This is a genomic window from Rhizobium sp. BK379 (assembly GCF_014193955.1).
Taxonomy (GTDB): Bacteria; Pseudomonadota; Alphaproteobacteria; order Rhizobiales; family Rhizobiaceae; genus Rhizobium.
The window spans coordinates 1,163,985-1,386,690 of record NZ_JACIAD010000001.1; the positions used below are offsets into that span (position 1 = coordinate 1,163,985).

At 62.0% G+C, this 222,706-nt stretch carries 233 protein-coding genes, 1 pseudogene and 2 riboswitches (2 of these 236 only partly in view); of the genes and pseudogenes, 108 read left to right on the forward strand and 126 right to left on the reverse strand.

From position 1 onward, the window contains the following. The 6 genes from FHT93_RS06050 to FHT93_RS06075 all read left to right on the forward strand — a co-directional run. Positions 1-46, forward strand: the 3' end of a protein-coding gene (locus FHT93_RS06050) for a hypothetical protein (RefSeq protein WP_183846659.1). Its footprint begins 164 nt before the window's first position; 46 of the gene's 210 nt are visible here — the last part of the coding sequence; its start codon lies off the left edge, out of view; it ends in the stop codon at positions 44-46. A 62-nt stretch (positions 47-108) separates the two neighbouring features. Beyond that, positions 109-510, forward strand: coding sequence for a helix-turn-helix domain-containing protein (locus tag FHT93_RS06055; protein WP_183846661.1), 402 nt, complete (start codon positions 109-111; stop codon positions 508-510). Between the two features lie 105 nt (positions 511-615). Then, on the forward strand, positions 616-3,153 hold the full coding sequence (locus tag FHT93_RS06060) for a CHC2 zinc finger domain-containing protein (RefSeq protein WP_183846663.1): 2,538 nt from the start codon (positions 616-618) through the stop codon (positions 3,151-3,153). Positions 3,154-3,557: 404 nt separating this feature from the next. Continuing rightward, complete coding sequence (locus FHT93_RS06065; RefSeq protein ID WP_183846665.1) at positions 3,558-4,349, forward strand: glycosyl hydrolase 108 family protein; 792 nt, start codon at positions 3,558-3,560, stop codon at positions 4,347-4,349. Between the two features lie 256 nt (positions 4,350-4,605). Then, positions 4,606-4,947, forward strand: a complete 342-nt coding sequence (locus FHT93_RS06070; protein WP_112969495.1) for a hypothetical protein — start codon at positions 4,606-4,608, stop codon at positions 4,945-4,947. 71 nt (positions 4,948-5,018) lie between these two features. Beyond that, entirely contained in the window at positions 5,019-5,357 is a 339-nt protein-coding gene (locus tag FHT93_RS06075; RefSeq protein WP_183846667.1) for a hypothetical protein, read from the forward strand. 70 nt (positions 5,358-5,427) lie between these two features. Here FHT93_RS06075 and FHT93_RS06080 read toward each other — a convergent pair whose 3' ends face one another. From FHT93_RS06080 to FHT93_RS06090, 3 genes are all read right to left on the reverse strand, one after another. Continuing rightward, entirely contained in the window at positions 5,428-6,771 is a 1,344-nt protein-coding gene (locus FHT93_RS06080; RefSeq protein WP_183846669.1) for a hypothetical protein, read from the reverse strand. A 207-nt stretch (positions 6,772-6,978) separates the two neighbouring features. Further along, complete coding sequence (locus FHT93_RS06085; protein WP_007818517.1) at positions 6,979-7,173, reverse strand: hypothetical protein; 195 nt, start codon at positions 7,171-7,173, stop codon at positions 6,979-6,981. Between the two features lie 347 nt (positions 7,174-7,520). Continuing rightward, a complete protein-coding gene (locus tag FHT93_RS06090; protein WP_112547103.1) occupies positions 7,521-7,724 on the reverse strand; it encodes a hypothetical protein in 204 nt (67 codons plus the stop codon). A gap of 291 nt (positions 7,725-8,015) precedes the next feature. Between FHT93_RS06090 and dusA the strand changes: the two genes are divergently transcribed. The 4 genes from dusA (at position 8,016) to FHT93_RS06110 (ending at position 11,244) form a co-directional block, all read left to right on the forward strand. Then, positions 8,016-9,053 (forward strand): tRNA dihydrouridine(20/20a) synthase DusA, encoded by a 1,038-nt coding sequence (gene dusA / locus FHT93_RS06095; protein ID WP_183846671.1) that lies wholly within the window; start codon positions 8,016-8,018, stop codon positions 9,051-9,053. Between the two features lie 137 nt (positions 9,054-9,190). Further along, complete coding sequence (locus FHT93_RS06100; RefSeq protein ID WP_018114544.1) at positions 9,191-9,709, forward strand: DUF992 domain-containing protein; 519 nt, start codon at positions 9,191-9,193, stop codon at positions 9,707-9,709. Positions 9,710-9,873: 164 nt separating this feature from the next. After that, on the forward strand, positions 9,874-10,377 hold the full coding sequence (locus tag FHT93_RS06105) for a GNAT family N-acetyltransferase (RefSeq protein WP_183846673.1): 504 nt from the start codon (positions 9,874-9,876) through the stop codon (positions 10,375-10,377). Positions 10,378-10,404: 27 nt separating this feature from the next. Next, a complete protein-coding gene (locus FHT93_RS06110; RefSeq protein WP_183846675.1) occupies positions 10,405-11,244 on the forward strand; it encodes an SDR family NAD(P)-dependent oxidoreductase in 840 nt (279 codons plus the stop codon). 38 nt (positions 11,245-11,282) lie between these two features. Here the strand turns inward: FHT93_RS06110 and FHT93_RS06115 are convergent, their stop codons facing one another. Then, positions 11,283-11,822: a Pycsar system effector family protein gene (locus tag FHT93_RS06115; RefSeq protein WP_018114541.1), complete on the reverse strand. Its 540-nt coding sequence runs from the start codon at positions 11,820-11,822 to the stop codon at positions 11,283-11,285. 178 nt (positions 11,823-12,000) lie between these two features. On the opposite strand from FHT93_RS06115, the gene FHT93_RS06120 reads away from it, so the two are divergent. The 4 genes from FHT93_RS06120 (at position 12,001) to FHT93_RS06135 (ending at position 19,201) form a co-directional block, all read left to right on the forward strand. Further along, positions 12,001-15,720, forward strand: a complete 3,720-nt coding sequence (locus FHT93_RS06120) for a FecR domain-containing protein (protein WP_246781557.1) — start codon at positions 12,001-12,003, stop codon at positions 15,718-15,720. Then, positions 15,720-17,744 (forward strand): adenylate/guanylate cyclase domain-containing protein, encoded by a 2,025-nt coding sequence (locus FHT93_RS06125; protein ID WP_210299186.1) that lies wholly within the window; start codon positions 15,720-15,722, stop codon positions 17,742-17,744. The genes FHT93_RS06120 and FHT93_RS06125 overlap by 1 nt, the downstream gene beginning before the upstream one ends. A 223-nt stretch (positions 17,745-17,967) precedes the next feature. Then, complete coding sequence (locus tag FHT93_RS06130) at positions 17,968-18,660, forward strand: fumarylacetoacetate hydrolase family protein (RefSeq protein ID WP_183846678.1); 693 nt, start codon at positions 17,968-17,970, stop codon at positions 18,658-18,660. A gap of 10 nt (positions 18,661-18,670) precedes the next feature. After that, positions 18,671-19,201, forward strand: coding sequence for a gamma carbonic anhydrase family protein (locus tag FHT93_RS06135; protein WP_018114536.1), 531 nt, complete (start codon positions 18,671-18,673; stop codon positions 19,199-19,201). 37 nt (positions 19,202-19,238) lie between these two features. On the opposite strand, the gene FHT93_RS06140 is transcribed toward FHT93_RS06135, so the two are convergent. After that, positions 19,239-19,937, reverse strand: coding sequence for a DUF1223 domain-containing protein (locus FHT93_RS06140; protein ID WP_183846680.1), 699 nt, complete (start codon positions 19,935-19,937; stop codon positions 19,239-19,241). 224 nt (positions 19,938-20,161) lie between these two features. On the opposite strand from FHT93_RS06140, the gene FHT93_RS06145 reads away from it, so the two are divergent. The 4 genes from FHT93_RS06145 to FHT93_RS06160 all read left to right on the forward strand — a co-directional run bounded on the left by FHT93_RS06145 (position 20,162) and on the right by FHT93_RS06160 (position 23,266). Further along, positions 20,162-21,016, forward strand: coding sequence for a cytochrome b/b6 domain-containing protein (locus FHT93_RS06145; RefSeq protein WP_018114534.1), 855 nt, complete (start codon positions 20,162-20,164; stop codon positions 21,014-21,016). Further along, complete coding sequence (locus FHT93_RS06150; RefSeq protein ID WP_112969485.1) at positions 21,013-21,789, forward strand: molybdopterin-binding protein; 777 nt, start codon at positions 21,013-21,015, stop codon at positions 21,787-21,789. Before FHT93_RS06145 ends, FHT93_RS06150 begins: the two co-directional genes overlap by 4 nt. A gap of 127 nt (positions 21,790-21,916) precedes the next feature. Further along, positions 21,917-22,189 carry a hypothetical protein gene (locus tag FHT93_RS06155; protein ID WP_112547111.1) on the forward strand — a complete coding sequence of 91 codons (273 nt, stop codon included), beginning with the start codon at positions 21,917-21,919 and terminating at the stop codon, positions 22,187-22,189. Between the two features lie 306 nt (positions 22,190-22,495). Continuing rightward, positions 22,496-23,266, forward strand: a complete 771-nt coding sequence (locus tag FHT93_RS06160; protein ID WP_183847550.1) for a glucose 1-dehydrogenase — start codon at positions 22,496-22,498, stop codon at positions 23,264-23,266. Between the two features lie 145 nt (positions 23,267-23,411). On the opposite strand, the gene FHT93_RS06165 is transcribed toward FHT93_RS06160, so the two are convergent. Together FHT93_RS06165 and FHT93_RS06170 are read right to left on the reverse strand one after the other, a co-directional pair. Next, a complete protein-coding gene (locus tag FHT93_RS06165) occupies positions 23,412-24,956 on the reverse strand; it encodes an MDR family MFS transporter (RefSeq protein WP_183846682.1) in 1,545 nt (514 codons plus the stop codon). Positions 24,957-25,007: 51 nt separating this feature from the next. Further along, positions 25,008-25,217: a hypothetical protein gene (locus tag FHT93_RS06170; protein ID WP_183846684.1), complete on the reverse strand. Its 210-nt coding sequence runs from the start codon at positions 25,215-25,217 to the stop codon at positions 25,008-25,010. A gap of 163 nt (positions 25,218-25,380) precedes the next feature. On the opposite strand from FHT93_RS06170, the gene FHT93_RS06175 reads away from it, so the two are divergent. Continuing rightward, positions 25,381-26,025, forward strand: coding sequence for a pyridoxal 5'-phosphate synthase (locus FHT93_RS06175; RefSeq protein WP_183846686.1), 645 nt, complete (start codon positions 25,381-25,383; stop codon positions 26,023-26,025). Positions 26,026-26,326: 301 nt separating this feature from the next. On the opposite strand, the gene FHT93_RS06180 is transcribed toward FHT93_RS06175, so the two are convergent. After that, positions 26,327-26,980, reverse strand: coding sequence for a TetR/AcrR family transcriptional regulator (locus tag FHT93_RS06180; RefSeq protein ID WP_183846688.1), 654 nt, complete (start codon positions 26,978-26,980; stop codon positions 26,327-26,329). A 182-nt stretch (positions 26,981-27,162) separates the two neighbouring features. Between FHT93_RS06180 and FHT93_RS06185 the strand changes: the two genes are divergently transcribed. Together FHT93_RS06185 and FHT93_RS06190 are read left to right on the forward strand one after the other, a co-directional pair. Next, on the forward strand, positions 27,163-28,065 hold the full coding sequence (locus FHT93_RS06185; protein ID WP_113203922.1) for an NADP-dependent oxidoreductase: 903 nt from the start codon (positions 27,163-27,165) through the stop codon (positions 28,063-28,065). Between the two features lie 8 nt (positions 28,066-28,073). Beyond that, positions 28,074-29,270, forward strand: a complete 1,197-nt coding sequence (locus FHT93_RS06190; protein ID WP_183846690.1) for a TCR/Tet family MFS transporter — start codon at positions 28,074-28,076, stop codon at positions 29,268-29,270. Between the two features lie 53 nt (positions 29,271-29,323). Here the strand turns inward: FHT93_RS06190 and FHT93_RS06195 are convergent, their stop codons facing one another. Both FHT93_RS06195 and FHT93_RS06200 read right to left on the reverse strand, forming a co-directional pair. After that, a complete protein-coding gene (locus FHT93_RS06195) occupies positions 29,324-30,445 on the reverse strand; it encodes a hypothetical protein (protein WP_113115013.1) in 1,122 nt (373 codons plus the stop codon). Positions 30,446-30,842: 397 nt separating this feature from the next. Continuing rightward, positions 30,843-32,645, reverse strand: coding sequence for an adenylate/guanylate cyclase domain-containing protein (locus FHT93_RS06200; protein WP_183846692.1), 1,803 nt, complete (start codon positions 32,643-32,645; stop codon positions 30,843-30,845). Positions 32,646-32,940: 295 nt separating this feature from the next. Here FHT93_RS06200 and FHT93_RS06205 point away from each other — a divergent pair, with 295 nt between their 5' ends. From FHT93_RS06205 to FHT93_RS06215, 3 genes are all read left to right on the forward strand, one after another. Next, the gene (locus FHT93_RS06205) at positions 32,941-33,432 is read left to right on the forward strand and encodes a hypothetical protein (protein WP_162738737.1); all 492 of its coding nucleotides are present in this window, start codon (positions 32,941-32,943) and stop codon (positions 33,430-33,432) included. A gap of 174 nt (positions 33,433-33,606) precedes the next feature. Beyond that, positions 33,607-34,281, forward strand: coding sequence for a DapH/DapD/GlmU-related protein (locus FHT93_RS06210; protein WP_183846694.1), 675 nt, complete (start codon positions 33,607-33,609; stop codon positions 34,279-34,281). Then, a complete protein-coding gene (locus FHT93_RS06215) occupies positions 34,278-34,703 on the forward strand; it encodes a GFA family protein (RefSeq protein ID WP_183846696.1) in 426 nt (141 codons plus the stop codon). Before FHT93_RS06210 ends, FHT93_RS06215 begins: the two co-directional genes overlap by 4 nt. A gap of 91 nt (positions 34,704-34,794) precedes the next feature. On the opposite strand, the gene FHT93_RS06220 is transcribed toward FHT93_RS06215, so the two are convergent. From FHT93_RS06220 to FHT93_RS06270, 11 genes are all read right to left on the reverse strand, one after another. Continuing rightward, positions 34,795-35,712, reverse strand: a complete 918-nt coding sequence (locus FHT93_RS06220) for an MBL fold metallo-hydrolase (RefSeq protein ID WP_018115063.1) — start codon at positions 35,710-35,712, stop codon at positions 34,795-34,797. A gap of 455 nt (positions 35,713-36,167) precedes the next feature. Continuing rightward, complete coding sequence (locus FHT93_RS06225) at positions 36,168-36,992, reverse strand: arginase family protein (RefSeq protein WP_183846698.1); 825 nt, start codon at positions 36,990-36,992, stop codon at positions 36,168-36,170. Positions 36,993-37,073: 81 nt separating this feature from the next. Beyond that, entirely contained in the window at positions 37,074-37,961 is an 888-nt protein-coding gene (gene copD, locus FHT93_RS06230; RefSeq protein WP_183846700.1) for a copper homeostasis membrane protein CopD, read from the reverse strand. After that, the gene (gene copC / locus FHT93_RS06235; RefSeq protein ID WP_018115060.1) at positions 37,961-38,326 is read right to left on the reverse strand and encodes a copper homeostasis periplasmic binding protein CopC; all 366 of its coding nucleotides are present in this window, start codon (positions 38,324-38,326) and stop codon (positions 37,961-37,963) included. Before copC ends, copD begins: the two co-directional genes overlap by 1 nt. 164 nt (positions 38,327-38,490) lie before the next feature. Beyond that, positions 38,491-39,090, reverse strand: coding sequence for an SCO family protein (locus FHT93_RS06240; RefSeq protein WP_183846702.1), 600 nt, complete (start codon positions 39,088-39,090; stop codon positions 38,491-38,493). After that, a complete protein-coding gene (locus FHT93_RS06245) occupies positions 39,087-40,004 on the reverse strand; it encodes a copper uptake system-associated protein (protein ID WP_183846704.1) in 918 nt (305 codons plus the stop codon). Before FHT93_RS06245 ends, FHT93_RS06240 begins: the two co-directional genes overlap by 4 nt. Positions 40,005-40,014: 10 nt before the next feature. Continuing rightward, complete coding sequence (locus FHT93_RS06250) at positions 40,015-41,385, reverse strand: PepSY domain-containing protein (protein WP_183846706.1); 1,371 nt, start codon at positions 41,383-41,385, stop codon at positions 40,015-40,017. 84 nt (positions 41,386-41,469) lie between these two features. Further along, complete coding sequence (locus tag FHT93_RS06255) at positions 41,470-41,877, reverse strand: hypothetical protein (RefSeq protein ID WP_113115021.1); 408 nt, start codon at positions 41,875-41,877, stop codon at positions 41,470-41,472. A 102-nt stretch (positions 41,878-41,979) separates the two neighbouring features. Beyond that, the gene (locus tag FHT93_RS06260; RefSeq protein ID WP_018115055.1) at positions 41,980-42,255 is read right to left on the reverse strand and encodes a hypothetical protein; all 276 of its coding nucleotides are present in this window, start codon (positions 42,253-42,255) and stop codon (positions 41,980-41,982) included. Positions 42,256-42,425: 170 nt separating this feature from the next. Then, positions 42,426-42,602, reverse strand: a complete 177-nt coding sequence (locus tag FHT93_RS06265) for a hypothetical protein (protein WP_162733363.1) — start codon at positions 42,600-42,602, stop codon at positions 42,426-42,428. A 284-nt stretch (positions 42,603-42,886) separates the two neighbouring features. After that, on the reverse strand, positions 42,887-43,840 hold the full coding sequence (locus FHT93_RS06270) for an aldo/keto reductase (RefSeq protein ID WP_183846708.1): 954 nt from the start codon (positions 43,838-43,840) through the stop codon (positions 42,887-42,889). Positions 43,841-44,009: 169 nt separating this feature from the next. On the opposite strand from FHT93_RS06270, the gene FHT93_RS06275 reads away from it, so the two are divergent. The 5 genes from FHT93_RS06275 to FHT93_RS06295 all read left to right on the forward strand — a co-directional run bounded on the left by FHT93_RS06275 (position 44,010) and on the right by FHT93_RS06295 (position 46,748). After that, a complete protein-coding gene (locus FHT93_RS06275; RefSeq protein WP_018115051.1) occupies positions 44,010-44,909 on the forward strand; it encodes an AraC family transcriptional regulator in 900 nt (299 codons plus the stop codon). A gap of 145 nt (positions 44,910-45,054) precedes the next feature. Continuing rightward, positions 45,055-45,345 (forward strand): hypothetical protein, encoded by a 291-nt coding sequence (locus FHT93_RS06280; RefSeq protein ID WP_183846709.1) that lies wholly within the window; start codon positions 45,055-45,057, stop codon positions 45,343-45,345. A gap of 53 nt (positions 45,346-45,398) precedes the next feature. Then, entirely contained in the window at positions 45,399-45,713 is a 315-nt protein-coding gene (locus FHT93_RS06285; protein ID WP_183846711.1) for a metalloregulator ArsR/SmtB family transcription factor, read from the forward strand. After that, positions 45,710-46,081: a hypothetical protein gene (locus FHT93_RS06290; protein WP_183846714.1), complete on the forward strand. Its 372-nt coding sequence runs from the start codon at positions 45,710-45,712 to the stop codon at positions 46,079-46,081. The genes FHT93_RS06285 and FHT93_RS06290 overlap by 4 nt, the downstream gene beginning before the upstream one ends. Before the next feature lie 46 nt (positions 46,082-46,127). Beyond that, positions 46,128-46,748, forward strand: a complete 621-nt coding sequence (locus FHT93_RS06295; protein WP_112969464.1) for an ATP-dependent Clp protease proteolytic subunit — start codon at positions 46,128-46,130, stop codon at positions 46,746-46,748. A 43-nt stretch (positions 46,749-46,791) separates the two neighbouring features. Here the strand turns inward: FHT93_RS06295 and FHT93_RS06300 are convergent, their stop codons facing one another. Together FHT93_RS06300 and FHT93_RS06305 are read right to left on the reverse strand one after the other, a co-directional pair. After that, positions 46,792-47,250 (reverse strand): hypothetical protein, encoded by a 459-nt coding sequence (locus tag FHT93_RS06300; protein ID WP_112969463.1) that lies wholly within the window; start codon positions 47,248-47,250, stop codon positions 46,792-46,794. Between the two features lie 79 nt (positions 47,251-47,329). Further along, the gene (locus tag FHT93_RS06305; protein WP_018115045.1) at positions 47,330-47,674 is read right to left on the reverse strand and encodes a YidB family protein; all 345 of its coding nucleotides are present in this window, start codon (positions 47,672-47,674) and stop codon (positions 47,330-47,332) included. Between the two features lie 176 nt (positions 47,675-47,850). Between FHT93_RS06305 and FHT93_RS06310 the strand changes: the two genes are divergently transcribed. Next, positions 47,851-48,750: a LysR family transcriptional regulator gene (locus FHT93_RS06310; protein ID WP_183846716.1), complete on the forward strand. Its 900-nt coding sequence runs from the start codon at positions 47,851-47,853 to the stop codon at positions 48,748-48,750. A 6-nt stretch (positions 48,751-48,756) separates the two neighbouring features. Here the strand turns inward: FHT93_RS06310 and FHT93_RS06315 are convergent, their stop codons facing one another. Beyond that, positions 48,757-49,815 (reverse strand): NAD(P)-dependent alcohol dehydrogenase, encoded by a 1,059-nt coding sequence (locus FHT93_RS06315; protein WP_183846718.1) that lies wholly within the window; start codon positions 49,813-49,815, stop codon positions 48,757-48,759. Positions 49,816-50,117: 302 nt separating this feature from the next. Here FHT93_RS06315 and FHT93_RS06320 point away from each other — a divergent pair, with 302 nt between their 5' ends. From FHT93_RS06320 to FHT93_RS06345, 6 genes are all read left to right on the forward strand, one after another. Beyond that, positions 50,118-51,350: a metallochaperone AztD gene (locus FHT93_RS06320; RefSeq protein WP_183846720.1), complete on the forward strand. Its 1,233-nt coding sequence runs from the start codon at positions 50,118-50,120 to the stop codon at positions 51,348-51,350. Positions 51,351-51,407: 57 nt separating this feature from the next. Further along, positions 51,408-51,658, forward strand: a riboswitch (cobalamin riboswitch). A 170-nt stretch (positions 51,659-51,828) separates the two neighbouring features. Continuing rightward, positions 51,829-52,845 (forward strand): ABC transporter substrate-binding protein, encoded by a 1,017-nt coding sequence (locus FHT93_RS06325; protein ID WP_183846722.1) that lies wholly within the window; start codon positions 51,829-51,831, stop codon positions 52,843-52,845. Continuing rightward, positions 52,842-53,882, forward strand: coding sequence for an iron ABC transporter permease (locus tag FHT93_RS06330; protein ID WP_183846724.1), 1,041 nt, complete (start codon positions 52,842-52,844; stop codon positions 53,880-53,882). Before FHT93_RS06325 ends, FHT93_RS06330 begins: the two co-directional genes overlap by 4 nt. Further along, the gene (locus FHT93_RS06335; RefSeq protein WP_018115039.1) at positions 53,879-54,643 is read left to right on the forward strand and encodes an ABC transporter ATP-binding protein; all 765 of its coding nucleotides are present in this window, start codon (positions 53,879-53,881) and stop codon (positions 54,641-54,643) included. Before FHT93_RS06330 ends, FHT93_RS06335 begins: the two co-directional genes overlap by 4 nt. Before the next feature lie 3 nt (positions 54,644-54,646). Beyond that, entirely contained in the window at positions 54,647-55,420 is a 774-nt protein-coding gene (locus tag FHT93_RS06340) for a methyltransferase domain-containing protein (RefSeq protein ID WP_183846726.1), read from the forward strand. Between the two features lie 193 nt (positions 55,421-55,613). Continuing rightward, the gene (locus FHT93_RS06345; protein WP_183846728.1) at positions 55,614-56,747 is read left to right on the forward strand and encodes a transporter substrate-binding domain-containing protein; all 1,134 of its coding nucleotides are present in this window, start codon (positions 55,614-55,616) and stop codon (positions 56,745-56,747) included. Positions 56,748-56,793: 46 nt separating this feature from the next. Here the strand turns inward: FHT93_RS06345 and FHT93_RS06350 are convergent, their stop codons facing one another. Beyond that, the gene (locus tag FHT93_RS06350) at positions 56,794-57,009 is read right to left on the reverse strand and encodes a hypothetical protein (protein ID WP_018115036.1); all 216 of its coding nucleotides are present in this window, start codon (positions 57,007-57,009) and stop codon (positions 56,794-56,796) included. A 155-nt stretch (positions 57,010-57,164) separates the two neighbouring features. Next, complete coding sequence (locus FHT93_RS06355) at positions 57,165-57,836, reverse strand: SDR family NAD(P)-dependent oxidoreductase (protein ID WP_348649762.1); 672 nt, start codon at positions 57,834-57,836, stop codon at positions 57,165-57,167. Between the two features lie 117 nt (positions 57,837-57,953). On the opposite strand from FHT93_RS06355, the gene gcvA reads away from it, so the two are divergent. Then, complete coding sequence (gene gcvA, locus FHT93_RS06360) at positions 57,954-58,847, forward strand: transcriptional regulator GcvA (protein WP_113016773.1); 894 nt, start codon at positions 57,954-57,956, stop codon at positions 58,845-58,847. A gap of 131 nt (positions 58,848-58,978) precedes the next feature. Beyond that, positions 58,979-60,097: a metallophosphoesterase gene (locus FHT93_RS06365; protein ID WP_183846730.1), complete on the forward strand. Its 1,119-nt coding sequence runs from the start codon at positions 58,979-58,981 to the stop codon at positions 60,095-60,097. Between the two features lie 98 nt (positions 60,098-60,195). Here FHT93_RS06365 and FHT93_RS06370 read toward each other — a convergent pair whose 3' ends face one another. After that, entirely contained in the window at positions 60,196-60,579 is a 384-nt protein-coding gene (locus tag FHT93_RS06370; protein ID WP_183846732.1) for a hypothetical protein, read from the reverse strand. A 107-nt stretch (positions 60,580-60,686) separates the two neighbouring features. After that, positions 60,687-61,505: a helix-turn-helix transcriptional regulator gene (locus tag FHT93_RS06375; protein ID WP_183846734.1), complete on the reverse strand. Its 819-nt coding sequence runs from the start codon at positions 61,503-61,505 to the stop codon at positions 60,687-60,689. A gap of 97 nt (positions 61,506-61,602) precedes the next feature. On the opposite strand from FHT93_RS06375, the gene FHT93_RS06380 reads away from it, so the two are divergent. Further along, a complete protein-coding gene (locus FHT93_RS06380) occupies positions 61,603-62,502 on the forward strand; it encodes an SDR family oxidoreductase (protein WP_183846736.1) in 900 nt (299 codons plus the stop codon). Between the two features lie 57 nt (positions 62,503-62,559). Here the strand turns inward: FHT93_RS06380 and FHT93_RS06385 are convergent, their stop codons facing one another. Further along, complete coding sequence (locus FHT93_RS06385) at positions 62,560-63,318, reverse strand: SDR family oxidoreductase (protein ID WP_112546945.1); 759 nt, start codon at positions 63,316-63,318, stop codon at positions 62,560-62,562. A 158-nt stretch (positions 63,319-63,476) separates the two neighbouring features. Here FHT93_RS06385 and FHT93_RS06390 point away from each other — a divergent pair, with 158 nt between their 5' ends. Then, positions 63,477-64,061, forward strand: coding sequence for a TetR/AcrR family transcriptional regulator (locus FHT93_RS06390; RefSeq protein ID WP_018115029.1), 585 nt, complete (start codon positions 63,477-63,479; stop codon positions 64,059-64,061). A gap of 173 nt (positions 64,062-64,234) precedes the next feature. Here the strand turns inward: FHT93_RS06390 and FHT93_RS06395 are convergent, their stop codons facing one another. Together FHT93_RS06395 and FHT93_RS06400 are read right to left on the reverse strand one after the other, a co-directional pair. Then, positions 64,235-64,738, reverse strand: coding sequence for a hypothetical protein (locus FHT93_RS06395; protein WP_246781558.1), 504 nt, complete (start codon positions 64,736-64,738; stop codon positions 64,235-64,237). 89 nt (positions 64,739-64,827) lie between these two features. Beyond that, the gene (locus FHT93_RS06400; protein ID WP_113115037.1) at positions 64,828-65,349 is read right to left on the reverse strand and encodes a helix-turn-helix domain-containing protein; all 522 of its coding nucleotides are present in this window, start codon (positions 65,347-65,349) and stop codon (positions 64,828-64,830) included. An 89-nt stretch (positions 65,350-65,438) separates the two neighbouring features. Between FHT93_RS06400 and FHT93_RS06405 the strand changes: the two genes are divergently transcribed. Next, a complete protein-coding gene (locus FHT93_RS06405; protein WP_183846738.1) occupies positions 65,439-66,080 on the forward strand; it encodes a dihydrofolate reductase family protein in 642 nt (213 codons plus the stop codon). 199 nt (positions 66,081-66,279) lie between these two features. Beyond that, positions 66,280-67,149, forward strand: a complete 870-nt coding sequence (locus FHT93_RS06410) for a Na+-dependent transporter (RefSeq protein ID WP_183846740.1) — start codon at positions 66,280-66,282, stop codon at positions 67,147-67,149. 58 nt (positions 67,150-67,207) lie between these two features. Here the strand turns inward: FHT93_RS06410 and FHT93_RS06415 are convergent, their stop codons facing one another. From FHT93_RS06415 to FHT93_RS06425, 3 genes are all read right to left on the reverse strand, one after another. Then, a complete protein-coding gene (locus tag FHT93_RS06415; RefSeq protein WP_183847552.1) occupies positions 67,208-68,962 on the reverse strand; it encodes an acetolactate synthase 3 large subunit in 1,755 nt (584 codons plus the stop codon). A gap of 458 nt (positions 68,963-69,420) precedes the next feature. After that, positions 69,421-69,966: an ATP-binding protein gene (locus tag FHT93_RS06420; protein WP_183846742.1), complete on the reverse strand. Its 546-nt coding sequence runs from the start codon at positions 69,964-69,966 to the stop codon at positions 69,421-69,423. 179 nt (positions 69,967-70,145) lie between these two features. Then, complete coding sequence (locus FHT93_RS06425) at positions 70,146-70,877, reverse strand: SDR family NAD(P)-dependent oxidoreductase (RefSeq protein WP_183846744.1); 732 nt, start codon at positions 70,875-70,877, stop codon at positions 70,146-70,148. A gap of 65 nt (positions 70,878-70,942) precedes the next feature. On the opposite strand from FHT93_RS06425, the gene FHT93_RS06430 reads away from it, so the two are divergent. Continuing rightward, a complete protein-coding gene (locus tag FHT93_RS06430; RefSeq protein WP_246781559.1) occupies positions 70,943-71,590 on the forward strand; it encodes a TetR/AcrR family transcriptional regulator in 648 nt (215 codons plus the stop codon). Between the two features lie 17 nt (positions 71,591-71,607). On the opposite strand, the gene FHT93_RS06435 is transcribed toward FHT93_RS06430, so the two are convergent. Continuing rightward, positions 71,608-72,771: a mandelate racemase/muconate lactonizing enzyme family protein gene (locus FHT93_RS06435; protein WP_113147325.1), complete on the reverse strand. Its 1,164-nt coding sequence runs from the start codon at positions 72,769-72,771 to the stop codon at positions 71,608-71,610. A 178-nt stretch (positions 72,772-72,949) separates the two neighbouring features. On the opposite strand from FHT93_RS06435, the gene FHT93_RS06440 reads away from it, so the two are divergent. Further along, entirely contained in the window at positions 72,950-73,882 is a 933-nt protein-coding gene (locus FHT93_RS06440) for a LysR family transcriptional regulator (RefSeq protein WP_183846746.1), read from the forward strand. Positions 73,883-73,889: 7 nt separating this feature from the next. Here FHT93_RS06440 and FHT93_RS06445 read toward each other — a convergent pair whose 3' ends face one another. From FHT93_RS06445 to FHT93_RS06455, 3 genes are all read right to left on the reverse strand, one after another. Then, positions 73,890-75,587, reverse strand: a complete 1,698-nt coding sequence (locus tag FHT93_RS06445) for an FAD-dependent oxidoreductase (protein WP_112969440.1) — start codon at positions 75,585-75,587, stop codon at positions 73,890-73,892. Between the two features lie 10 nt (positions 75,588-75,597). Next, positions 75,598-75,900 (reverse strand): UBP-type zinc finger domain-containing protein, encoded by a 303-nt coding sequence (locus FHT93_RS06450; protein WP_112969439.1) that lies wholly within the window; start codon positions 75,898-75,900, stop codon positions 75,598-75,600. Between the two features lie 328 nt (positions 75,901-76,228). Continuing rightward, the gene (locus tag FHT93_RS06455) at positions 76,229-76,405 is read right to left on the reverse strand and encodes a hypothetical protein (protein WP_018115235.1); all 177 of its coding nucleotides are present in this window, start codon (positions 76,403-76,405) and stop codon (positions 76,229-76,231) included. A gap of 701 nt (positions 76,406-77,106) precedes the next feature. Between FHT93_RS06455 and FHT93_RS06460 the strand changes: the two genes are divergently transcribed. Beyond that, a complete protein-coding gene (locus FHT93_RS06460; protein ID WP_183846748.1) occupies positions 77,107-78,258 on the forward strand; it encodes a calcium-binding protein in 1,152 nt (383 codons plus the stop codon). A 416-nt stretch (positions 78,259-78,674) separates the two neighbouring features. Here FHT93_RS06460 and FHT93_RS06465 read toward each other — a convergent pair whose 3' ends face one another. After that, positions 78,675-79,076, reverse strand: coding sequence for a GFA family protein (locus FHT93_RS06465; RefSeq protein WP_183846749.1), 402 nt, complete (start codon positions 79,074-79,076; stop codon positions 78,675-78,677). A 203-nt stretch (positions 79,077-79,279) separates the two neighbouring features. Here FHT93_RS06465 and FHT93_RS06470 point away from each other — a divergent pair, with 203 nt between their 5' ends. Continuing rightward, on the forward strand, positions 79,280-79,519 hold the full coding sequence (locus FHT93_RS06470) for a hypothetical protein (protein WP_029616483.1): 240 nt from the start codon (positions 79,280-79,282) through the stop codon (positions 79,517-79,519). After that, a complete protein-coding gene (locus tag FHT93_RS06475; RefSeq protein WP_018115229.1) occupies positions 79,516-79,782 on the forward strand; it encodes a hypothetical protein in 267 nt (88 codons plus the stop codon). The genes FHT93_RS06470 and FHT93_RS06475 overlap by 4 nt, the downstream gene beginning before the upstream one ends. Before the next feature lie 13 nt (positions 79,783-79,795). Here FHT93_RS06475 and FHT93_RS06480 read toward each other — a convergent pair whose 3' ends face one another. From FHT93_RS06480 to FHT93_RS06500, 5 genes are all read right to left on the reverse strand, one after another. After that, positions 79,796-81,040, reverse strand: coding sequence for a glycosyltransferase (locus FHT93_RS06480; RefSeq protein ID WP_183846751.1), 1,245 nt, complete (start codon positions 81,038-81,040; stop codon positions 79,796-79,798). Between the two features lie 169 nt (positions 81,041-81,209). Continuing rightward, the gene (locus FHT93_RS06485; RefSeq protein WP_018115227.1) at positions 81,210-81,974 is read right to left on the reverse strand and encodes a sugar phosphate isomerase/epimerase; all 765 of its coding nucleotides are present in this window, start codon (positions 81,972-81,974) and stop codon (positions 81,210-81,212) included. A 117-nt stretch (positions 81,975-82,091) separates the two neighbouring features. Next, positions 82,092-83,024: a glycosyl hydrolase family 43 gene (locus FHT93_RS06490; protein ID WP_183846753.1), complete on the reverse strand. Its 933-nt coding sequence runs from the start codon at positions 83,022-83,024 to the stop codon at positions 82,092-82,094. Further along, positions 83,002-84,123 (reverse strand): glycosyltransferase family 4 protein, encoded by a 1,122-nt coding sequence (locus FHT93_RS06495; protein ID WP_183846755.1) that lies wholly within the window; start codon positions 84,121-84,123, stop codon positions 83,002-83,004. Before FHT93_RS06495 ends, FHT93_RS06490 begins: the two co-directional genes overlap by 23 nt. 336 nt (positions 84,124-84,459) lie before the next feature. After that, positions 84,460-85,194 (reverse strand): glycosyltransferase family 25 protein, encoded by a 735-nt coding sequence (locus tag FHT93_RS06500; protein ID WP_112546929.1) that lies wholly within the window; start codon positions 85,192-85,194, stop codon positions 84,460-84,462. A gap of 252 nt (positions 85,195-85,446) precedes the next feature. On the opposite strand from FHT93_RS06500, the gene FHT93_RS06505 reads away from it, so the two are divergent. Beyond that, positions 85,447-86,790, forward strand: coding sequence for an FAD-binding oxidoreductase (locus FHT93_RS06505; protein WP_183846757.1), 1,344 nt, complete (start codon positions 85,447-85,449; stop codon positions 86,788-86,790). 51 nt (positions 86,791-86,841) lie between these two features. Here FHT93_RS06505 and FHT93_RS06510 read toward each other — a convergent pair whose 3' ends face one another. From FHT93_RS06510 to FHT93_RS06520, 3 genes are all read right to left on the reverse strand, one after another. Next, positions 86,842-87,732, reverse strand: coding sequence for a class I SAM-dependent methyltransferase (locus tag FHT93_RS06510; protein ID WP_183846759.1), 891 nt, complete (start codon positions 87,730-87,732; stop codon positions 86,842-86,844). 302 nt (positions 87,733-88,034) lie between these two features. Then, positions 88,035-88,841, reverse strand: coding sequence for a class I SAM-dependent methyltransferase (locus FHT93_RS06515; protein ID WP_183846761.1), 807 nt, complete (start codon positions 88,839-88,841; stop codon positions 88,035-88,037). Between the two features lie 55 nt (positions 88,842-88,896). Further along, positions 88,897-89,634 (reverse strand): carbonic anhydrase, encoded by a 738-nt coding sequence (locus FHT93_RS06520; protein WP_183846763.1) that lies wholly within the window; start codon positions 89,632-89,634, stop codon positions 88,897-88,899. A 246-nt stretch (positions 89,635-89,880) separates the two neighbouring features. Between FHT93_RS06520 and FHT93_RS06525 the strand changes: the two genes are divergently transcribed. Continuing rightward, on the forward strand, positions 89,881-90,642 hold the full coding sequence (locus FHT93_RS06525; protein WP_183846765.1) for a sulfite exporter TauE/SafE family protein: 762 nt from the start codon (positions 89,881-89,883) through the stop codon (positions 90,640-90,642). Positions 90,643-90,657: 15 nt separating this feature from the next. Here FHT93_RS06525 and FHT93_RS06530 read toward each other — a convergent pair whose 3' ends face one another. From FHT93_RS06530 to FHT93_RS06540, 3 genes are all read right to left on the reverse strand, one after another. Beyond that, a complete protein-coding gene (locus tag FHT93_RS06530; protein ID WP_183846767.1) occupies positions 90,658-91,467 on the reverse strand; it encodes a pirin family protein in 810 nt (269 codons plus the stop codon). Positions 91,468-91,569: 102 nt separating this feature from the next. Then, positions 91,570-92,085, reverse strand: a complete 516-nt coding sequence (locus FHT93_RS06535) for an AAA family ATPase (protein WP_183846769.1) — start codon at positions 92,083-92,085, stop codon at positions 91,570-91,572. Between the two features lie 68 nt (positions 92,086-92,153). Then, positions 92,154-92,720, reverse strand: a complete 567-nt coding sequence (locus tag FHT93_RS06540) for a helix-turn-helix domain-containing protein (RefSeq protein WP_183846771.1) — start codon at positions 92,718-92,720, stop codon at positions 92,154-92,156. Positions 92,721-93,005: 285 nt separating this feature from the next. On the opposite strand from FHT93_RS06540, the gene FHT93_RS06545 reads away from it, so the two are divergent. Then, positions 93,006-93,842 (forward strand): hypothetical protein, encoded by an 837-nt coding sequence (locus FHT93_RS06545; protein ID WP_183846773.1) that lies wholly within the window; start codon positions 93,006-93,008, stop codon positions 93,840-93,842. A 36-nt stretch (positions 93,843-93,878) separates the two neighbouring features. Here FHT93_RS06545 and FHT93_RS06550 read toward each other — a convergent pair whose 3' ends face one another. Next, the gene (locus FHT93_RS06550; protein ID WP_112546919.1) at positions 93,879-94,355 is read right to left on the reverse strand and encodes an Lrp/AsnC family transcriptional regulator; all 477 of its coding nucleotides are present in this window, start codon (positions 94,353-94,355) and stop codon (positions 93,879-93,881) included. A 102-nt stretch (positions 94,356-94,457) separates the two neighbouring features. Between FHT93_RS06550 and FHT93_RS06555 the strand changes: the two genes are divergently transcribed. The 7 genes from FHT93_RS06555 to FHT93_RS06585 all read left to right on the forward strand — a co-directional run bounded on the left by FHT93_RS06555 (position 94,458) and on the right by FHT93_RS06585 (position 101,972). After that, positions 94,458-95,657: a diaminopropionate ammonia-lyase gene (locus tag FHT93_RS06555; protein ID WP_183846775.1), complete on the forward strand. Its 1,200-nt coding sequence runs from the start codon at positions 94,458-94,460 to the stop codon at positions 95,655-95,657. Beyond that, on the forward strand, positions 95,654-96,892 hold the full coding sequence (locus FHT93_RS06560) for a Zn-dependent hydrolase (RefSeq protein ID WP_112546918.1): 1,239 nt from the start codon (positions 95,654-95,656) through the stop codon (positions 96,890-96,892). The genes FHT93_RS06555 and FHT93_RS06560 overlap by 4 nt, the downstream gene beginning before the upstream one ends. Continuing rightward, positions 96,889-98,058, forward strand: coding sequence for a M20 aminoacylase family protein (locus FHT93_RS06565; RefSeq protein WP_112546917.1), 1,170 nt, complete (start codon positions 96,889-96,891; stop codon positions 98,056-98,058). The genes FHT93_RS06560 and FHT93_RS06565 overlap by 4 nt, the downstream gene beginning before the upstream one ends. Positions 98,059-98,142: 84 nt before the next feature. Then, positions 98,143-99,111, forward strand: coding sequence for an ABC transporter substrate-binding protein (locus FHT93_RS06570; RefSeq protein WP_113115059.1), 969 nt, complete (start codon positions 98,143-98,145; stop codon positions 99,109-99,111). A 19-nt stretch (positions 99,112-99,130) separates the two neighbouring features. After that, positions 99,131-100,135 (forward strand): iron ABC transporter permease, encoded by a 1,005-nt coding sequence (locus FHT93_RS06575; protein ID WP_183847555.1) that lies wholly within the window; start codon positions 99,131-99,133, stop codon positions 100,133-100,135. Beyond that, the gene (locus tag FHT93_RS06580) at positions 100,132-101,166 is read left to right on the forward strand and encodes an iron ABC transporter permease (protein ID WP_183846777.1); all 1,035 of its coding nucleotides are present in this window, start codon (positions 100,132-100,134) and stop codon (positions 101,164-101,166) included. The genes FHT93_RS06575 and FHT93_RS06580 overlap by 4 nt, the downstream gene beginning before the upstream one ends. An 8-nt stretch (positions 101,167-101,174) precedes the next feature. Continuing rightward, positions 101,175-101,972, forward strand: coding sequence for an ABC transporter ATP-binding protein (locus FHT93_RS06585; RefSeq protein WP_183846779.1), 798 nt, complete (start codon positions 101,175-101,177; stop codon positions 101,970-101,972). On the opposite strand, the gene FHT93_RS06590 is transcribed toward FHT93_RS06585, so the two are convergent. Beyond that, positions 101,944-102,645 carry a class I SAM-dependent methyltransferase gene (locus FHT93_RS06590; protein WP_183846781.1) on the reverse strand — a complete coding sequence of 234 codons (702 nt, stop codon included), beginning with the start codon at positions 102,643-102,645 and terminating at the stop codon, positions 101,944-101,946. The two genes, FHT93_RS06585 and FHT93_RS06590, sit on opposite strands and share 29 nt — an antisense overlap. Before the next feature lie 165 nt (positions 102,646-102,810). Between FHT93_RS06590 and FHT93_RS06595 the strand changes: the two genes are divergently transcribed. Next, on the forward strand, positions 102,811-104,319 hold the full coding sequence (locus FHT93_RS06595; RefSeq protein ID WP_018115205.1) for an ATPase domain-containing protein: 1,509 nt from the start codon (positions 102,811-102,813) through the stop codon (positions 104,317-104,319). Continuing rightward, a complete protein-coding gene (locus FHT93_RS06600; protein WP_183847557.1) occupies positions 104,312-106,360 on the forward strand; it encodes an ATP-binding protein in 2,049 nt (682 codons plus the stop codon). The genes FHT93_RS06595 and FHT93_RS06600 overlap by 8 nt, the downstream gene beginning before the upstream one ends. A 64-nt stretch (positions 106,361-106,424) precedes the next feature. Here FHT93_RS06600 and FHT93_RS06605 read toward each other — a convergent pair whose 3' ends face one another. Then, the gene (locus tag FHT93_RS06605; RefSeq protein WP_018115203.1) at positions 106,425-106,802 is read right to left on the reverse strand and encodes a VOC family protein; all 378 of its coding nucleotides are present in this window, start codon (positions 106,800-106,802) and stop codon (positions 106,425-106,427) included. Positions 106,803-107,085: 283 nt separating this feature from the next. On the opposite strand from FHT93_RS06605, the gene FHT93_RS06610 reads away from it, so the two are divergent. Continuing rightward, positions 107,086-108,075, forward strand: a complete 990-nt coding sequence (locus FHT93_RS06610; RefSeq protein ID WP_183846783.1) for an SDR family oxidoreductase — start codon at positions 107,086-107,088, stop codon at positions 108,073-108,075. A 43-nt stretch (positions 108,076-108,118) separates the two neighbouring features. On the opposite strand, the gene FHT93_RS35890 is transcribed toward FHT93_RS06610, so the two are convergent. Both FHT93_RS35890 and FHT93_RS06620 read right to left on the reverse strand, forming a co-directional pair. Further along, on the reverse strand, positions 108,119-108,241 hold the full coding sequence (locus tag FHT93_RS35890; RefSeq protein ID WP_281413509.1) for a hypothetical protein: 123 nt from the start codon (positions 108,239-108,241) through the stop codon (positions 108,119-108,121). Between the two features lie 5 nt (positions 108,242-108,246). Continuing rightward, a complete protein-coding gene (locus tag FHT93_RS06620; RefSeq protein WP_183846785.1) occupies positions 108,247-109,119 on the reverse strand; it encodes a LysR family transcriptional regulator in 873 nt (290 codons plus the stop codon). Positions 109,120-109,219: 100 nt separating this feature from the next. Between FHT93_RS06620 and FHT93_RS06625 the strand changes: the two genes are divergently transcribed. From FHT93_RS06625 to FHT93_RS06640, 4 genes are all read left to right on the forward strand, one after another. After that, positions 109,220-109,429, forward strand: coding sequence for a DUF1127 domain-containing protein (locus FHT93_RS06625; protein WP_112546908.1), 210 nt, complete (start codon positions 109,220-109,222; stop codon positions 109,427-109,429). A 92-nt stretch (positions 109,430-109,521) separates the two neighbouring features. After that, positions 109,522-109,995: a VOC family protein gene (locus FHT93_RS06630; RefSeq protein ID WP_007817690.1), complete on the forward strand. Its 474-nt coding sequence runs from the start codon at positions 109,522-109,524 to the stop codon at positions 109,993-109,995. A gap of 208 nt (positions 109,996-110,203) precedes the next feature. After that, positions 110,204-110,623 carry a GFA family protein gene (locus tag FHT93_RS06635; protein WP_183846787.1) on the forward strand — a complete coding sequence of 140 codons (420 nt, stop codon included), beginning with the start codon at positions 110,204-110,206 and terminating at the stop codon, positions 110,621-110,623. Between the two features lie 134 nt (positions 110,624-110,757). Next, entirely contained in the window at positions 110,758-112,626 is a 1,869-nt protein-coding gene (locus FHT93_RS06640; protein WP_183846789.1) for an ABC transporter ATP-binding protein, read from the forward strand. Between the two features lie 45 nt (positions 112,627-112,671). Here FHT93_RS06640 and FHT93_RS06645 read toward each other — a convergent pair whose 3' ends face one another. The 3 genes from FHT93_RS06645 to FHT93_RS06655 all read right to left on the reverse strand — a co-directional run bounded on the left by FHT93_RS06645 (position 112,672) and on the right by FHT93_RS06655 (position 117,357). After that, entirely contained in the window at positions 112,672-113,595 is a 924-nt protein-coding gene (locus FHT93_RS06645) for a hypothetical protein (protein ID WP_246781560.1), read from the reverse strand. A 256-nt stretch (positions 113,596-113,851) separates the two neighbouring features. Continuing rightward, positions 113,852-114,241 carry a response regulator gene (locus FHT93_RS06650; protein WP_210299191.1) on the reverse strand — a complete coding sequence of 130 codons (390 nt, stop codon included), beginning with the start codon at positions 114,239-114,241 and terminating at the stop codon, positions 113,852-113,854. Between the two features lie 20 nt (positions 114,242-114,261). Beyond that, positions 114,262-117,357: a CheR family methyltransferase gene (locus FHT93_RS06655; protein WP_113205967.1), complete on the reverse strand. Its 3,096-nt coding sequence runs from the start codon at positions 117,355-117,357 to the stop codon at positions 114,262-114,264. A gap of 140 nt (positions 117,358-117,497) precedes the next feature. On the opposite strand from FHT93_RS06655, the gene FHT93_RS06660 reads away from it, so the two are divergent. Continuing rightward, entirely contained in the window at positions 117,498-117,878 is a 381-nt protein-coding gene (locus FHT93_RS06660) for a response regulator (protein ID WP_183846791.1), read from the forward strand. 50 nt (positions 117,879-117,928) lie between these two features. On the opposite strand, the gene FHT93_RS06665 is transcribed toward FHT93_RS06660, so the two are convergent. After that, positions 117,929-118,717, reverse strand: a complete 789-nt coding sequence (locus tag FHT93_RS06665; RefSeq protein ID WP_183846793.1) for a class I SAM-dependent methyltransferase — start codon at positions 118,715-118,717, stop codon at positions 117,929-117,931. A 114-nt stretch (positions 118,718-118,831) separates the two neighbouring features. Here FHT93_RS06665 and FHT93_RS06670 point away from each other — a divergent pair, with 114 nt between their 5' ends. From FHT93_RS06670 to FHT93_RS06680, 3 genes are read left to right on the forward strand one after another with little or no spacing between them, the layout of a single operon-like run. Further along, positions 118,832-119,968 (forward strand): ABC transporter substrate-binding protein, encoded by a 1,137-nt coding sequence (locus FHT93_RS06670; protein ID WP_112969406.1) that lies wholly within the window; start codon positions 118,832-118,834, stop codon positions 119,966-119,968. A 5-nt stretch (positions 119,969-119,973) separates the two neighbouring features. Continuing rightward, positions 119,974-121,044 (forward strand): iron ABC transporter permease, encoded by a 1,071-nt coding sequence (locus tag FHT93_RS06675; protein ID WP_113147352.1) that lies wholly within the window; start codon positions 119,974-119,976, stop codon positions 121,042-121,044. Then, positions 121,038-121,790, forward strand: coding sequence for an ABC transporter ATP-binding protein (locus tag FHT93_RS06680; protein WP_113016726.1), 753 nt, complete (start codon positions 121,038-121,040; stop codon positions 121,788-121,790). Before FHT93_RS06675 ends, FHT93_RS06680 begins: the two co-directional genes overlap by 7 nt. 56 nt (positions 121,791-121,846) lie before the next feature. On the opposite strand, the gene FHT93_RS06685 is transcribed toward FHT93_RS06680, so the two are convergent. The 3 genes from FHT93_RS06685 to FHT93_RS06695 all read right to left on the reverse strand — a co-directional run bounded on the left by FHT93_RS06685 (position 121,847) and on the right by FHT93_RS06695 (position 124,544). After that, a complete protein-coding gene (locus FHT93_RS06685; protein WP_183846795.1) occupies positions 121,847-122,623 on the reverse strand; it encodes a hypothetical protein in 777 nt (258 codons plus the stop codon). 83 nt (positions 122,624-122,706) lie between these two features. Then, positions 122,707-124,020, reverse strand: coding sequence for an epoxide hydrolase family protein (locus tag FHT93_RS06690; RefSeq protein WP_183846797.1), 1,314 nt, complete (start codon positions 124,018-124,020; stop codon positions 122,707-122,709). 83 nt (positions 124,021-124,103) lie between these two features. Further along, positions 124,104-124,544, reverse strand: coding sequence for a VOC family protein (locus FHT93_RS06695; protein WP_113115075.1), 441 nt, complete (start codon positions 124,542-124,544; stop codon positions 124,104-124,106). A gap of 263 nt (positions 124,545-124,807) precedes the next feature. Here FHT93_RS06695 and FHT93_RS06700 point away from each other — a divergent pair, with 263 nt between their 5' ends. Then, positions 124,808-125,752: an alpha/beta hydrolase gene (locus FHT93_RS06700; protein ID WP_183846799.1), complete on the forward strand. Its 945-nt coding sequence runs from the start codon at positions 124,808-124,810 to the stop codon at positions 125,750-125,752. Here FHT93_RS06700 and FHT93_RS06705 read toward each other — a convergent pair. Next, positions 125,741-126,646: a LysR family transcriptional regulator gene (locus tag FHT93_RS06705; protein WP_183846801.1), complete on the reverse strand. Its 906-nt coding sequence runs from the start codon at positions 126,644-126,646 to the stop codon at positions 125,741-125,743. The genes FHT93_RS06700 and FHT93_RS06705 overlap by 12 nt on opposite strands. Before the next feature lie 212 nt (positions 126,647-126,858). Between FHT93_RS06705 and FHT93_RS06710 the strand changes: the two genes are divergently transcribed. Beyond that, positions 126,859-127,599, forward strand: coding sequence for a carbon-nitrogen hydrolase family protein (locus FHT93_RS06710; RefSeq protein ID WP_183846803.1), 741 nt, complete (start codon positions 126,859-126,861; stop codon positions 127,597-127,599). A gap of 41 nt (positions 127,600-127,640) precedes the next feature. On the opposite strand, the gene FHT93_RS06715 is transcribed toward FHT93_RS06710, so the two are convergent. Continuing rightward, positions 127,641-127,973, reverse strand: a complete 333-nt coding sequence (locus FHT93_RS06715; protein WP_183846805.1) for a low molecular weight protein tyrosine phosphatase family protein — start codon at positions 127,971-127,973, stop codon at positions 127,641-127,643. A 224-nt stretch (positions 127,974-128,197) separates the two neighbouring features. Between FHT93_RS06715 and FHT93_RS06720 the strand changes: the two genes are divergently transcribed. From FHT93_RS06720 to FHT93_RS06745, 6 genes are all read left to right on the forward strand, one after another. After that, a complete protein-coding gene (locus FHT93_RS06720; protein WP_018115181.1) occupies positions 128,198-128,512 on the forward strand; it encodes a DUF2282 domain-containing protein in 315 nt (104 codons plus the stop codon). 43 nt (positions 128,513-128,555) lie between these two features. Further along, positions 128,556-129,482, forward strand: a complete 927-nt coding sequence (locus FHT93_RS06725) for a DUF692 domain-containing protein (protein WP_113210624.1) — start codon at positions 128,556-128,558, stop codon at positions 129,480-129,482. Continuing rightward, a complete protein-coding gene (locus FHT93_RS06730) occupies positions 129,469-130,272 on the forward strand; it encodes a DNA-binding domain-containing protein (RefSeq protein ID WP_183846807.1) in 804 nt (267 codons plus the stop codon). Before FHT93_RS06725 ends, FHT93_RS06730 begins: the two co-directional genes overlap by 14 nt. Continuing rightward, entirely contained in the window at positions 130,265-130,792 is a 528-nt protein-coding gene (locus FHT93_RS06735; RefSeq protein WP_113203991.1) for a DoxX family protein, read from the forward strand. The genes FHT93_RS06730 and FHT93_RS06735 overlap by 8 nt, the downstream gene beginning before the upstream one ends. 211 nt (positions 130,793-131,003) lie before the next feature. Next, on the forward strand, positions 131,004-131,570 hold the full coding sequence (locus FHT93_RS06740; protein ID WP_018115177.1) for a sigma-70 family RNA polymerase sigma factor: 567 nt from the start codon (positions 131,004-131,006) through the stop codon (positions 131,568-131,570). Further along, positions 131,557-132,192 carry a DUF1109 domain-containing protein gene (locus tag FHT93_RS06745; RefSeq protein WP_112969394.1) on the forward strand — a complete coding sequence of 212 codons (636 nt, stop codon included), beginning with the start codon at positions 131,557-131,559 and terminating at the stop codon, positions 132,190-132,192. The genes FHT93_RS06740 and FHT93_RS06745 overlap by 14 nt, the downstream gene beginning before the upstream one ends. A 220-nt stretch (positions 132,193-132,412) precedes the next feature. Here the strand turns inward: FHT93_RS06745 and FHT93_RS06750 are convergent, their stop codons facing one another. Continuing rightward, a complete protein-coding gene (locus tag FHT93_RS06750; RefSeq protein ID WP_029616469.1) occupies positions 132,413-132,643 on the reverse strand; it encodes a hypothetical protein in 231 nt (76 codons plus the stop codon). Positions 132,644-132,777: 134 nt separating this feature from the next. Continuing rightward, the gene (locus tag FHT93_RS06755; RefSeq protein ID WP_246781561.1) at positions 132,778-132,951 is read right to left on the reverse strand and encodes a hypothetical protein; all 174 of its coding nucleotides are present in this window, start codon (positions 132,949-132,951) and stop codon (positions 132,778-132,780) included. A gap of 218 nt (positions 132,952-133,169) precedes the next feature. On the opposite strand from FHT93_RS06755, the gene FHT93_RS06760 reads away from it, so the two are divergent. From FHT93_RS06760 to FHT93_RS06775, 4 genes are all read left to right on the forward strand, one after another. Next, positions 133,170-133,370, forward strand: a complete 201-nt coding sequence (locus FHT93_RS06760) for a hypothetical protein (RefSeq protein WP_018115173.1) — start codon at positions 133,170-133,172, stop codon at positions 133,368-133,370. A 668-nt stretch (positions 133,371-134,038) separates the two neighbouring features. Beyond that, complete coding sequence (locus tag FHT93_RS06765; RefSeq protein WP_018115171.1) at positions 134,039-134,302, forward strand: DUF982 domain-containing protein; 264 nt, start codon at positions 134,039-134,041, stop codon at positions 134,300-134,302. A gap of 108 nt (positions 134,303-134,410) precedes the next feature. Continuing rightward, positions 134,411-135,547 (forward strand): hypothetical protein, encoded by a 1,137-nt coding sequence (locus tag FHT93_RS06770; RefSeq protein ID WP_246781562.1) that lies wholly within the window; start codon positions 134,411-134,413, stop codon positions 135,545-135,547. Positions 135,548-135,778: 231 nt separating this feature from the next. Then, on the forward strand, positions 135,779-137,263 hold the full coding sequence (locus FHT93_RS06775) for a DHA2 family efflux MFS transporter permease subunit (protein WP_183846811.1): 1,485 nt from the start codon (positions 135,779-135,781) through the stop codon (positions 137,261-137,263). Positions 137,264-137,380: 117 nt separating this feature from the next. Here FHT93_RS06775 and FHT93_RS06780 read toward each other — a convergent pair. Together FHT93_RS06780 and FHT93_RS06785 are read right to left on the reverse strand one after the other, a co-directional pair. Continuing rightward, a pseudogene (locus FHT93_RS06780) lies at positions 137,381-138,243 on the reverse strand (SDR family oxidoreductase). A gap of 77 nt (positions 138,244-138,320) precedes the next feature. Then, the gene (locus FHT93_RS06785) at positions 138,321-138,977 is read right to left on the reverse strand and encodes a class I SAM-dependent methyltransferase (protein WP_183846813.1); all 657 of its coding nucleotides are present in this window, start codon (positions 138,975-138,977) and stop codon (positions 138,321-138,323) included. A gap of 91 nt (positions 138,978-139,068) precedes the next feature. Here FHT93_RS06785 and FHT93_RS06790 point away from each other — a divergent pair, with 91 nt between their 5' ends. Further along, positions 139,069-139,695 carry a TetR family transcriptional regulator gene (locus FHT93_RS06790; protein WP_183846815.1) on the forward strand — a complete coding sequence of 209 codons (627 nt, stop codon included), beginning with the start codon at positions 139,069-139,071 and terminating at the stop codon, positions 139,693-139,695. 21 nt (positions 139,696-139,716) lie between these two features. Here FHT93_RS06790 and FHT93_RS06795 read toward each other — a convergent pair whose 3' ends face one another. After that, positions 139,717-140,475, reverse strand: a complete 759-nt coding sequence (locus tag FHT93_RS06795; RefSeq protein ID WP_183847563.1) for a prolyl oligopeptidase family serine peptidase — start codon at positions 140,473-140,475, stop codon at positions 139,717-139,719. Between the two features lie 146 nt (positions 140,476-140,621). Here FHT93_RS06795 and FHT93_RS06800 point away from each other — a divergent pair, with 146 nt between their 5' ends. Then, a complete protein-coding gene (locus tag FHT93_RS06800) occupies positions 140,622-141,272 on the forward strand; it encodes a dihydrofolate reductase family protein (RefSeq protein ID WP_183846816.1) in 651 nt (216 codons plus the stop codon). A gap of 100 nt (positions 141,273-141,372) precedes the next feature. Here FHT93_RS06800 and FHT93_RS06805 read toward each other — a convergent pair whose 3' ends face one another. The 3 genes from FHT93_RS06805 to FHT93_RS06815 all read right to left on the reverse strand — a co-directional run bounded on the left by FHT93_RS06805 (position 141,373) and on the right by FHT93_RS06815 (position 144,378). Continuing rightward, on the reverse strand, positions 141,373-143,106 hold the full coding sequence (locus tag FHT93_RS06805) for a PAS domain-containing methyl-accepting chemotaxis protein (RefSeq protein WP_112969385.1): 1,734 nt from the start codon (positions 143,104-143,106) through the stop codon (positions 141,373-141,375). Between the two features lie 326 nt (positions 143,107-143,432). Then, entirely contained in the window at positions 143,433-143,660 is a 228-nt protein-coding gene (locus FHT93_RS35505; protein WP_246781563.1) for a VOC family protein, read from the reverse strand. Positions 143,661-143,664: 4 nt separating this feature from the next. Beyond that, the gene (locus FHT93_RS06815) at positions 143,665-144,378 is read right to left on the reverse strand and encodes an SDR family oxidoreductase (protein ID WP_183847564.1); all 714 of its coding nucleotides are present in this window, start codon (positions 144,376-144,378) and stop codon (positions 143,665-143,667) included. 129 nt (positions 144,379-144,507) lie between these two features. Between FHT93_RS06815 and FHT93_RS06820 the strand changes: the two genes are divergently transcribed. The 4 genes from FHT93_RS06820 to FHT93_RS06835 all read left to right on the forward strand — a co-directional run bounded on the left by FHT93_RS06820 (position 144,508) and on the right by FHT93_RS06835 (position 148,893). Next, positions 144,508-145,416 carry a LysR family transcriptional regulator gene (locus FHT93_RS06820; protein WP_183846818.1) on the forward strand — a complete coding sequence of 303 codons (909 nt, stop codon included), beginning with the start codon at positions 144,508-144,510 and terminating at the stop codon, positions 145,414-145,416. 190 nt (positions 145,417-145,606) lie between these two features. After that, positions 145,607-147,094, forward strand: coding sequence for a L,D-transpeptidase family protein (locus FHT93_RS06825; RefSeq protein ID WP_183846820.1), 1,488 nt, complete (start codon positions 145,607-145,609; stop codon positions 147,092-147,094). A 258-nt stretch (positions 147,095-147,352) separates the two neighbouring features. Beyond that, on the forward strand, positions 147,353-147,853 hold the full coding sequence (locus FHT93_RS06830) for a DUF4405 domain-containing protein (RefSeq protein WP_018114287.1): 501 nt from the start codon (positions 147,353-147,355) through the stop codon (positions 147,851-147,853). 74 nt (positions 147,854-147,927) lie between these two features. After that, on the forward strand, positions 147,928-148,893 hold the full coding sequence (locus FHT93_RS06835) for a DMT family transporter (RefSeq protein ID WP_183846822.1): 966 nt from the start codon (positions 147,928-147,930) through the stop codon (positions 148,891-148,893). Positions 148,894-148,918: 25 nt separating this feature from the next. Here the strand turns inward: FHT93_RS06835 and FHT93_RS06840 are convergent, their stop codons facing one another. Beyond that, on the reverse strand, positions 148,919-149,539 hold the full coding sequence (locus tag FHT93_RS06840) for a TetR/AcrR family transcriptional regulator (RefSeq protein ID WP_113204026.1): 621 nt from the start codon (positions 149,537-149,539) through the stop codon (positions 148,919-148,921). A gap of 168 nt (positions 149,540-149,707) precedes the next feature. Between FHT93_RS06840 and FHT93_RS06845 the strand changes: the two genes are divergently transcribed. Then, on the forward strand, positions 149,708-150,739 hold the full coding sequence (locus tag FHT93_RS06845; RefSeq protein ID WP_112969379.1) for an aldo/keto reductase: 1,032 nt from the start codon (positions 149,708-149,710) through the stop codon (positions 150,737-150,739). A gap of 150 nt (positions 150,740-150,889) precedes the next feature. Here the strand turns inward: FHT93_RS06845 and FHT93_RS06850 are convergent, their stop codons facing one another. Continuing rightward, a complete protein-coding gene (locus FHT93_RS06850; protein ID WP_112546874.1) occupies positions 150,890-151,630 on the reverse strand; it encodes a gamma-glutamylcyclotransferase in 741 nt (246 codons plus the stop codon). A gap of 204 nt (positions 151,631-151,834) precedes the next feature. On the opposite strand from FHT93_RS06850, the gene FHT93_RS06855 reads away from it, so the two are divergent. Both FHT93_RS06855 and FHT93_RS06860 read left to right on the forward strand, forming a co-directional pair. Continuing rightward, positions 151,835-152,581: an aminoglycoside phosphotransferase family protein gene (locus FHT93_RS06855; protein WP_112969377.1), complete on the forward strand. Its 747-nt coding sequence runs from the start codon at positions 151,835-151,837 to the stop codon at positions 152,579-152,581. 438 nt (positions 152,582-153,019) lie between these two features. Beyond that, positions 153,020-153,286, forward strand: a complete 267-nt coding sequence (locus FHT93_RS06860; RefSeq protein WP_183846824.1) for a hypothetical protein — start codon at positions 153,020-153,022, stop codon at positions 153,284-153,286. Between the two features lie 33 nt (positions 153,287-153,319). Here FHT93_RS06860 and FHT93_RS06865 read toward each other — a convergent pair whose 3' ends face one another. The 3 genes from FHT93_RS06865 to FHT93_RS06875 are packed head-to-tail and all read right to left on the reverse strand — an operon-like array spanning position 153,320 to position 155,512. Continuing rightward, complete coding sequence (locus tag FHT93_RS06865) at positions 153,320-153,718, reverse strand: Fur family transcriptional regulator (RefSeq protein ID WP_112546871.1); 399 nt, start codon at positions 153,716-153,718, stop codon at positions 153,320-153,322. After that, positions 153,715-154,530: a zinc ABC transporter permease subunit ZnuB gene (gene znuB / locus FHT93_RS06870; RefSeq protein WP_112546870.1), complete on the reverse strand. Its 816-nt coding sequence runs from the start codon at positions 154,528-154,530 to the stop codon at positions 153,715-153,717. The genes FHT93_RS06865 and znuB overlap by 4 nt, the downstream gene beginning before the upstream one ends. Next, complete coding sequence (locus tag FHT93_RS06875) at positions 154,523-155,512, reverse strand: metal ABC transporter ATP-binding protein (protein ID WP_183846826.1); 990 nt, start codon at positions 155,510-155,512, stop codon at positions 154,523-154,525. Before FHT93_RS06875 ends, znuB begins: the two co-directional genes overlap by 8 nt. Positions 155,513-155,614: 102 nt before the next feature. Between FHT93_RS06875 and FHT93_RS06880 the strand changes: the two genes are divergently transcribed. The 4 genes from FHT93_RS06880 (at position 155,615) to FHT93_RS06890 (ending at position 158,737) form a co-directional block, all read left to right on the forward strand. After that, positions 155,615-156,628, forward strand: coding sequence for a zinc ABC transporter substrate-binding protein (locus tag FHT93_RS06880; RefSeq protein WP_183846828.1), 1,014 nt, complete (start codon positions 155,615-155,617; stop codon positions 156,626-156,628). A gap of 178 nt (positions 156,629-156,806) precedes the next feature. Next, positions 156,807-158,012 carry a zinc metallochaperone GTPase ZigA gene (gene zigA, locus FHT93_RS06885; RefSeq protein ID WP_183846830.1) on the forward strand — a complete coding sequence of 402 codons (1,206 nt, stop codon included), beginning with the start codon at positions 156,807-156,809 and terminating at the stop codon, positions 158,010-158,012. Further along, positions 158,009-158,188: a hypothetical protein gene (locus FHT93_RS35510; protein ID WP_246781564.1), complete on the forward strand. Its 180-nt coding sequence runs from the start codon at positions 158,009-158,011 to the stop codon at positions 158,186-158,188. Before zigA ends, FHT93_RS35510 begins: the two co-directional genes overlap by 4 nt. Positions 158,189-158,437: 249 nt before the next feature. Continuing rightward, complete coding sequence (locus FHT93_RS06890) at positions 158,438-158,737, forward strand: hypothetical protein (protein WP_112969369.1); 300 nt, start codon at positions 158,438-158,440, stop codon at positions 158,735-158,737. Between the two features lie 27 nt (positions 158,738-158,764). Here FHT93_RS06890 and FHT93_RS06895 read toward each other — a convergent pair whose 3' ends face one another. Beyond that, positions 158,765-159,886 (reverse strand): HPP family protein, encoded by a 1,122-nt coding sequence (locus FHT93_RS06895; protein WP_183846832.1) that lies wholly within the window; start codon positions 159,884-159,886, stop codon positions 158,765-158,767. 45 nt (positions 159,887-159,931) lie between these two features. Further along, on the reverse strand, positions 159,932-160,828 hold the full coding sequence (locus FHT93_RS06900) for a LysR substrate-binding domain-containing protein (protein WP_183846833.1): 897 nt from the start codon (positions 160,826-160,828) through the stop codon (positions 159,932-159,934). A 117-nt stretch (positions 160,829-160,945) separates the two neighbouring features. Here FHT93_RS06900 and FHT93_RS06905 point away from each other — a divergent pair, with 117 nt between their 5' ends. After that, positions 160,946-161,617, forward strand: a complete 672-nt coding sequence (locus tag FHT93_RS06905; protein WP_183846835.1) for a 5-formyltetrahydrofolate cyclo-ligase — start codon at positions 160,946-160,948, stop codon at positions 161,615-161,617. Between the two features lie 77 nt (positions 161,618-161,694). On the opposite strand, the gene FHT93_RS06910 is transcribed toward FHT93_RS06905, so the two are convergent. The 11 genes from FHT93_RS06910 to FHT93_RS06960 all read right to left on the reverse strand — a co-directional run bounded on the left by FHT93_RS06910 (position 161,695) and on the right by FHT93_RS06960 (position 174,901). Continuing rightward, entirely contained in the window at positions 161,695-162,027 is a 333-nt protein-coding gene (locus tag FHT93_RS06910) for an RcnB family protein (RefSeq protein ID WP_112546861.1), read from the reverse strand. A 380-nt stretch (positions 162,028-162,407) separates the two neighbouring features. After that, positions 162,408-162,908 carry a GNAT family N-acetyltransferase gene (locus FHT93_RS06915; protein ID WP_183846836.1) on the reverse strand — a complete coding sequence of 167 codons (501 nt, stop codon included), beginning with the start codon at positions 162,906-162,908 and terminating at the stop codon, positions 162,408-162,410. Positions 162,909-162,914: 6 nt separating this feature from the next. After that, positions 162,915-164,528, reverse strand: a complete 1,614-nt coding sequence (locus FHT93_RS06920) for a glycoside hydrolase family 43 protein (RefSeq protein ID WP_112546859.1) — start codon at positions 164,526-164,528, stop codon at positions 162,915-162,917. A gap of 89 nt (positions 164,529-164,617) precedes the next feature. Next, positions 164,618-165,649, reverse strand: a complete 1,032-nt coding sequence (gene mgrA, locus FHT93_RS06925; protein ID WP_112546858.1) for an L-glyceraldehyde 3-phosphate reductase — start codon at positions 165,647-165,649, stop codon at positions 164,618-164,620. Positions 165,650-165,980: 331 nt separating this feature from the next. Beyond that, on the reverse strand, positions 165,981-167,114 hold the full coding sequence (locus FHT93_RS06930; protein WP_112546857.1) for a Gfo/Idh/MocA family oxidoreductase: 1,134 nt from the start codon (positions 167,112-167,114) through the stop codon (positions 165,981-165,983). An 8-nt stretch (positions 167,115-167,122) separates the two neighbouring features. Next, complete coding sequence (locus FHT93_RS06935; protein ID WP_183846838.1) at positions 167,123-167,887, reverse strand: sugar phosphate isomerase/epimerase; 765 nt, start codon at positions 167,885-167,887, stop codon at positions 167,123-167,125. A gap of 39 nt (positions 167,888-167,926) precedes the next feature. After that, positions 167,927-170,392: a glycoside hydrolase family 2 protein gene (locus tag FHT93_RS06940; RefSeq protein WP_183846840.1), complete on the reverse strand. Its 2,466-nt coding sequence runs from the start codon at positions 170,390-170,392 to the stop codon at positions 167,927-167,929. Positions 170,393-170,517: 125 nt separating this feature from the next. Then, positions 170,518-171,609: an ABC transporter ATP-binding protein gene (locus FHT93_RS06945; protein ID WP_183846842.1), complete on the reverse strand. Its 1,092-nt coding sequence runs from the start codon at positions 171,607-171,609 to the stop codon at positions 170,518-170,520. 4 nt (positions 171,610-171,613) lie between these two features. After that, the gene (locus FHT93_RS06950; RefSeq protein ID WP_112969564.1) at positions 171,614-172,546 is read right to left on the reverse strand and encodes a carbohydrate ABC transporter permease; all 933 of its coding nucleotides are present in this window, start codon (positions 172,544-172,546) and stop codon (positions 171,614-171,616) included. A gap of 4 nt (positions 172,547-172,550) precedes the next feature. Next, positions 172,551-173,456: a sugar ABC transporter permease gene (locus FHT93_RS06955; RefSeq protein WP_112546854.1), complete on the reverse strand. Its 906-nt coding sequence runs from the start codon at positions 173,454-173,456 to the stop codon at positions 172,551-172,553. Between the two features lie 209 nt (positions 173,457-173,665). Further along, positions 173,666-174,901, reverse strand: coding sequence for an ABC transporter substrate-binding protein (locus tag FHT93_RS06960; RefSeq protein WP_112546853.1), 1,236 nt, complete (start codon positions 174,899-174,901; stop codon positions 173,666-173,668). 454 nt (positions 174,902-175,355) lie between these two features. Between FHT93_RS06960 and FHT93_RS06965 the strand changes: the two genes are divergently transcribed. Continuing rightward, a complete protein-coding gene (locus FHT93_RS06965) occupies positions 175,356-176,396 on the forward strand; it encodes a LacI family transcriptional regulator (RefSeq protein ID WP_112546852.1) in 1,041 nt (346 codons plus the stop codon). 98 nt (positions 176,397-176,494) lie between these two features. Here FHT93_RS06965 and pyrE read toward each other — a convergent pair whose 3' ends face one another. The 4 genes from pyrE to gndA all read right to left on the reverse strand — a co-directional run bounded on the left by pyrE (position 176,495) and on the right by gndA (position 179,948). Continuing rightward, entirely contained in the window at positions 176,495-177,034 is a 540-nt protein-coding gene (pyrE, locus tag FHT93_RS06970; protein WP_183846844.1) for an orotate phosphoribosyltransferase, read from the reverse strand. A gap of 119 nt (positions 177,035-177,153) precedes the next feature. Then, the gene (locus tag FHT93_RS06975; protein ID WP_183846846.1) at positions 177,154-177,855 is read right to left on the reverse strand and encodes a hypothetical protein; all 702 of its coding nucleotides are present in this window, start codon (positions 177,853-177,855) and stop codon (positions 177,154-177,156) included. Between the two features lie 169 nt (positions 177,856-178,024). Then, a complete protein-coding gene (locus tag FHT93_RS06980; RefSeq protein WP_183846848.1) occupies positions 178,025-178,423 on the reverse strand; it encodes a VOC family protein in 399 nt (132 codons plus the stop codon). Positions 178,424-178,517: 94 nt separating this feature from the next. After that, the gene (gene gndA, locus FHT93_RS06985) at positions 178,518-179,948 is read right to left on the reverse strand and encodes an NADP-dependent phosphogluconate dehydrogenase (RefSeq protein ID WP_183846850.1); all 1,431 of its coding nucleotides are present in this window, start codon (positions 179,946-179,948) and stop codon (positions 178,518-178,520) included. Positions 179,949-180,103: 155 nt separating this feature from the next. Between gndA and FHT93_RS06990 the strand changes: the two genes are divergently transcribed. The 3 genes from FHT93_RS06990 (at position 180,104) to FHT93_RS07000 (ending at position 181,712) form a co-directional block, all read left to right on the forward strand. Then, entirely contained in the window at positions 180,104-180,886 is a 783-nt protein-coding gene (locus tag FHT93_RS06990; RefSeq protein ID WP_183846852.1) for a DUF6597 domain-containing transcriptional factor, read from the forward strand. A gap of 63 nt (positions 180,887-180,949) precedes the next feature. Continuing rightward, positions 180,950-181,357, forward strand: a complete 408-nt coding sequence (locus FHT93_RS06995) for an SRPBCC family protein (protein ID WP_112546846.1) — start codon at positions 180,950-180,952, stop codon at positions 181,355-181,357. Further along, positions 181,350-181,712, forward strand: coding sequence for a VOC family protein (locus FHT93_RS07000; protein WP_112546845.1), 363 nt, complete (start codon positions 181,350-181,352; stop codon positions 181,710-181,712). Before FHT93_RS06995 ends, FHT93_RS07000 begins: the two co-directional genes overlap by 8 nt. On the opposite strand, the gene FHT93_RS07005 is transcribed toward FHT93_RS07000, so the two are convergent. The 8 genes from FHT93_RS07005 to hemN form a co-directional block, all read right to left on the reverse strand. Continuing rightward, positions 181,709-182,413, reverse strand: a complete 705-nt coding sequence (locus tag FHT93_RS07005) for a PAS domain-containing protein (RefSeq protein WP_183846854.1) — start codon at positions 182,411-182,413, stop codon at positions 181,709-181,711. The genes FHT93_RS07000 and FHT93_RS07005 overlap by 4 nt on opposite strands. Before the next feature lie 200 nt (positions 182,414-182,613). Further along, positions 182,614-183,549 carry a lipid A biosynthesis lauroyl acyltransferase gene (locus tag FHT93_RS07010; protein WP_112546843.1) on the reverse strand — a complete coding sequence of 312 codons (936 nt, stop codon included), beginning with the start codon at positions 183,547-183,549 and terminating at the stop codon, positions 182,614-182,616. 5 nt (positions 183,550-183,554) lie between these two features. Continuing rightward, positions 183,555-184,583, reverse strand: coding sequence for a zinc-binding dehydrogenase (locus tag FHT93_RS07015; protein WP_113147391.1), 1,029 nt, complete (start codon positions 184,581-184,583; stop codon positions 183,555-183,557). 56 nt (positions 184,584-184,639) lie between these two features. Next, a complete protein-coding gene (locus tag FHT93_RS07020; RefSeq protein WP_112546841.1) occupies positions 184,640-185,926 on the reverse strand; it encodes a beta-ketoacyl-ACP synthase in 1,287 nt (428 codons plus the stop codon). A gap of 12 nt (positions 185,927-185,938) precedes the next feature. After that, positions 185,939-187,144, reverse strand: coding sequence for a beta-ketoacyl-ACP synthase (locus FHT93_RS07025; RefSeq protein ID WP_183846855.1), 1,206 nt, complete (start codon positions 187,142-187,144; stop codon positions 185,939-185,941). Further along, positions 187,145-187,639 (reverse strand): 3-hydroxyacyl-ACP dehydratase FabZ family protein, encoded by a 495-nt coding sequence (locus tag FHT93_RS07030; RefSeq protein ID WP_112546839.1) that lies wholly within the window; start codon positions 187,637-187,639, stop codon positions 187,145-187,147. A 114-nt stretch (positions 187,640-187,753) separates the two neighbouring features. Next, positions 187,754-188,071 carry an acyl carrier protein gene (locus FHT93_RS07035; protein ID WP_112546838.1) on the reverse strand — a complete coding sequence of 106 codons (318 nt, stop codon included), beginning with the start codon at positions 188,069-188,071 and terminating at the stop codon, positions 187,754-187,756. Between the two features lie 68 nt (positions 188,072-188,139). Continuing rightward, positions 188,140-189,486: an oxygen-independent coproporphyrinogen III oxidase gene (gene hemN / locus FHT93_RS07040; protein ID WP_183846857.1), complete on the reverse strand. Its 1,347-nt coding sequence runs from the start codon at positions 189,484-189,486 to the stop codon at positions 188,140-188,142. 191 nt (positions 189,487-189,677) lie between these two features. Here hemN and FHT93_RS07045 point away from each other — a divergent pair, with 191 nt between their 5' ends. Then, on the forward strand, positions 189,678-190,400 hold the full coding sequence (locus FHT93_RS07045; protein WP_183846859.1) for a Crp/Fnr family transcriptional regulator: 723 nt from the start codon (positions 189,678-189,680) through the stop codon (positions 190,398-190,400). Between the two features lie 5 nt (positions 190,401-190,405). Here the strand turns inward: FHT93_RS07045 and FHT93_RS07050 are convergent, their stop codons facing one another. The 5 genes from FHT93_RS07050 to FHT93_RS07070 form a co-directional block, all read right to left on the reverse strand. Beyond that, entirely contained in the window at positions 190,406-190,834 is a 429-nt protein-coding gene (locus FHT93_RS07050; protein WP_112969354.1) for a L,D-transpeptidase, read from the reverse strand. A 136-nt stretch (positions 190,835-190,970) separates the two neighbouring features. Continuing rightward, positions 190,971-192,479, reverse strand: coding sequence for a winged helix-turn-helix domain-containing tetratricopeptide repeat protein (locus FHT93_RS07055; protein WP_183846861.1), 1,509 nt, complete (start codon positions 192,477-192,479; stop codon positions 190,971-190,973). 77 nt (positions 192,480-192,556) lie between these two features. Further along, a complete protein-coding gene (locus FHT93_RS07060; protein ID WP_113016682.1) occupies positions 192,557-193,468 on the reverse strand; it encodes an agmatinase in 912 nt (303 codons plus the stop codon). Positions 193,469-193,487: 19 nt separating this feature from the next. Continuing rightward, on the reverse strand, positions 193,488-193,910 hold the full coding sequence (locus tag FHT93_RS07065; protein ID WP_183846863.1) for an SRPBCC domain-containing protein: 423 nt from the start codon (positions 193,908-193,910) through the stop codon (positions 193,488-193,490). A 34-nt stretch (positions 193,911-193,944) separates the two neighbouring features. Further along, complete coding sequence (locus tag FHT93_RS07070; protein ID WP_112969351.1) at positions 193,945-194,271, reverse strand: metalloregulator ArsR/SmtB family transcription factor; 327 nt, start codon at positions 194,269-194,271, stop codon at positions 193,945-193,947. A 184-nt stretch (positions 194,272-194,455) separates the two neighbouring features. Between FHT93_RS07070 and FHT93_RS07075 the strand changes: the two genes are divergently transcribed. Together FHT93_RS07075 and FHT93_RS07080 are read left to right on the forward strand one after the other, a co-directional pair. After that, a complete protein-coding gene (locus tag FHT93_RS07075) occupies positions 194,456-194,680 on the forward strand; it encodes a DUF1127 domain-containing protein (protein WP_162728607.1) in 225 nt (74 codons plus the stop codon). Positions 194,681-194,781: 101 nt separating this feature from the next. Next, on the forward strand, positions 194,782-195,894 hold the full coding sequence (locus FHT93_RS07080; RefSeq protein ID WP_246781589.1) for an MFS transporter: 1,113 nt from the start codon (positions 194,782-194,784) through the stop codon (positions 195,892-195,894). Positions 195,895-195,913: 19 nt separating this feature from the next. On the opposite strand, the gene FHT93_RS07085 is transcribed toward FHT93_RS07080, so the two are convergent. From FHT93_RS07085 to FHT93_RS07115, 7 genes are all read right to left on the reverse strand, one after another. Beyond that, positions 195,914-196,504, reverse strand: a complete 591-nt coding sequence (locus tag FHT93_RS07085; RefSeq protein WP_113016678.1) for an Imm42 family immunity protein — start codon at positions 196,502-196,504, stop codon at positions 195,914-195,916. Between the two features lie 39 nt (positions 196,505-196,543). Beyond that, the gene (cbiB, locus tag FHT93_RS07090; protein WP_112969347.1) at positions 196,544-197,524 is read right to left on the reverse strand and encodes an adenosylcobinamide-phosphate synthase CbiB; all 981 of its coding nucleotides are present in this window, start codon (positions 197,522-197,524) and stop codon (positions 196,544-196,546) included. Next, entirely contained in the window at positions 197,521-198,540 is a 1,020-nt protein-coding gene (gene cobD / locus FHT93_RS07095; protein ID WP_183846865.1) for a threonine-phosphate decarboxylase CobD, read from the reverse strand. Before cobD ends, cbiB begins: the two co-directional genes overlap by 4 nt. Further along, positions 198,537-199,844: a cobyrinate a,c-diamide synthase gene (locus FHT93_RS07100; protein WP_183846867.1), complete on the reverse strand. Its 1,308-nt coding sequence runs from the start codon at positions 199,842-199,844 to the stop codon at positions 198,537-198,539. The genes cobD and FHT93_RS07100 overlap by 4 nt, the downstream gene beginning before the upstream one ends. Further along, positions 199,841-200,689 (reverse strand): uroporphyrinogen-III C-methyltransferase, encoded by an 849-nt coding sequence (gene cobA / locus FHT93_RS07105; RefSeq protein WP_113016675.1) that lies wholly within the window; start codon positions 200,687-200,689, stop codon positions 199,841-199,843. The genes FHT93_RS07100 and cobA overlap by 4 nt, the downstream gene beginning before the upstream one ends. Before the next feature lie 195 nt (positions 200,690-200,884). Next, positions 200,885-201,835 (reverse strand): nucleoside hydrolase, encoded by a 951-nt coding sequence (locus FHT93_RS07110; protein WP_183846869.1) that lies wholly within the window; start codon positions 201,833-201,835, stop codon positions 200,885-200,887. A 166-nt stretch (positions 201,836-202,001) separates the two neighbouring features. Beyond that, the gene (locus tag FHT93_RS07115) at positions 202,002-202,421 is read right to left on the reverse strand and encodes a cobalamin biosynthesis protein (protein ID WP_183847566.1); all 420 of its coding nucleotides are present in this window, start codon (positions 202,419-202,421) and stop codon (positions 202,002-202,004) included. 114 nt (positions 202,422-202,535) lie between these two features. Here FHT93_RS07115 and FHT93_RS07120 point away from each other — a divergent pair, with 114 nt between their 5' ends. Then, the gene (locus FHT93_RS07120) at positions 202,536-203,321 is read left to right on the forward strand and encodes a TSUP family transporter (RefSeq protein WP_113147403.1); all 786 of its coding nucleotides are present in this window, start codon (positions 202,536-202,538) and stop codon (positions 203,319-203,321) included. Here FHT93_RS07120 and FHT93_RS07125 read toward each other — a convergent pair. Beyond that, positions 203,318-203,965: an isochorismatase family protein gene (locus tag FHT93_RS07125; RefSeq protein ID WP_183846871.1), complete on the reverse strand. Its 648-nt coding sequence runs from the start codon at positions 203,963-203,965 to the stop codon at positions 203,318-203,320. The two genes, FHT93_RS07120 and FHT93_RS07125, sit on opposite strands and share 4 nt — an antisense overlap. A 198-nt stretch (positions 203,966-204,163) precedes the next feature. Here FHT93_RS07125 and FHT93_RS07130 point away from each other — a divergent pair, with 198 nt between their 5' ends. Then, on the forward strand, positions 204,164-204,559 hold the full coding sequence (locus FHT93_RS07130; RefSeq protein WP_183846873.1) for a nuclear transport factor 2 family protein: 396 nt from the start codon (positions 204,164-204,166) through the stop codon (positions 204,557-204,559). Then, positions 204,559-205,353, forward strand: coding sequence for a helix-turn-helix transcriptional regulator (locus FHT93_RS07135; protein ID WP_183846875.1), 795 nt, complete (start codon positions 204,559-204,561; stop codon positions 205,351-205,353). Before FHT93_RS07130 ends, FHT93_RS07135 begins: the two co-directional genes overlap by 1 nt. 55 nt (positions 205,354-205,408) lie before the next feature. Here FHT93_RS07135 and cobO read toward each other — a convergent pair whose 3' ends face one another. From cobO to cobU, 4 genes are read right to left on the reverse strand one after another with little or no spacing between them, the layout of a single operon-like run. Then, positions 205,409-206,041: a cob(I)yrinic acid a,c-diamide adenosyltransferase gene (gene cobO / locus FHT93_RS07140; RefSeq protein WP_113115119.1), complete on the reverse strand. Its 633-nt coding sequence runs from the start codon at positions 206,039-206,041 to the stop codon at positions 205,409-205,411. Continuing rightward, positions 206,038-210,150 carry a cobaltochelatase subunit CobN gene (gene cobN, locus FHT93_RS07145; protein ID WP_183846877.1) on the reverse strand — a complete coding sequence of 1,371 codons (4,113 nt, stop codon included), beginning with the start codon at positions 210,148-210,150 and terminating at the stop codon, positions 206,038-206,040. Before cobN ends, cobO begins: the two co-directional genes overlap by 4 nt. Positions 210,151-210,161: 11 nt before the next feature. Then, on the reverse strand, positions 210,162-211,208 hold the full coding sequence (cobW, locus tag FHT93_RS07150) for a cobalamin biosynthesis protein CobW (RefSeq protein WP_113147406.1): 1,047 nt from the start codon (positions 211,206-211,208) through the stop codon (positions 210,162-210,164). Positions 211,209-211,212: 4 nt separating this feature from the next. Next, the gene (gene cobU / locus FHT93_RS07155) at positions 211,213-211,722 is read right to left on the reverse strand and encodes a bifunctional adenosylcobinamide kinase/adenosylcobinamide-phosphate guanylyltransferase (RefSeq protein ID WP_183846879.1); all 510 of its coding nucleotides are present in this window, start codon (positions 211,720-211,722) and stop codon (positions 211,213-211,215) included. Positions 211,723-212,049: 327 nt separating this feature from the next. Further along, positions 212,050-212,441, reverse strand: a riboswitch (cobalamin riboswitch). Between the two features lie 207 nt (positions 212,442-212,648). Between cobU and FHT93_RS07160 the strand changes: the two genes are divergently transcribed. Next, positions 212,649-214,439 carry a chloride channel protein gene (locus FHT93_RS07160; protein ID WP_113115324.1) on the forward strand — a complete coding sequence of 597 codons (1,791 nt, stop codon included), beginning with the start codon at positions 212,649-212,651 and terminating at the stop codon, positions 214,437-214,439. Here FHT93_RS07160 and FHT93_RS07165 read toward each other — a convergent pair. Together FHT93_RS07165 and FHT93_RS07170 are read right to left on the reverse strand one after the other, a co-directional pair. After that, positions 214,425-215,684, reverse strand: a complete 1,260-nt coding sequence (locus FHT93_RS07165) for an adenylate/guanylate cyclase domain-containing protein (RefSeq protein WP_348649768.1) — start codon at positions 215,682-215,684, stop codon at positions 214,425-214,427. The genes FHT93_RS07160 and FHT93_RS07165 overlap by 15 nt on opposite strands. Positions 215,685-215,762: 78 nt before the next feature. Next, a complete protein-coding gene (locus tag FHT93_RS07170; protein ID WP_112969335.1) occupies positions 215,763-216,059 on the reverse strand; it encodes a DUF1330 domain-containing protein in 297 nt (98 codons plus the stop codon). 107 nt (positions 216,060-216,166) lie between these two features. Here FHT93_RS07170 and FHT93_RS07175 point away from each other — a divergent pair, with 107 nt between their 5' ends. Further along, positions 216,167-216,655 carry a MarR family transcriptional regulator gene (locus FHT93_RS07175; RefSeq protein ID WP_113016667.1) on the forward strand — a complete coding sequence of 163 codons (489 nt, stop codon included), beginning with the start codon at positions 216,167-216,169 and terminating at the stop codon, positions 216,653-216,655. A gap of 27 nt (positions 216,656-216,682) precedes the next feature. Here the strand turns inward: FHT93_RS07175 and FHT93_RS07180 are convergent, their stop codons facing one another. Together FHT93_RS07180 and FHT93_RS07185 are read right to left on the reverse strand one after the other, a co-directional pair. Continuing rightward, positions 216,683-217,453, reverse strand: a complete 771-nt coding sequence (locus FHT93_RS07180) for an SDR family oxidoreductase (protein WP_183846881.1) — start codon at positions 217,451-217,453, stop codon at positions 216,683-216,685. A 133-nt stretch (positions 217,454-217,586) separates the two neighbouring features. Further along, positions 217,587-219,041, reverse strand: coding sequence for a cobyric acid synthase (locus FHT93_RS07185; RefSeq protein WP_112546815.1), 1,455 nt, complete (start codon positions 219,039-219,041; stop codon positions 217,587-217,589). A gap of 659 nt (positions 219,042-219,700) precedes the next feature. On the opposite strand from FHT93_RS07185, the gene FHT93_RS07190 reads away from it, so the two are divergent. After that, a complete protein-coding gene (locus FHT93_RS07190; protein WP_112546814.1) occupies positions 219,701-220,693 on the forward strand; it encodes a glycine betaine ABC transporter substrate-binding protein in 993 nt (330 codons plus the stop codon). 33 nt (positions 220,694-220,726) lie between these two features. Then, positions 220,727-221,077: a hypothetical protein gene (locus FHT93_RS07195; protein WP_018114505.1), complete on the forward strand. Its 351-nt coding sequence runs from the start codon at positions 220,727-220,729 to the stop codon at positions 221,075-221,077. A 6-nt stretch (positions 221,078-221,083) separates the two neighbouring features. Here the strand turns inward: FHT93_RS07195 and FHT93_RS07200 are convergent, their stop codons facing one another. The 3 genes from FHT93_RS07200 to FHT93_RS07210 all read right to left on the reverse strand — a co-directional run. Further along, the gene (locus FHT93_RS07200) at positions 221,084-221,239 is read right to left on the reverse strand and encodes an entericidin A/B family lipoprotein (RefSeq protein ID WP_007813980.1); all 156 of its coding nucleotides are present in this window, start codon (positions 221,237-221,239) and stop codon (positions 221,084-221,086) included. 146 nt (positions 221,240-221,385) lie between these two features. Further along, positions 221,386-222,078: a substrate-binding domain-containing protein gene (locus FHT93_RS07205; RefSeq protein ID WP_183846883.1), complete on the reverse strand. Its 693-nt coding sequence runs from the start codon at positions 222,076-222,078 to the stop codon at positions 221,386-221,388. A gap of 103 nt (positions 222,079-222,181) precedes the next feature. Then, positions 222,182-222,706, reverse strand: partial view of a LysR family transcriptional regulator gene (locus FHT93_RS07210; RefSeq protein ID WP_113210670.1) — the 3' portion only. The gene runs 375 nt beyond the window's last position; 525 of the gene's 900 nt are visible here — the last part of the coding sequence; its start codon lies beyond the right edge, outside the window; it ends in the stop codon at positions 222,182-222,184.

Genomic DNA, 222,706 nt, shown 5'->3' on the forward strand with positions numbered 1-222,706 from the left:
TGCCCTCTTCGAAGACCGCATCCGGGCGATGGTGATGGCCTCCTAGGCGCTGCCACGCCGGCACCAATTCGCATTGTCACAAGAATTCCAGATCCAGTGAGGCTCCATATGCAGACGATCACCACACGCCCGACCCCATCGGCAGCCCCCGCCCCGCTCACCATCGTCAGGCCCCTGCTCTGCCCCTGTTGCAAGCAGCCGGTCACCGCGCCGCAGCCGGAGATCGTCATCGATCACTTCGGCCTGACGCCGATGGAAGGCCGCATCTTCCATGCGGTCTGGAAGGGCAAGGGCATGCCCGTCATCACCGAGCGCATCTTCACCGCCATGTATATCGACGATCCCGATGGCGGCCCTTCGCCGGACAAGATGTATCTCGCCTTCAAGGTTGCCCTTTGCCACCTGCGCCAGAAGCTCGAAGGCTCCGGCATCGGCATTGCCAATGTCGGCTATCGCCGCGGCTACCGGCTGGTGCTGGAAGGCAAGTTTCCCAATTCCTCCTCGCGATAAGCCGCCCGCCCGACAATCCCCGAAAGCGCGAAATGACCATGGCCGCCGCCCGCACTGCGCCGGCCATGTTGCGATAACGACAACATTCCTTGCAAGAGCCGCAACATGCCTGCAGATCTCGAACGGCTTCGCCGCGACGTGTCGCTGTCTGAGACGGCGGCGCGCTATGGCTGCAGGCTGCAGAGGAACGGGCATGAGCATATCGCCTGCTGCCCCTTCCATGCCGAGGAAACGCCCTCCTTCACCATCTTCAGGGGGCAGGACGGCATCGAGCGCTTCCATTGTTTCGGCTGCGGCGCCGGCGGCGATGTGCTCGATTTCGTGCGACAGATCAAGGGCGTCGATCTGGCGGAAGCCATCCGCCTTCTCGACGGCGGCAGCCGCTCCGATGGCGCCGGGCATATCAGGCCGAACATAGTCCCGCGCGTGGAGCAGGTGCGCGATCCCTATGAAGGCATCACGCCGCTTCCGCCTCCCTCCGAGCCGGTCACACCCGGCGTCCGCATCCGCCTCTACAACCCCAAGCGCAAGGGCGACCGCTCCGAATGGGGCGCTTTCGCTCCCTCCATGGTCTTTCCCTATCGGCAGGCCGATGGCGCGCTCATCGGCTATGTGCTGCGCCATGACCTGCCAGACGAGGGCAAGGAAACGCCGATGGTCATGTTCGTCCGCCTGCCGGACGGCAAGGAGACCTGGTGCCGCTACCCCTTTCCCAGGCCGCGCCCGCTCTACGGCCTCGAAACGCTCGGCAAGACAAAGCAGGTGATCGTCGTCGAGGGCGAGAAATGCCGCGACCGGCTGGCGAAGAAATCCGGCCGCACCGTTCTTTCCTGGGCCGGCGGCACGCAGGGCGTCAAACATACGGACTGGTCGCCGCTATCGGGCCGCGATGTGGTCATCTGGCCGGATTTCGATGCGCCCGGCCTTTCGACGGCAGACGAGATCGCCGCCATCCTCTTGAGCCTCGGCGCGCGCGTCCGGCTGACGGGTCTTACCGATGCCGGAGCAGCCTCCGATCTCGGCCATTTCACCTATGCCGACTGGCAGGCCGGCCGTCTTCCATGCCGCGGCTGGGACAGCGCCGATGCCGTCGATGCCGGCTGGACGCGCCTCGATCTCGATGCCTTCATGCGCGCCACGATCCGCCGCCACCTGGCCGCGCCGGTCGAGCCGCCGCCGGCGACAGAAGAACCGGAGCAGAGCGCACCGAATGCCCCGCCGGCGGGCGCCGATGGCATAGACAGCATGCCGGAATGGTTTCCGAGCCAGCCTTTCGGCTCCGAAGTCTGGCTGGCGCGCATCTTCAACGAACATCTGGCGAAAGCCTGCGGCGGGCGGATCGTGCGCGCCGACGGCAGGTTCTGGGCCTATGGCCCCTCCGCCTGGCGCTCCATCTCCGAACAGAAGATCCGCCTTGCCATGCATGCCTTCGATGCCATCGGTATCGGCCCGAAGGAAAAGCCGCTGAAGCTCGGCCGACACATGATCGACGGCATCCTCACCGAATTCGGCACGCGCACCACCGAGGCCGGCTTCTTCGGCAATTCCGCCATCGGCGTCAACGCGCTGAACTGCACCATCACCCTCGACGAAGCGGGCAAAGTGACCTGCCGCGCGCACGACCCTGATGACCGCTTCCGCTTCACGATAGCAGCGGATTACAACCTGCATACCGAAAGCCATCCGCCCGAGGGCTCGCTCCTGCACAAGCTGCTTCACGGCGCCTTTCAGGGCGATCCCGATGCCGCCGGCAAGATCGACCTCGTGGCCGAAATGCTGGGAGCGGCCGCCTTCGGCCTTGCCACCCGCATCCGCCAGCCGAAAGCCTTCATCCTGCTCGGCGAGACCGCCAGCAATGGCAAATCCACCATCGCCTCGCTCTTTCGCGCGCTGCTGCCGGAAGGAGCCGTCTCCTCCATTTCGCCCGCCTTCTTCAATGATGAAAAGCGCATCATCAATCTCGCCGGCAAGGCGGCGAACGTCGCAGACGAGCTGAGCGCTGCGGCCATCGCGGGCGAAGAGTTCAAGGCAGCCGTCACCGGCAACCCGATCGAGGGCCGCAGCCTCTACAAGGATGTCGAAAGTTTCATCCCCCGGGCGCTGCATTGCTTCACGACCAATACCCTGCCCCGATTCAACGGCGGCATAGATCGAGGCCTGCGCCGCCGCCTCGTCGTCATCCAGTTCAATCGCAGCATTCCCGAGCATGAGGTCATTCCCGATATTGCCGAGCGCATAGCAAGGGAAGAGCTGGAACTGCTGCTCGGCCTTGCCGTATCGGGCGCCCAGCGGCTGAAGCGCAACGGCCACTACACCATTCCCGCAAGCTCGAAGGAGGCGCTGAACGCCTGGCTGCTGCTCGACCCGCTCAATGAATGGTTCGATATCCGCATCGAGCCCGCGGAAATCGAGCCTTCGGGCGGCTGGCTGCGCACGGCCAAACTCTTCGAGGATTTCCGCAAATGGGCGATCGACCAGGGCTACCGCGAAAACTTCCTGCCACCCGTCAACACCTTCTCCCAGCGCCTGAAATCCATGCCCGACGTGCGCCTGGTACGGTTCGCAAACGGCATGGTGGCCCAAGGGGTGATCCTGAAGGAAGCCGCACTTGCCGCTGCCAACAATTATGCCGACGTGTTCTGAGCCATGCCGTGTGGTGTGAAACTCGCCCCTCCACTCAGCCCGCAGAAGACGAAGGCCTCCCTAGCCCAATATGATTAGGAACGATCCGCCCGGAATTCGGGTTGTTTTGTCGGCCCCTCAGTGGCCGGCCGCCGCGCCCCACTCCGCCTTCCTGTAGCGGAGGCGGCGGCCACTCTTTTCCCCTTCAGCCAGATCCGCAGGCGCCGCGATCCTCGCGTCCCGAACGGCCATCGAAGATGCCGGTCAGGCCCCGCATCCGGCCCCGCTTCCTCACATCGGCACGAGCCGCGGCATTGCCGCTTCAACACCTGATCTGCCGGCCGCTCCGCCTGCGGTCACGATGCCACGGCCGCAACTGTTGCCGTCGGAAGGTTGTCGCGATCCGACCGACAAAGGAATGTGACATGACCGCGGCAAATTTTCCCGAATGCCTCTCCATCACACTTGCATCCGAAGGCGGCCTCTCCACCGAGCGTACCGACCCCGGCAACTGGACCGGCGGCAGGATCGGCAAGGGCACGCTGAAAGGCACCAAATACGGCATCTCCGCCGCCGCCTTCCCAAATCTCGACATCCGCAACCTCACCCTCGACGACGTCAGACCCATCTACAAGGCGAAATACTGGGACCAGATCGGCGGCGACACCCTGCCCCCGGGCTTCGACCTCGCCACCTTCGACTACGCCGTCAATTCCGGCCCCGCCCGGGCGCTCCGCGACGCCCAGACCGTGATCGGCGCCCCCGCCGACGGCAAAACCGGCCCCATCACCCGCCTGCACGCAGCCACTGCCGGCGTGAAGGAAATCAAGGCGCTCTGCGCGAGAAGGCTGAGCTTCATGCAGAGCCTGGCGATCTGGAAGACCTACGGCAAGGGCTGGAGCGCACGCGTGGCGAAGATCGAGGCGAAAGCCGTCGCGATGTATCTCCGTGCGCAGCCGGGTGTGGATGCCAAGGCTGTGCTGGCGGACGTGGCGGACAAGGCGGAGAAGACGACGGGTACGTTGCAGAAGGCGGGTGCCGCAATCGCAGTGTCGGCATCGGGCGGAGCTGGCACGGGCGCGGCGCTGCCGGCTGAGCCGAATTTGCTCGTGCTTGGCGTGGTGATGGTTCTTGGACTGGTCGTGGCGGCTATGCTGGTCGTGAAGGCCGCAAGAGAGAAGGAACGCGCAGAGGCATACCGGGCGGCCGGGCGGTAACGACGGAAGCTGGTCCCCTCGGATGTGAACGTCACCGGCTCGCTGAGCAGCCCCATACATCCCTTTATCCCCCAAGGTGCTTCCGCGAAGCGCCTGTCGTTCGCTACTAAACACGCGTTTTCCTGAGGTTTTCAACCAAATCTAGAAGAAATAAGAAATTGCAAAGAACAGAATTCCCGCGTTACGAGAATCAAAATAAGGATACCCCGCCAATCACAGCACAAGAGGCTGTGCGCAGCATAATTGAGGGATAATCATGCGCGCCTATATTGCATTGACATTGATTGCCACCGGATTGCTCACCGGCTGTGTGCCGACCGAGAAACAATATGATGCAGCTGTCAGAGTGGCGCGGGGCAGCGAGAGTCAGAGAAACGGGCTTTTGAACGAGTGTATCAGGCAGCTCGGCTTATCCGACACGAAGGCCCGCCATAACGCCGCACTCTTCCTGAACGTGGCAGAAAAAGACGCTCCGAAGATTGCCTGTGGCCGATACACAAATGCGATCGTTTCCGGCGACATAACCTACCAGGATATGCTCGACATCAAAAATCACCGCTACACCCCGAAGCTGATCAAGATCTTCCGGGGCGGTTGAGGCAGACGCTTCGAGATGCCTCGCCAATCACAGCAAAAAAACACTGTCCGCAGCATAATTGAGGAATAATCATGCGTGCCACTATTGCAATAACATTGATTGCCGGACTGCTCGCAGGCTGCGCGCCGACGCAACAGGAATATCAAGCCACTGTCACGGCGCTGCAAGGCAGTCCTCGGTTGAGGACGGAGGCGCTTAACAATTGCGTCCAGCGTCTGAGCAGGCTCGACAAGAGCACGCTTCACGACGGCGCCGTTCTCATGAACGTCTCGGATAAGGATGCGCCTCGGGTCGGCTGCGCGCGCATGCAAAAAGCTCTGGTCTCCGGCCGGGCAACCTATCAGGATGCGGTCGACATCACGAACAACCGCATGACGCCGAGAGTCATCAAGATCTTCCGGGACCGCTAAGGCGGAAAGCGTCAAATGTCGCAATGCGCCCGCCCTTGCGAACGGAAGGGCGGGCGCAGGGCGGCAAGACTCAGCCGCTCCACGACATGGCAGTCCTCGCCCAGTTGCCGCGCTGCGCCTCCGGAACGGGATCGATCCTGTTGAGCCTCATCGTTATCGAGCAAACCTCTTCGTCGCTGAGTTCGGCGAGTTTCGCCAGCTTGTTCAATTCGTCCGTGGTCACGCCCAGGCGCTGCGTGATCATCTGCACGATGTCCTGAGCGGTCAGCGTAACGGCCGCAGGCCCCCGCACCTTTCCGTCCTCATAGGCCAGGCGCTTGGCTTCCATAACTTGCCAATAGCTCTCCTTGATCTGGGGAACAGCCTGTGCGGACTGAGACACCCGCAGACTCATGAGATCCTTGCAGCCCTGCGGATAATATCGCGCGAGAGCCTCGTTGAGCGCAGCTGTCTTCTTCAAGACATCGATAGCAATGGCATCGCTTGCCCGCGACAGCGCAGGATTGCCGTATTTCGCCACCATGGCAGCTGCTTGCGCTCGCGGATCGATCTTGCCCCCCGAGGCTTCGACCTTGGCAAACAGCTGCCGCGTTTCAGCTTCGTGATCCATGAAGACCGCGTGAACGAAAGGATTGATACCGGCGAGAACCTTCATCTCCTTTTCGAAGGAGCCAGCCTTCTTTTCCTGCGCAACCGAGTCCGATGCGGGCTTCGCATCTGCGGCAGGCTTTTGCTTCTCCGGGGACGGGCCGAGCGAGAGCAACGCCCTGCCCCAATCGCCCTGCAGCTCTTTCGGCAAAGCGCGTACGTTATAGAGTTTCTTTGCGATTGAGCACATGTCTTGGTCGCTGACCCCGGCAGGAGCTTTCAGCGCCTTGTCTATCTCGCTCCCGGTCATTCCCAGGTACCGCGTCATGATCCAGTACTGCTCCTCGCCGGACATCAAGGCAACCGGAGCGCGGAATTTCCCATCCTCATAAGCATAGGTTTTCGCTCGCCGATCATCCATCCGACCGTTTCTGACTTCCACAACGGAATACCAGTCAGGCATATTGCCGGTGAAGAAATACTCGCAGCCTTCGGGATATTTGGCGGCCACGATATCGGTAAGCGCGGCCGTCTTGTCCATGACTGCAATCACGGCACTGTCGCCTGCGCGCGAGAGGGCCGGAGTGCCATACCTGTCGATGACCGTCGCAAGGGTTTTCTTTTGTTCAACCCATAGCTGACGGCTCAGCTCAGCGTAGACTTCCAGTACGATATCCCTGTGATCCCGATAAATGGCCTGTAGATAAGGATCTGTCCGTCCGGTCAATCGGATCACCATATCCACAGGATCTTCCTTGGCACCTTGCGCGATTGCGCCCGAACCAAGCAACGCCATCGCAGCCACCAGCAACAATAATCTTTTCATGAAATCCCACCCCAAATAGTTGCAATTCTTTTATGTCTGAAATTTCAGGCCGTCCACGGCCCACTCGGAAAATGGTAAAAATATCAGGGGAATGCGCGCGATGCCTCGGCGGCGGCGGCTTGCACATCCCGCAGCGTCAGCCCCCACAGATGATATCGAACGGCAGATTTCGGCCCCCCGTTCGGGCACTCACAAGGATAGTCCACCTCAGCTATTCAGCTTCAGCGCCAGCTGCTGCCCGCCAAACACCTTCAGCACATGTTTGTTGATCGGCCGCATCGCCTCGATGCGGCGTTGCTCTTCCCGCCTGCGCGCTTCGTGACGCTCGCGGTCTGCGCGCAGCTGCGCGGCAAAGGCCATGGCCTTGTCTGCTGCTCCTGAATAACTCGGGCTTGCTGCCATCGAACTCTCCATCAGAACATAGATGAGAACGTTTATTTGTTCTCATTTTGTTCTCATTTTCGGAGAAGTCAAGACGATCGTTCAGGGCAATACAAAAGGTAGGGTTCCGGCGCGGGAAGAGCGGTGCCGGCAAATAGATGGGAAAGCGCCAAGTCTTTGACGCGAAAAAACTATTCTTTGGTCTGCAGCCACACCATGGCGAAAGACATCAGGCCGCAAAGCGTGGCGATCAGAAGCAGGTTGTCCATCGGAATCCTCCTATTTGTGGCAGAAACGCGGCAGGAGGATTTTGGTTCAATTGCCCTCTATTTAAGGTGATTTGCGGCCATGACCGGGGCGCTGCCTGCCTATGCCGGCCTGATCACGGTCATGATGACGATGTTGCCGGCTTCGTCCCGGGCGCTGTCTGTCGTCGCGATCACCTTGCCGGCAAATTCCGCCTCGGCCTCGGCAAACGCCTCCTTCACCAGCCGGAGCGTTTCCAGATACGCGCTATTGTCTCGCCTCGGCATCGCCAGCAATGCCTTGATCCCTGCGCTATCGTCGGTCATGACGCTGATTTTACTCCTTTGCGTGATCCCTATATTGGGAGTATCGGGACCTTCCTTCGCTGCCTTCCGGGAAAACGGCACCTGCGTCAAGGGCGGGAGCACCCTGCGGGCAAATGACGGCAGACACCCTTGAATGCGCGATCTCGCTTTATCTCCATCTCTCATGTATAAGCCCTCGTCCCGTTGCCAAGCCCGGTTCCGGCCCATCACCGGCAAGGGCTTGCAGGACAACGCCTCCGCTACGAGATAAGGCCATGGGACCCGCGACCTGACGAAAGAAGACTTGAGATCATGACCACGGCAAAGACGGCTGCATCCGAAGGCATTCAGCGCTATTTCAAGGCGCCGGTTTTCGCGGTTGCGCCCATGATCGATTGGACGGATCGCCACTGCCGCTATTTCCATCGCCAGATCAGCCGCAATGCCCTGCTCTATACGGAAATGGTCGTCGCCGACGCCATCATCCATGGCCCGCGTGAGCGCCTGCTCTCCTTCGATGCGGCCGAACATCCCGCAGCACTGCAGCTCGGCGGCTCCGATCCGGCCAAGCTTGCCGAGGCCGTGCGCATTGCCGAGCCCTATGGTTATGACGAGATCAACCTCAATGTCGGCTGCCCCTCGGATCGCGTCCAGTCCGGCACGTTCGGCGCCTGCCTGATGCTGACGCCGGAAACGGTTGCCGAATGCCTCGCCGCCATGAAAAAGGTCGCAAACGTCCCGGTCACCGTCAAATGCCGCATCGGCGTCGATGAGCAGGAGCCGGAAGCGGCCCTGCCCGCGCTGATGACCCGCGTGCTCGATGCCGGCGCCGATGCGATCTGGATCCATGCCCGCAAGGCCTGGCTGAAGGGCCTGTCGCCGAAGGAAAACCGCGAGATCCCGCCGCTCGATTACGATATCGTCTATCGCATGAAGCAGCGCTTCCCCGATGTCTTCATCGGCATCAACGGCGGCATCCACACGCTGGATGAGGCAGAAGCTCACCTCACCCATGTCGATGGCGTCATGCTCGGCCGCGCCGCCTATCAGAATGCCGCTATTCTCGCCGATGTCGACCAGCGCTTCTACGGCGCCCCGGCATCCGAGCCCGACTGGAATGCGCTGTGCGACCGCATGATGGCCTACGCTGCCCGCCATATCGCTTCGGGCGGCCGCCTGCAGCATGTCGCCCGCCATATGGTCGGCCTCTTTACCGGCCTGCCCGGCGCCCGCCGCTACCGCCAGATCCTCTCGACAGATGCGGCAAAGCCGAATGCCGGCCCGGAAGTGATCGCCGCAGCCTTCGCCGCCGTCGACTTCTCGGGTGCGACGGAAGCCGTCAGCGCCTGAGGCTGGTCAGGACGATGCTGCAGCCATAGGCAATCATGCGCGGACGGACCGGGTCCGTTTCCCTCCCATGTTTGAACGAAGTTCGGCTGAACGCGTTTATAACGATCCCCCACGAAGGAAGGTGAAAGGAACCGCTCATGAAAACCCTCATGATAACAGTCGCCGCCGCTTCCCTCGGCTTTGTCCCCGTGGCTGAGGCCGCGAGCCAGCATAAGCAGCCGAAACACGCCGCCCAGCAGGTCGCAAATGAGCCTCAGCAACGTCTCGGCACCCTCTCCTGCGTCGTTGCCGGCGGGGCCGGCATGATCATCGGCTCCAGCAAGGCGATCGATTGCAGCTTCAAGCAGAACACCGGCAAGGTCGAGCACTATTCCGGCACGATCGGCAAGCTCGGTCTCGATGTCGGGGTCACCGGCAAATCCTATCTCAGCTGGATCGTTGTCAACACCGCCCCCACCCGCGTCGGTGACGGCGCTCTTGCCGGCACCTATGTCGGCGCCTCTGCCGGCGCTTCCGTTGGCGTCGGTCTCGGAGCAAACGCGCTTGTGGGCGGCAGTTCGAAGAATTTCGCATTGCAGCCGCTCAGCGGCGAAACCGGAACCGGCGTCAACGTGGCCGCAGGCGTCTCTCGCCTCCAGTTGAAGGCAACGCGCTAAGTCCTGCCGGCGGCGGCCACCGGTCGCCGCCGGTATTTTCCGCGACTACCCGACCGGACAATGCCAGCCGCGCGTTTCATCCGGCGCAAGCCGTCATGCCCAGTGCCATTGGCGTTTCCCGGGAATTGTCGTAATCCGGTGCCCGATCTCAGGCAGGAACGGACATGCGGATCAGACAGGCAACTCGGGACGATTTCGACATCTTGCGATCGATAGAGTTGGCCTCTTTCGAAACGCTGCGCGCCACAGGTGCTGTCAGCGGAGAGCCGGAAGCAAGCAGCGACGCGGAACTGCAGCACTATCTCGACCACGCCCTCCTCTATGCCACATGCGATCAGGATGACATCCCCGTCGGCTATGCCGGCGCCTATATCACGGAGGGCTGCCTGCATATCGGCGAAATGGACGTTCATCCGGATTTCCAGAGAAAGGGCCTCGGCCGCAGGCTCATGGAAACGCTTCTTGCAGAAGGCCGTTTGCGAAAGCTTGCCGAGGCAACGCTGACGACAGACCGCCTCGCCCCCTTCAACGCGCCTTTCTATGCATCGCTTGGCTTTCGGCCCCTCGAAAAGGAAGAATGCTCCCCGCGCCTGCGGGCCATCCTCGATTCTGAAGCCGAAAAGGGCCTCGATCCGCTCCGCCGCATTGGCATGGTTCTGCCATTCTGATACTCGACATATGGGAGGCCAGCCAGCATGAAAGATGTCGTCGCGTTGATAACAGGCGCAAGCCGCGGTGTCGGCCGCGGGATTGCGCTTGCCTTGCTCGCCGAGGGCGCCACGGTCCACGTGACCGGCAGGACACGTTCGGAGGCGGAGGCAAGCGCTGGCAAACGCGCAGGCTCGCTGGAGGGCCTCGCGGTCGAGGCCGAGAACCTGCCCGGACGCCTGATCCTTCATCATTGCGACCACGGCAATGACGCCGAGACCGAGCGCGTGGCCGAAGAAATCAAAGCCGGCAGCAGGCTGGACATTCTCGTGAACAATGCATGGCCCGGCTATGAAAACATGGTCGAGGACGGCGATTTTACCTGGCCCCGCGCCTTCTGGGAGCAGCCCCTCTGGCGGTGGGACGCGATGATGGGCACCGCATTGCGGGCGGCCTTCCTGATGTCGCGTGCTCTGGCACCCGTCATGATCCAGGCGCAGCGCGGCCTGATCGTCAATATTTCCTTCTGGGCAGCGCAATTCTACGACGGCAACGCGATCTACGGCATGGCCAAGGCCGCTGCCGACAAGATGGCCGCAGACTTCGCCCATGATCTGCGCCCGCACAATGTCGCCGCCGTCGCCCTCTATCCCGGGCTGGTCCGCACCGAAGCGGTCATGCAGAACGCCGAATATTTCGACCTGTCCAATTCCGAGTCACCGCAATTCATCGGCCACGTCATATCAGGCCTTTGGCGAGACCAGGCGCTGATGTCGAAATCCGGTCATGTCCTGGTCGCGGCCGAGCTCGGCCAGGAATATGATATAGCCGACGTCAACGGCTATAGACCTGCTCCCCTCACAGCAGCCGACTTCGCCAAAAGCTGAAGTCATTGCCGGGAGCGACGGCAGGCCGGAGCGTGGATTCAGGCTGCCACCAAGAGCAGCACGTAGGCCACGACCGTCACCATCAGGCCGCGAAACGCAATCGTTACGAAGCGGTATTTGCTGCGCGCGATGTGCGAGAGAATATCGGCATTTTCCACATACTGATCGAAGAGATAGCGTTCGTCGCGCCGGTTCGCCGCATCGTAGAAGGCGTCGCGATGCCTGGGCCACGCGCCCCAGAACATCGAGGTGGACTTGTCGAGCCGCCGCGGCAGCACGACGAGGATCGCCGCCAGAATCGAAAAGACCGAGGCCGCAGCCAGGAGCCCGGAAAAGAGAATGGCCTGCGGCGTGCCCTGCGCATAGCGCGCCCAGGTGAAGACCGCCCTCACTTCGACGGAGCTCACAAGAAAGGCGAGCATGAAAGTAAAGATATACGCAGCCTTCTGGTCCGATATCTTGATCTGATCGTAGAATATATCGTTGATTTTCTTGATATGGTCGAAATATTCCGAGTCGACATCGTCCGTAGACGGAGAGCTGGAAGGCAGCTCCGCAAAATTTTCAAACTCACTCAAAGGAAACCCCACCCCGCAATAGTGTTTCCCTAATAATACACTTGACCGCGAAAGCAAGAACACGTGTGCACCCGACTTGACTTTTACACCGCACTTGGCCAAACGGGGAAAAGATGCGGGGGTATCTGAAATGTCGGGGCTGAGGTCTGTTCTGTGCGCAAGTACGTCTCTTGTGCTCATGTCAACGTTACTTTCATTTCCGGTTGCGGCCGAACCGGTTCAGCGCTCGACGCCGGTTGCAGGCTCCGTCATCGCCCGCAAGACAGGCGAGGAAGTGCGTTTCGTCGATGTCACCAACTGGCGCGTCGTCGATCTCAACCAGGACCTGCTCGATGGCGACGTACTGCGCACCAACGCCACCGGCCAGCTCGCCATCCTCTTTTCCGACCACACGCAGATCCGCCTTGGCCGCAATTCCGCGCTGCAGGTCAAGAAGATGTCGGCGACCGGCGACACGATCCTTAACCTGCAATCCGGCACCATCTGGGCCCGCGCCCAGCGCGGCGGCCAGGGCCTGACCGTCGAAACCCCGGCCGCCGCCGCCGCTATCCGCGGCACTGACTGGACGATGACCGTCGAAGGCGCCAAGACCTCGATGATCGTGCTCGAAGGCCGCGTCTCGCTGACCAACCCGCAGGGCAGCGTCGATGTCAACGAGGGCGAAGGCGCTGTCGCCACCATCGGCCAGGCGCCCCGCAAGCTCGTCATCGTCACGCCTGACGATCGTGAGCAGATGCTCTTCTATCTGAACCTGCGCGATGGCTTCGGCCTGATGCCCACCTCGCCGCTCCCGGCCGGCCGCATGGCATCCGAGCGCCGCCGCGTGATGGCGCTGCCGCCCGAGCGGCGCACGACCGAAGACTGGCTGACGCTCGCAGAGTTGCAGAGCGCCTTTGACGGGCGACAGGTTGCCGCTGCAACGTTGAAGGCGCTGCGCGGCCGCAAGCTGACCGTGGCGCAGCAGGCGCGGGTCGACTTGATTGAGGCGACCATCGCCGGCTCCGAAAAGCGCTACACCGATGCCGCCAGGCTTTTCGAAAAGGCAGCGCCGCATCTCGATGCCGACAGGCGCAACATGGCGCAGTACGGCGGCTATTTTGCCCGTTCTCTCGCCGACCCCGCCCATGTCGAGAAACCGCCTGCGGCCTCCGTCGGCGTCTATGGCGCCATCATGCAGGCCTATACGGTGGGCTTCCTGCAGAATCCGCGTGCAGCCATCGAGATCATCAGGAAGGCCGAGCAGCGCTATCCCGACGATCCGACCCTGCCGGCGATACGCTCGCAGCTTGCCCAGCTCATCGACGACCGTGCGCAGATGAAGGAAGCGGCGGATCGCTCGCTGGCGCTCGACCCCGATCACCCGATGGGCCTTGCCGCCCGCGCCGGCTACAAGGCCGCTTATGAGAGCGATATCAACGGCGCGCTCGCAGACCTGAACCGTGCCATCGAACTTGCGCCCGGCGCCTCCGGCTCGCTGAATTCCATGGGCCTGCTGCAAAGTGTTCGCGATGCCAACGGCGAAGCCGAAAAAGCATTCCTGAAGGCGATCGAGCTCGACCCGCAGGATCCCGTGCCGCATGCCAATCTCGCGATCCTCTATCTCGACCAGTCTCGCATGAAGGAGGCCAAGCGCGAGATCGATACCGCCCTTGCCGTCGATCCCTCCTTCGATATCGCGCTCCTCGCCCGTGGCCGCTACTACCTGCAGACCGGCGAGCGCGACAAGGCACTGGAAGACCTGCTTGCCGCCAGCACCGCCAATCCGGCCCATTCGCAATCGCAGCTCATGCTCGCCGCCGCCCATTATGAAAAGGGCGACCGCCTTCCCTTCCAGCAGGCGCTCGACAATGCCGACCGGCTGGACAAGAACGATCCGGTCATCTCGTCTTTCCGCACCGCGGTCGATATCGACGACTACAATGCCGATGGCGCGATTGCCAACGCGCAGGAATTCCTGCGCCGCTCGCGCGCCCGCGGCGGCGACTTTATCGGCCTCGGCGCCAATGAGGATGCCGGCTCCACGCTGAACAACGCCTTCCGCCTGCAAGGTCTCGATGCCTGGGGCCGTTATTACGGCGACGCCGTGTTCAACCCTTTCGAAGGCACCGGCTACACCGACCAGGCGATCAAGGGCAGCATCTTCCCCTACGTCAACGCAACCAGCTTCAGCGACGACAGCGTCAGCCAGTACCGGGCCAATACGTCGAGCTTTTCTTCGCTCTTCCAGGGCCTGCTACTTGACCCCCACATGCTGTCCGGCCGCTCGCGCTCAGCCACGATCCTGCGCACGCCCTTCTTCGAAGGTTCGCTCGGCGGCGGCATCAACACCGTGGACGGACATACGCGGCGCACCGGCGAAGCGGAAATCCAGGGCTTCTCCAACGAGACGATCCCGATCAGCTTCTTCGGCAACCTGACATGGGAAGAGCTGGCGCTCGACGGCGACTACCGCGATTTCGGCGGATATGCGACGGACAACAAGATTCTCGGCGGCAATGGCTACATCACCGCGACGCTTACGCCGGACGACCGCGTGGTCGCCTACGTCAACCATGCCAAGAACGACGGCACGCTAAATGCACTGACAGAAGATCCCACTCTCTCGAATATCCTGAATCCGGTATTCGGTTTCTTCGGTTTGCCTCTGGCACCGGACGAACTGCCACTCTACCGCACTCAAATCAACAGCACGAAACTCACCAGCGCCGGTGTCGGCTGGAGCCATACATTTTCCTACGAGAACGTGCTGAATGGCGCGCTCATGTATGTGGAAACCGGAGCGAAGACCACAAACGATCTGCAGTTCGACTGGGAAAACGTGCCGTTCCTAGGCGGCCCCGGCACCGACATCAGGCCCTTCGCCCAGACCAGCCAGGAGTCGGAATCCAAGGCCTATGTCGCCGCGCTCAGTCACAGCATTGGCGACGGAGCTTTTACCTGGCGCTACGGCATCGAAGGCGGTTGGATCGACGCATCGCAGAAGACCTACTTCCATCTTGACGACGTCATTCCCGGTGTCATCGACGGCGTCACCGCCGGGCCAACGGAGACGGACAGCCGCGTCAATATCGGCCGCGCCTACATCGACCTTCTGCATGACATTACACCGGATCTGAAGGGCGAGTATGCTCTGTTCGGCACACGCCTCGAAGGCGATGGTGTCGATGTCAGCAGGCTCGAGCCCCGCTTCGGCCTTGCCTGGGCGCCGGTCCAGAACCAATGGTTGCGCGCCGCCTTCATGCGCCAGAGCCTCGATACCGGCGTACCCACGCTGGCACCGATCGGCATCCTTGGGCTGCAATCCAATCAGTTCACAGTCGGCACCGAAGGTTATGCCGATACGGCCGCCTTCCAGTGGGACGCCGAATGGACCGACAAGTTCTTCACCTCGGTCGAATATCAGCATCAGGAACTGCATGATTTCTCGATCGACCTGCCGCTGATCGCCCTTCCGGCTGTTGACAGCCTGCCGCTGTCGCGCGGCCGGATCGACCGTGCCGCCGTCACCGCAAACGTCGCGCTCGGCAATGGCTTCGGCCTTTCAGCCACCTATGCCTACATGGATTCCGAAAACAAGGATCCGGGATCGTTGAATTACGGCGGCAACCTGCCCTATATCCCGAAGAATTCCGGCCAGATCGCGCTGACCTGGGTCAATGAGGCCAAGGTGAAAGCCACCGTCGCCGCCAACTATATCGGCGAACGCGATGGCGATGATCTCGGCACCAAGCTCGACGATTACTGGAGCCTCGACGCGCATCTGATCTGGGAGCCCTTCGACAAGCGCATCGCGCTCGAAGCCGCCGCCTATAACCTTCTCGATGATGACTTCGAGGTGACACCGGGCGTACCCGGCTGGGGCCGCGCCTTCAAGGGCAGCCTGAAGATCCGCTTCTGATGATGGCGCGCCCGACCGCCCTGCAACGGCTTCAGGCAGAGCGCGCCATCGACACAGGCCGGCAACAGCGCCCGCCCGGCTGGCCCTTCTCCAGCCGCGGCATCCGTCTTCTCGTGCTGGCCCTGGTCACGCTGGTCACGATTTCGCTGATCTCCCGCCTGCCCGCCTGGGCGCTGACGGAATTGCGCACCTTCGACTATCTCTCCACGATCGACGATCCCTCGCCGCCGGCCGGCGGCCCGATCATCGTGGCGATCGACGAGCCGGCGCTTGCCGATATCAACGCCCAGTGGCCCTGGCCGCGCAGCCTGCATGCCGAGCTCGTCAAGCAGTTGCGCGCCGCCGGCGCAAAGGCCATCGCGCTCGATATCATCATGGCCGAGCCTTCGACGGCTGAAAACGATCAGGCGATAACCTCCGCCGTCGGCCCGGACGTCGTGCTTGCCGGCGACGAGACGTTGATCGAGGCGCCGCAGGCCGATCAGCTGGTGCGCACCACGCCGCTGCCGCAGATGACGGAAACCGGCGCGCGCACCGGCATCGCCTCGATCGCGCTGAGTGGCGATGGCATCTTCCGCAACATTCCATCCTATGAGGATGGCTTTGCCATGGAGCTTGCAAAGGCTGCGGGCATGAAGGCGCCGCATCTGCCGGCAGGCGCGCTCGTCCAGTCACTCGGCCCGGCCCGCTCCTATCCCACCGTTTCCTATTATCAGGCGCTCGACCCGAAGAATTTCCTGCCGCCCGATATCTTCAAGGATCGCGTCGTGCTGGTCGGCCTCAGCCTGCAGAATGCGCCCGAGATCGACCAGGGCGGCGTCGATGCCTATGCCACGCCCTACACCGTTCACACCGGCAAGCTCATCTCCGGCGTCGAGGTGCAGGCCACCATCTACGACAATATCGTCCATGGCCTCGCCATCAATGAAGCCGGCCTGCCGGTCGTTGCGATCTGCATCCTCGTTGCCGTCGCGCTCGCCGCCGCGACGGTCTGGAAGGCCACGAGCTGGCGCACGCTGGTCGCGACCGCCGCCGCCGTCCTTGCCTTCGCCGCGGCAAGCTATGCCGGCATCCGCTTCACCCATGTCTTCGTCTCGCCGCTCGGACCGACCGTCGCCTTCATCGCCGTCGCCTTCGGCCAGGCAGCCTTCGACTATGCGCAGGAGCGCCACCAGAAGCGCCAGATCACGCTCGCCTTTGCCCAATACATCTCGCCCGATCTCGTCAAGCGCCTCTCCAACGATCCCTCGCAGCTGAAGCTCGGCGGCGAGCGGCGAACCCTGACCGTCCTGTTTTCAGACGTACGCGGCTTCACCACCATTGCCGAAACGATGAAGGACGATCCCGAGCAGCTGACAACGCTGATTAATCGCCTGCTGACACCGCTCTCGGATGTCGTCATGGACCATGGCGGCACGATCGACAAATATATGGGCGATTGCATCATGGCCTTCTGGAATGCGCCGCTCGACGACCCCGACCATGCCCTGCATGCGGTCAAGGCCTCGATCGCCATGCAGGATGCGATCGGCACGCTGAACCGCGAGCTGGAGCGGGAAGTGGCCGCCACCGGCCGGCCGCTGCATATCCTGAAAATGGGCGTCGGCATCAATACCGGCGAATGCATCGTCGGCAATATGGGCTCGACCCGGCGCTTCGACTATTCCTGCCTCGGCGACAGCGTCAATCTCGCCTCACGCCTGGAAGGCGCCTCGAAGAACTATGGCGTGGCATTGCTGCTCGGCGAGGAAACCGCCCGCCTCGTGGCCGAACATTACGCCGTGGTCGAGCTCGACCGCATCATCGTCAAGGGCCGCACCGTGCCCTCGCCCGTCTTCACGGTGCTCTACGGCTCGCACCGCGCGGCGCTCCCGGAGCATAACGCCTTCCTGGATGCAAAATACGCGGGCACGCTCAGCATCTCCGACCCCGCCTTCGACACCCTGCCGAAGGCCATTCCTGAGCTTTCGGCCTATTACGCATTGGTGCGCGGCAGCCTCGCACAGGACATCGCGGCCCCCTAGAGCGATTAAAGCCAAAAAGCGCAGCGGTTTCCGGTCAGAACAAAGGTGGTTCCTTCCGCGCCTTTTGCACTTGAAAGCGCGTCGCGATCTTTCATATCCGCCTGCCGCGCTCTAGTTCTTCGTCTTGCGCATGTCGTTATCGCAAAACCGCCGCGCAGTTTTGCGCGACATGCATTACGATATCTTCAGACTCGCCCAGATCAATCAGCCAAGAAGTCCCATCATGTCCCTTCCCGCCACTGTCATTCCACTCCCGCAGCCTGTTCTCCTGCCCGTCGAAGGCAGCGCCGAGGCCTTTCCGGTCCGCCGCGTCTATTGCGTCGGCCGCAACTATGCCGATCACGCCATCGAAATGGGCCATGACCCGAACCGGGAGCCGCCCTTCTTCTTCCAGAAGAACGCTGACAATCTCTTCTCCGGCAAGGATTTCCCCTATCCGCCGCTGTCGAATGACGTACATTTCGAGGTCGAATGCGTGCTGGCGCTGAAGGCCGGCGGCACCGATATACCCTCGGAAAAAGCGCTCGACTGTATCTATGGCTACGGCGTCGGCATCGATTTCACCCGCCGCGACCTGCAGGCCGAAGCCAAGAAACTCGGCCGCCCGTGGGAGCTCGCCAAGGCCTTCGAACATTCCGCCCCGGTCTCGCCGCTCGTCCCCGCGAGCCGCCTCGGACATCCCGTAAATGGCCGCGTCTGGCTTGATGTCAACGGCGTCCGCAAACAGGACGGCGACTTAAACCAGATGATCTGGAAAGTCCCGGAAATCATTGCAGAGCTTTCGAAACTCTTCGTTCTGGCGCCCGGCGATATCATCATGACCGGCACGCCAGCCGGTGTCGCTGCCATCAACAAGGGCGACAGCATTTCCTGCGGCGTCGATGGCATCGCGACGCTCTCGCTGAACGTGGTCTGAGGAGGAAGACATGGCAATCTATGCGCTCGGAGGCCAGCACCCGAAACTGCCGCCACACGGCACCTTCTGGATCGCCCCCGAAGCGCATGTGATCGGCCATGTGGAGCTCGCCGAAGAAGTCGGCATCTGGTTCGGTGCCGTCCTGCGCGGCGACAACGAACCCATCGTCATCGGCAAGGCCACCAACCTGCAGGAAGGCGTCATGGTCCACACCGACCCCGGCTTCCCCACCACGATCGGCGATCACTGCACCATCGGCCACCACGCGATCATCCACGGCTGCACGATCGGCAACAACACCCTCATCGGCATGGGCGCCACCATCCTGAACGGCGCCAGGATCGGAAACAACTGCCTCGTCGGCGCAAATGCGCTCATCACCGAAGGCAAGGAATTCCCCGACAATTCCCTCATCGTCGGCTCACCCGCCAAGGCGATCCGCACGCTGGACGACGAGGCGATCGCCAGGATCACCCAGTCCGCAAAGAAATATGTCGGCAACTGGCAGCGCTTTGCGCGGGATCTCGAGCGGATCGATTGATAGTCGACCGCGGGCGGATCTGACAGCGAGGCGGTTTTCAGTCGGTCGTTGCCGCGAGAATCCTGCCGCCCCTCGGCTCCTGGACGATGACGGCGCTTTTGAGGTCGCCGGCCGCGGCCGGGATCGGCAGCTTCAACATCTTACCGTCCCAGGTGCCGAGACGCGTCAATTCGTGCACGACATGGGCGTGCGGCAATGTCTCGCCTGCATTCTCGCCTCTGGCGACCGGAACCTGCACGGTGCCCGGAGCGTAGCGGACGAGCCAGACGTCGGCCGGAGCGCTCCGGCCCTTCGCAGCGTCGATGACAGCCACGTTCCGGGCCAGCGCGATCCCGGGGCCGGACAGTGCGGGCTCGGACGCGATCACGCGCCGGATCTGGTTGAGATCATAGCCGACGGTCGACTGGTGACCGTTGACGACCATCTGCGGCGTGAAAGGGCCGGATTGGCCGAGTGCGGGCTCGTAGGTCACCTGCCGCTCGGTGAATTCCTTCTTCCCGAAAATGTCCTTCCATCCGAGATAGTCCCAATAAGTCACCGAGAAGCTTAGCGCGAGCACATCAGGATCGTTGCTGAGCCTGACGAGATTGGCATTGGCCGGAGGGCATGAGGAACAGCCCTGGCTGGTGAACAGTTCCACGACCGCAGGCGATTGCCCGGCGGAGGCCTGAGAGGTGGAACCAAGGCCGAAGATTGCGGCGATGATCGCAAGATTGAACGGGGCTGAATATGTCATGGCGGTGCTCCCTGATGATCTGCATCTCGTTCTCCTTCGCAGGCGGAACACCATTCGTTACAGCCTCACGCACTTGTGACGGTGTCCGGAAAGCCGCGCCGCCAGCCTTTCCCGGCCAAAGGCCTCCGGCCGCAGAGAAAAAACTTCGGGACGCCTGTAACAAATCCCGCTTCGCCTACGTACATGCAGTAGGGGCGTGACGGTATCGGACATCGAAAACGACCATGGCAACACTCGACGATCACAGCCAGGCCACTCCAGCAGGCCCGACGATAACAGTCATCCGCCGGCACTCGCTGGCAACCCGCATTACACACTGGATCAACGTTCTCTGTCTCAGCCTGCTTTTGATGAGCGGGCTGCAGATTTTCAATGCCCACCCGGCGCTTTACTGGGGCCAGTACGGTGCGGATGCAGACCCGTCCTGGCTCTCGATCGGCGCCGTCGATGGCGGCACGCGCGGCGTGCTTCGCATTGGCAATCTGCAGATCACCACGACAGGCGTTCTCGGCGTTTCGGGAACGGGCGACGACGCGACCGAGCGTGGCTTCCCTTCCTGGATCACCATTCCGAGCTACCAGGATCTCGCAACCGGCCGCCGCTGGCATCTGTTCTTTGCCTGGCTCTTCGTCATCAACGGATCGATCTATGCGCTCATCGGTTTCCTGTCGGGCCATTTCCGCCGCGATCTGGCGCCGAGCGGCGAAGAGATCTCGCCGCACCATCTGGGGCAGGAAATCGCCGACCACGCGCGCCTGCGCTTCCCGAAGGGTGAAAAGGCAAGGCGTTACAATGTGCTGCAGAAGCTCGCCTACCTGATCGTCATCTTCATCCTGCTGCCGCTGATGTTTGCAACGGGCTTGACCATGTCACCCGCCATGGATGCCGGCTATCCCTTCCTGCTCGAGCTGTTCGGCGGCAGACAAACGGCCCGGTCGATCCACTTCATCTGCGCCTGGTCGATCGTCCTCTTCGTTTTCGTGCATATCGCCATGGTGATCCTGTCCGGCCTCTGGAACAACATGCGCTCGATGATAACGGGCCGCTACGTGATCGAAACCGAAAGGGACGATCGATGACCTTCTCCATTACACGCCGCGGCCTGCTGATCGGATCGGCTGCCGGACTCGGTGCATTCGGCCTGACCGGCTGCGACGATGTCGTCCAGAACCCCAACGTCCAGTCCGTTCTCGACATGGCCGAGACGCTGACGATGAAAAGCCAGCGGCTGCTCGTTCCCAAGGACAAGCTGGCGCCCGAATATTCCGAAGCCGATATCTCGCCGACATTCCGGCCGAACGGCACCAGCCAGCCCGATAGCGAAGCCTATGCGCAGATGATGGCAACCGGCTTCGCCAACTGGCGACTGAAGATTGACGGGTTGGTAGAGCGTCCCGTCGAGCTTTCGCTCGCAGATCTGAAGAAGCTGCCCTCGCGCACCCAGATTACCCGCCACGACTGCGTCGAGGGCTGGAGCGCGATCGGCAAGTGGACGGGCGCGCAGCTCGGACCGCTCCTGCAGAGCGTGGGGCTGAAACCGCAAGCCCGCTATGCCGTCTTCTACTGCGCAGACCAGCTCGAGCAGACGCTGGACGGTAGCGGAACCTATTACGAAAGCATCGATCTCATCGACGCCTTCCACCCGCAGACCATCCTCGCCTACCAGATGAACGGCAAGGATCTGGAGGTCGCCCACGGCGCCCCGCTTCGCCTGCGCGTCGAGCGCCAGCTTGGCTACAAGCATGCCAAATACCTGATGCGGATCGAGATGAAGGACAGCTTCGCCGGCCTGTGGGGCGGCAAGGGCGGCTTCTGGGAAGACCGGGGCTACGAATGGTACGCCGGAATCTAGGCACTCGTGCCCCCGAACAGTCTTACTGCGGGACAGTCTTACTGCGGGACAGTCTTGCCCCGGGACAGTCTCGCCGCGCGACAGACTTGCAAAGGGCAATGGCGCCCGCAAGGAGGAGGAGAAGATCATGTTGAAATGCACAGCAGCAGCAATCGTCCTCGCAGCAGCGTCCGCGCTGCCTGCCTTTGCACAGGACGCGATGATGTCGGCGAAGTGCGACGAGGCTTCGATGATGAAAATGCAGGCCGACATGGATGCCATGACGGATCCTGCCATGAAGGAAAAGAAGGAAATGGCGTCCAAGGAAATGATGATGGCCAAGGATTCCATGAAGGCCAACAAGATGGAAGAATGCAAGACGCACATGGAAAAAGCCATGAAAAGCATGAGCAACATGTGAAGCCTGCCAGACACATGCGGGCGGCCCCGGGGCTGCCCGCGGCATGAACGCCGCTGCGCGATCGGCAGCAACCGCCCCGCCGGCGCCAATGTGCTCGCCGCTGGACTAAGGGAATTCCCAGACAACGGCCTGATCGCCGGCTCACCCGCCCATGCCCTCCCTTACGCTGGAGGAGTCGGCGCAATCCGTCAGGCGAGCAACGCTCGTGCCGCCCGAGTGCCGGGCAAGCGCATTGCTATGCGCGGAACATCTGGCATCCGCACACCGACGCTGGCATAAATGAGCTTCATCGAGGGAGGCATCATGATGCAGAAGAACGCGCCGGACTTCAGCCTTGCGGGCAAGGTGACTTTGGTGACGGGAGCGAGCCGTGGCATCGGCCGGGCTTGTGCGCTTGCCTGTGCCGCAGCAGGCTCCGATATTGTCCTGGGGGTCCGTGATCTCTCAGCCTCAGCGGGCTTGGTTGCCGAACTCGAGGCCACGGGCCGAAAAATTCTCCCGGTTGAACTGGATATTCCCAACAAGGCCCATATCGCACAGGCCGTCGACGCAGCGCTGGCCACGTTCGGTCGCATCGACATCCTCGTCAACAATGTCGGCGTGGCCCCGGGCAATCTCGCGGAACTCGTCGAGGAGAAGGACCTTGACGAGATCCTCGACGTCAATATCAAGGGCACCTTTCTGATGACCCAGGCGGTTGGCCGTCACATGATCAAGCGCAATAGGGGCCGGATCATCAATATCAGCTCGCAGGCCGGTACCGTGGCGCTGCGTGGCGAGGCCATCTATTGCATGAGCAAGGCGGCAATCAATCACCTCACGCGCTGCCTCGCAGCCGAATGGGCACGCTACGATATCACCGTGAATACCGTATCGCCGACTTTCATTCATACCGACGGTACGGCACCTTTTCTATCCGATGCCGACAATCACAAAGCGACCCTCGGTCACATTCCACTCGGTCGGATCGGTGAAACCGATGATGTGGTGGGTGCCGTAGTCTTCCTTGCATCACCGGCTGCAAGCCTGATCACCGGCGCAAACCTGCTGGTGGACGGCGGATGGTCCGTCGCCTGAGACCGAGCAGGCCCCGCAGCACAAGTCCTAGGCAAGCGAGAGCGACCTCCCCTGACAAGGGCCGCCTGACATCATCTGCAAAGACGATGGCGATCTGGCATTTCGACCATCGCACTGGCAATTTTTCAGCCTGCCGCGCGTCCCCTCACCCGGCCACCTTTACCTTCTTGGCAAACGGCACCCACAGCAGCGCACAGGCCGTCAGCACCGCAACCACCATCCACGCTTCGTTGATCGCCTGGACACTTGCCGCCGTCTGCACCAGCGGATCGAGCAGCGCCGTCGTATCCGCGTCGAACTCGCCGTGATGGCCCGCGATCGCCTGCAGCGGTGCGCCGACAAAGGCGGCAATGCCCGTGTCCCCCGCCTTCAGTCGCTCCCAGAGGCTGTCGCCGAGCGGTCCCGAGCGCGTGTAGACGATAGTGTCGATCAGCGCGATGCCGATTGCCCCGCCAAGGTTGCGCATCAGGTTGAACAGGCCGCTGGCGTCTGGAATGCGCTCCGGCGGCAACGTGCCGAGCGCGAGGCGCGTCGGCGGCAGCAGGCAGAACATGATTGCGGTGCCGCGGATGACCTGCGGCCAGAACATTGCGTCGAAATCGGTCTGCGGGTCCTGAAAGGCGCTCATGCCGATGCCGATGGCAAAAAGCGTGAAACCGGCCGCTGACAACAACCGCGCATCCATCCGTTTTTCGAGCGCCACCGCGATCGGCGCGGTGATGAGCTGGGCAATGCCCGTCACCAGCATCGTCATGCCGATTTCGAGCGCGTTGTGCCCGCGCACGAAGGCGAGAAAGACCGGCATGAGATAGACTGAGCCGAAGAGGCCGATGCCGAGAATGAAGCTCATGGCAGAGCCCGCCAGAAAATTCCTGTCCCCGAAATTCCCGAGTTCGACCACCGGTAAGGCGCGATGCAGCGACCGCCACGCGAAGACGCCTCCCGATATGACCGACAGGCCGATGAGGCCGGCGACGTAAAGCGAAGTCCAGCCGCTCGTCGGCGCTTCCTTCAGGCCGAGTTCCAGTGCCGCGAGGCTCGCCGCCATCAGGAGCAGCGAGACGATATCGAGATGCCACAGCTCGGAGAGATTGACGCCGTCCCGCGGAAGCGCGCGCATGGCAACGAGTGCCGCGACAATGCCGGGGATGATATTGATCAGGAACAGCCAGTGCCAGGAATAGGTCTCGGTCAGCCAGCCGCCGACGATCGGCCCGATGGTCGGCGCAAGCACCGCCAGCACGCCGGCGATCGTTGTCGCCAGCGCCTGTCGTTCATCCGGAAACAGGATGAAGACGGCCGAAAACACCGAGGGAATGAGCGTGCCGCCGGAAAATCCCTGGATCACCCGCCACGCGACGAGCCCGCCAAAGCTGTCGCTCGCCGCACAGCCCGCCGAGGCGATCACGAAGAACGACAGCGACACGACGAAGAGCCAGCGCATCGTCAGCAGGCGCGTGAGAAAACCCGTCAGCGGTATCGCCACCACTTCGGCGATGAGATAGGCGGTCTGTACCCAGCTCATCTGATCCGGATGGATATCGAGTGCCGACTGGATGGTCGGCAGCGAGGTCGCCACGACCTGAACGTCGAGGATGGCCATGAACATGCCGAGGCACATCGCCATGAAGCCGATCCACCGGAGGCTGTGGGGAACTGCTGATAAAACGGTTTGAGACCGGTCCGGCATGCAATGATCCTGCAAAAGCGTCGTTCTCAGGCGCGGCCTGGATGGCCGGAATCAACGCATGGCAGGCGACAATAGCAGGGCACGGCGCAGCATGCCAAAACACAATGGCAGGAGCCGCTTCGCCGCTCCGATGACGCGCTGCGGAACCCCATTATCAGCCGCCTCACGACGGGCGCATGGGCTTAGAACGGGAAGCGCCGTCATCGAGGAAAGGCGCTTCCACTCCCGGCAGCCCATTGCATGGGTGACAAGCTGCACCATGTGCGTTTTTCGAACATCGTGTGTTCGATCATATCGGTTTTCACATTGCAACAAAGCATGTTTCATGCCCCTCGCACAAATGATCTGATCCATTCGGGAACAACAGCGCTGCCGTGACCGGCTTCGGCGCGACCACGCCCGCACGACCGCAAGAGGAAATGCCATGAAGGATGAACTGCGCGCGCTGGCTTCGCTTGCCGGCCCCTTCCCGCCATTCGATGCCGATGCCGTGCCCGACGACCCGCGCGATCTCTTCTCCGACTGGCTGCGCGATGCAATAGCGGCAGGCATCCGCGAACCGCATGCCATGGTGCTCTCGACGGTGGACGGGAACGGCGCGCCCGATGCCCGCCTTCTCATCCTCAAAAACCTCGATGCCAGGGGCTGGCATTTCGCAACGTCAGGCAACGGCCCCAAGGGTCGCCAGATCGCCCTCAACCCTTACGTTGCGCTGACCTTCTACTGGCCGGCGCTCGGCCGCCAGGTGCGGCTGCGCGGCACGGCTTTCGAAGCCGGCGAGCCGGAGCGCCTGGCCGATTTCCGCAGCCGCTCGGCAAGTGCACGGGCCGCAGCCCTTGCCGGCCGGCAGAGCGAGCCGCTGTCCTCCCGCAGCGACCTCCACGCCGCCATCGACGAACAGGTCCGGCGCATCCATGCCGAGCCGGATCTCGTGGCGCCGAACTGGCATCTCTTCATCGCCATGCCGCATGAGGTGGAGTTCTGGCAGGGTGCAGAGGACCGGCTGCATCACCGCCTGCTCTATCGGCGGGAAAAGGCCGGCTGGCGGCGCGAAAGCCTCTGGCCCTAGGGCCTAGTCAGCAGGCGACTACCGCGGCCTTTACCAGCGCCGGCGGCCCGAGGCGCATCTTATCGCAAATGCCGGCGCAAACGACTGCCGGGCCGATGAGAGCAACGCCAGGACAAAATAATCAAGATTTCCGGAACCTGCCTCTTGCAATCGGTCGTGACGCGCATCATATCCCGGCTTCACCTGAAAACGAACTTGCGCTTGGTATCGACGTCGGTCGAGCCGCGTTCGAGCTTCACAGGACAAGGGCGCTCCCCGCAAGGGTCGAGCGCCCTTTTGATTCCGGCTCGTGGCCGCCGCCTCAGGCGTAAGGCGTACCCTCGAGCGACGCCTTCACGCCAAGACTGCCCTGGTCGGTGAGTTCCAGAAACAGGGCCTTCGCCTTCCCCGTATCGCCGTGCTGCCGGAAGCTTCGGTGCGCCTCGATGAAGGCGACGCTCCAGGTGGCAAGCAGCATTGCGCTCGCAAGCCTTGCCGCGGGATCGTCAGCCGGTCGCCCCGCACTTTCGGCAAGCGCCACCGCCAGCTCCCCCGCAATCTCGTCCCGGATCGCGCGCGCCCTCGCCTTCAGCGTTTCGCTGTTTTCCACCGTCTCGATGAACGTCTGGCTCGCCGCCGAAAACAACAGATAAGGCGTCTGCTGCCGCACAAGCTGATGCGCCAGCAGCCGCAATGCCTCGATCGGCGGCACCCCGCCATCGCGCTGCCGCAAGGCCGCGCGAAGTGTCTCGCGCGCCTCCTCGTCGCGATCGAAGAACATGTCTTCCTTGCGCGGGAAATGGTTGAAGACCGTCATTCGGCCGACATCGGCGGCCGCCGCAATCTCATCGACCGTCACATTCTCGAAGCCCCGCTCGAAAAACAGCCGGTCGGCGGCAAGCGAGATGGCGCGCCGGGTCGCAAGGCGCTTGCGGGATCTGCGATCCGAGGGTGCTTCGTCTGATGGCGTCGTCATGCGGCTTCCATAACAGGATTCATGTACTGAGTACACCTATGTTGACAGGCAGTGTTTCGCAGCCTATTACTGTACTCAGTACAAATTAATATGCAGTACATCGATAGCAGATGGACGTGGATCCGTGCCCGGGACCGCGATCGGTCGAGCCTTGTCTGCATCCGCCGAAAGGAGAATCCCCAATGAAAGCCATTCAGTTCAGCCGCTATGGCGGCGCCGAGGTCCTCGATATCGTCGAGATCGATCCACCGCATCCCGGCCCCGGAGAGCTGCGCATCAGGGTGCGTGCAGCCGGCGTCAATCCCTCGGACTGGAAGCGTCGCGAGGGACAATATCGCGCTTTCGAGGACGTCCGTTTTCCCTCCGGCATCGGCGTCGAGGCCTCCGGCATCGTCGATGAAGTCGGCCCCGGCGTCGCCAGCACCTTCGCCGGCGATGCCGTCTTCGGCTATGGCCGGGCCACGATGGCCGAACATGCCATCCTCACCCACTGGGTTCACAAGCCCGACGACCTGCCCTTCGAGATCGCCGGCGGACTGCCCGTAATATCGGAGACAGCCTGGCGCAGCCTTGATGAGCTCCACGTCAAAGCCGGTGAGACGCTGCTCGTCAGCGGCGCCGCCGGCGGCATCGGCTCGGCCGTCATCCAGCTGGCGCGCATTCGGGGTATCACCACCATCGGCACGGCAAGCCCGCAGAAACACGATTACCTGAAGAGCCTCGGCGCCATCCCGACGACTTACGGGCCGGGCCTCGCCGATCGCGTGCGGCAGCTTGCGCCCGAGGGGATCGATGCGGCGCTTGATGTCGCCGGCTCCGGCATCATCCCCGAGCTGATCGCCCTGACCGGCGATCCCGCCCGCGTGCTGTCCGTCGCCGATTTCTCGGCGGAGGAATATGGCGCGAAATTCTCGCACGGACCGCCGAAGGAGCCCGAACGAGTGCTCGCCGATGTTGCACGGCTCTATTCCAGGGGCCAGTTCCGGCTGCACATCGAGCAAAGCTTTCCGCTCGAACAGACCGCCGAGGCCCAGACCCTCAGCGCTGCCGGCCGCGTCACCGGCAAACTCATCATTTCCCCATGAGCCAGACCATGAACAGACCCCTCATCGTCATCTTCACCGCCATCTGCCTCGATGCCGTCGGCATTGGCCTGATCTTCCCGATCCTCCCGCGCCTGCTTCAGGAGGTGACGCATTCAGCCGATATCGCCTTCTATATCGGCATCATGACCGCGCTCTATGCAGCCATGCAATTCGTCTTCGCCCCCGTGCTCGGCGCACTCAGCGACAGTATCGGCCGCCGTCCGGTGCTCCTGATTTCGCTTGCGGGCGCTGCCGTCAATTACGTCATCATGGCCTTTGCGCCCTCGCTCTCCCTGCTTTTTGCCGGCCGCGCCATCGCCGGTCTCACCAGCGCCAACATGTCGGTCGCATCCGCCTATATCACCGACATTTCGCCCGCAGATCAGCGCGCCCGTCGCTTCGGCCTGTTCAATGCCATGTTCGGCGCCGGTTTCATCATTGGACCGGTCCTCGGCGGCCTGCTCGGCGACTACTGGCTGCGCCTGCCCTTCATCGCCGCCGCCGTGCTCAACGCCGCAAACCTGCTGCTTGCCCTCTTCGTCCTTCCGGAATCCCGGGCGCCCTCTCGCCGGACGATAAATATCGCAGCCCTCAATCCGCTTGCACCCTTCAAACGGCTCGTCTCGATGAAGGCACTGTTGCCGATCGTGCTGGTCTATTTCGTCTTCAGCGCGGCCGGCGAATCCTACGGCACCTGCTGGGCGCTCTGGGGTTTCGATGCCTTCGGCTGGAACGGCGTCTCGATCGGCCTGTCGCTCGGCGCCTTCGGCATCTGCCAGACCGTCTGCCAGGCCTTCCTCCCCGGCCCCGCCACCCGCCTGCTCGGCGAGCGCTGGTCAGTGCTCACAGGCATCGCCGCCGCCTGCCTCGCCCTTGTTGTCATGGCCTTCGCGAACCAGGGCTGGATGATCTTCGCCATCATGCCTGTCTTCACCCTCGTCGGCATCGGCAACCCCGCCTTCCAGGCGCTTGCCACAAGCAGGGTCGCTCCCGATCGCCAGGGCGAACTGCAGGGCCTGCTCGCCTCCACGATCAGCCTCGCCTCGATCATCGCGCCGCTCGGCTTCTCATCCCTCTATTTCCTCACGCGGGAGAACTGGCCGGGCGGCATCTGGCTCTCGGTGATCGCACTTTATGCAGTCGCAGTGCCGTTGGTGCTGATGAGCACTGCGAATAGTCGCCTTGAACAAACCGCAGGCACATAGAGCGAACCGACGCGAGCGTGCATGTTGGCGCAAATCAAAATAAATACCAGCAATCAATGGACGCCAAGTTGATTGAGGGGTTTCGAAGTTCCATCAAATCTTACTTCTGCTCTAGCCAATATACTGGGGATCAAACGCTCCGAAAATCCGGCGATAAAGCTCCAAACAATCAATAGAGCCAGATTCTTTCCAATAAGAAACGTGGCCGGAAGTTGCTCGTTAGGAGGAGTATCTAGACTCATCGTCATCTTGGTAAAATCAGGAACTAAATCACCCGCTACGATCTCGGCATGTAGAAAGAAGAATATTATTGCGGATCCGCAAATTCCTATTATGCCGCGCAATAAGATGGATGGTATTTCTCCAGCGGACGCGAGTTCTTCATAATCAAGAAGGCTCCAGTTCTTTTGAATGTAAAGAAGCCTGCTAAAATATGCCCCGAAAAGCCCAGCCGTCAGAGCTGTCATCAGTGGAAATCCGATCCAATTGTGAATCTCTTTGAGGCTTCCGTTATCTTCCCAGTAGACGAAAAAAATGGAGACGTAAGGAAGCAGAAACAGGACGAAAGATGCTACGGCCGCATAGATTATCTTCCTTGTCGCCGTCCGCTGAAGGCCTCGAAAGGCATATTTTCGGGTAAGCTGCCACTGAATGTTTTGAATGATATCGATAAGCAGCGACTTCAAACGACAGTCTCTGTCTTTAGGATCAACGACAGGTGTTGGATTCTGAGCATTTTGCGGCAAAGTCATTTGCTGCAGAATACCGCGCAGTCTCGCCGCTCCTACCACCTTCTCCTCATCGGCCTGAGCAAGGCGAGCTTCCAGCTCTGGCACCAGTCTTTCTGAAGGCTCGGCGAGCGCTAGGAGCAATTCCAGCCTGTAGGCATTCGTCCAAGCACTGTTACGTCGATCATAATATCCAAGCTTACTTTCGTCTTTGAAATTTGCGATACCATTTCGCACCTTTGCAAGTATTTTTTGCGCATGACTTCCTTTTTCGATTAGTTGAGATAAATACTCAACCTTTATTGAGAGAGAGTTCAAAAAATGACTAAGTAGAACGTCATGCGCGTAAACAGCGTTGCCGCTTAATTCTGGCCAACCGTGTTCCTCTTCCATCTTGGATTCATCGGTAACACTGTCGGAATCTACGACCTGAAAGCTGCTTACCATTGGAAAGCCCCCACAGTTATTTAAAGTTATTATCCGCCTCAATCGGGTTGCAGTCAATATTATTGCTCAACCTCGCGATCTAAAGATCAAGAACGGAAGCATGCCCCGCCATGTGTCCAAAGCAGAAACAGCCCTAAAATCAGCGCGCCTACTTCTGATCCGCCCTTCATCTGCGGCATTCCGTCGCTAATTTCCTTACTACCCAGGCAGCGACCATCCAGCCAAACCGTGCCTGGATCTGCGAGATCTGCAGGGCAATTTAGGGGCCATCATCGCGCCTCGCACGGGAAAACTGCCGGTGGAATCTGGCTGTCAGCGATCGCACCTTATGCGGGGTTGCGCTGCCGCTGGTTCCGATGCGCACCATAGCCCGTAACATCGGGCAGATGACAAATCTCTAGCGCTCTGGCAGTCCCGCCTGCCGCAACCCCTCGGCCGTCCGGTCTGCCCATTCCGGCACGCCCTGAAACACGGGCCTCGACAGATATCGCTCGATTGTAAAATGCGGCTCGATCTGCAGCAGCCTGCCCGCGGCCCACCTGGCCGTCGTCAGGTCGCCGCTCATTGCCGCCCAGGCCGCCATCATCCTGTAGCACCAGGTGACATCAGGATGTTTGTTGACGACCTCACGGGCGATGGCGACTGCCTCGGAAAGGGAACCTGCCATGGCGAGCGAAAGGGCCATGCCCATCCGCATGTTGAATGTCAGCGGGTCTGCCGGGCTCAGCGTCAGAGCCCGTTCGAACCGTTCCGCAGCACCGGGTTCGCCCTTGTAGCTTGCAACCCAGCCATAACGCGCCCATGCCCAGGCATTGTTCGGATCAAGCGCAAGGGCCCTTTCGAGATAGGCGGCCGCACGCTCCTGATCGCCGCAATGGCTGAGAGCCCCGCCGACCGCCGTCAGCGCCGTCGGATCATCATCGATGGATCCCACTGCTGCCTCGACCGCCTTCAAGGAGCGTTCGAGGTCCCGCTCGGGTTCGTCGGTCCAGATGTAGCCGAGATGCTGTGCGTAGCACCATGACAGAAAGGCGTGAGCGCGGCCGTAAGCGGGGTCGATCGCGATGGCATCCTGCAGCAATGGTATCGCCCGCTCGTTCGTCGCCTTGCTCTGCCCCCAAAGGTACGGGTACGCGCGCATGACGAGATCGTAGGCCCGCAGGCTGTTTGGCGGCTTGCGCTTCGAAAGCTCGGTTTCAGCGCTGCGGATGGCCGGATGGATGGCGCCGGCGACCTGCGCGGCGATCCTGTCCTGAAGCTCGAAAATATCCTCGGTCGCCCCCTCGTAACGTTCGGACCAGAACTGCGTGCGCGTCTCGGTGTCGACCAGTTGAACCGAAATCCGCAGGCGGTCTCCGCCGCGCCGCACGGTGCCCTGGACCACGTAATTGACGCCAAATTCGCTCTCGAGATCATGCACGTCGACGAAGCGGCCCTTATAGGTGAAGGCGGACTGGCGCGCGATGACGAAGAATTCGCGAACGCGCGAAAGCGCCGCGGTGATTTCCTCCACGACGCCATCGACGAAATACTCATCGCCCTGACCGCTGAGATTGTCGAAGGGCATGACGACGATCGACGGCTGGTCCCTGCCGAAGCGCTGAGCAGGTGATGGCGTTGCTGGCCCTGTTCCTCTCGCTGGTCCTGTTCCTCTCGCTGATAGGGCATCCCCGCCTTCAGGCGCCTCCAGCAGCCAGTCGACCCGAAAGACGGATATCGGCCGGGGTATGTTCTTCATGGCGCGTTCGCCAAGGCTCATCAGCACGAACGGAACCTTGCCATAGAGGTGCTCGCGCACGGAGCCGGAAATGCAGATGCCCGACGGCGGCGCCATCTCCTGCAGGCGCGCCGCAATATTGACGCCGTCGCCGAGCAGATCGTCGCCCGAAACGATGACATCGCCCAGATTGACGCCGATGCGGAATTCGAGACGGCGTTCCGCGGGCATGTCCTGCGGATTGCCGGCAAGGCGCCGCTGGATTGCGACCGCGCACCTGACAGCCTGAACAGCGCTTGCGAATTCGGCGACAAATCCGTCCCCTGCTGTGCCGAAGATGCGGCCCTCATGCTCGCGCACGATCTCGGCTATCTGGCTGAGGCACAGGTTGAGGGCATGAATCGTGCCCTCCTCATCCAGCGCCGTAAGGCGGCTGAAACCGGCAACATCGGCGGAAAGGATGGCTGCGAGCTTTCGATCCACGGTGGTGGTTGCTCCTGCGGAGTATCGTACCCTGGGATGAATATGCGCGGATTTCGCCAAATTCATAGGGTTTTACATGAATGGATGAGTGACCGCCTTCGGCATGGTTGTCGTCGCAGCGGCACACACGGATTGGTCAGCGGGATTTGCACCGCTACAAGTTATGGATATTTTCGATATTCAATTTTACCGATAGTTTTTGGCGCCTGTTAAGAGCCGGCTGGTATTCGGTCGTTATCGCAAATGCCTGTGCCAAAATCCCTCTACTAAGTCATTGTGAAATCGGAATTTTGAAATGCGCCTTTTGAAAGAGTTTATGGTCATCACCGCCTTGCCGATGCTGCTTTGCGGCTGCGGCGCGGGCAAGTCTCTTCAGGCTGGGGCCGCCAAGCTTACAGATGACCTCGGGACCGCCCTGACCGCCCCCTATACCAAGGTCGACAGCCAGTGGCGTGGCAAACCGATCGCGACATTCGAAAGCAAGTTCGGGGCGCCGACGGACCGCAGCGCTGCAGGCGGAACGCCTGTGCTGACCTGGCAGCGATCGCGCGTGGTGCGGATACCCGCAAGAACCTATGACCAGACGGAGTATGTCGGCAACATGGTCCTGACCAAGCGGATCTTCTCACCGGAACATGATCAGGAAGTATCCTGCACCGTTGCCGTCACCGCAAAATCGGGAATGATCACGCGGGTGAAGCCGCTGAGCGACAGGGTCGTTCCGGTTGGCGAAGACGGGTTCTTTCCGTCGAATACTTCGACCTGCCAGATCATTTTCGGAGTGTGAGAGAATGTGCCCGAAGGCGATGGCCACGGTCACGTCCTCTGCACAGAGAACTTCGACACTATCGCCGGATGGGCACCCGCTGCCCATTGAGCACATGCCCTGATCATCAGACGTTGCCGCGTCACATATCCTTCATCGTCCCCGGCTAGGCAGGCCGAAATCCGGAGACTGACCATGGACACGACCACCCAGCCAAACCGCCCGAAGATCGCCGAAACCGTCATCCACCCGACGGCAAGCCTCAGGGATTCGAGTATCGGCAAATGCTGCGAGATCCTGGAGCAGACCTCCCTGCGCACGGTCGACCTCGGCGATTATTCCTATCTCGGCCAGCGCTGCATCGTCGGCGATGCCTCGATCGGGAAATTCTGCGCCATTGCGGCAGAGGTCAGGATCGGCGCGCCCAATCACCCCATGGACCGCCCGTCCATGCACCGTTTCACCTATTGCCCGGAATATTACTCCGCCGATGCCGTGCGCGATCATTCCTTCTTCGCCGACAGAAAGGCGGACCGCGCCATCATCGGCAATGACGTCTGGATCGGCCACGGCGTCATCGTGCTTCCGGGCGTGACGGTCGGAGACGGCGCCGTGCTTGCGGCGGGCGCCGTCGTCACCAAGGACGTCGCGCCCTATACGGTCGTCGGCGGCGTCCCCGCCAAAGTCATCCGCGAGCGCTTCTCGCGAACGACAGCCGAAAAACTTGCCGCCATCGCCTGGTGGGACTGGCCGTTCGAGACCATCATGGAGCGTCTCGCCGAATTTCAATCCAGTGATATCGAGGCTTTCTGCGAGCGCTGGTCCGAGCCTGCCCATCTTGCGCAAGAGAGTGAGGATCGCCGGTCATGAGCGATGAAAGACATCAGCATAGTGCGGCCTGCCACTGCGGCCGCATCAAATTCCGGGTCCGGCTGGCGGATGAGTTCAACACGATCCGCCGCTGCACGTGCTCCTACTGCCGCATGCGCGGCGCCATCGCCGTCTCTGCCGATCTGAAGGATATCGAGTTCGTGGAGGGCGAAGACAACCTGACGCTCTATCAATTCAACACCCGGACGGCGAAGCACTATTTCTGCAGGACCTGCGGCATCTACACCCATCATCAGCGCCGCTCCAATCCGAACCAGTTCGGCATCAATGTCGCCTGCATCGAAGGCTTCAGCCCCTTCGATTTTCCGGAGGTTCAGGTCATGGATGGCGTCTCCCATCCCTCGGATTCCGGCTCCGCCGCAAGGGTCGCCGGGATTATCCGCTTCGAACAGGCAAAGTGAGCGTCGCCACGCCGGCTTTTGCGCCGCTGGCGTGAGACGAGGCCCGGGCATTCGCCGGGCCTCGCTGATTGCGGATACGGGGCCGTGCCCGTCAGTAGTCCCAGAAGATCGGCACCCAGCGAAAGGCGTCGCCGTCGACGGCCACGTGGCCGATAGACGGGAACGGCAGGTGGGTCGCCACCAGCAGTTCGCCAGTCGCTGCCAGCTCGCGCAGAAGCCGGACGCGGACGCGGACCGCCTCCTCGGGGTCGTGCTCGAAACCGTTGAACCAGTCGGGATGTTCGAACCCGACCGCGAACACGGCATCGCCGGCAAACATCAGCTTGTCGCCGCCGGAGGCCACCCGGACGACGCTATGGCCGGGTGTATGACCGCCTGTGCGGGAGACGACCACGCCCGGCGCCACTTCATACTCTTCGTCGAACAGCCGCAGCTGGCTCTGGTATTCCGTGCTGAAGCGCTTGGCAGCCGCCCGAAGCGCATCCGGAAAGCCCGGCGGCATGGAAACGTGCGAGAAATCCGGCGCTTCCCAGAATTTGACCTCTGCGGCAGCGACATGGATCCGCAGGTCCTTGCGCAGCCGTTCCTTGACCCCTTCGACCAGCAGCCCGCCGACATGGTCCATATGCATATGGGTCAGCACGACGTCGGTCACGGATCCAAGATCGATGCCTGCAGCCTCCAGTCGCTTGATCAGCTGCCCTGCCCGCGGCAGGTTCAGGTCCGGGTCGATCCCCAGGCCGGCATCGACGAGGATGGTCTGATCGCCGCTGCGCACCACGACCACATTCAGCGACCAGTCGAAAGCATCCGGCGGCAGGAACATGTCGCCCAGCCAGCCAGCCCGCACGGCCGGGTCGGCATTGTGGCCGAGCATCTTGGTCGGCAGCGGCAGCACCCCGTCGCTGACCACCATCACCTCGATCTCGCCGATGTTGAGCGCATAGCGCGACGGAACCAGTTCGCCGGTCTTCGCTCCAACGGAGGGCGAAGCGTTTTGCGAGGACATATGTGTCTGCTGCGGCCCGGCGCTCCGGGCTTTTGTTTCTAACTGCGACATCACGCACTCCTGTGTTGTGTGGACATCAGCCCGTCACTCTCCATTCGCCGATACGCAGACGTGGCATATCGACATGGATCCGGCACTCGAATCTCACGTTCCAGACGCTTCCTTTTTCGAGCGCTTCTTCTGTGGCTGCCCCCAACAAGTACAGCCGCCCTCGAGCGCCCGTAATCCAAACTTACGTTTAAGACGCAACGGCTGACGGGATTCCGCCTTCGGATCACGGTTTCAAAGCGATCGGCATCCGGTTCAAACAGGAAACGAAATCAGGCCCTTGCCATCAAAGCCAGGAGCTATCGAGCAGAGTTGGGCGCCAGATGCGCAGGGCTCGTTCCCGTCTGTCGTCTGAGCATGGCGATGCGCTGGGTGATCCCCGCCCACGGACGGCGGTCAGCATTCGCCTAGCGAGGGCCCGCCGCCAAAACCGGCTGGAGAGCATCGAGCAGAGCGCCGGGTGATACCGGCGGGCCATCAGCATCCCATGCGTTCTGGAACTCGGCGATTTCTATCCCGACGAAGTCCTGTTCTGCGATAACCTCGCAGCAGGCCCGCACATCCTCCAGCGAAAGGCCGCCTTCGCAATGATAGTCTGTCGGCACGATGCCCGGCTCCAGAACATCGCAGTCGAAATGCACGTAGACGGGACGGCCGGCGATCGCGGTCCTGAGGTCGGTCGCAAGATCGGCCCCGGGTTTGATATGCGGGATGCCGTGTGTCGCAATCAGATCCAGTTCATAGGGATCGAGGTCACGTTGACCGACGAGAACGACCTGGTCCAGGCCGAGACCTGCGCCGAGACCGGACGTCCAAAGGCCAAGCGGCCCGGCAAGCGCCAGCCCGCCGAGATAGCCGGTGGGGCTGGCTTCCGGCGGGTTCAGGTCGCCATGCGCATCGAACCATACGATGCAGGTTGCGGGACGATGTTTGGCAACAGCCGGAAGGGTCGCCAGCGACACCGCGCACCGGCTGGTGGCGGCAATCGATACCGCGCCTGCGGCCAGCACGTCCTCAAATCGGGACTGCAACTTCTTGAGCGAAGGCAGTGCCGCGTCGAGCTCTTCGCGCCACCCGCCGTTCGTGGCGGGTTCGGGAGTGCCTATAACTGTGGGAGAAATGCCGGTCCGGCGTTGCAATTCCTCGCCGATTGCCTTGGCACCCGGCATCGCGAGATCGTTGTGATCTCCTGCGCGCCCCTGGAACACGGTATATTCAGCTTTTCCAGCCACCGCCTGCAACCTTGCAATGTGTTGTTCCCTCCCGTTTAGCCGGTTTCCGGGCGGAAAGCGAGACGGTCTGCAGGTGCTGCCCTAGCCCGGGAAAGGCTCCAGCGTCCCGAACCAGGCAACGAGCGCGACAACACAGACAGCGATCATGATCTCGCCCACGGTCCCCGCCGCCAGCGCTTTTCCGGCCGAGTGCGACCGGACCATCAGCGGCACCAGCCCGTAGCGGTTGAAGACGGCGATCAGCATCATCAGCATGGCAAGCGCTATCTTCAGGGAGAGCAGCCGCTGATAGGCGACGCTCCAGTCGAGCGGCAGCCCGCCGATGATCAGCAGGCTGTTTGCCACGCCCGATAAAATGACCAGCGCCACGGCCACATGCCCCGCCCTCGAGAAGCGGATCAGCGCTGTCAGGGCATCCGCTCCCGCCATCCCGTCTCCAAGCCGGCAAAGCACGAGCGCCACGGGGATAAGCGCGCCCACCCAGGCGCCGCCCGCGAGCACATGCACCATGTCGTTCGCCCGGTGCAGCACCCGCAGCCATCCGTCGTTCATGGCCGCATGGCCGGTCAGCGACAGGCCGCAGAGCAGCAGGCCCGAGATGATGGCCGTCGCGGCAACCTTCCGCCGTAACGGCAGCAATGTCACCAGAAGGAGAAGAGCGGCAAATACCGCCTGCCAGGCCCAGGCCGTGCCGATGGAGGTCGCCGTCAGCACCGATATCATCACATCGCCGTCCAGCCCGTCCGCCCAGCCATTGCCGATCATGGCGCAGCGCACCGGCAGCAGCGCCAGCGTCGCAAGCACGGCCAGCACCACCGCCGCAATGCGCCAGGCCGCAAGCCGCGCCCAGATGCTGGCGCTCAGGCGCTCTGGCACGAGCAGCCACAGATAGGCAGCGCTGCCCCAGAGAAACAGGGCAGCTCCGTCAAAGACGAAACGGCAGGCGATGTTGGCGATATCCGGTGTCATCAGGGCTTTACGGTGAAGGTGAAGTTGCCCTCTGTCTTGTGCCCGTCGGTCGAAAGCACATGCCAGTCGACCGTATAGCTGCCGGGCGCGAGCCTGTCGGACACCGGCACCATCAGCACCTTGTCGCCGTCCATGAGCATGACATCGCCGAGCTTGACCTCGCCCTTATCGGGGCCGGTGACGGTGACGCCGCTGAACTTGAGGTTCAGCTCCTCGGTGAAGGTGAGATCGAGTTCGCTGGGGGATGCAACGGCTGCCTTGTCTGCCGGCACGGAGCTTTTCAGATGCGCATGGGCGAATGCCTGGCCGGCAAGGGCAATGCTTGCGACGGTGGCAACGGAGAGAATGCGGGTCAGTCGTGACATCGGATTATGCCTTTCGGTTCATGGGGACAGGCGATGGCGCGTTTGGCCCTCGCTGAGTTAGACAGTCGGAGAGCGGATTTATTCCGCTCGATGCCGGAGTTTGTTGCTGAGAACCGCTTTTCACTCGGCATGATCCCCTTGCTCGTTGCCATGCTCGGGCCATCTCACGCGCCTCCTCCGCCCAGCAACGCATCACGGATCTTCGCCAGCGCCTCGTCACGATCAGTTCCATACGGAATCAACCCCTTCAGCCGTCCGTCGGCGCCGATCAGCAGCAGCGAAACCGTATGGCTCATGTGATAATTGCCGTCCTCGGACGGCAGTTTCGCCGCATGGATGAACCAGCCGTCCGAAACCTTCCTCATCTCTTCCGGCGTGCCGGTAATGCCCATGATCCGGCTCGAGAAGGCGGTGACATAATCATGCATCACCTCCTGCGTGTCGCGCTCGGGATCGATGGAGAAGAAATAGGCCTTCAGCGCCCTGCCCTGATCACCGAGTGTGCCGAGCCAGTCGGCGACCTCGTAAAGCGTCGTCGGGCAGGCCTCCGGGCAATGGGTATAGCCGAAATAGACGAGTGCCGGATGGCCCCGGAAGATCGACTGGTCGACCGCGTTGCCCCTGTCGTCGACCAGCGAAAACTGCCGGTCGAAAGGCCCCGTCCTCGGCTCCGAAAGATAGAGCGAAACCATCAGCGCGACGAGCGCGCCGACGAAGGCCGCACTTGCGGCAAGGCCCGTGATGGCAAGGCTCTTCTGTCTCATTGCCCATGCCCCTCATGGCCGCCCTGACCAGCATCGCCTGCCTCGGCCGCCATCATGACGGTGCCCTCGAAGCTTGCAAACGTCGCCAGCACCTTGGGGTCGAGCCTGGCCTCGGCATCGGCGAGATCCGCCGCCAGCGCCCTGGCATCGTCAGCCGAAAGCCCGGCCTTCTCCAGCGCTGCGGCCTCGCGGATGCCGTCGCCGCTGCAGAGAAAGATGCTCCAGCCATGATGGCCCTTCTTCAGCAGCGCGCGGCCGCCGCGCCCATCCTGCTGCCAGCCGGCGATCGCCCAGTCGTTCCTGACGACCACGGGCAGGATTGTCAGCGGCTTGTCCGGTCGTTCGAACATGGTTTTCAGCGTCTCGGGTATCGCCTCCTCAGGCGGCGGCCCCGACATGTCCATGCCCTCCATGCCAGGCATATTCATCGCCCCATGGTCCATGCTGCCATGGTCCATGCCCCCGGCACCGCCGACATCGTCGAGCGGCCCGGCGATCTTGCCGACGGCGAAATCGACGGTGATGTCACCGGCCTTCTCGAAGCGCAGCACCGCGCGGATCGTCTCGCCCTGCCTGAAGGGCTTGGCCACGTCCTGGAACATCAGGTGGTAGTTCGGCGCGAGCGTGATTGTCTGCCCGGCCGGAATGGCGAGTCCGCCTTTCAGCTCACGCATGGTCATGATGCCGTTCGCCATGGTCATCTGGTGCAACTGCACGGTCTTCGCCCGATCCGAGCTTGCGGCAACAAGCCGGTCCGGCTCGCCGCCGCTATTGGTGATAACGAGATAGCCGTCGCCGACCTTGGCGCCCGGCACCATGGAATGCGAGGCCGCATGATCGATGCGGATAGTATCCTGTGCCGCCGCACCGGTCGCAATCAGCAGGCCAAGGACGAGAGAAACTAAGGTCTTCATCATCCCCTCCTCAGGCAAAGGCGCGCTTCAGCGGCGGTACGAAGCGGATCACCGTCTGGTCGAGGGCGATCATCAGCAGGATCGTGAGGCCGCTCATCGGAAAGGCGATGGCGAAGCCGAGCACGATGGCCCATAGCCCGAAATAAACCGAGCGCCGTGGCGGCATTGGCGGCACGCCGAGCCGGCCCGCCGGCCGCCGCTTCCACCACATGACGATGCCGGTCACGCAGGAGAGAATGATGGCGAGGCAGGTCGCCAGCATCAGCAACTGGTTGAGGAGCCCGAATTCCTGCCCCTGATGCACGTTGACGCCCCATTCGATCGCCCGGCCGAGGAACGGATACTGCCCGAAGGAGAGATCGATGAGCGGCTTGCCGGAATACTGGTCGATGTGAAGCGTGCGCTCGTTGGTCAGGTCGTCGGGATAGATCGCCGCCGTATAGACGCCGCTCTCGCTGCCGGGAATGGCAAGATCGAAGCCCGGCGCCATGCCGAGACTGCGTGCAATCTCCACCGCCCGATCGAGCCCGATCGGCTTCTTCGACTGTGCGGCCGCAATCTCCGACAGCGGCACCGGCGCCTTCTCGACGATCCAGCCGACCTTGGGCAGGATATCCTCGGTCACCTTCTGCGATTTCGGCACGGCATCCCAGAGCTGCATCGGATAGCCGAGATCGTGGCTCGTCAGCCAGGCATTGACATTGGCTCCCCAATAGCCGGACCAGGGCATGCCCGTCATCGCCATGAAGAAGATCAGGATGCCGGCAAATGCGCCAGTCACAGCATGCAGATCCCGCCAGAAGACCCGCCGCGAGGGCGTGCCGCGCACGGTGACCACCCCGCCCGCCTGCCGCCGCGGCCACCAGAGATAGATGCCGGTCACGACCAGCACCATGGCAAAGCCGCCGGTGATCTCGATCAGCTTGTTGGGCATGCCCCCGAAGAGCGCGAGGCTATGGATGCGCTTGACGACATAATTGAATTCCTCGGTCGTTCCGACGGTATCCAGCACCTTGCCGTCATAGGGATTGACGAAGACCAGCGTCGAGCCGGCATCCGAAGACACCGTGACGATCGCCGACCGGTCAGGCCCGGCCGGATCCTTGTAGGAACTCGCAACCGAGCCCGGTACGGCTGCGGCCGCCAGATCGGCGATCCTTTGCGGCGCAAGCGGCTCGCCTGCAGGCTGCACGACGTAACGATAGGCAAAGACCGAATTGTTGATCTCGTCCTTGAAGAGATAGAGCGAGCCGGTAATGGCAAGGTTCAGCAGGAAGGGAATGACGAGCAGGCCGGCGAAAAAATGCCAGCGCCAGATCGCACGATAGAGCGAAACGCCCGAGACGGCGTTCTCTGCCTCAGTGGCAGTGATGATAGACATGGAAGTAGATCCGGATCCTCGGCCGGCTCAATACAGCCCGGCCATGATTGCAGGAGGCATCACGGCCCGTGCCGCAATGCGGGTTCAGGCAAGGATCGGATTGGCAGGCGGGGCACGCGGCCCCGTATTCGGCGGGAAAAGCTCGCGATGAAAGGCTTCGACGCGGCGCGGCAGTTCGACGGCAACCGTGAAGCCAATCCGCGCACCGGTGATATCGGCAGGCTGCGGCAGCACGACGGAGGCACTGATACGGCAGGCTTCGCACGGATTGAGATGCGCGATCTTGCCGTGTTCCTTGCCACTGTCGTCGGTGACGGTGACGCAAAGCGTGGGCAGCGTACCGTCGGGCAGCACATATTGGGCAAGCGCCGCAGGGCTCAGGTCATTTTCGGCAGCGGCGGGAATCTGGTGTGCAAGACCGACGAAGACGAGCGCGATGGTGCACAGAATGCGCACCAGCCATTGCTCGATCCCGTTCAGACGGTGTTGCATCGTTCCCCTGCGCCGAAAGGCCCCTACCTCAGCATCGAATCCGTGATAGCGGCATCCGCGGGAAAGCTCAATGCGACATTCGTTCGCCGCAGCGAGAACGGTTCACATGCGATGCGAAAGCTCGTCCCGATGCCGTTCGTAGGCGTGCCTGGCATCGGCCAGCGCTTCGTCGATATTGTGCGACCGGCCGGCCAGCGGCAGATCGCCCAGCGTCCCATCGGCAATCAGCAGGCGCCACCCCCAGGGTTTTGCCATCGACAGGCTCTCGCTGCTGCCGGCGATGGTTCCGACATATTGGCCTTCGACAGTCAGGTGGAAGATATTCGGCTCGCCTGACGGCACAAGCGCGAAATTCGCGCCTTGCGGATGTCCGGTCATGACAATGCTCCCACAGATGATGATCGAGCCGAACCGCCCCGCCGTAGCTTTGTTCCAGAAAACCTCTCAGCCGGCGGCGATGAATGCGCCGACGGTAATGACGACAGCGACCGACACGATCAGGCCGATATAGATCGACAGATGCTTGACCTGATATTTTGCTGCCGGCGTCATGGCGCTGCCTCCACGGGTATCCCGCCCTCGCCGGGATCGGGCGAAGGTTCGTCATTGTCAGGCTTGTCCGGCGCGGGCTCCTTGACGGGCGGAGCGGGTTTTCCGGGTGGCGGAACGGGGACCGACGGAGGTTCCGGCGCCAGGATCCTGATGGCTGTGACAGGACTTGTCATGGTCTCATCCTCCGACTTGCGTGACAGGCTTTCATGACGAACCCAACGGGGCCGGAGCTGCAATGTTCCAGAGAGGGGATCTCTTTCCGGCCGGCGGGAACCTCGGCCGCCTCATCAGTTTCAAAAGCCATTTCGAAGGGAAAGCCTGCTTCCTGCCGATTTCCCGGACCAGCTTGCCGTTGCAGAAAAAGATCCGCCGCCGCGGGCCGATCGAGCCCGGCAGCGCGGTCTGTCCGCGCTGCCCTTGAAAAAAGACCGGGGCCTGCCGTAGCCTGCCCTTCAACTCACATTTCCTGTTCCCACCAGCCGCGAGTGTTCACGTTGGCGGCGTCAGCAAGCGCTTCCAGTTCTGCTATATCGTTGCCGGAGAGCGTCATGGTGCGGGCTCGGGCCAGACCATCGACATAGTCGGGCCTGGTGACGCCGATGATCGGCGTCGCGCCCTTGGCGATCGCCCAGGCTGTCGCGACATCTGGAGCTGCCGCACCTTGACTCTGGCCAATCGAGACGAGCTTGTCCGTCAGCGCCTTTAGCTGGGACAGCATGCCATTGTAGGCCTTCGACCGGTTGCTGCCTTCGGGCAGCGGGTTCTCCGGACTGTATCTGCCGCTGAGGGCTCCCTGTTCGAGCACCATATAGGCGAAGAACGGGATACCCTGATGGCGGCAGTAGTCCAGGATGCCGGCATTCTCGGAGCCGCGGTAAAGAAGGCTGTAGTGGTTCTGGATGGCTTCGACCCGGAACCCGGCCTCTCCGAGGATCCGGTTGGCGAACTCGATTTCGCCGAGGTTGTGGTTCGAGACGCCGACATGTTTGACCTTCCCGCTCTTGAGCAACGGGATCAGGCAGGGAGTCCACCGCGCCACATCTGCCGGATTGTGAATCCAGTAAAGGTCGATGTAGTCGGTGCCGAGGCGCGCCAGGCTCTGCTCCAGCATGTCTGCCACGGGATCGTCGCCGGTCCCCGCGGCCTGCGGGGTGAACTTCGTCGAGAGCTGGTAGTCGCTGCGGGCGTAGCGTTTCAGGACCTCCCCGAGCACGGTCTCCGAACGGCCCATGCCGTATACCATGGCGGTATCCCAAAGGGTGAAGCCGGCCGCATGCGCCTTGTCGGCAATGTCTTCCAGGCCGGCCCGGCTCAAAGGGCTGCCGAAATAGCCGTGGCCAGCCTCGCCGCTGTCGCCCCAGGCCCAGGTCCCCAGTGCGACCGGGGGGGTCTTCAGATTATCTGATGTCATGTTCGCTCCTGCTTGTTCTGCCGCCAGGTTTGCTGTGACCCGGGCAGTGCGGACATCATGATGCGCAGCGAAGCCGCACCGTTAGCCCGATACGCCGGGATTACTGCCCGATCCTCCAGAAGCTGCGGCTCGCATTGCCGCCCTTCCGTGCATATGCAATGGTCGCCTCATGGAAATACTGACCGAAATCTCCGCGTTGATTGCCCGGCACGTCTCGAAGGATGGCTTCCACGCCACCCCGATCGAACGTGTGACGCTTGCTCGATCCTCCACGGTGACGATGCCGATGCCGAATGTCTATCGGCCACAACTGTGCCTCGTCGCCCAGGGGCAAAAGGAGGTCACGCTGGGCAGCCACGTATTCAGATATGCACCGGGCCGCTATGGGATCGTGACCTACGACTTGCCGGTGACGGGCCAGGTTGTCGAGGCGACGCCTGACAAGCCCTATCTCTGCCTGTTCATCGATTTCGATCCGGTCATGCTGGGGGAGTTGGCGTTGCGCGTGCCGCCGCCGCCGGGGACGCCCTTCCAGCCCATCGGCAAGACCGTGTCCGATGCCGGCGCCGGCCTGCTCGACGCGGCGCTGCGCCTGTTGCGCCTGCTCGACGATCCGGCGGCGCTGCCCGTGCTCGGGCCGCTTGCCGAGCAGGAAATTCTTTATCGCCTGCTTGCCGGCCCTGATGGCGCCAGGATGCGCTACATCACCTCCAGCCAGGGTCGGGTGGCCCAGGTCGGCCGCGCCATCGCCTGGATCGGGCAGAATTTCCGGGAACGCTTCAGCATCGAGCGGCTTGCCGCGGAAGTCGGCATGAGTCCCTCAAGCCTGCACGAGCACTTTCGCGCTGTAACGGCAATGACGCCGCTGCAATTCCAGAAGCAGCTCCGTCTGCAGGACGCGCGCAGCCTGATGCTGGTCCAGGACATGGACATCGCGACTGCGGCCTTCCTCGTCGGTTACGAGAGCCCTTCGCAATTCAGTCGCGAATATCGCCGCCACTTTGGCGAGCCGCCGGCGCGCGACATAGCCCGACTGCGCGCTTCGCCCGGCCTGGCCGTGGTCGCTTGAGTTCGGCTCCAGCGGCCATCCGCCGCTCGAGCGACCGGGCTCGTTGGGCGCGACCGCGGCGAACTTCCCGGCGGCTTCGCCGCAAGCGATGCTTGGCCCTGACCGCAGGCCCTAGGCCGTCGGCTCGAAAACCGCGCGGTTCTGGGTGACAAAGGCCTCGATCGTCAGCGGCGAGGCCGGCTTCGACGAGGCCGTCAATGCCCATATCGAAGGCGCCCGGGCCGGCGGCAAGGCCGTACCCTCCTGCCCCATCTCCTCCCTCGGCAGCGAACTCGCCCGCTCCGGCCCTTCCGGCACCAGAGCCAGCCGCCGCAAGGGAATTGCCGCCTTCGCCACGCTCGTCGGCACGCTGACCTTGGCGCGCATCGCGACCAGCGAAGAGATGGCGGAGGAAATTCTGGATGTCGCCGGACAGAAGCTGCACTGCGCTGAGTGAGCCTGTCCATTCGGCCTCTTGCGAATCGCATAAGTCTATGCTTATGTGTTGTCATGATGGAACATGATATCTTTCGCGCTCTCGCCGACCCGACCCGCCGCACGATCTTCGAAAAGCTGGCGAACGGCAGCATGAATGCCAGCACCCTTCGCCAGGGCATGGATATCAGCCAGCCGGCCATGTCCCAGCATCTCGCGGTGCTGCGGTCGGCACGGCTGGTGCGCGAACAGAAGGAGGGCCGTTTCGTGAATTACGAGGTCGATCCCGAGGGGCTTGCCCTCATCGCCCGATGGCTGGCGAAATACCGCGCCTACTGGCCAGCCCGTATCGATGCTCTGAAGCTCTTGCTGAAGGATATGGACCAATGAACGAGATGAAGGCCGAGATACAGGCCGGGGCGCCGCAAACCGGGTTCGAACAGAAATACGAGCTGGATGCGCCGCCGGAAAAGGTCTGGCGGGCGATCAGCTTTGCGGAATTCCGCGAGAAATGGCTGCCGAAGGAAGCGCTTGCCGAGCCGCATTCCGTCTCGGAGACGCCGGGCAAGGAAATCCGCTACCGATTGCGCGACGATGCCCCGCCCTACCTCGAAAGCACGGTCACCTTCACGATCGCGCCGAATGCAGCCGGCGGAACCAGTCTGCGGATCGTCCACGAGCTGACCGGCGCCACTGTCGAGCAGCTGAGGAAATCGGTCGCCAACGGCAACAGCCGGACCATGATGCTCGCCGCCTGACGCGGCAGGCCTCTCCCATCAATCACCGGAAAATTGGAGTTCGCCGATGCGCGAAGCGATGCAACTCGTCCCCATGGTCGTCGAACAATCCTCCCGAGGGGAGCGATCCTTCGACATTTACTCCCGCCTCCTGCGCGAGCGGATCATCTTTCTGAACGGCGAGATCAACGACACGGTCTCCGCCCTCGTCTGCGCCCAGCTTCTGTTCCTCGAAGCGGAAAACCCGAAGAAGCCGATCAATCTCTATATCAACTCGCCGGGCGGCGTCGTCACCAGCGGCTTTGCCATGTATGACACGATGCGCTTCATCCGCGCACCGGTGCACACGCTCTGCATGGGAACGGCGCGCTCGATGGGCTCCTTCCTGCTGATGGCCGGCCAGCCGGGCGAGAGGGCGGCACTCCCCAATGCCAGCATCCTCATCCACCAGCCCCTCGGCGGCTTCCAGGGACAGGCGTCCGACATCTTCATCCATGCCGAAGAAATCCGGAAGATCAAGCTGCGCATGACCGGCCTCTACGCCGAGCATTGCGGGCGATCCTATGATGAGTTCGAACAGGCGATGGACCGCGACCGCTTCATGACGGCCGAGGAAGCCCTGGAATGGGGCCTCATCGACCGTATTCTGCAGGATCGCGAAGAACCGACGGAGGCCATGCCGGAATAGTCGATGCCATCTATCGATGACATCGACTCCGTTCGGTTAAGCCTCAGCCGCCGGCCTTGAGCGCCGTATTGCAGAGGCTCCAGTAGCCGCCGCCCTTCTGGATCCACTTCAGATCGTTCAGCGTGCCGGCATCCTTGTTGGCATGGTAGCTGTCGACGCAGGTATGCAGCCGGCCCTTGCCGGGCGTTTCGCTGGCATATTTCTTGTCGATCGCTTTCGGCATGGTCACGCCCTTGGGCGCCTTCATCGTCGCCTTTTCGGGCTCCTTGTCCGTCGTTGCGGCGACTGCCTTGTCATCGGCGGCATCTTCGGCGGCCGCATCCGCGCCGCAGAATTTCGCCCGGAAATCGTTCCACTTCATGTCCTTGGCCGAGCCATCGGCCTTGGCCGTCTGATATTTGGCGCTGCATTCCTTCATGGTCAGCGCAGAGGCCGGAGAGACGAAGAAGGCGGCGGCAATCAACGCTCCGGCGGAAGCGGGCACAAGCAATCTCGCAATCATGGGATATCCTCGGTTGGGGGCAGTCAAGGCACGCACGTCATCGGGGCCGCGCATCACCGTGGCCCCGCATCTTCCAGGCTTACGAAACGGTTCCATTGGGCGTTGCGGCATCGACCGCTTGCGGCAGATGCTCGGCAAGCAGCTTGGAGACCTCGTCGGTGTTGACGCCGAACTTGGCGGCAAGGTCGCGCAGCTGATCGGAGGACAAGGCTGCCTCGATCTGTTCTGCCGATACCGGGAGATTGTGGCCGGTGCCGATCCAGGATGAAACCTGCTGGCCGAGACCCGCCGAATTGAGTTGGGAGACAATGCCCTGCAGGCCGCCGGCATTGTCGAATATTCTGGTTGCAACTGCGACGTAATCGACTTGCCTGCCGGCAAGCACGTCAGAGAGAACGCCGCCTAAGCCATCGAAAATACTCATGGTTACTCCTCCGACCATCAGCAAATTCTACATTAGCACGGAGTCAAATTAGTGTCATTGCGGATTTGCAGGACCAAGGGTCGCACCGGGCACCGATCTTGCAGGCACCCTCGCCCCTGCCCTAAATATGTGAGGCAGCCGCCGCATTCCCTTTCACTCCTGAAGGCAGATCAGCAATGAAGCGTCACGATTTCGATGATCTCGCCGCCTTCCTCATCGTTGCCGAGGAGCGCAGCTTCACCAGGGCCGCCGCCCGGCTCGGCATCTCCTCCTCGGGTCTCAGCCACATGATGCGCCAGCTGGAGGAGCGGCTCGGCATGCGCCTGCTCGCCCGCACCACCCGTAGCGTGGCCACGACAGAGGCTGGCGAGCGCCTGCTCCTTACCCTCCAGCCAGCTTTTGCCGAGATTAATCGCGGCCTGCAGGAACTCGGCAATCTCAGGGAAAAGCCCTCCGGCACCGTGCGCATCACCGCGGGCAAACATGCCGCGACATCGCTCGTCATGCCGATCCTGCCGGCATTTCACCGCACCTATCCGGATATCCGCGTAGAGCTCATCATCGGCGATCGGTTCGAGGATATCGTCGCCTCGCGCTTCGATGCCGGCATTCGCTTCGGCGAACGCATCGACAAGGATATGGTGGGCCTGCGCATCGGGCCCGATATCCGCGCGGCGATCGTTGGCTCGCCGGAATATTTCGCCCGCTATCCGATACCGAAAACCCCGCGCGACCTCGCCGACCACGATTGCGTGACCTATTACATGACCTCTGTAGGGGGCGCCTATGCCTGGGAATTCACCGAGGACGGCCGCGATATCGAAGTGAAGGTCTCGGGCAGCTTCATGGTCAACGATTCGGACATGATGGTCGAAGCGGCGCTGTCAGGCTCAGGCCTCGTCTATGTCTTCGAGGATTTTACCGCCGAGCATATCAGAAGCGGCCGGCTGATCCGCGTGCTGGAAGACTATTGCCCGCCATTCACCGGCTATTCCATCTATTATCCGAGCCGGCGACAGATGCCGCCGGCCCTTTCGGTCTTCGTGGAAGCGCTGCGCGCCATCCCGAAACGGTAAGCGACGTCAGGCCGCCTGCGCCGCCGGCATCGTTGCCATGTCGATAACGAAACGGTAGCGCACATCGCCGCGCTCCATCCGCTCGAAGGCTTTGGCGATATCGCCCATGGCGATCATCTCGCATTCCGGAAGGATGTTCTTGCGGCCGCAGAAATCCAGCATTTCCTGCGTCTGCCTGATCCCGCCGCTCGGCGTGCCGGCAATGCGCCGACGCCCGCTGATCAGCGGCAGATTGCTGAATTTCGGCGTATCGACCAGCGAGCCGGCAATGACCAGCGTGCCGTCGGAATCGAGCGTGTCGAGATAGGGGCCGAGATCATGCTCGTAAGGCACGGTATCGATGATCACGTCGAAGGCGAAGGCGGCAGCTTCCATCGCCTTGGCATCGGTCGACAGCAGCACCTTGTCGGCACCGAGTTCGCGTGCCGTCGCGGCCTTGCCAGCCGAGCGCGTCAGAACAGTCACCTCAGCCCCCAGCGCCGAAGCGAACTTGACGGCGAGATGCCCGAGCCCGCCGAGCCCGATCACGCCCACCCGGCTGCCAGGGCCGACATTCCACGTGCGAAGCGGCGAATAGGTGGTAATCCCGGCGCAGAGCAGTGGGCCGACCCGCGAAAGGTCCAGCCCGTCGGGCACGCTGAGGACGAATTCCTCGCGCACGACGATATGATCTGAATAGCCGCCATAGGTGGTCTCGCCCGTCACCCGGTCCTGGCCGTTATAGGTGACGGTCACACCCTTGTAGCACATCTGCTCTTCGTTGCGCCGGCAGTTGGGGCACTCCATGCAGCTGTCGACGATCGTGCCGACGGCAACATTGTCGCCCGTCTTGAAGCGTGAAACGGCGCTCCCGACGGCAGACACCCGCCCGACAATCTCATGGCCCGGCACGACCGGATAGGCCGAAAAGCCCCAGTCGTTGCGGGCCATGTGCAGGTCCGTATGGCAGACGCCGCAATAGAGAATATCGATCGCCACGTCCTCGGGACGCAGGTCCCGGCGGTCGAAAGAGAAAGGTTGCAACGGCGTATTCGCATCGGTTGCGGCAAATGCTGATATTCTCAATGGTTTATCCCTTGCAAGGCTGTTGAAAGCTGACGGACACCGGAAGCTGTGCCGGATGGGATATAGCGTCGATGGATTATCCGGATTAGACGAGGAATGCGGGAAAGGCTTGTGAGTTGCGCTCAGCAATCGCTTATCGATGGCCTGCGTCATACACCGCTATCCGGTCATGATGAAAAGCCAGCCAGACATCGAACGGCCGGCGTCCCCAATTTCTCAAAAATCCGACAGCCGCGACTGGACAAGACAAATGTAACTTTATAACAACGGTTATGTAATGTTATTACATTAAAGGAGATTTCATGTCCCGGCACCCTTTCGCTATCTTCGCAGTCGCCACTGCGCTCACATCCGCCGCCTTGCCCTCGGCTTCCCGCGCCGAGGAAGAACAGCAGGAGAGCTGGCGGCTTTTCGTGGCTGATCACAGCCTGCCGGTCGTCCACGCCATCGATCTTGCGAGCGGGAAAGAGATCGGCCGCTTCGATCTCAAGGGTTATGCCGCCCTGTCGTTGAGCGAGACCGGGCGCACGCTCTTTGCCGTCCAGGGCGAAGAGAATGTCGTTCATGCCATCGATACCGGCATTGCCCTTTCCGATCATGGGGAGCATCGCGATCTCGAGGTGGCGCCACCCAAGCTGATCGGCACGACGATATTGGGCGAGAAGCCCGGCCATGTGGTGACGAATGGCGATGACGTGGCGATCTTCTATGATCGCACCGACCGCTTCGATCTCTTGAAGGAGAGCAGCCTGCTGCAGGAAAAGCCGGAGCCGAAAGCTGTCAACACCATCGCCGCCCATCACGGCGTCGCTGTGCCGATGGGCAATCACCTGCTGGTCTCCGTGCCGAACATGCAGGCGCCGGTCAAGGAGGGCGAACTGCCGCCACGCCTGGGCCTGCGGGTGCTCGACCGGGATGGCCGGCAGATCGGCGATGTCGCGCCCTGCACCGGCCTGCATGGCGAGGCAACCTCCGCCCGCCTCGTCGCCTTCGGTTGCGAGGAAGGCGTGCTCATCGCCCGCCCCGGCGGCGCGGAAGGCCCGAGCGTGGAAATGCTCGCCTATGGCGCATCGCTGCCGCGGGGCAAGGTCGCGACGCTGCTCGGCGGCCGCTCGATGCAGTTCTTCCTCGGCAATTACGGAGAGGACAAGCTGGCGCTGATCGATCCTGATAATACGGACGCACCCTACCGCATCATCGACCTTCCAACGCGGCGCGTCGATTTTGTGCTCGATCCGGCAAAGTTTCAGAATGCCTATATCCTCACCGAAGATGGCAGGCTGCATCTGCTCGATACAGTCAAGGGCGAGATCGTCAGATCGGAAACCGTGACCGAGCCCTACAGCAAGGACGGCCATTGGCGCGATCCGCGTCCGCGGCTGGCCGTGGCCGGCGATGATATCGCCATCAGCGATCCTCGCCACAGCTTGATTCGCCTCATCAGCACGCAGACGCTGAAGGAAATGCGTACGATCCCCATCGAGGGCCAGCCCTTCGCGCTTGTCGCCGCCGGCGGCTCGGGCGCCAGTCACTAAGGCGGCCTCGGACCCGACACACTTCGCATTCCCGAGCTTGACGTCGCCCATGGCGGCGTCATAGATCGGGGCGACGGTTCCCCGAAGAGAACTCCGAGGGGAATAATAGGGAACACGGTGAGGACGACCCAAGAGGGACCGAGACCGTGGCTGCCCCCGCAACTGTAAGCGGATTGTCGATCTCGGGGTTGATCGCTTCAGCGATCATGCCCTCGGCCTCAGGGCCGTGCCACTGCGATTTCGCGGGAAGGCAGATGACCGGCACATATTCGCGAGCCAGGAGACCTGCCGTCGATCACGATCCAATCAAGCCGGGCGGGGATGCCCGGACAAGGAGCAGACATGATTGACAAGATCCCTCCCCACCTGCCGCCATCCATCCGTCTCGATTGGACGATCCGCCGCTAGCCTCCCGCTCGCTGGCCATCGTTCGCGCGCCGGCATCCGCTAGCCCTTTTCCTTTGATCGAGAGTTTTCCATGCGACAGCTTCTGAAGAGCTTTTCCCTCGCGCTCGGGCTGGCCGGCTTTGCTGCGCCCGCACTTGCCGCCACCCAATATCCCCTCACCCTCACCAATTGCGGCCAGCAGGTCACCTTCGAAAAGGCACCGGCCAAGATCGTCTCGATCGGCCAGGGCATGACCGAAGTGTTGTTCTCGCTCGGCCTTGCCGACAAGATCGCCGGCACGGCCGTCTGGGTCGGCCCGGTCCTGCCGCAATATGCCGATGTTAACAGCAGGATCAAACGGCTGGCCGACAATGACCCGAGCTTCGAATCCGTCGTCGGCGCGGAGCCCGATCTGGTGGCTGCCGAATTCGAATGGCATGTCGGCACGCAAGGCTCCGTCGGCAAGCGCGAGCAGTTTGGGGATCTCGGCATCAACACCTATGTCGCGCCTGCCGATTGCGTCGCCAAGATCAATACCGACGGCGGCGATGGCGTGCGCAAGGAACTGTTCACGATGGACCTGATCTATCAGGAAATCGCCGAACTCTCCCAGATCTTCGACGTGAAAGACCGCGGCGATGCTGTCATCGCCGACCTCAAGAAGCGGGAGGCCGCGGCCGCTGCCTCTGTTGCCGGTGCTGCGGCAAAGAACCTGCCCATCGTCTTCTGGTTCTCCAGCAAGGAAGTGAAAGGCGATGCCTTCATCGCCGGCAAGAACAGCGCGCCAGCCTATATCCTGAAGACGCTCGGGGCGAAGAACGTCGTCACGACGGAAGAGGAATGGCCCCTCGTCGGCTGGGAAACGATTTCGCAGGCCAATCCCGCCGTCATCGTCATCGCCACCATGGACCGCCGCCGCTATGCCGCCGATGATCCCAAGGTGAAGGTGGATTTCCTGGAAAACGATCCGGTTACGAAAGAGCTCGATGCCGTCAGGAACAAGCGCTTCATCATGATGGACGCGCAGTCGATGAACCCGACGATCAGAACCATCGACGGCATCGAGACGCTGGCAAAGGGCATCCAGTCCTTCGGTCTGGCCCAGTGAGCCAGGCTGCCTTGCCACAGAGGAAATGGTGGGCGCTTGCCACGCTCACCATCGCCGCCCTCCTCCTGCTCGGTATCATGATCAGTCTCGCCGTATCGATCGGCGAGATATCAATCCCGCTCGCCACCACGGCAGAAGCGGTTTCCAACCGCCTCTTCGGCACGGCATTCGAGCTCAGCCGCATCCATCAGGGCATCGTCTGGGATTACCGCCTCAGCCGCGCGCTGGCGGCGGCCAGTGCCGGCGCATCGCTGGCACTGTGCGGCACGGTGCTGCAGGCGCTGCTGCGCAATCCGCTTGCCGAACCCTATGTGCTCGGAATTTCAGCCGGCGCCTCCACCGGCGCGGTCTGCGTCATGATATCAGGTCTCGGCTATGGCGTGCTCAGTCTCTCCGGCGGTGCCTTCATCGGCGCCGTCGTCGCCTTTCTGCTGGTCGGCATCCTGGCGGCCGGTGCTGGCGGCACCAGCGAGCGCATCATTCTCTGCGGCGTGGCGGGCTCGCAGCTCTTCAATGCGCTGACCTCCTATATCGTCACGACCTCGGCCAATGCCGAACAGGCCCGCGGCGTGCTCTTCTGGCTGCTGGGATCGCTTTCCGGCGTGCGCTGGCCGGATGTCTATCTTTCCGTGCCGATCGCACTGGCAGGCTTTGTCGTCTGCCTTGCCCATGTGCGTGCGCTCGATGCCTTCGCCTTCGGCACGGATGCCGCAGCCTCCCTCGGCATTGCAGTGCGCCGCGTACAGTTCACCCTGCTCGGCGTGACAGCGGCGATGACCGCAGCCGTCGTCAGCATGGTGGGCTCAATCGGCTTCGTCGGCCTCGTCATTCCCCATGCCGCCCGCTTCCTCGTCGGCCCCGCACATGGCCGCCTACTGCCGGCGACGGCGCTTGGCGGGGCGATCTTCATGGTCGGCGCCGACATCGTCTCGCGCATCATCATTCCGCAGCAGATCCTTCCGATCGGCGTCGTCACAGCGCTCTTCGGCGCCCCGGCCTTCGCCATCATCCTTTATCGCGTGCGGAGAAGCGCATGAGCATATCAGTCGACAAGGTCAGCTATGCCGCCGGCAATACCGTCATCGTCAATGGCGTCAGCATATCGGTCGAAAAGGGCAAGGTGCTCGGCCTGCTCGGGCCGAACGGCTCCGGCAAATCCAGCCTGCTGCGCCTGATCTGCCGGCTGCGGCAAGTCAGATCCGGCGTCATCCGCCTCGGCGACGACGATGTCTCCGGCCTTTCCCGCGCCGCCCTTGCCCGCCGCATAGCCTTCGTCGAGCAGCAGACGACGACGGATACGCAGCTCACCGTGCGCGATATCGTCCGCCTCGGCCGCACGCCGCATCGCGGCCTCCTCTCCTCCTGGGCACCTGATGACGATGCCGCGGTCGAAGAAGCACTCGCCCGCGTCGACATGGGCGAACGCGCCGGCCAGCTCTGGCAGACACTGTCTGGCGGCGAACGCCAGCGGGTGCATATTGCCCGGGCGCTGGCCCAGACCCCGAGCGAACTCCTGCTCGACGAGCCGACCAACCATCTCGATATCCAGCACCAGCTCGATATCCTGGCGCTGGTCGCCAAACTCGGCCTCACCTCCATCATCGCGCTGCACGATCTCAACCTGGCAGCGATGTTCTGTGACCATCTGGCCGTGCTGCAGAAGGGTGAGGTCGTGGCCGCAGGCACGCCCGAGGAAGTGCTGACCGAGGCGCTGATCGCCCGCGTCTTCGGCGTGCGTGCCCATATCGAAAAATCACCCGTGCATGGCCGCGCACATATCCAGTATCGGATGGGATAAGACATGGATGGAGTGAATTTCGATCTTAAGGAAGAAATCCGCGACTACTGGTCGAAGCGCTCGGAAACCTTCGACCTCGCCTTCGGCCACAGGATCGCCCCCGGCCCGGAGGCGGACGCCTGGCAGAAACCGATCCGCGATGCCCTCGGCCCCGAGCCGAAACGTGTGCTGGAACTTGCCTGCGGCACCGGCGAAGTGACCCGCCTGATCCACGATCTCGGTCATGACGTCACCGCTCTCGATTTCTCCGAAGCGATGCTGAAGGTTGCCCGTGCCAAACACGCCGGCAAGGAGCGCCTGCGCTTCATCCTGGCAGACGCCGAAAACACCCTGGAGCCGGACGCGAGCTATGACGCCATCATCTGCCGCCATCTCGTCTGGACGCTGACCCGGCCGCAAGAAACCTTTCGCGAATGGTTCCGCATCCTCAAGCCCGGCGGCCTGTTGCTTTTCTTCGATGGCGACTGGGCAAGCCCGAAACCGACCGGCCGCATCGCCAGCCTGCTGATCTCATGGATCGACCGCCTCATCGGCGCCGACAAGAACTATGACGGCGCTCTCAGCACCCGCCACGCCCGCATCATGTCAGCCCTGCCCTTCGGCCAGGGTCTCCGCCCCGACATGCTGCTGCCGCTCTTGAGATCGGCAGGCTTTACGGACATCGCGCTTCACTCCCACGCCCCGATCGCGAGGGCGCAGCGCAGGAATGCCAATCTCCGAAATAGGCTCCGAACCCTCGTCTACCGCCGATTCATCCTGGCCTGCCGGCGGCCCTGATGCCTGCATTTGCCGCACGCCCATTTATGGAGGCGTCGCGATTTGCCGAGATCTGAAACCAACCTGTGCCAAATGCCCGCCACCGTAAATGATCGATGCATTTACCGTTGCGTACTTGTCGGACGCCGTCAGCCGTTCAGGATGATCCACGAACGAAGCGGCAGTTCGCCTGATGCAGGAAGGGAAAGGTGTTATGGCAAAGACCACCGCGCCCTCATCCGGCAAAAGCAGGCACCGCGCTCTGCCGTTCGCCATTCTGGCGTTTTTCCTTTGTCTGGCCGGATCCTTCCCACGGCACGCGTTTGCCGCTCCGCCTGAATTTCCGGACCGCGAACTGGTGGTCGGCACCAAGGAGGCTCCGCCCTTTGCCATGAAGGGGCCGGATGGCAGCTGGACCGGCCTGTCTATCGAACTCTGGCGTCAGGTCGCGGAAAAACTCGGGCTCAAATATCGGCTGGTCGAGGAACCCTCGGTACAGAGCCTGATCGAGGCAACGAAGCGCGGCGACTACGATCTCTCGGTCGCGGCCATCACCATCACGGCCGACCGGGAGCGCAATGTCGATTTCTCCCAGCCATTCTACAATACCGGCCTCGGCATCGCCGTCTCCGTCCACAGCGCCTCCGTCTGGTACGAAATCACCCAGACGATGACTTCCCTCGGTTTCCTGCAGGCGGTCGGCGCCCTCATCGGCATCTCGCTGGCTGTCGGCGCCTTGATCTGGCTTTTCGAGCACCGCCACAACGAGGATTTCGGCGGCGGCGCCGCCAGGGGGCTCGGCGCCAGCATCTGGTGGTCGGCTGAAGCCATGACGCAGGCAAGTACCGGTCATCGCGGCCCGAAGACGCTCGGAGGACGAACGCTCGCGATCCTCTGGATGGTCATGTCGATCATCACCATCGCCGTCTTCACCGCAAGCGTTACCTCCGCACTCACGACGCGCCAAATCAGGGGACTGGTGAACGGCGCAGAAGACCTGCCGCGGGCACGCGTCGGTGCCGTGTCGGGATCGGCGACCACAGGATTTCTCGACGGGGAACGCATCAGGCACCGGGATTTCGCCAATGTGCAGGAAGGCTTCCGGGCGCTGACATCAGGCTCGATCGATGCCTTCGTCTATGACAAGCCGCTGCTTGCCTGGACGGCCGAACAGCAGTTTCCGACCAGCGTACAGGTGCTGGATACAGTCTTCGAGCCGCAGAACTACGGCATGGCAATGCCCGCCGGCAGCCGCTACCGCAAGCCCATCGATGTCGCCATTCTCGAAGCGATCCACGACGAGGCGTGGAAGGAGACGCTGTTTCAGTATCTCGGGGAGAAAAAATGATGGCCCGGGCGAGCGGTCTTCCCCGCCCCGGCACCTGCCGTTCCGCCTACCAGTTGCCCGGATCGGCAGTGTGATCGACGGCTGCGAATTCATCCGCCTTTGCCCGATCGAGCGTCACCGTCCGCGTCCGCTTCGTCTCATCGGCAACCAGATAGCGAAGCGGCGCCGCGTCCCGCGCAAGCTCCTGATACAGGAGAAGCGCAGCCTCCTCGGCGGTATCGGCTTCGATCTCTCGCGTGATGGTTACGGTGAACTTGTTCATGGCATCTGGCCTTCTCGATCGTCGCGGGCATGGGCGCAATGTCCACCGCCTGACAATAGGCTGAGAGCGGAATAGTTCAAGCTACCCTGCCCTCGACAACCAGCCGTCCGCCATCCGGTCCCCTCAGACCGACCGCATCAACCCGCCATCCACCTTCAGGCTCTGGCCGGTAATATACCCCGCCCCGTCGGACACCAGAAACGCGATGGTCGCCGCCACTTCCGCACTCGTGCCATAGCGCTGCATCGGCACGGTCTCGCGTCGCGCTCGGTGGCCGGAAGGCTGTCGATCCAGCCGGGCAGCACGTTGTTCATGCGGATATTCTCGGGCGCATAGGTGTCGGCAAAGAGCTTGGTATAGGCGGCAAGGCCGGCGCGAAAGACCGCCGAAGTCGGAAACATCGTCGACGGCTCGAAGACCCAGGCAGTCGAGATATTGACGATCGCGCCCTTCTTCTGCGCCTGCATGATCGGGGTGACCAGCCGCACCGGGCGGATGACGTTCATCAGATAGACGTCCATGCCCGTATGCCACTGCTCGTCGGTGATCTCGTTGAGCGCGGCGCGTGGCCCATGGCCAGCGCTGTTGACGAGAACATCGATGCGGCCCCAGGCGCCCATCGCGGCATCGACCAGCCGCTTCAGATCGTCGTTCGACTGGTTGGAGCCGGTCACGCCGACACCGCCGAGTTCCCGGGCAAGCGCCTCGCCCTTGCCGGATGAAGACAGGATCGCGACCTTGTAGCCATCGGCCGCAAGGCGCCTTGCGCTTTCGGCTCCCATGCCGCTGCCGCCTGCAGTGATTACAGCCACTTTTTCTACTGACATGCCGGTGCCCTCCTGAGACGATATCGTCGATTGATTGGTATCTGTGTGCACGGTATCATGTTCACTGCGCGAGCGCGAAACAGTTCTCCTCTTCCTTGCCAGTAGAAAAACTACTCGATGAGCGATATCCCGGGAAAGCTTCCCTCCCTCAATGGCCTGAGAGCCTTCGAGGTCGCCGCACGCCACCTCAACTTCAGGCTCGCCGCCGAAGAGCTCGGTGTCACGCAGGGCGCCGTCGCCCAGCAGGTCCGAGGGCTCGAGGCGCAGCTCGGCATGACCCTGTTCGAACGGCTCCCCCGCACGCTGGCGCTGACGGCCGAGGGCAGACGCTACATAGCCGATATCAGGCGCGCCTTCGAGATCATCGCGCGGGCAACGGATGAACTGAAGCCGCAGGCGATCAAGCTCACGATCAGTACGACGCCGACCTTCGCGTCGAAATGGCTGATCCCGCGCCTGCCTGACTTCACCGCCCTGCATCCCGATCTCGACCTGCATATCCTGGCGACCGAGCGCATCTCGAATTTTGCCGCCGATGGCGTCGATCTCGCAGTCCGCTATGGCCGTCCGCCCTTCGGACCGGGGCTGAATGCCGAGCTCCTGTTCGAACAGGAGGTCATCGCCGTCTGCAGCCCGCTGCTGCTTGCCGGCCGCAACCCGCCGCGCACGGCCGAGGAGCTTTCGGCCTATCCGCTGCTGCACGATGCCCACAATCTCTGGCCTGAATTCGTCGAGCGTCACCTCGCCAACAGCAGCAGCCCCACCTTCAAGGGCATCAGCTTTTCGCAGACCGCGCACGCCATCGAGGCGGCGATTGCCGGACAGGGCATCGTTCTTGCCAATGGCGGTTTCGTCACCGAAGACCTCGCCCGGGGCCGGCTGGTGCGTGTCTTCGAAGCCAGGCTGCGCGGCCCTTCGGATATCTACCTCGTCTGGCCCCGCCACCGGAAATCTGCCGCGCGGGAAACCGTGATCGGATGGTTGTTCGCCGAAGCGCAGACGCCAGGCTGAGCGCTCGCGCCTGGGCCAGGGCCAGGCTGGCGAACATATCAACTGATGAACCCCTTGTGCAGAACGCCGGAGACACCAGATTCAATCTCTTCATTGCCTCCGATAAGCATCGATAATCACAGGCCTATTTGATGTTCCATTTCGTTCTCGGGCTCCCCTGGCTCGTCGTCGTCCTGAGATTCATTCTCCTCCTGCCATGGATCTGGCCCGCCAAGGCCCTGCTTGCCGGCCTGCTCCTCATCGCCTCGCAGCAGGTGCTGCTGAACCGTATATCCTCGGGTTCCGTCTTCGCGCCCGAATATCCGCGCCCGCTGATTATCGTGCTGAATTTCCTCTTCGGCGCCACGCTCCTGCTCGCCGTCTTCCAGATCGCGCTCGATGTCGTCTCGCTTGTCCTTGCCCTCATAGAGGGCCGATTTCCGGCCGTGCCCTCTGAAGTCCGCTATATCATCGGACTTGCAGCCTTCGGTCTTGCCGCTTTCGGCGTTGCCGGAGCCGTGCGCATTCCGCCGGTGAAAAACGTAGAGATCTCGATCCGGGACCTCCCCGAAGCCTTCGAGGGCTACCGCCTGCTGCAATTGACCGACCTGCATCTCAGCCGCCTCTTCCCGGCCTCCTGGGCCGAAACCCTCGTCAGGAAGGCCAATGAGCTGAAAACCGACCTGATCGTCGTGACCGGCGATTTCATCGACGGCCGCCTCGAAAAGCGGCGGGCGGATGTCGCCCCCCTGGCGAAGCTTCAGGCGCCCGATGGCATCTTCGCCATCCCCGGCAACCACGAATATTATTTCGGCTACGACGAGTGGATGCAGCACGACGCCAGTCTCGGCATGCGCATGCTGATGAATGAGCACGCCGTCATCGAGCGCGAGGCGAGCCGCATCGTCATTGCCGGCGTGACGGATCTTGCGGCTTTCGGCAGAACCATGCCGAACCCGGACCTTGCCGCGGCATTGAAAGATGCTCCCGCCGAAGCCCCGATCATCCTCCTCGACCATCAGCCGAGAATGGCAGCCGAGACCGCCAAGAGAGGCATTGCGCTGCAGCTGTCCGGCCATACCCATGGCGGCATGGTGTTCGGCCTCGATCGTCTGGTCGCCCGCGCCAATGGCGGTTTCGTCTCCGGCCACTACCACGTCGGCGGCATGCAGCTCTATGTCAACAACGGCACCGCGCTCTGGCCGGGCTTTGCGCTCAGGCTCGGCCGGCCCTCGGAACTGACGGTATTCACGCTGCGTAGACGCGCCTGACCTCAATAAGCATGGTATGCCTTGTCATACGCTCCCCAAGAGGGTTTAAGCCCGCTATATTCGCTCCGTCGTTTTTTCGCGCGTCAGGATTTAATTGGTTAAGGAACGTTTCTGACGAGCACTTGCTCTACACACCCATCTTGAGTCTGCTCGCCAATATCCACTTCAAGATAAACTGCGACCTCAATGAAGAATATCCTCTCATAGAGAATATCAACTCTCTCCCCCCTATTTATTTTTGAGTTTTTACAGTCAACATAACGAGAAGCAGCAATAAAAAGCTCGTCACCTCGATCTAAAAATTCGAAATTTTTATAATTTCCTTTCAAATAAGTCTGGTATAAATCTCTATTTTTATCGAAAACAACATTATTGTATATAACATATCCCTCGATAGCAATGAAAAGCATAAGTAAAAAATCGGTTATTCTGATGATGTTTTTCCGAAGGCCTTTTAGATTTTCATATCTCGTTGCAGACATATTTTAAAATCTTCAACTGGTTATGCGGCTCGCGATGGCGTGTTCGTCAACAATCATCATCAACAATCTTCGACAGATAGCCAATCCTCAGTTTTATTCCATATAAATCAGACCGCGCGGACGAGGCTGCGAATACGCTCGGCGAGATCCGGATCGACGGGATTATAGACGACCATGTTGAGATCCGGCCTGCCGTCGATTGCAAAGCCGGAATATTCAAGCTCGATATCGCCGAGAACGGGATGTCTCAGCCGCTTGCTTCCCTCGCCATGGGCGATCACCTCGTTCTCCTCCCAGATCCGCTTGAACTCGGCGCTCGTGCGGCAAAGCTCCTCCACCAGATCTGCTATTTCCGAGGTCGCCCCCGCCCGCGCCGCATCCGCCCGGAAGGCCCCGACGACGAAACGCGCCATGGCATCCCAGTCGTGCTGGACGTTGCGGACGCCGGGATTGGAGAACAGCAGGCGCAAGACGTTCCTGTCATCAGGCGCAAGCTTGCCATAGTCGGTCATGACGATGGTCGCCGCGCGGTTCCACGCCACGATATCCCAGGCCGCCGTGCGCACCAGCGCCGGGCTCACCTCGAGCGTATCGAGAAGCCGTTGCAGGCGCGGGCTGATCCCCTCCACCGCGCGGTAGCGCACCTCGGGCGGCCGGCCGAGGCCGAGGATGAAGAGATGCTCGCGCTCCGGCTCGGTCAGCATCAGGCCACTGGCGATCCGGTTCAGGACATCGGCCGATGGCGCTCCGCCCCGCCCCTGCTCCAGCCATGTGTACCAGGTCGGGCTTATATTGGCGCGCTGTGCCACCTCTTCCCGCCTCAAGCCCGGCGTGCGCCGTCGCCCGGAAAAACCGAATACAGCCGGATCGAGGCGCGAGCGGCGGTCGCGAAGGAAGGTGCCGAGGGGGTTGGCGTCGGTGCTCATGGTATTCCTGTTAGCCATTATAATAGGATAACGTCACTACTTTAACAGCATAAAACATAGCGCAATAGTGGGCTTCATCGCAATAAGGAGACACGACATGCGCATCTTCCTCACCGGCGCCACCGGCTTCATCGGCTCGGCCATCGTCCCCGAACTCCTGAAGGCAGGCCATCATGTCATCGGCATGACCCGCTCGGACGCCGGCGCCAAAGCGCTCGAACAGGCAGGCGTCGAAGCTCACAAGGGCGTGCTGGAAGAACCCGAGAGCGTCCGTCGCGGCGTCGAAAAGGCCGATGCCGTCATCCATACGGCCTTCGACCATGATTTCTCCCGCTTCGTCGAGAATTGCCAGAAGGACAGCCGCGTCATTGCCGCCATGGGCGAGGCGCTGAAGGGCTCCAACCGCCCGCTGCTGATCACCTCGGGCACCGGCATCGGCAATGCCCATCTCGGCGAACCCGCGAGCGAAGACGTCTTCAATGACGAGCATCCCAACCCGCGCATCGCGTCCGAACGGGCCGGCAATGCGCTTCTCGACCAGGGCGTCAACGTCTCGGTCATGCGCCTTCCCCAGGTTCACAACACGTTCAAGCAGGGCCTCGTCTCCCCGCTCATCGAAATCGCCCGGCAGAATGGCGCTGTCGGCTATGTCGGCGAAGGCCGCAACCGCTTCCCGGCCGGCCACCTGCTGGACGTTGCCCTCCTCTACCGGCTTGCCATCGAAAGAGCCGTATCAGGCGCCCGCTACAATGCCGTTGCCGAAGAAGGCATCGCCACCCGCGAGATCGCCGAAGCCCTCGGCCGCGGCCTGAAGCTGCCGGTCATCTCGGTCGCGCCGGAAAAGGCGGCCGAGCATTTCGGCTGGATGGCGATTTTCGCCGGCCTCGACTTCCCCGCCTCCAGCGAAAAGACCCGCCGCATCCTCGGCTGGAACCCGGTCGGACCCGGCCTGATCGCCGATCTCGACGCGATGGATTACGGCGCTCTGGCTGCCTGAGCCGCAAATGCACCTGCGGGGCCTTTCAGTCCCGCAGGTGCAGAGCGTTCCCAGTCGTCAGATCCCAAGCCCGCCGGCGACATCGATGACGCCGCCGCTCATGTAACCGCCATGCGGCCCCGCCAGATGGCAGATGAGCGCGGAGACCTCCTCAAGCGTCGCAATGCGCCTGATGGGATGCAGGTCGAGAAGTGCGTCGGGCACGGTGTCTCCCAGCGCTTCGACGGACATGTCGGTCGGCATCACGCCGGGCTGGACGACGTTGACGGTGATGTTGCGCCTGCCGAGATCGCGCGCCACACCCTTCGCATAGCCGATGAGCGCGGCCTTCGTACCGGCATAATCGGCGACACCCGGAACCAGCACGCGTGTACCGAACAGCGAACCGATGAAGAGAATCCGGCCGCCATCAGACAGCACCGGAGCCGCCGCCCGCGTCACCGACACCGGCCCCAGCACATTGGTCTGCCATTGGCGGTCGAGATTGACCACGTCGAGTTCGGGATCATCGACCGTCTTGCCCTGTACGGCGATCGCCGCATTGTTGACGAGGATGTCGAGCTTGCCGAAAGTGGCAATGACCTTGTCGATCAGCGGTTTGGCAGCGGCCGTATCGGCCTGGTCGCTCTGGATCGCCAGAGCCCGCACACCCTTCGCCCGCAGCCTCTCGACCACAGCCTCCGCCTTCCCGGCCGAGGCCACGTAGCTGATCGCAACATCAGCGCCCTGATCGGCCAGCGCTTCCGCCGTCGCCGCTCCAAGTCCGCGCGAACCACCGGTCACGAGAGCGACCTTTCCCTTTAAAATCTGAGACATGAGTGTCCTTTCTACCCCGTCCAGGCGCCCGCCTGCCGTCATCGGCAGGCTGTGCATTTTTTCGTAACGACCGTTACAGTAACGATTGGTATGAAATGTAGACAACGCATGTCAAGTAGTTTAATAACGGTCGTTATGAAATTGACCGGACTGACCTGATGGGACGCCATCGCGAATTTGACGTGGAAAAAGTGCTCGATTCCGCCCTGTGCCTCTTCTGGCGCAAGGGCTACGAAGGCACGTCCTATGCTGACCTGACGGAGGCCGCCGGCATCGAGCGCCCCGCCCTCTATTCCGCCTTCGGCAACAAGGAAGCCCTCTTCCGCAAGGCGCTGGACCGCTATTCCGAGCGCTATCTGGATTACCTCCCGGTGGCGCTGAAACTGCCGACCTCACGCGAGGTCGCCGCCCACATCCTCTACAAGGCCATCGAACTGAACACCCGCTTCCCCGACCATACGGGCTGCCTCGGCATCAATGGCGCGATGGCCGGATCGGATGAGACCGAGCCGGTGCGCCAGGCGCTGATCGATTTCCGCGCCGCCGGCCAGGCCGATATTCAGGAACGTTTCGAACGCGCCAAAGCGGAAGGCGACCTGCCGGAAACCGCCAGCCCCGAAACGCTGGCCGCCTTCATCCTGGCTATGACCCACGGCATGGCCGTGCAGGCCAAGGCCGGCTTCAGCCGCGAGATGCTGAACGCCATCGCCGATCAGGCGCTGTCTACATGGCCGACGAAATAGCCCTGAAGGCAAAACCCAACGGCCCAGCCGCTTGCTTATGAGTTGGTCCCTGTTGGCGCCAGCCTGTTATCCAATCTGCTGGAAAGGAGATCTTCATGCATCGTCGTGAATCGAGCGACGAGGAATGGCTGTCATCTCGCCAGAAAAAGCTCAGCCCTATACAAACACAAAAATTAGTCCGTCAGATCAGGGGCGAACGACCACTCGTCGGCCATGAACTCAAGCGTCTCGTCGCGGAAATAGTAGAGAAAATGTCGAGAGTTGGCGGTGTCGGCCCGGATTGTCTCCCAAGGCACGGCATCGCGGATCGGGTCGTGGCCAATCAACTCGTAGAATTTGCCCCAATGCGGAGCGATGCCACTGTAACGACCATGGCCATCCACCTTGTACCATTCATGATCGTTGGTGCCGTCCCAGCGCCACCGGGTGCAATCAATAAAGCTTAGCGTGCCCCATGCCTCATCGAACTTCGGGCTGGCCTTTGAGAATAGGCTCAAAGCCTTCGCCATACCCAACCGCTCTTTGTCTCGCATGGGCCTGCAGGAGCGGAAACGGACGTTAACCGAGCTGTCCGCAACCGACACCTGAGGCTCTGGCGCATTTGGCTCGGCCGCCCAGCCTTGACCGAGCTGTTGTTCTAGAAACTTGAGCATTCGCCACGAATAGTCGAATTGCATGGCGATTTCCACCGAACCCAATCATCAAGCTCTCATGGGTTCACGGCCGTTTTCAGTCTCTCCATCCTGCCACTGCATTTGAGCGCGCACTACCCCGCCGCCGCATCCATCTTCGCCCGCACCGCGAGAAACGCCGCCGTCAGCCGTGCCAACACCGGCGACTTGACGGATCCATTCGCCCCGCCGATCGGGTCCACGATATGGATCCGTCTCAGGTCCTCCATGAACTCGTCCCAGAGCGGCTGCCCGCCCTCCTCCAGCAGCTCGGCGCGGATGCTCAGATCCTCGCTCACAGGCAGGAACCGCCGCCCCCAGGCGCCGATCATCGCGAACATGGGCACGAGCTGGATGGAGGCTTCCGTCAGGCTGTAGATCGCTTTCTGGCTGTGGGAGGGATCGTCGAGCTTGGTGATCAGCCCGCAGGACATCAGCCGTTTGAGACGCGCCGCAAGGATATTGGAGGCGATGCCCTCCTCCGATTGCGTCAGGAGCTCGCGAAAGTGCCGGCGATTGCCGAACATGATATCCCTGATGATGACAAGGCTCCATCGGTCACCCAGCACCTCCATCGTCAGGTTGATCGGGCAGCCCGACCGTATCTCGATATCCATATTCGACTCCGTGAGAAAACCAGTTGCATTATAGGATCAGTCATGCGACAAGACAACTGATTTTAAAATGCAATCAGATGGAGGCTGACATGGCACGTGTACGCGTTGCTGCATTTTCCCTTTCGGTGGATGGTTTCGGCGCCGGTCCGGACCAGAGTCTTGAAAACCCCCTCGGCAAGCACGGCATGGAACTGCACCAGTGGTTCTTCGGCACCCGCACCTTCCGCGCCATGATCGGCAAGGATGACGGCTCCACCGGCACCGACGAGAAATATGCCTCGACCGGCAATACCGGCTTCGGCGCCTTCATCCTCGGCCGCAACATGTTCGGCCCGATCAGGGGCGAATGGCCGGACGACGCGTGGAAAGGCTGGTGGGGACCGAACCCGCCCTACCACGCGCCGACCTTCATCCTCACCCACCATGCTCGCGAGCCCATCGTCATGGAAGGCGGCACCACCTTCCATTTCGTCACCGGCGGCATCGAGGAGGCACTGGAAAAAGCCAGGGCCGCAGCCGGCGACAAGGACATCAAGATCGGCGGCGGCGTCAGTACTGTCAGGCAATATCTGAAGGCCGGCCTGGTCGACGAGCTGCATTTCGCCATCTCCCCGGTTGTCCTCGGCAAGGGTGAACCCATGTTCGAAGGTATCGATCTGCCCGCACTCGGCTTCTCCGTCAGATCCCACGAGATGACGGAACTGGCGGCGCATGTCGTGCTGTCGAAATAGGGCGCAAGAGACTATCACCGGAGCATCCGCCGGGCGCGATCGAGCGTCCGGTTTTCTGCAGGACCGCGGCAGGCATTACAGGCGCGAAGCCGCCGTTACCAGGCATTTACCGTAACGTACTTCCGCGGCCCGCTGTTTTTCCCTACCGATCGATCCGTACGGTCAACACCGCGCACGATCAATCCGGTGGGGAGCAGCAATGACATTTGCGGATTTTGTCACGCTCACTCTGAAGGCCAGCCTGTTCCTGATCGTTTTTGCGCTCGGGCTGCGGGCAACGTTCAGCGACGTCACCTACTTGCTCGCCCGCCCGGTCCTGCTGTTCAAATCCATCCTGTCGATGAACATCGTCATGCTGGGTTTGGCCCTGGCGGCCGCGTTCTTGTTTCCGCTGCCCCTGCCGCTCAAGATTGCCCTCATCGGCCTTGCAATGGCGCCCGTTCCACCGATCCTGACGATAAGGCAGAGTAAGGCGGCCGGGACGTCTTCCTACGCGATCAGCCTCTGTGTCACGGCGTCATTTCTCGCCGTCGTGCTCGTTCCGCTCGCCATCGCACTGGCAGATGTCGTCCTTGGCGAGCGCTACCAGATGCCTGCCATCCGTGTCGTGCCGATCGTCCTCGTCTCTGTCATCTTGCCGCTCGTGCTCGGGATGGTGGTCGAGCGCTTTGCCCCGGTCGTTGCGCGGCAGTTCGTGCAACCGATCGCACGGCTGGGAACCGCCCTGCTCATTCTGGCGGCTTTGCCGGTCCTCATCGTGACGCTGCCTGCGACCTGGGCGCTTGTTGGCAACGGGCTCATCCTGTCTCTGGCACTTTTTACCGCTTTCGGGCTGCTGGTCGGCCACGCCATGGGCGGGCCGCATGCCCACGATCGCGTGGTTCTGGCGCTGGCGACGGGCGCCCGCCATCCCGGCGTCGCGATGGCGATTGCCGCCTACAATTTTCCGGACGAGAAGGCGGCGGTGGCAGTGGTGCTGCTGCATGTTTTCATCGCCGCGCTCGTCGCGATACCCTATCTGAAATTCGCCCGAGTCAACGAGGCACCTGCCGAAAGCCTCGACACGTAATATCCTCCAGCAGGCGCATCGGCCGATGCACTCGACACCGGCCGATGCCGCGGCAGGCTCAGACCAGCCCCTGGCTGAAACCGAATTCTCCCTCCGCTTCCGCCGCGCTGACATCCTCGCCGAACAGCATGTCATTATGCGGCCGGCCGCTGCGGACCATCGGATAGACGTTTTCCAGCGCCGCGACCCGGCAGTCGAAAAGAACCGGCCGGTCGGTGGCGATCATCTCGCGGATCTTCTCATCCAGCTCCTCCGGCTTCTCGCAGCGCAGGCCCACGGCCCCATAGGCCTCCGCCAGCTTGACGAAATCAGGCAGCGAGGCGGAGTAGGATCTGTCCCGCCGGTTGCCATGCAGGATCTGCTGCCATTGCCGGATCATGCCGAGCTGCGCATTGTTAAGGATGAAGATCTTGACCGGCGCCTGGTGCTGCATGGCCGCCGAAAGCTCCTTCAGTGTCATCTGCACCGAACCATCGCCGACAATGCCGAGAACGAGCCGCCCGGGATGGGCGATCTGCGCGCCGATCGCCGCCGGCAGACCATAACCCATCGTGCCGAGCCCACCCGAGGTGAGCCAGCGGTTCGGCCCTTCGATACCGAAGAGCTGTGCCGCCCACATCTGATGCTGGCCGACATCGGTCGTGACGATAGGGTCGAGATCGGTCGTCAGCGCATGCAGCCGCTCCAGCGCATATTGCGGCATGATCGCATCATGGCGCATCTCATAGGCAAAGGAGTTTCGCGCCCGCCATCGCGCGATCTCGCCCCACCAGGCATCCAGCCGCCCGCGTTCCGGTCGGGCCGGAAGCGCCCGCCAGGCTTCGATCAGATCCCGCAGCACATCGGCCGCATCGCCGGTTATGCCGATATCGACGGATACATTCTTGTTGATCGAGGATGGATCGACATCGATATGGATCTTCCTCGACCCCGGCGAAAACCTGTCGACACGCGAGGTGACGCGATCGTCGAAACGCGCACCGATGGCAATCATCAGGTCGCAATCATGCATCGCCATGTTTGCCTCATAGGAACCGTGCATGCCGGGCATCTTCAGCCAGTTCGGTCCGCTCGCCGGATAGGCGCCGAGCCCCATCAGCGTCGAGGTGATGGGAAAGCCGGCGAGCTCCACCAGTTCCCGCAGCAGCCGCGAGGCCTCCGGTCCGGAATTGATGACGCCGCCACCGGTATAGAGGAGCGGCCGCTCAGCCTGCGCCATCAGCCTGACCGCGGCAGCGATCGCCTCCTGATCGCCGCACCTCGGCAGCTTATAGTTCGCAGGCATCGAAACCTCCTGCGGCCCGACATAAAGCCCGCTCGCAAACAGCACATCCTTCGGCATGTCGACCAGAACCGGCCCCGGCCTGCCTGACGTCGCGATCCTGAAGGCGAGATGGATGGTCCTTGCGAGATCGTCGATGTGATCGACGAGGAAATTATGCTTGGTGCAGGGCCGCGTGATGCCGACCGTATCGCATTCCTGAAAGGCATCCGTGCCGATCAGCGTCGTCGGCACCTGCCCGGTCAGGCAGACGAGCGGAATGGAATCCATCAGCGCATCCTGCAGCGCGGTGACGGCATTGGTGACACCCGGTCCTGATGTGACCAGCATGACGCCGACCTTGCCGGTCGAACGTGCATAGCCTTCGGCGGCATGGCCGGCACCTTGCTCGTGCCGCACCAGCAGGTGCTTGACCTCGTCCTGCTGGAAGATCTCGTCATAAATCGGCAGCACGGCAGCGCCCGGATAGCCGAATATGTGCTCGACGCCATTGTCGCGCAGCGCCCGCAGCACGATCTCGCCGCCGTTCATCAGGGGGCCGAAAGAAGAAGGATTGGGGGAATTTTGGGTAAAGCTGGCCTTATCGCCGGTCATAGCAATTTTCCGTCGTTGATAGGGTGATTGGGTTGCGACGGGGCACAAAAAAAGGCCCCGTCAGGGACCTTGTGTTCGGCGCATGGGTGGCTGATGCCGGACGGTTACACCGTCCTGCCCATGCGCGATATCACCACGACGAGAACCATTGCGATTTTCATGGGCGTAAGAGCTAACCGCAAATTTGCGGTCCGTCAATCGCATCTCTGCCTGCCCTATTGCTTATGGGACCACTGAGCAATATCCGTTGCTGTCGCTGCCCGCATGCCGTGCCAACGCCGGCGGTTAGATCATCCGATACCTGCGTCCACCTCATGCATATCGGACGGCGGTCGCGATCGATGCCTGACATTTTGAGGGCGCGGCTTTCGTCGCGCCCTCGCAGGGAGGCTTTCTCAATCGAATGTCGCCTGCACGATCCAGGCCTCTTCTTCGCTCGGAATATCGAAGCCTTGGATATATTTCGCGAGCAGCTCGTCCGTTATCGGAAACGCGGCATTTGCATCACGCCGTGCCGAGCGTTCTCTCAAGCGGTCGCGCAAAATCGCCTCGTCCACCTGAAGATAAATGATGCGGCACCGGTGATCCCGAGCTTCGACAAGCCCACGGTAGCGGGCGCGAGCCGCCCCATTCCAGAAGGCAAAATCGATCACTGCCTTGGTGCCGCGCATGAGCTGGTCTTCAAGGCGGAGCCGCAGCCGCGTTTCGGCGGCGGCCTGCAGATCGGCATAGGCAGCTTCCGGATAATCGACGCCAAAACGCCCGTCATGCCGCCAGACCTCTTCGTCGATCGAGAAACGCTCACATCCGAGCGCCTCCAGCCGCTGCGCAAAGGTCGTCTTGCCGGAACCTGCCAAACCGCACATCATGAACACGATCCGCGGCTCGGTCCGCACCAGATCTTCGGCGGCAGCCACTGCCTGCCGATAGGACATCACCATCCGAAACCCGCCTCCTGCGATCCTGATCGGCGACGAACCTCCGCGTTTGACATCGTGCCTCACGCCTCGACTGATGAGAGCCGGCCACCACCTATGTGCCTATTTCTATCCCTCTGAACTTGCTCACACAATGCGTCAGCGGCCGACACGCTTTCCGTCAACTGCCAACGAGAAGGCCGTCACCAGGGGATGGCGCCCTGCTCGCTCTGGCAAATGCCTTTCAGGTCCTGCCCTTGAAGCAAGGCCATTCGCACCGGAAATGCCGCAGCCTCCGATGGCGTCCGGTCGCCGCGATGGCCGCTGAGGTCGGTGGCCACGAGGCCGGGGCAAGCCGATACGGCGGTGATCCCGGTATCGCTGAGCTCCGCATTGAGCTGGACCGTCAGCATGTTCAGCGCCGCCTTCGACGCATTGTAGCCTATGAGCCGCACGCCATAGAACGGCCAGCTCGGATCGCCGTTCAGCGTCAGGGAGCCGAGGCTGCTGGTCATGTTGACGATGCGCCCGGCCTTGGCCTTGCGCAAAAGCGGCAGCATCGCCTGCGTCACCGCGAGCGCCCCGATGAAATTGGTCTCCAGTTCGCTGCGCACGGCATCGAGCGAGGCCTTGCCGGGAGCGCCGTCCGTGTAGTCGGCAATGCCGGCATTGTTGACGAGGATATCGAGACGGCCGCGCCGCGCATCGATCTCTGCGGCGGCGGCAGCAATGCTTGCCGCATCGCAGACGTCGATCCGGATGAAAGATACGTCGAGCCCCTGCCCGGCGAGGTCATCCGCCGCGGCCTCGCCGCGCCCGGCATCGCGTGCGCCGAGGAAAACAGACACGCCTGATCCGGCGAGCTGTCTGACGATTTCATATCCAATTCCCTTGTTTGCGCCTGTCACGAGCGCGATACGTCCAGCGTTGTTCATCCTGAAGTTCCTTGAAAATCTCGATCGGTGCGCGCAGATTGAAAATAAGAAGGATTCTTCAGGTTTTGAATTCGCATATGGTTTCCGCGCAGATATCAGCCGCAAATGCCCGCAAATCACCGCGTCAGGCGCGGTCGGTGAACACCGTCGAGGCGATTTTCGAAGCGACGATTCAGGTTTTGATAGCGGACGGTCCGGGTGACCTGACGACGACGCGGGTCGCCGAAAGAGCCGGCGTTTCCGTTGGCTCCCTCTACCAGTATTTTCCGAACAAGCAGGCGCTGTTCCACGCGGTCAACGAGCGGTACCTGACGATGCTGGCCGAACGCGTGGAAGCCGCCTGCCTTGCCCATCGCGGCGCGCGCTATGCAGAGATGGCCGATGCCCTCGTCAGCACCTATATCGAGGTGAAGATCGAGCGCCGCGACGTCACGATCGCCCTCTACCGCGCCGCCGCCGAGATTGATGTCGCCGGCATCGTCGAGGCCATGTCGCAGCGCATCGAAGCCGCCAGCCATGCCATGTTCGCCACCGCCTCGGACGCAGAGTTCGACAATCTCGCCACCGTCAACGTGATGATGCTGAACGTGCTCTGCGGCACCGTCCGCAACGTCTTCGACCGTCACATGTCGGAACTGCTCATCGACGGCGGTTTGCGGACGCAGCTGACGCTGATGTTCTGCACCTATCTGGATGCTGCGAGTGCGGCCTGAAACCGCCGGCCTGCGTCCTACTCCGCCAGTTCCCGCATGACCTTGATCAGGTCCGACTTGCCTTCGAAGCCGATGCCGGGCAGTTCCGGCATGGTGATGTGGCCGTCGATGACCTTTACCCCATCCGGGAATCCGCCATAGGGCTGGAAAAGATCCGGATAGCTCTCATTGCCGCCAAGGCCGAGGCCAGCCGCAATGTTGAGCGACATCTGATGGCCGCCATGAGGAATGCAGCGTGAGGGCGACCAGCCGAACTGGCGCAGCACATCGAGCGTGCGCAGATATTCCACCAGCCCATAGGACAGCGCGCAGTCGAATTGCAGATAGTCGCGGTCGGCGCGCATGCCGCCATAGCGCAGCAGGTTGCGGGCATCCTGATGCGAGAACAGGTTTTCGCCCGTCGCCATCGGCGCATCGTAGAATTCCGATATCGCCGCCTGCAGCGCATAATCGAGCGGATCGCCGATTTCCTCGTACCAGAAGAGCGGATAGTCGCGCAGCATCTTGGCATAGGCAATGCCGGTCTCCAGATCGAAACGCCCGTTTGCATCGACGGCAAGCCGCGCCTCAGGCCCGATTTCCTCGAGCACGGATTCGATACGGCCGCGATCCTCGTCGATCGAAGCGCCGCCGATCTTCATCTTGACCACGGTATAGCCGCGGTCGAGATAGGTGCGCATCTCCTTGCGCAGCGCGCTATTGTCCTTGCCGGGATAGTAATATCCGCCGGCGGCATAGACGAAGACCCTGGGATCGGCTTGCCTGCCCTTCATATCCGCCAGCAACCGGAAGAGCGGCTTGCCCTCGATCTTGGCAACGGCATCCCACACCGCCATGTCGATCGTGCCGACTGCGACCGAACGCTCGCCGTGACCGCCTGGCTTCTCGTTCTTCATCATCGCCGCCCAGATCCGCTGCGGATCGAGATTGGTGCCGGCATCGTTGACGAGACTGTCGGGTGCCGCTTCCAGGATACGGTCCCGGAAGCGCTCGCGGATCAGCCCGCCCTGCCCGTATCGCCCATTGGAATTGAAGCCGTAGCCGACCACGCGCCTCCCGTCTCTGACGACATCCGTGACGACGGCGACAAGGCTCGTCGTCATCTTGCTGAAATCGATATAGGCGTTGCGGATCGGCGAAGCGATCGGCTTCGTCACTTCGCGGACATCGATGATGCGCATGGCAGCCTCCATTCTTCAGATGCTGATGTTCTAGGAGTCAGGCGCCCTGTCGTCCAATGCCGATCCGGGCTCTTTCAATGCCGAAGCGGCATAGAGAATTTCGAAATCGCTTGAAATAATCGACAGGATGCCATTTCTTCGATGCCATCAAAGCATCACCAGAAACGGATCGACGTCAGTGGAAACGGCCTGGCTTGCCGACCTCAAGGCACTCGCGGAAACCCTGAACTTTTCGCGCGCCGCCGAAAAGCGCCATATCACGCAGCCCGCTTTCGGCCGCCGCATCAAATCGCTGGAGAACTGGTGCGGCACCGAACTCGTCGATCGCTCCACGCACCGCCTGAAGCTGACCCCCGCGGGCGAAGCCATGCTGGCAGCGGCCGATGATGTCACCGCCCGTCTGGAGCGCGCCATCAGCGAAATCGAACAGATGCGGGCGGCGACCTCGACGGTGACCTTCGCCGCCACCCATGCACTGTCGTTCATCTTCTTTCCCGGCTGGATTCAAGGCCTGGGCCACGAGGCATCGACGATGCCCATCCGCCTCCTCTCCGACAATATGAACGAATGCGAGCGGATCATGATGGAGGGGCGCGCGCAGTTCCTGCTCTGCCACGATCATCGAAACAGCAGAATCCGTCTCGACATGAACGCCTACAGGCAGGTGGAGCTTGCGACCGACCGCCTGATCCCCGTCAGCGCACGGGACCGGGATGGCCGGCCGCTCCACAGCATTTCGGAGATCGCGGATCGCCCTGTCCCCCATCTTGCCTTCGAGGAAACGTCGGGCATGGGCCGCATCCTGTCATCCGCCCTTTCCGCCAGGACATCTTCGCTGCAATTCTCGACGGTCTTCACCTCGCATCTGGCAATGGCGCTGAAGGCACTTGCGATCGAGGGAAAGGGTGTGGCCTGGATACCGGAGAGCCTGGCGGCGGATGAGATGGGACCGGCTGGAAGACTGACCTCAGCCGGATCGGATGATTGGGTGGTCGAGGTCAGGATCGTGCTGATCAGGCCAAGGGCCCGCATGACCGATATTGCCGAGAGCTTCTGGAACCTCGTTCAAGGCAAGGCTGGCATTCAAGCCGCTCATCGTGGTTCGTCATGACTCCGGCTCATTTCATCAGCGGAGCCTGTCTCAGCGCCGCGTGAATATCGCTGACGACGGCAGCACCTTCGCCAACGGCGGCCGCTACCCGCTTCGTCGAACCGGCCCGGACATCGCCGATCGCAAAGACGTTCGGCAGACTGGTTTCCAGCTGCAGGGCGCGCCTTCCGAGCTCCTCTTCGACTTCAGGGCTGAAGGTCGTACCGGTCCTGATGAAGCCCCTGTCATCCGTCTTGATGCGGCACTTGATCCAGTCGGTATTCGGGTCGGCGCCGATGAACATGAAGACGCGGCGAAGATCGAAGTTCTTCTCGGACTGCGCCCTGAGCTCAGTGATGGTTGCCGCCAGCCGGCCATGCGGGTCTTCCGACAGCGCCGTCAGCTCGCATCCGAGATGCATCTCCACATTCGGCAGCGCCGCGATGCGATCGATGAGATAGGTGGACATGGTCTCGGCCAGGCTTCGGCGGATCACCAGGTGGAGACGCCGCACCCGCGGCGCGAGGAATGCGATCGCCTGGCCGGCCGAATTGCCGCCGCCGACGAGCGCGATATCGTCGTTTTCGCAGAGTTTGGCTTCGATCGCGGATGCCCAATAGGAAATGCCGGCGCCCTCGAAGCGCGCTATGTCGGGAATATCGGGCCTGCGATACCTGGCGCCCGAGGCAATGACGACGGTCCGTGCCTTGACCGCCCTGTCCCCGTCAATCCGCAAGACCATAGGGTCGGTCCTGCGTTTGCCGACAGGGGCCGGAATGAGCTCGTTCACATCAAGCGGCAAGGCGATCTCCGCTCCGAACTTGAGCGCCTGATTGAAGGCGCGGCCGGCGAGCGCCTGGCCAGAAATTCCGGTCGGAAAGCCGAGATAGTTTTCGATGCGGGAAGAACTGCCGGCCTGCCCGCCGATCGAACGGTTATCGATGACGATGACGCTGAGGCCCTCCGATGCCGCGTAGACCGCAGCAGCCAGGCCCGACGGGCCGGCCCCGACAATTGCCACATCATAGACGGTTTCCGGATCGAGTTCCGGCGTTATGCCGAGGCAGCAGGCTGCTTCGGCATCTGTCGGATGTTTGAGCACCGTGCCGCTGGGGCAGACCATGAGCGGCAATTCGCTGGCCAGGATCCCAAGCCTCTCCACCAGGCCCCGGCCTTCATGGTCCGAGGCCGCATCGAGGACGACATGAGGATAACCGCTTCGGGTCAGAAAGCCCTGCAGGCGAACCAGATTGGGCTCTCCCGGATGGCCGATCAGAACGGAGCCGGCGCCGCCGAAATTGATCAGTTCCACACGCCGCAGGATATAGGCGCGCATGATGATCTCGCCGATCTCGGCCGAGCCGATGATGAGAGCCTTCAGATGCGCAGCATCGAATGCCAGCGCCACACATCCTTCCGGCCCGGCACGCCCGCCCGCAAGCACCGGCCGCCCGGAAAGCTGGCTGACCTCTCCTGAAAACTGCCCTGCATCATGGCTCGTGATCAGGGCTTCCGGCATCGACAAGCCGTCATGCCTGAAGACGTCGAGTCGGCCGGAAAGGATCAGCCATGCCGGCGAATGCCTGTCGCCGATCTGCGAGACGATCTCGCCGGGAGCAAAGGAATGCGGGCCACTGCTGGCAAAACGCCCGGCTATCTGGACCTGCGCGGCGCTCAGCACCGGAAACATCTGGTGACGGCGGGTTTCGAGACTGTCGGAGCTCATCTCGGCACGCTCAATAATAGATCGGGATCGGGCCGCGCTGCGGCGTCTGATCCGGCAGTTCCACCATCGTCTCGTCGAGATAGCACCAGCCCCAGCCTTCCGGCGGGTCGTAGCCTTCGATGATGGGATGTCCCGTGGCATGGAAATGCGCCGTCGCATGTTTCCCGATCGACTGGTCGCAGCAGCCGACATGGCCGCATTCCCGACAAAGCCGGAGATGGACCCATTCCTGTCCCTCCTCCAGGCATTCCTCGCAGCCGAGCGTCCTCGGCTCGACGGATCGAACGGCTGCGACATGTTTGCACACCGACATCTGCATCTCCTCTTTCTCTTGAGTTCGCGCCTGCCGGAGGAAGATAGATCAAAAGACGATTTTCTCTAGCATAACCAGGCGCAGAACCGTTCCCCTCGCCGGCCAATATGCAGCGAGAGGGCCGCGCCCGCCATGCAGGCGAGACCGGTTAGTTCATCTTCCGCTAGAAAATATTGCAGCGCTGTGACCGCGGTCACTATCGGAAACAGCTACTGCTTGTATTTTGCCGCCGCTGGATGCTGCACCTACCAGCTGGAGAAGGGTCGCTGGGCCCCACTTGGTGGCCCTTCTCGTTTTTCCGCTGTCGATGATGGCGTGACGCGCCCGTTTACCGGAACATTTCGACGTGACTGCCGATCCTGCCGCCTTTTCGCACGCTGCTCACCGTGTCCTGCCGCGCGTCGGACGGCGTGTCGCCGAACCATGACACCATGAACAGAAGAAGCGCCGCTGCCATCAGCGGCGGGCCAAGATAGACGATCAGGAGGGAATTCAGCGGTCTCACGGTGGCGTCTTTTTCAGGTTTCTTGGTTTGACACGGATTTCAGGGCCGTCACGGCCGGTGCGGGCTCGTCGTCATCGGGCGTCACCAGGGAGCGCCGCGATATTGGCTGAAGCAAGGGTAACAGTCTGGGAGTGCGAAGCATTCAGCGAGAGATAAAGCCCCTGAACGCTATAGTAGGCCGCAACCCACATTAGCAGGCCGAGCTGAAGTGCAATGATAAAACAGTAGATCCTCATCGTTTCCCTTCGGAATCAGCTTTTACTAAGCCAAAACGTCAGAATTATTCTGTGCATCCAGGCACATAATAACGTCCTTATTTTCACAGATATCGCAGAATTAGCCGATTTACTATTATCACCCACATAGCAAAAAGGTGGAAAAATAGGCCGACCGGATAAAACGGGCAGCATCGAAAGAATTATACTTGCCGCACCGTTGGCGCGAGCGCCCGGTCCTCTCAAGCCCCATCATCGACTGGCGTGCCCCTGAACGACACTGATGGTGATCAAAGCTACCTAAACGATCTTGCCCGTCACCGAACTGCCTCCGGCCGTCAATCAGATCAACCCAAGGTAGCCATTTGCTTCGCCACATGCTAGGGTGCCGGCCAGAATAGGTACGTGAATGTCATTGTAGTTTCACTTGCCCCGGCAGGAGGCACTCAACAATATCCGGATTTAACAGCAATCGGAGGAAGACGCATGAGCGCCTTTTACGGCACAGCTGGAGATGATGTGTTTCGCACGCTGAACTCTACTCTTATAATAATCCCAGAGGCAGGACTTATCTTCGAGAACAGTGATGTTTACCTCGGCGATGAAGGCAACGACACCTTTCGCATCGCGACGTCGACTTTCGACTTGCCGGATCTGTTGGAAACATCAAACGATATTTTCGGGGGAGCGGATAACGACACCCTGATCTTCGCCCCTCCTCATGACTTTCCCGGCCAGATCGACGTCACGTTCTTCGGCAACGCAGGAACGGATTCCGCATACCTGAACTTTCAGCCGATGGGAGCTCTCGACGTCGATTTCACGAATTTCGGGCCGGGCACCTTCACATCCATCCTGGCCCTGACCCACGCAGACGGCAGTTATGCAGGCCAGTTCTTCATCGAACCTGATGTCGAGCATGTCTCGGTCATCGGTTCGAATTTCGCTGACCGGATGGTCGGCAATGCAGGCGACGACAAGCTGGATGGCAAAGGCGGGGCCGATACCTTCTTCGAAACGACTGGCAACGACACCTACATATTCGATGATACGGGCGATCGCGTCGCAATTTATTCAGGGCCGCTGCTCACCCTTCCCGATGGCGGCGTAGACACGATCTGGACAACGGTCAGCGTGGATCTGCGTGACCAGGGGCCTGTCGAAAACCTCCGGCTGAACGGCACGGCGGATATCGATGCGACAGGCAACGACCTTGCCAACATGATCACCGGCAATGCCGGCAGCAATCTCATCGCCGGCGGTGCCGGCAATGACAGCCTCTACGGCAAGGGCGGCGCCGACACGTTCCATTTCGATGACATGGGCGCAGCCAGCAAGGACTTCATCTGGGACTTCGATTCGGACGACAAGATCAGCCTCGGCCCGGCCTTCGCCAGCCTCGATGTCGACAATAACGGCGTGGTGGACGCAGCCTCTTTCGAAATCGTCAACAAGTGGGGCGCCGGCGGAACCAAGGCCGGCCCCGAACTGATCTACAATTCCGCAACCGGCATTCTGTCCTATGACGCCGACGGCGCCGGCACGACCCATGCTGCCCAGGACATCGCGTTCATCGGCGTGAACAAGACGTTCTTCGACAATACCGACGTCCTGGCAAACAGCTCCCTGCTCGTCTGACCGCACGCCCCACATCTGAAAACGGCCGGTTTACCGGCTGTTTTCGCAGGGTATGGAGCATCCACCGGAAGGTGATTGAACCTTTAGCGATCTGCCCAAATCGCGCGAACGAGCGCATGCTACCCTTGAGCCTGGCAAATAAGATTCAGGCCGGATGCTGGGGGGCATGAAATGCGCGATTTGCTGTCAAATTTCGAAGAAGACCATCGTAGTCTCGGTTATGGTGCAGAGGCTCCAACTCATGGACATGGTTTTTCCCGGGTCCATGCGGTCGCCGCGATCTTGATCCTGTGTGCGGCGATCTTCTTTATCGGAGGCCACGGACTGGTCTAGAGCAACTCCGTCAAAGACGTACGGCGGCATTTCTCGATTTGAGGAAGATTGGGACATCTGCAGCCTGCAATCATCCCGAACCGTCAGAACCAGAGATCGCGCACACACCGCCCCTTGGAGGGCAGGTCTTCAAATGTCTCCAGCCCGTCGAAGTGATCGATCGGCAGATCGGAAACGAGATCCGGCGGCGCCAGCCGCAGGTTGACCGCCATGCGCCGGCGGCCATCCCTGTTGAGCCTCAGGCCGCGCCAGCTGAGCACGCAGGCGCAGGTCGGACAGAACAATATTTCCAGCGACGCCGTCTCCCGGCCGGTCCGCGTATAGGAGCCGGTCTCGCCGCTGACGGTGATCCGCTCGCCTTCGTAATCATAGGCCCAGAGCGCTCCATAGCGCCGGCAGAGCGTGCAGTTGCACGCCGTGATCGAGCCCGGATCGCCTTCCAGCGTCCAGCCCGTCTTACCGCAATGACATGAGCCGACCAGCATCAGCGCACCGTTTCATCCCTGCCTGTTTGGAAGGATCCATCCTGCCTCAATCGGGCGCCGCCTGCAAATTCCACCCTTGCAGCCTGCAAGTCAGATCATGCCTTGACTCCTTCCGAAATGAGAACATAATAAGAACATCCGTGGCGCTGCGGCCGCCATCCCGACAATCTGGAACTGAAATGCTCTGCAAGGAGAATGAGAACATGCGTCCGCAATTGGCCCCCAAAACCGATGGTGATGTGATCGCAAACGAAGACCTGAGCTGGGAGGTCGAGGCAGTGCTCTCCTGGCACGACGAGGATGCCAAGGCAGCTATCGCCACGCTTCTGCAGGACTGTCGCCACCTGCGCCAACAGCTTGCGCTTGCCGAAGGTGCCCTCAGCCGGGGCATGACCCGCGGCTGGCGGCCTTCCTTCGAGCGCTCCTCCCTTGACCGGACATGAAACACCGCCGCAGCATCGATCTCGTCGCCAGTCATGAGGAGGTCGCAACCGACAGGGAGACGCTCGCCACCCTGCCGCAATGGTATGTCATCCAAGCCCAATGCCCGGCCTGTCAGCGCGAGACGAGGATCGACCGGCGCGTGCTCGCCTACCGCTACGGCAAGGACATATCGCTGGCGAGGATCAGCCTTCGCCTGAAATGCAGCGGCTGCGGCAACCGCACGGGAAACCAGCTGCTGCTCGGCAGGCTGCCACGCGATTGACCGCAATCCCCGCCTATCTGCCGGCCGAGGCAAGCAGCAGCCTTGCCGCCACCATCGCCCCGTCGGTTCGGATCGTGGGGGCAACAGCCGCGGCGCGCTGGCGCATGTCGGGTTGCAATGCCGCCGAAAGCGCAGCGGAGAAGGTCTCCAGCGTCGGTATCGTCCCCTCATGCGCGACGCCGATGCCGAGTGCCGCAACGCGACCCGCCCAATAGGGCTGATCGGCTATCTGCGCCACGACCACCTGTGGCACGCCGGCACGGGCAGCGGCCGCCGTCGTGCCGGCCCCGCCGTGATGGACGATCGCCGCAACCCGCGGAAAGAGTGCCTGATGATTGGCCTCCTCGATGAGGAAGCAGTCGCGCGCGCCATCATCGGTCATCAGCCCGGCCCAGCCGCGCGACAGCACCGCACGCCGCCTCGCAGCGCGGATCGCAGCAAGGATGACGCCCGAGGCATCCTTCAGCGCATGCATCGGCATACTGCCGAAGCCGACATAGACGGGCGCTGTTCCACTATCGAGAAAATCTTCCAGAGCCGCCGGCAGCGGCCGGTCGTCATCGAGCATCCAGGCGCCCGTCTGCACCGCGTCGATCAGATCCGTCGCAAGCAGCGGCCCGACCACAGGATCGGCCGCAAGCAACGGCCGGCGTGTCAGGACCGGATCGCGCACATTGTCCACCGGCGCCATGCCCATCGATGCGCGCAGCCGATTATAGGCTCCGCCGAAGATCACATTCTTCGTTTCGATATCATAGTCCCAGAGGACCCGGTTGTCGGTCACGCCGGGCGGATGCGGACGGCCCTTGAATTCATGCGGCTTGTGATGATGCGACGGCAGGAAGATCGGGCAGAATGTCGCCCCGAAATAGCCGATGCCCGCCCGCTCTGCCACCAGCTGTGCCGCCGCCATCGCCGGAAACAGCCCCGCCGCGACGATGAGATCGCATCCTTCCGCAGCTGCCGAAAGCGCCTCGAACTGGCCCGCCAATATCCCGGCTGCGCGTTCGGAAATGCCATCGGCCGAACGCTCCCGCGTATTGCTCTCGGCGCTCTTCATCACCTCGCTCACCCATTGCCGCACGGGCGCGTTTGCTGGCGCGAGCGGCACGCCGAGCCGCTCGAGCAGCCCGGCAAACTCCGCATCCGGCGGCGCGCAGACCACCGCCTCTGCGCCAAGTCTCTGCAAGCCAACCGCCAGCGCCGCCAATGGCTGCACATCTCCGCGCGACCCGTACGTGGAAAGCAATACACGCATGCTCTTCTCCCGATGCTGTTGATCAGGATAAGCGTTCTACGCCTCGACCCGGGTCTTGCCGCAAGTCCCCCCTGCGCCATATCTAAAGGCATAGCAGGGATGATGATTGTTCCCGGCTGCATATTTCCCGACATTTCCACCGATGAGCGGCAGCGAAAGGCCGGCAGGTCTACGTCAGGAACCGGCTGAGATAGGCATAGCTGCGCGCCGCAAATTCGAAGGGCAGCCGCGGATTGTCGTGCTCGACGACGAAGAGCCGCGCCCCGCTTGCAACCGCCGCTCGCCAGAGCGACGGCCAGAGCAGCACGCCGGAGCCGACATTCGCCCATCCGTCCTCGTCCGGGTCCATATCGTCAGGTGCCTGATCCTTGACATGCACGGAGACCAGCACCGACGCATAATGCCTGATCCATTCGATGGCATTGGGCTGGGCTCGCGCCAGCCAGGCAATATCCGCCTGCCAGGTAAGCGGGCTGCCCCTGGCTGCCTCGAACATCAGCTCGAAGCCGTAGCGCCCGCCAATGGTGCGCTCGAAGCCCGCCATCTTGTTGTGATAGCCGAGCACGATGCCCTCTGCCTTCATCTGCTCCGAAAGCGACCCGAGCTCGTGGCCGATCCGCTGCCATGCGGCTTTCGTTTCCTTCGCCATCGCCGGCGCCGGATGCGGAACGAAAAGCTGCCCGATGCCGCATTGCTGGCAGGCATCGACAAAGCGCTGCCGCTCGCTGCGCAACGCTTCCAGCCCGACATGGGCGGATGGCGCCGAAAGCCCGTTCCTCAGAAGTCCGGCCTGCAGATTATCGGCATCGCGCAGATGCCCCTCGAGCGGCTCCACGGCGCCGTAACCGGCGCTCGCCGCCTTTTCAAGCTGCGTGCCGAGATCTCCGAGACCGCGCATCGAATAGAGCTGCAGCGAAAGCATCGGCTTCGTCATCGCTCATCCCCAGACCAGTGTCGCCCTCGCCGGCAAGGCATCTTGACCGTTCCCTTTATCGAATCCGGGCACAGTTTCGCCTGTGTCGAGACAGATTGCGAGGGCAAAACGCCAAGATCACCCCAATGCCGGCAGGGCGGGCTTCGGCGACAGCTTGCGCTTCAGGTTGACGATATGGCGGCCGAAGGACCTGTCGATGCGTTTCACATCGATCAGCGTCAGCTCCCCGCAGGCAGAAAACGTGTGAAGGCCGTCGGGGTAGTCGGCAGTCGCGAGATCGCCCGTCAACTGCGCCGGCAGATGCGCGCAGGTCACATGCGTTTCGCTGAGCAGGCTGAAGCGCAGGAAGCGCAGGCCGCCGCCATAGCTGACGCTGCAGTCCTGGACCGGCAGGATGACCTGCCCATCGGCGCCGATAAAGGGCGTGCCGCCCGGCCGGGCGCCGGAGCGATCCACAAGCACCGGATTTTGCGGATGGGTCTTCCACGGGCCGGTCAGGCGATCAGCAAAGGCGATATGCAGCTCGCGCTGGTCGCGCGCGCCGGCACCGACGAGCGTGTAGAACATCCACCACTTGCCCTGATGCTCGATGAGGCAGGCCTCGGCAACGGGCATACCGGTCAGCAGCACCGTTTCCCGCACCCAGTCATCCGGGAACGAGCGGGCACGGTAAAGAGCGACCTCCCCCGCCTTATGGCTTTCCGGCATCATCAGCACCTCGCCATCCTGTTCGATCAGGAAGGGATAGGAGAGATGAAAAGGCCTGGTGAGCGCCACCGCCTTGCCGCGCCATTTGAGGTCCGGCCCCACCAGTTCGTGGCGCTCGATGAAACCGTGCTTGGTATGGTAATCATAGGCCTCAACGAAAACGTGCAGGCTGTCGCCCTTCCTCACTGCGAAGGGATCGGCAAGATATCGCCACGGCCCGGGATCGGGCAGCCATGTGATGCGATCGGAAGAACTCGCCAAGGCTTTGGCATCGAGCAGCGTATCGGCGGGCGCCGGGACGATGCCCACCTGCCAGAAATCACTCTTGGGCTTCAGACGCATAGATCAATCGCGGCGGATCGATGTCGGGCGCGGCCGGCACTGCGGCTGCGCGGGCAAGCCGGGAATAGAAGTCGAGAACATTCGCAATACCTGCCGAACGGGAGAAAGGAGCCAAGTCGTAGCCTACGCGCGACAGGCGGACAACAGGCTGTTCCCGCAAGACATCGGCAAGCGCTTCGGCCAGCTGCTCGATGGAGCCAGGCGCAACCAGCGTCACCGGCTGCTCGCGCAGATATTCCGACGGCCCTTCGGCGGCCGTGGCAACGATCGGCAGCCCCTCGTGCATGGCTTCGAGAATGGCAAGGCCTGCAGACTCTTCTCGCGACGGCGAGACGAAGAGATCCAGGTTGCGCAGGAACCCCGGCACATTGTTGCAATGACCGAGCAGGTGGATGCGGCTGTCGCCCTTCGCGAGCTTCTCCAGCGCGGCGCGATGCGGCCCCTCGCCGACGATGACGAGAACGGCATTGTCGGGTGCCGACTGCCGGAAGGCCGGCACGAGCACATCATAGCCTTTGCTGGGATGCAGACGCCCGACGCTGCCGACAAGCCGTGTTCCGCGCGGCAAGTTCAGCTGCGCGCGCAGATCCATGCTCTCGGTCGATGTGATATCGGGCAGCCAGTTGGAAATCAGCGTCGACTGACCGTCAAATGTGCCGAGCCGCGTCGACTGGGCAGTGTTGACGCAGATTACCCCGTCGAGGCCGGCATGCTGCCTGGTCTTGTAGCCGACATGCAGGGTCGCGACCCTGGTGACACTGTTGCGCGCTGCGGCAAGCGCCTTGCAGCCGTGGCTGAGATGCCCATGCGCAATTTCGATTCCCGCCCGATCCATCAGCCGCCGCAGCCTCGGGCCTCTCAGAAACGGGAAAGCGAAACCGTGAAAAACCACCTCTTTCGAGAGCAGGCCGGCAATCGGCGAGCCGTATCGTCCCGCGACGTGAACCTCATGGCCAAGGGCAGCCTGCCCGTTGGCAAGATCGGCGCAGTATCGTTCCGATCCAGCGACCCTGGAGGAGAACAGGACATGCAGGATTTTCAACTTATGAGACGCTGCCGCATCGACAGCCTCATAGGCGCGCGGATGCAACTCACCCACGAAATCTTTTCGAGCGCTCACAATACACCTCAGACCGATAGCCGACCGAGTTGAGTTGTTGGCGAAACACTTCTCGATAGGTTTCGACGATGATCTACATCGGAGAACCTACGCAAACAAGACTGCGTAACTATACAGAATCGTAAGCTTTTAGCCACGGAATAACCATTTTTTGGGTAACCCGCTGAACTAATTCTTGAAAAATTGCGGCAGTATCCCGCACGACTGTAACGCCGATAAAACAGCCTGCCAAAGTGCCAGAAAAAGTCGTGTGACCGACCTTGCCGGCAATTGCGAGGTTGCGCGCCCTGAAAAGCGGGTCCGTGTCCGGGCGCCTTATTTTTTCAATGCGTAGTTGATCCTGCGGGCAGTCTCGGCGATGCGGATCGCATAGGTCGGCAATCGCCTCCACCAGGGAAATTTGGTGGCCCTGTAGACTGACCGTGTCCCGATGTTCGAGCCGCCCTCTTTTACGACGGCTACGTTCTGGCGGGTCGTGTAGATCCGCGCCCGGGACGCCCAGCCCCGCTCCAGTTCGACATCCCAGGGAAACCGCATGGTGCCGATCGCCTTGAGGAGCTTCAGGGCGCCCATCCGCGTTACGACATAGCAGGCGGCCGACCCCTGCGGACCATGCGTTGCCCGCCCGATCTCATCGCCGACTGCCGAGGCGGCAACCGGCCTGAAACCGACGATGCGGTGGTTGAAGAGCTTGATCACATCGGCACCCGGCACCGCCGCGATTGCCGCTTCGGCGCGCGCAATGAGATCGGCAGACAGAATGATATCGTCCTCGACGATGATGCAGGCGGCCTTATCGGTCTCCAGAAAGGCTTCGAGCACCTTCAGATGGCTCCGGTAGCAGCCATATTCGCCGGGCAGCATGGTGCGGCCATTGTTGCGCTGAAAGGCGCGCTCGTCACAGGCCACGCGCTGATCCGCGGGAACCTCCCGACCGTCGACGCCGGCAACGCGAATGAGATCGAACTGCAAGGCTTCGGCCTGATCGGACAAGGCATTCCACCGCTCCGTGGAGCGGTCGAGATTGATCACATAAATGCAGGTCGTCATCGCCCAACCGTGGTTCTGCAGCCCAGGGCAGCCACAAGCCTCCCCGAGGCCGGGCGTCCCGTCATGAAAGTTCGCCTAGCACTTCCCCCGCCGGCTATGCAACCTGTCGTCGTTGCATGACAGCGATGTTGGTGAGGAATTTCTCGTTATTCGACCAGGAGCAAGTCCGCGACGCGATGACATCGGCTTGAATTGCGGGAGCGGAGCCTCTAGCACTCATAGCCCATCGAACAGCATTTCAGGACGCATGACTTGCCCGCCTTCCCCTTCTCGCTAAACGACCCCATCCAGCATCACGGCCCTCTTCCGAAAACCTCCGACGTCGTCATCATCGGCGGCGGCGTCATTGGTGTTTCGACGGCGCTGTTCCTGGCAAAGCGCAAGATTTCCGTGACCCTCATCGAGAAGGGCCGCATTGCCGCCGAGCAGTCCTCGCGCAACTGGGGCTGGATCCGCAAGCAGGGGCGTGATGCGGACGAACTGCCCATCGTCATCGAGGCCTGCCGTCTCTGGGAAGAGCTTGCGGCAGAATGCGGCGAGGATATCGGCCTTTTCAAGACCGGCGTCACCTATCTCGCCAACTCGGACAAGGAGATGGCCGGCTTCGAGACCTTCATGAAGCTCGCGAGCGCCCACGATCTCGACACCCGCCTGCTCGATGGCGGGCAGACGGCTTCCCTCTTCCAGGGCATGTCCCGCAAATTCGCAGGCGCCATGACGACGCCGTCGGACATGCGCGCCGAGCCATGGCTCGCCGTGCCCGCTCTCGCCCGGCTCGCCGCCCGTCTGGGTGTCACGATCATCGAGAACTGCGCGGCGCGAACCCTGGATATTTCCTCGGGCAAGGTGAGCGGCGTCTGGACCGAGGCCGGTCGCATCGAGACCTCGACCGTGCTCGTCGCCGGCGGCGCCTGGTCGTCGCTCTTCCTGAGAAGACACGGCGTCTCCATCCCCCAGCTCGCCGTCCGCGCCACCGTTGCCGCAACCGAGCCCCTGGCCGAAATCCACGCAGGTGCGGCCGCCGGGGCCGATGTCGCCTTCCGCCGCAGGCAGGATGGCGGCTACACGCTGGCGCCGAGAGACCATCGCCTCTATCTCGGCCCCGATGCCTTCCGCCACGCGACGAAATACCTGCCGGCGCTCATGGCTCACCCGTTCGGCACACGCTATTCGCTGGCGGCTCCCGAAGGCTTCCCGGACAGCTGGTCGACCCCGCGCAACTGGACTGCGGATGCAGAAAGCCCCTTCGAACGGATGCGCGTGCTCAACCCCGCGCCCGAACAATCCAGCCTCGAAGTGATCAGGCGCGATTTCCAGCGCCTCTTCCCGCAGTTCGGAACCGTGCGCCTGAAGGCGAGCTGGGCCGGCATGATCGACGCCATGCCCGATATCGTGCCGATCGTCGACCGCGCCGAGGCCATCGCCGGCCTCTTCGTCGCAACAGGCATGAGCGGCCACGGCTTCGGTATCGGCCCGGGCATCGGCCGCGTCGTCTCCGACCTGATCCAGGGCAACGCCCCCGGCCACGATCTCAACCGCTTCCGGCTGTCGCGCTTCACCGACGGCAGCCGCATCCGGCCGGGACCGGCGATCTGATCCGACGCGAATGCCTGCCACCCTGCCCGGACAGGACAGAGTAGCGGATCATCAGGTATAGGGATTTTTCGGCGACACTTCGATCCGGAAGCCCTGCTTCTTCAGGTCGCGAAGAAGCTCCGGAGCCGGCGGTTTCTTCAGGCAGATCATGGTCACCAGCCCCGGCGACAGCAGCCGCAGGCTGCAAGCCATATCCTGCGCATAAATGCCTGACCAGTAACCCGCCAGCCGCGCAGAAGATTTCGATTTGCTTGCGCCGCTGAGCGGCCCCCACCAGAAGCCGTTCATGGGCCGCCAGGCGATCCCGTAGTATCCGAGCGCCGTCATGATCTTGAATGTTTCCGATCGCGACAGGCGGAAGACGAAATTGCCGACAGGCTCAAACTGGTCGTAAGCATGCTCGCCGCGCAGGAAGCGCTTGATGCTTCTCTTGAGGTTTCCAAGCGGTGAATGGCCGTCCAATGGTTCGATGAGCACGACGCCCAGGCGGGAAACGCGCAGCATCTCATAGAGGCCGACGGATGGCCGCGGGAAGTGATGATAGGCTTCCTTGCACAGCACATAGTCGAATTGCTCGTCGTCGAAGGATATCTTTTCGGCGTTCTCTTCCGAATAGCCGTCGATCCAGTTTCGCCGCTTGGCAATTTCGAGCGTCGATGCGGATATGCTGGTTGCAAGAACCGATTGAACGTGCGGCCGCAGGAAATTGGCATCGGTCCCGAAGCGGCCATCGCCGACCGTCATCCAGCTCGTGCCTGCAGCGTGCCTGAGGAGAGGATTGAGCGACGCATACATCCGGTCGTGATGCAGGCAGTCGACCGTATCCTGGGCGACGTAGCGCGACGGCAGATGGCTTTCTGACGCATTGTTATCTTCATCGGAGCGATGCCGGAGATAGGTATCGCTGATGCGTGCGGAATTGGGATATTGAACTGAAACCATGGGAACCCACCCTCAACTATCAACCACGCGCACTCAAAGCGCCAGACTGTTTGCCCGGCTCACTGGACGCAAGGCCGCCCAACGCGGCCTCTTTCGCCCTAGGCCATCATCACTAGGCTACCGGCCAATAGGCACGCAGCACACATGCTCTTAAGGACAAATTCTCTAGACCGGCCACCAACCTTTGGGGGGCAAGTGTCACCCAAGGGCTTAGATGCGGCAACGTCGTGAGGGATGGCAATGCCCATCGGAAGTAGCGCCGGAGCGAGCCTGCCTGAGACTACTGCTATTCTATTCCCGCTCTACTTCCGCCTCGCGATGAAAACCGATGTCGTCATGTTCCTGGTGACGACACCGCCGAAATCACCCCTTGCGAGATCTTCCAGCGCATCCAGCAGCTCTTCCCGCTTCTCCGCCTCCAATGCCACGACATTCGAATAGGTCGCGTAGAGCCGCCGCACAGCGGGCGGATCGAGCGTCAGCGTCCACTCGAACATGACAGGCGGATCGCAATGAAATGAGGCCGCCTCGAAATCCCGGAGCCGGGCCTCGCTATCGAGCCCGTAAGGCGTCTGCGTCGTTCCCCCGCCCGATGGACTTTCGCGATGCCCCGCAAAGAGATGCGCACTCGCCTCATGGAAGGGATCGGGCCTGATATTGTCCCCGAAGACATTCCAGATCAGAGCGACCGCGCCGCCATGCCGAAGCAAGGCATGGATATGCCGCAACGCCGGAACGGCATCGAGCCAATGAAATGCCGTTGCGCTGACGACGAGATCGAAGGAGTCCGGAGCCTCGTTCAGTTCCTCGAAAGGCTGCTCGATCACCTCGAGTTCGGGGCGATGCAGCCGCGCTCGCAGGAATTCCGCAAGCCGGCTGTCCGGCTCGACCGCCAGAAGCCGCTGCGGCCCGTGATCCAGAAGATGCTCGGTAGCAAGCCCGGTTCCTGCGCCGATCTCCAGTATCGAAATACCGGATCGCAAACCCGCCCGCTGCCGCAACACCTCCCACACCGAAGATGGATAGGGTGGCCGGGCCAAGTGGTAGTTTTCAGGGCTCAGTCCAAAGGCTTGCCGGCCGAACGAACGGGCAAGGATGTCACCAGACATGACGATCTCCGCGCTGACAGCGCATAGACCTATCCCATTCCGCAAGAAAGCGCATTCACGAACCGAGCAGGGACACCACCCCGCTCGCGATATCGTAGCGCGCCGCGACGACCTTGAGCTTTCCCTCCTTGGCGGCGCCCGCAATCACGGTCGAGCTCCGGCTGATCAGCGTCGCCTGCATCTTGGCGTTGGCGTCGACGGCAGCCTCGAGATTATTGCCCGCAGCATTTACCGCAGGCCAGATCGGCGCATAGAGGGCCCCGATCTGGCCGGGCACGGCCTTTCCGTCGATCGTCGCTTTTACCGCGCCGCAATTGCTGTGGCCGAGCACCATCAGCAGCCGGGCGCCGAGAACGGCAACGCCATATTCGAGGCTGGCGATGATCTCGGGCGTGGCGATATTTCCGGCGACGCGCACGACGAAGAGCTCGCCGATGCTCTGGTCGAAGACGAACTCCACGGGCACGCGTGAATCGGCGCAGGAGAGCACCGCCGCGAAAGGTTCCTGCTTTTCCGCAGTCTTCGCCTTGAGGATCGACAGGTCTTCGTTGAGCGACTGGAGACGCCCCTCGGTAAACCGCTTGTTGCCATCCATCATCGCCTTCAGCGCTTCGTCCGGCATCATCGTACTCTGCGCCGAAACGGGCCTGGCGGATGCGACGGCAATCCCCGCCGCCATCGCCGCACCTCCCAGCGCGCTGCACAGGAAACGCCGCCGCCCCTGGTCGTCAGGCAGATCGGGACAGCTGCCGCAGCTGCAAGCCACACCGGAATATTGCTTGAAATCATGCATCTTCCCCTCCCCGGGTTGACCCCACGATTGACATGCCGAAACCCGCAGCCCGCTTGCCCATGGCAGCGCGAGCGCCGAGCTTGCGCAAGTCGCCCAAACGGGGGAGGCACGATCGGCCGTTATCGGCGGATGAATGGCGCCCCCTGCGGAATATTTCACGGCGCGAACGCCCTGGGCCTATCGGCGGCTTGTCCTTTCCATGCCCCCTGATGCATCCAAAGACACGTCGGGGATATGGGGCAGCCAATGACATCGGGCATCATTTTACTGCTGTTTCTGTCGGGCGTCGCGGGTGGCGTGATCAATGCACTCGCCGGCGGCGCGACATTGCTCACCTTCCCCGCCATGCTCGCAGCCGGCCTGCCGCCCATTACCGCCAATGCCTCGAATGCGGTAGCGATCGTGCCGGGCCATCTGCTCGCCGTCCTCGCCGACCGCGGCAAGGTACTGCCGCTCGACGCAAAACTCTGGTCGTCCGTGCTCGTCTGTCTCCTCGGCGGCGCCATCGGCGCGCTGCTGCTGCTCGCCTTGCCCGAACGGCTCTTCGTCCTGCCCGTTCCGGCCCTGATCGGCATTGCCACCCTGCTCTTCCTCTTCTCGCCGCGCATCGCCGCCTGGGCGGAAGCAAGACGCGGCGATGCCGAGCCCTCACGCGGCCTCGGCCTTTCCGTCCTCGGCCTCTCGTCGATCTATGGCGGCTTCTTCGGCGCCGGCCTCGGCGTCATCCTGACGGCGGTTCTCTCGATTGCCGACCCGGACGATATCCGCCGGGTGAAAGCCTTGAAAAACCTGCTTGCGACCTCGGTCAGCATGGCAGCCGTCGTCATCTTCATCGCCGAGCGCGCCGTCCGCTGGCCGGAGACCCTGACGATGCTGTCTGGCGCCCTGGTGGGCGGCTATCTCGGAGGCACCCTCGTGCGCGTGCTGCCGGCCATCGTGGTCCGCTGGTTCGTCATCGTCACCGGCGCTGCGATGACGATCGTCTATGCGGTCAAATACTGGAGCTGAGGCCCGTCGCTATCCTCACCCCAGCCGCCAGAACCGCTTCAACCCTTGCCACCGTTTCACGATACGGATCACGATGGGCGGCGGGATCTTCCTGGTGTCGGCCACCGTGCCATGCCGCTTGACAGGCGCTCGTGGATCGATCAGGAAGGCCACCATCACGCAGTCGCTCGCCGCCTCTGCCGTCAAAACTTCGTCCGACAGCAGCAGCCCCTGCTCGCCTTCGCCAAAGGCCTGCCCGCCGGCGAGAACCGCGCCGCTGAACACGTAGAAATACAGCTCGCACCCCTGCTTATGCGGGAACTCCGCCCGCATGCCCGCCCCCAGCCGGATATCGAAGAAGTCGATCCGGTTGCGAACGAAGAACGGCGCATCGCCGCCTTCCGGCCCGACAAGGTGCCGCCAGCAATTGGGCGCACCGTCAGGCATTGCCCCATACTGGATGCCGGGTTCGAGGTCGACTGCATCGGGCCGCACCAGGATCTGCAGCATGCGCAGCGGCGGATCGGAGGCCAGCGTCTCCTCGGAGTGCCAGAAACCGCGGCCGGCATTCATGACCATCAGATGCCCGCTGTCGCATACCAGCCGGCCCCGCGCCCTGTCTTCATGGCGCATGACGCCTTCAGGCACCCAGGAGATGATTTCGTCGTTGCGATGCTCGTGCATGGCAACGCGCCGGCCCGGATGCAGGATGGACTCGACCACCATCGCCAGCGGCCCGTGGCCATGGTCCCCAGGCTTAGGCTTTATCCATCCGGGCATGTTGACATGCGCGACGAATCCTCCCGCGTCGCGCACAACGAAGGTCCGTTCGCCCTTGAGCAGCATCGCATCCTCCTTGCCTGCAGGCGGTGACGATACCGGTCCATTAGCGCCCGGATGCAGTTCAAGGTCAATGAAGCGGGCTCTTGGCGGACGCAGGTCCCGCCTTTATTGCCGATGCTGGCCTCCTCCAAGCCTTGATATCAGTTCGGCAACCGCTTGGTCCGCACTCTGCTTCGCAGTGTCGATCACGATCGGGCTTGCGCCCCAATCCTCATAGTCGCGTGTGACGATCTCTTCCCAGCTCGGCTTTCTCAGCCCCGGAACATCGCTTGCACGCATCTCCGCCCGTCGGCGATGCTCATCCCGGTCCGAGCAGACGATTTCGATCTCGATGGCCGGCACGCCCGATTTCGCCGCAACCGACAGCCAGGCATGCCGGGTCACCTTCAGGGGATTGACCGAGTCCGCCACGACAATCTTGCCAAGCTTGAGATTGTCTTCGGCGAGCCCGTATCCGACCATGTAGCCTGCCGGGCCGACCTCCGATCTCAACATGTCCGATGCCCGTATGGCCTGCTCGATCGTGTCGATACGCAGATGGACCGCCCCAAGCTCCCTCGCCAGGGCACGCGCAATCGTCGTCTTTCCCGACCCCGGCAAACCGCCGAAAATGATCAGCATGAATAGGCACCTCCCGCTTGCTGATGAACCGCGTGAATTCGTTCTTCGATCCCAATCGGGAACCGCCCCTACCTGGCAGACTTCTGCGGCTGCCCATTCGTTGCCTCAGCCGAGGCAGCAAGAATATCGTCCAGGGCCTGACGACGGTTTGCAGCGTGGGACAATCGCCAGCGAACGGCGTCATCCGCACCATCGCCTTCCCTGATTTCGAGATCCACCGGGCTCACCGCTTCGCCGGTTTTCTGATCGATGAAACCCCAGCGTATCTCAGCGCCCGTCTTGCGATTGACGAAGGTCATGGGCGGTCCCGAAGCACCTGACATGCCGAGGCTGTCGCCGATCTGAGCGAGCACCGGCATGATGGGCGCTATCTGCCAGCCCTTTCGGGTCATGAGATATTCGAACCGTTCCGGGTTCGCCTGATAGCGCCGCCGCTCGATGAGGCCATTGGCTTCCAGGTGCTTCAGCCGGTCACTGAGCGTCGCATTGGTCACGCCCGACGACTGGCGAAAATCCTCATAGCGGCTGAGACCGCAGACGAGATCGCGCAGAATCAGCAAGCCCCACCGGTCGCCGATCGCCGCCATGACGCCGGCAATCGAGCACACCATTCCATCGAAACCCTTCGACCGCATCGGACCCTTTCCCGGCACCCGCGATATTGCCGGCACCTCTCATCATGAGAGCCACACTAGTTTGCCGGAATGACCGTTTCAAGAAAGCTCGACAGCCACGAGGCCTGCGACAAACCGGACCGGCAAACTGCTTGCCGCACAGTAACTCTTATTATAAGAGTTACAAACGTCATTGGCGAGTGACCCACTCCCATTGATCGCAGCCATGCGGGCCGATGCCCGATCGAGATCGAGCCGGATCGCTGCAGCACATCACCGGTTTTGCAAAAACGGGAGGATCTCAGATTGGCGCCGAACTCAACCCCGACCTCCATTACCCCGACGCTTGCATTTGCCGGCAGCGCGGCAGCAACAGCCCTCTGGTTCGTTGCCCTTGTCGCAATACCGGAGCTTCAGCGCTCGGACCTGTCCATCTTCGTCGCGCGCATCGCAGTCCATCTCATCGTGCTCGGCGGAACCTGGGCAGCCTTGTCGCGCACCGCCCTCACCACGTCAGAGCGGACGTGGACCTGGCTGGCGATCGCAGTTCCGCTCACCCTATGGCACGGCGCGGCCTGGATCATCGTCGCCGATGGCCTACTCCTGCCGGGAGCAGTTTCAATCCCGTTGCTGCCGCTGATGATCGTGGTGCCGACGACGGTCGTCATCACGCTCCTGTCGCGCTCGGACCGGATCGGTCAGCTGCTCGATGCCATGCCCGCCAGCTGGCTGATCGGTCTGCAGGCCTACAGGGTGATCGGCGGCCTGTTCTTCGCCAACTGGCTGGCCGGCACGGCGCCGGGCGTGTTTGCCCTTCCTGCCGGCACAGGTGACGTGATCACCGGGCTGATGGCCTTGCCGACAGCCATATTGCTTGCAAGCGGCCGGACAGGCAGCGCCCGGGCGGCTCTGTTCTGGAATCTCTTCGGCATGGCCGATCTCGTCGTCGCAGTCATGCTCGGCGCCCTCACGACGCCCGGCCCCCTGCAGCAGCTCGCCCTCGATCATCCCAACCTGACGACCGGGACCTACCCCACCGCCATCATTCCGGCCTTCACCGTGCCCACCTCTCTCGTCCTGCATGCCCTGTCACTGCGCCAATTGCTGAGGCGTACGCGTAATGGGGCAGCCCTTGCCGTGTAGCGGCGAAATATCTCCGGGCCTGAAGGCCGGAGCTACTCAGACAGGAACGCCGAGGCCCACCTTGATCCTGTCCATGGCGACGAACGTGCGAAACCGCTTCACATTGTTGTTGCCGAAGAACAGGCGCCGCGTCAGCGCTTCGTAATCGGCCATCGAGGGCACGACGATGACGAGCACGAAGTCGGCCTCGCCGGTCACGTAATAACATTGCTGGATTTCCGGAGCGGCGGCGAATTCCCGCTTCGCCGCTTCGATCTGCTCGGCCGTTTCGCTGATGACCTCGATCTCGACGAAAATGGTGATGGCCTGCCCGACGGCGGCGGGATCGAGCACGGCGATATTGGCCCTGATCACGCCTTCCTCCGTCATCCGCTTGATACGCCGCTGCACTGACGGCGCCGACAGGTTGACGGCCTCGCCGATCGTCCTTTGCGGCGTGGTATTGTCGCGCTGGAGGATCTCGAGGATCTTGCGGTCGAAGGCATCGAGCGCTGATATCGAAGGGGCAGGCATGGGCAGTCCTCATGAAACAAACTTGCAAAAACGCCCTTCAATATCAGCGCATTTTTCGCTCGCTCTGCAATATGTTTCCATGCGGAAGCAATCGAGGCCTTCATGTTCATTCTCAACACGACAAGCGATTATCGACATCCGCTCGAAGCGGCGGACGCGGAGACACTGGGCATCGCCGCTGCCACGGCCGTCGAAGACCACCTGCGCTATCGCGACGACAATGCGCCAACGCCGCTCGTCTCCCTGCCGGCGCTTGCCGCCGCGTCAGGCGTTGCCACGATCCACGTCAAGGATGAGGGAAAGCGGCTCGGGCTCGGAAGCTTCAAGGCGCTCGGCGGCGCCTATGCCGTCATCCGCCTGGTTCTGGAAGCGGCGGAAGCAAAGCTCGGACGCAAGGTCGAGATGGCAGACCTGCATGCCCCGGACCTGCGAAAACTCGCGGAGACCAGGACCTTCGCCTGCGCTACCGATGGCAATCACGGCCGCTCGGTCGCCCAGGGCGCCGCCCTTGTCGGCGCGCGCGCTGCAATTTTTGTCCATGCCGGCGTCAGCGACGAACGCGTCGCCGCAATCGCCCGCTTCGGCGCCGAGATGATCCGGGTCGATGGCAGCTATGACGATTCTGTGAGGGAAGCCGCCCGCGTCGCAAAAGAACGCGGCTGGACCGTCGTGTCCGACACGTCCTGGCCCGGCTATGAACGCATCCCCGGTCTGGTCATGCAGGGCTATACGGCGCTGGTGCGCGAGGCGCTGAAACAGATGCCGCAGCCGCCGACCCATGTCTTCATCCAGTCCGGCGTCGGCGGCATCGCCGCTGCCGTTGCCGGTCACCTGGCAATCGTGCTTGGCGCACAGCGTCCGGTCTTCACCGTCGTCGATCCCGCCCGCGCCGCCTGCCTGTTCGAAACCGCGCGCGCCGGCCGTCCCGTCACCATTGCCCATGGCGAACCGACGGTCATGGCGATGCTGGAATGCTACGAGCCCTCGCTTGTCGCCTGGCGCATCCTGTCGCGCACCGCCGATGCTTTCATGACCGTCGAAGAGGAAGACGCGGTCTCCGTCATGCGCCGGCTTGCCGAGCCCTTGGATGGAGATCCTGCCATCGTCGCCGGCGAAAGCGGTGGTGTCGGCCTTGCCGGTCTCCTGAAAGCGCTCGCCGACCCTGCGGCGAAATCCGCCCTTTCCCTTGGCCCGGATTCGCGCATCTTCGTGGTGAACACGGAAGGCGCCACCGATCCCGGCCGATATCAGGAAATCGTCGGACGCTCGCCGGATGCGGTCCTGTCGCGAGGTGCGGAATGAGCAAGACATCCATCGATGCATCGAGGCTCCTAGGCCGGCTTGCCGAACTCGGCGCGATCGGCCGCGATGCGGATGGCAGGCTGGTGCGCCTTGCCGCCTCCGACGCGGACAAGCTCGGCCGCGATCGTCTCGTCGCCTGGATCGAAGCCGCCGGACTGGAGCTCGCAATCGACCGGATCGGCAATATCTTCGGTATCTGGGTGCCCGATGGCACGCAGGATCGCGCCCCGCTTCTGCTCGGCTCGCATATAGATACCGTCATCGACGCCGGCATCTATGACGGCTGTTACGGCGTGCTCTCGGCCCTCGAAGTCATCGAAACGCTGAAGGCATCGGGCTTTGCGCCGTCCCGCCCCATCGCCCTTGCCGCCTTCACCAATGAGGAAGGCGTACGCTATGCGCCCGATATGATGGGCTCGCTCGTCTATGCCGGCGGGCTCGATGTGGAGACAGCGCTGGCGACCACGGGAACGGACGGGTCACTGCTCGGTGACGAGCTGAAGCGCATCGGCTATGCGGGCGACAGGAAACCGGGTTTCCTCACGCCGCATGCCTATATCGAACTCCATATCGAGCAGGGTCCGGTTCTGGAGCGCGAGGGTTTGTCCCTCGGCGCAGTCGAAAACCTGCAGGGCATTTCATGGCAGCGCGTGACGATCGAGGGCGACGCCAACCACGCCGGCACCACACCGATGACCATGCGGCGCGATGCCGGCCATGCGAGCGCCCGCGTCATCACCTTCCTGCGCGAGCGGGCAATGGCATCGAACACGCCGACGGTCGCGACCGTCGGCTGCATGGAATTCCAGCCGAACGCCATCAACGTCATCCCCTCGAAGGCGATTTTCACGGTCGACCTGCGCGATCCGGACGAGGACCGGCTGCGGGAGGAAGAGGCAGCCCTTGCCCGCTTCCTCGAAAGCCTGTCGGCCGAAGAGCAGGTCGCAATCTCCGTGCAGCGGCTTGCCCGCTTCGAGCCGGTCAAATTCGACGAGCGGATCGTCGCCGCGATCGAGACCGCCGCCCGAGCGCGCGCTCTGCCCTGCAGGCGCATGACCTCGGGTGCCGGCCACGATGCCCAGATGATCGCCCGCATCGCGCCATCGGCCATGATCTTCGTGCCGAGCAAGGGCGGCATCAGCCACAATCCCAGGGAATTCACCGAAAATGATGATCTTGTCGCCGGCGCCGACATCCTGCTCGATGTCGTCACCAGCCTGACGGAGGAGAAATGACAATGGATCTCGACCGACTGGCCGCCGACATGCGCGCATGGAGACGCCATCTCCATGCCTATCCGGAATTCGGCTTCGAGGAGAAGCAGACCTCGGCCTTCGTCGCCGAAAAGCTGCGCGAATTCGGCCTCGACGATGTCGCCGAAGGGATCGGCGGCACCGGTGTCGTCGGCACCCTGAAGCGCGGCAGCGGCAACCGCTCGATTGCGCTCAGAGCCGATATGGATGCGCTCCGCATCCCCGAACAGGCAGATCGGCCCCATGCTTCCCGCAATCCCGGCGTCATGCATGCCTGCGGCCATGACGGCCACACCGCCATGCTGCTCGGTGCGGCCAGAATGCTTGCCGAAGACGGCGGTTTCGACGGCACGGTGCGCTTCATCTTCCAGCCCGCGGAGGAATGGGGCAAGGGCGCGCTCGCCATGATCGAGGACGGGATTTTCGAACGCTTCCCCTTCGACGAGATCTACGGCATCCACAACCTGCCGGGCCTGCCCGTCGGCCATTTCCAGACGCGCCCGGGCGCCCTCATGTCGGCGGAAGACAATTTCGAGATCGTGCTCAAGGGCACCGGCGGCCATGCCGCCCGCCCGAACGCCACGAACGAAGTCCTGGTTGCCGCCTGCGCACTGGTCATGAACCTGCAGACCATCGTCTCTCGCCGCCTCGACCCCACCGATATCGGCGTCGTTTCCGTCACCGAACTCCTGACCGACGGCACCCGCAATGCCCTGCCCGGCCTTGCCCGCATCTTCGGCGACGCAAGGAGCTTCCACCCCGATGTCAGCGCCGAAATCGAAAAGCAGATGCGCGTGATCGCCGAAGGCACGGCGCACACCTACAACCTCTCTGCCGAGATCACCTACACACGGGAGTTCGTTCCTCTGCTGAACGACCCCGCTCTTGCGGAAGAGGCGCTCGCCGCCGCCCGTGACGTCTTCGATCCCGCCAGCATCGAGATCCGGAAGGAACCGATGACGGCTTCGGAGGATTTCGCCCGTTTCCTTGGCCTGGCACCCGGCTGCTACGTCTTCCTCGGCAATGGCGAGGATTCCGCACCGCTGCACAATCCGACCTTCGATTTCAATGATGACGGACTGCTCCACGGTGCAAGGTTGCACGCGAGCATCGTCCGCCGCCGCCTTTCACATGCTGACCGGAAATAATTGTCGGCGTCGGATCTAAAAGTGGATTGCAGAACTCTTCTTTAACGCCTAAAGCGACTCCGCCTAGTCTGTGGAGGATACGCAATGGCCACCAACGTCCGGAAATTCGCAACTCTCATCGGCCTCTTGTCCGCGATGGCGAGTGCCCCCGTATTCGCTGAGGATGGTAAGACCATCTCTGTAATCGACGACCGTGGCGTCACGGTCGAGGTTCCCGTCCAGCCCAAGCGGATCGCAGCAATTTCCTATTTCGCAGATGACGTCGCCCTTGCTCTCGGCATAAAGCCCGTGGCCAGCACCTACATGACAAAAGGGCGCGAGCCGGACTTTCTCCTCGGCATGACTGCCGGCATGAAGCAGATCGGCCAGCGGGCAAAACCCAATCTCGAGCTTCTGTCCGAAGCAAAGCCCGACCTGATCGTGGCTATCCGCCGCTACACGGTGGGCAACGCGCCGCAGCTTGAGAAGATCGCCCCCTATGTCGCCTACAATATGGAACTGCTTGATGGCAGCGATCGCGAGATCGCCGAGCTTTCGAAAATCCTCGGCAACCCGGAGCGCGGCGTTCAGTTGAACAAGCAATTCCGGGAGCATCTCGCGGACTACGCCGCCAAAGCCCCCAAGGATGTCCATCCTCGTTTCGCGATCATGTGGGGCGGCGAAACGCCGTTCGCGTTCCACACCGAAAACACCTCCGCTTCGATCCTGGCAGCCATTGGAGGCGACAATATCGCCGGCAACATGACGCCGGGTGGTGAGTTCGGCATCGATCTTAGCCTGGAAACCATGCTGGAGAAGGATCCGGAAGTCCTCTTCATCTACGATTCAGGTCCCGATCGACCGCATGAAAACAACCCGATCTGGCAGGAATTGACTGCCGTGAAGAACAAGCGGGTGTTCTATGTCGGCGACCAGTGGGTCGAAACGAACGGCCCCATCGCGCGCGAGATCGTGCTGCGCGAAGCGGCTCACTACCTCTATCCGGAGACGTTCCCGGCAGTCGACGTGCGGGCGGAAGCCGCCAAGATCATCCCGGCCGAAGCACAGAGATAACCAGTTGATCGCGACGACGATGAACGCTCGCAAATCCTCTTTTGCCATTGGGTTCGTCGTCGCCGCGACACTGCTGATTGTGCTCGCTGGCTTGCTGCCGGGCGCTAAGATGCTCTCCTTCGAAACCGTGCTGCGCGTGCTCTTTGCCCCGGATGCAAAGATCGACTCGATCCTCGTGTGGACCTTGAGATTGCCGCGTAGCCTTGCAGCCGCCGTCGCGGGCACCGGTCTTGCCGTGTCGGGCTATCTTCTGCAGTCGCTGACGCGCAATCCGCTCGCCGATCCCGGCATCACCGGCGTCACTGCGGGCGCTGTCGCGCCGATCGTCGGGTGCTTCGTTCTCCTGCCCTGGATCTCGTCTGCCTATTACCCCCTAGTTGGCCTCGCCGGCGGACTGGCTGCTGCTTCGGTCACCTTCTGGGTGGCCAGAGGCGGCAACGGACGCCCCCTGCACCTGGCGCTCGGCGGCGTCAGCGTTTCGCTCTTCCTTGGCGCAATCACGATCTATGTCCTGCTGCTCGCAGGGCCGCAGTCGACCGCCCTTCTCTTCTGGTTATCGGGAGGCTTCCAGGGCCGCACATGGTCGCACCTGGTCCATATGCTGCCGTGGATCGGCGTCGGCGTTGTCGGAGCACTATTGCTGCACCGGGTCATCGCCATGTTTGCGCTGAGCGAGCACGCGGCCGCGGCCATGGGTCTGCAGCTCGACGTCTGGAAGCCGGTCCTGCTTATTCTCGCAATCTGTCCCGTGGCCGGCGTCGCTCCGGTGGCCGGCCCGGTCGCCTTCGTCGGCCTTGCCGCCCCGCACATCGCTCGTCTTCTCAAGCCGCAGGGCACGGTCTGGGAGATCGCGCTGACGGCGGCAACTGGAGCATTTATCGTGACCTGCGCGGATCTGATTGCCCGAACGATCGCCATTCCCAAGGAATTGCCGGTCGGCATCATCACCGCGCTCCTTGGCGGGCCGGTCTTCGTCTACCTGATCCAGCGCGGCCGCCTCGACTTCCAGCGGGATGTCGCATGATCATGGCGTCCCCGGCACAGACCCGATCGGCCGCCTGGCTGCTGCCATCAGGCCTTGCGCTTGTCGTCCTGTCTCTCGTCGCCGCGGTCTTTCTGGGCGTAGTGGATATTCCTGCCGCAGATATCGCCGCCGCCCTGAGCGGACACGGGTCCCCGGAAGCCCGCTCGATCATCATCGATATCCGCCTGCCGCGGATCGTCACCGGCATATTGGCGGGCATTCAGTTCGCCGTCGCGGGCCTTCTGCTGCAAACCATCACCCGGAACCCTCTTGCAGACCCTTCCCTGATGGGTGTTTCGCAGGGCGCGACGCTGACGGTGACGATATTCCTGCTGTTCACCGTCTATATCTTCGAACCGGGCTCGAACACGCTCGCCGAACTGCCGATCGCATGGCTGCCGGCGGCCGGCCTGGCCGGCGGACTGGCGGCCGGCGGGATCATTTATCTGCTGGCCTTCCGGCTCGATCTCAGCCCTCTCCGGATCACCCTCTGCGGCATCGCGATCGGAGCGGTTCTGCATGCGCTCGCCATTGGATTGATCGCGGGCTGGGGTTCGGCGAGGATAGAAATCATTCTCGAATGGCTCTCGGGCAGTCTCTATGCCCGCACCTGGGATCACGCGCTCTTTCTCCTGCCGTTCACGATATCAGGCCTTGCCATCCTGCCCTTGATCTATCGCCCACTGGTCCTGCTGCAGCTGGATGCCTCGGTCGCCGCTTCCTTCGGCCTTTCTTACCGCAGGCAATTCTCCCTGGTGCTTCTGGTGTCCTGCGCTCTTGCGGCAAGCGCGGTCGGCGCAGTCGGCCCCATCATCTTCATCGGGCTTGTCGTCCCCCACCTCGCCCGCTTCCTGGCCGGACGCCACTTCCCGCTGGTCATTCCCCTGACGATCGTCCTCGGCGCGGTTCTCGTCACGCTTGGCGATCTCGTTGGCCGCCTCGTCGGGGGCGCCGAAGAAATCCCGATCGGCGTGGTCACCGCAATCCTCGGCGTGCCCGTTCTTCTTGCCCTTCTCCGCAAAGTTCCCTGAGATCGCCCATGCCGCTGAGCTGTTCGCAACTATCTGTTTTCTATGGCCGCCGAAAGGCACTCAGCGGCTTTCGGCTCTCCATGGAAAAAGGCGAAATCCGCGCGCTGATCGGCCCCAATGGCTCAGGCAAGAGCACCGCGCTGCAGGCGCTCGCCGGATTGATCAAACCGGCAGAAGGATCTGCCGCGATCGAGGATGTGTCGGTCGCGTCGATGTCACGGCGCGCCATCGCCAGGAAGCTTGCCTTCCTGCCGCAGCAGCCTTCGGCCCCTGACGAGATGACCATTGCGCAGCTCGTGCGCCAGGGCCGGTTTTCCCATGTCGGTCTGTTTCGCTCCTATGACGGCAGGGACGAAAAGGCCATCGAATGGGCGCTTGACAGCACCGGTCTGACGAGCCTGGCGGACAGGGCGCTGCGGGAGCTGTCCGGCGGAGAGCGCCAGCGGGCATGGATATCGGCGGCCCTTGCGCAGGAAGCCGGCATCCTGCTTCTCGATGAGCCGACCTCCTTCCTCGACATCGGCTATCAGGTGGAGATCCTCGATCTCATCCACCGCCTCAGCCGGGAAAAGGGCGTCACGATCGTCATGGCGATCCACGACATCAATCAGGCCATCGCCGTCAGCGACCGCATTTCACTTCTCGAGCGGGGAGAATTGCGTTTCGATGGTGAGCCGAGAGCGCTCGCAGAAAGCGGCCTGATCGAAAAAACGTTCCGGGTCAAAGGGCGGTTCGTCGAGGTTGATCCCGACAAGCCGCCGCATTTCGACGTCGAACTTACGCGGCTCGCCCGTCCGGGCGCTTGACGAGCCGGAAGACGATCTTGGTCTGGGTGTAGTAATCCAGCGCATCGGCAAAATCGGGTGTCCAGCCATCCTCGACGAAGGGGATGAAGCCGTCATATTCCAGCTTCCTGCCGGAAACCTGGAAGCCAGCCTTGGCAAATGCGCGTCCGTAGTCGGTGATCGAGCGATCCTGCACCACCGTGTTCGTCCGCTTGGCGACAAGCTCACGCCATTTCGGCCAAAGTGGATTGTCGGTATGGCACCCGGTCACCGCATAATAGACGCCACCCGGCTTGAGCGACTTCCAGATATCGGCAGCATGCGCATCGATGTCCTCGACGAGGTAGATGACCTCGTGGCTGATCGCCAGATCGAATTCCTCCACCCATCCGTCAAGTGTTCCGCCGACCGCATGCTGTACAGGAAGGTTGCCCTTGAGCGCTTCGGCCTTGGCGACCGACTGCTCGGCGATATCGATGCCCAGCGCCTTGCGAAACGGGCGGATGGCATGGAGGTGCCGCAGCAGACCACCCTGATTGCAGCCGAAATCGAGAACGCTTTTTTCCGAAAGGTCACGCTCGGTGATGATGTCGATGAGGTGCCGCCAGATCGGCGCATGCCCATCCGCCATCCGATCTTCTGCGTCGGGATCGACATACCAGGTGGTTATGGTTTTGCGGACATCATTGCTCATTGTTTCTCCGACGCATTTCATTCGATGCGAGGTTCATAAAGCGGCGAAGACGGCATGAAAAGGTCGGTACCCACTCCGGCTCGAATGACGTTTCGCGCCAACGCTATCAGCAGCCTTGTTCCTCACACCTGCTGCCCTAATTCCCTGACTGATTTAGGAGACAGTATGGACCAAGTTTTGAGCAAGAAGGCGAAGACCGGGGTAGAAGGCCTGGACGATATATTGGTCGGCGGATTTACACGCCGGCATGTATTCCTGCTGGAAGGTTCGCCCGGCACTGGAAAGACCACGATTGCGCTGCAATTTTTGCTTGAAGGCGCAAACCTGAATGAGCGCTGTCTCTACATAAGTCTTTCCGAGACCGAGGAAGAGTTGCGCGACAGCGCAGCCTCGCACGGGATGGAACTTGGCGACGGCATCGAAATCTTCGAACTCGTGCCACCTGAAAGCCTGCTCGATGCCGACCAGCAGCAGAGCCTTCTCTATTCGTCGGACCTGGAACTGGGCGAAACCACCAAGCTGATCTTCGAGGCCTTCGAGCGGGTTAGGCCGCAAAGGGTCGTCATCGACAGCCTCTCGGAAATCAGGCTGCTCGCCCAAAGCTCGCTGCGCTATCGCCGGCAGATCCTTGCGCTGAAGCATTTCTTCTCGCGGTCGGACGCCACGGTCCTTCTCCTCGACGACATGACCTCGGACAATCTCGACAAGACCGTCCACAGCGTCGTTCACGGGGTGATCCATCTGGAGCAGCTGGCCCCCGATTACGGCTCGGAACGCCGCCGGCTACGGGTCATCAAATATCGCGGCCAGTCCTTTCGCGGCGGCTACCATGATTTCGTCATCAAGACCGGGGGCGTCGCGGTGTTTCCGCGGCTGCGCGCGATCGAGCACAAGACGGGCTTCGACAGGACGACACTCTCGAGCGGCATCCGGGAATTCGATGATCTCCTGGGCGGCGGCCTCGAGCGCGGCTCAAGCACGCTGCTGATCGGCCCGGCCGGCACCGGCAAGAGCCTGTTTGCCCTGCAATTCGTCGATGCGGCCGTCAAGCGCGGCGAAAAGGCCGCGATCTTCATCTTTGACGAAGAGCTTGGGCTGCTCTTCACGCGGACGAAATCGATGGGTATCGACCTCGAGAAGATGAGCGACGAAGGGCTGATCCACATCGAGCAACTGGATGCGGCCGAACTCTCCCCCGGGGAGTTTGCCCAGCGTGTCCGGGACCGGGTTGCAAGCTACGACGCCAAGACCGTCGTGATCGACAGCATCAACGGCTACCAGGCATCGATGCCGCAGGAAAACGCGCTTATCCTGCACATGCACGAGCTGCTTCAATATCTGAACCGCCAGGGTGCCAACACTTTCCTCACCGTTGCCCAGCATGGCCTCGTCGGCGACATGAAGTCGCCCGTCGATGTCACCTATCTCGCCGACAGCGTGATCCTTCTGCGGTATTTCGAGGCGCTGGGAAAAGTGCGCCGGGCGATTTCCGTCGTCAAGAAACGAACCGGCAGGCATGAGGAGACCATACGGGAATTCCGGATCACGAATACCGGGCTGACCTTGGGCGGGCCGCTTTCCGGCTTCCAGGGCGTGCTTCGCGGCGTTCCGACATTCGTCGGCGAAAAACAGCCGCTTCTTCAAATGCCAGAAGAGGACAGGGACAATTCCTAGCTGGGACGCCATCGGCCTGATCCATGCCCCCATCGGGCGTGATGCGCAGATTGCCGCTTCGCTTCTGCAGGAAGCGGGTATTAAATCAAAAGCGGCGCCGGATCTTCCCTCCTTCGTCGAAAGCCTCGATGACAATGTCGCCTTTGCCATTGCCACCGAGGAGGCGTTGCGGTCAGCCGACCTTCGCGCCATCTCCGCCTGGATCGAGGAGCAGCCGAGCTGGTCAGACCTGCCGTTCATCATTCTGACCAACAGAGGCGGCGGTCCGGAGCGCAATCCCGCAGCCGCCAGGCTTTCCGAAGTCCTGGGCAATGTCAGCTTCATCGAGCGCCCGTTCCACGCAACCACCTTCATCAGCGTTGCCCGCTCCGCCATGCGCGGACGGCGACGACAGTTCGAGGCCCGCTCCCGCATGGAAGCGCTCGATGAAGGCGAGCGCCGGCTGCAGACCGCGCTGGAAGCCGGACGGCTGGGCGCATGGGAACTCGACCTTGCCTCAGGCGTGCTGACGACATCGACGACCTGCAAGGCCATTTTCGGCCGTCGCCCCGAGGAACCCTTCACCTATGACGATTTGCAGCGTTCCATTCACTCTGACGACAGGGAGCGCATGCAGGCCGCCGTGAGCAGGACCGTTGAAACCGGTGCGGACTATTCGATCGAATATCGCACGGTCTGGAGGGATGGCTCCGTCCACTGGGTCGAAATCCGGGCACAGCTCTACCGGGACCGCTCCGGCAGGGGCATCAAGCTGGTCGGAGTCTCTGCCGATATCACCGCGCGGCTGAAGGCGGAGGAACATCAGCGCCAGATCAATGAAATACTGGAGGAAAGGGTCGCCGAGCGCACACGCGAACTCGAGCAGGCCCATGCCGTGGTCATGGCGGAAGTCAGCCAGCGCGAACGCGCCGAAGAGCAGCTTCGCCAGGCCCAGAAGATGGAGGCGATCGGCCAGCTGACGGGCGGCGTGGCGCACGACTTCAACAATCTGCTGATGGCGGTCCTCGGTAATCTCGAACTGCTGCGCAAATATGTCGGAAACGATATCAGGGCCGCCCGCCTGATCGAGGGCGCCCTGCAGGGAGCAAAGCGCGGCGCCTCCCTCACCCAGAGACTGCTTGCCTTTGCCCGGCGGCAGGACCTGCACATCGATCCCGTCGACATGCGCACCCTCGTGCTCGGCATGACGGACCTGTTGAAGCGCTCCGTCGGCTCCACCATCATGATCGAAACCACGGTTCCCGATAATCTTCCCCTCGTGTCGGCAGATGCCAACCAGATCGAGCTCGCCCTCCTCAATCTCGCCGTCAACGCCCGCGATGCAATGCCGGAAGGAGGCACGATACGCATTGCGCTGAAGCAGGCGGAGCAGATTGCACCAACCGATGAACTTGCCTCCGGCAGCTACGTCGTCCTGACCGTCGCCGACCAGGGCTACGGCATGGACAAGGAAACGCTGCAAAAGGCGATCGAACCCTTCTTTTCGACCAAGGAACTCGGAAAGGGCACAGGGCTCGGCCTCTCCATGATCCACGGCCTCGCCCTGCAATTGAAGGGCGACCTGAAACTGGAGAGCACGCCCGGCAAGGGCACGACGGCCGAACTCTGGATTCCCGTCTCCACATCGGCCAGCGTCCACGCCGAGCCTGATGAGGCAATGCCCGCAGACGCGGACACGCTGTCGGGCCCGAAGCGCATATTGCTCGTCGACGACGATGTCCTGATCGCCATGAGTTCGGCAGATATGCTCACCGATCTCGGCCATGAGGTGGTCGAGGCCCACTCGGGCAAGGAAGCTCTCGAGTGCCTGGGCAGCGGCGCGGACTTCGATCTGATGATCACCGATTACTCCATGCCCGGCATGACCGGCGGAGACCTCGCCAAAGCCGCCCGCACGATCGCCCCCGGCCTGCCGATCCTCATCGCATCCGGCTATGCCGAACTCCCGCCCGGACTGGACCTCGACGTCGCCAAGCTCGGAAAGCCCTACACCCAGGATCAACTTGCGCAGGAGATCGGCAAGCTGATGGTCGCCCACTGAGCCGACGCGCATCTTGCGCACCGAATCCGGATGGCTCAATAGCCACCCGAATCCGATGTCGGGTCTAGATTACCTGTCCGACGTCGATACGGTTCCCGTCGATGTCTTCAAAGACGAAAGCACGCAGGCCATAATCCTTGTTCTGCAGGTTTTTGATGATCCTTGCGCCATGCTGCTTGCAAACCGCATGCAACGCATCGACATCGTCCACCAGCAAGTGGGCAACGTTGAAGTCCGCAGCCTTGTGAGTTTTCTGCAAGGTCAGATGCAGCTCGCCGCCATCCCGCTTCAGGATCATGAAACCGACGGGATTTCCATTTTCGAAGACTTTGTGAAAGCCGAGAACATTGGCGTAGAAGCCATAGGCTTTTTCCATGTCCTTGACGGGAATCATAGCGGCAATCCGACCGAAACGGACACCGTGATCAGCGATTTCGTTCATCGCATAACCTCTGCTTGCGAAGCCACGCTCACAGTTCAGACGGTGCTGGATCGATGTGAGGCGCTTCGATGTTGGAATGAGATGGACGGTGCCAACAGGAAAGATCTAGCGCGAAACCGCTTGCCTGAGAAGAGGCAGGGCCCATCTCTTGCCTCGCCGCAGCGCGAAACCGTGCAGAACGCCTGCTGCGTCACCATGCCGGCCATTTTGCAGAAGACGTCCCATCTCTTTCGCGCTATGAAGATTATCGATAATCCCGCCCCATTCGACACGGAGATCCCTTATGGCTTTGAAGATCCTATTCATCGGCGGCACCGGCCAGATTTCTTATCCCTGCGTCGAGCGCGCGGTCGCTGAGGGCCATCAGGTCAGCGTCTTCAACCGCGGCCTCAGGGGCGATCCGCTGCCCGCCGACGTCACCTCCATCGTCGGCGAACTGGGATCATCGGCCTATGCCGATCTCGCAAAGGCCAATTACGACGTCGTCACCCAGTTCATCGCCTTCACGCCGGATCAGATCGCCCGCGATATCGAGATCTTCTCCGGCCATTGCGGCCAGTACATCTTCATCTCGTCGGCCTCGGTCTACGAAAAGCCGGCCCGCCATTACATCATCACCGAGGAGAAGACGCCGGCGATCAACCCCTACTGGCCCTACAGCCAGGCCAAGATCGCCTGCGAGGAACTGCTGAAGCAGGCGAACAATCTCCCCTGGACGATCGTGCGCCCCAGCCACACTGTCCGCACCGGCCTACCCATCATGATGGGCGACAGCGATGTCATGGCGCGGCGCATGCTGGACGGCGAGCCGACCATCGTTGCCGGCGACGGCCACACGCCCTGGACGCTGACCCGCTCGGTCGATTTTGCCGTGCCCTTCGTCGGCCTCTTCGGCAAGCAGAAGGCCCTGCAGGACATCTTCCACATCACCAACGACCACGCCCACATCTGGGATCACATCCAGCAGGCGATCGCCCGCCTGCTCGGCGTCGAGGCGAAGATCGTGCATGTGCCGACGGATACGCTCGTCAAGTACAATCCCGAATGGATCGGCCCGCTCACCGGCGACAAGGCCTGGACCGCGATTTTCGATAATTCCAAGGTCAAGAGCGTGGCCGGCGACTTCACCTGCGCCCAAAGCCTGGACGAAATCCTGGCCGAACCGATCATGCACCTGAAGCAGCGTTTCGCGAAGGGCCGTCCGCCGAAAGGCGATTTCGACGCCCTGATCGACCGCATCTGCGCAGAGCAGAGCGCGCTCGGCCGGGCCTGACTCTCCGGACCCCGGCGCTCGTCGACAGGCGCCGGGCATCCTCTCATATCTGCGTCGAGCCGCCATCGACGCTCAGCGCGACACCCGTCACGGCAGACGCATCGCTGGAAGCAGGAAACAGCACGGCCCCTGCAACCTCATCGGCAAAGTCGCCGCTAGGGAGCATCCCTGTTACGCCTCGACTCCGCGCAGGCATTTCATGACCTCGCGTAGCCCCCGCGTCAGATGTTTGTCGCGCCGGATCACCATGCCCAGCTGGCGCACGAGCGGCGGCTGGACGGGGGACGTGACGAACCGGCCCCTGTCGCGCTTCAGGGCAAGGCCGGGAAGTACCGACCATCCGAGCCCCGCGGCAATCAGTTCCTTGATCGCCTCGACGCTGCCGAACTCCATCGCTGGTTCGCTCCTGACTCCGGCGGCAGCGAACCAGTCGTCGGTCATGCGACGCGTATTGCCGCCGTCGTAGAGCATCATGATCTTGTCCTTGAAGAATTCGGGCGTCGGCCCGTCCTGCGGCATCGCGCTGCCCTTCGGCGCCACGGCGACGAGCTCATCCGCGTAGAAGGGCTCGATTTCGATGGAGCGGCCGGAAGCCGGCAGCGTGACGACGGCGATATCGAGCGCATTGGTTTCGAGATCGCGCACCATCTCGTCGGTATTGCCGACACGCACCACGATCTCCAGACCCGGCATGCGCTTCTTGGCGGCGGCAATCGCCCGCGGCAGCAGGTGGATCGAGGCCGTGCCGCCGCTGCCGATCCGCACGCGCCCCACCGCCCCCTGCCTGTAGGGCGCCATCGCCTCCTCGGCCGCCGCACAGTCGCCGACGATCCGGCGTGCGTGGGCAAGCAGTTCGACGCCCGCCGCCGAGGGCTGCGCCCGGCGCCCGACACGCTCGATCAGCCGAACCCCCATCCGCTGTTCCAGAAGCTTGACCTGCAGGCTGACTGCCGGTTGCGTCAGCCCTGCCCTATCGGCCGCAGCGGTGAAACTCCCGAGATCGACGACGCTGACAAAGGCGGCAAGCTGGTCGAGATTCAGCATCAGAAGAATTCCTTATGGATTGCATAAAAACCATAAGCTTCCTTACAGGCGTTCGCCAGTCCATTTTCAAGGCGCCCGAGATGAATGCTGGAGATGCCCGATGGCGACTGACGTGGAACTGCCGATAACAATGGATCGCGCCCCGAGCGGCGGCATCGCCAGGCGCTGCCTGACGCGCCTTGCCCTCTATTTCAGCAAGCGCCGTGAGCGACAGGTCCTTTCCCATCTGTCCGATGATCAGCTTCGCGACATCGGCGTCAGCCCTTCCGAGGCGAGGAACGAGGTCAACAAATCATGGTTCTGGGGGTAGCGGTCGCGGTTTTGTCGCGCGGCCGGACTGGAGAAAAACGCTTTCCCCCTTATGTCTCTGCCATCAGGGAGAAAGCGACGGAGGAGCGCGCAATGCACAAGAACACGATCTGCGTCTGGTATGACAAACACGCCGAAGAGGCCGCCCGCTTCTATGCCGGGATCTTTCCGGACAGCAAGGTCGGCGCCGTCCACCGTGCCCCCGGCGATTATCCCGCCGGCCAGCAGGGAGACGTGCTGGTGGTGGAATTCACGGTTGCCGGAATCCCCTGCATCGGGCTCAATGGCGGTCCCTCGATCAAGCATAGCGAAGCCTTTTCCTTTCAGATCTCGACCGAAAATCAGGAAGAGACTGACCGCTACTGGAACGCAATCGTCGGCAATGGCGGCCAGGAAAGCGAATGCGGCTGGTGCAAGGACAAATGGGGCGTCTCCTGGCAGATCACCCCGCGCGCTCTGATGGAAGCGATGCAGGCTGGCGGAGCCGAGGCCAAGCGTGCTTTCGACGCGATGATGACCATGCGCAAGATCGACGTCGCGGCAATAGAAGCAGCCCGCCGCGGCTGAGGCCGCAATCGCAGGGTCGCAAGCGGCGCCTTTTCCCCAAGGCATCGTCTTTCCAGGCGGGGATCGCTTTGAACATGCCCGTCATGGGCATGTTGAGCTGATGCTCCGCTCGTGGCACAGTCGAAAGTGCCGCCGCCGCTCGCAAGCGCCACACCCGGCATCTTCCCCGAAATCGCGATGTTCAATCCCACGAAAACAGGAGTTTCCGATGGCCGATGCCCGATGCAGCTGCGGAGCGCTCAGATTGGCGCTGCCGGATAAACCACATGCGGTGATTGCCTGTCACTGCATCGAATGCCAGAGACGGACAGGCGCCCCTTTCGGCGCCGGTGCTTTCTATCCCGCCGCAGCCGTCACTGTGTCCGGTCTCGGCAAGCAATACACCCGCGATGCGGCAAGCGGCGGAAAGGTGCATTCCTACTTCTGTCCGAACTGCGGCTCCTCGGTCTATTGGACAGCAGACAACCTGCCCTCGATGATCGGCGTGGCTTTGGGAGCGCTGACCGACGTGAGCGAGCTCCCCGCACCCGCCAAATCGATCTTCGAGCAATCGAAACATCATTGGGTGGGTATCGACGCTGCCGGCGAGCACTTCCGGCAAGGCAGCGTCGTGCGGACGTCGAGTTGATACTTCGCCCCGCGATCTCGAGATTTCCAAAATTTCTGATTGAGATTGCAGCCGGAAGATGATTCGATACGACGCGCGTCGCCTGATACGCCCGCCCTCTTCCCGATGCTGCACCCGAGAGGCTCAAGTCGATCATGTCGATTTCAGATGCGATCTACCGTCCCTTCGAAACGCTGATCCGGCCGCTCGATATCCCCTACCGTCCGCTGCCGTCGAAGGGGCCGGTGACGGTGCTGCTGCACTTCATCTCGATGTTTCGCGGCATCCTGATCGCGCTCGCCCTCTGCACCATGGCGATCGAGGCCATGAATCTGACGATCGTCTGGGGCCTGTCGGTCATCGTCGATGGCGTCACGCAGCAGGGTGCCTCGGCTTTCCTGCGCAATGACCGGCCGCTGCTGATCTTGCTCGGCCTGATGCTCTTCCCCGCTATCCCCATTGCCTCCTTCCTCGTCAACACGCTGAATTCGCATACGCTCGGCATCGGCATGCCGGCTGCCATTCAGTGGCAGGGCCACCGGGCGGTGGAGCGGCAGGATCTCGCCTTCTTCCACGATCTCTATGCCGGCCAGGTCGCCTCGCGCCTGCAGCAGGTGGCCTCCGCCGTCCAGCAGCAGGTCATATCGGCCTTCCAGTCCATCCCGCGCTTCATCATGCAGATGGTCGGCTCCGTCATCCTTCTGAGCGCATTGTCCTGGCAGCTTGCGCTGCCGACCGTCGTATGGATCACGCTCAACGTGGTGCTCGCCGTCAGGCTGGCGCCTGTCTTCACCGAACGGGCACGGCGCTCCGCCAAGCGCCGCAGCCTGATTTCCGGCGCCATTACCGATCTCTACGCCAATATGCAGATGGTGAAACAATTCGCAGCCGAAGACAGCGAGGCGGGTACTATCCGAGGCATCATCGGCAAGGCGATCAAGGCCCAGCAAAGCGAACAGCGTATCTATCGGACAGCAGAGGTCATCGTCGTCGTCCTCAACGTGACGCACTGGCTGGCCATCCTGTCGATCGGCTTTACCGGGCTCGTTGACGGCTTCGTCACGATCGGCGAATTCACTGCCGCCGTTTATGTTCTCAACCGGCTGTCCGGTCACACATTTACATTCCTGCAGATGGGCCAGCAGATTTTCCAGGCGATCGGCACGATCAAGGACGCCATGCCGGTGATGACGACACCGCCCACCATCACCGACCGGCCGGATGCGCAGGACCTTGTCGTCCCGAACGGCGAAATCCGCTTCGACGACGTTGGTTTCGCCTACAAATCCGGCAAGCCCGTCATCGACAACCTGTCATTGACCGTCCGTCCCGGCGAGAAAGTCGGCCTCGTCGGCCTCTCAGGCGCCGGCAAGACGACGCTCGCCAACCTGCTCCTGCGCTTCTACGACATCAAGGACGGCGTGATCCGGATCGATGGGCAGGATATCCGCTCGGTCACCCAGTCGAGCCTGCGCCGCGCCATCGGCGTCATCGCCCAGGACGTCGCGCTGCTGCACCGCTCCGTCGGCGACAATATCCGCTACGGCCGGCCGGAGGCCACGCAGGAAGAGATCGAGGACGTGGCGAAGATGGCGAGCGCCGATCTCTTCATCGCCGACCTCGCCGATAGCGAAGGCCGCACGGGCTACGAAGCCTATGTCGGCGACCGTGGCATAAAACTCTCAGGCGGCCAGCGCCAGCGCGTGGCGATCGCCCGCGTGCTCTTGAAGAATGCCCCGATCCTGGTGCTCGACGAGGCCACCTCGGCCCTCGACAGCGAATCCGAAGCCGCCATCCAGGAGCGTCTGAACATGGTGATGGAAGGCAAGACGGTCATCGCCATCGCCCACCGCCTGTCGACCATATCGAGCATGGACCGCATCATCGTGCTCGACCACGGCCGCATCGTCGAGGAAGGCCGGCCGGAAGAGCTGATCGAAGGCGACGGGCTGTTCGCGCGCCTGTGGCGGCGCCAGACGGGTGGCTTCATTCCGGAAGAGATTGAAGAGGGTGCGTCGGGTTAGCGGCAGCGGCGGGCAGTAATTGCGCCGACGCCGGAGAGCTTGACCCTATTGCTCGCCAGCCTGCTCGGGCACATGAGAACATGCCCATTCGAACGCTTCGTCGATCGCCGCAAACTTGACCGCCTGCCAATACCGATAGTCGCGGACCAGCTCTGCCGAAATCCAGAAATCGCCGCGGTCGCCGGAAGCGTCCCATCCGGCAATTTCCAGCATCTGAGCACGCTCGAAAAGGCGCCGCGCGTGGGTTCGGGAGATGGCGTAGCGCTTGGAGAATTCTCCGACGCGCAAAGGCCCGACAGACATGCGCGTTTCCAGCTCCTTTTCCGGCGGCAATCGCGACATCAGGTCGTGCAGGATATTGCTGCCGGAAGCGGTTCGAACGAAAGTATCCACGCTTTGCGGCGGGCTGGCCCAGTTCGGGTCGCGAAAGAGGCTCTCCGACATTCTTGGCTGCGCATACCACAGCAGGCGCCGATCGGCCGATGATCGCCGGAATCGGGTGCCCCGATCGAGCATGTCGAGTGATTTCAGATGTTCGTCGAACCATTCGCGAATCAGGGTTTCGGCAGTTTCGGAAATTCTGAGCGGGCGAGCGCGCTTGTCCGCGCGTTCATGAACATCGACCAGGAGACCGTAATTGCGCATCTCGGCCAGATGCGCGAATACCGTGTTCTTGGAGGCAATGTCACTCTCGGCGATGAGTGCCTTCAGCTTGGCAGCCGTCAGGCCCGGGTGGGACGGCGACGTGACACGCCGAAAATGAAAAGCCAGAATTGACTGCGTCAGCAACCATCGTTTCATGTCGGCGGTATAGCGCACGATACGGGGCGCGGCATCGTGCATGGCGATGAGCTTCAGCGCCGCATCCTTCAGGGCGAGTGCGTAAAGGCGATTTTCCACAATGGCTTCGACGTTCAAAACCTCGGCCGCATCAGTGGCTGAGCGCATTGCGGCTGATATGGACGTCAACGGATCTCTCCAGGCAAGTTCGAATTGGACAAACTACGGCCTGAGCGACCTGCAGCTGGCCTTCGCGGCGTTGGTATGCCTCTGCACGCCCCAAGCTCTCGTGCGTGCACTTTCTTGAACGCGAAGCTTCGCCGGCAGTCGGCCATCACTTGCTGCACCATGTCCCTTAAAATAGAATTGCAAACCACAGCCACCCATCCCGCCGGGACCGGTTTTGGCGCAAAACCGATCAAAATGCCGCACCGGTCCGCAATCATCACGCATCCGATACCGGCGATCCGAAAAGACCCTGAGCGATATTCTCCAGCTCTATCGGCTTGTCGCAGAGAATATAGCCGCCAAACCGCTCCGGAATGATGGATGGATCATACGCGGTGGCGAAAACGAACGGTATGCCGAGCTCTTCGAGCCGTTCCGCCACGGGAAAGACCAGCACGTCGGACAGAAAAACATCAAGGATGGCGGCATCGATCTGCTCATCTTCGATCAGGAAAAGCGCATCGTCGACGCGTGGCGTCGGACCGATCACGACCGCCCCGAGCTTGACAAGCTCCCTGCGGGTTTCCTCTGCGAGCAGAAATTCGTCCTCGACGACAAGCACCCGCTTTCCTGCAAAGAGGGAACTCCTGGGAAAGCTGGATTTCAATGGCTCACTCCACCTGGCCGCTAGCTGAGCGGGAACGAGAGGCTAACGGTTAAACCACCGGGAGCGAAATTAGTTTCAACCTGTCCGCCGAGCCGGTAGCCGATCTCCCCCTGCATCAGCGACATGCCAAAACCGTCCGACTGCGGATCCTTGACTGCCGGGCCGCCGCGTTCACTCCAGTCGAGGATGAAGGAGCGATTCCCGAGCTGCCAGCGGATATCTATGTGCCCCTCGCCATTACTCAAGGCCCCGTATTTGGCAGCATTGGTCGCAAGCTCGTGGATGACCATTCCGAGCGCAAGCCCGCGTGGCGGATTGAGCTTGTATTCCGGGCCGTCGAGCGTGACCCGATCGGCGCCGAATGGCGTCAGTTCCTGGGTGATCAGCTCCTGCACCGACGCCTCTTTCCAGTTCTCGCGTGAAAGCAGGCCGTAAGTCCTCGACATGGCTTTGAGCCGGCCGACGAAGGCTGCGTGAAACGCCTCCGGCGAGGCAGCCGATTCCAGCGTCTGGGTCGCGATGCTGATCGCCACCGCCAGCATGTTCTTGACACGATGATTGAGCTCCGAAATCAGCACCTTCTGGTGCTTTTCGGCTTCGGCCAACGTGGTGACGTCGATCAGCGTCACGATCACACCGTCGATCCTGTTGTTGTCGCCGCGATAGGGAATGAGCCGGGCCAGAAAATGACGCCCCTGGTCGTCGCGCGGAAGGTGATGATCGAGGTTTTCCCCCGAAGCGAAAACCTCGCCAATATGGTCGTTCAGCTCCGGATAGTCGATATCGCTGGAGAGTTCGGTCAGTGGCCGGCCGACATCGGATGCACGTAGCTTGAAAAAATTCGACGCTGTCGGCGTGAAATTGCGGATCACCAGATTGCGGTCGAGGAAAATCGTCGGGATCTGTGTGGCGTCGAAGAGATTTTTCAGATCGTTGTTGGCCCGGTCGAGTTCCTCGATCTTGCTGTTGAGCTCGGCATTGATCGTGTTGAGCTCCTCGTTGAGGGACTGCATCTCCTCCTTGGAAGCTTCGAGCTCCTCGTTGGAAGATTGAGCCTCTTCGTTGACCGATACCAGCTCCTCGTTGGAGGATTTCAGTTCTTCGAGCGCCGTCTCATATTCCTCGATCGTCGACTGCAGGCGTTCGCGCGTGTCGCGCAGCTCCCTCTCGAGGTCGGCCGTCCCTTCCAGGCTCCGCTGGACGCGTTCGGCTTCCGAGCGCGCCTGCGGCGGTCCAAGCGTCTGAAACAGGACGACGTAGAGCGCTTCGCCTGACTCGCGATTGCCGAGCGGCTCGACCGCCAGCGACACCGGCTGCACGCGGCCATCATCGTCATCAACGACGATATTGTCCTTGGTGACACGCTGTCTCGACGAGACGCATTCCCGCAGGGCTGCCCTGAGATCAAGCCGCAGATCCCGTCTTGCCATGTTGATCAGCTGGCGGCTCGGCGCGCCCTGCGGCACTTCAAGAAATTTGCTCGTGCGCCCGGACGAATAGACGACATCACCGTCCGCATTCACCACGACGTGAGCCGGTGCGAATGATTCCAACACCTGCGCTTCGACCGCCTGCCGCAACTGCACACCGCCCAATCCACGCGGCTCGATTTTTGCAGAGGCCGTGAACGGCGCATATCGTTCGTCCCCGATCAGGATCGGAAGACGGTGCGCGCTGGCATGTTCCCGCGTCTGGAAGATGCGGTTCTTCTTGTCGACGGTGGTAAAGAGATCGCCATGCTGGGCGATCCCCTCCGACGTACCGAGAAAGAGGTAACCGCCGGGTTTCAGCGCATAATGGAATGTCGGGATGACCCGGTTCTGTACTTCAGGTCCGAGATAAATCAAAAGGTTGCGGCAGGACACGAGGTCCATCCGGGAAAACGGCGGATCGCGGATGACGCTATGCGGAGAGAAGATGCACAACTCGCGGACGCTGCTGCTGACGACGAAACTGGCTCCGTCGCTGCTGAAGAATTTCTTCTTGCGCGTGCTCGAAACGCCCTCCAGCAGCGCCTCCGGATAACGCGCCGTCCTGGCGATCTGCAGCGCCGGCTCATCGATATCGGTCGCAAATATCTGCACCCTTGGTACGTGCGACAGCCGCTCCATGTGTTCGCGCATGAGAATGGCGATCGAATAGACTTCCTCCCCCGTTGCGCAGCCCGGCACCCAGATACGCACGGTATCGGTCGCAGTTCTGGAGGCGAACAATTGCGGGATGACGGTGGTTTCAAGCACCGCAAACGCGTCCGCATCGCGGAAGAAATTGGTCACGTTGATCAACAGATCGCTGAAAAGCCGCGAAACTTCATCGGGATCCTGCTCCAGCACGGCGACATAGGCCTCGATGGTCTTCAATTGCTTGACCTGCATGCGTCGACGCACGCGCCGCAGGAAGGTCTTGGTCTTGTAGCCGGAAAAATCATGGCCGGTCTGATTGCGAAGGATCGCGTAGATACGCTCGCGTGCCTGTTCGAGGTCGCTCGCCTTGTTATGTTCGCCAGCCTCCCCGACATCTGAAAGAAGATCGAAGCTGCGTGCGAAGGCGACCAGCTTTTCACCCATCTGCTCGGCCGGCAGGGCGAGATCAATGAGACCGCTGGAAATCGCGCTTTGCGGCATATCCGGATTGCGGGGGCCGGAACCGTCGGCAATCTGCGCGATCGTCAGCCCGCCGCGCTCCTTGATGGCCTTGACACCGAGCGTCCCATCCCCGTCGCCGCCGGACAGGATAATGCCGACGGCATAGTCGCCCTGGTCTTTCGCAAGCTCGCCGAAGAAGACGTCGATGGGCTTGCGCTCCCTGGAATTGACGTCGAGCGGCTTGACGGAAAGCACGCCGTCATGAAGGCTCAGCACCACATTTTCCGGCATGACGTAGACTGTTTCGGAAACCACCTTCAGCTTGTCAGCGGCAAGCACCACTTCCATGTCGGTATAGCGGGCAATCACCTCATGCAGGCGGCTTTCGCGGTCAGGGTTCAAATGGGTCACGACGACGAACGCCATGCCGCAGCGCTCCGGCAAGCCCTGAAAGAACCCTTCCATTGCAGGGATCCCCCCCGCCGAAGCGCCAATGCCGACGATCGGGAATTTCGGATTTGCGTGTACCATTTCACCGCTCCTCAAGACCGAAGATGGCGGCCTTACAATCGGTAGAATTAGGGAGCGGAAGTCTCTTTGGCAATCTCCATTTACTCAGCGCGTTTCTGCCATATTTCACTCCTGAAACCACGACGATATGGAGCGCTCAGGTGGAAGAAAAGCTCGGCCATGTGCTCATTCTGGAAGATGAATATCTGATCGCATTCGATCTTGCGGAAGCGTTCGAAAAGTACGGGGCAATGATCGTCGGCCCGTTTGCAAGCCTCGCGTCTGCCAGGGCAGCGATCGAAAACACTCCCGAGCTCGACGGCGCCGTGATCGATATCAATCTCAGGGGAGAATTGAGCTTTCCTATCGCCGAGATGCTGCGGGAAAGGCACGTCCCCTTCGTCTTTACGAGCGGTTACGACCAGCTCGCCATACCCTCATCCCTCTGCCAGGTGCCGCTGGTAGCGAAACCCGCCGATGCCGGAGAAGTGGCCGGGCTGCTCGCAAACCTCATCGGCAAGGGGCGCCCGACCCTTCAATGACCGCACATCGCCAGCCACGCCCTCTTTGCGCGTGACGCGCCCCCGAAAACCTAGGCTAGCGGCTTCGTCGCGCAGATCGCAAAACGGTCCTGCACCATGCGCTCGAGCCCGCGCAGGAAGGGCATCTTGCGTGCCTGCGCCCAATGGATGTCCGAAAGCTTGCGGTCGACCACGATATTGTCGAAGCCCGCCTGGCGCAGAAGGTCGACGATCGCTTCGGCCGGCATCTTGTCGGAGAAATGGACACGCGAGCGGATTGCCTGGTGACGGGCCATCATCTCGGGCTTCATATGGCTCGCCGGCGCCTTGCCCGTCAGCCTCGTCCAGACTTTCTGCAGGCTCTTGACCCAGGTCTCCTTGCCCATGTTGCCGTCGACGATCAGCACCTTGCCGCCGGGCTTCAGGACGGAGAACCATTCCCGGAAGGCCGAGGCCGGATCGACCAGCGTCCAGACGAGGTGCCGGTTGGTGATCACGTCGTAGCTGTCCTTCGGCTCCATGGTGTTTTCCGCGTCCCCCGAGACGAAGCGGATATCGGTGCCGCGCTTCTTGGCCTTGGCGCGCGCCTGCGCCAGCATCGCATCCGACCAGTCGAGCCCCGTCACCTTGAAACCCGCCCCGTGCATCAGATGCGAAATGACAGCCGTGCCGCAGGCAAGATCGAGCGCTGCCCGCCCCTGCCCCTCGCCGAGATGCTTGCGGATCAGCCGCTGCCAGCCGGCGCGCTCGGCTTCGGAAAAGATTTCATGGCCTACACTCTCGTCGAATGTCGCTGCGCGTTCAGACCAGAAGTCCCGGATTTCATCGCGAATAGAGTAATTTGTGTTCATCGTGTTCATTATCTGCACCCAGGCGCCGTACTACTTTGGAAATGCTCTAAAACATAAAACTTGATTCCGAAAGTCAGTTTTTCTATGCCTCGGGACATTACCAAGGACCGGGGGAGTTTCCAGTTGAATCTTTTGAGTTTGCTTAGACTATCCGCAGTTGCGGTTGCGACCATTCTGCCACTCCAGGCTATGGCCGAACCCTTCACCATCAAGGATGTGGCCGGCCGCGAGGTCACCTTCGACAAACCGGTCGAGCGTGTGATTCTCGGCGAAGGCCGCATGCTCTATGCCGTCGCCCCGATCGAGAAGGACGATCCCTTCGCCAAGATCGTCGGCTGGCGCAACGATCTCTGGACCACCGACAAGGATGGCTTCAACGCCTATGTCGAGAAATTCCCTAGGGGTAAGGACCTGCCCTTCCTCGGCAACCTGACGGACGGTACGCTGCAGACCGAGACCGTCGTTGCCCTTCACCCCGACGTCATGCTGCTGCCGATCGGCAACAAGAAGGCGGCCGACGAGGTGAAGCTCGAGGACATGCTGAACAAGATCGGCGTGAAGATCGTCTATATCGATTTCCGCGAGCACATCCTCGCCAATACCGAGCCGAGCCTGGAAATCCTCGGCAAGCTCTTCGGCCATGAAGACCGCGCCGAAGCCGTCGCCGCCTACTGGAAAGAGCAGATGGCGCGCGTCACCGACAAGCTGAAGGAAGCCAATCCCAAGAAGCCCAACGTCTTCATGTATCGCGCCGCCGGCCTCGTCGAGTGCTGCGGCACGTTCGGTCCCGACAATTTCGGCCTGATGGTCGATTGGGCCGGTGGCCACAATCTCGGCTCCGATTTCCTGCCCGGCTATACCGGCTCGATCAATGCCGAACAGGTCGTCGCGTCCAATCCTGACGTCGTCGTCGTTACCGGCTCGAACTGGAGCCAGACCAAGGACGCCAAGGATTACGTCAATGTCGGCCCGGCCGCTGCCGGCACCATCGACGACAGCCGCAAGGCGCTCGATGCGCTGATGCAGAACCCGGCCTTCACCGGCTCCAAGGCCGTTGCCGGCGGCAATGTGCACGCGATCTGGCATCAGTTCTACACGAGCCCCTACCAGTTCGTCGCCGTACAGCAGATGGCCAAGTGGTTCCATCCGGACCTATTTGCCGATCTCGATCCGGATGCGACTTTCAAGGAATTCCACGAGAAGTTCCTGCCCGTCGCCTATCAGCCGGGTTACTGGGTCGACGCCAAGGCCGGAAAGTAAGGCCAATGGCAGAGATCGCCGCTATGCCGATCGAAGCCGAGGAAGGCAGGGCGCGTTACCGCGCCCTCGCCCGCCGCAAGCTTTTGATCCTCGTTGCCATGACGGCAGCGCTCTGCCTGTCCTTCGCCGTCGATCTCGCCTGGGGACCGGCCCGCTACGGTCTCGACGAGGTCGTGACAGCCCTCTTCGATCCCGACGCCGTCTCGGCGCAGGTCCGCGCCGTCGTCTGGGATATCCGCATGCCGGTCGCCGTCATGGCGATCGTCGTCGGCGCCTCGCTCTCGGTCGCGGGGGCGCAGATGCAGACGATCCTCGCCAATCCGCTGGCAAGCCCGTTCACATTGGGAATTTCCGCCGCCGCAAGCTTCGGCGCGGCACTCGCGATCGTCACCAGCGTGCCGATCCTGCCCGTTGCCGCCGGCCTGCTCGTGCCGGTCAATGCCTTCATCATGGCGCTGGTCGCAACCCTCTTCATCCATTTCATCTCACAGGCGCGCGGCGTCTCGGTGCAGACGGTCGTGCTGCTCGGCATCGCGCTTGTCTTCACCTTCAATGCGGCTCTCGCCTTCCTGCAATATCTCGCCTCGGAACAGGCGCTCTCGGCCGTCGTCTTCTGGACCATGGGCAGCCTCACCAAGGCCACCTGGCCGAAGATCTGGATCACCCTTGCCGTACTGCTCTTTGCGCTCCCGCTCTTTGCCCGCCATGCCTGGGCGCTGACGGCGATCCGCCTCGGCGAGGACAAGGCGGCAAGCTTCGGCGTCAATGTCCGCCGCATCCGGCTGGAGACGATGCTGATCATCTCGCTGCTGGCGGCCGTGCCCGTCAGTTTCGTCGGCACGATCGGCTTCGTCGGCCTCGTCGGCCCGCATATCGCCCGCATGATCCTCGGCGAGGATCAGCGCTTCTTCCTGCCGGGCTCGGTTCTCTCGGGCGCGCTGCTGCTGTCGCTGACCTCGATCGTCTCGAAGTCGATCATTCCGGGCGTCGTCTTCCCGATCGGCATCATCACCGCACTCGTCGGCGTACCCTTCTTCTTCTCGCTCATCCTCTCGAACAGGAGCCGCTCATGGTAGCGCTTCAGCTGCAGTCGGTCGGCGCCTATCACGGCCGCAAGCTCTTCGTCGAAGACGTCACCACCCCGAAGATGAATGCCGGCGAACTCATCGCCGTCATCGGCCCGAACGCCGCCGGCAAATCGACCCTCTTCAAGCGCATCACCGGCCTCCTGAAAGGCCCGGGAAACGTTCTGGTCGAAGGCGCCAAAACGAAGAACGCCATCAGCTACATGCCGCAGGATACCTCCGCCAATGCGGTGCTGACGGTCTATGAATCCATCCTGCTCGCTCGCAAGCAGGGTCACTCCTGGGGCGTCAGCGATCAGGAACTGCGGCTGATCGACGACATCATGAAGGCGCTCAACATCGAGGCGATCGCCTTTCGCGATCTCGGCGCTCTCTCCGGCGGCCAGCGCCAGCTCGTCTCCATCGCTCAGGCGCTGGTGCGCGAGCCCGAAATCATGCTGATGGACGAGCCGACCAGCGCGCTCGATCTTCACCGCCAGGTGGAAGTCTTGGATTTCATGCAGCGTCAGGCCCGCAAGCGCGGCATGATCGTGCTGATCGCCATCCATGATCTGAACCAGGCGCTCCGCTTCGCCGACAAGGTTCTGATCATCCAGAACGGCCGCATGCGTGCCTGCGGTGAACCGCGCGACGTCGTCACCGTCGATATGCTGCGCGAGGTTTACAAGATCCACGCCCGCATCGAGAAATGCTCCAGGGATCACGACCACGTCATCGTGGACGGCACGGCGCATTAAAGGCGCACCGCTGAAACGGCGCGCCCTTATGTCAATGCATCACTGATTTATAATCGCTATCGGCCCCGCGGCAGCGTCTGGTCCTGCCGCATCCCGTCGATATCCTGAGCCTGGCGAAGCTCCCGTTCCGCGCGCTCCTGGGACTCTTCCACCGTGCGGTGATGTCCTGTCGGCGCGATGTCGTCGCGCAGCTCCTGATCGAGCGGCGCCTCGTCGTCGAGATCATAGGCGCGGACGCGCGGGGAGTTGGGATCGAGCCGGCGGGTGTAGTGTCCGGCAGGCATCGCCGGGCCGGCAACGCCTGCGGCATCGGCGGCAAAGACGTCGTCCTGTGCGGCACGCGCCTGCCGCACCCGCTCGGCCTCATCCGCCTCGCGAGCCCTGCTTGCATCATATTGCGATGTTGCGAAAGCCTCGTTCGACTTGCTCGTGTTCCAGCCCTCGGCGCGCCAGAGGTCGGCACGTTCATCCATGTCGATGGAGCCTTCGTCATCGAGGATATCGTGGGCGATGCCGTAGGTCGCGTCGTCGACCTCGACGGAGATCAGATAGCCGCCACGGCGCAGGCCTTCGGCATAGACCGACCGGTCCTCGTCAGGGAAAAGCCAGTCCTCCAGCTTCGACCAGAAGCCGCCACGGTCGTCCCCGGCAACGCCGGCCTTGTCGCCGTCGGCTTCATATCCCGGCATCATTCGGACATTGCTGATGTCGAGGTTCTTCAGCCGGTCGATCGCGCGTTCGGCATCGTCACGGCTGTCGAAGAAGGCACTGAGCGTACTGTGGCCCCCGCCGCCTGAGAATGCGGGAGCGCTGTCATTGCGGAGATTGCTCATCGGGATTCCTCCTCCAGGTTTTCCTCTCCGCAAACGGACGAAAAAGCCCGATGTTCCCCATCGATGTGGAGAAATGCGATCTTCTAGGAGCGCAAGGTCCTGAACGCGGCCCGGACCTCCCCGGCGAAGAGTTGCGGCTCCTCCCAGGCGGCGAAATGCCCGCCCTTTTCAGCCGCATTGTAATAGATCAGCTGCGGGTAGGCCCTGGCGAGCCAGTGCCGCGGCGGGCGGTAGACCTCGCCGGGAAAAACAGTGACCGCGACCGGAACCTTGACCGGTTCCAGCTTCGCTCCACCTGCGACATTCTCCCAGTAGATGCGCCCGCTCGAAGGCCCGGTATTGGTCAGCCAATAGAGCGTGATATTGTCGAGAATGGCCTGCCGGCCGAGCGCCTGTTCGGGATCTCCGCGGGTAAACACCCAGTCGGCAATCTTGTCATAGAGCCAGGCCGCAAGCCCGACGGGAGAGTCCGCAAGCCCGTAGCCGATCGTTTCCGGCCGCGTTCCCATGATCGCGGCGTAACCGAAGCCATTGGCGAGGAAATCCCGGGCCTCCGCGAAGATCACCTTCTCCTCCGGTGACAGGCTGTCGGGCGCCGACGCACCGCTCATCAGCGCCTGAGCGGCGTCGGGCGGAAAGGTAGTGGCGCGCTCGACCCTGTTGACGTGAATGCCGAGCAAGCCCTTTGGCGCCTGTCGCCCCAGCGCATCGCTGATGATCGCACCCCAGTCGCCGCCCTGCGAGACATAGCTCGTATAGCCGAGCCGTTTCATGAGCGTGTCCCAGGCGGCCGCAATGCGTTGCGGGTTCCAGCCCTTTTCCGAGGGCTTGCCGGAGAAGCCGAAGCCGGGGATCGACGGGATCACCAGATGGAAGGCATCGCCGGCCGTACCGCCATGCGCGGTCGGATCGGTCAGCGGGCCGATCACGTTGATCAGCTCGAACACCGATCCCGGCCAGCCATGCGTCATGATCAGCGGCAGGGCGTTTTCATGGCGGGAGCGCACATGGATGAAGTGGATATCCACGCCGTCGATCCCGGTCACGAATTGCGGAAAGGCATTCAGCCTCTGCTCTGCCTTGCGCCAGTCGTAGGAAGACTGCCACTCGTCCACGAGTGCCTTCAGCCGCTCGGGCTGCACACCCTGCGAACGGTCGCGCACGGTTTCCCCGTCAGGCCAGCGGGTGGCGGCAAGCCGCCGCCTGAGATCGGCAAGTGCGGCCTCGGGAATATTGGCCCGGAACGGCCGGATTTCGCCGGTCGGCGCTTCCGCCGCGACCGGATCGGCCGCAGCCGCAACCGAAGCAAGCGTCGCTGCAACCCCGGCCGCCGCGCCCGCAAATAGCAGCGAACGCCGTGACACCTTCAATGTCTCGATTGATTGCCCTGATTTCATGACATGCCTCCATTCCATCGGAAGGTTCGCGGCCGCATTTCAGACGCCCGACATCATGCGCCTGAAATGGACCGGAAGCGATCTCAGGCCTCGTCAGGTCCGGCCCGGTAAACCAGGAACTTGTTGCCCTCGGGGTCGCGGAAATAGGCGCAGTAGGGCCCCTCGCCGTTCTCCCCGCGCGGCCCCGGCGCGCCCTCGTCCGAACCGCCTGCCTGCAGCGCAGTTGCATGGACTTCGCGCACCTGAGCGCGGGAGCGTGCCTCGAAAGCCACCATGCCGCCATTGCCGACATTGGCCGGCCGGCCGTCGAAGGGCTTTATCACGCCGAATTCCAGCGTGCGCTCGCCGTAATAGACGGCCCTGCCGGGCTGGACCAGAAACCGGCCAATGCCGAAGACGGCCATTAGCCTGTCGTAGAATTCGGCCGCAGCCTCGAGATTATTGGTGCCGACGGTCGAGTGACCCGGCAGGCCCCGCACTCTTTGAGGCTCGGCGCTTTTCAGATTTACGGTCATGTCGTTCATGTCTCATCATCCTTTCATGCGACAGCACGGCCTCTGCCTGCTGCCTGCGGTGGACGCGGGCCATTCCCCGGCGCCGCGGATGGAGACGATTTACGGCGTGGACGGATCATCCGGTACTGCGGGAAAGTGAGAGGCAGGCTCTCACCGATGCGCTCTACCGGCGCCAGGCGCGATGCACGATCCTTGTCATCGAGGATTCACCCGGTCGCGACCACGAGGCTCAATAACAGCCAGCACGGCCGCCGGAGAGAAGGACAACGGACATGATGACATCGTCACTTGGAGCATTGCTCGCCGCCGCCGCAATCACAGGCGCGACACTGACACCCGCAAGCGCCGGCGCGATTGCAGCCGCAAGGCCCGAAGCTGGCACCATTGCCATCAGCGGCGATATCACCCTCAGGCGGTTCGTCGTCCACAATCCGGCCGCGAAAGGTATCGTGCTCTTCCTGCATGGCTTTCCCGAAACCGCTGCCGTCTGGGGCGACATGGCGGCCGCGCTCGGCGATGAATTCGAAGTGCACGCCTTCGACTGGCCGGGATACGGCCTGTCGTCGCGGCCCGAAAACTTCTCCTATTCGCCGCGTGATTATGCCGGCGTGCTGAAGGCCTATATCGACAAATCAGGCATCGACCACTCGAAGCTGACCATCTATGCCGCCGATATCGCCGCCCTGCCCGCCCTGCTCCTGGCCCTCGACGAGCCCGATATCGCACGGCGCATTATCGTTGGCGACTTCGCCCCCTTCAACCGGCCGGCCTATATGCATGAGCGCCTGCAGAACCTGAAGAGCGAGCCGGCGGCGTCCCTTACCCGCGCCGTCATGAACCAGACGAGCGACGAGATCCTTCAAAACGTCTACAGGCGCGGTCTGGCAGAGGACGAGCAGTTCGATCTCGCTGCCGGCGTGAAGGAAGACATGGTCCGCGGCTGGAGCAACGGCGCCCTCACCTCCGCCGACGCCTTCTACCATTATTACGCGGCCTTCACCCGCGACCAGGATCTTCTGGAAGCAAAGCTCGGCAAGCTCCGGACGCCGGTAAAGGTGATCTGGGGCGAAAAGGACATCTATATCGACAGCCGCATGGGCGCAGAATTTGCCGAAAGGACCGGCGCGCCGTTCGACGTCCTGCCCGGCATCGGCCACTATCCGCATCTGCAGGCGCCGGAACGGATCGTCGCCGAAATCCGTGCCTTACTGGATTGAACCATAGCTCCGGCAGGCTTCGCGCAGCCGCGGCAGGGTCCAGTCGATGAAGGAGCGAACCTTGAGCGCCAGGAAGCCCTGGCGCGAATAGACGATATGGATCGGTTGCGGCGCGCCAGTGTAACCATCAAGAACAGGCACGAGAGAACCGGAGGCAAGTTCGCCGGGGATCTGGTAATCGAAAAGCCTGGCGATGCCGGCTCCGCCCACGGCGGCGGCGACGCAGTTTGCCGCCGTATTGACCTCTATGCGATGGCGCGGCACCACCTCCACCGGCCGGCCATCGATATCGAAGGTCCAGAAAAATGTCCTGCTGTTGAAGATGATCCCGTCATGCTCGGGCAGATCGCCCGGATGCTGCGGACACCCGCAACGCCTGAGATAATCCGGGCTCGCGCAGGTCAGGACCCGAAACTCGGCAACCTTGACGGCATAGAGCGAACTATCCGCCAGCGCCCCCAGCCGGATGGCGACATCCACCTGCTCGCTGACGAGATGAACGGTGCGATCGAGCGAGAGCAGGTTCAGCGAAACCTCCGGATGCTCGGCCATGAAATCCAGCGCGATCGGCAGCACATAGCGATTGCCGAATTCCACCGGCATGGTGATCGTCAGCGTTCCCCGCGGCCGCTGATATTCGCCGGAAGCCCGGCGCTCCGCCTCCTCCATATCGGCAATGATCTTGCGCGCCGCCTCCACATAATCGCGCCCGGCATCGGTGAGCTGCAGCTTCCGGCTGGTGCGGATGACGAGACTGGCGCCGAGCGACCGCTCCAGCTCTGCCACCTTGCGGCTGACGCTCGGCAGCGGCGCATTCAGCCGCTTGCTGCCCGCCGACAGGCTGCCGGCATCGACAACGGCAAGCAACACGCGCATCGCATCCAGCCGGTCCATCCCCGCAGCCTTATCCCGCCTTCCCCGTGGAAATCTTAAACCTTCGAAACTCCGACCGATAGATGGGTGGCTGTCGATCGCGGTCAGCTCATCCGCTTCGCCCTACACCGCGGAAACGATCTCTTCGGCCTCGGCATAGGAAGTAGCGATCATGGTGGACGGATGCTCGCCTGCTCGGATACGGATAATTGCGAGAATAACCGGAACCCGGAATGAAAACCGTCCGCATCGCCGCCGCCCAGACCTTGGAATATCGCGAAAATGTCGAGGCCGCCCTGACATGCGCGCTCGATATGATCCGTCAGGCCGAAGCGGAAGGCGCCCGCCTCCTCATCTTTCCCGAAGGTTTTCTGCAGGGCTATCTGACGGAGCCCGAAACGGCACGACGAGCCGCCATGGATCTCGGATCCCCTGCATTCGCCGCCGTCATGAGCCGGCTCGCCGATGCCGGCCCCATGATCGTCATGGGCATGATCGAGGCTGAAGGCGAAGCGCTGTTCAACACCGCCGTCGTCATCGAGAACGGCAAGCTGATCGGCCGATATCGCAAGGCGCATCTGCTCAAGGGAGAAAACTTCTTCCAGCCGGGCACCGAGACATCCGTCTTCACGGTCGATGGTCTGCGCTTCGGCATCAATATCTGCTACGACACCGGCTTCCCCGATGCTGCCTGCAAGGTCGCACTCACAGGCGCATCCCTCCTCGTCTGCTGCGCCAACAACATGATGCCGCGCGCCAATGCCGAAAAATTCCGGGACGTGCACAACGCCGCCAGAGGCGAGCGCTGCCGGGAAACCGGCCTGTGGCTCATCTCCGCCGACGTGACGGGGGAACGCGAGGGACGCATTTCCTGGGGACCGACGGCGGTATTGAACCCCGCGGGAGACGTTGTCGCACAGCTCCCTCTCGAAGCCCCCGGTCTGCTCGTGTTCGATATCCCCGGCGATATGTAGAGCGCAACAGCACTGCTGGATATCCAACCGGATCAGTCGGTTCACAGGTATCTGGGAACCTTGCGCTCCAATAGGCTGACCAGCATCGGATCCATGAATTCATAGTCATCGGGAATGTCGAGGCAAATGATGCGCTTGCCGTTCAGCGACTTGCGGAATTTGCGGGTGATTTTGCCGCGATGCGCCTTCTCCATCACAAAGATGATGTCGGCCCACTCCACCTGTTCGGCATCGAGCGGATTACAGGCATCGTTGTTTGTCCCCGCCGACGACACCTCGATGTCCTCGCGTCCAGAAAACACCTGTTCGGCAGTGGGGCTTCTGAGCTTGTTCTGGCTGCAGACAAACAGCACGTTTCGAGGTTTGGTCGACATATCGGAGCCTGTCCGCAAACTGGGATCGAACGGATGATTGCACCAGCATAAGCATCATCCTTGCGCCCCGCAAAACGATTCCGTTGCGGGGAAGCACCCTCCGCGCGCCCCAAAACAACATCACGCCTTCGTTACCGCCACGCCTGTAACAACCCGCTTTCCCGTTGCGAATACCCCGACGTGCCCCGCTGAAACAGGGGCGTTTCAAGCAACGGAGACTACCAATGTTGAAGACTTCCATCAGCACCGCCCTTCTTGCCGGCGCGATCACGTCAGCTCTTGCCACGATGGCCAGTGCCGCCCCGCTGACCAAGGCTGAAGCTGCTGCTGCAACCGCCGCCCACAAGGAGAAGTGCTACGGCGTTGCGCTCAAGGGTCAGAACGATTGCGCCGCCGGCCCGGGCACGACCTGCCAGGGAACTTCGGTGAAAGACTTCCAGGGCAATTCGTGGAAATTCGTCCAGGGCGGAACCTGCGCCTCGCTCGATATTCCAGGTGGCCGTCACGGTTCGCTGAAGCCGCTGACGCGCGACATCTAAGCCGCCCGCAATCAGACCAGGATCAAGGAAAGCGGAGGCGAAGATGAAAAACGTCGACAAGGCGTCCAACCTTCCCATGGAGACGGAGAGCACCCTCCGCTTTCCGACATATCAGCTTGCCGGCGTGGCCGGCACCAGCTTCAAGCCGGAGCATCTTGCGGCGATCTCGGCCATATCGGGCCCCCAGGGCTTCTTCGAGATCCATGCCGAGAATTACATGGGCGCCGGCGGCCCGCCGCATCGCGCACTCGAAAGAGTGCGCCGCGACCACCCGATTTCATTGCACGGCGTCTGCATGTCGCTCGGCGGCCCGCAGCCGCTCGACAAGTTACACCTCAGGCGTTTCAAGGACCTCGTCGACCGCTATGAGCCGGCGCTGATTTCAGAGCATCTCGCCTGGTCGACACATGTCGATACCTATCTGAACGACCTGCTGCCGCTGCCCTATACCGGTGCGACACTCGCCCATGTCTGCGACCACGTCGACGAGATGCAGAACGCGATCGGCCGGCAGATCCTGCTGGAAAACCCCTCCACCTACGTGCTCTTTGCGGAATCCTCGATGAGCGAGACGGATTTCATTCGCGAGATCGCGCGGCGCACCGGCTGCGGCCTGCTGCTCGACATCAACAATGTCTTCGTGTCCGCCACCAATCACGGCTTTTCGGCGCTGGAATATCTGCGTGACTTCCCGCTGTCTCAGGTCGGCGAGATCCACCTCGCCGGCCACGCCGAACAGGAGGATGACGAGGGCGAGCTGCTCTTGATCGACAGCCATGACGGCCCGGTCGCCGATGCCGTCTGGCAGCTTTACGAGATCGTCATTGCCAGATGCGGGCCGATCTCGACCCTGATCGAATGGGACAGCAAGATCCCCGACTGGCCGGTGCTGCGCGCCGAGGCCCTGGCTGCGCAGGCCATTCTGGATCGCCATGCCAATGACAGGGGAACTGCCCATGCGCTCGGCTGAAATCGTGCCGATCCGGCCAATGCTGCCAGATTTCGCCGGGCAGTTCTCCGCCACGCTGCTCAATCCGGATGCCCCGGCGCCTGCTCTGGTCACCGGCCCGCGCGGCAAACGGGCGGAGAAGCGATACAATGTCTATCGCAACAATGTCACCGTCAGCCTGATTGCCGCATTGTCGTCGATCTTCCCGGCGGTCGAGCGTATCACCGGGCCGGATTTCTTCCGCGCCATGGCCCGCTTTCATGTGCGCGAGACGCCGCCCTCCTCGCGGCTGCTGTTCGAATACGGACGTGACTTTCCCGATTTCATCGACCGCTACGAATATGCGCAGGAAATGCCCTGGCTCTCGGACGTGGCGCGTATCGAGCGCGCCTGGCTGGATGCCTATCACGCCGCCGATGCGGCTGCATTGACGGCCGAAACACTCGCCGCCGTGCCGCAGGAAGGACTGGGCGGCGTAACGTTTCGTCCGCATCCGGCAACGCGGCTGGTTTCATCCGCCTATCCGGCTGTCACCATCTTTGCCATGAATCGCGGCACGGATCCCGTTACCCGCGTCGAAAATCGCCCCGAGGACGGGTTGATTACCCGTATCGATGACGACGTCACAGTACGCCTCCTGCCACCGGGCGGAGCCGCCTTCTTCAATGCGCTGCTCTCGCGCGAATGCCTTGCCGCAGCCGTCGCCGCCGGCCTCGACGCCTGGCCTGCCTTCGATCTGTCTGCCGCCATCGGCGAGACGATCGCAGCCGGCGCTTTTTCCGCGATCGAACTGGAGAATTCCAATGTCTGATATGCTTGACTCCAATGCCCACAACAAGCCTCGCAACGGCGCTCTCTCCCCGCTGGCGAGGCTGGTGGCGACGGCCGACGGACTTGTCCGGGCCGTCGCCCAGCCCGATATCGTCCAGGCCGTCATCCGCGTGGCGCTTGCCGTTCCCTTCTGGCGCTCCGGCATCCTGAAATGGGATGGCTTCCTGCAGCTGAACGATACGGCAATCGATCTCTTCACCCAGGAATTCATGCTGCACCTGCCAGGTGGCCCCTATCCCTTCCCGATGCCCGCGGTCATGGCCTTCCTGTCCGGCTGCGGCGAGATCACCTTTCCGACGCTGCTCGTCTTCGGTCTTGCCACCCGCTTTGCCGGTCTCGGCCTGCTGTTCATGACCCTGATCGTCGAACTGACAGTGCCCGATGGCTGGCCGATCCATATCACCTGGGCGGCAATGGCCCTTGCCATCATGCGCTACGGGCCGGGTCGCCTGTCGCTCGACCATCTGATCGCGCGGATGTCAGGCACTGCCAAAAGCTAGAACAGTCGACGTCAGTCATCGACATGATCAACCGCCCGGCTCCTCATCGCGCCGGGCGGCTTTTGCGCTTTGTTGCCGCACCACTCTTGCCGTTTGCCCGCCGATGCGCTCAATAGGCGCCGACGCTGGCTCTGCCTCACGCGCCGCGTCATCAAATTTTTCAGGATGACGGTAACAAACACGTGGCTCCGTGCGTAGAGGTAAGTAGCGGATGAAATATTCGGCCCGCGAAGAGGAATGGGCGGCCTGGATGCGCGCGGCGATCGCCGGCGACGCAACGGCCTATGACCGTTTCCTGAAGGCCGTGACACCCTATCTGCGTTCGATCGCGCGCAGGCGCTGCGACCAGTTCGGTGCCCCGCCGAGCGAGGTGGAAGACGTGGTGCAGGAAGTTCTTCTGGCAGTGCACCTGAAGCGCGGGACCTGGGATATTTCCCGCCCCATCGGTCCCTGGCTTTCGACGATCGTGCGCAACAAGCTGATCGACAGCCTGCGCCGGCGCGGCCGCCATGTTTCGGTCCCGATCGAGGATGTGATGGAGACGCTCGAAGCCGACCACCAGGAGGATGGCGCCGACCGCATCGATGTCGACCGCATGCTGGAAGGCCTGCGCGACCCGCAGCGCGAAATCGTGCGATCCATTTCGCTCGGCGGCGCCGGCATCCGCGAAACGGCCGAGCGGCTACAGATGACGGAAGGCGCCGTGCGAGTGGCGCTGCACAGGGCGCTCAAGGGATTGGCGGCCCTCTATCGGAGCAATACGCGTGAAAACGGATGACCTGATCAACATGCTGGCAAAGGATGCGCGCGTCCGCATCCGCTTCGGTCGCGTCTTCATGATCGCGCTTGCCATCGGCGTGGTGATTTCAGCCGCACTTCTCATCTCCACCATCGGCATCCGCAGAAATATGGCCGAGATGATCGAGACGCCGCGCGTCCTCTTCAAGCTCGGCACCACCCTGCTGATCGCCGTGACGGCCACCCGCCTCGCCTTCCGGATCGGCAAACCGGGCATCTCGCTGCGCTCCGCGGCCCTGACCCTCATCCTGCCGCTGGTGGTATTGATCGCCGGTATTGCGACCGAGCTCTTCGTCGTGCCGCAGGCGGACTGGGCGGCGAGCATGGAGGGGCATTTTTCCGCCTTCTGTCTGTTCTTCGTGCCGACGCTTTCGATCGCGCCGCTTGCCGCCATCCTCTATTCGGTCCGTCAGGGGGCGCCGGAAAATCCGGGCACGGCGGGCGCGGTGGCGGGTCTTGCCGCAGGCGGCATTGCGGCCGCCATCTATGCCTGGCACTGCCCCGATGACAGCCCGCTGTTTCTGGCGACATGGTACTCGATCGGCATCCTGGTCGCGACGGCAGCCGGGTTCCTGCTTGGCCGGAAAATTCTTCGCTGGTGAGGCGCGCGAGGTCGGTATCGATCGATGCCGCGCGGACTTGGCAAAATATCGCCAACCACCGGGAACTTTTGGCGCCGCTCCCAGTCTGATACCCGGACCGTACGGCGTCCTTTTCTTTGATAAAAGCATGCACCACACGGGCGTCGTGCGATCCAGCCTGTTGTTTCCCAATTGTTGGCCCGCTTCGGCGGGCCTTTTTATGCCAGGCGGCTAGAACGCTCTAGCGTATGCGCTTGCCTGTCAGCGCCTGCCAGGCGAGCCGCAGCGTATCGAGGCGGGAGCGTATGCGCTCCTGCTGCGGGATGGCCAGCCGGTTGCGAAAATCGGCGAGCGCCTGGGCCTCAAGCCTGCTTCCGAGTTTTTCCGGCAGATGCGGCACGGGTGCGCCCGTCAGCCGGTCGATCACAGTCCAGTCGTCGTCATTCCGGCGCTCGATGTCGTAACGGTTCATTGCGGTCGTGAGGTCTCTGAAAGAGGGATGAGGATGACAAGAAAGCGGCTTTCCCGCAGACATGCAATCGGCGAAATGTGAGTGAACGTCAGAAAATACGTTCATGGTCAAAATTGCGTTGCCAAGGCCTGATGTCATAGGTCCAGCTTTGCCATTCTCCTCTTGCCGATGCGCTTGCGCACCTTTGCGGGCCGGGCCTTCAATACGGCCGGCGCATATATCAAGTCCATGAGAGGCAGGGGTTTGCCGTTGGTCGTGCTGCTGTCAGTCTCTCGCGGGGCCATCCGCATGATGATCTCGTCGAACATTCTTGCTCCCCCATGCCTGCCTTCCATATGACCGTCCTCCCCTACGGTTTCTTCTGGGGCGCTACGGTAGCATCCGATAAAATGGCAGACCAATCGCACATTGGAGCTAGCCCGAATGAACCTCAAATGCCGTCTTTTCGCCATCGCTGCGACATGCATTGATAGCAATACGGATCTAGAATGCCGCAAGCGTCGGAAACCAGTCACTGGAGATAACCATGCACGAGATGACACCATCGGAAATGCTGAGAGATCCACTGATCCGCCAGATGCTTCGCGCTGACAAGATCAGTCTGGCAACCTTTGCAGCCCTGCTCGACGCTGCAGCCCGTCAGCACGCCCGTCCCGCAGGCGATGGCAGCTTCCCGACATCGAAGATGTCGGAAACCTGGAGCGTCGATGCCGCGGCCTATATCTGACCGACCGTTTTTCCGCGATGCCCGTCCGACTCCGGGCACCCCTGAGGCCCGCTCCCTGGTGAGCGGGTCCTTTTTATTTGCGAAGACGCAAACCTCGAAAATTCCATTGAAATCCGCGGATCCGGCCCGAATGGCAGATGATGAAGGCGGCAGGCCCTCATGTATGCCTGCCGCCTCCCGCCTCCGAGCGTCCGCCGCCCAGCGCTCAAGGAGGGAGGGACACCATAGCCCGGCATTGTGGCCTTTAGGGCAGTTTGCCCGGAAGATATTCCCGGTGTCGTCCGAGAGTCACATCACCCATCTGGAGCACGCCGGTCGTGATCTGGCATATGTTGTTGAAAGCGTTGGCCGAGATCGGGCCGTGCCTGTGGATAACCTGTGGAAATCTTGTGGACTGCAGACCGCTTGCAGGCGTCGCCGGGCGCCGAGCGTTGCCATTTCGTTCCAAATGCGATCTTCTGATCTCGCCTGCCATCGGCCTCCGCCGCAACTGACGCCGATGCAGCCACAGGGCGCTCCGACATCAGGTCGTGGAGCGCCCTTTCTTTTGGCCGCGGCAAATAAGTCACGCACTCAACATTCACGCATTCCGCAATTCCGAATTTCATAATTCACGCGTATAGTGTGTTTGAGGGTCTCAATCTCCGTGCCTTGAGGGGTCGAGGACAATGAGCTGGAATACGTCATCGGTATTCGCGCCGGTCGGGCTGGTTTTGCGCGGTCGGGAGACGCACACTGTCGTGCGTACCCTCGGCGATGCCGCATATCTGCTAATCCGGGATTGGCCTTTCGATGATGGCGAGGAATACATGATCGCCGTCAAAGCCTGCATCGACGCCATCTGTGGAGAAGTGGCTCCGGAACAGTTCCGGGAAGCATTTCTGCGCGCCGCCGACGAGGCGGGTATCGCGGCGCTGACGATTGTCCATTGAAGGACGCCTTTTGGGGCAAAAGACATAGACTGCATTGATTTTCTCGGTAGAACCGTCATCTGCTTCGGCGGCGCGATGACGCGCGCAGGTTCGAAGACCCGAGAGGCAATGAAGACAGCAGCAATAACAGGGGCAATCGTCTGCATGGCCTTTACGCAGGCCGCGGTTGCACAACCGACGCTCGATGCCTCCCCGCTCCAGCCGGACTACGTCGCCGTCATGCAGGCGCTCGACAAGGATGGCAAGCCGGTCGACCCGACTGTGACCATCATCCATCACGACGGCATGTTTCTGAGCGAAACGCTGCGCGGCGGCCGGACCAGCATCGGCTTCGGACCGGATGAGGCCAGGCCCGTTCTGCGCTGGAGCAGGCAGGCGGATGGTGAAATTACATATCTCGAGCTTCTTCTTCGCGCCCGCAAACCTGACATCGCGAAAGCGGATGCGCCGCAGCCGCTCGCGGAGGTCTCGTCCATTGCCGGCGAAAGCTGCACATGGAGCGAAACGGTAAGCAGGCCGCCCTCACCAGGGACGTTCATTTCGCGCGAGCAGAATTGCGCCACCAAGGACGGCATCGTCATCGAGACAAGGCTGCTGACGCCGAACGACGTGCCGATCTACCACACCCGTCTCGTCAGCCTTGACCGCCGTGACGTCGCCCCCGCCGAGGTCCTTCCGCCACTGGAAATCCTCACCCCGGAATACTGGCTCAGACCGAGCCGCAACAGCAATGCCGATCCCTCCCAGCCCGATTTCGACATCACGCTGGAGAGCACCGGCGGCGCGACGATCCGCTTGTTGCGGCATTATCCCTGGCACTACCGGGAACAGCGGCACGGTGATGGCTCCGTCAGCATCAAGATCTGGAACAAGCGCGAAGATCAGGGCATCTCCTATCAGCACGCAGACGGCTATCGACGGCTCACGGCCGCACATCCGGCAGACGACGGCTCATCGTCGTTGAAAGTCGATGAGGCAACCGGAAGGACTTCGCTCGACAAAAGCGAAACAATCCTCGGCGAGACCTGCGAATGGTTCGATCTGATGCCGGGAGTTCAGGACGCGGGAAACAGGCAGTGCCTCACACCTGACGGCCTGCCGCTCAAGCTTGATACCAGCGGCATGAATTTGGCCTTCCCCTACACCGCCACATCATTCCGCCGCCGCCCGGTCGATCTCTCCGAAATGCGCTTGCCGGCCGCAGCCTTTTCGCTGGACGAATGGGGCCTGCCGGCGCTGCGGTGATGCAGATTGCATGAGCTTGCACTGTGCCGTGGACACTGTTGGCAGTCATGCCCGGAGCCCCTATGGCATACCTATCGAAAAGAGACTTGGTCAGATTCCGCTAGAAAACGCCTTGCATCCCAGCGACAGCACATAAAGACATAGGAAATACGCATACCCCGTGTCGCAATCAGCCCGGCACTTTCGTCTTAAGGCAGAACTCCTTCTTTCAGATATGGATATAGGAACGCCATGACCAGTGAACCTTTGCTTTCAGAGATCGAAGAACAGGCCGAATTGCCGGTCGAGGACCATAGTGCCCGCAACAGGCTGGTGATTGGCCTGCTGCTTGTCTCCGCCTTCGTGGTCATCCTCAATGAGACCATCATGGGTGTGGCGATCCCGCACCTGATGGCCGATCTCAAGATCCCCGCGAGCTCCGCCCAATGGCTGACCTCGGCCTTCATGCTGACCATGGCCACCGTCATCCCCGTGACAGGCTATCTCCTGCAGCGGCTGAACACGCGACCGGTCTTCATCCTCGCCATGGCGCTCTTTTCCGCCGGCACGCTGGTCTCCGCGCTTGCCCCCGGCTTCCCCATGCTGGTCGTCGGCCGCATCGTCCAGGCCTCCGGCACGGCGATCATGATGCCGCTCCTGATGACCACGATCATGAACCTCGTGCCGCCGCATTCGCGCGGCAAGACGATGGGCAATATCTCGATCGTCATATCCGTCGCGCCGGCGATCGGCCCCACGATTTCGGGCCTCATCCTCTCCTCGCTCGACTGGCGCTGGCTCTTCCTGCTGGTGCTGCCGATCGCGCTTGCGGCTCTTGCGCTGGGTGCTGCGAAAATCGAGAACGTCACCGTGCCGTCGAAGGCACCGCTCGATATTCTCTCGGTCATACTCTCGGCTATCGGCTTCGGCAGTTTCGTCTTCGGCATCAGCGAGCTCGGTGCGCCCGAGGGCGGTTCGACGCCGCTCGATCCCCGCGTCATGCTTATTGCCGGTGCAGCCGTCATCGCCATCTTCATCTGGCGGCAGCTTTATCTCCAGAAGCACGAAAGGGCGCTACTCGACCTGCGCACCCTGCAGACGAAGACCTTCACCATAGCGGCAGGCATGATGGCGATCCTGATGATGTCGATGTTCGGCGTCTTCATCCTTCTGCCGATCTATCTTCTGTCGGTCCTCGGCCAGACGACCTTGACGACAGGCCTGCTGCTCCTGCCGGGCGGCCTGATCATGGGCCTTTGCGCCCCCTTCGTCGGCAGGCTTTTCGACCGCTACGGCCCTGCCCGCCTCGTCATCCCCGGCGCCATCCTCTTCAGCGGCGTGATGTGGAGCCTGACCTTCATCTCCACGACGACTCCGGTCTGGGTCGTGCTCGCCATCCATATCGTGCTCAGCATCGGCCTTGCCCTGATGTTCACGCCGCTCTTCACCGTCAGCCTCGGCTCGCTGCCGCCGAACCTCTATTCTCACGGCAGCGCCATCATCGGCACCACCCAGCAGGTCGCCGGCGCCGCCGGCACCACGCTCTATGTCGCCATCATGACCTGGCGCGCCGGCGTGTTGACTCAAGGTGAGGCAGATGCCGCAACGGCAACAGTCGGCGGCATGCAGTCCGCCTTCTTCGTCGGCGCGCTGATTTCGCTGGCAGCGGTCGCGGCATCCCTTTACGTGAGACGCCCGCCCAACCAGCCTGACGGCCAGCCGATGGGCGGGCATTGACGGCTTCCGGCGAGCCTGGAGCAATTCCAACAAAAGTGCGCAGCGGTTTTGTGTCCGGAATTGCGTGAAAACAAAGAGTTAGAACATTTCCGTGTTTCGAAGAAAAACGGAAATGTTCTAACGCGCGTAATAGCCAGGCTGGTCGAGATCGTCGATGAGGCCCCGGCAGGTCGGCTGCCAGCCGAGCAGCCAGCGCGTATGGGCGCTGGAGGCTGCCATGTTCGTTGCCGCCATGGTGGCGAACCAGCCGAAATGTTCGCGGGGGCGAGACTCCACCGGCAGGCCGAGCTGGCGTCCGATCACCTCGGCGATCTCTCGGAACGGCACCGCCTCGTCAGCGACAGCATGATAGGCCGCTTCGGTGACGCCGCTTTCGAGCGCCAGGCGGTAGAGGCGGGCCGCGTCCAGCCGATGCACGCCCGACCAGCAATTCGTCCCATCGTCAGGATAGGCGGATACGCCGGTCTCGCGGGCGATGCGCACGAGGATCGGGATGAAGCCGTAATCGCCGATGCCATGCACGCTCGGGGCAAGCCGCATCGTCGCCGCACGGATCCCCTGCCCGGCGCACGGGCGGCGGCTTCCGATTTGCGCGGCGACGCCGGGTTCGGCAGGTCCGCTTCCGTGGCACCCCGCGGAAAGCCCAGCAGGCCCGATGTGACGATGAGCGGGCGATCCGACCCGGCAAGCGCATTCCCGAGCGCATGGATCGCGCGCTCGTCCTGCGCCGCATTATCGAGAAATTTCGAGAAGTCGTGGTTGAAGGCGGTGTGGATCACCGCATCGGCCTTCAGCGCGGTCTCGGCGAGTAGGTCGAGGTCATCGAGCGATCCCGGAACGAGCTTTGCGCCGATGACCGCAATCGCCTTTGCTTTTGCGATCGAGCGAACAAGCCCGCTGACCTTGTGGCCGGCGCGGACCAGTTCCTCGACGATGGCGGTGCCGAGCCAGCCGGTCGCACCCGTTACGAATATGTGCATTGCTGAGATCTCCATTGCCGGACTGCCGTCAGGCAGCCGGTGTTGAGGTTGTTGTGTTGTGCAAAGACTAGTCGAAGTCAGGCCACGCGCATCGACAGCTCGATGTCGTCGGCAAAGGGCGTGGACATGTATCCGCTCGTGGGCGAACGGACGTGGTCGAGATATTGCGGGCAATAATCGGCATCGTCGGCAATGACGAGCGCCCCAGGCCGAAGCCGGCCTTCGACAAGCGCCAGCACCTCGGGATAAAGCGACTTCGCCCCGTCAAGCAGAAGCAGGTCGATACAATCGGGAAGATCGGCGCTCAATGTCTCGAGCGCATCGCCTGCTCGGATTTCGACGAGATCGGCAAGGCCACCTTCTGCAATGTTCTGGCGAGCCCGCGCAACCTTCGAGACCTCGAATTCGCTGCTGATCAGCCGCCCGCCGCCATTGTCGCGAAGGGCCGCGGCAAGATAGAGCGTCGAGATGCCGAAGGACGTACCGAACTCGACGACGGTCTTCGCGTTGGTGCTGCGCGCCAGCATGTAGAGCAGCTCTCCGGTCTGGCGCGAGACGGGCAGCCACAGATCCTTCAGGCGACCGTAGAAATCGAGATATTCGGTCTTGCTGTGTATGAGCCGCTCCCGCTCGTCGTGCGAGAGCCCGGCCATGGCCGGGCTGGTGGCTCTGTCGGCCTCGGCAAACAGCTGATCGAGAAGCGGCGCGAGCGGTGCGCTTGTCATGGTGTTCATCAGGAAAATCCCTCATTTCGGATGGCTTGCTTTCGAAACGAAAATACGAATAATCCGTCGCATTCGCTAATCGCATTTGCGGAACGTCAATATGGCAGAGCGTCCAAGCCACGGAATTTCCTCAAGAAAATCGCCGAGACAAGCGCGCTCGAACGAGCTCGTAAACGCCATTCTGCAAGCTGCTGTTCAGGTTTTAGAGCAGGAAGGCGCGCAGCGTTTTACGACCGCTCGCGTAGCCGAAAGAGCCGGCGTCAGCGTTGGCTCGCTCTATCAATATTTCCCCAACAAGGCGGCCATCCTCTTCCGGCTGCAGAGCGACGAATGGCGGCAGACCTCGAATCTGCTGGGCGACGTCCTTGGTGACGAGACCCGTCCGCCGCTCGACCGGCTGCGCTCCCTGGTCCACGCCTTCATCCGCTCCGAATGCGAGGAAGCCGCCGTCCGCGTCGCGCTGAACGATGCCGCACCCCTCTATCGCGACGCTCCCGAAGCGCAGGAGGCACGGGGAGCCGCCGATGACATTATCGAGCAGTTCATGCGGGAAGCACTGCCCGACGTATCGGACGCAATCCGGACCATGGCCGGAGACCTGATCATGACGACGATGAGCACGGTCGGAAAGGAATTTTCCGAGGCAGCGCATGCCGAGAACGAAATCTCAGCCTTCGCGGACGCGATGTCGGACATGTTCTGCGCCTACCTCCGCAGCCTCAACTGACCAGCGCGGCTGGCTGCCGGCTCAATGATAGGTCACGACGGGATCGAACATCCTTTGCAGGAAGGCGCGCTGCGCGGCCTGCGCATATTCCCGGGGAATGTCGTGCCCGCACTCGAAGACATGGAGCGTCACCGGCACCCCGGCGTCGGTCAGCGCATCCGAGAACTGTTCGGCCTGGGCAACGGGAGCCCGCTCATCAAGCCTCCCGTGCAGCAGAAGGGTTTCCGCCCGGATTTTTGATACGTGATGCAGGGCGGAGCGGGCCAGGAAGGCTTCGCTCGACAGACCGGCCTCCTGCTCGATCGTCCACCGCAAACCTTTTGAACTCGCCTCATAGGCAGCCTTGAGATCGTAGACCCCGCTGCGCAAAATGACGGCCCTGAGATCGGGAACCTGGGCCGCGACCATGGCCGAGGCAACCGCTCCCCGGCTGTTGCCGTAAAGAACGATCCGACCGGCATCGACTGATGGCTGCTCCCGCAGGAAAGAGAGTGCGGCCATGATTGCTCGCTGGGTGTCTGGACCGCAAAAATCCGCAGGTCCGTCAGAAGCTCCGAAGCCCGGCTGCGAGACCGCCGCCGCGGTGATATTCAAACCGGAGCAGAACCGAAGCAGCGTGCCGCTATCGACCGTCTCCTGCGCGCCGATCAGACGGCCACCCTGGTTGCCGTGGACAAACAGGATTGCGCCGGCAGGCGTAGTGCTTTCAGGCTGCGCCTGAAAAAGCTCCACATTCGCCCCGTCGCCCCTGTCGATCAGATGTTGCGTCACATCCAGCATCGCCACCCCGCCCTTCGATCCGCCGAAACTGCCATGCGCAGACGGCGCGGTCTCCATAAATTTTCGCAGTATTTGTCGGCTAGCCCTCGCCCAATTCGTCCTGTGGCCGAGATCATCTGAAAGATCACCACCACGAGGAGACCATAATGAGAAAGATCATAGCCTCTACCTTCGTCAGCCTGGACGGCGTCATGCAGGCTCCGGGCGGCCCGCAGGAAGATCCCGTCAACGGCTTCAATTTCGGCGGCTGGGTATTCCACTACTGGGACGAGGAATCCGGCAAGGTGATCGACGAGCTTTTCGCAAAGCCCTTCGCCCTGCTGCTAGGCCGCAAGACCTACGATATCTTCGCCGCCCATTGGCCTTATCAGGATGACTCGATCTCCGCGGTCTTCAACCCCGCAACCAAATATGTGGCGACGCACCGGCCTGATACGCTCGCATGGGAAAACAGCAAGGCCCTCGGCTCCGATATCGTCGCCAGCCTGAAGAGGATCAAACAGGAGGATGGACCCGACCTGCTCATCCAGGGCTCCGGCAATCTCATCCAGACCCTGCTTGCCAACGACCTGATCGACGAAATGACGGTGATGACCTTCCCGCTCCTCCTCGGCAAGGGCAAGCGCCTGTTCGAGGGCGGCGCCACCCCTGGCGCCCTCAAGCTTAACCGCTCGTCGATCTCAGGCAAGGGCGTCATCATCGCCACCTATGAGCGGAGCGGCGAAGTCCCGACTGGCTCGTTTGCCGACGACAATCCGTCCGATGCCGAGCTGGAACGCCGGCGGAACTGGAAGTAATCGCACTCGTTTCGCGGTATCCTGCCTGCCCTGAAAGAGAGGCCTTCGTGCTGTGCCGAAACGCGGCTTCTCACAAGCGCCGTGAAAAGCCACCTTCGCCTCAGGCTGCGTTGCGCCCCTGCTCCTGCCCGCCGCGATTGCCGGTCCAGTTCGACTTGACGGACGATCCGTCCTCGCGCTGGACGGCGCGGCGGTTGAGCTTGAAGAGGCTGACGAGCTGGGCGAGCGCATCGGCTCCGACGGCAAGCGTGGCGCTGATGACGGTCGTGCGTGCGCTCATGGCGGCATTGTCCTGCGTCAGGCGATCGAGCCGCAAAACGGCCTTGCTGATCTCGCCGAGACCTGTCGTCTGCTCGTCTGCGGCCTTGGCGATCCTGTCCACATTGCCGTCGATCTGGCGCACGAGCACATCGATCTGCTTCAGCGCCTCGCCGGTCTCGCCGACAAGGCGCACGCCTTCGAGAACTTCCGCACCGGAATTGTTGATGAGCGCCTTGATCTCCTTGGCGGCGTTGGCCGAGCGCTGCGCCAGTTCGCGCACTTCCTGCGCGACCACGGCAAAACCCTTGCCGGCCTCGCCCGCACGCGCAGCTTCCACGCCGGCATTCAACGCCAGAAGATTGGTCTGGAAGGCGATCTCGTCGATCACGCCGATGATCTTGCTGATTTCGCCCGACGCCGTCTCAATGCGCTGCATGGCATTGACGGTCTGGCGCACCACCTCGGTCGAGGATGCCGTCGAGGCGCGGGCGCTCTGCACGAGTTGGCGGGTCTCCTTCGTGTTCTCGCTCGATGAGCGCACGGTGGCGGTGATCTCGTCCAGTGCCGCCGTCGTCTCTTCCAGCGCCGTGGCCTGCTCGCGGGAGCGTTCGGCGAGATGTTCGGAAGCTTCACGCACTTCCTGGCTGCTTTTCGAAAGGTCGCCGGTCTGGCCGAGCACATTGACCAGCGTCTTCTGGAATTCGCCGATCGACTTGTTGAAATCGCGCCGCAGCCGCTCGAACTCGCCGACGAAGGGTTTGTCCAGCGTGATGCGGATATTGCACTCGGAAAGCCGCTCGAGTGCCGCTCCCAGTTCCTCGACCGCATCCATCCGGTCGGTCACGTCGATCGCGAATTTGACGACCTTGAAGACCTGACCTCGGTGATCGATGATCGGATTGTAGGATGCCTGGATGAAGACGCGCTTGCCATCCTTGCCGAGCCGCATGAACTGGCCGGTCGCAAATTTGCCGGCGCGCAGCTCATCCCAGAAGCTGCGATACTCGGCGGAGCGGGCATAGTCAGGCTCGCAGAACATCGAGTGGTGCTTGCCGATGATCTCTTCCGCGCTGTAGCCGAGTGCGGCGAGGAAATTCTCGTTGGCACCGAGGATCTTGCCGTCGGGCGTGAATTCGATAACGGCCTGCGCCCGAGACAGCGCCGCAAGCTTGCCTTCGTCTTCGGCACTCTTGCGCTTGATTGCCGTAATGTCGGTAGCGATCTTCACCACCTTGTATGGCTTGCCGAAGCGGAAGACCGGATTGTAGGAGGCCTCGATCCAGATTTCCTGGCCATTCTTGGCCCGACGGCGATACTGGCACTGGTCATACTCGCCGCGCGCCAGCTTCGCCCAGAAGGCCTTGTACTCCCTGGAGGCCGCCTCCTCCGGCAGGACGAACAGGCTGTGATGGCGTCCGACGATTTCCTCGCGCCGATAACCGACCGCTCTGCAGAAATTCTCGTTCGCCGTCAGGATAGTGCCGGTCAGGTCGAACTCGATGATGGCCTGCGACCGGCTCAGGGCATCAAGCACGGCCGATGCGTCGAGGCCGGGTATGGGAAAGCGAGACATGCCTTTGGACCCTCAGAGGTGGGAAGTACCGGACCACTTCGGGTAGCCGCAGCACTTTCTCAAGACATTAGTCGGACACCCTTAATTAGCCATTAAGCATATCTGAAATGCCGCCTGGTCGCGCATCGAAAGCCGTCCTGCCGCGTCGAATTCGCCTGGAACACGCGCTAGGCTTTCCTTGCCGCTGACATCCCGCCCTCGCGAAAAACGAGTTCCAGCAGGATGCCGCCCGGCGTGCGCACGAAGAGGCGCCGTTCGCCAAGCTCGACAAGATCCATGGTGGAATAGACAATCCCGTCGTCGTCGAGCCGAGCCCGGAAGGCATCCTAGCCTTCCAGCCGGAAGCCGATATGATCGATCGCCTCAGCATCCCGGCCGACGGCCCTGCTCCCGCCCGGAATGAGATGCACGACAGGTTCCCCGTCATTGTAGAGCCAATAGCCGGCAAAGCCGAAATCCGGACGGTAGCCGACCGTCAGGCCCAGCAGGTTCTGGAGGAACTGTCGCGTCCCTTCCAGATCCGCCGTGCGCAAAGTCACATGATCGAGCTGCATGGCATCACCCGATCACTCCGCCGCCATCGACGCGCACCGTGGAGCCGGTGGCAAAGGGCGTCGTCATGAGGAAGAGCACGGCATTGGCGATATCGGAGGCCTGCCCGACCGTCTTTGCCGGCAGCGAGCCTGCGACGCGCTCGAACATGGCGTTCCGGTTGCCCTCATCCATCTTCGACCAGAGCGGCGTGTCGATCAGACCGGGCGAAACCGCGTTGACCCTGACCGGTGACAATTCCAGTGCCAGGCCACGGGCCAGGGATTCCAGTGCGGCATTGATGGCGCCCTGCAAGACGGAAGACGCTGACGGACGTTCGCTGAGGAAGCCGGAAATAAAGGTCAGCGTGCCGCGCTCGGCAAACCGTGCCGCCCGCGCAACCCGGTAAGCGCCCCAGAACTTGCTGTCCATGGCCCGCGCAGCATCATCGAGTGAAAGCTTGCGCACCGGCCCGCTCGGCGTCTGGGCGGCGGAGATGACGACATGATCCCATGCCTCGTGCGAAGCGAAGAAAGCTTCGACACTGCTGTTATCGCAGGTATCGAGCACTGCCGTCTCGACCTTGCCTTCGATCGACTTTGCAGCCTCGGCAAGCTTGTCTGCCGAGCGCGAAGCGATCGTCACCTCAGCACCGGCAGCTGCCGCCTGTTGCGCGACCGCAAGGCCGATGCCGGAGCTACCCCCGACAACGAGAACGCGTTGTTTGGCCAAGGATTTCATGGTCGAAGTCATCTTTTCTCTCCAGTTTGGGGCAATCCCGCCTTGTTTCGATGGCTGGAAGTTAGCGCGACAGGGCTCTTGCCGGAATGGATATTGTCGTAGACTGTCTCTTGCGATATCAGCAAGAATATGAGCGACAACTTCCTCGACATGCTGGTCTTTGTGCGCGTGGTTCAGGCCGGCAGCCTCTCCGGTGCAGCCCGCGATCTGAACTTCTCGCTGACCGTCGTCAGCCGCAAGCTGTCGCGTCTGGAGGAAAGGCTCGGTGTGCGCCTCGTCAACAGGACGACACGCTCCCTCTCCCTCACCGAGGAAGGCGCGCGCTTCTACGAACGCTGCTCTAAGATCTTGACCGAGATCGACGATGCCGAAACCGAGGCGACGAGCGGCAGGGATACGGCAAGCGGCCTTCTGAAGGTCACCGCCACCTATGCCTTCGGCCGCCGCTGGCTGGCACCACTCCTGCATGAATTCCGGGAGGCCCATCCCGATCTCACCATCCATCTCGATACCGAGGATGGCCTGGTGAACATCGTCGAGGCGGGCTACGATCTCGCAATTCGTTTCGGCGCGCTGTCCGACTCCAGCCTGATCGCCCGGCAGATCGCGCCGAACCGTCGTGTCATCTGCGCCTCCCCTGCCTATCTCGACCGCCGCGGCCGTCCCGAGACGATCGACGATCTGCCCGCCCACGAGGTCATCGCTTTCGGCGAGCCGCCCAACACGCACTGGACCTTTGCGGATGGGCGCAGCGCCAATGTCACCGCCAGGCTCACCACCAACAATGGCGAGCTCGCCCATCGCTGGGCGCTTCTAGGGGCCGGGCTCGTGCTGAAGTCGATCTGGGACATCAAGGACGACATCGACAGCGGTGCGCTGGAGATTGTGCTACCGGAGGCAAGGCTCGCCGCCGCCCCGATCCATGCCGTCTTCCCTCACAGCCGGCTTGCCGCCGCCAAGGTCCGCCTCTGCATCGATTTCCTGTCGCAGAGACTGCGCAAGGCATCGCCGGCGGAAGTGTCGACGGATCACTGCTGATTTGTCGAAAAAGTGATTTCGTTCCAAAGACTTCTGGCTTATGTGGACTTGCCAGACGCAAGCAATGCCCATCTTCTGCCCGATTGTTGGCGCTTTAGTCAGCCAATGCCCCCACTCAGACTGCCCGCGCGCGCTGGGCCCAAGACTGCGCGCCGAGACAGTGTTTCAATCAGCTTTCAAGGACGTCAGAATGTCGCTGAAAACATCTTCCCGCTGGATCGCACCGCTCGCCGGTCTTCTGGTGCTCTCGGGGAGTGCAATTACCGTGCGCGCCGAGCCGCTGCCGGCGTCGCCCGTCACCCAGGCTAGCCCGAGGCCCAACTATACGGTTCCAGCCCGCCGCCCCGTCCATATCCTCCGGCAGGATACGGACGCGTCGCTGTCGGCCCTCTTTGATTCAGCCAGCGGCAATCAGGCCAAGGTGCTGAACGAGATGGACGGCCTCCAAGTCTTGATGAACAACGACATCGCCGAGGCGGTCGAGGCCTATTACGCCCAGCCGAAGGCAAAGCTCATCTGGGTCGATGGCAAGGGACCGACCCCCAAGGCCGCGCAGGCGCTCAGCCTCCTGAAGCAGGCTGAGGACTGGGGATTGAATGCCGGCGACTATGCCGTTGCTCCTCCTCAAGGATCGGACCGCGCGAGAGCACTGGCCGAGTTCGAAGCCTCCCTCTCGGCCAAGATGCTGATGTTCCTGCAGGATAATTTCCGCGGCCGCATCGATCCCAACAAGCTGTCCAACTATTATGACTTCAAGCGCAAGCCGGTCGATCTGAGGGCGACGATCGCCCAACTCTCGGCCACGCCCGACCTCATGGTGGTCTTCGACCGCCTTCTGCCGAGCAATCCGAAATTCGCCCAGCTTGCCGCCGAGTTGCATTACCTGCGCACCTCGGGCCAGGGCGGGGACACTGCCGCCAACATCAACAAGGTGATCGTGGCGATGGAGGAAATGCGCTGGCTGCCGCAGGAATTCCCGGAGCGCTACGTCTTCATCAACCAGCCCGCCTACATGGCCTATTATTACGAAAACGGCACGCTGACACTCTCGATGAAGGCGGTGATCGGCCAGCAGGATCACCAGACCAACTTCTTCGACGCCTCGATCAAGACGGTCGAATTCAACCCCGACTGGGGCGTGCCGCAATCGATCATCCGCAACGAGATGCTGCCGCATCTGAAGCGCGATCCCGCCTATCTGGACAAGGAAGGCTATGTGGTCTCGGTCAAGGGCAAGACCATGCCATCGGCCAAGGTCGACTGGTCGCAGCCACTTGAGAATATCGGTGTCGTCCAGCCGCCCGGTCCCGATAATGCGCTCGGCCAGCTGAAGATTCTTTTCCCGAACTCGCACGACATCTACATGCACGATACCCCTGCCCGTGGTAAGTTCGCCTCGCAGGACCGCATGTTCAGCCATGGCTGCGTGCGTCTGGAAAACCCGAAGGCGATGGCCGCCGCCGTCCTGAAGACCTCGGTCGAGTTCGTCGACCAGCAGATCGCTGATGGCGCCAAGAAGGACATGCCGGTTCCGGAACAGGTTCCGGTCTACGTCTCCTATTTCACCGCATGGCCGACGGATGATGGCGTCATCCACTATTTCGACGACATCTACGGCCGCGATGCGGAAACCTTGACGGCGATTTCAGCGACGACCGCAAGCCGCGCTCAATCGTAACTCGGCCGGGGCTGTGCCAGCCCCGCCCCTTCATCGCCAGCTACCCTCTGGCTATCCTCTCGTCGTCCCTGCCGACAATCGTCGGCGGGTAACGATATGTGCATTTTACACATATTCATTGACGGCATGCTCCGCCCCTGATATATGTGCATTATACACATAATGGAGTGGATATGGCACAGCAAATCTCAACCGGCGCACGCAAGTGCGGCGCCGGCGCAGCAGAACCGCGCGCGGCGATCATCGGGAGCAGCTCCGATGGCCGCTAGGATCACTACACGCAGCTGGGCGACACCCCTGACGATCGGCTCCTTCCTGCTGATGGCAGGCACCGGCGTCATGATGTTCTTCGAGTGGGAACGAGGCCTGATGACCGTCGTCCACCAATGGTTCTCCTGGTTTTTCGTTATTGGCGCCATCGGCCACATCGTCGCCAACATCAAGCCCTTCCAGTCGCATCTGAAGGCGCGCTGGGGCCGCTACAGCATTGCGGTTTTCGCGATCGTGCTTGCCGCTTCCGTCTTCAGCTGGGGGCAGATCACCGGGCCGCAACTGGAGCGCCCGATCGAACAGGCGCTTGTCTACGCCCCTCTCTCAGCCCTTGCCGATGTCACCGGTCAGTCACAGGCCGATCTCCTGGCCAGGCTCAGGCAGCAGGGCATAGAGGCCGAGGCGGATCAATCCGTCGGAGATCTCGCCCGCCTGCATGGAATCGATGAGAACCGCGCTCTTGCGATCATCTTCGGCGTGGAAGGATAAGCCTGCGTCCTACCGCTTATTGCCGACAGCGCCTTCACCTGTGCGGCGCCCGGAATTTGTGGCATAACTGGGCGATGGCGATACATGTCTTGGCAGTCCATGGTGATAGTGTCGGGACGGAACGGGCGGCAGGCGGCTCGCTTGCAGGCGCCTATTCCGTGGGCGTTCTCTGCTGGCTCCTCTCAGCCGGCGTCTATATCGCCGCCAAATGGGTCTCCACCGAGATGCCGCCCTGGGCGCTCTGCTTCTGGCGCGTGCTGATCGCCTTTGCGATCCTGCTGCCGATCGTCCAACGCCATTTTTCAGAGATGCTCGCGCTGGTGCGGGCACGCGGCCTGGAATTGCTTTTCATCGGCGGCATGGGGCTTGCCATCTGCCAAGGCATGATCTTCGTCGGCCTCGAACATGCCGATGCCACCACCGCCGGCATTATCATCGCACTGATCCCGATCATCACCATGATCCTTGCCCGCGTCATGCTGTCAGAGCCGATGGGAAGCTGGCAGGTGGCCGGCTCCATCCTTGCCTTCCTCGGCATCCTCCTCATCATCGTCAAAGGCAGCCCCGATGCGCTGCTGCGCCTCGACTTCAATCCCGGCGAACTCTGGATCGTCGCCGGCGCCTTCTGCTTCAGCCTGTATACGGTGCTGCTGCGGCGCGCGAAATTCGACCTGAACCGCCTTGCCCTGCTCGTCCTGCTGCTCGGTGCCGCGGCGCTGACCGCACTGCCCTTCTACCTCTACGAGCTTACCGCCGACGAACGCACGACGCTGAATACGAGCGGTCTCATCGCGCTCGCCTATGTGGCAATCCCCGGCGGCGCGCTCATGTACTATCTCTTCAACCGGAGCATCGAGGCACTGGGTGCCGCCCGCGCCGGCGTGCTCCTCTACATACAGACGATCTTCATCGCCGTGCTCGCCTATCTGATCCTCGGTGAAAAGCTGCAGACCTATCACCTCGAAGGTGCGGCCCTCATCATCGCCGGGTTGCTGCTGATCATCCTGCTGAAACCGAAGGAAAAGACAGCGACGGCCTGAAGACAGGCGGCGAGGATCAGGACCCTCAGCCCTTCACGCCCGCCCCAAAACGCAGCCCGTCCACCAGAAGCGCAAGCATCCGCCGCGTCGTCGCTGGATCATCCCCCTGCCCGAGATTGGAAAGCTGTGCGCCGGCGCGCAGGAGTTCGCTCGCCTCGATATCGCCGCGTGCGGCTCCGGCGGCAACGGCCCTATCCAGCAGGCCCTGCAACGCCGGGATCATGCGCTGCTCGAAATAGACGGGCAGCGCCTGATAGGCCGGGTCGCCGGAATGGAGTGCCGCGGCAAGGCCGCGCTTGGCCATGATGAAGTCCGTGAAGCGCAGCATCCAGCGCGACAACGCCTCTCCCGGCTCGTGTTCGGCGGCAAGCGTCACGGCGGCATCGGCGCAGGCATCCATCTCGTTGCGCACGACCGCCTTGATGAGATCCGAACGCTGCGGAAAATGGCGGTAGAGCGTGCCGACGCCCACCCCTGCCTTGTCGGCGATCTCGCGCACCGGCGCATCCACGCCGGAAGTGGCAAATACATCCAAGGCGGCTTTCAGCAGCGAATCCAGGTTGCGCCGCGCGTCCGCTCTTACAGGCCTTTCATGGCCGCCATCAGCCTCACGCGCCTCGCCCGGGCGGTCCGTCCCGTCAGTCACATCAACACCTCTTGCAAAACGGAACATTGTTCCGTATAAACGGAACCGCGTTCCGGATGCGCTCTTATACCTCGTTTGCCAGGACTTTGCCAGCCGCAAAGCCTGCCTGACGGGCAGCTCAAGATTCACCTGCTCCCGCGAGCAGTCCAAGATTCGAAGGAAACGAAGATGCAATACCGTCCCCTTGGCCGCACCGGCATCAAGGTCAGCCCCTATTGCCTTGGCGCCATGATGTTCGGCGCCATCGGCAATGCCGATCACGATGACTCCATCCGCATCATCCACAAGGCCCTCGACGCCGGCATCAACTTCATCGACACCGCCGATATGTACAGCCACGGCGAATCCGAGGAGATCGTCGGCAAGGCGCTGAAAGGCCGGCGCGACAATGTGGTTCTCGCCACCAAATGCTTCATCCCGATGGGCCAGGATCCGAACCAGCAGGGCAGCTCGCGCCGCTGGATCTATCGCGCCGTCGAAGATTCTCTGCGCCGCCTGCAGACTGATTATATCGACCTCTTCCAGATGCACCGCCCGGCGCCGGACACCGATATCGAGGAAACGCTCTCGGCCCTCACCGACCTGATGCGCGCAGGCAAGATCCGCGCCATCGGCTCCTCCACCTTCCCCGTCTCCGAGATCATCGAGGCGCAATGGGTGGCCGAAAAGCGGGGGCTCGCCCGCTTCCGCACCGAGCAGCCGCCCTATTCCATCCTGCATCGCGGCATCGAGCGCGAAGTCCTCCCCGCCCTCGAACGCTACGGCATGGGCGCGCTGGTCTGGAGCCCTCTCGCCATGGGCATGCTGACCGGCCGCTACCGCAGGGGTGCGGCCCAGCCGGACAGCACCCGCGTTGCCTATTTCCCGAAGCAGATGTCGAACGAGAACAGCCTCGATGCGGTCGAGCAGCTCATCCCACTCGCGGAAGGCGCCGGCATCTCGCTCACCCACATGGCGCTTGCCTTCGTCATCGCCCATCCGGGCGTCACGTCGGCTATTCTCGGCCCCCGCACCATGGCACAGCTCGACGATCTCCTGGCCGGCGCGCAAGTGCGCCTGAGCGACGAACTGCTCGACGCCATCGACGCCATCGTACCCCCAGGCACCGAAACGGGCCCGCTGGAGGCCAATTACCAGCCCCCGGCGATCAAGACCGCGAGTTTGCGCCGCCGCCCGCCCGCCGAACGCGCCGCCGGCTGATCGGAAACACAGGTTGAAGGCTCCGCCATTCCGGCGGGGCCTTCAGCACATCGGCAATATGGTCGGGAACAAGGCCATGATTGGCCGGGGCCAGTTCGCTGGAACCAGGTTCGGCTCATGCTTGCCGAACGGTTTCGAAAATCGGGCTGATCAAAGGTCAGCGGCAGGCAATTGCTGCAGCCGGCGCTGCGCCTCTTCCACCTCGATCGCAAGCCCTTCCAGAAGCTCGTCCCACATATCGAGCGCCCGCAGGCCTTCACGTGTACGAAACAGATAATCGGCGGAACTGCCGATACTGCCTGCCGCCGTGGCAAGCCGCTGTACGGTCGCTTCCCTGGAAAGGCCGCCGGCATAGGTATTTGCCAGCGGGTTCATGGTGAAAGCGATACCGCTTCCAAAACGCGCGCCGTCTTCGTCAAGCAGGTCGACCCAGCGCGGAATATAGGCCTCGGCCACCATCTCCCGCCGCCACAGCAGTTCGAGCTCGTGCAGGAGATCGTCTTCCTCCAGGCGCAAGGCCACGCCGTCGCAGTTGCCGCCCGCATCCAGCCCGAGCACGAGGCCCGGATTTTCCGGCGAGCCGCGTCCGGATGCGGTGGCAAGGCAAAAGGACCGGCGCCAGCCCTCGATACGGGCTTTCCGGCTTTCAACACTCAGAATGATCGGATTCCAGATCAGCGACCCATAGGCGAAAATCCAGACAGGGCCTTCCGGCCGTTCGGCAAGGATCGACGCGAGCGATGCCTGCCGCTCCTCGTCGCTCAGAAGCCGGAGCGTCGGCGCCGCCCCGGCAATCAGGTCTGCGAAAACGCCGCTCAGCAGCAGTTCGCGCGACAGGATTTCCTCGCCGCAGCAGGCGACCGTTTCCGAGTTTTTATTCTTGATGGTCATGACACCCCCAAATACCGGCCGCGGACATCGTCAACGGCCTTATTTCGTCGCCATCATCCACGCCTCGCGCGCCGGATAAAGCCCGTCGGCACAGACACAGTGTCTCCGCAGCCGCAACAATCGACGCATCGTCGCCTCCCTCTTCCCGCCGCAAAGATCAGCACCACATGTTTCTCGAAGAGACTCAATGAACGGGAGCCCGACATGAGCGAAATCGGCCGTCTGCTCGGCGCCGGCAAGGAAGCGGAAGTCTTTGAACATGGCACGCTGGCGCTGAAGCTCTATAAGCCCGGCCGGCCGAAAGCCCCCGCCTTTCGCGAAGCCGCCAGTCTGGCGATCGCCGAGAAACTGTCGCTGCCAGCGCCCAGGGTTCACGTCGTCGGCGATTATCACGGCCGTTGGGGCCTTTTGATGGATCGCGTGACCGGGGCAAGCCTTGCCGATGAGATGGCGCCCGAGCCGCCATTGTCAGCCATCAAGGAAATGGCCGCCCTGCACCTGCGCCTCCACCGCGAACCCGGCACCGGCCTCCCCTCGCTGAAATCGAGGCTGTCGGCCAATATCGAAAGCGCCGAACCCCTGACACAAGACCTGCGCGACCGGCTGCTTCTCACACTTGCCGCCCTGCCCGATGGTGACAGGGTCTGCCACGGTGACTTCCATCCCTGGAATATCCTGGGCTCCGGCAGTGACGCGATGATCGTCGACTGGCTCGATGCCTGCAGCGGCAACCCGGCCGCCGATGTCTGCCGCACCTACCTCCTGATGCGCCGCGTGCTCCCGGCAATCGCCGAGGCCTATGTCGTCACCTATGCGAAGGCGGCAGAATTACCCGCTGACGAGATCTTCACCTGGCTGCCGGTTATCGCCGCAGCCCGCCTGGCAGAGGACGTGCCCGAGGAGAACGAAGATCTCTTGCATCTTGCAGCACTCGCCCCTGTCGACGGATAGGGCCACTTCCTGATTCGCATCGCCTTTCGCCGTCTGCACCTGCTCCTTGCCAAGCTGCCTCGGCCTGGAGAGGAATAGTGCCAGCGTCGGCGAGCTGTTCGGCCTCTTATGGCCGACGGCAAGATCGATCGTCGGCGGTTCGCCCTTCAGCGGGTGGCTCGTGACGGACCAGGGAAGGACGTTTTCGGCACAGGCGGTCAAGAGCGCCACGCAGCTCAGGCGGCGGTACGCGACGGTCTCCGCCCGCCCCAGCGCCAGCGCTTGATCATGAAAGACCGGACGGCCCTCTCAATGCCCGTTCCCGATTACACCTTCGGTTCGGCAGGGCAGCAGATCCGTTCGTTTTCTGTTGCGAACAGTTCGCAATTATGTTTTGCTAATGCAAGTGATTAGCAATCGCATTTCAAGCAGATTCCGGATTGATCGTTGGGGGCGGTCGTGGCTGAGACCAAGGGTATCGACGAAATGACGAGGGAAGAGATCGAGCGGCTGCTGCTGAAGCTCAGCAACATGCTCCACGCCTCTTCGACCGCCCTCGAGGAAAGCAATAGCCTGTCACAGGCAATGGAGAACATTGCCGACCTGCTGCAGAACTACGAGGCCATTTCAGGCGACGCGGATGAGGTCGCAAACCGGATCGCCGAAGCGATAAAGATGGTCGGACAGGCCGATTTTATCCGCCCTGATGAATCGACGGTTCACTGAGCATCGGCCCTGTAACCGGGCCCCGCTTCTGGTTCAGGCCGCACAAGCCTCGCAGGTGCCGCGGATTTCGATCGTCGTTTTCGCCGGCTTGAACTTCTGGCTGCGCACCCATCCCATCAGCCGATGGTCAACCTCATGGTCGTGGAATTCGATCACCTGGCCGCAGCTTTCGCAGATCGCGAAGGCGACGATGCCGTGGCTGTGGCAATCCTCGCCCGGATGGGCGCAGGCGACGAAGGAATTGATGCTTTCGAGGCGATGCACGACGCCATATTCGAGCAGCTTTTCCAGCGCCCGGTAGACCTGCAGCGGCGCGCGAAAACCCTGGTCGCGCAGCTTGTCGAGGATCGTATAGGCGCTGAGCGGCCCCTCGGCCTTTTCGAGCACGTCGAAAACGAGCGCCTGGTTACGGGTCATTTGCGGTGCGGTCATGAGCCTTGTCCTTGCAGGTCCCTGCGCCCGCGCCAGGCGGGAAGCAGGCTCAGAATGAAGAGAATGAGGGCGGCCACCACGATCGACGGGCCTGATGGCGTGTCATAGGTCAGCGAGCCGAAGAGCCCGCCGACGACGGCGACAGCGCCGATCAGCGAGGCAAGCACGGCCATCAGTTCCGGTGTCGAGGAAAAGCGCCGCGCCGTTGCCGCCGGAATGATCAAGAGCGAGGTGATCAGCATGATGCCGACGATCTTCATGGCAATGGCAATGACGACCGCCATCAACAGCATGAAGAACAGCCGCGCCCGCTCCGGCTGCAGGCCCTCGGCCTCAGCCAGTTCCGGATTGACGGTGGCCGCAAGCAGCGGCCGCCACAGCCAGGCGATGGCCGCCAGCACGAAAATGCCGCCGCCCCAGATCAGCGCGATATCGGTCGTCGACACCGCAAGAATGTCACCGAACAGGAAGGCGATGAGATCGATGCGCACCCAGGTCATGAAGGCGACCATGACGAGGCCGATCGCAAGCGTCGCATGCGAGAGAATGCCGAGCAGCGCATCGGCCGACAGCGCCTGACGCTTCTGCAGGAAGAGAAGCAGGATCGAGACGACAGCGGCCACCACGAAGACGGCAAGCGTCAGGTTGAGTTCGAAGAGCAGCGAGAGCGCCACGCCGAGCAGCGCCGAATGGGCGATCGTATCGCCGAAATAGGCCATGCGCCGCCAGATGATGAAGCAGCCGAGCGGCCCCGTCGTCAGTGCCAGACCGACGCCGGCAAGAATGGCGCGCACGAAGAAATCGTCAAGCATGACGGTCCTCCCCGCTGCTGGCCGTGCTCTGCGCCCCACTCTGAGAATGCGTGTGCGTATGGGCGCGGGCCTCCGCATGCGCGTGCCCGTGGTGATGATCGCCATCAGCCTGCGCATGAGCATGGGCTTCGGCATGAGCGTGCGAATGCACGTGCCTGTGGTCATGATGATGCCCATCGTCGGGATGGCAATGATCGGTCACCGAGCCGTCTTCATGCAGCACGCGCCCGTCGGGCAGATGCGTATGGTCGTGATGGTGGCTGTAGACGGCGAGCGTCGGCGCAGCCCGACTGCCGAAGAGGCGCACATATTCCGGGCTCTGGCTGACGGCCTGCGGCGTGCCGCGGCAGCAGACATGGCCGTTGAGGCAGATCACGGTATCCGTTTCCGCCATGACGACATGGAGATCGTGCGAGATCAGCAGGATACCGCAGCCGGTCGTGTTGCGGATCGACTTGATGAGCTCGTAAAGCGCGATCTCGCCGGCGAAATCGACGCCCTGCACCGGCTCGTCGAGCACCAGAAGATCGGGTTTGCGGGCAATGGCGCGCGCCATCAAGGCGCGCTGGAATTCGCCGCCGGAGAGGTGCTGCACCTGCGCATCCAGCATATGCGCCATGCCGGAGGCTTCAAGCGCGGCCATGATATCGGCCTCGGGCAGCGGCCCGGTCAGCGTCATCAGCCGCCGCACCGAAAGCGGCAGCGTCCAGTCGACGGCAAGCTTCTGCGGCACATAGCCGACCTTGAGGCCGGCAATGCGCGTCACCCTGCCCTCATCCGCCTTCAGGACGCCGATCGCCGCCTTCGCGCTCGTCGATTTGCCGGAGCCGTTCGGGCCGATCAGCGTGACGATCTCGCCGCGAGAAACGGAGAAATCCACACCGCGCACCAGCCACCGGCCACCGCGGCGAATGCCGACATTCTCAAGCGAAACCAGCGGTTCGGCCTTCTTACCAGCAGGGGTATTTGCGGGAGAGAGCATCAAATTTTCCGAAAGTGCTGTTGCGTCCTGCTATTGCACACGTTATAGCATAACGCAATTGATGTAATAACATAACAATGGCAATTCAAGCGGAGCATGCTGATGAAACTGGCGATGGGCATTACCCTCGCGATCCCGGCCTTCCTCATCGCCGGGGCTCTTCAGGCGGCCGATGCACCTGTCGTCGTCACCTCGATCAAGCCGATCCATTCGCTGGTATCCGCCATCATGGATGGCGTCGGCAAGCCTGAGCTGATCGTCGATGGCGCCGCCTCCCCGCACACCTATAACCTGAAGCCTTCCAACGCCCGCGCCCTGCAGCAAGCCAAGGTGATATTCTGGGTCGGCCCCGGCCTCGAAGCCTTCCTCGAAAAGCCGCTGGAATCGCTGGGTTCCGACGCCATCGTCGCGCGCCTGGACGATGCGCCGGGCCTGGTGAAGCTGCCCTTCCGCGAAGGCGGCGCGTTCGAGGCTCACGACGACGACGCGGACCACGATAGTGCTTCCGCGGAGCACGATAGTGCTTCCGCCGAGCACGGCGAAGCCGGACATGACCACGCGTCTGATGCCCACGCTCACGATGAGGACGGCCACCACGGCTTCGATACCCATCTCTGGCTCGATCCCATGAATGCGAAAGCCATGGCAGCCGAGATCACCACGACGCTGGTTGCCGCCGACCCCGCCAACGCTCTGACCTATGAGGCCAATGCAAAGGCGCTGGACGACAAGCTGGATGCATTGGACAAGGAAGTCGCCGCGACCGTTGCGCCGGTAAAAGACAAGCCCTTCGTGGTCTTCCACGATGCCTATCAGTATTTCGAGCACCGCTACCATATCCGTGTCGCTGGCTCGATCACCGTCAGCCCGGAAACAATCCCGGGTGCGGAGCGCATCTCGGAGATCCACAAGAAGGTCGGCGATCTCGGCGCAACCTGCGTCTTCGCCGAACCGCAATTCGAGCCGCGTCTCGTCAACGTGGTCATCGAGGGCACCAAGGCGAAGTCGGGCGTGCTCGACCCCGAAGCCGCCACCCTGCCTGCTGGCCCCGATCTCTACTTCTCCCTCATGCGCGGCATCGCCGACAGCATGCGGAACTGCCTTGCCAGCGCATAGTCCGAGCGAGCGTCGGCAGCAATGTGCGCATTCTACAAGTAGGGAAATGCCAAAAGGCACCCTGTCGAACTTGCAGCCCGCCCCCGCGAGCGCTGCGGCGAAAGAAGGCGGCGACACCCCCATTCCGCCTTTTTTTTGTCGGCCCATATGTTACGTTATAACATAATAGGATGATATCATGGACAAGAGACTTCCGGTTACTGTGCTCTCCGGCTTCCTCGGCGCCGGGAAAACGACGCTGCTCAATCATGTGCTCGGGAATCGCGAAGGCATGCGCGTCGCCGTCATCGTCAATGACATGAGCGAGGTGAATATCGATGCCGCCCTTGTGCGCGATGGCGGCGCCAATCTCTCCCGCACCGAGGAACAGTTGGTGGAAATGACCAATGGCTGCATCTGCTGCACGCTGCGCGACGATCTTCTGAAGGAAGTCCGCCAGCTCGCCGAACAGGGCCGCTTCGACTACCTGCTGATCGAATCGACAGGCATTGCCGAGCCCCTGCCCGTCGCCACCACCTTCGAATTCCGCGACGAGGACGGGCTGAGCCTCTCCGATATCGCCCGCCTCGACACGATGGTGACCGTCGTCGATGCCGCCAACCTGCTTGCCGACTACGCCTCAGCCGATTTCCTCGCCGACCGCGGCGAAACCGCCGGTGACGGCGACAACAGGACGATCGTCGACCTCCTCGTCGAGCAGATCGAATTCGCCGATATCGTCGTTCTGAACAAGATCGGCACGGCAAGCGAGGAGCAAAGCGATGCGGCAAGAAAGATTATCACCGGCCTCAACCCCGATGCCCGCATCATCGAGACGGATTTCGGCAAGGTTGGGCTGAAGGATGTGCTCGGCACCGGCCGCTTCGATATCGACAGGGCCGAGACCCACCCTCTCTGGTACAAGGAACTGCACGGCTTCAAGGATCATGTGCCGGAAACCGAGGAATACGGCATCCGCTCCTTCGTCTATCGCGAAAGACGCCCCTTTCACCCCGCCAAATTGCAGGCCTTCCTCGATAAATCCTGGCCGGGCGTGGTGCGCGCCAAAGGCTTTTTCTGGCTTGCCACGCGCCCGCACTATGTCGGCGAAATCAGCCAGGCCGGCGCGATCGTGCGCACCGGCAAGATGGGCCTCTGGTGGGCGGCCGTCCCGCGCGAACAATGGCCGCAGGAAACCGCCTTCCTCAACGGCATCGGCCCCTATCTCGACCCCATCTGGGGAGATCGCCGCCAGGAAATCGTCTTCATCGGCGCCGATCCGATGGATGAGTCCTGGATCAGGCGGGAGCTCGACGCCTGCCTGGTGGAGAGCGCCAGCTTCACGCCGGAGCGCTGGCGCAATCTGCCCGACCCCTTCGCCAGCTGGAGCCGGCAGGCAGCATGAAGGCGACGGCGATCAGGCCCTATCGTTGCCTGTGCATCGAATGCGAACCGCTGCCGCCGATCGACGGGCTGCATCCGCTCACTTACGGAGATGGAACCGGGAATGAAGCGAGCAAACCGGAGCGTGTCCTGAGAACGATTGCCGAACTGGTCATGCCTTCGCGCCGGCGGGACTAGGCATTGAACAGGGGGCGCACCTGCGCCTGCCGGGTCGAGCCTCGCCCTGGCAGGCTGCCCTTCGGATGAAACTTTGCGCAGATCGACCTTATGATCTTTTTTTCATCATCCCAAATTCAATAAATGGGCACGAACCCCAAAACTGTGGGCCCTCCCCGAGCCGATCTCCCGCAGAAGCGGGGCTCGGCCGAAATTCCCGCGACTGGCACACCGCTTGCAACGGCTTCGTTCGAAACAATCGGATGTGCCATGCCGCCTGTCTTTACCGACCTCCTGCTCGGAGCCGCCCTCGCCCTCAGCCTGCGGCGCTTCATTCTCCCCTATGTGGTGGAGGATGACATCGTCCGGGCATCGGCACCGGTGACGATGGTGGCGAGCGCGGTATTCCTCGCCGCCCTCGCGCTCACTTGCGCCGACAAGAGTTTCTGGAGCGCCAGCGTAACGCTCACCGGCGGAGCCTTGCTCGCCTTCGTCTTTGACGACAGGTGGCCGAAACTTGCGGTCACCGCTGCGGCAGCATGCCTTCTCGTCTATCTCGGCCTGCGCTGATTGCGCTTCGCGCTCGCCGGATTTGCTTTAGGCCGCGACTTCCGGCCGCTTGCCACCCTTCGGTAAGGCCCGTGCAACAGCGCTCAGCAGATCCGTCTGCGAAATCAATCCGAGAATACGCTTCTCCCCATCGACGATAATGACGGCATGGGTGCGCCCGTCCGTCAGATCCGGCAGCAGGCCCATCGCCACGTCATCGGCACGCGCAGTCGTCGCCGGCGAGACCAGCCGCTCGACCGAACCGGCGGCGACTGCGAGCTCCCGCAGACCGACGGTGCCGATCAGCTTTCCGGCCTCGTCGCGCACCGGCAATGTCCTGATATTGTGGTTCAGCAGCAGCCAGCGCGCCTGCTCGACCGTTGCATCGGCATCGATCGCGATCACATCGCGCGACATGATATCGGCGCATCGGATCTCGGCATTCGAACGGGCAACCGCCTCAAACTCCACCTGGCGCAACAGCCGGCCGAGATCGGCACGATCGATATCGAAGGTCTCGTTGAGCTTGGCGAGTGCCGCATCGATATCCTCCTCCTGAAAGCCGGTGCGTTCAGCCGCCGGCCGGTCCGCCGTCAGGTGCGTGTTGACGGGTACTGCCACCACATGCGGGTAATTGTGCCGCGACAGCTTGTGAAAAACGAGGCCGAGCACCACCAGCAGGCAGGAATTCAGCGCGACCGGCACAAAGGGAAAGAGCATGCCCCAGCTGGCGACAACCGGACCGCCGAGCACGGCCGTCAGTGCCGCCGCCCCGCCGGGAGGATGCAGGCAGCGGGTGAAGGACATGGCGGCGATCGCCAGCGACACGCCGACCCCGGTTGCAATGATCGGATCATGGATCAGGCTCGCCGCCACCACCCCCATGATCGCCGAGATCGTATTGCCGCCGATGATCGACCAGGGTTGCGCGAGCGGGCTCGCCGGCACCGCAAAGAGCAGAACGGCAGACGCCCCCATAGGCGCCACGATCAGCGGCAGATGAGAACCTTCGCCGAAAAGCGCGCCGCAGAGCAGGCCCGTCAGCGCAATGGAGACAAGCGCACCGAGACAGGCCAGCAACCGGTCGCGCAGCGTCGCACCGGCAAGGATGGGGTGGAAGAGCCGCGAAATGGAGGACCGGCGGGGCTCGTCGGGATTTGGTAAGCGCATGAGAAACTCTTTGAAGACGACTGCGAGCGAAGTTGAAAGGCGCTGCTATTGCAGCATGGCGGGCGGATTGGCCGACATGAGCATGACCTGCTCGAAGGCCTGCAACGGATCGGATCGCTGCTGCCGCCTGGAAATTAAGAGCGTATCGACCAAGCCGAGCCGGTGGATGGTAACCTCTTTGTTCCAGGGCAGCATGTCGAGCACCGAGCGCGGCATGACGCCGACGGCATTGCCGGCGATGACCTGGGCAAGGATTGCATGATAGGACGTCATCTCCACCGTCGGCAGATTGGCGCCGGCGCGCATCCATCGCTCGGCAATCTGCCGGTAGGTACAGCCCGGCTCGAGCGCGGCGAGCGCCGGAAGGCGGATATCCTGAGGTACTTCGACCGAGGCGTGATGCGGCGGCAGCACCAGCAGGAGGTCCTCCTCGTAGACGCGCGCGGAATGGAGATCGCCGGCATCCGGACCTGCGGATGACAGCCAGCCGGGTTCGCCCTGTGGTGTGGCAATCAGCGCGCAATCGAGATCGCCGGATAAAACCGCCTTTGTCAGCTCCCGCGTGGCGCCAAGCGTAAGCTTCAGGGCAATATCCGGGTTCTGCTCATTGAAACGGGCAAGCACGGGTGGAAGCCGGCTTGCGGCCGTGCTTTCCATTGTACCGAGACGCAGCACCGGCTGCGGACGGATACCCTTGAGCGCAAGCTGCGCCTCCCCGGCCAGGGCCGTCAGCCGTTTCGCATAGGAAAGGAAGGTCTGCCCCTCGGTCGTCAGCGTCATGCGCTTGCCGTCGCGGCTGAACAGCACCGCATCCATCTGCCCTTCCAGGGCCTGGATACGGGTCGTGACGTTGGACGGCGCGCGCGCGAGCCTCCTGGCTGCGCGGGTCACGCTGCCCTCTTCGGCGACGGCAAGGAAAATTTCCAGGGAAGACAGATCCACATCGATCTCGCTTGATGAACGAACTTGTCTATTATTCCAAATCAGAGAATGATCGCAATCGTCCCACGGCCCAAAATCGTCACATGAACTGAAAACTTCTTCCGATCGGACCGCCAGATGCAGAAAGACGAACCAGAGGCCTATGCCTCGCCCGCATGCCTGATGCATGAAGTCGATCCCGCCTATATGGGTCTCGAAGAGCCGTGGGAGGTGGTGCGGGAATGGCGCCGTGGCGAGCGAAGGCGGCTGATCGACGCCCGCAAATCGATGGGATCAACCGATCGGGAACAGAAGACGGCGCTGATATCGGCGCAGCTCGACCACCTTCTGAGCCATGTCGTCGCGGGAAAATCCGTCAGCGTCTACTGGCCCTTTCAGGGAGAGCCGGATCTGCGCGGCTGGATGACGGCAATCGCCGGGCGCGCGGTCTGCCTTCTGCCTGTCGTGGCAAAAAAAGCGGGTCCGCTGACATTCCGCGCCTGGACGCCGGGAGCCAAGCTGGAGCGCGGCGTGCTCGGCATTCTCATTCCCACCGGCGGCCAGGAGCAGCGGCCCGATATCGTCATTGCGCCTGTGGTCGGCTACGACCGCGGCTGTTATCGCCTTGGTGTCGGCGGCGGTTATTTCGACCGGACATTGGCCGCCCTCTCCCCCAAACCGCTCGCAATCGGCATCGGATACTCGCAACAGCAAATCCGAACGATCAAGCCGCAGCCGCACGATATTCCAATGGATGCAATCGTCACGGAGGATGGCGTGATCCTGCGCCCCGGCGGTGCATTGGCCTGACGGCTAAAGACCGCGATTCGCGCGGCGAACAAAAAAGGGCGGCCGAAGCCGCCCTCTTTTCGGGATTGCGCGTGAACTCAGCGATTGGCGGCGATGATGCTGGAGATCACGCCGCTGGCGATACCGACGAGAAGATAGTCGTTATCGGCCCTCACCCAGTGATAGCCGCGCGGCGGCGGTGCCAGGCGATAGCGGCGATAGTCGCGAACTTCACCGTAGCGGCCACGCTCGGCAGCCGACATGCGGTAACCCCTGGCCCAGTAATGCGGGCGGATGACCTTTTTGTGGACGATGACCTTCTCGTGAACGACGACCGGCGGACGGCGATGATCGGCGGCGCTGGCTTGCGAAGCGACGATCGGCGAGAGCAGGAAAGAAGTAGAGAGAAGTGCTGCGAAGATCTTTTTCATGGGGTTTCCTCGTGTTGAACACGCCCCGAAATTACGTCCCTGAAAATGAACGGAATCTGAAAATAAAATTAAAGATCTGTAATGGAATCGGGCACTTATGCGCGATTCCTAATATCCTAATTTCAGGATAACGGAAGGTGGCGAGATCATGTTGCCGGATATCACGTCTGCGTAATCGGGCGTGATGAAACGGTGTTTTGAACGGGCGGTTTCCCCTCTCCCCAGCGGGGGTTCGAAGGACGGGTCGAGACCCGTGGCTCGACCCTGGTCAGGTGGCGTAAAGCGTCGGATGAGGAGGCCACGCCCATTGCTTCCGCAGCCCCTGCAGGCACGGTCTCTCCGATGGGGGAAGCGAAAACCCGGCAGCCGCCGCTCGAAACCTATCGCGCAATCAACGCCATTTCGATCACGTCCTTATAAGCCCCATCGACGCAAAACGCATCGCGGCTCACCCCTTCGCGTACGAAGCCGATCCCCTCGTAAAGCCGGATCGCCCTTGCATTGTCGGCATGCACGCCGAGTTCGATACGAAGCATGCCCACCTGCTGCGCGCCCTTAATCGACGCCTCGATCAGCCGGCGGCCGAGCCCCTGTCCACGGTAGGCGGGAAGCAGGCCCATGCCGAGCGTGCCGCGATGGGCGTGCGAGGGAAAGTGATGCCGGCGGATGTCGCACCAGCCGATCACCTCGCCGCCATCGAGGGCGACGAAGTGCACATTGCCGCTGGCAATGGAAGACAGCGCAAACCTGCGCGTCTCCTCCGGCGGCGGGGCTTCAAGCAGGCTCAGAAATTTCCGCTCGCGCGCCACAATGTCGAGAGCCCGGTGAAAGCCCTCGACATGCGTTTCGTTCAGCCGCTCGATGCCGGTGTCGCCAGCCATAAGCCCTCAAAGCTCGTCGTAATTGAACCAGTCGAAATCGGCCGTCTTTGCCCGGCCGGACGTATCGAAGGCGAAAACGCCGGTAAAGGCGCCGGTAAAGGAGCCATGCTCGCCGCGCCCGCCCTCGTCCGAGATAACGCCGGCATCGAGAACCGGGCCGATCGGCTGCCAGGCGCCCTTGCCTTCCGTCTGCCAGAAGAATTGCAGGTCGTTTTCGCGGATCTCCATGGAGAGCTGCACGCGCCCTTCAGCCGGGATCGCGACGCCGGCTTCCGCCGGGAAGCTCATGCGCCCATGCGGATAATCGCCGTCGCAGGAGAAAATCGTGACACAGCGGCCGAGCTTTTCATGCAGGGTTACGACGACGGCATGGAACTTGTGGCGGTTATAATAGTGTATCAGGCCGGCGACCTGCTGATAGGTATCCGGCGCAAACTCCACCACCGTTTCCGCGCGAAAACTGTGATGCTCCTGCCGGCGGGCGACGAGCGCCTGCTCGAACCAGGAACCGATGCTCTCGCGGCCGATCAGGCGCAGATGGCCGGGGCGCTCCGTCAGGTTGAAGATGCGCTCTGGCTGCGGCGTGCGCAGCCACTGGAAATCACCCGGCAACTTGCCGCCATCGAAGGAATACTCGCTGCGAACAGGTTTTTCAGCGCGCTTTGCATCGCCAAGTCCCGGCACCTCGACATCGGGAACAACAGTGCCGTTTTCCAGATAGAGCCAGCCATCCTCGCGCCAGACACATTTCTGCAGAGCCGTCTCGCGCCCCAGCGTGCAGCGACGCTTCGGCGGCAGCGGCCGGCCGCAAAGATGCGTGTGATAGACCTGGCCATCTGGTGTCTCGACGTACTGCCCGTGCCCTGCCCTTTGCAGCGCCGCTTCCGGATTGTCCTTCGAGGTGATCAGGTGCCGGTTCGGGTGCAGCTCATAAGGGCCGTCGATATTGCGCGAACGCGCCATCGTCACCGCATGATCGTAGCCAGTGCCGCCTTCGGCCGTCGTCAGGTAGTACCAGCCGTTCTTGCGGAAGAGATGCGGTCCCTCGACCAGGCCGAGCGGGCTGCCGGCGAAAATGTTCTTGATCGGGCCCTTCAGCGCCTTCGTCTGCGGATCCCATTCCTGCAGCAGGATACCGTCAAAGGCTGGAGACTTCGGCGAGCCGCCATAGCTCTCGGTGCGGTGGTTCCACTGCATGTTGACGAACCACTTGCGCCCATCCTCGTCATGGAAGAGCGACGGGTCGAAGCCCGAGGAATTGACGTAGACGGGTTCGGACCATTCGCCCTCGATCGTGGGCGAGGTCACGATGTAATTATGCGCGTCCTTGAAGTTGCCGTCGAAGCGCTTGACGTCGGTATAGACCAGCCAGAACTGCCCGTCCGCATAGGAAAGGCACGGCGCCCAGACGCCACAGCTATCGGGATTGCCGCGCATGTCGAGCTGCGAAGCCCGCTCCAGCGGCCGGCGCACCAGCTTCCAGTTCACCAGATCGCGCGAGTGATGGATCTGCACACCCGGATACCATTCGAAGGTCGAGGTCGCGATGTAATAATCGTCACCGACGCGGCAGATGGACGGGTCGGGATTGAACCCGGGCAGGATGGGATTGCGGATCATGGCGGCTCCTCCGTTGAGCAAGGTTCTTGCTATACGTACGTCAAACTATACCAGAAAAACGCCCGGGGGTTTGCCCCGGGCGATCAAAACTATTCCAGCTCTGCGGACTTGGCCCAGAGGTTGATGTCGGCCTCCTTGGCATAGACATCGATCTGCTTCAGCTCCTCTGCCGAGAACTCGAGATTGCCGAGTGCGGCAACGCAATCGACGATCTGCGAGGAACGGCTGGCGCCGATGAGCGCCGAGGTTACGCGTCCACCGCGCAGCACCCAGGCGATCGCCATCTGCGCCAGCGTCTGGCCGCGCTTTTCGGCGATCTCGTTGAGCTTCTTGATATTGTCGATGATCGAAGGACGGATGAAGTCCTTCTTGAGGAAGTGGTTCTGCGCCGCGCGGCTGTCGGCGGGAATGCCGCCGAGATATTTCGTCGTCAGCATGCCCTGCGCGAGCGGCGAGAACACGATCGATCCCATGCCGACCTCATCGAGCGTATCGAGCAGCTTGTCGTCCTCGACCCAGCGGTTGAGCATGGAATAGCTCGGCTGGTGGATGAGGCACGGCGTGCCGAGATCCTTCAGAATGGCAGCTGCCTCGCGGGTGCGCTGCGAATTGTAGGAGGAAATGCCGACATAGAGCGCGCGGCCGGAGCGCACGATATAGTCGAGCGCACCGCAGGTTTCTTCCAGCGGGGTCTCCGGATCGAAACGGTGCGAATAGAAGATGTCGACATAGTCGAGGCCCATGCGCTCAAGGCTCTGGTCGCAGGAGGCGACGAGATACTTGCGGCTGCCCCACTCGCCGTAAGGACCCGGCCACATGTCGTAACCGGCCTTGGAAGAGATGATCAGCTCGTCGCGCAGGCCCGCGAAATCGGTGCGCAGGATCTCGCCGAACGCCGTCTCGGCGCTGCCGGGAGGCGGGCCGTAATTGTTGGCGAGATCGAAATGGGTAATGCCGAGATCAAAAGCCGTGCGGCACATGTCGACCTTGCGGTCATGCGGGGTGTCGCCGCCGAAATTGTGCCACAGGCCGAGGGAAACGGCCGGCAGCTTCAGGCCGGAACGGCCCGTGCGGTTATATTTCATCTTCGAATAACGGTCTTCGGCCGGTTGCCAGCTCATCTGAGGTCTCCTCAACCTGTAAAAGTGCTTCTCTTTCGTGACCGCATCAGGCGGCAGTCGAAAGCTGAAAACGTCGCTGCCCCTCGTATGGGGCCGGGCGCGACGGCACTATTGGATCAAGCACACCGATACGGCAAGCGCGTGGCGCGTGTTCTCGACAACTTCACGTGCATGCCTGTTTCGTGGACAGCGCTCTACCGTCCAATGTCGTCATCCTCGGGCTTGTCCCGAGGATCTACTGATGGCACGGCAGATCCTCGGGACAAGCCCGAGGATGACGGAAAAATTGAGCAAGCGCGCCACACGACGAACGTACGGCGCACCCCTCACCTTACTTCAAGAGCGCCTGCGCCTCTTCGATACCGAGCGCCGCCGGCTGCGTGCAGGTCGTGGTGAGATCCACGAACCGGCCTTCTGCACCCGACTTCAGGATCGAAGTCATGATGTCGACGCCGTGCAGCGTGCGGTCGAGCGAGCAGCGTGCATCGCGGCCCTCGATCAGCGCCATGGCCATGTCGGCAAGGCCGGCCGTGCGGTAGTTGGCGCGCGGACCGTTCGGGCTTTCCTGGTTGAACTTGCCGAAGGGGTGGTCCCAGGCTTCCAGCGCCTTGATGTCCTTGTCGCGGCCGCTGGCCTCTACGACGCCGCCGAAGAAGTTCGGGTCTGGCACGTAGAGCGAACCATCCGTGCCGTAGAGCTCCATATTGGCATGGCGGTGCGACCAGACATCCCAGCTTGCCGTCAGCGTAATGGTGGCGCCGGAAACGAATTCCAGGAGCGCCTGGATCGTCGTCGGCGTCTTGACCGGGATGATCTCGCCATTGCGCGGCTGGCTGGTGATCGTGCGGGTTTCCGATGCCATCGAAGTCAGGCCGGCAACGCGCTTCACCGGTCCGACCAGGTTGATCAGGTTGGCGATGTAATACGGCCCCATGTCGAGGATCGGGCCGCCGCCCGGCAGGAAGAAGAAGTCCGGGTTCGGGTGCCACATTTCCATCCCCGGGCCCATGACGTAGCAGGCGCCCGACGTGATGCGGCCAATACCGCCATCATCGATGAATTTGCGGGCAAGCTGGTGCGCGCCGCCGAGGAATGTATCGGGCGCGCAGCCGACGGCGAGGCCCTTTTCCTTGGCGATGCGGCGAAGCTCTTCGCCCTGCTCGAGCGTCAGCACGAGCGGCTTTTCCGAGTAGACGTGCTTGCCAGCTTCGAGCGCCGCCTTCGACACCGGATAATGCGCATCCGGGATCGTCAGGTTGACGACGACGTCGATCTCGTCATTGGCGAGAAGCTCTTCGATCGTCTGCGCGACAACGCCATATTCTTCGGCGCGCTGCTTTGCAGCCTGCGCGTTGATATCGGCGCAGGCCAGCACCTTCAGCCCCTTGAAGAGCGGTGACAGCGAAAAGTAGGTGGTGGAGATGTTGCCGCATCCGATGATGCCGACGCCAAGTTCCTTGGTCATGATCTGCCTCAGTAGGTCTTGAAGGAAGCGATCGAGCGCGTGATGTTGCGGTCGATATCATTTGGATTGTCGTGCTCGACGACGAAATGCTTGGCCTTGGTCTTTGCCTTGACGACCGGAAGCAGCTTCGCCCAGCCGATCGTGCCATGGCCGACATCGGCCCAGCCGCCTTCGTCTGTGGCTTCGCCAGCCGGTGCGATATCCTTGACGTGAACGGCGCTGATACGGTCACCGAGCTTTTCGACCCAGGCGTAGGGATCGGCACCGCCGCGAACGACCCAGGCGATATCCGCTTCCCAGGTGATGCCGGGCGCACCTTCGAAGATGCGCTCGATCGGCAGCGAACCGTCCGAAAGCTTCACGAATTCGAAGTCGTGATTGTGCCAGCCGAATTCATAGCCCGCATCCTTGTAGGGCTTGCTCATTTCCTGCAGGCGCTTGCCGAAAGCGAGCCAGCCGGCTGCATCCGTCGGGCGCTGGTCGGGCATCAGGTGCGGCGCATAGATCGAATCCATGCCGAGGATCTTGGCGATCTGCAGCGACTTCTCGACATTGCCGTCGAGGAAATCGGGGCTGAAATGGCCGGTCGCCATCACGAGGCCATTCTTGTCGAGATCGGCGCGCAGGCTCTTGAGGCCAGCCTCATCGAGTTCCGCATAGATGCCGCCGAAACCTTCGACTTCGGCGTAACCCGCCTTGCCGAGCTTTTCGAAGATCGTCGAAAGCGGCGGGAAATTGCGGGCGCTATAGAGCTGATAGCTGAGCTTGGTCATGTCATCCTCCTCGGGCCTCGTGCCCGTTCTCACGTAAGATCAATCTGCCGACTGGCAGGAATGCAGGTCATAGAAGCGGAATTCCGGCAGCTTGCCCTTTTCGAGAGGCTTTGCCGGGGTGAAGGTGATCCGGCGGCTTTCGCCGGCAGCCAGGTCGAAGGCATTGTCGGAATATTTGCCGTCAACATCCGTCTCGATCATCACGAAGAGCGCCAGGCCCTTGGCGGTGACGTCGAGGTCGATCGAGCCGTTCTCCTCGACGAATTCGCGGACGACGGAAAGACCCGCCGGCTCCAGTTCCAGCGCCTTGTAGGTGCCGTTGACGAAATGCCCCTCGCCGCCCATGCCATTGGAGGCGGTGAAATGCCAGGCAAGCAGCGTGCCCTCCGGAATCTCGGAGATGTCGAGGGTCGCGGCCGTGCATGCCGCATCCGGCGCGCACATGGCCTGCACGTTCTTCAGATGCTTGCGCTCGCCCTTCATCGTCAGGATCGAGATCGAAAGATCGACGCTGACATCTTCGAGTGTGTCATTGACCAGCGAGAAGCGGATCGACTTGCCATCCTCCGAGGGGATCGCGGCCACCGCCACCGGCTGGAAGAAGCGCTTGACGAGATAGTGCATCGCCTTCCAGCGCCCGCCGTAATCGAGGCTCGACCAGGACGCGACCGGCCAGGTATCGTTGAGCTGCCAGTAGATCGTGCCCATGCAATGCGGCTTCAGCGAACGCCAGTATTCCACCGCCGTCTTGATCGCGAGACCCTGCTGGATCTGGCTGAGATAGACGAAATTCGGGAAATCCTTCGGGAAGCGGAAGTAGCGGAACATCGTGCCGGCAATACGCTCGTTGCCGCCCGCATTCTTCTGGTGCAGTTCCATGACGGGCGATGCCACGTTCATGTCCTTGGCGTCGGCATAGGTCTTGATGACGGGCAGCGACGTATAGGACTGGAAGCCGAATTCCGAGCAGAAGCGCGGGCGCACCGAGCGGTAATTGTCGAACGACTTGTTTTCGTGCCAGACCGACCAGTAGTGCATGTCGCCGGAACCATCGGCATGCCAGGCATCGCCGTAATCGAGATAGCCGGAGGCCGGGCTCGACGGCCACCAGAGGGCGCCGGGCAGCGCCTTCTTCACCGCCACTTCGATGGTGCGATTCAGGCGATCGTAGGAAACGAGATAGCGGTCACGATCCTTGCGGGACTCCTCGAACCAGGTGAGCGCGCCGACGAGTTCGTTATCGCCGCACCAGAGCGCGATCGAGGCATGCGAAGAGAGCCGGCGGACCTGATAATCCACTTCGACTGCAACATTCTCCAGGAAATCCTCGGTCGAGGGATAGAGGTTGCAGGCGAACATGAAGTCCTGCCAGACCATGAGCCCGAGCCGGTCGCAGATATCGTAGAACCAGTCGTGTTCGTAGAAGCCACCGCCCCACACACGGATCATGTTCATGTTGGCGGCCTTGGCCGACAGCAAGAGATCCTCTGTCTTTTCCTCAGAAGATAGCGAGAAGAGCGCGTCCGCCGGAATCCAGTTGGCGCCGCGGCAGAAGATTTCGTGGCCGTTGACCTTGAAGGCGAAGCGGCTGCCGGCAGCATCCGGCGTGGTGATGAGCTCGATGGTACGCAACCCGATCTGCTTCGTCACGCTGTCGGACGGCAGTTCGACGGTCAGCGTATAGAGCGCCTGCTCGCCGCTGCCCGAGGGCCACCAGAGGCGCGGATTGTCGATCTGGAAGACGTGGTTGACGTTCGTCTCGCCGGCACTGACGCCGACATCGAGCCTTACGCGCTCGCCGTCGAGATCGAAATAAAGCTGCGCGATGCCGGGATCCTTGGCAAAAAGCGTCGCCGTAACCTGCAGTTCCACCGAACCGTCGGAATTGTGCGTCTGGCGCGTCAGCACATGCTCGATGCGCGCAGTCTCCAGCTTCTTCAGCGCAATCGTGCCGTAAAGCCCGAGCGGGGCAATGGCGATATTCCAGTCCCAGCCGAAATGGCACTGCGCCTTGCGCAGCATGTTGCCGTCAGGGATCGGCGAGTTGCCAGTGCTGTAGGGAATATAGAAGGGCTGCTGCTTTTGCCGCGCGGCACCGGCTGCGACGTTGGAGGCAAACACGATGCGGATCGTGTTCTCACCCTTCTTCAGCATGCTCGAAACATCCGGCCGGTAGCGGCGGAAGCTGTTATCGGCCTCGAGCGCCAGGAAGCCGTTGACGTGGACGCTGGCGACCGTGTCGAGATAATCGATGTCGAGATACCAGTCGCCCTCGGCGTCAGGAAGCGTGAAGCTGCGCTCCACCGTCCATTCGCGCTCGGCGACCCACTGCACCTTTTCCTCGTTTCGGCCGAAATAGGGATCCGGGATCAGTCCCGCGCGGTGCAGCGCCGTGTGCACGTCGCCCGGCAGCGTGATGACGCTGCGGATCTCGCCATCGGCGGAAGCAAGCTGCCACGAACCCGAAAGTTCGATGTTGAAACCGTTCTTCGGCAAGGATGTCATAGTCTTATCCTGATCGCGCCGCTCCTGGGAGTGCCGGGCAAGCCGGACTGCGGCCGAAATTGGCTGGCCAGACGGCCAATTGGAGGATCGGGCGACGCCGTTTCCGGCGCCGCCCGCAGAACTTTCTAGAGGCGCAGCTCGCTTTCGGCATCGAAGACCGAGGCGAGCGCCATGTCGAAGCTGAGCTTCACCTTGCTGCCGACATTGAAGCGGCGCGCACCATTGATGCGTACCGACATCGTGTGACCGGCATGTTTCAGCCAGAGAAGATTGTCCGCACCCATCGGTTCTTCGATGTCGACGGTGGCGTCGTGTTCTTCGCCGCCGGCATTCTCGTTGACCTTGATATGCTCGGGGCGAACGCCGAGCACCACCTTGCGGCCGGGCTGCAGCTTCTCCACGCCGTCATAGGCGGCGAGCGAGAAATTCACGCCGTTGGCGGCAAAAGCAATGCCATCGCCTGATTTCACCAGTTCGCCCTGCAGGAAATTCATGGACGGCGAGCCGATGAAGCCGGCGACGAAGAGATTGCGCGGCCTGTTGTAGATCGTCGTCGGATCGTCGAGCTGCTGGATGATGCCGCTCTTCATGATGGCGATACGGTCGGCGAGCGTCAGCGCCTCGATCTGGTCATGCGTGACGTAGATCATCGTGTTCTTCAGCGACTGGTGCAGGCGCTTGATTTCGACGCGCAGTTCCGAGCGCAGCTTGGCGTCGAGGTTCGACAGCGGCTCGTCGAAGAGGAAGACGTCGACATCGCGCACCAGGGCACGGCCGATCGCCACGCGCTGACGCTGGCCGCCGGAAAGCTCGGCCGGCTTGCGCTTCAGGAGCGGCTGGATCTGCAGGATCTCGGAGGCACGCGCCACGCGCTTGTCGATCTCGGACTGCGGCACCTTGGCGACGCGAAGACCGAAGGAGAGGTTCTTTTCGACAGTCATCTGCGGATAAAGCGCGTAGGACTGGAACACCATGCCGATGCCGCGGTCCTTGGGCTCTTCCCAGGTGACGTTCTTGCCCTTGATGAAGATCTGCCCTTCCGAGGCGTCGAGCAGCCCGGCAATGCAGTTCAGCAGGGTCGACTTGCCGCAGCCCGAGGAGCCGAGCAGCACCAGGAATTCGCCGTCGTTGATGTCGAGGTTCAGATCCTTGAGCACGCTGACCGCGCCGAAGTTCAGCGACAGGTCCTTGATGGAGACACTTGCATTCATGTTCATTGGATCAACCCTTCACTGCGCCAGCGGCGATGCCACGGACGAAAAGTCGCCCCGACACGAAATAGACGACGAGCGGCACGAGTCCTGTCAGGATCGTTGCGGCCATGTTGACGTTGTATTCCTTCACGCCCTGGACGGAATTGACGATGTTGTTGAGCTGTACGGTCATCGGATAGGTATCCGGCCGGGTGAAGACCACGCCGAACAGGAAGTCGTTCCAGATGCCGGTGACCTGCAGGATCATCGCGACGACGAAGATCGGCAGCGACATCGGCAGCATGATCTGCAGGAAGATCTGCCAGAAGCCCGCCCCGTCGACACGCGCCGCCTTGAACAGCTCCTCCGGCAGAGACACGAAGTAGTTGCGGAACAGCAGCGTCAGGATCGGCATGCCGAAGATCGAATGCACGATGATGAGGCCGGTGAGCGATCCGTAGATGCCGATTTCGCGCAGGATGATGACGATCGGATAGATCATGACCTGATAGGGAATGAAGGCGCCGATTATGAGGACCGAGAAGAAGAATTCCGATCCCTTGAAGCGCCAGTTCGCCAGCGCATAACCATTGACCGAGGCGATCGCGATGGAAACGATGACCGACGGAACGGTGATGCGGACCGAGTTCCAGAAACCGCGCGAAAGACCATCGCAGTTGAGGCCGGTGCAGGCGGTCGCCCAGGCCTTGACCCAGGGTTCGAAGGTGATTTCCATCGGCGGTGCAAAAATGTTGCCGAGCCGGATCTCCGGCATCCCCTTGAGCGACGTGACGACCATCACGTAGAGCGGGATCAGATAGTAGACGGCGGCCACGAAAAGCGTGCCGTAGACGATGATGTTGCGGGCCGAAACCACCGGCCGCGGCTTTGGTCCGGCCGGACCGGAAACCGCCCCCTTCTGGAGGGAAGTATCGCCGTCGTTGACGGCCTTGAGAGCGATATTGTCAGCCACGTTTGCGCCCTCCGCCAAATTCCAGATATGCCCAGGGAACGATGATGATCGCTACTGTCACCAGCATCATGGTCGAAGCCGCGAAGCCCTGACCGAGATTCTGCGCCTGGAACATGTAGTCGTAGACGTATTTTGCCGGCACTTCCGACGAGATGCCCGGACCACCGCTGGTCTGGGCGACCACGAGGTCGTAGACCTTGACGATACCGCTGGCGATGATGACGAGCGTGGTGATGAAGACCGGGCGCATCATCGGAATGACGACGAAGAGATAGGTCCGCCACATCGGAATGCCGTCGACGCGGGAAGCCTTCCAGATATCCTCGTCGATGCCGCGAAGTCCGGCGAGCATCAGGCACATTACGAGGCCGGTGCCCTGCCAGAGGGCGGCAATCAGCACCCCGTAGATGACGATTTCGGACGTATAGAGCGGATCGAAACTGAAACTCGTCCATCCCAGCGACCGCACGACCGCCTGGACCCCGAATTCCGGATTGAGGATCCACTGCCACACGAGACCGGTGACGATGAAGGACAGCGCGAAAGGATAGAGGAAGATCGTGCGGAACGTGTTCTCGAAACGGATCTTCTGATCCATGAGAGCCGCCAGCATGAAACCGATGACCAGGCTGAAGATCAGCGACAGAATGCCGTAGATCGCCAGATTCTCGATGGACACGACCCAGCGCGGGGCGGCCCAGAGACGCTGATATTGCTCGATACCGACGAAGTTCAATCGCGGCAGGAGCTTGGAATTGGTGAAGGAATAAACCACCGTCCAGACCGTGCCACCGAGAAAGATGACCATGGCGGTGAGGATCATGGGAATGGAGGCAATCTTCGAATTCAGATTGCGGAATAGTTTAAACGGTCGGCCGGCTTTCGCTTGACCTGTCATTGAGTTTCCTCCTGAAGCACGGTCGCTTCGGTGATCGGGGCTCCATCCGAAGACGGCCACCCTTCCCGCCCCCGTCTCGACCGCAACGCGGTCCTGGCGCGATCGCACCCGGGTGTGACGTGACGTCGCCGGAAGGACCGGAGATCAGGGCGGCGCGATCCGGTCCTGCAATGCGCAGGACCGAACCTGATGGGCTTGAGGACCGAGGATCAGTCGGCGGCGGCGATGATGTCGGCGAAGCGCTTCTGCGCTGCGTCGGGCGTCATCGTGGTATTGGCGAAGAACTCGGCGAAGAGGTCTTCGATCTGCTTTGTCGTATCCGGCGAAGCGAGCTGATCCGAGCTGGTGACGATATTGCCCTTGGCGAGGATTTCGAGACCCTTCTTCATGCAGTCGTTGGCGGCCGAGATATCGACGTCACCGCGAACCGGCAGCGAGCCCTTCTTCAGGTTGAAGGCAACCTGCGTCTTCGGGTCGAGAAGCGTGGCGGCAAGCACGTCCTGAGCCTTCGCCTTCTCGGCATCCTTCTGGAGCGGGAAGTAGAAGGCGTCACCGCTGGTCGAGATGATCTCGTTCACGCCGAGGCCCGGAAGGCAGGTATAGTCCTTGCCGGCAACCTGCTTGGCGACCTGGAATTCGCCCTGCGCCCAGTCACCCATGATCTGGCCGCCGGCCTTGCCGGTGATGACGAGATTGGTGGCCTGGTTCCAGTCCTGCACGTTGCTGCCCTTGGACATGCGGCGTGCATCGTCGGCAGCCTTGAACACCTTGGCGATCTCGGGGCCGGCTGCCACTTTGGCATCCTTGTCCTTGAAGACCTTCAGGTAGTTGTCCTTGCCGCCGATCGCGATCATGAGAACGTTGAAGGCGCCGCTTGCCTGCCAGCCCTGACCGCCGACTGCGAGGGGAACGATGCCGGCCTTTTCCAGGGCCGGAGCGGCAGCGACGAATTCATCCCAGTTCTTCGGAACCGCAACGCCAGCCTTCTGGAAGGCTGCATTCGACAGCCACAGCCACTGCCAGGAGTGGATGTTGACCGGTGCGCAATAGATCTTGCCGTCGATCGTGCAGGAATCGAGCAGGGTCGACGGACGGATGATGTCCTTCCATTTGCCTGCGGTCGCCACATCGGTCAGGTCCTTCATCAGGCCAGCCTGGACGAGTTCCTCGGCCTGGCGGCCGTGGTTGAACTGGGTCGCGCCCATCGGGTCACCGCCGGTGATGCGGCTGATCATGATCGGGCGTGCGGTGCTGCCGGAACCGGCAATTGCGCCGTCAACCCAGTGGTTGCCGGTGGCGTCGAATGCCTTTGCCAGCTCAGCCACGGCGGCAGCTTCGCCGCCAGAGGTCCACCAATGGGTGACTTCGAGATCGGTAGCCTTTGCGGCGCCAAAAGGAATAGCTACGGAAGCGGCAAGCACAGCCGCCATAATACGGATTTTCATGAGTTCTCCTCCCTCACTGAAACGTTGCCGGAAAAACTTAGAGCAATCGATTTATCCGCGCAACCGCCCGCTCGTAAAATTTTCTGTGAAAGTCACCATTACATCCTATGAGGGCAATCAACGGCTCGACCTTTGCTTCACAAGAAAAGCGTAAGCAAGCAATTTCGCAGTTGCGGCATTGTATTATACACTTGATTTTACTGATTAATTTTTGATTAATCTGATAATTTCAACCTTTCCTGGCTTCGCAGGTGCAAAAAATCGCGTGCGGGACAGGCGATTCAACCAGAGAGGATCCCTATGCAACGCTGGTCAGAAAAAGCGCTCGACATTTCTACTGTATCGTTACAGATTGTCTGGCTCAGGGAGGAGAGCTTTTCCGCAGCGGCGTACTTACAGCGCGGCGAAAAGCCTCTATAAGGCGAAGCAAATCGCGCGAGGCGGGCCTAGAGGGATGGAAAACAACGGAAATTTCGGCGGAGCGGCATCCGGTTCCGTTCCGCGCGAGCGACCGACATTGAAGACGATCGCCTTCATGACGGGCCTTGGCGTGACCACCGTATCGCGGGCACTGAAAGATGCACCGGATATTGGCGCGGAAACCAAGGAACGCGTGCGCATGGTCGCCCGTCAGCTCGGCTACCAGCCGAACCGGGCCGGCGTGCGCCTGAGAACCGGCAAGACCAATGTCATCGCCCTCGTGCTCAGCATCGACGAGGAGATCATGGGCTTTTCCAGCCAGATGGTCTTCGGCATTTCAGAGGTGCTGACCGGCACCCCCTACCATATCGTCGTCACCCCGCATTCGCACAGCAAGGATCCCATGCTGCCGGTGCGCTATATCCTCGACACCGGCTCGGCGGACGGCGTCATCATCTCGCGCGTCGAGCCTGACGATCCACGCGTGCGCCTGCTCGCCGAAAGCGGCATGCCCTTTACCACCCATGGCCGCACCGATGCCGGCCTCGTCCACCCCTATCACGACTTCGACAACGAGGCTTATGCTCATCAGGCAGTCGAGAAGCTGGTCAAGCGCGGCCGCAAGCGCATCGCCCTGCTCCAGCCGCCGAGCAAGCTCACCTACTACACGCATACCCGCATAGGCTTTCAGACCGGCCTGCACGATTACGGCGCCGAGGAAGTGCCGCTGCGTGTCAACATCGACGCCCCGCTCGCCGAAATCCGCAACGCCGTGGAGCAGCTGATGCGCTCCCCCGGCGCCCCCGATGGGATTGTCTCGTCGGCCGGCAGCGCCACCATCGCCGTCAACGCCGGCATCGAAGCCGCCGGCAAACGCCTCGGCCACGACGTCGACCTCGTCTCCAAGCAATCCGCCTCTATCCTCAACTGGATCCGCCCGGAGATCATCACCGCCCACGAAGACGTCCGCCACGCCGGGCGCGAGATGGCCAAGCAGGTGATTGCGCGCATCGATGGCGTGGACGCCGAACTGCTGCAGAGCATCAGCAAGCCGGAATGGCCGGACGGACGGTAGAACGGCTGGTCACTTGTCGCGGCTAAGGTTTTTCCAGGCCGGCGTAAGGCGACCGGCTGCCCGGGCCGTCCCATGCCGGAACCCAGAGTCTTACTTGCCTACCGCGCGTTCTCCAGATCCGCCCGCGTAAACATTGGAAATACCCCAAGCTCGGGCACGCCATCGATGCGCGCGGCGCCCTCGCCGCGCCAGATCGCGCAGACGACACCAAGCACTTCTGCCTTCTCCCCGATCGCCAGCTGGTAGGCATCCTTCACCGCACCGCCAGTGCTGATGACATCCTCGATGAAGGTCACGCGCCGGCCAGCTACATTCTGCCCCTCGATCGCCCGGCAGGTGCCATAGGTCTTGGCCTCCTTGCGGATGAAGGCGGCGGGCAGGCCGGTTTCCAGCGAGATCGCGGTCGCGAGCGGCACGCCGCCGAGTTCCAGCCCGGCGATGATTTCGGTATCGGCGGGCAGAAGGGCTGCCATTGCCTGCGCCAGCGGCTTCAGGAGAGCCGGCGTGCCTTCGAAACGGTATTTGTCGAAATAGCGGTGCGATACCTGGCCGGAGCGGAGCACGAATTCGCCCTCCAGCGTGGCGATGTCGGCGATCTGACGTGCGAGAGCCGCGTGGTCGATGGATTCCCTGATCATTTTATCCCCTGCCAAAAAAATAAGTCCGGACGGCGCTTGCTCGCCTTAAGCCATAAGATCCCGGCCCTGCCCTTTCAGAATAGGCAGCGCGCGGCAAGAGACGAGATACAAAAAGCCGTTCAGCCCCCGCACTTGTGCTGCGCATCGGGCAGTATCCAGCTTTCTTTCGTCCTGCCATTGGTGACGAGGAAAAGCCGGCCATTCTCATCCGGCTCGCAGTCGCGATCGATCTCTACCAGGCATTGGGTGACCGGATCGTCGGGCTTGGAGCGGATCAGCATCTCCTCGCGGTTATACGAGACCTGGTAGCCGTCATTGGCATAATCGATGCCCGTGCCATTGCCAAAATCCTCATCGGTCACGGGTGCGTCGCCACTCTCGACGCGCGGATGCACCGCCAGGATCGTGGTTGCAGCGCATTGCCCGGCCTTTGTCGGGATGTCCGAAGTCCCGGGCTGCTTGCCGCCCGTCAGCGACTTCGCGGAGATGCCCTGCATGAAGCTGCTCTTGTCCGGTGATATCTCCCAGAGAATGGCGAGATAGGCGCTGAGGATACAGGCCCGGTCGTTACCGCAATCACGCCGGTCGGCCAGGAAATTGCGGGCCGAGTGGACGACATCATCCTCATCGGGAGCTGTCTTCCGTGCCGCGCCATAGCGGGCATTGAAGACATCGTCGAGGTGGGAAAGCTGAGTATCGCCGCAGACGATCTTTTCGTCGGCGCTGGCTGCCTTGGCGCAATTGAAGCCCGCGGCTTCTGCTGATGCGGTGAAGAGGAGGCCGAGGCAGAAGGTAATGAGAAAGGTGGAAATCGGTCGCATGATGGTCCCCTCTGTCCGGCGGGTCGGCCTCAACCTAAATGCGGCGGCGAGCTTGTGCGAGTGTTGTGCAGCGTCGTTCCAATGTCTGGCGGGGGTATTCCACGTCACAACGTGAACTGCGGCGTACCGGATATACCTCCGCAGCTCTGTTCCAATCGGCGCGCCAGCCTCACTTCACCTGATTGAAAACCGCCTCGATACGATATCCATCGGGATCGACGACAAATGCAGCAAAGTAATTCGGCCCGTAATGCTGCCGGAGCCCCGGCGCACCGTTATCGACGCCACCCTGGGAAAGCGCTGCGGCATGGAAATCAATGACCGACCGCTGATCCGGCGCGGCAAAGGCCAGATGAAAGCCCGCACCCGGCGCACCCTGCCCCGCCTCGAGCGATTTGATCGCCAGCTTGTCGCCGCCGCCGGGCACACCATAGCCGACGGCCTGTCCGGCCTCGCCGGGGCGCAGATCCTCCCAGACCCTGACATAGCCAAGCGCGCCGAGGGCAGCATCATAGAACCGCGCGGCTCGTTCGATATCGGCCACCCCGAAAGATGCATGGTGGAGCATATTATGGACCTCCCGATTGCAATCAGCCGCTTCGCGGCAGGCTAACAAAAAGCCCGGCACAATGGCCGGGCTTTCAACTCTGTTTTCGCAAACCTCAGAAGGTCGATGCACCACTGCCCCAGGGGCCGTGGTGGAAGTCCTTGCCGTCGAGGCGGTCGAAGCCGTGGGCGCCGAAGAAGTCGCGCTGCGCCTGGATCAGGTTGGCAGTGCCGCGGCCCTGGCGATAGGCGTCGAAATAGCTGAGCGCCGAGACCAGCGCCGGAACCGGCAGGCCGGCAGTCAGTGCCGCAGTGACGACGCGGCGCAGTGCCGGGATCGATTCCTTGACCATGGCCGAGAAGGCCGGCGTGACGATGAGGTTCGCCGCGTCAGGCGCATCGGTGAAGGCCTTGGTGATCTCGTCGAGGAACTGCGAACGGATGATGCAGCCGGCGCGCCAGATACGGGCGATGACAGGCATCGGCAGCGACCAGTTGAACTCCTTGGAAGCTTCCGCCATCACCGCAAAGCCCTGCGCATAGGCGCCGATCTTGCCGGCAAACAGCGCCAGTTCCAGATCCTTGTTGAACTCGGGGCCGTAGGCGACCGGGAAGGCAGCACCGAGATCGCCGAAGATCTTCTGGGCGGCTTCGCGCTGGTCCTTCATCGAGGACAGGCTGCGGGCCGCAACGGCGGCTTCGATACCGGTTGCCGGAATGCCCATGTTCTGCGCTTCGATCGCCGACCACTTGCCGGTGCCCTTCTGGCCGGCCTTGTCGAGGATCATGTCAACCATCGGCGTCTTGGAGATCGGGTCGGTGGCGGCCAGAACCTTCTCGGAGATTTCGATCAGGTAGGAGTTCAGGCGGCCCTTGTTCCATTCGCCGAAGATGCTGGAGATTTCCGATGCGCTCTTGCCGAGGCCGTCGCGCAGGATGCCGTAGATTTCGGCGATCATCTGCATGTCGGCATATTCGATGCCGTTATGGATCGTCTTGACGAAATGGCCCGCGCCGTCATTGCCGAGCCAGGCAACGCACGGATCGCCATTATACTTGGCGGCAATCGAGGTCAGAACCTTCTCGACACGCTTCCAGGACTCTTCCTTGCCGCCGACCATGATCGACGGACCGTGGCGGGCACCTTCCTCACCGCCCGAAACGCCCATACCGATGAAGGTCAGGCCGGTATCTTTCAGGCGGTCGAAGCGGGCAACCGTATCGCGGAAATTGGCGTTGCCGGCATCGATCATGATGTCGTTCTTTTCCAGATGCGGGCGCAGCGCCTCCATCTGCTGATCGACAGGCTCGCCGGCCTTGATCATGATGATGATCGGACGCGGCGGGCGGATCGCCTCGACGAACTCCTCGATCGTCTTGCAAGGAATGATCTGCTTCTTCAGATCACCGGCGCTTTCGTAGAATTCGTCCGTTTTTTCAGGCGTGCGGTTGAAAACCGCGATCTTGTTGCCCTTTTCCGCAATGTTGAGAGCCAGGTTGGACCCCATGACGGCAAGGCCGATCAGTCCGATTTCTGCCTTTTCCACGACAAACCTCCGATGAGTGAAATGGTGCGATGTTGTGGCACTCTCTCGGTCAAACGGCAAGGTCGAAGACGGCGATTCGGGTCGAAAAAAGGCTGTCGGAACAGGCTTTTCGAATGATCGGGGAAGCACCATATGCATGGGTTTGGGAGGCTGAAATGACTGTTGCTGCAAGGCAAGTCGATATCGGGCCGCTGCTCGCAAAGAGCGCCGGGCGCTACCGCGAATATGCGCCCTCGCCTGCCCTTGCGCCGCATTTCCGCTGCCTCTGGTCGCACGAGATTCGAACCGCAGGCCCGATCGCCATTGTGCCCGATGGTTATTGCGACCTGCTTTTCGCGAATGGCCGCCTCTTCGCTGTCGGGCCGGACCGCACCGCCGCCTTCCCGCCGATGGCGCCGGGCATGCGCATTATCGGCGCGCGTTTTGCACCAGGCGCCGGCGCCGCATGGCTGAAGCTGCCCCTGTCGGAGATCACCGGCCTCTCCATTCCCCTCAGCGATCTCGCGCCCAAAAAGGCTGCCCTCATCGAACCACGCCTTTCCGACTGTCCGGATGGCGCTGCCGCCCTCTCGCTCTTCGCCACGCTCTTGAGCGAACTGGCAGGGGAAGAAGCGGAGCCGGACCCCGAGGCGCGCCTGATCTTTACCGCCGCCGACCATGGGCCCGGCCGTATCGGCGAGCTGCAGCAGAGGCTCGATATCGGCGAACGGCAATTGCGCCGCCGCGCCCACCACCATTTCGGCTACGGCATCAAGACGCTGGAACGCGTCCGTCGGCTGCAGCGTTTCATGGCCTTGTGCCGCGCAAGCGAGACCCTGTCCCTGGCCGCCCTCGCCCTCGAAGCCGGCTTTTCCGACCAGGCGCATATGACCCGCGAGATCGGCGACCTGACGACACTGACGCCATCAGCCATGCTGGCTCAATTGACGGCCCGATGACCGTTTTGTTCAAGACGGTCCGTGCCGGCCTGCTAGTCTGACGCAAAGCAAGAGGACAGACCGATGAACACAATGCCCGCACGCATCGTCCACATCACGATCAAAAGAGACTGGCGCGATGTCTATGATTTCGCCGGCAGGCCGGAGAACATGCCGCTCTGGGCCTCCGGCCTTGCGAGCGGCCTGGAACCCGATGGCGAGGACTGGATCGCCCACGGACCGCTCGGCAGCGTCCGGGTGAGCTTCGTGCCACCGAACGAATTCGGCGTCATCGACCATACCGTCACCATCGAATCCGGCCTGCGCGTCTATAACGCGCTGCGCATCGTGCCGAATGGCGACGGCTGCGAGGTGATGTTCACGCTGCTGCGCCTGCCGGGCATGACCGACGAACAATTCGCAGCCGACGCCGCCCATATCCAGAAGGATCTGGCGTCCCTGAAATCGATGATGGAGAAGTTAGATGGCTGAGAACGATGCTCGAAATGACCGCCGCATCGACTATGTCGAGTTCAACGTGAAAGATATCGGCGCTTCAAAAGCCTTTTACGGTGCGGCCTTCGGCTGGCGCTTCACCGATTACGGCGAGAACTATTGCGAGTTCGACGACGGAAGATTGAAAGGCGGCTTTACCAATCTCGGCCCGGTGCGAGCCGCAGGCGGCCCGCTCGTCATTCTCTATGCCGAGAAGCTGGAAGACGTGCTGGCAAGCGTCGAAAAGGCCGGCGGCACCATAGCAAAACCGATCACGCCCTTCCCCGGCGGCCGACGCTTTCATTTTCTCGACAAGGACGGCTACGAACTCGCCGTCTGGAGCAAGGATTAAACGTCCGCGGATACGGGGCCGTTCATATTCTGGATGGTGATCAGCGCGCCGATCACCTTCCTCGCAGCATCATGCAGCGGCAACATGCGGCAGCGGCTGCGCCGCGCCGAGCGCTCGTAGATGTAGTCGACCGTCGCGCCGTCGAAGCAGGCGTCGAGCTTTTCCTTCACCTCGCCGGCAAAGCGTTCTTCGCCGATGAATTCGAGGATATGCCGGCCGATGAGCTGCATGGCATTCTTGCCGAGATGGGCACAGTTGACGGGATTGGAATAGAGGTAGCGGTAGTCCTTCGTCAGCACCGCCACGCGGTCCGGCAGCGTTTGCAGGATCGCCGCATTGAGGAACTGGCCATTGTCCGTGTCGGGAACATAGGCGGGCGGCGGCCTGAGTTTCATTTCCACCGGCAACGGCACCCGCCAGTCCGGCGCATGGGCGCCAAAATAGCGATCAAGCAGATAGGAGAGCACGGCGGCATATTGCGTCACGAAAGCACCGTCATCGGCGTCTTGAGCGATGAGGTAGCTTACAAACTGAAGTTGCATATAGACTTCGATGAGATTGGATGCCCTGCATGCGAGGATCGCCTCGACAAGCGGCTGGATATCACGGTCGAGCGCCTCCACGCGCCCATCATCCCCTAGCCTTATCGCTTCCTCGATCTGTGCGCAGCGCAAGGAAAAGGCCCTGAACAACTCAAGCAAGATACCCCCAATATCCATTTCCTGAGAAACGTTCCGAACACCGGTCGAGGCCTATGCTTCATGCAAGATTACGCCTTACGGTAGGCACTTTACGCGCCCTAGTAGAGACGCGTAACATGAACCGTGCTCATTTTCAACTGACGCAAACCTGTCGCTTTTCACCGATTATAAATCGGGAGCAAAAACTTACAGGCAGAATCTTACAGGCTGACGGAACGTTTGATATCCCACCGGTCGTGATACCACAGCCACTGGGCCGGATATTCGCGTACCCAGCTTTCCACCTTGTCATTCATCATCTGCGCCGTGGCGGGAAGGTCCAGATTGCCCTTCTCGTCGCGCGGCATCTCCATCTTCGGCTCGATTTCAAGCCGGTAGCGATTGCCCGGAAGACGGATGCAGCGGGCCGGATAGACCTCGCAATTGAACTGGCGCACCAGTTTCGGCAGCAGCGGATTGGTCTTGGTTTCCAGGCCGAAGAACGTCGTCTTCAACCCGCGGCTGAATTTCTGGTCGACGAGCACCCCAACGCCCTGCCCTGCCTCGAGCTGACGGGCAAGCGCAAAGGAAGAGCCGGCATGCGAAGGCACCAGCTTACCCATGCGGCCGCTGCGGAAATCAAACACCTTCTGCGCCACATAAGGATTGTTCGGCGGGCGAAAGAGCACGGTCACACTGAGACCGAAAGCGTTACCGGCGACCGGCAAGAGCTCGAAATTGCCGGTATGGCCGGTAAAGACGATGAAGGGACGCGGATTGTCGCGCAGTTCCAGGAAGATCGGAATGCCCGAGACTTCCACTCTGCCCGGCTTGTCGCTCGTTGGATCGAAATCGAATAGCTGGTCGAGAAAAACATATTCGGCCGCGAGCCGGCCCATATTGCCCCAGCTTTCGAGCGCGATCTCTTCCAGCTCGGCATCGCTCTTTTCCGGGAAGGCCCGGCGCAGATTGTAGAGCATCAGCTTGTGGCGCTTCAGCCGCTTGCCGACCCGGCGCGTCAGCCAATCGGCAAAGCGCATGGCGCCGTCAGCCGGGAAAAGCTTGAGGAAGTTCAGGAAGCCGAACATCAGCTGCGCCACCAGCCATTGCTGGAAGTGCCGCAGCGCCAGAACGATCCTCGTGATGAAAAGCTTCACGCGGATCAGTCCATCTTCAGGATGATCTTGCCGAAGATCTGGCGGCCTTCCATGCGCTCCAGCGCGCGGTCGATATCGTCGAAGCTGACTTCGGTATCGATGACGGGATGGACGAGGCCGCGCCCCATCTTCTGCATGGCATCGGCCATGTTTTCCATGCGGCAACCGAAGGATCCCAAGAGCTTAAGCTGCTGCTGGAAGAGCATCATCAGGTTCATTTCGGTCGAAACACCCGAGGTCGAGCCGCAGGTGACGAGACGCCCGCCGCGCTTCATGCAGAGCATGGAGCCCGCCCAGGTATCCTTGCCCACATGTTCGAAGACGACATCGACGCCCTTCTTCTTGGTGAGCTTGCGCACAACGCCTTCGAAACGGTCGGTGCGGTAATTGATGACGTGATCGGCGCCGAGCGCCTTCGCCTTCTCGATCTTGTCGTCCGAGCCGACTGTCGTGATCACAGTGCAGCCGATCTTCTTGGCAAGCTGGATCGCCGCCGTGCCGATGCCGGAGCCGCCGGCATGAACGAGGATCGTCTCGCCGGGCTCGAGCTTGGCATTGTCGAAGAGCATATGCTCGACCGTGCCGAAGGTGACGGGTGCAAGGGCTGCGCCGATCGCATCGACGCCGGGAGGTGCGGGAACCAGCAGACGCGCCGGCAGGTTCACCTTCTCCTGCGCAAAGCCATCGAGATGGAAGCCGTGCACGCCGGAGACATGTTCGCAGAGATTGTCACGGCCTTCGCGGCACGGACGGCAGAGGCCGCAGGTGCGCGCGCCGTAGATCGACACGAGCTGGCCCGGCAGAACGTTTGCAACGCCGGGACCGATCGCTTCTACCACGCCGGAGGCTTCCGCGCCGATGACGAGCGGCATCTTGCGTTTGGCAAAAGCCATGCCGCGCCAGCCCCAGACATCGATATGGTTCAGCGCAACTGCCTTGACGCGCAGCGTCACTTCGCCGGCGGAAGGTGCATCCGGTTCCGGCAGGTCGGTGATCTCAAGCTTGCGGTCATCGATCAGTTGCAAAGCGCGCATGGCAAAACCTCTCGCCTCTGGGGCGTTTTTTTATCGGTTGATTTGTCGGGAACCGCTTATGCCGGTTCGAGCGCCATGACAAGGCTTGCGTTCTGTCCGCCGAAGCCGAAAGAGTTGGAAAGCACGGCCGAAACCTGGGCTTCCCGCTTCTTGTTCGGCACGACATCGAGAACGATCGACGGATCCGGATTGTTGTAGTTGATCGTCGGCGGCAGCGTGCCGGATAGCATCGTCTGCAGCGAGAACACCGCCTCGACCGCTCCTGCCGCCGTCAGCGTGTGTCCGATCATCGATTTGTTCGAGGATACCGGAATGCCGACCAGCCTTTCGCCGAAGACGGCGGACATAGAGCCATATTCCATCTTGTCGTTTTCGGGCGTCGAAGTGCCGTGCGCATTGATATAGCCGATATCGTTCTCGCTCATGCCGGCATCGGCGAGCGCTGCGCGGATCGTGGCAATCGCCGGACCGCCATCGGGCGAAGAGCGCGTGCGGTGGAAGCTGTCGGCCTTGTCGCCGGCACCCTTCATGATGCCGAGCACCCTGGCGCCGCGTGCGATGGCGGATTCAAGCGATTCCAGCACCAGCGTCGCCGCACCCTCGGCAATGACGAAGCCGTCGCGATCCTTGCTGAAGGGCTTGGAGGCCTTGGTCGGCGGATCGTTCTGCGTGGAAAGGGCCGAAAGCAGCGAGAAGCGGATCAGCGCTTCCGCACTCAGCGAACCGTCGGTCGCAACCGTCAGCGCGCGCTCCGTGCGGCCCTGGCGGATCGCCTCGATACCGAGCTGGATCGCCGTCACGCCCGATGCACAGGCCGTCGACAGCGTCACCGGCAGGCCACGCGTGCCGAAGCGGTCCGACAGGCGCTCGGAGATCGCGCCGAACAGCGCTGCCTCATGGAAGGCCGGATCGGGACGCTGACGCATGGCGGCTAAAAACCGCTCATAGGCATCGCCGGGATGATCGGCGGCCGGCGAACGGTCGGCAAGCTCGAAACGGGCGCTCCATTCCGGCTCGATCGGCGGCGCTGCCAGGAACAGCGGACCGTTGAAATCGCCGGAAAGACCGGCATCGGCCAGCGCTTCGATCGTCGTCTCGCGCGCAAAGGCATAGGAGCGCTCGACGGCGTTCGGCACCGGGATGCCTATGAAATCGACCGTTCCGGCAATGCGTGTCGAAAGACCGTCGGTCGGGAAGCGGGTGATATCGTGAATGCCCGACGTGCCTGACGAAAGGGCTGCCCAATTGTCCTTCAAACCCTGGCCGAGCGAAGTGATGATGCCCATGCCGGTGACCGCGACGATCGGACGGCCGAGATGATCCTTATAAGCGGATGCTGTCATTTCAGTCACTCCTCACGCTTCTGCCGAGAGAACGGCGACGCCTTCGCCGCGCTGATGTCCAACTGTCGTCACGACGGCAGCCTTCGTAGCTAATTTCATCGGTGCCTCGTGCGCGGCATCGAAAGGCGGAACCTTGGCCTTGGCATCGATGGCAAGCGCTGCGAGTCCCAGACCGAGCGTGAACTGCGCCTCGAGCGTGTGACCGGAAACGCCGCCGAAGCCGCGGATCGCGGCGCCCGGAAGCTGATGCTCGAGCACTGCCTTTTCGCGGGCAGCAAGCTCATGCATGCCGGTCGAGCCGGAGAAAACCGCCGTGCTCTCGGCCGGCAGATCAGCGGCAGGCTTCAGCAGCCGCTCCATGCGCACTTCGAAATTGCCCCCGGCGCGATTGCCGCGATCGCCTTCGACGGCACCAATCGTTGCATAGATATGCGCGCCGCGCTCTTCTGCATGTTTGCGCGATTCCAGCACCAGGAAGGCACCGGCGGAACCCAGGATTATGCCACCGCCCTCAAGGCCGGTGCGCGACCAGAGCGGCGCCCAGTCGCCGCGCGTATTGGCGCCGATCGATTCGGTCAGCAGGATCATGTCCTGACGCTCGGCAGCAAAGGCGGCGCCGACGAGCGCATGGGTGGATTCGCCCGACTTGATGCGCCAGAAGGCCGTCTCGACGGCGGAAACACCGGACGCTTCTTCACCCATGAAGGTGCGCGAGGAGCCGGTGACCTTGTGAACGATGGAAATATTGCCTGCCAGCAGGTTGGAAAGCTGCGCCAGGAACAGCGTCGGGCGCAGCTCCGTCGTCAGCTTCTCGTTGAGCAGCAGCTCGCGGTCGTTGCGCTTCAGGCCCTCGTCGACGATCAGCGTATCGACATTGATGTCGCGTTCGCCGCCGCCGGCCGCAACGATCATGTCCATCGTGCCGCAGGCTTCGAGATCATCCTTGAAGCCGGCATCGTCAAGCGCCAGACCGGCCGCAAAAACGCCGATGCGCTGCCAGTTTTCCATCTGGCGCTGGTCGCCGCGCTTGGCGATCTGCTGCGACCAGTCGATCTCAGGCAGCGGATGGACCGGATAAGGCTTGAACTTCTCGGTTTCGACAATGGTCGCGGGCGTGGCATCGGCCGTCAGCAGCGCAATATGCGCATCCTTGCCGACGCCCTGACAGGTTACGATGCCGACACCGGTGATGACGACGTCATTGGCGGCCTTGCTCATCTATTCACTCCCCTGGGCTTTCGCCCGCTGCGCAGCGATGGCGTCCATCAGGCCCACTTCGCCGGCACGTTTCTTGACGATATCACCGAGCGGAATTTCGCTGAACGGCATGGTGCGCAGCTTGAGCTGCGCGTCGCAGACCTTCTTGCCGCCGCTGGTGATCTTTGCCTTGGTGACGGCAAAACCGGAGCCGTCATGTTCGAGGAAGGCCTCGATATCGAGCACCGCTTCCGGCTCGACGAAGGTGCGCATCTTGGCGCCATCGACCGACATCAGGAAGGGCATGGACGTAAAATCGGTGGCGGCAAGCACCAGCATGCCGGAAGCCTGCGCCATGGTTTCGATGAGAAGCACACCGGGAACGAGCGGCATGCCCGGGAAATGCCCTTCGAAAACGGGGCTCTTGGCCGGCACGACCGAGCGCGCAACGAGCGTGCGCTTCTCAAGGTCCACCGCCTCGACGCGGTCAATCATCTGGAAATATTCCAGCAGCATCAGACTTCTCCGGCGCGACGCGCAAAAGCCCGTCGGAAGGCCTACTTAGGAACAAAATCGCCCGGCCGCCATATCAATGGCGGCAGGGCGTGAAAAAAACCTGATGACGTGGCGTCAAGCCTTGGCGGCGCGCAGCTCGTCGATCTTGGCACAGAGGTTCTTCAGCACGAAGTATTCTTCGGTGGAAACCTTGCCTTCATTGACTTCCTGCGTCCACTTCTCGAGCGGAATCTTGATGCCGAATTCCTTGTCGATGGCGAAAACGATATCGAGGAAGTCGAGGCTGTCGATACCGAGGTCGTCGATCGTGTGGCTCTCCGGCGTGATCGTTGCGCGGTCGATCTCGCTGGTTTCAGCAATGATGTCGGCAACTTTATCGAATGTAGCGGTCACTCGCTCTACCTCTTGGGAAATGAAGATTCCCCTCCTCATAGGCAAATCCATTTCAAAAGCCAATGCTTTCGTCCCGGTTGCAAGCCAATTTGACGAACAGGTGTTGCTTAAACAGCAATGGAATGGCGCCCTTTGCCCTCGGTGAGATAGGCATCGAACCATGAAGCGACCACCCGGCTAAGGACTTTTCCGCTCTCCGTGATGCAAAAACAGTCCGTCTCGACGGCACAAAGACCGTCCTGATCCATGGCTGCAACGCGCCGCGCCTGCGATATCAGCGGCTCGGCCGCAGCACCGAATTTCTGCCTGAGATCACGGAAGGAAAAACGGAAATCACACATCAGCCGCTCAATCACATGGCCCCGCAGCCGGTCATCGTCGGAAAGCGCAATGCCGCGCACCACGGCAAGCCCGCCGGCGTCGGCCATGCGCTGATACTCGCCCGTCGCGGGTATGTTCTGCACGTAACCCTGCGGCAATCGCCCGATCGAGGATGCGCCGAGCCCGATCAATACCGGCGCCTCATCCTCCGTATAACCCTGAAAATTGCGGTGCAGGCGCCCCTCCCGGGCTGCAACCGCCAGCCCGTCGTCAATCTTGGCGAAATGGTCGATGCCGACGGGCTGGTAGCCTGCCGCGCGCAGCATTGCGGCCGCATGCGACATCTGCCGGAAGCGTTCGGCCGCATCGGGCAAAGTCTCCTCTGCGATCATCGTCTGGTGCTTCTTCATCCACGGTACATGGGCATAGCCGAAGAGCGCGATACGGTCGGGGTCGAGTGTCAGGATATCGGATACTGTGCGCTCAAGGCTTTTGAGCGTCTGGTGCGGCAATCCGTAGAGCAGGTCGCAATTGACGGAGCGAACGCCCCTCGCCCGGACGGCATCGACGACATCCTTGGTCTGCTCGAATGTCTGCAGCCGATTGATCGCCTGCTGCACGACGGAATCGAAATCTTGCACGCCGAGGCTTGCCCGCGTCAGGCTGATCTCCGAGAGCGCCTCGTAGCGCGCCTCGTCGAGATCGTTCGGGTCCATCTCCACGCTGATGGAAGCATCCGCGTCGAACCGGAAGCGTGCCTTCAGATGGCCGACGAGGTCGATCATATCCTCTGGCTTCAGCATGGTGGGCGAGCCGCCGCCCAGATGCAGTGCTGTGATGCGCGCCTCGGGGATCAGTTGCGCCACCATGTCGATCTCGCACTTCAGCGAGCGCAGATAGGCGGCAATCGGCTCGTAGCGCAGCGTCTGCTTCGTATGGCAGGCGCAGAACCAGCAGAGCCGGTCGCAATAGGGAATATGCACGTAGAGCGAAACCGCGGTGCCGGGCGCAATCTCGTCCAGCCACAGCGCATATTCGCCGGCTCCTATACTTGCGTTCAATTGCGGCGCTGTCGGATAGCTCGTATAGCGCGGAACAGGGCCGGAATATTTCTTCAGCAGATCTGTTTTCAAGGCCGGAATTTCCTTCACGGATGTTCCCCTTCAAATAAACCTGCTGAAAAAGGAAACTTTGACATGGATCAAATCGGATCCGTGGCGGAATTGATAAAGATCAAGACGTAACCGCAAGAAATCGGGATAGATGACCAGCGGGCCAAGGCGTATCACCAACGCAGGCCGAATGGTCGGATCGGGGCATCGACATGGATATCGCGCGCAGTGAAGATCCAGACATAAGCATTCCCGCAGCGTGCCGCGTCTGCGAGGCACGCCACGGCGTCGTCTGCAGCGCGCTGACGACCGCACAGCTTCGCGAACTCTGCAAGCATTCGATGCGCCGCAAGATCGATGCAGGTAGCGAGATCGTCGCCCAAGGCGAGGAAGTTTCGTCCTATTCCAACATCATGAATGGCGTGGTGAAGCTCTGCAAAGTGATGCCCGATGGCCGCCAGCAGATCGTCGGCCTGCAATTCGCGCCCGATTTCATCGGTCGCCCCTTCCTGCCGGAAAGCACGCTGTCGGCCGAGGCGGCCACGCCGGCGGAAATCTGCGTCTTTCCCCGCAGCCTGCTCGATCGCATGATCACGGATACGCCGGAACTGCAGCATAATCTGCATGCCCACGCGCTGAAGGAGCTCGATGCTGCGCGGGAATGGATGCTGACACTCGGCCGCCGCACGGCCCAGGAAAAGGTCGCAAGCCTTCTCTATCTCATCGCCACGCATGCGGAACCGGAAACGACCTGCAGCACGGCTTTCGATCTGCCGCTCTCACGCGCCGAAATCGCCGATTTCCTGGGGCTGACGATCGAAACCGTCAGCCGCCAGATGACGAAGCTGCGCAAGCAGGGCGTCATCCGTATCGAAAACAACAGGCATATCACCGTTCCCGATATGGACGAGCTGGAGCGTCTCATCACTGCGTGATGTGATTACCGCGTGATGACCACGCGCGTATTGGCGAGACCGTTTTCCCGCGTCATCGAGAAGAACTCGGCCGCATTGGCAGGATCGAGGCGCACGCAGCCATGCGAGGCCGGTGTGCCGAGCCGCTTGCGCTCGAAGGTGGCGTGAACGGCATAACCGCCGTTGAAGAACACGGCGAACGGCATCGGCGCATTGTCGTATTTCTTCGAGCGGTGATCGCGCGACAGCCACTTGGCGCTCCACGAACCCGTCGGCGTGGAATAACCCTTGCGCGCGGTGGAAACCTTCCAGCGATACTTCACCCAACCATTCTCGGTAACGGTCATCGTCTGCTTGCTGAGGCTGACATTGGCAACCAGCGTTGCTGCCTCAGCCGCAACGGGAGAAAATTGCAATAACAATACTGCGGTCGCCGCCGCCAAAAACGTCTTCATGGTCGTCCCTCTATCGAACCTTTAAAGGCTTTTTTCTGCCTATCGAGGGAGAGACTACGACAATACTTCCTATTTTGCTTTAACTCGAATGGTAATCACATTTTTAACAAGGATGGCTATTTGGCGGCGCTCCGCCTTACTCCGGAAACCCGGCCTTGCGGTATCCATCGACGAAATGCGCCAGGGTCGCCGCGTCCCGGAAGGGTTCCGTCGCTGCCCAATGGCTGATCGAAAATTGCGGGTTTGCGACGAGGAAGAGTTCTGCTTCGCTGCGCGCTTCGTCCAGCCGGCCGAGCTGCGCAAGGCCTGCAGCCAGGAAACGGCGTGAACTCGTGCGATAGGTCTCGTCGCGCCGCAGCGTCTCGACGACGGCTTCATAGTTGCGGCAGGCATATTGCGCCTGACCGAGCGTCAGATAATACCAGCTGGCCGGAAACGGGTTCAGCCGGAAGGCCTTGCCGATCTGTTCGAGACCTTCGTCGATCCGCCCGGCGAGAACGGAAATGTCCGAGAGCGCCGCCCAGGTATCGGCCTCATTGGGGTCGAGTTCGATCGCCTTTTCGAATTCCGCATCCGCCTCCGTAAAACTCCGCTCATAGGCAAGGAGATACGCAAGCACCCAGCGGCAGCCGGCATCGTTGGCATCGAGCGCCACCGCCTTGCGCGCCAGTTCCAGCGCCCTGCCGCGATCGGCCTTGGTCGGACCGCCGCTATGCACCCATCCCATCCAGTGGTTCAGCGCAAGCCAGCGATGCGCCTCGGCATAATCAGGATCGAGCGCAATCGCCCGCGTCAGCATCAGCTGCGTTTCCCGCGCAGTTTGCGGCGCATCGTCCATCAGCGTGCGCGCCCGCACGCAGAGATCATAGGCCTCCAGATTCTTCGGCCGATTGCGTGGCCGCAGAGGGCGCAGCCTGCCAAGCAGCGCTTCGACGATCTTTGCGGTGACTTCGTCCTGAACGGCAAATATATCCTCAAGGCTGCGATCGAAACGCTCCGCCCATAGATGATCGCCGCTTTCGGCATCGACGAGCCGGGCATTGATGCGCACGCGCCCGGCGGCCCGTCTGGCGCTGCCGTCGAGCAGATAGCGCACGCCGAGTTCGCCTGCGATATCACGCACATCCATCGCCCTTCCCTTGTAGGCGAAGCTCGAATTGCGGGCGATGACGAAGAGATCGGAAGTCCGGGAAAGATCGGTGATCAGGTCTTCGGTCAGCCCATCCGCAAAACCTTCCTGCTCCGGATCGCCGCTGACGGTGACAAAGGGCAGAACGGCAAGCGAGGGTTTGTCCGGCAGCGCCAAATGCTTCCGCTTCTCGCCGCCAAGCTGTCTTATAGTGCCGGTGAAGCGGTAGCCGATGCGCGGAACCGTCGAGATCCATTCGCCGCCATCCGCGGCGGGCCCCAGCAGCTTGCGCAGCTGCGCGATCTGGACGGTGAGATTGCCCTCCTCGACCGCCGTGCCCGGCCAGGCCGCGTCCATCAGCTCGGTCTTGGCCAGGATTTCGCCGGGCCTCCCGACAAATGCGGCAAGCAGCCTTACCCCGCGATGCCCGACCGCAACGGGATCTTCATTCCGCAGAAGCGTTCCCGCCTCCGGATCAAGCACGAACGGACCAAAGGCAAAACGCGCTCCCTGCATGGCGCGCATCCTAGAGGCTTTCATGCCAGGTTGGAACCGCTCTTCCTGGTGCCGATGCTACGACAGCAGGCAGTGCTTCAGCCCTGCCTGACGATGGCGCCGATCGCGTTGACGAGCAGGCGCGATGCGGTGAGCGCTGACAGGCCGTCAATATCGGCCGGAGGATAAAGCTCCACGAGGTCGAAACCGGCGATGCGCGCCCGCCTGCCGAGCCCGGCAATCAGGTCGATCACCTGCGTATAGGTGAGCCCACCCGGGCTGCGCGCTGCTACTCCCGGCATGATGCCAGGATCAAGGCCATCGCAATCGAGAGTGACGACGACCCGCGCGCCCTCGGGAATATGCTGCAAGGCAGCTTCGACACCGCCGGCATGAACTTCGCGCGCCGTGACGAGACGGCTGCCATAGCTTAGTGCGGCTTCGATCTCGGTCGGCCGCGCACTGCCGACGCCACGCATGCCGACCTGGACGATGCCGGCGACATGCGGCATCTCGCTGACCCGTCGCATCGGGTTCGAATAGCCATGGCGCTCGCCATGAAGTTCGTCGCGCCAATCGATATGGGCATCGATCTGCAAGACCCAGACAGGCCCGTAATCCGCAAAGCCCGCAAGGAGGGGAATGGGCACGGAATCATCGCCGCCGAGCAGGATCGGCACGGCCGGCAATGCCAGGATCTCACGCGTCTTCGCCTCGATCCGTCCCCGGTTGCCGGCATTGTCATGCATGATGGTCTCGATGTCGCCGGCGTCCACGCAGGAGACCGGCCCGCCGCCAAAGAGCGGGCCGCCGAGATCGAAATCCCAGTGCTCGACGAGATCGGCATCCTCCCGGCTCGCGGCGCGGATGGCGGCGGCCGCGAGCGCATAGCCGCTGCTGTCCTTGCCGGGATAGGTACTGCCGTGCGCGGCCGAGAAGATCACCGCATGCGGCGTGCGGCCATCGGCGAAGTGATCGGGAAGACCAAGAAAGGAAGATGGGGCCGTCATGTCCTGATGTCCTGATGCGTCATGCCGATAGGCTCGTATCCGCTGCCAGGAAGTCTTCCAGCGATTTCAGCAGCGACGTCCATCCGTGTTTGCGGCCGTCTGCGCCGTCACTCGGAGGAATGACACACATCTGTTCGGTATATGTCATCCGGGTGCCGCCGCCGTGGTCTGCAAATATGACTGTGGCAAGCGACACCGTGTGAACTCTCCCATTCAGTGCCATCGAATAGGCAAAGACGATCCGTTCACGGTCCTTGATCTCGAAATACCGCGTTTCGTTGGTGTGCGTGCCCATATCCGAGACATGCGTGAGATGCTCGGCCCCGCCGGGCCAGAATTCCAGTTTGGTCATGCCGTGGCCGAACCATGCTTTCTTTTTCTCGATCAACGCCCAGGCGGACCAGACATGGTCGCGGCAATTCGGCAGGACGCGTTCAATCACTATCGTTTCGTGAACTTGTTCCGGACTCGTCATCTCATTGCTCCTGATTAAGAAACGTGGCCAGGCGATCGAAGCGATCCTCCAAGGCCCGGCGATGCGTGTGCACCCATGACTCGACCCAACCCAGTGCATCCGGCGAAAGACTGACGGTCCGAACCCTGCCCGATTTGACGGATGTTACAAGCTCGGCCTCTTCGAGAACCCGCAGGTGCTTGAGAAAGGAAGGGCGTGCGAGATCAAAAGGTTCGGACAGTTCGGAGACCGACGCTGGGCCCCTCACGAGCCTTTCGACGACCGCGAGCCGCGTCGGATCGGAGAGAGCGCCAAAGATACGGGGCAAGTCTGGTTGATACGTAGCCATATGGCTACCTAAGCATGGAGCGGCCTCGCTGTCAATATAGGTAGCCAAATGGCAACCTTTCGACGGTTTGGAATTTATTGAGAACTTTTTGGAAGCGCTTAATTACGGCGCCCGCCGCATCGTCCAGACTCCAGGCTCGTTCGAAGTCGAAGGTTGCGAACCTTCAATGCCAATGGAGGTAATCATGAGCGATTGCTGCACCCTTGCATGCGCCCCGCATCGCAGATCGTCGCGTCGGTATCAGGGTCCGTTCATCCCGGCAGGCGTGATCGCACGCTGGTTCCGGCAGATCCTCATCCGCCGGCAATGGAAACAAAGGTCGAAGATCAGCCCCGCTCTGCTCGACGATATCGGCCTGACGCCGCAACAGGCAGGGTTCGAGGCCGCCGGGTTCTTCTGGCACGTGTGAGGAATGTCGCGATGACGGACGATCGCCAGTTTTCGCTGGCAGCAACAATCGACGGGTCGGCAGCGACACCGCCGCAAGCTGCGCGCCTCCCGTGGGCCGCGATGACAGGCATCATCGCCACCGTCACGGTCTTCGCCATGGCGCAGGGCCTGACCTATCCGCTCCTGAGCTTCATCCTTGAGCGGCAGGATACACGATCCGGCCTGATCGGCCTGTCGGCAGCGATGACACCGACAGGCTTCATCGTCTCGGCCCCCTTCATTCCTGCCCTGTCGCGCCGATTCGGCGCCATCAGGCTTGCCATCCTCTGCTCGGTCCTCGCAGCCCTGAGCCTGATCGCCATTGCCGCGATCCAAGACGTCTGGGCCTGGATGCCGCTGCGCTTCCTGCTCGGCGTCTTCGCCAATCCGCTCTACGTCATCAGCGAAACCTGGCTGCTCGCCATCACGCCCGCCGCGCGCCGCGGCCGCATCCTGGGCCTCTATTCCTCGGTCGTATCAGGCGGATTCGCCCTCGGCCCGCTATCCCTCGGCCTTGCCGGCACGGAAGGCTGGCCACCCTTCCTGATCGGTATCGTGGCCTTCCTCCTCTGCGGCCTGATCGTTTTTGCCGTCGCAAGGCGCCTGCCCGCCATGCCCCAGGAGGGCGAAGCAACATCGGTCGCCGGTTTTTTCCGGCTTGCGCCGCTCCTGCTCCTTGCCGTTTTCGTCGCCGCCGGTTTCGAACAGGTTCTGCTCGCCCTTTTCACCGTCTATGGCGCCGCCCTCGGCAGCCCCGAGCAGCGCATCGCCGCGCTGATCACCTGCTTCATCGCAGGCAATGCGGCACTGCAGATTGTGCTCGGCCGCCTCGCCGAACTATCCGGCTCGCGCCGCACACTGCTCGCCTGCGTGCTGACTTCGCTCGCCGGCTGCCTGCTCTTGCCCGTGCTGTTCGACACATGGCTCGTCTGGCCGCTGTTTTTCGCCTGGGGCGGCGTCTCCTTCGGCATCTACACCCTGTCGCTGATCCAGCTCGGCGAGCGCTTCACCGGCCAGTCCCTGATCGCCGGCAACGCCGCCTTCGCCCTCGTCTGGGGCCTCGGCGGCATCGTAGGCTCGCCCGCAACGGGCATGGCGATGCAACTGGCAGGCCACCAAGGCCTGCCGCTGTCGCTCGGACTGCTCAGCTTGGCTCTTGCGGTACTGTTGATGGCGGAGAAACGCCGATACTGACTGCCGTGTTGATCCTACGCTACGCCGGTAAATCCAATCGGCTTTCCCACTCGGCGTCGAAGTTATCTCTCCAGCGGGATAAAACGCCATAGAAAAGGTCAGCGTCCAACCACACTTCCCTGATCGTACCAATCATGTCGTCGGCGACGTCGGTATTGTTGAAGGCAATAAGACGAACCCTGTTCTCCACGTCCAGATGGAGAACGACGCTCCCGTCATCAAACGCCTCGTCGCCATCAGGCGCCCATGTGATCGCGCTGGAGTGGACCACCTCAACAAACTTCTGATGCGACAGTCCAAAGTAATCAGTTCGCGGCGTGTCTCGGTAAATGACATCGAGATAAGCCTCCGCGATCTCCGCAGCGTTAATATCGCCCAGGACAGGAGCGCAATGTGTTCCGCAGCGCTGCAGACGGCTATTCACCTCCTCGAAGGAGCATCCAAGCATCGAAGCATCAGGTTCCTGCACACCAAATCTTCGTCCACAAACGTGAATGACAAAGAATCCAAGAGCGCGCTGCGAAATATTGGGAACGACTTTCGTGATCTCGCTTTCGATGGCAAATAGGCTGGCTTCTCCGACAATCACTGCGCCCATCTCCGGTGACATTACCCCGATATCATCTACGGGGCTTAAGCTAGTACATCGTCACAGCAGACAGACGAAGGCCACGAAGGTAAGCAGCGTCAGCGCCATGCAGCTGGCCTGGAAGACCGAAATCCCGTCCTCCACATCGCCTGCCGTCGCCACATCCCGGCCCGTGCCGTTGATCATCGGCTCGCGCACGACAACGCCCGAATAGACGCGTGGGCCGGCAAGCTGGAGATCGAGCGCTCCGGCCATGGCCGCCTCCGGGCGGCCGGAATTCGGCGAACGGTGCAGCTTGCCATCGCGGACACCCACGCGGAAGGCATGGCTGAAGGCGGTTGTGCCGCGGCGAATGCCGGCGCCGACGGCGATCAACAGGATGGAGAGGCGCGCCGCCGGCCAGTTGGCGATATCGTCGAGCCGGGCCGATGCCCAGCCGAAATCGACATATTTCTCCGAGCGGTGGCCGATCATCGAATCTGCGGTATTCAGCATCTTGTAGAAGAACAGGCCCGGCAGGCCGAAGATCGCATACCAGAGCGCCGGTGCGACGACACCATCGGAGAAATTCTCGGCGAGGCTCTCGATCGCCGCACGGCAGACACCCGGCTCATCCAGCGTTTCCGGATCGCGCCCGACGATGCGCGACACCGCCTTGCGCCCGCCGACGAGACCTTCGGCCCTGAGCGCGGTTGCGACAGCCGCGACGTGATCCGACAGGCTCTTCTGCGCCAGGAAGATCGCCACGCAGAAAACCTCGAGCAGGATGCCGACGGGGCCGAAGAGCATGAGAAACCAGTGCAGCACCAGCCCGGTGACGACAGCGAGCACCGACAGCGCCAGGATCACCACAACACCATTCTGCCGGCGTTGTGCCTTGCTCAGGATCTCGCGGTTAAAATGCTGGTCGAAATAACCGATCGCCTTGCCGAAGATCGCGACGGGATGCGGCACGCGCATCCACAGCCATTGCGGATCGCCGATGATGCGGTCGAGCAGCAGCGCCAGAACCAGCACCAGAAAATGTTCATCGAAATTCATCGGTCAATGCTCCGAAGGGCCGCGGCAAGTCTTGCATCATCGGCAGCGTCGGGGGCAAGGCCGAAGCGCAGCCAGTCCGGCGCATAATCGAACCGGCGGACGAGAATATGATGGCGGCAGAGAGTCGTGTAAATGTCACCGGCCCTGGCGTCGGCAACAAGCGTAAAAAGCGGTGTACCACCGGCAATGACAAGGCCGGCCCCGGCCAGCACCGCATGCAGGCCCGCCTGCCGCTCGGCAATCGAGGTGGCGATCCCGGAGACATCAGAATTCAACAGCGAACCGGCAATCGCAAGCGCCGGCCCCGATACGGCCCAGGGGCCGAGCCAGTCCTCGAAACGCGCGAGAATATCGCTCCGCGCAATGGCAAAGCCGAGCCGCAGCCCCGCCAGCCCGAAGTATTTTCCGAAGGAACGGAAGATGATCAGGTTCGAAAGCCTCGCTGCACGCGGCGCAAGGCTCGTGTCCGGGCTTGTGTCCCCGAAAGCCTCGTCGACGACAAGAAAACCGCCGCCCGCCTTCAGCCGCTCATGCAGCGCTTCCAGCCTGTCGGCAGCATGGATTCGGCCATCCGGATTGTTCGGATTGACCACGACGGCCAGTCCGTGCTGGGTGCCGATATCATCGATATGATCAACCGCATCGACGACGAAACCGGCCGCCGTAAAAGCTCGCGCATACTCTCCATATGTCGGGGAGAGGATCGCCACGCGCCGGCCCTCGGCGGAAAGCCCGCCGACCGCAACCAGGCGCGGCAGAAGCTGGATGACGGACTGCGTGCCCGGAACCGGCAGGGGAAGGATTCCGCCGCTGCGATAGTGATCCCGCGCCGCATGCCGCGCCGTCTCGATAAGATGCCGATCCGGCAGGCGATGCCAGATCCTTGCAGGGATTTCCGGCAGCGCCACCGGGTTGGGGTTGATGCCGGTCGAAAGATCGAGCCAGTCCTCCGGCCGGCCGCCGAAGCTTGCCGCCGCCGCGGTAATGCCGCCGCCATGCACGATGGGCGCGTTCATGCGGCTGTCCCGGCAAGATCGATCAGGTGCATGTAGGAGCCGGCCACCTGCCCGCGCCTGAGGCCCGCCGCACCGAGATCGTTTCCAAGCGCATCCTGCGTCGCAAACAGCCGGTCGCCCTCGCCTTCGGAGACGATGGTGGAATAGTGGAATTCATGCGCCGTCATCGCCTTGTCGAAGAAGGCGCCCGCAAGCGGCGTCACCTGCCGATAGCCGAGGTGCCGCTGGCGCGTCTCATAGCTGGTGACGACCGGCAGCAGGCCGAGCATTTCATGGCGCACGCCTTCCCCATCGATCAGTCCGTCGCCGAGCACCATGTAGCCGCCGCATTCACCGTAGATGCGCAGGCCGCGGGCCGCCGCGGCCCTCATCGCCCTGGCAAAATTCTGTGCGGCCGCCAGCTTTCCTGCATGCAGTTCCGGATAGCCGCCGGGAAGATAGATCGCATCGGCGTCGGCTGCCGGCGCTTCATCGGCAAGCGGCGAGAAGAAGGAAATCTCCGCCCCGCGCCGCCGCCAGCCGAGCAGCATGTGCTCATAGCAGAAGGCAAAGGCGATATCGCGGGCAACGGCGATGTGCCGGCCGAAGGGCATCAGCCGGGCGATATTGGCAGCCGAAGGCCGGTTCAAGCCCTGCCGCGCGATGCGCATCAGGAATTCGAAATTGCACTCTTCGGAAACGGCATTGGCCGCATAATCGATGAATTCCTCGAGCGCCCCATGCTCGCCGGCCTGCACCAGCCCGAGATGCCGCTCGGGCAGCGCCAGCATCGCATCCTTGCGGATGACAGCGACGATGGGCATGCGGATAGCTTCCAGCGCCTGACGCAGCATCATCTCATGCCGGTCGCTGCCGACCTTGTTCAGGATGACGCCGGCAATGCGCACATCGGCGCGAAATCCCGCAAAGCCGCTGACGAGGGGCGCTACCGATTGCGACAGCCGCGAGGCATCGACGACCAGCACCACGGAAAGCCCAAGCTGCGCCGCAAGTTCCGCCGCCGTGCCGCGCCCGTCGGCCGCCCCGTCGAACAGGCCCATCATGCCCTCGATGAGCAACACGCGGTCGCCGGAACGATGCAGTGTCGCATTGGCTGAAATCAGCTCCTGCCGCATGCCCCAGGGATCGAAATTCAGGCAGAGCGAGCCACTCGCCGCGGCATGGAAGGCCGGATCGATATAGTCGGGACCGGCCTTGCCGGGCGCAACGGCGACGCCTCGATTGCGCAGCGCCCGGAGCAGCCCGAGTGTTACCGTGGTCTTGCCGGAGCCAGAGGATGGCGCAGCGATCAGCAATCCGCTCATGCCGTCTCCTTTCCCTGCCCGCCGGCATGACGAAAGGGATCGGGCTGCAGGCGGCGCCCGCCGAGCGCGCCGAGCCAGTCAAGCGAAGCGCGAAGCCGCACTACCTCGCCGACGACGACGACTGCCGGCGGCTCCAGCCCGGAAGCGGCAACTGCTGCAGGCGCTTCTCCAAGCGTGGTTTCCAGCACCTGCTGCTCGCCGGTCGCCGCATTGCAAACGAAGGCGACCGGCTCGGATGCCGAACGGCCCGATGCAATCAGATTGGCGCTGATCTGCGCGATATGTTTCATCGCCATATACATGACGATGACGGGCGAACCCTTGCCGATCGCGCCCCAGTTGATCGCATCGGGAACGATGCCGGAGGAATCGTGGCCGGTGAGGAACGTCACCGCATGATTGATCTCGCGATGCGTGACCGGAATGCCGGCATAGGCCAGCCCGCCGATGCCGGCCGTGATGCCTGGCACGATGCGGAACGGGATATTGTGCTCGACCAGCGTTAGCGCCTCTTCCCCGCCACGGCCGAAAACGAAGGGATCGCCGCCCTTCAGCCGCAGCACGCGCTTGCCCGCCCGCGCCAATTCCACCAACCGCAGGGAAATATCCCGCTGCTTGGCCGAGGGCTTGCCGCCGCGTTTGCCAGCATATTCGAGCTCCGCACCCGTCCGCGCGAGCTTCAGACAGTCTTCGTTGACCAGCGCGTCGTGGACGACAACATCGGCTTCCGCCAATCCCTTCGCAGCAAGCAGCGTCAGCAGGCCCGGGTCGCCCGGACCGGCACCGACAAGCCAGACGCTGCCCGGCTCCAGCGCCGGCAGATGTGAGAATGCACCATCGATCATCCAGCTGATCTAGGCCCGCCGGATGACGAGGTCAACGGCGTCGAGGGCCGCGCACTGGAAGTTGACAAAACGCGATTGAATCAACTCCGCAAGAACCGGAATCAAGCTCGCAAGCAATCCAGATAAACGATTGATTGGATTCCGGAATCGGAAACGGGCCGGCAGCAGATCGCGCATCCGGCCCGTCTGAGGCAATCAGACGCGCAGCAGTGTATCGCGGATCAGGGAGAGCACCTTTTCCGACTCGATACCGGTTGCAACCACCTGGCTCGGCAGGCCATCCCAGTCGCCCGGCGGGAACCGGCGGCCGTCCGGCTTGATCACCGTCTGGCCATCGGCAATGCCGCCGCAGACGACGCGCAGCGCGCCGGTAATCGTCTTGAACAGGTCCGGCGCCACGACATAGACGGCAGCACAGCTGTCATGCACCATCATTCCGTCCTCGACCGCATGCTTGTAGAAGTCGATATAGGATTGCGACAGTTCGTCGAGCTGCTTGACCGCCTTGTCGCCCTTGTCAGCCATGTCGCGCAGATAGGTCCTGCTCATCGTCGTGATCGCGGTCACATCGAGACCGATGACGACGACCTTCCACGGCGCGGTCAGCACGATATCGGCCGCTTCCGGATCGCCATGAATATTGGCTTCGGCAACCGGCGAGACATTGCCCGGCACATAGAAATTGCCGCCCATGATGACGATTTCCTTCACGAGGCCTGCAATGCCGGGATCTTCCTTCAGCGCCAGCGCGAGGTTCGTCATGCGGCCGACGGCAACCAGCGTCACCTCGCCCGGATTGGCCCGCACGGTCTCGATGATGAAGCGATATGCCGGACGCGGATCGAGCGGCAGGTCGATCGTCTCGGGCACCGGCATGTCGCCAAGCCCATTTTCGCCATGCACCATGGTCGGCCAGGGGCGCTCGTGACGCTTGGGATCGATGGTGACGCTTGCACCCTTGGCAACGGGGGCCGCGATATCCCATTCCCGCTTCAGGAACAGCGCATTGCGCGTCGTCGTCTCGATCGAGGCATTGCCGAAGACAGTGGTGATGCCGACCAGATCGATCTCGGGATGGCGGTGCAGGAAAAGCAGCGCCATTGCGTCATCAACGCCGGGATCCGTGTCATAAATGACCTTGTGCATGTGTATCCTCCAGAACAATTCCAGCAAAACCGTGCGGCGGCCTTGTACTCGAAATTGCATAAAAACAAAGGGATAGAGCAAATCCGTGAATCAGGATCGGAAGTGCTCCGGATGCGAGTCGCCGGCAGCCGGATGGCGCCGCGAAGTGCCGCCACCATAGCGCCCGTCAGGCTTTGTGCAACCCGATGCGGGCGACGGCCGCTGTCGCATGTCGAGATTTGATCTTGCCGAGCACGAGTTCAGCATCCGCGCCCAGTGCCGCCAGTGCTGCCGCTTCCGCCACCCCATGGCAGCAGACACGGGCAAAGACGATCTCGGAGGGATTTTTCAGCCGCGGCGTCTCCGCTTCCAGCCGCGCCGCATCGAAGAACACGGCAGGCACGGACAAATGCTCGGCAACCGCAAGGATCGCCGGCTCCTGTCTGCGGCTGTCGATCGAGGCAACAGCCGCAAGCGCCATGCCCGCGATACCGGCCGCGTCCAGCGCCTGGGCTGCTAAAGCCATCACCTCGGCAGGCGAAGTCCCGTGCTCGCAGCCGAGCCCGAGCACATGCCGCCTTGTCTCATCAATGGTGATGTCGCTCATTCCCATCAGCCGATTGCGCCCCGCTGTGTCCGCCATGCCATTGCAGCTCATGGCCGGAAATGCAACAAGGCCGCCCGAAAGCCCCGCCCCGAATGCCCCTCCCGGAATAATCTCTTGCCTGACATTGCGATCCATCTGCTTCTGCTGCTCTGCGCGGCTGCCTTCTTTGCCGGTTTCGTCGATTCCATCGCCGGCGGCGGCGGCCTCATTACCGTCCCCGCGATGCTGATTGCAGGCATTCCACCGCTGCAGACCCTCGGCACCAACAAGGTGCAGTCCCTCTTCGGCGCCGCCTCTGCAACCATCGCCTATGCGCGCAAGGGCCATGTGAAGCTTTCGGAACAATTGCCGATGGCGCTGATGGCCGTCATGGGCGGTTCGCTGGGTGCGGCCCTTGCCACGCTCGTGCCCGGCCAGGTTCTGCAGGCCGTGATGCCGGTGCTCCTGGTGGCGATCGCCATCTTCTTCGCCGTCAAGCCGAACCTGAATGATTCCGACACGCACCGCCGGATGACGCCCTTCCTCTTCGGGCTGACGCTGGTGCCCCTCATCGGCTTCTACGATGGCGTCTTCGGCCCCGGCACCGGCTCCTTCTTCATGCTGGCCTTCGTCACGCTTGCCGGCTTCGGCATGCTGAAGGCAACCGCCCATACCAAGCTTCTCAATCTCGGCTCGAATTTCGGCGCGCTCGTCGTCTTCGCAAGCTTCGGCGCCACGCTCTGGAAGATCGGCCTGCTGATGGGTGCCTGCCAGTTCCTCGGCGCGCAGCTCGGCTCGCGGCTCGCCATGCGCATCGGCGCAAGGCTCATCAAGCCGCTGCTCGTCATCGTCTGCATCGCCTTTGCGATTAAGCTGCTCTCCGACCCCGCAAACCCGCTGCGTGTCTGGCTTGGCGTCTAGAATTTGATCTCGTCGACGGTCGTCAACACTGTCTTGGCCGAAACACCCGGCGCATTGGCGAAATGCCAGGCGACATATTGCTCGGCATAGGGATCGGTCGACGACATGCCGTCGACCGGCAGGATGATATTCATGCCGGTCAGCGCCGCATAGGCCGCCGTATTCAGCACCGCCCCTTCGGATGCTGTGCCGGCCACGATGATGGTCTTGATATGCTTTTCGGTCAGGATCTTTTCGAGATCGGTGTTGATGAACTTGTTGGCGCCGCCCTGCACCACCGGATCGCCCTCTCTCGGCGCCAGTACGCTGGCGATATCGCCCTTCGTGGCGCCGCCGGTAATGCTGTAGATGACGGGCACGCCGCTCTTGCGTGCCTCGTTCAAAAGCTTTTCCACCTTCGGCAGCGAGGCGATGCAGCGGGGCTTGGTCTTCGTGTTGCACGGCCCTTTCGATGGGTCCTGCGCGCCGTTGAAATCGAGCAGCAGCAGCGCCGTATCCGATATATTTACGCTGACCGGCTTCAGCACCGGTGCAGCGGGCACCTTGATCGTATTCCAGTCGTCGATCACATTCGCTTGCGTGGCCGAAGCGCCGAGAAGTACGATGGCGAAGGCGGCTAAAGCCTTGCAGGAACGGGTTTTCATGGGGTTTCTCCTCCCGGGGCAAAAGAGTTGCCGCAAATCTTCGGGCTCGCTCCTCACCTGTCAAATCACCAAGCCGCGACCTGGATTTGATACCGGCAATCAGGCTTCCATTACGTCAGGCGTAATTGATAGGCTGCACCGCTTTCGCCGATGATCGCCCCGCCTGAACATGGCAGGCGATCAAAAGGAGACGACCCGATGAACGACGCCCAGACGGAAAACACGCAGCTGAACAAGGCAAGGACCAACGCCGAGCGCTATCTCGCAATCTGGAACGAGACGGATGCCACCCGCCGCCGTGCCCTGATCGCCGAGAGCTGGACGGAAGCCGCGACCTATATCGACCCGCTGATGCGCGGCGAAGGCCATGAGCAGATCAATTCGCTGGTCGAGGCCGTGCAGAGCCGCTTCCCCGGCTTCCGCTTCGAACTGATCGGCACGGCCGATGGCTACGGCGACAACCTGCGCTTCTCCTGGGGCCTCGGCCCCGACAATGGCGAAGCGCTGATCAAGGGCACGGATTTCGCCGAACTCGAAGACGGCAAGCTGAAATCCGTCCGCGGGTTCATCGACCAACTGCCGGAAGCCGCCTGATGAGCCCGACCGCCCGCTCTCTCGGAGATCATCTGCGCGAATGGCGCCAGCGCCGCCGCATGAGCCAGCTCGATCTCGCGCTGGAAGCCGATATCTCGCAACGGCACCTGAGCTTCATCGAGAGCGGGCGCTCGACCCCGAGCCGCGAAATGCTGTTGCATCTGGCCGAACGCCTCGGCGTGCCCTTGCGTGATCGCAACCCGCTGCTTCTCGCAGCGGGTTTCGCCCCCGTCTTTGCCGAACGCAAACTGGACGATCCGGCCCTTCTTCCTGCACGCCGCGCCATCGACAGGGTGCTGAAAGGCCATGAGCCCTATCCTGCCATCGCGATCGACCGCCACTGGACGTTGATCGCCGCCAACGCAGCCCTGACGCCGCTGCTCGAAACCATCGCCGATCCCACCTTGCTGGAACCACCCGTCAACGTGCTCCGCCTGAGCCTGCACCCGCAGGGCCTGGCACCGCAAATCGCCAATCTCGCCGAATGGCGTGCCCACCTGCTCGATAGGCTACGCCAGCAGATATCGGTCTCGGGCGATCCCGTGCTGGAAAAGCTCTTGAAGGAACTGCTCTCCTACTCCGCGCCCCAAGAGGCGACCGAGCCCCACACCGACCTCGCCGGCATCGCCGTACCCCTGCAGCTTTCGACCAGGGCCGGCCTTCTCTCCTTCATCTCGACGACGACAGTCTTCGGCACGCCCGTCGATATCACCCTGTCGGAACTCGCAATCGAGACGCTCTTCCCGGCCGATGAGGAAACGGCCGCAATCCTGCGCAGCCATCTGGCCAATTAGACCTTTTCCGCGCAATTCCGGACGCAAAACCGCGGACTTATTTGCTGGCAATGCTTTAGAATTCGACGCCCGGCTGCCCCTTGATGCCGGAGCGGAACGGATGCTTGACGAGCTCCATCTCGGTCACCAGATCGGCAATCTCGATCAGTTCGTCCTTCGCATTGCGCCCCGTCAGCACGACATGCGTCATGTAGGGCTTCTCGTTCTTCAGGAATTCGACGACTTCGTTGATGTCGAGATAGTCGTAACGGAGCGCGATATTGATCTCGTCGAGCAGCACCATGGAATTGCGCTCGTCGCGGATCAGTTCCTTGGCCTTTTCCCAGGCAGCCCCTGCCGCCGCCACATCCCGCGCCCGGTCCTGCGTCTCCCAGGTAAAGCCCTCGCCCATCGTGTGGAACTGGCAGATGTCGGAGAAATGCTTCTCGATCAGATCGCGCTCGCCCGTCCACATCGCACCCTTGATGAACTGCACGACGGCCGAAGGCTTGCCGTGGGCGATATGGCGGAAGATCATGCCGAAGGCGGAGGATGACTTGCCCTTGCCCTTGCCGGTATGGACGATGATGAGGCCCTTCTCATCCGTCTTGGTCGCCATGATCTTGTCACGCGCGGCCTTCTTCTTCGCCATCTTCTCGTTGTGACGAGCATCGTCCTTTTCGGCTGGTACGACTGGCTCTTCGCTCATGATTGGCTGCCTGCTTTTTTCTTGGTTTCGTTGATGTCTGTAAGATCGAATTGCGCCGAGTTGCTGCGCGGCGTCCAGAGCCTGCGCTCGATCGCCTCGAGCAGCCGCTCCTTCATTTCGGAGAGCGCCGCCGGGTTCTTCTCCTCCATGAAATCGCGCACTTTGGGATCAGCGACGAAAGCCTGATAGACCGCCTCGAAATGATGGTTGCCGACAGCCCCCGTCGTCGCCGCAAAGGCAAAGAGATAATCGACCGTCGCAGCAATCTCGAAAGCACCCTTGTAGCCATGGCGCATCACGCCCTCGATCCATTTCGGATTGACGACGCGCCCGCGCACCACCCGCCCGATCTCCTCTTCGAGCGAACGGATCACAGGCTTTTCCGGCCGTGAATGATCGTTGTGATAGATCGCCGGCCGCACTCCGCCCAACGTCTCGGCCGCCGCCGCCATGCCGCCTTCGAACTGGTAATAATCGTCGCTGTCGAGCAGGTCGTGCTCGCGATTGTCCTGGTTCTGCACAACAGCCTGGATGGAGCGCAGCCGCTCCTCGAAGACGCCGCGCTCGGCCTTGCCTTCTTCACCAGCACCATAGGCATAGCTGCCCCAGACGAGATAGGCTTCGGCAAGATCGGCCCGCCGCTCCCAACCCTTCTCGTCGATCAGCGCCTGCAAGCCCGCCCCATACACACCCGGCTTGGACCCGAAGATGCGATAGCCCGCCCGCTTTGCCGCCGCCTTCTCGTCGAGCCCGGCAGCGATTAGCCGCACCGCCTCGCCGCGCATGCGCCCGGCTATCGGATTGTCGGCCGCATCTTCCTCCAGCGCGCCGACAGCGCGGATCGCCTTGTCGAACAGCGCGATCTGCTCGGGAAAGGCATCGCGGAAGAAACCGGAGATCCGCAACGTCACATCCACCCGCGGCCGCCGCAGCATGGCTGGCGGAATGATCTCGTAGCCAGTGACGCGCCGCGAGGCCATGTCCCAGACCGGCTTGACGCCGATCAGCGCCAGCGCCTGGGCGATATCGTCGCCGCCGGTGCGCATGTTGGACGTGCCCCAGGCCGTCAGCCCGAAGGAGACGGGCCATTCGCCGTGATCCTGAACGTAGCGGCGGATCAGCAATTCGGCCGATTTCTTGCCGAGTTCGTAGGCGGCGGGTGTCGGCACCGCGCGGCTGTCCACGGAGTAGAAATTCCGCCCGGTCGGCAACACGTCAGGCCGCCCGCGCGTCGGTGCACCGGATGGACCGGGCGGGACGAAACGACCGTCGAGGCCGCGCAGCAGACTGGTGATTTCGGCCGGACCGCAAGCGAGGATGGAAGGTTTGAGGCGGGCCGCGATCTCGTCGAGTACGCATCTGGTTTGGGACCAGACAGTTGGGCAGGTGATTTCGCCGGAGACAAGCTTGGTCGCGAGCAGCTCGATGCGCTCGACTGTGTCACCGTTCGTGCGCCAGGGGGCATCGGTGATTTCTGCCAGGATTGCCGGACGTGAGCCGACCCAATTGCCGGCCATGTCACAATCAAGTGGATCGAAGGAACGCTGAAGCACGCGACTCCCCTTCTCCCCAGCGGGGAGAAGGTGGCCCGAAGGGTCGGATGAGGGGGCCATAGGCTCGGCCTCGCCTTCGCTCAGCCGCTCGCTCCTCACGTCGTTTGCCCCCTCATCTGCCCTAACAGACATCTTCTCCCCGCTGGGAAGAAGGGGGAATGTCAACACATCCCCCGCAATCGCCCGCTGCAGGCTCGCATCGCCGCCCTCACCCAGCCCACGCGGCACCCGCGCCAGCGCCACGGTGAGATCCGTCAGCAGCCGGCCCTCGGGCGACACGCCAAACACATGCAACCCGTCGCGGATCTGCATTTCCTTGAGATCGCACAAATAGGCATCGAGCTTCTTCAAAGCCTCGCCTTCGCTCTCACCCTTTGCAATCCCCGCGTCCCGATCCAGCCCGATATCGGCAACAAGCTCGAGGATCTGCCGGGACAGCAGCCGGATACGCCGGGGGTCGCCACCCGAGGCCTCGTAATATTCATCGACCAGCGCCTCCAGATCCTTCAGCGGCCCGTAGCTTTCGGCCCGCGTCAGCGGCGGCGTCAGATGATCGATGATGACGGCGGCCGTGCGGCGCTTCGCCTGAGTGCCCTCGCCCGGATCGTTGACGATGAAGGGATAGAGATGCGGCAGCGGCCCGAGGATCGCTTCGGGATAACAGGCTTCCGACAGCGCCAGTGCCTTGCCCGGCAGCCATTCCAGATTGCCATGCTTGCCCATGTGGATCACCGCATCGGCGCCGAACTCTTCGCGCAGGAAGGCATAGAAGGCGAGATAGCCGTGCGGCGGCACGAGATCGGGCGAGTGATAGCTTTCCTTCGGATCGATATTGTAGCCGCGTGCAGGCTGGATGCCGACGAGCAGCCCGCCGAAACGCGCAAAGGGGAGCGCAAAAGCACCCTCGCGCATGTAGGGATCGGCCTTCGGATCGCCCCATCGCGCGTTGACTTCATCCTGAATCTGATTGGGAAGAGAGGCGAAGAAATCCTTGTATCGACTCAAGGAAAGCCGCTCGCGCACAACCTTGCCGTCGAAACCGGAATTGGTCGGCCCCGCCATCAGATGCCGCATGAGCGCATCGCCATCATCGGGGATATCCGCGAGCGGATAACCAGCCTCCGCCATCGCCCGCATCACCTCGATCGTCCCGGCGGGCGTATCGAGCCCGACGCCATTGCCGAGCCGTCCGTCCCGGTTCGGATAGTTCGCCATGACCAGCGCGACACGCCGCTCCGAAACCGGCCGCTGCCGCAGCCGCGCCCAGTTGGCGGCAAGGGCCGCGACATAGGCCATGCGTCCGGCATCCGGCTCGCTGGAAACGATATTGGCCTCGACCGCGGCATCGTAGCGAGCGGCAGCCTTGAAGGAGACGGCGCGCGAGAGCACGCGGCCATCCACCTCCGGCAGCGCGACGTTCATGCCGAGATCGCGGGCCGACAAGCCTTGCGATGAGGCTGCCCAGGCCTCCCGCGACGAGGCGGAAAAGATCGCCTGCAGCACGATCGCGTCGTTGGCCTCCAGCACCGTCGGCTCGCGATCAGCACCGGGTGCGGACACGGCAAAGCCTGTCGTGTTGATGACCACGTCGGGTTGGAGATCGGCGAAGATGGCTTCGAGGATGCCTTTGGAGACGGGATCCTTGAGACTGTAGGCAAAGACCGGCAAAGGGCGAAGACCCTGCGCCTGCAGGGTTTCGATCAGTGCCTCGACCGGGCGGGTTTCGCCGCTCTGCACGAGTGCGCGGTAGAAGGCGATGGCAACGACGGGTGCTGCCTGTCCCTTCTCCCCAGCGGGGGTCCGGAGGACGGGTCGAGACCCGTGGCTCGACCCCGGTCGGTGGCCCAACGGGTCGGATGAGGGGGCCACCGCACAAACCTCGAAATCGTGCTCCTGTTGCTCGGTCTCTCCGTCGCTCGCCCCCCTCATCTGCCCTGCCGGGCGTCTTCTCCCCACTGGGGAGAAGACAGAACCGGTGAGCTTCCGCCACTCCTCGACCCCAACAAGCCCCCGCCCTGGCCACCAGATCCCGGCCTTCATCAGCGGCACAGCCGGCGCCGGCTTCTCCTCTCTCGAGAGCATCGCCGCCGCATAGGCGAGAAAGCCCCGTGCATTGGCATCCCCGCCCTCGATCAGATAGGCCCAGAGCGCATTCAGATCATCCAGCGCCACATTGGAAAACGGCGTCAGCCCGGCATCCGGCTTCGAATCCCCCGGCAGCACCGCAATCAGCGCACCGCTGCGCGCTGCGACCGCATGCAGCGCCTCCAGCGCATAGTGGAAATAGCTCGCCCCGCCGAGCGCCCGTACGATGATCAGCTTCGCATGCCGCGCCGTCCGTTCGACGTATGTATCGACCGACATCGGGTGCTTCAGGCTCATCAGGCTCGCAAGCCTCAGCGAATAGCCTCCTTCTCCGCCGCTATGGGCCGCGGCAATCGCCGCAAGCTCGGTATCGGCAGCGGACAGGAACAGGATATCGCCCGGCGACTGGCCGAGGTCGATCGCCTCGTCCCCGTCGCTGATCGTCCCCTGTTGAGCGAGAAGCAGATGCATTCGTTATGTCCTCAGACGAGCGCTTCGATCGCCTTGCGCACCGCGTCCTGATCCATCTCGTGCAGACCGATGACGACGAGGCGCGTATTGCGGGCCTCACCCGGCGCCCAGGCACGGTCGAAATACTGGTCGATGCGGGCACCCACGGCCTGTAGCTGCAGGCGCATCGGCTTGCCGGAGACATCGATGAAGCCTTTCAGGCGCAGCACGTCATGCTCGGCGATGATGCCCTTCAGCTTCTCGACGAAACCTGCCGTATCCGAGACAGCGCCGAGTTCAACGACGAAACTGTCGAATTCGTCATGGTCGTGCGGCTCGCCATCCTCATGCTCCAGCTCGTGATGGGACTTGCGGTTGACGATATCGTCTTCCGTGCCGATGCCGAGGCCGAGCAGCACGCTTGCCGGCACCTCGCCGTTCTTCGCTTCGATCATGACAGGCTTGCGGGCAATGCGCGAGGCGACTTCGCTCTTCACGCGGCCGAGCCCGTCCGCGTCGATCAAATCGGTCTTGTTGAGCACGATCAGGTCGGCGCAGGTCAGCTGATCCTCGAAAAGTTCCTCGATCGGGCTTTCATGATCGAGCGATTCATCCTCGACACGGCGCGCATCGACGGCATCGTGGTCATCGGCAAAACGACCGGCAGCAACGGCCGCACTATCGACCACGGTGATGACGCCATCGACCGTCACTTCGCTCCGGATATCCGGCCAGTTGAAGGCGGCGACGAGCGGCTGCGGCAATGCAAGGCCCGAGGTCTCGATGACGATATGGTCAGGGCGCTGCTCGCGCTCCAGAAGCTTGGTCATGGTCGGAATGAAATCGTCGGCAACGGTGCAGCAGATGCAGCCATTGGTGAGCTCGATAATGTCGTCCTCGGTGCAGTTTTCCGCACCGCAGCCCTTCAGCACGTCGCCATCGACGCCGAGATCGCCGAACTCGTTGATGATGAGCGCGATCTTCTTGCCGCCGGCATTGGTGAGCAGGTTGCGGATCATCGTCGTCTTGCCGGCGCCGAGAAAGCCGGTGATGACGGTTGCGGGGATTTTCTGCTGCATGGAACTAACCCTTCATTTTCAGCGGCAGACCCGCTGCGATAAAATAAACATCCGCGGCCGAAGCCGCGATCATCTGGTGCAGCCGGCCTGCATGGTCGCGAAATTCCCGCGCCATGCGGTTCTCGGGCACGATGCCGAGGCCGACTTCATTGGAAACGATGACGAGCCGCGCCTTAGCATGAGGCAGAAAGGCGGCAAGGGCGGCAGACTGGGCGGCGATATCGCGCCCCTCCATCATCAGATTGGTGAGCCACAGCGTCAGACAATCGACGAGGATGGCCCTGCCCTCCGCGTCGATGGCGGTCAGGCGCTCGGTGAGATCGAGCGGTTCCTCATGCGTGGTCCAGGAGGGGCCGCGGTCGGCCCTGTGCTGGTCGATGCGCGCCTGCATCTCGTCGTCCCAGGCGCGGCCGGTGGCGATGTAGTGGCGCTCGAGACCGCTCGTGGTGATGAGATTTTCGGCGAAGCCGGATTTGCCGGAGCGAGCGCCGCCGAGGATGAAGGTGGCGGTCATGACAACACCGTCCGTAGAGGATGGGCACGGCCTTCGCCACGCCCCTCATTCCTGTGCTTGTCGCAGGAATCCAGCCTGCCCAAGTCCTTGGGCAGGAGAGACTCATTCCGCGATAACGTTGATTCATTCACGGCACAGACGCGCCGTGGCTGGTTTCCTGTGACAAGCACAGGAAGCAGGGAAGAGAAAACGGCCTGCGCCGGAAGCTCATCACAGAGGGGCGGCGGAACACCGCGCCCATATCGCACCACCAGAGGCAGCGCTGAATAACATCCTTCAGCCAAGACAACCTCCGTGCTGGCAGCGGGCAAAGCGCCCAAATTGGGCATTATGCCCGGCACGGATAGCAGGTCTCCTGGCTCGCAGTTATCGGCCGCGACAGGGGCGACCCCTCGGTCGCCCCTTATCGTGCCAGCGGATCTGCCTCGCCTTCCCGGCTGCATCTCGTGAAAAGGCGGACGATTCGTAGAATTAGAGGCGTCCTGCCCCGGCTGATCACGATGCATTTCCAGTGGCTTTTCCGGCACTTGTCCGCCTTGCCCGCTTGCAGAATGCAAGACCGTCGGCGCCGCAATCCAAATGCCGGATGGAAGACCCTGACTGCTCTACAGTCGCGGGGTCGGCTGTGATGAAGGCGCCCGGCTTGGGTCCGCCCCGTCACATTCCCTTTTAATCCGGAAGGCGTTTGCCGATCCGGAACCATCCATTATGTGGATTCATGGTTAGGCGCGTGCAACTCCCATGTCAATTGCCGCGCAGCGTCCCGCTCATGTTCATCTCGACTTACACTACGGATATTATCGTCTTTAATCAAAGGCTTACGTCACAAAAACTTTACGGCCCGGCCGGTTTTTTGCCGCAATTGCCGCTCATGCGGATGCCGGCTCCGCCCTTGACCCCTATTCTTGCCGCCTAATTTCTCCATGATGCTCTCCCGAATGCACATTCGCCGCCTCGGCCCTCTAGGCACCGCCTTCGATCCGGGGCGCCTGCGCGCGCTTATTCGCCACAGCGAAATGGGCATGGTCTTTGCCGGCGCGCTTGTCGGCATCGTATCGGGGCTTGCGGTCTCAGCCATGAGCTATGCCTCGGAAGAGATGCACAGCCTGATCTTCGGCATAGACGGCACGACGAGGCTCAGCGCCTCGCAGATCGACAGCAAGTTTTTGCTGATGACGGCCCCGGTAGCCGGCGGCATGCTTCTCGGGCTCTTGCTCTTCATTCTCGCCAAATGGCGCAAAAAGCCGATGGTCGACCCGATCGAGGCCAATGCGCTGCATGGCGGCCGCCTGTCGCTGACGGACAGCATCCTTGTCGCGATCCAGAACCTCGTTTCCAATGGCTTCGGCGCATCCGTCGGCCTGGAAGCCGGTTATACGCAGCTTGCGGCCGGCATCGCCTCGAAATTCGGCCTGAAGCTGCAGCTGCGCCGCGCGGACCTGCGTGTGCTCGTCGGCTGCGGCGCAGCCGGTGCCATCGCCGCCGCCTTCAATGCACCGCTGACCGGCGCCTTCTACGCCTTCGAGCTGATCATCGGCACCTACACCATTATGTCGCTGACGCCTGTCGTGGTCTCAGCACTTGTCGCAACTCTTGTTGCGCGCCTTCTTGCCGGCAGCGATTTCATCATCGATGTCGGCAGTTTCGGCGCTGTCCAGCCGGCCGACTACGTGCCGGCCATTGCGCTCGGCGCCTTCTGCGCCGGCGTCGGCATCCTCATCATGCAGGGCGTCTCCTTCGTAGAGGAATTGGCGCGCAAGAGCGCCATCGCACTGCCCTTCCGCCCGGCGCTCGGCGGCATCGTCGTCGGCCTGCTGGCGCTGGTATCGCCACAGGTGCTGGCCGCTGGCCACGGCGCGCTGCATCTGAACCTCTCCCACGAGATCACGATCCCCGCGCTGATCGGTCTCTTCCTTCTGAAGTCGGTGGCATCCGCCGTCTCCATCGGCTCCGGCTTCAGGGGCGGCCTGTTCTTCGCCTCGCTTTTCATGGGCGCGCTGCTCGGCAAGCTCTTTGCCTATTCCGCCCCCTATTTCGCCGATGCGACGCTGACGCCCGTGATCTATGCCGTGGTCGGCATGAGCTCGCTCGCCGTCGCCGTCATCGGCGGGCCGCTGACCATGACCTTCCTGGCGCTGGAGATCACCGGCGACTTTCCGATCACCGCACTGGTGCTCGCAGCCGTCATCACCTCCTCGCTCGTCGTGCGCACGACCTTCGGCTACTCCTTCGCCACATGGCGCTTTCACTTGCGCGGCGAAAGCATCCGCAGCGCCCATGATGTCGGCTGGATCCGCAATCTCACCGTCGACAAGCTGATGCGTTCGGACGTGAAGACCGCAAAACTCGGGATAACGCTGGACGCGTTCAAGGAGGCCTTCCCCATCGGCTCGACGCAGCGTGTCATCCTCGTCGATGAGGGCGACAAATATGCCGGCCTCGTGCTCGTGCCGGAAATCTACGCAAACCCCACCAGCGCGCAGGACGAAGCCCAGAATCTCGGCGATTTCATCCGCTACAAAAACGATTTCCTGCAGCCGCAGATGAATGCCAAACAGGCGGCCGCGATCTTCGACAAGACGGAAAGCGAAGCGCTCGCAGTCGTCAACAACCTCATCGAGCGCAAGGTGATCGGCCAGCTCAGCGAAAGCCACACGCTGCGCCGCTACAGCGAAGAACTCGACCGCCGGCGCCGCGAGGTGTCAGGCGAGATCTGAGGTTTTTGCCGCCGATTTTCGAGCCTTTACCACAATCGGATCCGCAAGCTTGAACACGTCGGCCTTCCTCGAAACGCCGCGCAACTCGAACGATCCCAGGCGTTCGCAGGCGACACCGCAGGCAGCCGCGAAGCTTTCCGACATCAGAAGCGGCTGGCCAAGTTCGCCGCAGAGTTTCTCGATCCGCGAGGCCTCGTTGACGGCCCTGCCGATCACGGTGAAGTCGAGCCTGCCGCGGGCGCCGATATTTCCGTAAAACACTTCTCCGAGATGCAGGACGACGTCGACGCCGATGTCGGGGCCACCCCTGTCTGCCCGCTCTAGGTTCAGCGCCTCGTTGGCCTTCAGCATGTTCCGGGCCGAGGCGAGTGCTGCGCGGCAAGCCTTTTCGGGATCATCCCCCTCTTCGCTGCCGGTCGGAAAGATCGCCAGCACGCTGTCGCCCATGAACTTGAGGATCTCCCCGGAATTTTCCTCGACATGCCTGCCGATCAGCTCGAAATGCGCATCCAGAAACCCGGCGATTTCGCCCGGCTCATAAACGTCGGTCAATGCCGTGAAATTCCTGAGATCTGCAAGCAGGACCGCAGCACTGATGGATCCGCCCTTGCCTCTCTGAGCCTCGCCCGCAAGGATGCGTGCGCTTGTCCTGGCGCCCGTGTAGACGGCCAGAATATCGGCAGCGGTTTTCGATGCGGCCATGCGGTAGCAGGCGAGCCCCAGAGCCGGAATAAGCTCTGCGACCGTCCTCAGTTGCTCGTCGGAAAATCCACCCGATGCGTCGCTGGTCAGCGCGAGGCTGAAGCCGCGCAACGCGACCTCCTTCGGAAACTCGAAAATGCTGACCACGTGATCGGTCGCTCCGGCAAGGGCGAATTCCTTGAGCCGCGGGTACTCCAGACCCTCTCCCTTGGCTAAATTCCAGCGCCCCGCTCTCTCACCGCGGCTCAGCAGATGAAATGTCGGCGTTTTCTCGAAGTTGCGCTCGTCCACGCCGCCATGCTCGGAGTTTTCCAGTGTCGTTACCCCGCCTCGCACGAAATTGGCGGAGATACCGCGGTACATCGGATGAAGAGATGGCATCATGATACTGGCCCGCCAGATCGGAAACCCGTCAGCGACCAGCCGGTCGCACAGGCCTCCAACGAGGTCGCCAATATTGTCGCTCGCGATTCCCTGCTCTATAAGCCACTGAATATGATCGTTAATTTCGGAATCTCCAGATGGTTGAAACCGTTCTATGATCGGGAAATCCGGCGAATGGGCGGCAAGGCCGGACCGCGCCACCACAAAATCCGGCAATCGTCGCGCCAGCCGGGGTTCCTAGCCATCGCGCCCGGCGACGACAACCGCCGGGCAGGCACGGAGAGAGTGATACCTGGCATCATCAATCGCCTGCTTCACCTCGTCATGCCATTCACGGGCAACCGATGCAGTGCGGAATTCGATGATGATCAGCCTGTTCATCTGCCGTTCTCCCTGAACCGGATGGACCGCGCCGCCACAGGATCGCACATTGCCTCCATGGAACGTCACGTCGGGCGATATGCATGCGAGATAATCATCGATCGTCTGATCTTCGATATCGGGATGGATTTCGAGAATGAAATAAGCGCTCATCGATCGCTGCCTCCGACAAGGACCGGGCAGCCATGCGAGAGTATCGACATGACGCCGACAGTTCCTTAGAATATCGAAACAATTATTAGTTCGGAGATCTAAACGTTTTGCCGCAAAAGTCAACCGGCCGCCTCGCGCGCTACATCCCGACGGTCCAGCTGTTTTCAGCCAGGCTCGTGCTGTTCCATCAGAAGATGGCCGAGAAAGTTGGTCTGACCGGCACCGAATTCAAGTGCTTCAGGCTGCTGGAGCAGCTCGGTCCGCTGTCGATGACGGCCCTGTCGCGCGAGGTCGGGTTGAAGGTCGGAACGGTCAGCGGATTGATCGACAAGCTGGAGGCCACCGGTTTCGTCGTCAGGCAACGGGATGAGACGGACAAGCGCCGCCTTGTCCTGGTTGCCTGTCCCGAGGCCTCGGCACGCGCCAGCTCGCTCTACGAGGAGCATGGCGAGGCGATGGCCGCACTGCTGGAGACATACAGCGAGGCCGAGTTCAATCTGCTGCTGACCTTCCTCACCGATATCGGCAATGTCCTCGCCCGGACCTCGTCAACAGCACCGGAAGAACCGCTTCCCGAGCGGACCTCCGCCCTTTGAGGAGCGGCGGGAGACGCCCGTCTCCGCTTACATCCTGACAGTCATGCCGCCGTCCACGGTCAGCACATGGCCATTGACGAAGGAGGCGGCGCCGCTCGCAAGAAACAGCGCTGCACCAGCAATCTCATCCGGGCGGCCCCAGCGCTGGACCGGGATGCGCTGGCGCAGGAAGGGCATCAACTCCTCGTTCGCAGCCATCGCCGCGTTCGTCTCGGTGGCGAACCAGCCGGGTGCAATCGCGTTGCTGGTGATGCCGTATGGGCCGAATTCAACCGCCATGCCGCGCATCAGGCCGGTCAGACCCTGCTTGGCGGCCGGATAGACGCAATCGCCGGGCATGACGACATGGCCGCTGTTCGAGGTGACCGCGATCAGGCGGCCATGATTATGCCGCTTCATCAACGCGGCGGCATCCCGCGAGAGCGTCATCGCGGCCGCCAGATCGGTGCGCAACAGCTCGATAATGGCATCGTCATCGAATTCGGCCAGCGGCCGCCTGTCGCGGGCGCCGACATTGTTGATCAGAATATCGAGACGGCCATGGATCTTCTCGATGTCGGCCATCAGCGCACGCTGCGCCTCCCGGTCGACGATGTCGAAGGCGGCAGCCTGCGCCGTGCCGCCGCTACTGCGGATCGTCCCTACGGCATCTTCAAGCGTCGTCGCCGTACGCCCGGTGACGATGACATGCGCGCCGGCCTCGGCAAGTGCGCGCGCCATCTCGAATCCGAGGCCACGGCCGCCGCCGGTTACGAGCGCCACCTGGCCCGTCAGGGAAAATCTATCCAGTATGGTCATGGTTTTCATTGCTCTCGACCGGGTGTATCGGAACAATTAATGGACTCAGTCAACTAATTTGGCAATAGCAAACGATGCCCTGATTGCGTCTGCCCACTCTGCGGGGCCGTGAGGCAGGCAAGCGACATCCGGTCTAGCCGAACAGACCGGCAAGCCAGCGCGGGTCGAGATACTGTTCCAGGCCGCCTGCGACCTCGTCGAGCGCTCGGTCGACGTTTTCGCGGTAGTTGCTCGCTTCGCCTGACAGGCCAAAGCTTTGAAGCAGCCGGGCGCGGTAGGCATCGCTGCTGAAGAGGCCGTGCAGATAGGTGCCCATGATGCGGCCGTCTGGCGAAAGCGCTCCGTCGGGTGCGCCGTCGACGATAGCAGAGCACCTGACGCAATCCGGCCCGCGGGTAATGCCGAGATGGATCTGGTAGCCGGCAAGCGGCGCGTCGTATTCGGTCGAGCGGGCGGTGCTGTTGCGCACGGTCTTTTCCGGCGCCATCTCGGTCTCGACATCGAGAAGCGAAAGCCCCTGCGTCTCGGCCGTCCCGCCTTCGATGCCGAGCGGGTCATGCACCTTGCGGCCAAGCATCTGGTAGCCGCCGCAGATGCCGATCACCCGGCCGCCGCGCCTGACATGCGCCAGGAGATCGCGATCCCAGCCGGCCGCACGCAGGTCCGCGAGATCCGATATCGTCGATTTCGAACCAGGAAGGATGACGAGCGCGGCATCGTCGGGCAGCCGCTCACCGGACCTGATGAAGACGAGTTCGACATCGGGCTCTGTCCGCAGCGGATCGAGATCGTCGAAATTGGCAATGCGCGGCAGCACCGGCACAGCAATCTTCAGCGCACCCTGCCTGCCCCGCGCCAGCCGTTCGAGCACGACCGAATCCTCTGCCGGTAGGCGTGTGGCACCCGGCAGCCACGGCACGACGCCGAAGCACGGCCAGCCGGTGAAACCTTCGATGGCCCGGATACCGTCGTCGAACAGCGAGACATCGCCGCGGAACTTGTTGATGATGTAACCCGAAATCGTGCCGCGATCCTCTTCGCTGAGGATCGCATGCGTGCCGACGAGCGAGGCGATGACGCCGCCGCGATCGATATCTCCAACGAGGACGACAGGGACGTTCGCCCGTGTCGCAAAGCCCATATTGGCGATATCGCCCGCCCTCAGGTTGATTTCGGCCGGTGAGCCCGCCCCCTCGACGATCACGAGGTCAGCCCCCTCGGACACCTTGGCGAAACTCTCCAGAACCGACGAAAGCAGCTGCGGCTTCAGCCGCTGGTAGTCGCGCCCCTTTGCCTGGCCGAATACCCTGCCCTGCACGATGATCTGGCTGCCGTTTTCCGATTGCGGCTTCAGAAGCACCGGGTTCATATGCACGGATGACGGTACCCTCGCCGCGAGCGACTGCAGCCATTGCGCCCGGCCGATCTCGCCGCCGTCGTCGGAAACCGCGGCATTGTTCGACATATTTTGCGGCTTGAACGGTCGCACCTTCAGACCGCGATTGGCAGCCAGCCGGCAAAGCCCCGCCACCAGCACTGTCTTGCCGACATCGGAACCGGTTCCCTGCAGCATGATGGCTCTGGTCATTGGCACCTGCCCGTGAAGCGTTTCCGGCAGGCCTACAATGCGGGCAGACGTCAGGTCAACAGACGGTTGAAAAGCCGACAAAGGCCCAGAAATGCGAAAACCGCGATCGGGCCATGGACCCTACGCGGTTTGCCATAAAACGCTGACGCCATCATCATTACGCAATGAAGCTCGCTTTTTCCGGGACGCACTACCTGATCCGGAAAAGCAGCGGTTGTCCCCCGCCGCGTCACAACAGATAACGGCACATCCTTACCGGATGGTTATTGAAGACGGCTCTTGAAGGGAATTTTGACTTTTTTTGAACTTTTTCGATTTTAGCCCTATCTGCAGCCCCCGCAAGCCTGCTGATCGGCGTCAAACTTCTCGCTTTCGCGCTCGGCCGCATAAATTCTTCGGATTCAATTATTTAGTAAGATTGCAACGCGCAAAAGAGAGTTGATTTCCTGCCGCAAATCCGTAGGTTTGCTCATAATGAGCCATCGATAGAAATGGCCAGCGACGAGCCGCCGGAAAACGAGACGAACGGCGCCGCAGACGGGAAAGCCTGGCGAAATCCTATTCCGGCCGGGCATTGGCACCCTGAAGCGGCGGAGAGATTTGTCGGCTAATGACCCGGCGCATGCGCGTTCGATCACATAAAGATCCGGGGAACTTTCATGAAGACATTTTTCACGTCATTCATTCTTGCCGTCTGTTTTTACGCGGGAATTGCGCAAGCCGCCGACTGCGGCAAGGTCTCGATCGCCGAGATGAGATGGGGCTCTGCTGCAATCGCTGCGAGCTTCGACAAGTTCATCCTGGAAAAGGGCTACGGCTGCTCCGTCACCATTGTCGATGGTGACACGCTGCCGACCTTCGCTTCCATGGATAGCAGCGGCACGCCCGATATCGCCTCGGAATTCTGGGTGAAAGCGGTCAAACCGCAGCTCGATACCGCCATCAGCGCCGGCCGACTGGTCAAGGGCGCCGAAATTCTGGCGGATGGGGCCGTCGAAGGCTGGTACATTCCGAAATTCATCGCCGATGCAAATCCGGACATCCTGTCCGTGCAGGATGCGCTGAAGCACCCGGAACTCTTTCCCGACACCTACCATCCCTCGCTTGCCGCGATCTATAATTGCCCCGAAGCCTGGGCCTGCGAAATCTCGACCAGCAATCTCTTCAAGGCGCTCGGTGCCGATAAGCTCGGCTTTGCACTGATCGACAGCCCGACCCCGGCCGATTTCGACAATTCGATCGCCCGTGCCTTCAAAAACAAGGTCGGCTGGCTCGGTTATTACTGGTCGCCGACATCGGTTCTCGGCAAATACGACATGAAACAGCTGGGTTTCGGCGTGCCTCACGATCAGGCTGAATGGGACGCCTGTACCTCAGTGCCCCACTGCGCCAATCCCAGGCTGAACGCCTATCCCGTGTCCCAGGCTTTCACGCTGATTACCAGCGCTTTTGCCGATCGCGCCGGCCCCGTCATGAACTATCTGAAGGCCCGCAGCTGGGACAACGAAACCATCAGCCAGGTACTGGCCTGGCAGGATGAGAACGGCGAAGACAACGAGAATGCCGCCCTCTATTTCCTTGAGAATTATGAGGAACTGTGGAGCCGCTGGGTTCCGGCCGATGTAGCCGAGAAGGTCAAGGCCAGTCTATAAACATTCCTGGCAACAAGGATTGGACGATTCGTTATGACTGGCACGGTGCCCTTCCCCGATCGCGATACCGTCGCGGAAAAACTTGCGGCGCTCTCGGAAACCGACAAATCCTACCTGTCGCTGCTGATGGAAAATCCGCAGCAGGACGACAACCTGCTCGAGGGCCTGCATCGGCATCTCGATGTCGCCTCGTCCTCGCGTCTTCTAAACTCGCTGAAGCTCGAAGCCCTCGGTAAGTGGATCGGCGAAGCTGCACCCGATCGGCTGCAGATCAGGCTCATGGAAGCGGCGCGCTCGAGCCAGCACCCGGCCTATGCCGCATTCCGGACCGGGCTGACCCGATCCGGTGGTCTCGAAAAAGCCTATCCGACTTCAAAAATCTGAAAATAACTATCTCTTAGCTGCGCGATCGACACTGCGGCCGGCATCCTGCGTGGCATTGACGGCATTGGCCGTATCCCTGCCCACGCCACGGATCGTGTTGGCGCAGGAAGAGAGCGCGAGAAGGATCATCAAGGCGGATGCGATTTTACCCGTGGTCGTCATTTGCGAAATCCCTTTGTGAATTCAACCCCGAACGGCCGATGCCGTCCGGGCGGGATAACGCATTCGTGAGCGAAAAGTTCACCGGCTAAGAGCCTTTCTCCAGACAAGGCCGACATCCTCGATATCGCCGCTCCTCAAGCTGCATCTCAGCTGCGCTCGATGCCCCTTGCCGCCAGGGTCTCGTCAATGTCTGCCGATACCAGGAACGCCGATAGCTGGCTCGCAGCCTCCGCATCTGTTGAATCGGCGCTGACGCCAATGGCGAAATCGATGTAACTTTGCAGTTCTGCCGGAAACCTGCCGACCAGCATGGCCTCGGGAGCAGCGGCAAGGATGGACGTCACGGGAACGACACCCAGATCGGCCTCTCCACGGCCGACGGCCGCCGCCGTCTGTCCTCCCGATACCGGCACCAGCTTCGGCTTCACCTCATCAGCTATTCCCAGGCGCTCCAGCAAACCCTGGAAGTAGCCGCCACTGGTTCCGTCACTGGCATAGGCGATTGATCGCGCGCCCTTCAGGGTCTGTTTGAAAGCTTCGACGGAGCCGATATCGAGGGCCCGGCTGCCTTCCCTCGCCGCCACGCCCATTGCTATCCGGCCGAACGTGACCTGGCTTCCTGCCCTGATCTTTCCAAGGGAGACGAGTTCCTCGATAAGGTTCGGATTGGTAATGACGAGATCAAAAGGCTCACCGGCTTCGATCTGCGTCCTGACGGCGGGATTGAGCTCCCACCTGGCCGCGACCTTGTATCCCGTAATCGTCTCGAAGCGGGGGATGACGGCAAGCACGGCCGGCCGGACTGCGACAGCGCCAAAAAGCCGGATTTGCTGATCCATGGCCTGACCTCCCCCTCCAACAGGTTACTAATCCCGCGTTCGCCGGCGCTCATCGTTCCCTACCCAGGGTCGCAGTGCGTCCGTTTCCGGCTCTCCCGGATAATCAGGCTGCCGCCGCCTTGGACTTTTCGGCGAAGGATGCGCGGATACTGTCGGCCACCGTCTCGATCGGCCCTGTCGTCTGTGATGCGGTCAGGAGCTGGATGTCGAAAGAGCCGAGTTCGGGCAAGCCTTCCTGGATACCGAGGATCGCCATGTCCTCACTGACATAGGAGAGCGGCAGCGGCGCGACGGCGAGATCGGAAACCACGGCGGCGCGCTGCGCCATCGTGTGCGCACTGAGATAAGCGACGCGATAGGGCCGCTTGTTACGCTCGAGCTGGGTGATCGCCTCCTGCCGCCAGATGCAGCCGTCTTCCCAGATCGAGATCGGCAGCGGATCGCGCCGATGCGCCGAACCGCATTTGGCGCCAGCCCAGACGAGGCGCTCGCGGTAGACAACCTCGCCATTGGTCGGGAACGGCCGCGTTGCGCAGTTGATGAGCGCGAGATCGAGGCGCTGCTCCTCCATCCGCTTTTTCAGGCAGATGCTCATGTCGATCGTCACGTCGACCATGATGCCAGGATA

Excerpts from the sequence above, each read along its gene's own strand:
- FHT93_RS06705 (WP_183846801.1), bottom strand. The coding sequence starts at position 126,646 with ATGGACCGGCTGGATGCGATGCGCGTGTTGCTTGCCGTTGTCGATGCC.
- FHT93_RS06450 (WP_112969439.1), bottom strand. The coding sequence starts at position 75,900 with ATGTCGGTGTGCAAACATGTCGCAGCCGTTCGATCCGTCGAGCCGAGG.
- FHT93_RS06125 (WP_210299186.1), top strand. The coding sequence starts at position 15,720 with ATGATGGCGCGCCCGACCGCCCTGCAACGGCTTCAGGCAGAGCGCGCC.
- FHT93_RS06830 (WP_018114287.1), top strand. The coding sequence starts at position 147,353 with ATGGCCGCTAGGATCACTACACGCAGCTGGGCGACACCCCTGACGATC.
- FHT93_RS06910 (WP_112546861.1), bottom strand. The coding sequence starts at position 162,027 with ATGAAAAAGATCTTCGCAGCACTTCTCTCTACTTCTTTCCTGCTCTCG.
- FHT93_RS06190 (WP_183846690.1), top strand. The coding sequence starts at position 28,074 with ATGAACAGACCCCTCATCGTCATCTTCACCGCCATCTGCCTCGATGCC.
- FHT93_RS06555 (WP_183846775.1), top strand. The coding sequence starts at position 94,458 with ATGTTCATTCTCAACACGACAAGCGATTATCGACATCCGCTCGAAGCG.
- FHT93_RS07085 (WP_113016678.1), bottom strand. The coding sequence starts at position 196,504 with ATGTCACCGGAGATGGGCGCAGTGATTGTCGGAGAAGCCAGCCTATTT.
- FHT93_RS06565 (WP_112546917.1), top strand. The coding sequence starts at position 96,889 with ATGACAATGGATCTCGACCGACTGGCCGCCGACATGCGCGCATGGAGA.
- FHT93_RS06755 (WP_246781561.1), bottom strand. The coding sequence starts at position 132,951 with ATGTTCGACGAGATCATCATGCGGATGGCCCCGCGAGAGACTGACAGC.
- FHT93_RS06915 (WP_183846836.1), bottom strand. The coding sequence starts at position 162,908 with ATGGCTGGCGACACCGGCATCGAGCGGCTGAACGAAACGCATGTCGAG.
- FHT93_RS06895 (WP_183846832.1), bottom strand. The coding sequence starts at position 159,886 with ATGCGCTTACCAAATCCCGACGAGCCCCGCCGGTCCTCCATTTCGCGG.
- FHT93_RS06560 (WP_112546918.1), top strand. The coding sequence starts at position 95,654 with ATGAGCAAGACATCCATCGATGCATCGAGGCTCCTAGGCCGGCTTGCC.
- FHT93_RS06420 (WP_183846742.1), bottom strand. The coding sequence starts at position 69,966 with ATGGTGATGTCCTATCGGCAGGCAGTGGCTGCCGCCGAAGATCTGGTG.
- FHT93_RS06530 (WP_183846767.1), bottom strand. The coding sequence starts at position 91,467 with ATGCTGCTCAAGGGCGAACGGACCTTCGTTGTGCGCGACGCGGGAGGA.
- FHT93_RS06760 (WP_018115173.1), top strand. The coding sequence starts at position 133,170 with ATGCACGAGATGACACCATCGGAAATGCTGAGAGATCCACTGATCCGC.
- FHT93_RS06975 (WP_183846846.1), bottom strand. The coding sequence starts at position 177,855 with ATGCGACCGATTTCCACCTTTCTCATTACCTTCTGCCTCGGCCTCCTC.
- FHT93_RS06665 (WP_183846793.1), bottom strand. The coding sequence starts at position 118,717 with ATGAACACGATGAACACAAATTACTCTATTCGCGATGAAATCCGGGAC.
- FHT93_RS07125 (WP_183846871.1), bottom strand. The coding sequence starts at position 203,965 with ATGAAAACCCGTTCCTGCAAGGCTTTAGCCGCCTTCGCCATCGTACTT.
- FHT93_RS06710 (WP_183846803.1), top strand. The coding sequence starts at position 126,859 with ATGAAAACCGTCCGCATCGCCGCCGCCCAGACCTTGGAATATCGCGAA.
- FHT93_RS06785 (WP_183846813.1), bottom strand. The coding sequence starts at position 138,977 with ATGAACACCATGACAAGCGCACCGCTCGCGCCGCTTCTCGATCAGCTG.
- FHT93_RS06290 (WP_183846714.1), top strand. The coding sequence starts at position 45,710 with ATGAACGAGATGAAGGCCGAGATACAGGCCGGGGCGCCGCAAACCGGG.
- FHT93_RS06820 (WP_183846818.1), top strand. The coding sequence starts at position 144,508 with ATGAGCGACAACTTCCTCGACATGCTGGTCTTTGTGCGCGTGGTTCAG.
- FHT93_RS06550 (WP_112546919.1), bottom strand. The coding sequence starts at position 94,355 with ATGCCTGCCCCTTCGATATCAGCGCTCGATGCCTTCGACCGCAAGATC.
- FHT93_RS06335 (WP_018115039.1), top strand. The coding sequence starts at position 53,879 with ATGAGCATATCAGTCGACAAGGTCAGCTATGCCGCCGGCAATACCGTC.
- FHT93_RS06185 (WP_113203922.1), top strand. The coding sequence starts at position 27,163 with ATGAAAGCCATTCAGTTCAGCCGCTATGGCGGCGCCGAGGTCCTCGAT.
- FHT93_RS07055 (WP_183846861.1), bottom strand. The coding sequence starts at position 192,479 with ATGCAGGGAGCGCGTTTTGCCTTTGGTCCGTTCGTGCTTGATCCGGAG.
- FHT93_RS07035 (WP_112546838.1), bottom strand. The coding sequence starts at position 188,071 with ATGAGGAGGGGAATCTTCATTTCCCAAGAGGTAGAGCGAGTGACCGCT.
- FHT93_RS06490 (WP_183846753.1), bottom strand. The coding sequence starts at position 83,024 with ATGCGTCTGAAGCCCAAGAGTGATTTCTGGCAGGTGGGCATCGTCCCG.
- FHT93_RS07130 (WP_183846873.1), top strand. The coding sequence starts at position 204,164 with ATGAACGACGCCCAGACGGAAAACACGCAGCTGAACAAGGCAAGGACC.
- FHT93_RS07135 (WP_183846875.1), top strand. The coding sequence starts at position 204,559 with ATGAGCCCGACCGCCCGCTCTCTCGGAGATCATCTGCGCGAATGGCGC.
- FHT93_RS06520 (WP_183846763.1), bottom strand. The coding sequence starts at position 89,634 with ATGCATGATTTCAAGCAATATTCCGGTGTGGCTTGCAGCTGCGGCAGC.
- FHT93_RS06345 (WP_183846728.1), top strand. The coding sequence starts at position 55,614 with ATGGCAAAGACCACCGCGCCCTCATCCGGCAAAAGCAGGCACCGCGCT.
- FHT93_RS35890 (WP_281413509.1), bottom strand. The coding sequence starts at position 108,241 with ATGCTCCCTAGCGGCGACTTTGCCGATGAGGTTGCAGGGGCCGTGCTG.
- FHT93_RS06845 (WP_112969379.1), top strand. The coding sequence starts at position 149,708 with ATGCAATACCGTCCCCTTGGCCGCACCGGCATCAAGGTCAGCCCCTAT.
- FHT93_RS06570 (WP_113115059.1), top strand. The coding sequence starts at position 98,143 with ATGGCCACCAACGTCCGGAAATTCGCAACTCTCATCGGCCTCTTGTCC.
- FHT93_RS06480 (WP_183846751.1), bottom strand. The coding sequence starts at position 81,040 with ATGCGTGTATTGCTTTCCACGTACGGGTCGCGCGGAGATGTGCAGCCA.
- FHT93_RS06445 (WP_112969440.1), bottom strand. The coding sequence starts at position 75,587 with ATGAGCTCCGACAGTCTCGAAACCCGCCGTCACCAGATGTTTCCGGTG.
- FHT93_RS06825 (WP_183846820.1), top strand. The coding sequence starts at position 145,607 with ATGTCGCTGAAAACATCTTCCCGCTGGATCGCACCGCTCGCCGGTCTT.
- FHT93_RS06220 (WP_018115063.1), bottom strand. The coding sequence starts at position 35,712 with ATGTCCTCGCAAAACGCTTCGCCCTCCGTTGGAGCGAAGACCGGCGAA.
- FHT93_RS06675 (WP_113147352.1), top strand. The coding sequence starts at position 119,974 with ATGGCAGAGATCGCCGCTATGCCGATCGAAGCCGAGGAAGGCAGGGCG.
- FHT93_RS06145 (WP_018114534.1), top strand. The coding sequence starts at position 20,162 with ATGGCAACACTCGACGATCACAGCCAGGCCACTCCAGCAGGCCCGACG.
- FHT93_RS06960 (WP_112546853.1), bottom strand. The coding sequence starts at position 174,901 with ATGAAAATCCGTATTATGGCGGCTGTGCTTGCCGCTTCCGTAGCTATT.
- FHT93_RS06415 (WP_183847552.1), bottom strand. The coding sequence starts at position 68,962 with ATGAACGGCGGCGAGATCGTGCTGCGGGCGCTGCGCGACAATGGCGTC.
- FHT93_RS06120 (WP_246781557.1), top strand. The coding sequence starts at position 12,001 with ATGTCAACGTTACTTTCATTTCCGGTTGCGGCCGAACCGGTTCAGCGC.
- FHT93_RS07050 (WP_112969354.1), bottom strand. The coding sequence starts at position 190,834 with ATGAAGACGTTTTTGGCGGCGGCGACCGCAGTATTGTTATTGCAATTT.
- FHT93_RS07080 (WP_246781589.1), top strand. The coding sequence starts at position 194,782 with ATGACAGGCATCATCGCCACCGTCACGGTCTTCGCCATGGCGCAGGGC.
- FHT93_RS06940 (WP_183846840.1), bottom strand. The coding sequence starts at position 170,392 with ATGACATCCTTGCCGAAGAACGGTTTCAACATCGAACTTTCGGGTTCG.
- FHT93_RS06465 (WP_183846749.1), bottom strand. The coding sequence starts at position 79,076 with ATGCTGGTCGGCTCATGTCATTGCGGTAAGACGGGCTGGACGCTGGAA.
- FHT93_RS06470 (WP_029616483.1), top strand. The coding sequence starts at position 79,280 with ATGCGTCCGCAATTGGCCCCCAAAACCGATGGTGATGTGATCGCAAAC.
- zigA (WP_183846830.1), top strand. The coding sequence starts at position 156,807 with ATGGACAAGAGACTTCCGGTTACTGTGCTCTCCGGCTTCCTCGGCGCC.
- FHT93_RS06255 (WP_113115021.1), bottom strand. The coding sequence starts at position 41,877 with ATGCAACACCGTCTGAACGGGATCGAGCAATGGCTGGTGCGCATTCTG.
- FHT93_RS06060 (WP_183846663.1), top strand. The coding sequence starts at position 616 with ATGCCTGCAGATCTCGAACGGCTTCGCCGCGACGTGTCGCTGTCTGAG.
- pyrE (WP_183846844.1), bottom strand. The coding sequence starts at position 177,034 with ATGATCAGGGAATCCATCGACCACGCGGCTCTCGCACGTCAGATCGCC.
- FHT93_RS06980 (WP_183846848.1), bottom strand. The coding sequence starts at position 178,423 with ATGCTCCACCATGCATCTTTCGGGGTGGCCGATATCGAACGAGCCGCG.
- FHT93_RS06375 (WP_183846734.1), bottom strand. The coding sequence starts at position 61,505 with ATGAGCACCGACGCCAACCCCCTCGGCACCTTCCTTCGCGACCGCCGC.
- FHT93_RS07070 (WP_112969351.1), bottom strand. The coding sequence starts at position 194,271 with ATGGCTACGTATCAACCAGACTTGCCCCGTATCTTTGGCGCTCTCTCC.
- FHT93_RS06205 (WP_162738737.1), top strand. The coding sequence starts at position 32,941 with ATGCGCCTTTTGAAAGAGTTTATGGTCATCACCGCCTTGCCGATGCTG.
- FHT93_RS06905 (WP_183846835.1), top strand. The coding sequence starts at position 160,946 with ATGCAGAAAGACGAACCAGAGGCCTATGCCTCGCCCGCATGCCTGATG.
- FHT93_RS06500 (WP_112546929.1), bottom strand. The coding sequence starts at position 85,194 with ATGACGACCTGCATTTATGTGATCAATCTCGACCGCTCCACGGAGCGG.
- FHT93_RS06700 (WP_183846799.1), top strand. The coding sequence starts at position 124,808 with ATGATGACATCGTCACTTGGAGCATTGCTCGCCGCCGCCGCAATCACA.
- FHT93_RS06320 (WP_183846720.1), top strand. The coding sequence starts at position 50,118 with ATGTCCCGGCACCCTTTCGCTATCTTCGCAGTCGCCACTGCGCTCACA.
- FHT93_RS06990 (WP_183846852.1), top strand. The coding sequence starts at position 180,104 with ATGACTGTTGCTGCAAGGCAAGTCGATATCGGGCCGCTGCTCGCAAAG.
- FHT93_RS06170 (WP_183846684.1), bottom strand. The coding sequence starts at position 25,217 with ATGGTGCAGCTTGTCACCCATGCAATGGGCTGCCGGGAGTGGAAGCGC.
- znuB (WP_112546870.1), bottom strand. The coding sequence starts at position 154,530 with ATGCTTGACGATTTCTTCGTGCGCGCCATTCTTGCCGGCGTCGGTCTG.
- FHT93_RS06585 (WP_183846779.1), top strand. The coding sequence starts at position 101,175 with ATGCCGCTGAGCTGTTCGCAACTATCTGTTTTCTATGGCCGCCGAAAG.
- FHT93_RS06765 (WP_018115171.1), top strand. The coding sequence starts at position 134,039 with ATGAGCTGGAATACGTCATCGGTATTCGCGCCGGTCGGGCTGGTTTTG.
- FHT93_RS06410 (WP_183846740.1), top strand. The coding sequence starts at position 66,280 with ATGACATTTGCGGATTTTGTCACGCTCACTCTGAAGGCCAGCCTGTTC.
- FHT93_RS06085 (WP_007818517.1), bottom strand. The coding sequence starts at position 7,173 with ATGGCAGCAAGCCCGAGTTATTCAGGAGCAGCAGACAAGGCCATGGCC.
- FHT93_RS06385 (WP_112546945.1), bottom strand. The coding sequence starts at position 63,318 with ATGTCTCAGATTTTAAAGGGAAAGGTCGCTCTCGTGACCGGTGGTTCG.
- FHT93_RS06805 (WP_112969385.1), bottom strand. The coding sequence starts at position 143,106 with ATGTCTCGCTTTCCCATACCCGGCCTCGACGCATCGGCCGTGCTTGAT.
- FHT93_RS06365 (WP_183846730.1), top strand. The coding sequence starts at position 58,979 with ATGTTCCATTTCGTTCTCGGGCTCCCCTGGCTCGTCGTCGTCCTGAGA.
- FHT93_RS06795 (WP_183847563.1), bottom strand. The coding sequence starts at position 140,475 with ATGCTGGATGTGACGCAACATCTGATCGACAGGGGCGACGGGGCGAAT.
- FHT93_RS06865 (WP_112546871.1), bottom strand. The coding sequence starts at position 153,718 with ATGACCGCACCGCAAATGACCCGTAACCAGGCGCTCGTTTTCGACGTG.
- FHT93_RS06995 (WP_112546846.1), top strand. The coding sequence starts at position 180,950 with ATGAACACAATGCCCGCACGCATCGTCCACATCACGATCAAAAGAGAC.
- FHT93_RS07185 (WP_112546815.1), bottom strand. The coding sequence starts at position 219,041 with ATGACCAGAGCCATCATGCTGCAGGGAACCGGTTCCGATGTCGGCAAG.
- FHT93_RS06770 (WP_246781562.1), top strand. The coding sequence starts at position 134,411 with ATGAAGACAGCAGCAATAACAGGGGCAATCGTCTGCATGGCCTTTACG.
- FHT93_RS06380 (WP_183846736.1), top strand. The coding sequence starts at position 61,603 with ATGCGCATCTTCCTCACCGGCGCCACCGGCTTCATCGGCTCGGCCATC.
- FHT93_RS06285 (WP_183846711.1), top strand. The coding sequence starts at position 45,399 with ATGATGGAACATGATATCTTTCGCGCTCTCGCCGACCCGACCCGCCGC.
- FHT93_RS06240 (WP_183846702.1), bottom strand. The coding sequence starts at position 39,090 with ATGAGACAGAAGAGCCTTGCCATCACGGGCCTTGCCGCAAGTGCGGCC.
- FHT93_RS06260 (WP_018115055.1), bottom strand. The coding sequence starts at position 42,255 with ATGACCGGACATCCGCAAGGCGCGAATTTCGCGCTTGTGCCGTCAGGC.
- FHT93_RS06730 (WP_183846807.1), top strand. The coding sequence starts at position 129,469 with ATGCGCTCGGCTGAAATCGTGCCGATCCGGCCAATGCTGCCAGATTTC.
- FHT93_RS06275 (WP_018115051.1), top strand. The coding sequence starts at position 44,010 with ATGGAAATACTGACCGAAATCTCCGCGTTGATTGCCCGGCACGTCTCG.
- cobU (WP_183846879.1), bottom strand. The coding sequence starts at position 211,722 with ATGACCGCCACCTTCATCCTCGGCGGCGCTCGCTCCGGCAAATCCGGC.
- FHT93_RS06855 (WP_112969377.1), top strand. The coding sequence starts at position 151,835 with ATGAGCGAAATCGGCCGTCTGCTCGGCGCCGGCAAGGAAGCGGAAGTC.
- FHT93_RS07200 (WP_007813980.1), bottom strand. The coding sequence starts at position 221,239 with ATGACGACCACGGGTAAAATCGCATCCGCCTTGATGATCCTTCTCGCG.
- FHT93_RS06715 (WP_183846805.1), bottom strand. The coding sequence starts at position 127,973 with ATGTCGACCAAACCTCGAAACGTGCTGTTTGTCTGCAGCCAGAACAAG.
- FHT93_RS07205 (WP_183846883.1), bottom strand. The coding sequence starts at position 222,078 with ATGGATCAGCAAATCCGGCTTTTTGGCGCTGTCGCAGTCCGGCCGGCC.
- FHT93_RS06815 (WP_183847564.1), bottom strand. The coding sequence starts at position 144,378 with ATGAAATCCTTGGCCAAACAACGCGTTCTCGTTGTCGGGGGTAGCTCC.
- FHT93_RS06215 (WP_183846696.1), top strand. The coding sequence starts at position 34,278 with ATGAGCGATGAAAGACATCAGCATAGTGCGGCCTGCCACTGCGGCCGC.
- FHT93_RS06515 (WP_183846761.1), bottom strand. The coding sequence starts at position 88,841 with ATGTCTGGTGACATCCTTGCCCGTTCGTTCGGCCGGCAAGCCTTTGGA.
- FHT93_RS06945 (WP_183846842.1), bottom strand. The coding sequence starts at position 171,609 with ATGAACATGAATGCAAGTGTCTCCATCAAGGACCTGTCGCTGAACTTC.
- gcvA (WP_113016773.1), top strand. The coding sequence starts at position 57,954 with ATGAGCGATATCCCGGGAAAGCTTCCCTCCCTCAATGGCCTGAGAGCC.
- FHT93_RS06485 (WP_018115227.1), bottom strand. The coding sequence starts at position 81,974 with ATGACGAAGCCGATGCTTTCGCTGCAGCTCTATTCGATGCGCGGTCTC.
- copD (WP_183846700.1), bottom strand. The coding sequence starts at position 37,961 with ATGACACCGGATATCGCCAACATCGCCTGCCGTTTCGTCTTTGACGGA.
- FHT93_RS06690 (WP_183846797.1), bottom strand. The coding sequence starts at position 124,020 with ATGAAATCAGGGCAATCAATCGAGACATTGAAGGTGTCACGGCGTTCG.
- FHT93_RS06130 (WP_183846678.1), top strand. The coding sequence starts at position 17,968 with ATGTCCCTTCCCGCCACTGTCATTCCACTCCCGCAGCCTGTTCTCCTG.
- FHT93_RS06595 (WP_018115205.1), top strand. The coding sequence starts at position 102,811 with ATGGACCAAGTTTTGAGCAAGAAGGCGAAGACCGGGGTAGAAGGCCTG.
- FHT93_RS06620 (WP_183846785.1), bottom strand. The coding sequence starts at position 109,119 with ATGCTGAATCTCGACCAGCTTGCCGCCTTTGTCAGCGTCGTCGATCTC.
- FHT93_RS06920 (WP_112546859.1), bottom strand. The coding sequence starts at position 164,528 with ATGATCCGCAATCCCATCCTGCCCGGGTTCAATCCCGACCCGTCCATC.
- FHT93_RS06195 (WP_113115013.1), bottom strand. The coding sequence starts at position 30,445 with ATGGTAAGCAGCTTTCAGGTCGTAGATTCCGACAGTGTTACCGATGAA.
- FHT93_RS06740 (WP_018115177.1), top strand. The coding sequence starts at position 131,004 with ATGAAATATTCGGCCCGCGAAGAGGAATGGGCGGCCTGGATGCGCGCG.
- FHT93_RS06790 (WP_183846815.1), top strand. The coding sequence starts at position 139,069 with ATGGCAGAGCGTCCAAGCCACGGAATTTCCTCAAGAAAATCGCCGAGA.
- FHT93_RS06400 (WP_113115037.1), bottom strand. The coding sequence starts at position 65,349 with ATGGATATCGAGATACGGTCGGGCTGCCCGATCAACCTGACGATGGAG.
- FHT93_RS06720 (WP_018115181.1), top strand. The coding sequence starts at position 128,198 with ATGTTGAAGACTTCCATCAGCACCGCCCTTCTTGCCGGCGCGATCACG.
- FHT93_RS06575 (WP_183847555.1), top strand. The coding sequence starts at position 99,131 with ATGAACGCTCGCAAATCCTCTTTTGCCATTGGGTTCGTCGTCGCCGCG.
- FHT93_RS06070 (WP_112969495.1), top strand. The coding sequence starts at position 4,606 with ATGCGCGCCTATATTGCATTGACATTGATTGCCACCGGATTGCTCACC.
- FHT93_RS06300 (WP_112969463.1), bottom strand. The coding sequence starts at position 47,250 with ATGATTGCGAGATTGCTTGTGCCCGCTTCCGCCGGAGCGTTGATTGCC.
- FHT93_RS06890 (WP_112969369.1), top strand. The coding sequence starts at position 158,438 with ATGCCGCCTGTCTTTACCGACCTCCTGCTCGGAGCCGCCCTCGCCCTC.
- FHT93_RS06800 (WP_183846816.1), top strand. The coding sequence starts at position 140,622 with ATGAGAAAGATCATAGCCTCTACCTTCGTCAGCCTGGACGGCGTCATG.
- FHT93_RS06135 (WP_018114536.1), top strand. The coding sequence starts at position 18,671 with ATGGCAATCTATGCGCTCGGAGGCCAGCACCCGAAACTGCCGCCACAC.
- FHT93_RS06265 (WP_162733363.1), bottom strand. The coding sequence starts at position 42,602 with ATGACAAGTCCTGTCACAGCCATCAGGATCCTGGCGCCGGAACCTCCG.
- FHT93_RS06245 (WP_183846704.1), bottom strand. The coding sequence starts at position 40,004 with ATGAAGACCTTAGTTTCTCTCGTCCTTGGCCTGCTGATTGCGACCGGT.
- FHT93_RS06605 (WP_018115203.1), bottom strand. The coding sequence starts at position 106,802 with ATGAACGAAATCGCTGATCACGGTGTCCGTTTCGGTCGGATTGCCGCT.
- FHT93_RS06630 (WP_007817690.1), top strand. The coding sequence starts at position 109,522 with ATGCACAAGAACACGATCTGCGTCTGGTATGACAAACACGCCGAAGAG.
- FHT93_RS06110 (WP_183846675.1), top strand. The coding sequence starts at position 10,405 with ATGAAAGATGTCGTCGCGTTGATAACAGGCGCAAGCCGCGGTGTCGGC.
- FHT93_RS07115 (WP_183847566.1), bottom strand. The coding sequence starts at position 202,421 with ATGAGCGACATCACCATTGATGAGACAAGGCGGCATGTGCTCGGGCTC.
- FHT93_RS07020 (WP_112546841.1), bottom strand. The coding sequence starts at position 185,926 with ATGACAGCATCCGCTTATAAGGATCATCTCGGCCGTCCGATCGTCGCG.
- FHT93_RS07170 (WP_112969335.1), bottom strand. The coding sequence starts at position 216,059 with ATGAGCGCTTATTTCATTCTCGAAATCCATCCCGATATCGAAGATCAG.
- FHT93_RS06685 (WP_183846795.1), bottom strand. The coding sequence starts at position 122,623 with ATGAGCAATCTCCGCAATGACAGCGCTCCCGCATTCTCAGGCGGCGGG.
- cobD (WP_183846865.1), bottom strand. The coding sequence starts at position 198,540 with ATGAACGCGCCCATCGTGCATGGCGGCGGCATTACCGCGGCGGCGGCA.
- FHT93_RS06610 (WP_183846783.1), top strand. The coding sequence starts at position 107,086 with ATGGCTTTGAAGATCCTATTCATCGGCGGCACCGGCCAGATTTCTTAT.
- FHT93_RS06090 (WP_112547103.1), bottom strand. The coding sequence starts at position 7,724 with ATGACCGACGATAGCGCAGGGATCAAGGCATTGCTGGCGATGCCGAGG.
- FHT93_RS06590 (WP_183846781.1), bottom strand. The coding sequence starts at position 102,645 with ATGAGCAATGATGTCCGCAAAACCATAACCACCTGGTATGTCGATCCC.
- FHT93_RS06635 (WP_183846787.1), top strand. The coding sequence starts at position 110,204 with ATGGCCGATGCCCGATGCAGCTGCGGAGCGCTCAGATTGGCGCTGCCG.
- FHT93_RS06625 (WP_112546908.1), top strand. The coding sequence starts at position 109,220 with ATGGCGACTGACGTGGAACTGCCGATAACAATGGATCGCGCCCCGAGC.
- FHT93_RS06350 (WP_018115036.1), bottom strand. The coding sequence starts at position 57,009 with ATGAACAAGTTCACCGTAACCATCACGCGAGAGATCGAAGCCGATACC.
- FHT93_RS06250 (WP_183846706.1), bottom strand. The coding sequence starts at position 41,385 with ATGTCTATCATCACTGCCACTGAGGCAGAGAACGCCGTCTCGGGCGTT.
- FHT93_RS06405 (WP_183846738.1), top strand. The coding sequence starts at position 65,439 with ATGGCACGTGTACGCGTTGCTGCATTTTCCCTTTCGGTGGATGGTTTC.
- FHT93_RS06425 (WP_183846744.1), bottom strand. The coding sequence starts at position 70,877 with ATGAACAACGCTGGACGTATCGCGCTCGTGACAGGCGCAAACAAGGGA.
- FHT93_RS06460 (WP_183846748.1), top strand. The coding sequence starts at position 77,107 with ATGAGCGCCTTTTACGGCACAGCTGGAGATGATGTGTTTCGCACGCTG.
- FHT93_RS06140 (WP_183846680.1), bottom strand. The coding sequence starts at position 19,937 with ATGACATATTCAGCCCCGTTCAATCTTGCGATCATCGCCGCAATCTTC.
- FHT93_RS06180 (WP_183846688.1), bottom strand. The coding sequence starts at position 26,980 with ATGACGACGCCATCAGACGAAGCACCCTCGGATCGCAGATCCCGCAAG.
- FHT93_RS06835 (WP_183846822.1), top strand. The coding sequence starts at position 147,928 with ATGGCGATACATGTCTTGGCAGTCCATGGTGATAGTGTCGGGACGGAA.
- FHT93_RS06695 (WP_113115075.1), bottom strand. The coding sequence starts at position 124,544 with ATGAACGACATGACCGTAAATCTGAAAAGCGCCGAGCCTCAAAGAGTG.
- FHT93_RS06680 (WP_113016726.1), top strand. The coding sequence starts at position 121,038 with ATGGTAGCGCTTCAGCTGCAGTCGGTCGGCGCCTATCACGGCCGCAAG.
- FHT93_RS06640 (WP_183846789.1), top strand. The coding sequence starts at position 110,758 with ATGTCGATTTCAGATGCGATCTACCGTCCCTTCGAAACGCTGATCCGG.
- FHT93_RS06510 (WP_183846759.1), bottom strand. The coding sequence starts at position 87,732 with ATGGTTTCAGTTCAATATCCCAATTCCGCACGCATCAGCGATACCTAT.
- FHT93_RS07075 (WP_162728607.1), top strand. The coding sequence starts at position 194,456 with ATGAGCGATTGCTGCACCCTTGCATGCGCCCCGCATCGCAGATCGTCG.
- FHT93_RS06775 (WP_183846811.1), top strand. The coding sequence starts at position 135,779 with ATGACCAGTGAACCTTTGCTTTCAGAGATCGAAGAACAGGCCGAATTG.
- FHT93_RS06370 (WP_183846732.1), bottom strand. The coding sequence starts at position 60,579 with ATGTCTGCAACGAGATATGAAAATCTAAAAGGCCTTCGGAAAAACATC.
- FHT93_RS07030 (WP_112546839.1), bottom strand. The coding sequence starts at position 187,639 with ATGCTGCTGGAATATTTCCAGATGATTGACCGCGTCGAGGCGGTGGAC.
- FHT93_RS35505 (WP_246781563.1), bottom strand. The coding sequence starts at position 143,660 with ATGCAGCTCGATCATGTGACTTTGCGCACGGCGGATCTGGAAGGGACG.
- FHT93_RS06935 (WP_183846838.1), bottom strand. The coding sequence starts at position 167,887 with ATGACCAAGCTCAGCTATCAGCTCTATAGCGCCCGCAATTTCCCGCCG.
- cbiB (WP_112969347.1), bottom strand. The coding sequence starts at position 197,524 with ATGAATTTCGATGAACATTTTCTGGTGCTGGTTCTGGCGCTGCTGCTC.
- FHT93_RS06750 (WP_029616469.1), bottom strand. The coding sequence starts at position 132,643 with ATGAACCGTTACGACATCGAGCGCCGGAATGACGACGACTGGACTGTG.
- FHT93_RS06880 (WP_183846828.1), top strand. The coding sequence starts at position 155,615 with ATGAAACTGGCGATGGGCATTACCCTCGCGATCCCGGCCTTCCTCATC.
- FHT93_RS07045 (WP_183846859.1), top strand. The coding sequence starts at position 189,678 with ATGGATATCGCGCGCAGTGAAGATCCAGACATAAGCATTCCCGCAGCG.
- FHT93_RS06150 (WP_112969485.1), top strand. The coding sequence starts at position 21,013 with ATGACCTTCTCCATTACACGCCGCGGCCTGCTGATCGGATCGGCTGCC.
- FHT93_RS07190 (WP_112546814.1), top strand. The coding sequence starts at position 219,701 with ATGAAGACATTTTTCACGTCATTCATTCTTGCCGTCTGTTTTTACGCG.
- mgrA (WP_112546858.1), bottom strand. The coding sequence starts at position 165,649 with ATGAGCTGGCAACCGGCCGAAGACCGTTATTCGAAGATGAAATATAAC.
- FHT93_RS06735 (WP_113203991.1), top strand. The coding sequence starts at position 130,265 with ATGTCTGATATGCTTGACTCCAATGCCCACAACAAGCCTCGCAACGGC.
- FHT93_RS35510 (WP_246781564.1), top strand. The coding sequence starts at position 158,009 with ATGAAGGCGACGGCGATCAGGCCCTATCGTTGCCTGTGCATCGAATGC.
- FHT93_RS06100 (WP_018114544.1), top strand. The coding sequence starts at position 9,191 with ATGAAAACCCTCATGATAACAGTCGCCGCCGCTTCCCTCGGCTTTGTC.
- FHT93_RS06210 (WP_183846694.1), top strand. The coding sequence starts at position 33,607 with ATGGACACGACCACCCAGCCAAACCGCCCGAAGATCGCCGAAACCGTC.
- dusA (WP_183846671.1), top strand. The coding sequence starts at position 8,016 with ATGACCACGGCAAAGACGGCTGCATCCGAAGGCATTCAGCGCTATTTC.
- FHT93_RS07015 (WP_113147391.1), bottom strand. The coding sequence starts at position 184,583 with ATGCGCGCTTTGCAACTGATCGATGACCGCAAGCTTGAGATCACCGAC.
- FHT93_RS06355 (WP_348649762.1), bottom strand. The coding sequence starts at position 57,836 with ATGTCAGTAGAAAAAGTGGCTGTAATCACTGCAGGCGGCAGCGGCATG.
- FHT93_RS07000 (WP_112546845.1), top strand. The coding sequence starts at position 181,350 with ATGGCTGAGAACGATGCTCGAAATGACCGCCGCATCGACTATGTCGAG.
- FHT93_RS06295 (WP_112969464.1), top strand. The coding sequence starts at position 46,128 with ATGCGCGAAGCGATGCAACTCGTCCCCATGGTCGTCGAACAATCCTCC.
- FHT93_RS06580 (WP_183846777.1), top strand. The coding sequence starts at position 100,132 with ATGATCATGGCGTCCCCGGCACAGACCCGATCGGCCGCCTGGCTGCTG.
- FHT93_RS07100 (WP_183846867.1), bottom strand. The coding sequence starts at position 199,844 with ATGAGCGGATTGCTGATCGCTGCGCCATCCTCTGGCTCCGGCAAGACC.
- cobO (WP_113115119.1), bottom strand. The coding sequence starts at position 206,041 with ATGAGCGAAGAGCCAGTCGTACCAGCCGAAAAGGACGATGCTCGTCAC.
- FHT93_RS06435 (WP_113147325.1), bottom strand. The coding sequence starts at position 72,771 with ATGCGCATCATCGATGTCCGCGAAGTGACGAAGCCGATCGCTTCGCCG.
- FHT93_RS06535 (WP_183846769.1), bottom strand. The coding sequence starts at position 92,085 with ATGCTGATCATTTTCGGCGGTTTGCCGGGGTCGGGAAAGACGACGATT.
- FHT93_RS07060 (WP_113016682.1), bottom strand. The coding sequence starts at position 193,468 with ATGACGGCCCCATCTTCCTTTCTTGGTCTTCCCGATCACTTCGCCGAT.
- FHT93_RS06155 (WP_112547111.1), top strand. The coding sequence starts at position 21,917 with ATGTTGAAATGCACAGCAGCAGCAATCGTCCTCGCAGCAGCGTCCGCG.
- FHT93_RS07195 (WP_018114505.1), top strand. The coding sequence starts at position 220,727 with ATGACTGGCACGGTGCCCTTCCCCGATCGCGATACCGTCGCGGAAAAA.
- FHT93_RS06310 (WP_183846716.1), top strand. The coding sequence starts at position 47,851 with ATGAAGCGTCACGATTTCGATGATCTCGCCGCCTTCCTCATCGTTGCC.
- FHT93_RS06725 (WP_113210624.1), top strand. The coding sequence starts at position 128,556 with ATGAAAAACGTCGACAAGGCGTCCAACCTTCCCATGGAGACGGAGAGC.
- FHT93_RS06475 (WP_018115229.1), top strand. The coding sequence starts at position 79,516 with ATGAAACACCGCCGCAGCATCGATCTCGTCGCCAGTCATGAGGAGGTC.
- FHT93_RS06305 (WP_018115045.1), bottom strand. The coding sequence starts at position 47,674 with ATGAGTATTTTCGATGGCTTAGGCGGCGTTCTCTCTGACGTGCTTGCC.
- FHT93_RS06270 (WP_183846708.1), bottom strand. The coding sequence starts at position 43,840 with ATGACATCAGATAATCTGAAGACCCCCCCGGTCGCACTGGGGACCTGG.
- FHT93_RS06965 (WP_112546852.1), top strand. The coding sequence starts at position 175,356 with ATGGAAAACAACGGAAATTTCGGCGGAGCGGCATCCGGTTCCGTTCCG.
- FHT93_RS06955 (WP_112546854.1), bottom strand. The coding sequence starts at position 173,456 with ATGACAGGTCAAGCGAAAGCCGGCCGACCGTTTAAACTATTCCGCAAT.
- copC (WP_018115060.1), bottom strand. The coding sequence starts at position 38,326 with ATGTCACGACTGACCCGCATTCTCTCCGTTGCCACCGTCGCAAGCATT.
- FHT93_RS06340 (WP_183846726.1), top strand. The coding sequence starts at position 54,647 with ATGGATGGAGTGAATTTCGATCTTAAGGAAGAAATCCGCGACTACTGG.
- FHT93_RS06525 (WP_183846765.1), top strand. The coding sequence starts at position 89,881 with ATGACATCGGGCATCATTTTACTGCTGTTTCTGTCGGGCGTCGCGGGT.
- FHT93_RS06105 (WP_183846673.1), top strand. The coding sequence starts at position 9,874 with ATGCGGATCAGACAGGCAACTCGGGACGATTTCGACATCTTGCGATCG.
- FHT93_RS06160 (WP_183847550.1), top strand. The coding sequence starts at position 22,496 with ATGCAGAAGAACGCGCCGGACTTCAGCCTTGCGGGCAAGGTGACTTTG.
- FHT93_RS06080 (WP_183846669.1), bottom strand. The coding sequence starts at position 6,771 with ATGAAAAGATTATTGTTGCTGGTGGCTGCGATGGCGTTGCTTGGTTCG.
- FHT93_RS07180 (WP_183846881.1), bottom strand. The coding sequence starts at position 217,453 with ATGACCATACTGGATAGATTTTCCCTGACGGGCCAGGTGGCGCTCGTA.
- cobN (WP_183846877.1), bottom strand. The coding sequence starts at position 210,150 with ATGCATCTGCTTCTCGCTCAACAGGGGACGATCAGCGACGGGGACGAG.
- FHT93_RS06930 (WP_112546857.1), bottom strand. The coding sequence starts at position 167,114 with ATGACCAAGGAACTTGGCGTCGGCATCATCGGATGCGGCAACATCTCC.
- FHT93_RS06325 (WP_183846722.1), top strand. The coding sequence starts at position 51,829 with ATGCGACAGCTTCTGAAGAGCTTTTCCCTCGCGCTCGGGCTGGCCGGC.
- FHT93_RS06395 (WP_246781558.1), bottom strand. The coding sequence starts at position 64,738 with ATGCAATTCGACTATTCGTGGCGAATGCTCAAGTTTCTAGAACAACAG.
- FHT93_RS07160 (WP_113115324.1), top strand. The coding sequence starts at position 212,649 with ATGCTCTCCCGAATGCACATTCGCCGCCTCGGCCCTCTAGGCACCGCC.
- FHT93_RS06065 (WP_183846665.1), top strand. The coding sequence starts at position 3,558 with ATGACCGCGGCAAATTTTCCCGAATGCCTCTCCATCACACTTGCATCC.
- FHT93_RS06055 (WP_183846661.1), top strand. The coding sequence starts at position 109 with ATGCAGACGATCACCACACGCCCGACCCCATCGGCAGCCCCCGCCCCG.
- FHT93_RS06175 (WP_183846686.1), top strand. The coding sequence starts at position 25,381 with ATGAAGGATGAACTGCGCGCGCTGGCTTCGCTTGCCGGCCCCTTCCCG.
- cobA (WP_113016675.1), bottom strand. The coding sequence starts at position 200,689 with ATGATCGATGGTGCATTCTCACATCTGCCGGCGCTGGAGCCGGGCAGC.
- FHT93_RS06540 (WP_183846771.1), bottom strand. The coding sequence starts at position 92,720 with ATGCGGTCGAAGGGTTTCGATGGAATGGTGTGCTCGATTGCCGGCGTC.
- FHT93_RS07110 (WP_183846869.1), bottom strand. The coding sequence starts at position 201,835 with ATGCACAAGGTCATTTATGACACGGATCCCGGCGTTGATGACGCAATG.
- FHT93_RS06165 (WP_183846682.1), bottom strand. The coding sequence starts at position 24,956 with ATGCCGGACCGGTCTCAAACCGTTTTATCAGCAGTTCCCCACAGCCTC.
- FHT93_RS06075 (WP_183846667.1), top strand. The coding sequence starts at position 5,019 with ATGCGTGCCACTATTGCAATAACATTGATTGCCGGACTGCTCGCAGGC.
- FHT93_RS06390 (WP_018115029.1), top strand. The coding sequence starts at position 63,477 with ATGGGACGCCATCGCGAATTTGACGTGGAAAAAGTGCTCGATTCCGCC.
- FHT93_RS06655 (WP_113205967.1), bottom strand. The coding sequence starts at position 117,357 with ATGGTACACGCAAATCCGAAATTCCCGATCGTCGGCATTGGCGCTTCG.
- FHT93_RS06850 (WP_112546874.1), bottom strand. The coding sequence starts at position 151,630 with ATGACCATCAAGAATAAAAACTCGGAAACGGTCGCCTGCTGCGGCGAG.
- FHT93_RS07025 (WP_183846855.1), bottom strand. The coding sequence starts at position 187,144 with ATGAGCAAGGCCGCCAATGACGTCGTCATCACCGGTGTCGGCATCGTA.
- FHT93_RS06875 (WP_183846826.1), bottom strand. The coding sequence starts at position 155,512 with ATGCTCTCTCCCGCAAATACCCCTGCTGGTAAGAAGGCCGAACCGCTG.
- cobW (WP_113147406.1), bottom strand. The coding sequence starts at position 211,208 with ATGCAGCAGAAAATCCCCGCAACCGTCATCACCGGCTTTCTCGGCGCC.